General features: G+C 69.1%; 210 protein-coding genes, 10 tRNA genes, 3 rRNA genes, 1 other RNA gene, 17 pseudogenes and 1 riboswitch (2 of these 242 only partly in view). Of the genes and pseudogenes, 113 read left to right on the forward strand and 128 right to left on the reverse strand.

Features of this window, described 5'->3' with window-relative positions; translation table 11 throughout:
• The 4 genes in view from QQY66_RS21850 to QQY66_RS21865 are tightly spaced (each overlapping or abutting the next) and all read left to right on the forward strand, a layout consistent with a single transcriptional unit that may run on beyond the window.
• Positions 1-277: the 3' end of a tyrosine-type recombinase/integrase gene (locus QQY66_RS21850; protein ID WP_301982032.1), read on the forward strand. Its footprint begins 902 nt before the window's first position; 277 of the gene's 1,179 nt are visible here — the last part of the coding sequence; its start codon lies beyond the left edge, outside the window; its stop codon occupies positions 275-277.
• Positions 274-1,098 (forward strand): hypothetical protein, encoded by an 825-nt coding sequence (locus tag QQY66_RS21855; RefSeq protein ID WP_301982033.1) that lies wholly within the window; start codon positions 274-276, stop codon positions 1,096-1,098. The genes QQY66_RS21850 and QQY66_RS21855 overlap by 4 nt, the downstream gene beginning before the upstream one ends.
• Positions 1,038-2,888, forward strand: a complete 1,851-nt coding sequence (locus tag QQY66_RS21860) for a tyrosine-type recombinase/integrase (RefSeq protein ID WP_301982034.1) — start codon at positions 1,038-1,040, stop codon at positions 2,886-2,888. Before QQY66_RS21855 ends, QQY66_RS21860 begins: the two co-directional genes overlap by 61 nt.
• The gene (locus QQY66_RS21865; RefSeq protein WP_301982035.1) at positions 2,885-3,469 is read left to right on the forward strand and encodes a DUF6262 family protein; all 585 of its coding nucleotides are present in this window, start codon (positions 2,885-2,887) and stop codon (positions 3,467-3,469) included. The genes QQY66_RS21860 and QQY66_RS21865 overlap by 4 nt, the downstream gene beginning before the upstream one ends.
• A 29-nt stretch (positions 3,470-3,498) precedes the next feature.
• On the opposite strand, the gene QQY66_RS21870 is transcribed toward QQY66_RS21865, so the two are convergent.
• On the reverse strand, positions 3,499-4,242 hold the full coding sequence (locus QQY66_RS21870; protein WP_301982036.1) for a GNAT family N-acetyltransferase: 744 nt from the start codon (positions 4,240-4,242) through the stop codon (positions 3,499-3,501).
• A 96-nt stretch (positions 4,243-4,338) separates the two neighbouring features.
• Here QQY66_RS21870 and QQY66_RS21875 point away from each other — a divergent pair, with 96 nt between their 5' ends.
• The 5 genes from QQY66_RS21875 to QQY66_RS21895 all read left to right on the forward strand — a co-directional run bounded on the left by QQY66_RS21875 (position 4,339) and on the right by QQY66_RS21895 (position 7,157).
• On the forward strand, positions 4,339-4,935 hold the full coding sequence (locus tag QQY66_RS21875; protein WP_301982037.1) for a hypothetical protein: 597 nt from the start codon (positions 4,339-4,341) through the stop codon (positions 4,933-4,935).
• Positions 4,932-5,861, forward strand: coding sequence for a hypothetical protein (locus tag QQY66_RS21880; RefSeq protein ID WP_301982038.1), 930 nt, complete (start codon positions 4,932-4,934; stop codon positions 5,859-5,861). Before QQY66_RS21875 ends, QQY66_RS21880 begins: the two co-directional genes overlap by 4 nt.
• A gap of 77 nt (positions 5,862-5,938) precedes the next feature.
• Positions 5,939-6,133 (forward strand): hypothetical protein, encoded by a 195-nt coding sequence (locus QQY66_RS21885; RefSeq protein ID WP_301982039.1) that lies wholly within the window; start codon positions 5,939-5,941, stop codon positions 6,131-6,133.
• Entirely contained in the window at positions 6,130-6,387 is a 258-nt protein-coding gene (locus tag QQY66_RS21890; RefSeq protein ID WP_301982040.1) for a hypothetical protein, read from the forward strand. Before QQY66_RS21885 ends, QQY66_RS21890 begins: the two co-directional genes overlap by 4 nt.
• A 14-nt stretch (positions 6,388-6,401) precedes the next feature.
• The gene (locus QQY66_RS21895) at positions 6,402-7,157 is read left to right on the forward strand and encodes a class I SAM-dependent methyltransferase (protein ID WP_301987445.1); all 756 of its coding nucleotides are present in this window, start codon (positions 6,402-6,404) and stop codon (positions 7,155-7,157) included.
• Positions 7,158-7,231: 74 nt separating this feature from the next.
• Here the strand turns inward: QQY66_RS21895 and QQY66_RS21900 are convergent, their stop codons facing one another.
• From QQY66_RS21900 to QQY66_RS21910, 3 genes and pseudogenes are all read right to left on the reverse strand, one after another.
• Positions 7,232-7,555, reverse strand: coding sequence for a hypothetical protein (locus QQY66_RS21900; RefSeq protein WP_301982041.1), 324 nt, complete (start codon positions 7,553-7,555; stop codon positions 7,232-7,234).
• A gap of 296 nt (positions 7,556-7,851) precedes the next feature.
• A complete protein-coding gene (locus QQY66_RS21905) occupies positions 7,852-8,223 on the reverse strand; it encodes a VOC family protein (RefSeq protein WP_155058960.1) in 372 nt (123 codons plus the stop codon).
• Between the two features lie 330 nt (positions 8,224-8,553).
• Positions 8,554-8,864, reverse strand: a pseudogene (locus QQY66_RS21910) (methyltransferase type 11); the annotation flags it as partial.
• A 155-nt stretch (positions 8,865-9,019) separates the two neighbouring features.
• Between QQY66_RS21910 and QQY66_RS21915 the strand changes: the two are divergent.
• Together QQY66_RS21915 and QQY66_RS21920 are read left to right on the forward strand one after the other, a co-directional pair.
• A pseudogene (locus QQY66_RS21915) lies at positions 9,020-9,873 on the forward strand (IS5 family transposase).
• A complete protein-coding gene (locus QQY66_RS21920) occupies positions 9,870-10,268 on the forward strand; it encodes a hypothetical protein (RefSeq protein ID WP_301982043.1) in 399 nt (132 codons plus the stop codon). Before QQY66_RS21915 ends, QQY66_RS21920 begins: the two are co-directional and overlap by 4 nt.
• Positions 10,269-10,520: 252 nt before the next feature.
• Here QQY66_RS21920 and QQY66_RS21925 read toward each other — a convergent pair whose 3' ends face one another.
• The 4 genes and pseudogenes from QQY66_RS21925 to QQY66_RS21940 all read right to left on the reverse strand — a co-directional run bounded on the left by QQY66_RS21925 (position 10,521) and on the right by QQY66_RS21940 (position 15,037).
• Positions 10,521-11,531, reverse strand: a complete 1,011-nt coding sequence (locus QQY66_RS21925; protein ID WP_301982044.1) for a hypothetical protein — start codon at positions 11,529-11,531, stop codon at positions 10,521-10,523.
• Between the two features lie 950 nt (positions 11,532-12,481).
• The gene (locus QQY66_RS21930; protein ID WP_301982045.1) at positions 12,482-13,495 is read right to left on the reverse strand and encodes a hypothetical protein; all 1,014 of its coding nucleotides are present in this window, start codon (positions 13,493-13,495) and stop codon (positions 12,482-12,484) included.
• A gap of 293 nt (positions 13,496-13,788) precedes the next feature.
• Complete coding sequence (locus QQY66_RS21935) at positions 13,789-14,187, reverse strand: hypothetical protein (protein WP_301982043.1); 399 nt, start codon at positions 14,185-14,187, stop codon at positions 13,789-13,791.
• Positions 14,184-15,037, reverse strand: a pseudogene (locus tag QQY66_RS21940) (IS5 family transposase). Before QQY66_RS21940 ends, QQY66_RS21935 begins: the two are co-directional and overlap by 4 nt.
• A 671-nt stretch (positions 15,038-15,708) precedes the next feature.
• Here QQY66_RS21940 and QQY66_RS21945 point away from each other — a divergent pair.
• Positions 15,709-15,972, forward strand: a complete 264-nt coding sequence (locus QQY66_RS21945; RefSeq protein ID WP_301982046.1) for a hypothetical protein — start codon at positions 15,709-15,711, stop codon at positions 15,970-15,972.
• Here the strand turns inward: QQY66_RS21945 and QQY66_RS21950 are convergent.
• From QQY66_RS21950 to QQY66_RS21960, 3 genes and pseudogenes are all read right to left on the reverse strand, one after another.
• A pseudogene (locus tag QQY66_RS21950) lies at positions 15,896-16,879 on the reverse strand (transposase); the annotation flags it as partial. The gene QQY66_RS21945 and the pseudogene QQY66_RS21950 sit on opposite strands and share 77 nt — an antisense overlap.
• 67 nt (positions 16,880-16,946) lie before the next feature.
• Entirely contained in the window at positions 16,947-17,768 is an 822-nt protein-coding gene (locus QQY66_RS21955) for an SDR family NAD(P)-dependent oxidoreductase (protein WP_301982047.1), read from the reverse strand.
• 4 nt (positions 17,769-17,772) lie between these two features.
• Complete coding sequence (locus tag QQY66_RS21960) at positions 17,773-18,366, reverse strand: TetR/AcrR family transcriptional regulator (protein WP_301982048.1); 594 nt, start codon at positions 18,364-18,366, stop codon at positions 17,773-17,775.
• Between the two features lie 84 nt (positions 18,367-18,450).
• Here QQY66_RS21960 and QQY66_RS21965 point away from each other — a divergent pair, with 84 nt between their 5' ends.
• Positions 18,451-19,161, forward strand: coding sequence for an SDR family oxidoreductase (locus tag QQY66_RS21965; protein ID WP_301982049.1), 711 nt, complete (start codon positions 18,451-18,453; stop codon positions 19,159-19,161).
• A gap of 164 nt (positions 19,162-19,325) precedes the next feature.
• Positions 19,326-20,038, forward strand: a pseudogene (locus QQY66_RS21970) (helix-turn-helix domain-containing protein); the annotation flags it as partial.
• Positions 20,039-20,111: 73 nt separating this feature from the next.
• On the opposite strand, the pseudogene QQY66_RS21975 reads toward QQY66_RS21970, so the two are convergent.
• The 3 genes and pseudogenes from QQY66_RS21975 to QQY66_RS21985 form a co-directional block, all read right to left on the reverse strand.
• Positions 20,112-20,276, reverse strand: a pseudogene (locus tag QQY66_RS21975) (MBL fold metallo-hydrolase); the annotation flags it as partial.
• Positions 20,277-20,279: 3 nt separating this feature from the next.
• A pseudogene (locus QQY66_RS21980) lies at positions 20,280-20,441 on the reverse strand (IS481 family transposase); the annotation flags it as partial.
• Between the two features lie 186 nt (positions 20,442-20,627).
• Positions 20,628-21,716: a GlxA family transcriptional regulator gene (locus QQY66_RS21985; RefSeq protein ID WP_301987446.1), complete on the reverse strand. Its 1,089-nt coding sequence runs from the start codon at positions 21,714-21,716 to the stop codon at positions 20,628-20,630.
• Positions 21,717-21,867: 151 nt separating this feature from the next.
• Here QQY66_RS21985 and QQY66_RS21990 point away from each other — a divergent pair, with 151 nt between their 5' ends.
• A complete protein-coding gene (locus QQY66_RS21990; RefSeq protein WP_301982050.1) occupies positions 21,868-22,752 on the forward strand; it encodes an NAD(P)-dependent oxidoreductase in 885 nt (294 codons plus the stop codon).
• Between the two features lie 41 nt (positions 22,753-22,793).
• Entirely contained in the window at positions 22,794-23,399 is a 606-nt protein-coding gene (locus tag QQY66_RS21995) for a maleylpyruvate isomerase N-terminal domain-containing protein (RefSeq protein WP_301982051.1), read from the forward strand.
• 394 nt (positions 23,400-23,793) lie between these two features.
• Here the strand turns inward: QQY66_RS21995 and QQY66_RS22000 are convergent.
• From QQY66_RS22000 to QQY66_RS22010, 3 genes and pseudogenes are all read right to left on the reverse strand, one after another.
• Positions 23,794-24,749, reverse strand: a pseudogene (locus tag QQY66_RS22000) (helix-turn-helix domain-containing protein).
• 91 nt (positions 24,750-24,840) lie between these two features.
• Positions 24,841-25,302, reverse strand: a pseudogene (locus QQY66_RS22005) (leucine zipper domain-containing protein); the annotation flags it as partial.
• Between the two features lie 71 nt (positions 25,303-25,373).
• Complete coding sequence (locus tag QQY66_RS22010) at positions 25,374-25,739, reverse strand: VOC family protein (RefSeq protein ID WP_301982052.1); 366 nt, start codon at positions 25,737-25,739, stop codon at positions 25,374-25,376.
• A gap of 92 nt (positions 25,740-25,831) precedes the next feature.
• On the opposite strand from QQY66_RS22010, the gene QQY66_RS22015 reads away from it, so the two are divergent.
• Positions 25,832-26,800, forward strand: coding sequence for a YafY family protein (locus QQY66_RS22015; protein ID WP_301982053.1), 969 nt, complete (start codon positions 25,832-25,834; stop codon positions 26,798-26,800).
• A 450-nt stretch (positions 26,801-27,250) separates the two neighbouring features.
• Here QQY66_RS22015 and QQY66_RS22020 read toward each other — a convergent pair whose 3' ends face one another.
• The 3 genes from QQY66_RS22020 to QQY66_RS22030 form a co-directional block, all read right to left on the reverse strand.
• On the reverse strand, positions 27,251-28,126 hold the full coding sequence (locus QQY66_RS22020) for a GNAT family N-acetyltransferase (protein WP_301982054.1): 876 nt from the start codon (positions 28,124-28,126) through the stop codon (positions 27,251-27,253).
• A 192-nt stretch (positions 28,127-28,318) separates the two neighbouring features.
• Positions 28,319-28,555 carry a hypothetical protein gene (locus tag QQY66_RS22025; RefSeq protein ID WP_301982055.1) on the reverse strand — a complete coding sequence of 79 codons (237 nt, stop codon included), beginning with the start codon at positions 28,553-28,555 and terminating at the stop codon, positions 28,319-28,321.
• A 254-nt stretch (positions 28,556-28,809) separates the two neighbouring features.
• Positions 28,810-29,460, reverse strand: a complete 651-nt coding sequence (locus tag QQY66_RS22030; protein ID WP_301982056.1) for a CGNR zinc finger domain-containing protein — start codon at positions 29,458-29,460, stop codon at positions 28,810-28,812.
• Between the two features lie 65 nt (positions 29,461-29,525).
• On the opposite strand from QQY66_RS22030, the gene QQY66_RS22035 reads away from it, so the two are divergent.
• From QQY66_RS22035 to QQY66_RS22045, 3 genes are all read left to right on the forward strand, one after another.
• On the forward strand, positions 29,526-30,374 hold the full coding sequence (locus QQY66_RS22035) for an alpha/beta fold hydrolase (protein WP_301982057.1): 849 nt from the start codon (positions 29,526-29,528) through the stop codon (positions 30,372-30,374).
• A 289-nt stretch (positions 30,375-30,663) separates the two neighbouring features.
• A complete protein-coding gene (locus tag QQY66_RS22040) occupies positions 30,664-30,825 on the forward strand; it encodes a hypothetical protein (protein ID WP_301982058.1) in 162 nt (53 codons plus the stop codon).
• A 41-nt stretch (positions 30,826-30,866) separates the two neighbouring features.
• Positions 30,867-31,337: a hypothetical protein gene (locus QQY66_RS22045; RefSeq protein WP_301982059.1), complete on the forward strand. Its 471-nt coding sequence runs from the start codon at positions 30,867-30,869 to the stop codon at positions 31,335-31,337.
• A gap of 669 nt (positions 31,338-32,006) precedes the next feature.
• Here the strand turns inward: QQY66_RS22045 and QQY66_RS22050 are convergent.
• Positions 32,007-32,942: a LysR family transcriptional regulator gene (locus QQY66_RS22050; RefSeq protein ID WP_301982060.1), complete on the reverse strand. Its 936-nt coding sequence runs from the start codon at positions 32,940-32,942 to the stop codon at positions 32,007-32,009.
• Positions 32,943-33,115: 173 nt separating this feature from the next.
• Here QQY66_RS22050 and dnaE point away from each other — a divergent pair, with 173 nt between their 5' ends.
• Positions 33,116-36,712, forward strand: coding sequence for a DNA polymerase III subunit alpha (gene dnaE / locus QQY66_RS22055; RefSeq protein WP_301982061.1), 3,597 nt, complete (start codon positions 33,116-33,118; stop codon positions 36,710-36,712).
• Positions 36,712-37,071, forward strand: a complete 360-nt coding sequence (locus tag QQY66_RS22060; protein ID WP_301987447.1) for a DUF6300 family protein — start codon at positions 36,712-36,714, stop codon at positions 37,069-37,071. Before dnaE ends, QQY66_RS22060 begins: the two co-directional genes overlap by 1 nt.
• A 192-nt stretch (positions 37,072-37,263) precedes the next feature.
• Here the strand turns inward: QQY66_RS22060 and QQY66_RS22065 are convergent, their stop codons facing one another.
• The 3 genes from QQY66_RS22065 to QQY66_RS22075 form a co-directional block, all read right to left on the reverse strand.
• Complete coding sequence (locus tag QQY66_RS22065; protein WP_301982062.1) at positions 37,264-38,028, reverse strand: phosphotransferase; 765 nt, start codon at positions 38,026-38,028, stop codon at positions 37,264-37,266.
• A gap of 37 nt (positions 38,029-38,065) precedes the next feature.
• Positions 38,066-38,644 carry a DUF2269 domain-containing protein gene (locus QQY66_RS22070; protein ID WP_301982063.1) on the reverse strand — a complete coding sequence of 193 codons (579 nt, stop codon included), beginning with the start codon at positions 38,642-38,644 and terminating at the stop codon, positions 38,066-38,068.
• Positions 38,645-38,812: 168 nt separating this feature from the next.
• Positions 38,813-39,151, reverse strand: a complete 339-nt coding sequence (locus QQY66_RS22075) for a helix-turn-helix domain-containing protein (RefSeq protein WP_301982064.1) — start codon at positions 39,149-39,151, stop codon at positions 38,813-38,815.
• A gap of 49 nt (positions 39,152-39,200) precedes the next feature.
• Here QQY66_RS22075 and QQY66_RS22080 point away from each other — a divergent pair, with 49 nt between their 5' ends.
• Positions 39,201-40,094 (forward strand): NAD(P)-dependent oxidoreductase, encoded by an 894-nt coding sequence (locus tag QQY66_RS22080; RefSeq protein ID WP_301982065.1) that lies wholly within the window; start codon positions 39,201-39,203, stop codon positions 40,092-40,094.
• On the opposite strand, the gene QQY66_RS22085 is transcribed toward QQY66_RS22080, so the two are convergent.
• Entirely contained in the window at positions 40,063-40,563 is a 501-nt protein-coding gene (locus tag QQY66_RS22085; protein ID WP_301982066.1) for an HAD domain-containing protein, read from the reverse strand. The two genes, QQY66_RS22080 and QQY66_RS22085, sit on opposite strands and share 32 nt — an antisense overlap.
• A gap of 228 nt (positions 40,564-40,791) precedes the next feature.
• Here QQY66_RS22085 and QQY66_RS22090 point away from each other — a divergent pair, with 228 nt between their 5' ends.
• Complete coding sequence (locus tag QQY66_RS22090) at positions 40,792-41,613, forward strand: nitroreductase/quinone reductase family protein (RefSeq protein ID WP_301982067.1); 822 nt, start codon at positions 40,792-40,794, stop codon at positions 41,611-41,613.
• Positions 41,614-41,704: 91 nt separating this feature from the next.
• On the opposite strand, the gene QQY66_RS22095 is transcribed toward QQY66_RS22090, so the two are convergent.
• From QQY66_RS22095 to QQY66_RS22135, 9 genes are all read right to left on the reverse strand, one after another.
• Positions 41,705-43,738, reverse strand: a complete 2,034-nt coding sequence (locus QQY66_RS22095) for an AAA family ATPase (RefSeq protein ID WP_301982068.1) — start codon at positions 43,736-43,738, stop codon at positions 41,705-41,707.
• A gap of 51 nt (positions 43,739-43,789) precedes the next feature.
• The gene (locus QQY66_RS22100) at positions 43,790-44,404 is read right to left on the reverse strand and encodes a TetR family transcriptional regulator (RefSeq protein ID WP_301982069.1); all 615 of its coding nucleotides are present in this window, start codon (positions 44,402-44,404) and stop codon (positions 43,790-43,792) included.
• 10 nt (positions 44,405-44,414) lie between these two features.
• Complete coding sequence (locus QQY66_RS22105) at positions 44,415-45,503, reverse strand: phosphotransferase (RefSeq protein ID WP_301982070.1); 1,089 nt, start codon at positions 45,501-45,503, stop codon at positions 44,415-44,417.
• Entirely contained in the window at positions 45,493-46,197 is a 705-nt protein-coding gene (locus QQY66_RS22110) for an HAD family hydrolase (RefSeq protein ID WP_301982071.1), read from the reverse strand. The genes QQY66_RS22105 and QQY66_RS22110 overlap by 11 nt, the downstream gene beginning before the upstream one ends.
• On the reverse strand, positions 46,187-47,446 hold the full coding sequence (locus QQY66_RS22115; protein WP_301982072.1) for a phosphotransferase family protein: 1,260 nt from the start codon (positions 47,444-47,446) through the stop codon (positions 46,187-46,189). Before QQY66_RS22115 ends, QQY66_RS22110 begins: the two co-directional genes overlap by 11 nt.
• A 160-nt stretch (positions 47,447-47,606) precedes the next feature.
• On the reverse strand, positions 47,607-48,464 hold the full coding sequence (locus QQY66_RS22120; RefSeq protein WP_301982073.1) for a winged helix-turn-helix domain-containing protein: 858 nt from the start codon (positions 48,462-48,464) through the stop codon (positions 47,607-47,609).
• Between the two features lie 385 nt (positions 48,465-48,849).
• Positions 48,850-49,602 (reverse strand): HAD family hydrolase, encoded by a 753-nt coding sequence (locus tag QQY66_RS22125; RefSeq protein WP_301982074.1) that lies wholly within the window; start codon positions 49,600-49,602, stop codon positions 48,850-48,852.
• The gene (locus QQY66_RS22130; RefSeq protein ID WP_301982075.1) at positions 49,602-50,459 is read right to left on the reverse strand and encodes a winged helix-turn-helix domain-containing protein; all 858 of its coding nucleotides are present in this window, start codon (positions 50,457-50,459) and stop codon (positions 49,602-49,604) included. Before QQY66_RS22130 ends, QQY66_RS22125 begins: the two co-directional genes overlap by 1 nt.
• Positions 50,460-50,486: 27 nt before the next feature.
• Positions 50,487-51,359: a winged helix-turn-helix domain-containing protein gene (locus QQY66_RS22135; RefSeq protein ID WP_301982076.1), complete on the reverse strand. Its 873-nt coding sequence runs from the start codon at positions 51,357-51,359 to the stop codon at positions 50,487-50,489.
• Positions 51,360-51,540: 181 nt separating this feature from the next.
• On the opposite strand from QQY66_RS22135, the gene QQY66_RS22140 reads away from it, so the two are divergent.
• Positions 51,541-51,729 (forward strand): hypothetical protein, encoded by a 189-nt coding sequence (locus QQY66_RS22140; protein WP_301982077.1) that lies wholly within the window; start codon positions 51,541-51,543, stop codon positions 51,727-51,729.
• Positions 51,730-51,764: 35 nt separating this feature from the next.
• Here QQY66_RS22140 and QQY66_RS22145 read toward each other — a convergent pair whose 3' ends face one another.
• Entirely contained in the window at positions 51,765-52,613 is an 849-nt protein-coding gene (locus QQY66_RS22145; RefSeq protein WP_301982078.1) for a winged helix-turn-helix domain-containing protein, read from the reverse strand.
• Between the two features lie 281 nt (positions 52,614-52,894).
• Here QQY66_RS22145 and QQY66_RS22150 point away from each other — a divergent pair, with 281 nt between their 5' ends.
• Complete coding sequence (locus QQY66_RS22150) at positions 52,895-53,080, forward strand: hypothetical protein (protein WP_301982079.1); 186 nt, start codon at positions 52,895-52,897, stop codon at positions 53,078-53,080.
• A gap of 205 nt (positions 53,081-53,285) precedes the next feature.
• Here the strand turns inward: QQY66_RS22150 and QQY66_RS22155 are convergent, their stop codons facing one another.
• Together QQY66_RS22155 and QQY66_RS22160 are read right to left on the reverse strand one after the other, a co-directional pair.
• Positions 53,286-54,536: a GNAT family N-acetyltransferase gene (locus QQY66_RS22155; RefSeq protein WP_301982080.1), complete on the reverse strand. Its 1,251-nt coding sequence runs from the start codon at positions 54,534-54,536 to the stop codon at positions 53,286-53,288.
• Between the two features lie 81 nt (positions 54,537-54,617).
• Positions 54,618-55,226 carry an aerial mycelium formation protein gene (locus QQY66_RS22160; protein WP_301982081.1) on the reverse strand — a complete coding sequence of 203 codons (609 nt, stop codon included), beginning with the start codon at positions 55,224-55,226 and terminating at the stop codon, positions 54,618-54,620.
• 167 nt (positions 55,227-55,393) lie between these two features.
• Here QQY66_RS22160 and dtd point away from each other — a divergent pair, with 167 nt between their 5' ends.
• Entirely contained in the window at positions 55,394-55,819 is a 426-nt protein-coding gene (gene dtd / locus QQY66_RS22165) for a D-aminoacyl-tRNA deacylase (RefSeq protein ID WP_301982082.1), read from the forward strand.
• A gap of 4 nt (positions 55,820-55,823) precedes the next feature.
• Here the strand turns inward: dtd and QQY66_RS22170 are convergent, their stop codons facing one another.
• Genes QQY66_RS22170 through QQY66_RS22180 form a run of 3 tightly spaced genes read right to left on the reverse strand, consistent with a single transcriptional unit; the run spans position 55,824 to position 57,853 of the window.
• Positions 55,824-56,789 carry a folate-binding protein YgfZ gene (locus tag QQY66_RS22170; protein ID WP_301982083.1) on the reverse strand — a complete coding sequence of 322 codons (966 nt, stop codon included), beginning with the start codon at positions 56,787-56,789 and terminating at the stop codon, positions 55,824-55,826.
• 18 nt (positions 56,790-56,807) lie between these two features.
• Positions 56,808-57,245 carry a Fur family transcriptional regulator gene (locus QQY66_RS22175; protein WP_301982084.1) on the reverse strand — a complete coding sequence of 146 codons (438 nt, stop codon included), beginning with the start codon at positions 57,243-57,245 and terminating at the stop codon, positions 56,808-56,810.
• Positions 57,246-57,277: 32 nt separating this feature from the next.
• Entirely contained in the window at positions 57,278-57,853 is a 576-nt protein-coding gene (locus QQY66_RS22180) for an FABP family protein (protein ID WP_301982085.1), read from the reverse strand.
• A 210-nt stretch (positions 57,854-58,063) separates the two neighbouring features.
• On the opposite strand from QQY66_RS22180, the gene QQY66_RS22185 reads away from it, so the two are divergent.
• Positions 58,064-58,426, forward strand: coding sequence for a DsrE family protein (locus QQY66_RS22185; RefSeq protein WP_301982086.1), 363 nt, complete (start codon positions 58,064-58,066; stop codon positions 58,424-58,426).
• A 52-nt stretch (positions 58,427-58,478) separates the two neighbouring features.
• On the opposite strand, the gene QQY66_RS22190 is transcribed toward QQY66_RS22185, so the two are convergent.
• The 8 genes from QQY66_RS22190 to QQY66_RS22220 all read right to left on the reverse strand — a co-directional run bounded on the left by QQY66_RS22190 (position 58,479) and on the right by QQY66_RS22220 (position 63,767).
• The gene (locus tag QQY66_RS22190) at positions 58,479-58,739 is read right to left on the reverse strand and encodes a DUF3099 domain-containing protein (RefSeq protein WP_301982087.1); all 261 of its coding nucleotides are present in this window, start codon (positions 58,737-58,739) and stop codon (positions 58,479-58,481) included.
• A gap of 236 nt (positions 58,740-58,975) precedes the next feature.
• The gene (locus QQY66_RS22195; RefSeq protein ID WP_210577738.1) at positions 58,976-59,266 is read right to left on the reverse strand and encodes a DUF1416 domain-containing protein; all 291 of its coding nucleotides are present in this window, start codon (positions 59,264-59,266) and stop codon (positions 58,976-58,978) included.
• A gap of 31 nt (positions 59,267-59,297) precedes the next feature.
• Positions 59,298-60,137, reverse strand: coding sequence for a sulfurtransferase (locus QQY66_RS22200; protein WP_301982088.1), 840 nt, complete (start codon positions 60,135-60,137; stop codon positions 59,298-59,300).
• 124 nt (positions 60,138-60,261) lie between these two features.
• A complete protein-coding gene (locus QQY66_RS50440) occupies positions 60,262-60,342 on the reverse strand; it encodes a putative leader peptide (protein WP_350310325.1) in 81 nt (26 codons plus the stop codon).
• A 199-nt stretch (positions 60,343-60,541) separates the two neighbouring features.
• Complete coding sequence (locus QQY66_RS22205; protein ID WP_301982089.1) at positions 60,542-61,282, reverse strand: DUF2993 domain-containing protein; 741 nt, start codon at positions 61,280-61,282, stop codon at positions 60,542-60,544.
• 176 nt (positions 61,283-61,458) lie between these two features.
• Complete coding sequence (locus tag QQY66_RS22210; RefSeq protein WP_301982090.1) at positions 61,459-62,589, reverse strand: hypothetical protein; 1,131 nt, start codon at positions 62,587-62,589, stop codon at positions 61,459-61,461.
• 1 nt (position 62,590) lies between these two features.
• Positions 62,591-62,845 (reverse strand): MoaD/ThiS family protein, encoded by a 255-nt coding sequence (locus tag QQY66_RS22215; protein ID WP_301982091.1) that lies wholly within the window; start codon positions 62,843-62,845, stop codon positions 62,591-62,593.
• A 37-nt stretch (positions 62,846-62,882) separates the two neighbouring features.
• Entirely contained in the window at positions 62,883-63,767 is an 885-nt protein-coding gene (locus QQY66_RS22220; RefSeq protein ID WP_301982092.1) for a S9 family peptidase, read from the reverse strand.
• A gap of 184 nt (positions 63,768-63,951) precedes the next feature.
• On the opposite strand from QQY66_RS22220, the gene QQY66_RS22225 reads away from it, so the two are divergent.
• The 6 genes from QQY66_RS22225 to QQY66_RS22250 all read left to right on the forward strand — a co-directional run bounded on the left by QQY66_RS22225 (position 63,952) and on the right by QQY66_RS22250 (position 69,654).
• On the forward strand, positions 63,952-64,740 hold the full coding sequence (locus QQY66_RS22225; RefSeq protein ID WP_301982093.1) for a response regulator transcription factor: 789 nt from the start codon (positions 63,952-63,954) through the stop codon (positions 64,738-64,740).
• 95 nt (positions 64,741-64,835) lie between these two features.
• A complete protein-coding gene (locus QQY66_RS22230) occupies positions 64,836-65,861 on the forward strand; it encodes a LacI family DNA-binding transcriptional regulator (RefSeq protein ID WP_301982094.1) in 1,026 nt (341 codons plus the stop codon).
• A 156-nt stretch (positions 65,862-66,017) separates the two neighbouring features.
• Complete coding sequence (locus tag QQY66_RS22235) at positions 66,018-67,190, forward strand: S1C family serine protease (protein ID WP_301982095.1); 1,173 nt, start codon at positions 66,018-66,020, stop codon at positions 67,188-67,190.
• Positions 67,191-67,199: 9 nt separating this feature from the next.
• Positions 67,200-67,382, forward strand: a complete 183-nt coding sequence (locus QQY66_RS22240) for a hypothetical protein (protein ID WP_301982096.1) — start codon at positions 67,200-67,202, stop codon at positions 67,380-67,382.
• Between the two features lie 83 nt (positions 67,383-67,465).
• On the forward strand, positions 67,466-68,203 hold the full coding sequence (locus QQY66_RS22245; protein ID WP_301982097.1) for a response regulator transcription factor: 738 nt from the start codon (positions 67,466-67,468) through the stop codon (positions 68,201-68,203).
• Positions 68,200-69,654, forward strand: a complete 1,455-nt coding sequence (locus QQY66_RS22250; RefSeq protein WP_301982098.1) for a cell wall metabolism sensor histidine kinase WalK — start codon at positions 68,200-68,202, stop codon at positions 69,652-69,654. The genes QQY66_RS22245 and QQY66_RS22250 overlap by 4 nt, the downstream gene beginning before the upstream one ends.
• A 652-nt stretch (positions 69,655-70,306) precedes the next feature.
• Here the strand turns inward: QQY66_RS22250 and QQY66_RS22255 are convergent.
• Together QQY66_RS22255 and QQY66_RS22260 are read right to left on the reverse strand one after the other, a co-directional pair.
• On the reverse strand, positions 70,307-70,663 hold the full coding sequence (locus QQY66_RS22255; protein ID WP_301982099.1) for a hypothetical protein: 357 nt from the start codon (positions 70,661-70,663) through the stop codon (positions 70,307-70,309).
• Positions 70,660-72,030 carry a serine/threonine-protein kinase gene (locus tag QQY66_RS22260; protein ID WP_301982100.1) on the reverse strand — a complete coding sequence of 457 codons (1,371 nt, stop codon included), beginning with the start codon at positions 72,028-72,030 and terminating at the stop codon, positions 70,660-70,662. The genes QQY66_RS22255 and QQY66_RS22260 overlap by 4 nt, the downstream gene beginning before the upstream one ends.
• A gap of 168 nt (positions 72,031-72,198) precedes the next feature.
• On the opposite strand from QQY66_RS22260, the gene QQY66_RS22265 reads away from it, so the two are divergent.
• A complete protein-coding gene (locus tag QQY66_RS22265; RefSeq protein ID WP_301982101.1) occupies positions 72,199-74,262 on the forward strand; it encodes a pectinesterase family protein in 2,064 nt (687 codons plus the stop codon).
• A gap of 29 nt (positions 74,263-74,291) precedes the next feature.
• Here the strand turns inward: QQY66_RS22265 and mshD are convergent, their stop codons facing one another.
• Entirely contained in the window at positions 74,292-75,218 is a 927-nt protein-coding gene (gene mshD, locus QQY66_RS22270) for a mycothiol synthase (RefSeq protein WP_301982102.1), read from the reverse strand.
• Between the two features lie 122 nt (positions 75,219-75,340).
• On the opposite strand from mshD, the gene QQY66_RS22275 reads away from it, so the two are divergent.
• Both QQY66_RS22275 and QQY66_RS22280 read left to right on the forward strand, forming a co-directional pair.
• Entirely contained in the window at positions 75,341-77,161 is a 1,821-nt protein-coding gene (locus tag QQY66_RS22275; RefSeq protein ID WP_301982103.1) for a bifunctional UDP-sugar hydrolase/5'-nucleotidase, read from the forward strand.
• A 58-nt stretch (positions 77,162-77,219) separates the two neighbouring features.
• Entirely contained in the window at positions 77,220-78,461 is a 1,242-nt protein-coding gene (locus QQY66_RS22280) for a DUF2993 domain-containing protein (protein WP_301982104.1), read from the forward strand.
• A gap of 93 nt (positions 78,462-78,554) precedes the next feature.
• On the opposite strand, the gene QQY66_RS22285 is transcribed toward QQY66_RS22280, so the two are convergent.
• The 5 genes from QQY66_RS22285 to QQY66_RS22305 form a co-directional block, all read right to left on the reverse strand.
• A complete protein-coding gene (locus QQY66_RS22285; protein WP_301982105.1) occupies positions 78,555-79,202 on the reverse strand; it encodes an ABC transporter in 648 nt (215 codons plus the stop codon).
• The gene (locus QQY66_RS22290; RefSeq protein WP_301982106.1) at positions 79,190-80,701 is read right to left on the reverse strand and encodes an ABC transporter permease; all 1,512 of its coding nucleotides are present in this window, start codon (positions 80,699-80,701) and stop codon (positions 79,190-79,192) included. Before QQY66_RS22290 ends, QQY66_RS22285 begins: the two co-directional genes overlap by 13 nt.
• Positions 80,698-81,558 (reverse strand): ABC transporter ATP-binding protein, encoded by an 861-nt coding sequence (locus QQY66_RS22295; RefSeq protein ID WP_301982107.1) that lies wholly within the window; start codon positions 81,556-81,558, stop codon positions 80,698-80,700. Before QQY66_RS22295 ends, QQY66_RS22290 begins: the two co-directional genes overlap by 4 nt.
• On the reverse strand, positions 81,555-82,382 hold the full coding sequence (locus QQY66_RS22300; RefSeq protein ID WP_301982108.1) for a zf-HC2 domain-containing protein: 828 nt from the start codon (positions 82,380-82,382) through the stop codon (positions 81,555-81,557). The genes QQY66_RS22295 and QQY66_RS22300 overlap by 4 nt, the downstream gene beginning before the upstream one ends.
• A gap of 142 nt (positions 82,383-82,524) precedes the next feature.
• Positions 82,525-83,067 carry an RNA polymerase sigma factor gene (locus tag QQY66_RS22305; protein WP_301982109.1) on the reverse strand — a complete coding sequence of 181 codons (543 nt, stop codon included), beginning with the start codon at positions 83,065-83,067 and terminating at the stop codon, positions 82,525-82,527.
• Between the two features lie 122 nt (positions 83,068-83,189).
• Between QQY66_RS22305 and QQY66_RS22310 the strand changes: the two genes are divergently transcribed.
• The 10 genes from QQY66_RS22310 (at position 83,190) to pstB (ending at position 93,891) form a co-directional block, all read left to right on the forward strand.
• Complete coding sequence (locus QQY66_RS22310; RefSeq protein WP_301982110.1) at positions 83,190-83,597, forward strand: GntR family transcriptional regulator; 408 nt, start codon at positions 83,190-83,192, stop codon at positions 83,595-83,597.
• Entirely contained in the window at positions 83,594-84,460 is an 867-nt protein-coding gene (locus QQY66_RS22315; protein WP_301982111.1) for an ABC transporter ATP-binding protein, read from the forward strand. Before QQY66_RS22310 ends, QQY66_RS22315 begins: the two co-directional genes overlap by 4 nt.
• On the forward strand, positions 84,457-85,437 hold the full coding sequence (locus tag QQY66_RS22320; protein ID WP_301982112.1) for an ABC transporter permease: 981 nt from the start codon (positions 84,457-84,459) through the stop codon (positions 85,435-85,437). Before QQY66_RS22315 ends, QQY66_RS22320 begins: the two co-directional genes overlap by 4 nt.
• A 311-nt stretch (positions 85,438-85,748) precedes the next feature.
• Positions 85,749-87,980, forward strand: coding sequence for an RNA degradosome polyphosphate kinase (locus QQY66_RS22325; protein WP_301982113.1), 2,232 nt, complete (start codon positions 85,749-85,751; stop codon positions 87,978-87,980).
• The gene (locus tag QQY66_RS22330) at positions 87,961-89,094 is read left to right on the forward strand and encodes a CHAD domain-containing protein (RefSeq protein ID WP_301982114.1); all 1,134 of its coding nucleotides are present in this window, start codon (positions 87,961-87,963) and stop codon (positions 89,092-89,094) included. Before QQY66_RS22325 ends, QQY66_RS22330 begins: the two co-directional genes overlap by 20 nt.
• Positions 89,095-89,131: 37 nt before the next feature.
• Entirely contained in the window at positions 89,132-89,554 is a 423-nt protein-coding gene (locus QQY66_RS22335) for an NUDIX hydrolase (protein ID WP_301982115.1), read from the forward strand.
• A 221-nt stretch (positions 89,555-89,775) separates the two neighbouring features.
• Entirely contained in the window at positions 89,776-90,897 is a 1,122-nt protein-coding gene (pstS, locus tag QQY66_RS22340) for a phosphate ABC transporter substrate-binding protein PstS (protein WP_301982116.1), read from the forward strand.
• 105 nt (positions 90,898-91,002) lie between these two features.
• Positions 91,003-92,004: a phosphate ABC transporter permease subunit PstC gene (gene pstC, locus QQY66_RS22345; RefSeq protein WP_301982117.1), complete on the forward strand. Its 1,002-nt coding sequence runs from the start codon at positions 91,003-91,005 to the stop codon at positions 92,002-92,004.
• Positions 92,001-93,062 carry a phosphate ABC transporter permease PstA gene (pstA, locus tag QQY66_RS22350; protein ID WP_301982118.1) on the forward strand — a complete coding sequence of 354 codons (1,062 nt, stop codon included), beginning with the start codon at positions 92,001-92,003 and terminating at the stop codon, positions 93,060-93,062. Before pstC ends, pstA begins: the two co-directional genes overlap by 4 nt.
• A gap of 52 nt (positions 93,063-93,114) precedes the next feature.
• On the forward strand, positions 93,115-93,891 hold the full coding sequence (pstB, locus tag QQY66_RS22355; protein WP_301982119.1) for a phosphate ABC transporter ATP-binding protein PstB: 777 nt from the start codon (positions 93,115-93,117) through the stop codon (positions 93,889-93,891).
• A gap of 239 nt (positions 93,892-94,130) precedes the next feature.
• Here the strand turns inward: pstB and QQY66_RS22360 are convergent, their stop codons facing one another.
• On the reverse strand, positions 94,131-95,129 hold the full coding sequence (locus QQY66_RS22360) for an inorganic phosphate transporter (protein WP_301982120.1): 999 nt from the start codon (positions 95,127-95,129) through the stop codon (positions 94,131-94,133).
• Positions 95,130-95,138: 9 nt separating this feature from the next.
• Positions 95,139-95,759, reverse strand: coding sequence for a DUF47 domain-containing protein (locus QQY66_RS22365; protein ID WP_210582535.1), 621 nt, complete (start codon positions 95,757-95,759; stop codon positions 95,139-95,141).
• A 227-nt stretch (positions 95,760-95,986) separates the two neighbouring features.
• Here QQY66_RS22365 and QQY66_RS22370 point away from each other — a divergent pair, with 227 nt between their 5' ends.
• Complete coding sequence (locus QQY66_RS22370; RefSeq protein ID WP_301982121.1) at positions 95,987-96,343, forward strand: metal-sensitive transcriptional regulator; 357 nt, start codon at positions 95,987-95,989, stop codon at positions 96,341-96,343.
• 70 nt (positions 96,344-96,413) lie between these two features.
• Here QQY66_RS22370 and QQY66_RS22375 read toward each other — a convergent pair whose 3' ends face one another.
• Together QQY66_RS22375 and QQY66_RS22380 are read right to left on the reverse strand one after the other, a co-directional pair.
• The gene (locus tag QQY66_RS22375) at positions 96,414-96,581 is read right to left on the reverse strand and encodes a hypothetical protein (RefSeq protein WP_301982122.1); all 168 of its coding nucleotides are present in this window, start codon (positions 96,579-96,581) and stop codon (positions 96,414-96,416) included.
• A 135-nt stretch (positions 96,582-96,716) separates the two neighbouring features.
• Entirely contained in the window at positions 96,717-97,550 is an 834-nt protein-coding gene (locus tag QQY66_RS22380; protein ID WP_301982123.1) for a hypothetical protein, read from the reverse strand.
• A 472-nt stretch (positions 97,551-98,022) separates the two neighbouring features.
• Between QQY66_RS22380 and QQY66_RS22385 the strand changes: the two genes are divergently transcribed.
• Positions 98,023-99,573: an FAD-binding oxidoreductase gene (locus QQY66_RS22385; protein WP_301982124.1), complete on the forward strand. Its 1,551-nt coding sequence runs from the start codon at positions 98,023-98,025 to the stop codon at positions 99,571-99,573.
• A 99-nt stretch (positions 99,574-99,672) separates the two neighbouring features.
• Here QQY66_RS22385 and QQY66_RS22390 read toward each other — a convergent pair whose 3' ends face one another.
• The 8 genes from QQY66_RS22390 to QQY66_RS22425 form a co-directional block, all read right to left on the reverse strand.
• On the reverse strand, positions 99,673-100,380 hold the full coding sequence (locus tag QQY66_RS22390) for a phosphatase PAP2 family protein (protein WP_301982126.1): 708 nt from the start codon (positions 100,378-100,380) through the stop codon (positions 99,673-99,675).
• Between the two features lie 280 nt (positions 100,381-100,660).
• Positions 100,661-103,018 carry an excinuclease ABC subunit UvrA gene (locus QQY66_RS22395; protein ID WP_301982127.1) on the reverse strand — a complete coding sequence of 786 codons (2,358 nt, stop codon included), beginning with the start codon at positions 103,016-103,018 and terminating at the stop codon, positions 100,661-100,663.
• A 126-nt stretch (positions 103,019-103,144) separates the two neighbouring features.
• The gene (locus QQY66_RS22400; protein WP_301982128.1) at positions 103,145-103,558 is read right to left on the reverse strand and encodes a VOC family protein; all 414 of its coding nucleotides are present in this window, start codon (positions 103,556-103,558) and stop codon (positions 103,145-103,147) included.
• Between the two features lie 10 nt (positions 103,559-103,568).
• A complete protein-coding gene (locus tag QQY66_RS22405; protein WP_301982129.1) occupies positions 103,569-104,015 on the reverse strand; it encodes a helix-turn-helix transcriptional regulator in 447 nt (148 codons plus the stop codon).
• Between the two features lie 19 nt (positions 104,016-104,034).
• Positions 104,035-105,063 (reverse strand): bifunctional lytic transglycosylase/C40 family peptidase, encoded by a 1,029-nt coding sequence (locus tag QQY66_RS22410; RefSeq protein ID WP_301982130.1) that lies wholly within the window; start codon positions 105,061-105,063, stop codon positions 104,035-104,037.
• A 21-nt stretch (positions 105,064-105,084) separates the two neighbouring features.
• Positions 105,085-105,837 carry a serine protease gene (locus QQY66_RS22415; protein WP_301982131.1) on the reverse strand — a complete coding sequence of 251 codons (753 nt, stop codon included), beginning with the start codon at positions 105,835-105,837 and terminating at the stop codon, positions 105,085-105,087.
• A 45-nt stretch (positions 105,838-105,882) separates the two neighbouring features.
• Positions 105,883-106,515, reverse strand: a complete 633-nt coding sequence (locus QQY66_RS22420) for a Uma2 family endonuclease (protein WP_301982132.1) — start codon at positions 106,513-106,515, stop codon at positions 105,883-105,885.
• Positions 106,516-106,686: 171 nt separating this feature from the next.
• Complete coding sequence (locus tag QQY66_RS22425) at positions 106,687-107,130, reverse strand: ATP-binding protein (RefSeq protein WP_301982133.1); 444 nt, start codon at positions 107,128-107,130, stop codon at positions 106,687-106,689.
• Positions 107,131-107,267: 137 nt separating this feature from the next.
• On the opposite strand from QQY66_RS22425, the gene QQY66_RS22430 reads away from it, so the two are divergent.
• From QQY66_RS22430 to QQY66_RS22455, 6 genes and pseudogenes are all read left to right on the forward strand, one after another.
• Complete coding sequence (locus QQY66_RS22430; RefSeq protein WP_301982134.1) at positions 107,268-108,122, forward strand: helix-turn-helix transcriptional regulator; 855 nt, start codon at positions 107,268-107,270, stop codon at positions 108,120-108,122.
• Positions 108,123-108,133: 11 nt separating this feature from the next.
• The gene (locus QQY66_RS22435; RefSeq protein WP_301982135.1) at positions 108,134-108,316 is read left to right on the forward strand and encodes a DUF397 domain-containing protein; all 183 of its coding nucleotides are present in this window, start codon (positions 108,134-108,136) and stop codon (positions 108,314-108,316) included.
• Positions 108,309-108,554 carry a DUF397 domain-containing protein gene (locus QQY66_RS22440; RefSeq protein ID WP_301982136.1) on the forward strand — a complete coding sequence of 82 codons (246 nt, stop codon included), beginning with the start codon at positions 108,309-108,311 and terminating at the stop codon, positions 108,552-108,554. The genes QQY66_RS22435 and QQY66_RS22440 overlap by 8 nt, the downstream gene beginning before the upstream one ends.
• Positions 108,555-108,558: 4 nt before the next feature.
• Complete coding sequence (locus tag QQY66_RS22445) at positions 108,559-109,848, forward strand: RNA polymerase subunit sigma-70 (protein ID WP_301982137.1); 1,290 nt, start codon at positions 108,559-108,561, stop codon at positions 109,846-109,848.
• 115 nt (positions 109,849-109,963) lie between these two features.
• The gene (locus QQY66_RS22450; protein WP_301982138.1) at positions 109,964-110,731 is read left to right on the forward strand and encodes an SDR family NAD(P)-dependent oxidoreductase; all 768 of its coding nucleotides are present in this window, start codon (positions 109,964-109,966) and stop codon (positions 110,729-110,731) included.
• Positions 110,732-110,785: 54 nt separating this feature from the next.
• A pseudogene (locus QQY66_RS22455) lies at positions 110,786-111,082 on the forward strand (SRPBCC family protein); the annotation flags it as partial.
• Positions 111,083-111,101: 19 nt separating this feature from the next.
• Here the strand turns inward: QQY66_RS22455 and QQY66_RS22460 are convergent.
• The gene (locus QQY66_RS22460) at positions 111,102-111,860 is read right to left on the reverse strand and encodes a PIG-L family deacetylase (RefSeq protein WP_301987448.1); all 759 of its coding nucleotides are present in this window, start codon (positions 111,858-111,860) and stop codon (positions 111,102-111,104) included.
• A gap of 120 nt (positions 111,861-111,980) precedes the next feature.
• Here QQY66_RS22460 and QQY66_RS22465 point away from each other — a divergent pair, with 120 nt between their 5' ends.
• Positions 111,981-112,397, forward strand: a complete 417-nt coding sequence (locus tag QQY66_RS22465) for a hypothetical protein (protein WP_301982139.1) — start codon at positions 111,981-111,983, stop codon at positions 112,395-112,397.
• Between the two features lie 20 nt (positions 112,398-112,417).
• On the opposite strand, the gene QQY66_RS22470 is transcribed toward QQY66_RS22465, so the two are convergent.
• Positions 112,418-113,344, reverse strand: coding sequence for an oxidoreductase (locus QQY66_RS22470; RefSeq protein WP_301982140.1), 927 nt, complete (start codon positions 113,342-113,344; stop codon positions 112,418-112,420).
• 89 nt (positions 113,345-113,433) lie between these two features.
• On the opposite strand from QQY66_RS22470, the gene QQY66_RS22475 reads away from it, so the two are divergent.
• From QQY66_RS22475 to QQY66_RS22505, 7 genes are all read left to right on the forward strand, one after another.
• A complete protein-coding gene (locus tag QQY66_RS22475; RefSeq protein WP_301982141.1) occupies positions 113,434-114,039 on the forward strand; it encodes a TetR/AcrR family transcriptional regulator in 606 nt (201 codons plus the stop codon).
• Between the two features lie 332 nt (positions 114,040-114,371).
• Positions 114,372-114,680 carry a hypothetical protein gene (locus QQY66_RS22480; protein WP_210582519.1) on the forward strand — a complete coding sequence of 103 codons (309 nt, stop codon included), beginning with the start codon at positions 114,372-114,374 and terminating at the stop codon, positions 114,678-114,680.
• Between the two features lie 191 nt (positions 114,681-114,871).
• Positions 114,872-115,711, forward strand: coding sequence for a hypothetical protein (locus QQY66_RS22485; protein WP_301982142.1), 840 nt, complete (start codon positions 114,872-114,874; stop codon positions 115,709-115,711).
• Entirely contained in the window at positions 115,701-117,035 is a 1,335-nt protein-coding gene (locus QQY66_RS22490; protein WP_301982143.1) for a hypothetical protein, read from the forward strand. Before QQY66_RS22485 ends, QQY66_RS22490 begins: the two co-directional genes overlap by 11 nt.
• Entirely contained in the window at positions 117,032-118,588 is a 1,557-nt protein-coding gene (locus QQY66_RS22495; protein ID WP_301982144.1) for an SCO6880 family protein, read from the forward strand. The genes QQY66_RS22490 and QQY66_RS22495 overlap by 4 nt, the downstream gene beginning before the upstream one ends.
• A gap of 6 nt (positions 118,589-118,594) precedes the next feature.
• Entirely contained in the window at positions 118,595-120,016 is a 1,422-nt protein-coding gene (locus tag QQY66_RS22500; RefSeq protein WP_301982145.1) for an ATP-binding protein, read from the forward strand.
• 20 nt (positions 120,017-120,036) lie between these two features.
• Positions 120,037-121,497 (forward strand): type IV secretory system conjugative DNA transfer family protein, encoded by a 1,461-nt coding sequence (locus tag QQY66_RS22505; RefSeq protein ID WP_301982146.1) that lies wholly within the window; start codon positions 120,037-120,039, stop codon positions 121,495-121,497.
• Between the two features lie 22 nt (positions 121,498-121,519).
• On the opposite strand, the gene QQY66_RS22510 is transcribed toward QQY66_RS22505, so the two are convergent.
• From QQY66_RS22510 to QQY66_RS22530, 5 genes are all read right to left on the reverse strand, one after another.
• Positions 121,520-122,065, reverse strand: coding sequence for a GNAT family N-acetyltransferase (locus QQY66_RS22510; RefSeq protein ID WP_301982147.1), 546 nt, complete (start codon positions 122,063-122,065; stop codon positions 121,520-121,522).
• Positions 122,066-122,134: 69 nt separating this feature from the next.
• A 5S ribosomal RNA gene (gene rrf, locus QQY66_RS22515) occupies positions 122,135-122,251 on the reverse strand.
• A gap of 72 nt (positions 122,252-122,323) precedes the next feature.
• Positions 122,324-125,445, reverse strand: a 23S ribosomal RNA gene (locus QQY66_RS22520).
• A gap of 298 nt (positions 125,446-125,743) precedes the next feature.
• Positions 125,744-127,270: ribosomal RNA gene (locus QQY66_RS22525) — 16S ribosomal RNA — on the reverse strand.
• Together the 16S, 23S and 5S rRNA genes form the textbook arrangement of a ribosomal RNA operon.
• Before the next feature lie 566 nt (positions 127,271-127,836).
• On the reverse strand, positions 127,837-128,385 hold the full coding sequence (locus QQY66_RS22530) for a MarR family winged helix-turn-helix transcriptional regulator (protein ID WP_301982148.1): 549 nt from the start codon (positions 128,383-128,385) through the stop codon (positions 127,837-127,839).
• A 110-nt stretch (positions 128,386-128,495) separates the two neighbouring features.
• On the opposite strand from QQY66_RS22530, the gene QQY66_RS22535 reads away from it, so the two are divergent.
• Positions 128,496-129,776, forward strand: coding sequence for an MFS transporter (locus QQY66_RS22535; protein WP_301982149.1), 1,281 nt, complete (start codon positions 128,496-128,498; stop codon positions 129,774-129,776).
• A gap of 111 nt (positions 129,777-129,887) precedes the next feature.
• On the opposite strand, the gene QQY66_RS22540 is transcribed toward QQY66_RS22535, so the two are convergent.
• Positions 129,888-131,525 carry a SpoIIE family protein phosphatase gene (locus QQY66_RS22540; protein WP_301982150.1) on the reverse strand — a complete coding sequence of 546 codons (1,638 nt, stop codon included), beginning with the start codon at positions 131,523-131,525 and terminating at the stop codon, positions 129,888-129,890.
• 215 nt (positions 131,526-131,740) lie between these two features.
• Positions 131,741-133,120 (reverse strand): NAD(P)/FAD-dependent oxidoreductase, encoded by a 1,380-nt coding sequence (locus tag QQY66_RS22545; protein ID WP_301982151.1) that lies wholly within the window; start codon positions 133,118-133,120, stop codon positions 131,741-131,743.
• 375 nt (positions 133,121-133,495) lie between these two features.
• On the opposite strand from QQY66_RS22545, the gene QQY66_RS22550 reads away from it, so the two are divergent.
• Both QQY66_RS22550 and QQY66_RS22555 read left to right on the forward strand, forming a co-directional pair.
• Positions 133,496-134,251: a TetR/AcrR family transcriptional regulator gene (locus QQY66_RS22550; protein ID WP_301982152.1), complete on the forward strand. Its 756-nt coding sequence runs from the start codon at positions 133,496-133,498 to the stop codon at positions 134,249-134,251.
• Between the two features lie 318 nt (positions 134,252-134,569).
• Positions 134,570-136,498, forward strand: a complete 1,929-nt coding sequence (locus tag QQY66_RS22555) for a sigma-70 family RNA polymerase sigma factor (protein WP_301982153.1) — start codon at positions 134,570-134,572, stop codon at positions 136,496-136,498.
• Between the two features lie 3 nt (positions 136,499-136,501).
• On the opposite strand, the gene QQY66_RS22560 is transcribed toward QQY66_RS22555, so the two are convergent.
• Together QQY66_RS22560 and QQY66_RS22565 are read right to left on the reverse strand one after the other, a co-directional pair.
• Positions 136,502-139,849, reverse strand: a complete 3,348-nt coding sequence (locus QQY66_RS22560; protein ID WP_301982154.1) for a BTAD domain-containing putative transcriptional regulator — start codon at positions 139,847-139,849, stop codon at positions 136,502-136,504.
• Between the two features lie 524 nt (positions 139,850-140,373).
• The gene (locus QQY66_RS22565; protein WP_301982155.1) at positions 140,374-142,476 is read right to left on the reverse strand and encodes an asparagine synthase-related protein; all 2,103 of its coding nucleotides are present in this window, start codon (positions 142,474-142,476) and stop codon (positions 140,374-140,376) included.
• A gap of 682 nt (positions 142,477-143,158) precedes the next feature.
• Between QQY66_RS22565 and QQY66_RS22570 the strand changes: the two genes are divergently transcribed.
• The 4 genes from QQY66_RS22570 (at position 143,159) to QQY66_RS22585 (ending at position 148,211) form a co-directional block, all read left to right on the forward strand.
• Positions 143,159-144,583: an MFS transporter gene (locus QQY66_RS22570; RefSeq protein WP_301982156.1), complete on the forward strand. Its 1,425-nt coding sequence runs from the start codon at positions 143,159-143,161 to the stop codon at positions 144,581-144,583.
• An 81-nt stretch (positions 144,584-144,664) separates the two neighbouring features.
• Positions 144,665-145,876, forward strand: a complete 1,212-nt coding sequence (gene lhgO, locus QQY66_RS22575; RefSeq protein WP_301982157.1) for an L-2-hydroxyglutarate oxidase — start codon at positions 144,665-144,667, stop codon at positions 145,874-145,876.
• 247 nt (positions 145,877-146,123) lie between these two features.
• Positions 146,124-146,894: a tRNA (guanosine(46)-N7)-methyltransferase TrmB gene (trmB, locus tag QQY66_RS22580; protein ID WP_301982158.1), complete on the forward strand. Its 771-nt coding sequence runs from the start codon at positions 146,124-146,126 to the stop codon at positions 146,892-146,894.
• A gap of 24 nt (positions 146,895-146,918) precedes the next feature.
• The gene (locus tag QQY66_RS22585) at positions 146,919-148,211 is read left to right on the forward strand and encodes a PrsW family intramembrane metalloprotease (protein WP_301982159.1); all 1,293 of its coding nucleotides are present in this window, start codon (positions 146,919-146,921) and stop codon (positions 148,209-148,211) included.
• Between the two features lie 155 nt (positions 148,212-148,366).
• On the opposite strand, the gene QQY66_RS22590 is transcribed toward QQY66_RS22585, so the two are convergent.
• The 4 genes from QQY66_RS22590 to QQY66_RS22605 all read right to left on the reverse strand — a co-directional run bounded on the left by QQY66_RS22590 (position 148,367) and on the right by QQY66_RS22605 (position 152,464).
• Positions 148,367-149,407 (reverse strand): M23 family metallopeptidase, encoded by a 1,041-nt coding sequence (locus QQY66_RS22590; protein WP_301982160.1) that lies wholly within the window; start codon positions 149,405-149,407, stop codon positions 148,367-148,369.
• A gap of 11 nt (positions 149,408-149,418) precedes the next feature.
• Positions 149,419-149,576, reverse strand: a riboswitch (cyclic di-AMP (ydaO/yuaA leader).
• A gap of 307 nt (positions 149,577-149,883) precedes the next feature.
• Positions 149,884-149,957, reverse strand: a tRNA-Met gene (locus QQY66_RS22595).
• A 55-nt stretch (positions 149,958-150,012) separates the two neighbouring features.
• On the reverse strand, positions 150,013-151,134 hold the full coding sequence (locus QQY66_RS22600; RefSeq protein WP_301987449.1) for an alginate lyase family protein: 1,122 nt from the start codon (positions 151,132-151,134) through the stop codon (positions 150,013-150,015).
• A gap of 199 nt (positions 151,135-151,333) precedes the next feature.
• Entirely contained in the window at positions 151,334-152,464 is a 1,131-nt protein-coding gene (locus QQY66_RS22605; RefSeq protein WP_301982161.1) for a dihydrofolate reductase family protein, read from the reverse strand.
• Positions 152,465-152,529: 65 nt separating this feature from the next.
• Between QQY66_RS22605 and QQY66_RS22610 the strand changes: the two genes are divergently transcribed.
• The 4 genes from QQY66_RS22610 (at position 152,530) to QQY66_RS22625 (ending at position 154,985) form a co-directional block, all read left to right on the forward strand.
• On the forward strand, positions 152,530-153,039 hold the full coding sequence (locus QQY66_RS22610) for a MarR family winged helix-turn-helix transcriptional regulator (RefSeq protein ID WP_301982162.1): 510 nt from the start codon (positions 152,530-152,532) through the stop codon (positions 153,037-153,039).
• Between the two features lie 113 nt (positions 153,040-153,152).
• Positions 153,153-153,788, forward strand: coding sequence for a GTP cyclohydrolase II (ribA, locus tag QQY66_RS22615; protein WP_301982163.1), 636 nt, complete (start codon positions 153,153-153,155; stop codon positions 153,786-153,788).
• A gap of 126 nt (positions 153,789-153,914) precedes the next feature.
• Positions 153,915-154,226, forward strand: a complete 312-nt coding sequence (locus QQY66_RS22620) for a hypothetical protein (RefSeq protein ID WP_301982164.1) — start codon at positions 153,915-153,917, stop codon at positions 154,224-154,226.
• A 138-nt stretch (positions 154,227-154,364) separates the two neighbouring features.
• A complete protein-coding gene (locus tag QQY66_RS22625) occupies positions 154,365-154,985 on the forward strand; it encodes a helix-turn-helix domain-containing protein (RefSeq protein WP_301982165.1) in 621 nt (206 codons plus the stop codon).
• 201 nt (positions 154,986-155,186) lie between these two features.
• Here QQY66_RS22625 and QQY66_RS22630 read toward each other — a convergent pair whose 3' ends face one another.
• Both QQY66_RS22630 and QQY66_RS22635 read right to left on the reverse strand, forming a co-directional pair.
• Positions 155,187-156,641, reverse strand: coding sequence for a glycosyltransferase family 39 protein (locus tag QQY66_RS22630; RefSeq protein WP_301982166.1), 1,455 nt, complete (start codon positions 156,639-156,641; stop codon positions 155,187-155,189).
• A gap of 239 nt (positions 156,642-156,880) precedes the next feature.
• Complete coding sequence (locus QQY66_RS22635) at positions 156,881-157,243, reverse strand: hypothetical protein (RefSeq protein ID WP_301982167.1); 363 nt, start codon at positions 157,241-157,243, stop codon at positions 156,881-156,883.
• 206 nt (positions 157,244-157,449) lie between these two features.
• Between QQY66_RS22635 and QQY66_RS22640 the strand changes: the two genes are divergently transcribed.
• Complete coding sequence (locus tag QQY66_RS22640; RefSeq protein ID WP_301982168.1) at positions 157,450-158,448, forward strand: acyl-CoA desaturase; 999 nt, start codon at positions 157,450-157,452, stop codon at positions 158,446-158,448.
• 42 nt (positions 158,449-158,490) lie between these two features.
• Positions 158,491-158,889, forward strand: a complete 399-nt coding sequence (locus tag QQY66_RS22645; protein WP_301982169.1) for a DUF5994 family protein — start codon at positions 158,491-158,493, stop codon at positions 158,887-158,889.
• A gap of 169 nt (positions 158,890-159,058) precedes the next feature.
• Here QQY66_RS22645 and QQY66_RS22650 read toward each other — a convergent pair whose 3' ends face one another.
• Positions 159,059-159,310 carry a hypothetical protein gene (locus QQY66_RS22650; RefSeq protein ID WP_301982170.1) on the reverse strand — a complete coding sequence of 84 codons (252 nt, stop codon included), beginning with the start codon at positions 159,308-159,310 and terminating at the stop codon, positions 159,059-159,061.
• A gap of 173 nt (positions 159,311-159,483) precedes the next feature.
• Here QQY66_RS22650 and QQY66_RS22655 point away from each other — a divergent pair, with 173 nt between their 5' ends.
• Positions 159,484-159,996, forward strand: coding sequence for a DUF5994 family protein (locus QQY66_RS22655; protein WP_301982171.1), 513 nt, complete (start codon positions 159,484-159,486; stop codon positions 159,994-159,996).
• A gap of 34 nt (positions 159,997-160,030) precedes the next feature.
• Here QQY66_RS22655 and QQY66_RS22660 read toward each other — a convergent pair whose 3' ends face one another.
• Positions 160,031-160,621, reverse strand: coding sequence for an ANTAR domain-containing protein (locus QQY66_RS22660; protein ID WP_367666991.1), 591 nt, complete (start codon positions 160,619-160,621; stop codon positions 160,031-160,033).
• On the opposite strand from QQY66_RS22660, the pseudogene QQY66_RS50445 reads away from it, so the two are divergent.
• Positions 160,565-160,717, forward strand: a pseudogene (locus tag QQY66_RS50445) (IS630 family transposase); the annotation flags it as partial. The gene QQY66_RS22660 and the pseudogene QQY66_RS50445 sit on opposite strands and share 57 nt — an antisense overlap.
• A gap of 28 nt (positions 160,718-160,745) precedes the next feature.
• Here QQY66_RS50445 and QQY66_RS22665 read toward each other — a convergent pair.
• From QQY66_RS22665 to QQY66_RS22680, 4 genes are all read right to left on the reverse strand, one after another.
• Positions 160,746-161,768: a GNAT family N-acetyltransferase gene (locus tag QQY66_RS22665; RefSeq protein ID WP_301987450.1), complete on the reverse strand. Its 1,023-nt coding sequence runs from the start codon at positions 161,766-161,768 to the stop codon at positions 160,746-160,748.
• Positions 161,769-162,014: 246 nt separating this feature from the next.
• Entirely contained in the window at positions 162,015-162,584 is a 570-nt protein-coding gene (locus QQY66_RS22670) for a GNAT family N-acetyltransferase (protein WP_301982173.1), read from the reverse strand.
• A 369-nt stretch (positions 162,585-162,953) separates the two neighbouring features.
• On the reverse strand, positions 162,954-163,637 hold the full coding sequence (locus QQY66_RS22675; protein ID WP_301987451.1) for a maleylpyruvate isomerase family mycothiol-dependent enzyme: 684 nt from the start codon (positions 163,635-163,637) through the stop codon (positions 162,954-162,956).
• Between the two features lie 158 nt (positions 163,638-163,795).
• Complete coding sequence (locus tag QQY66_RS22680; RefSeq protein ID WP_301982174.1) at positions 163,796-164,560, reverse strand: GNAT family N-acetyltransferase; 765 nt, start codon at positions 164,558-164,560, stop codon at positions 163,796-163,798.
• A gap of 473 nt (positions 164,561-165,033) precedes the next feature.
• On the opposite strand from QQY66_RS22680, the gene QQY66_RS22685 reads away from it, so the two are divergent.
• The 3 genes and pseudogenes from QQY66_RS22685 to xerC all read left to right on the forward strand — a co-directional run.
• Positions 165,034-165,333: a hypothetical protein gene (locus QQY66_RS22685; protein WP_301982175.1), complete on the forward strand. Its 300-nt coding sequence runs from the start codon at positions 165,034-165,036 to the stop codon at positions 165,331-165,333.
• 26 nt (positions 165,334-165,359) lie between these two features.
• Complete coding sequence (locus QQY66_RS22690) at positions 165,360-166,013, forward strand: M15 family metallopeptidase (protein WP_301982176.1); 654 nt, start codon at positions 165,360-165,362, stop codon at positions 166,011-166,013.
• Between the two features lie 11 nt (positions 166,014-166,024).
• Positions 166,025-166,948: pseudogene (gene xerC / locus QQY66_RS22695) on the forward strand (tyrosine recombinase XerC); the annotation flags it as partial.
• Between the two features lie 158 nt (positions 166,949-167,106).
• Here the strand turns inward: xerC and QQY66_RS22700 are convergent.
• The 5 genes from QQY66_RS22700 to QQY66_RS22720 form a co-directional block, all read right to left on the reverse strand.
• A tRNA-Lys gene (locus QQY66_RS22700) sits at positions 167,107-167,179 on the reverse strand.
• Positions 167,180-167,288: 109 nt separating this feature from the next.
• Entirely contained in the window at positions 167,289-168,824 is a 1,536-nt protein-coding gene (locus QQY66_RS22705) for an amino acid permease (RefSeq protein ID WP_301982177.1), read from the reverse strand.
• A 136-nt stretch (positions 168,825-168,960) separates the two neighbouring features.
• Positions 168,961-171,081: a DEAD/DEAH box helicase gene (locus tag QQY66_RS22710; RefSeq protein WP_301982178.1), complete on the reverse strand. Its 2,121-nt coding sequence runs from the start codon at positions 171,079-171,081 to the stop codon at positions 168,961-168,963.
• A 217-nt stretch (positions 171,082-171,298) separates the two neighbouring features.
• On the reverse strand, positions 171,299-171,847 hold the full coding sequence (locus QQY66_RS22715) for a hypothetical protein (RefSeq protein ID WP_301982179.1): 549 nt from the start codon (positions 171,845-171,847) through the stop codon (positions 171,299-171,301).
• 111 nt (positions 171,848-171,958) lie between these two features.
• Complete coding sequence (locus tag QQY66_RS22720; protein ID WP_301982180.1) at positions 171,959-172,309, reverse strand: metallopeptidase family protein; 351 nt, start codon at positions 172,307-172,309, stop codon at positions 171,959-171,961.
• 104 nt (positions 172,310-172,413) lie between these two features.
• On the opposite strand from QQY66_RS22720, the gene QQY66_RS22725 reads away from it, so the two are divergent.
• The 7 genes from QQY66_RS22725 to QQY66_RS22755 all read left to right on the forward strand — a co-directional run bounded on the left by QQY66_RS22725 (position 172,414) and on the right by QQY66_RS22755 (position 179,094).
• Positions 172,414-174,012 (forward strand): metallophosphoesterase, encoded by a 1,599-nt coding sequence (locus QQY66_RS22725; RefSeq protein ID WP_301982181.1) that lies wholly within the window; start codon positions 172,414-172,416, stop codon positions 174,010-174,012.
• 80 nt (positions 174,013-174,092) lie between these two features.
• A tRNA-Glu gene (locus QQY66_RS22730) sits at positions 174,093-174,165 on the forward strand.
• Positions 174,166-174,202: 37 nt separating this feature from the next.
• Positions 174,203-174,277 (forward strand) — tRNA-Asp (locus QQY66_RS22735).
• Positions 174,278-174,304: 27 nt separating this feature from the next.
• Positions 174,305-174,378: transfer RNA gene (locus tag QQY66_RS22740), tRNA-Phe, on the forward strand.
• Between the two features lie 138 nt (positions 174,379-174,516).
• Complete coding sequence (gene hrpA / locus QQY66_RS22745; protein ID WP_301982182.1) at positions 174,517-178,470, forward strand: ATP-dependent RNA helicase HrpA; 3,954 nt, start codon at positions 174,517-174,519, stop codon at positions 178,468-178,470.
• Between the two features lie 94 nt (positions 178,471-178,564).
• Positions 178,565-178,639, forward strand: a tRNA-Asp gene (locus tag QQY66_RS22750).
• Positions 178,640-178,902: 263 nt separating this feature from the next.
• The gene (locus tag QQY66_RS22755; protein WP_301982184.1) at positions 178,903-179,094 is read left to right on the forward strand and encodes a DUF6274 family protein; all 192 of its coding nucleotides are present in this window, start codon (positions 178,903-178,905) and stop codon (positions 179,092-179,094) included.
• Positions 179,095-179,567: 473 nt separating this feature from the next.
• Here QQY66_RS22755 and bldC read toward each other — a convergent pair whose 3' ends face one another.
• Positions 179,568-179,774, reverse strand: coding sequence for a developmental transcriptional regulator BldC (gene bldC, locus QQY66_RS22760; protein WP_003949541.1), 207 nt, complete (start codon positions 179,772-179,774; stop codon positions 179,568-179,570).
• A gap of 577 nt (positions 179,775-180,351) precedes the next feature.
• The gene (locus QQY66_RS22765) at positions 180,352-181,194 is read right to left on the reverse strand and encodes a hypothetical protein (protein ID WP_301982185.1); all 843 of its coding nucleotides are present in this window, start codon (positions 181,192-181,194) and stop codon (positions 180,352-180,354) included.
• A gap of 221 nt (positions 181,195-181,415) precedes the next feature.
• Here QQY66_RS22765 and QQY66_RS22770 point away from each other — a divergent pair, with 221 nt between their 5' ends.
• Positions 181,416-182,516, forward strand: coding sequence for a Glu/Leu/Phe/Val dehydrogenase dimerization domain-containing protein (locus tag QQY66_RS22770; RefSeq protein WP_301982186.1), 1,101 nt, complete (start codon positions 181,416-181,418; stop codon positions 182,514-182,516).
• A gap of 303 nt (positions 182,517-182,819) precedes the next feature.
• Positions 182,820-183,077: a DUF3073 domain-containing protein gene (locus QQY66_RS22775; protein WP_301982187.1), complete on the forward strand. Its 258-nt coding sequence runs from the start codon at positions 182,820-182,822 to the stop codon at positions 183,075-183,077.
• A gap of 88 nt (positions 183,078-183,165) precedes the next feature.
• Here the strand turns inward: QQY66_RS22775 and purM are convergent, their stop codons facing one another.
• The 8 genes and pseudogenes from purM to purS form a co-directional block, all read right to left on the reverse strand.
• The gene (gene purM / locus QQY66_RS22780) at positions 183,166-184,242 is read right to left on the reverse strand and encodes a phosphoribosylformylglycinamidine cyclo-ligase (RefSeq protein ID WP_301982188.1); all 1,077 of its coding nucleotides are present in this window, start codon (positions 184,240-184,242) and stop codon (positions 183,166-183,168) included.
• Positions 184,243-184,276: 34 nt separating this feature from the next.
• Entirely contained in the window at positions 184,277-185,803 is a 1,527-nt protein-coding gene (gene purF / locus QQY66_RS22785) for an amidophosphoribosyltransferase (RefSeq protein ID WP_301982189.1), read from the reverse strand.
• A gap of 57 nt (positions 185,804-185,860) precedes the next feature.
• Entirely contained in the window at positions 185,861-186,748 is an 888-nt protein-coding gene (locus QQY66_RS22790; protein WP_301982190.1) for an META domain-containing protein, read from the reverse strand.
• A 69-nt stretch (positions 186,749-186,817) separates the two neighbouring features.
• Positions 186,818-187,615 (reverse strand): maleylpyruvate isomerase family mycothiol-dependent enzyme, encoded by a 798-nt coding sequence (locus tag QQY66_RS22795; protein ID WP_301982191.1) that lies wholly within the window; start codon positions 187,613-187,615, stop codon positions 186,818-186,820.
• Positions 187,616-188,154: 539 nt separating this feature from the next.
• Positions 188,155-188,386 (reverse strand): annotated as a pseudogene (locus tag QQY66_RS22800) (ArsR family transcriptional regulator); the annotation flags it as partial.
• Positions 188,387-188,483: 97 nt separating this feature from the next.
• Positions 188,484-190,766 (reverse strand): phosphoribosylformylglycinamidine synthase subunit PurL, encoded by a 2,283-nt coding sequence (gene purL / locus QQY66_RS22805; protein ID WP_301982192.1) that lies wholly within the window; start codon positions 190,764-190,766, stop codon positions 188,484-188,486.
• Entirely contained in the window at positions 190,763-191,443 is a 681-nt protein-coding gene (gene purQ, locus QQY66_RS22810; protein ID WP_301982193.1) for a phosphoribosylformylglycinamidine synthase subunit PurQ, read from the reverse strand. The genes purL and purQ overlap by 4 nt, the downstream gene beginning before the upstream one ends.
• Positions 191,440-191,703 (reverse strand): phosphoribosylformylglycinamidine synthase subunit PurS, encoded by a 264-nt coding sequence (gene purS / locus QQY66_RS22815; protein WP_217235954.1) that lies wholly within the window; start codon positions 191,701-191,703, stop codon positions 191,440-191,442. The genes purQ and purS overlap by 4 nt, the downstream gene beginning before the upstream one ends.
• Positions 191,704-191,982: 279 nt before the next feature.
• Between purS and QQY66_RS22820 the strand changes: the two genes are divergently transcribed.
• The 8 genes from QQY66_RS22820 (at position 191,983) to QQY66_RS22855 (ending at position 196,707) form a co-directional block, all read left to right on the forward strand.
• Positions 191,983-192,300, forward strand: coding sequence for an Lsr2 family protein (locus QQY66_RS22820; protein WP_301987452.1), 318 nt, complete (start codon positions 191,983-191,985; stop codon positions 192,298-192,300).
• Between the two features lie 381 nt (positions 192,301-192,681).
• Positions 192,682-192,753 (forward strand) — tRNA-Gly (locus tag QQY66_RS22825).
• 80 nt (positions 192,754-192,833) lie between these two features.
• Positions 192,834-192,906: transfer RNA gene (locus QQY66_RS22830), tRNA-Gly, on the forward strand.
• Between the two features lie 129 nt (positions 192,907-193,035).
• The gene (locus QQY66_RS22835; protein WP_301982194.1) at positions 193,036-193,995 is read left to right on the forward strand and encodes an ABC transporter ATP-binding protein; all 960 of its coding nucleotides are present in this window, start codon (positions 193,036-193,038) and stop codon (positions 193,993-193,995) included.
• A gap of 26 nt (positions 193,996-194,021) precedes the next feature.
• Positions 194,022-194,765 (forward strand): ABC transporter permease, encoded by a 744-nt coding sequence (locus QQY66_RS22840; RefSeq protein WP_301987453.1) that lies wholly within the window; start codon positions 194,022-194,024, stop codon positions 194,763-194,765.
• Between the two features lie 17 nt (positions 194,766-194,782).
• Entirely contained in the window at positions 194,783-196,006 is a 1,224-nt protein-coding gene (locus QQY66_RS22845) for a sensor histidine kinase (RefSeq protein WP_301982195.1), read from the forward strand.
• The gene (locus QQY66_RS22850) at positions 196,003-196,611 is read left to right on the forward strand and encodes a response regulator transcription factor (protein WP_301982196.1); all 609 of its coding nucleotides are present in this window, start codon (positions 196,003-196,005) and stop codon (positions 196,609-196,611) included. The genes QQY66_RS22845 and QQY66_RS22850 overlap by 4 nt, the downstream gene beginning before the upstream one ends.
• A gap of 23 nt (positions 196,612-196,634) precedes the next feature.
• A tRNA-Gly gene (locus QQY66_RS22855) sits at positions 196,635-196,707 on the forward strand.
• A gap of 45 nt (positions 196,708-196,752) precedes the next feature.
• Here QQY66_RS22855 and QQY66_RS22860 read toward each other — a convergent pair.
• The 6 genes from QQY66_RS22860 to ffs form a co-directional block, all read right to left on the reverse strand.
• The gene (locus tag QQY66_RS22860) at positions 196,753-197,652 is read right to left on the reverse strand and encodes a phosphoribosylaminoimidazolesuccinocarboxamide synthase (RefSeq protein WP_301982197.1); all 900 of its coding nucleotides are present in this window, start codon (positions 197,650-197,652) and stop codon (positions 196,753-196,755) included.
• Positions 197,653-197,723: 71 nt separating this feature from the next.
• Complete coding sequence (locus QQY66_RS22865; RefSeq protein WP_301982198.1) at positions 197,724-199,223, reverse strand: N,N-dimethylformamidase beta subunit family domain-containing protein; 1,500 nt, start codon at positions 199,221-199,223, stop codon at positions 197,724-197,726.
• 224 nt (positions 199,224-199,447) lie between these two features.
• Positions 199,448-201,238, reverse strand: a complete 1,791-nt coding sequence (locus tag QQY66_RS22870; protein WP_301982199.1) for a hypothetical protein — start codon at positions 201,236-201,238, stop codon at positions 199,448-199,450.
• 400 nt (positions 201,239-201,638) lie between these two features.
• On the reverse strand, positions 201,639-202,889 hold the full coding sequence (gene purD, locus QQY66_RS22875; RefSeq protein ID WP_301982200.1) for a phosphoribosylamine--glycine ligase: 1,251 nt from the start codon (positions 202,887-202,889) through the stop codon (positions 201,639-201,641).
• Between the two features lie 176 nt (positions 202,890-203,065).
• Positions 203,066-205,438 carry a DNA polymerase III subunit gamma and tau gene (locus tag QQY66_RS22880; RefSeq protein WP_301982201.1) on the reverse strand — a complete coding sequence of 791 codons (2,373 nt, stop codon included), beginning with the start codon at positions 205,436-205,438 and terminating at the stop codon, positions 203,066-203,068.
• Positions 205,439-205,494: 56 nt separating this feature from the next.
• Positions 205,495-205,593, reverse strand: an RNA gene (gene ffs / locus QQY66_RS22885) — signal recognition particle sRNA small type.
• Positions 205,594-205,665: 72 nt separating this feature from the next.
• Between ffs and QQY66_RS22890 the strand changes: the two genes are divergently transcribed.
• The 3 genes and pseudogenes from QQY66_RS22890 (at position 205,666) to QQY66_RS22905 (ending at position 208,158) form a co-directional block, all read left to right on the forward strand.
• Positions 205,666-205,753 (forward strand) — tRNA-Ser (locus QQY66_RS22890).
• 186 nt (positions 205,754-205,939) lie between these two features.
• Complete coding sequence (locus QQY66_RS22895; protein WP_301982202.1) at positions 205,940-207,091, forward strand: helix-turn-helix domain-containing protein; 1,152 nt, start codon at positions 205,940-205,942, stop codon at positions 207,089-207,091.
• A 543-nt stretch (positions 207,092-207,634) separates the two neighbouring features.
• Positions 207,635-208,158, forward strand: a pseudogene (locus tag QQY66_RS22905) (DUF6328 family protein).
• A gap of 92 nt (positions 208,159-208,250) precedes the next feature.
• On the opposite strand, the gene QQY66_RS22910 reads toward QQY66_RS22905, so the two are convergent.
• From QQY66_RS22910 to QQY66_RS22930, 5 genes are all read right to left on the reverse strand, one after another.
• A complete protein-coding gene (locus QQY66_RS22910; protein ID WP_301982203.1) occupies positions 208,251-208,730 on the reverse strand; it encodes a hypothetical protein in 480 nt (159 codons plus the stop codon).
• Positions 208,730-209,362, reverse strand: coding sequence for a hypothetical protein (locus QQY66_RS22915; protein ID WP_301982204.1), 633 nt, complete (start codon positions 209,360-209,362; stop codon positions 208,730-208,732). The genes QQY66_RS22910 and QQY66_RS22915 overlap by 1 nt, the downstream gene beginning before the upstream one ends.
• Positions 209,363-209,496: 134 nt before the next feature.
• Complete coding sequence (locus QQY66_RS22920; protein ID WP_301982205.1) at positions 209,497-209,670, reverse strand: CsbD family protein; 174 nt, start codon at positions 209,668-209,670, stop codon at positions 209,497-209,499.
• 93 nt (positions 209,671-209,763) lie between these two features.
• Complete coding sequence (locus QQY66_RS22925) at positions 209,764-209,946, reverse strand: hydrophobic protein (RefSeq protein ID WP_301982206.1); 183 nt, start codon at positions 209,944-209,946, stop codon at positions 209,764-209,766.
• 117 nt (positions 209,947-210,063) lie between these two features.
• Positions 210,064-210,276, reverse strand: coding sequence for a hypothetical protein (locus tag QQY66_RS22930; protein ID WP_301982207.1), 213 nt, complete (start codon positions 210,274-210,276; stop codon positions 210,064-210,066).
• Between the two features lie 377 nt (positions 210,277-210,653).
• Here QQY66_RS22930 and QQY66_RS22935 point away from each other — a divergent pair, with 377 nt between their 5' ends.
• From QQY66_RS22935 to QQY66_RS22975, 9 genes and pseudogenes are all read left to right on the forward strand, one after another.
• The gene (locus QQY66_RS22935) at positions 210,654-210,932 is read left to right on the forward strand and encodes a hypothetical protein (RefSeq protein WP_301982208.1); all 279 of its coding nucleotides are present in this window, start codon (positions 210,654-210,656) and stop codon (positions 210,930-210,932) included.
• An 84-nt stretch (positions 210,933-211,016) separates the two neighbouring features.
• Positions 211,017-211,418: an ANTAR domain-containing protein gene (locus QQY66_RS22940; protein ID WP_301982209.1), complete on the forward strand. Its 402-nt coding sequence runs from the start codon at positions 211,017-211,019 to the stop codon at positions 211,416-211,418.
• A pseudogene (locus QQY66_RS22945) lies at positions 211,415-211,516 on the forward strand (PRC-barrel domain containing protein); the annotation flags it as partial. The gene QQY66_RS22940 and the pseudogene QQY66_RS22945, both read left to right, overlap by 4 nt.
• Positions 211,517-211,564: 48 nt before the next feature.
• Complete coding sequence (locus QQY66_RS22950) at positions 211,565-211,924, forward strand: ANTAR domain-containing protein (protein ID WP_301982210.1); 360 nt, start codon at positions 211,565-211,567, stop codon at positions 211,922-211,924.
• Positions 211,925-212,029: 105 nt separating this feature from the next.
• Positions 212,030-212,827: a YhjD/YihY/BrkB family envelope integrity protein gene (locus QQY66_RS22955; RefSeq protein WP_301987454.1), complete on the forward strand. Its 798-nt coding sequence runs from the start codon at positions 212,030-212,032 to the stop codon at positions 212,825-212,827.
• Positions 212,828-213,026: 199 nt separating this feature from the next.
• Positions 213,027-213,770 (forward strand): annotated as a pseudogene (locus QQY66_RS22960) (DUF1206 domain-containing protein); the annotation flags it as partial.
• Positions 213,771-213,840: 70 nt separating this feature from the next.
• Positions 213,841-213,930 carry a DUF1206 domain-containing protein gene (locus QQY66_RS50450; protein ID WP_367667088.1) on the forward strand — a complete coding sequence of 30 codons (90 nt, stop codon included), beginning with the start codon at positions 213,841-213,843 and terminating at the stop codon, positions 213,928-213,930.
• 500 nt (positions 213,931-214,430) lie between these two features.
• Positions 214,431-214,859: a hypothetical protein gene (locus tag QQY66_RS22970; RefSeq protein ID WP_301982212.1), complete on the forward strand. Its 429-nt coding sequence runs from the start codon at positions 214,431-214,433 to the stop codon at positions 214,857-214,859.
• Between the two features lie 133 nt (positions 214,860-214,992).
• Positions 214,993-215,964 carry a YihY/virulence factor BrkB family protein gene (locus QQY66_RS22975; RefSeq protein ID WP_301982213.1) on the forward strand — a complete coding sequence of 324 codons (972 nt, stop codon included), beginning with the start codon at positions 214,993-214,995 and terminating at the stop codon, positions 215,962-215,964.
• Between the two features lie 59 nt (positions 215,965-216,023).
• Here QQY66_RS22975 and QQY66_RS22980 read toward each other — a convergent pair whose 3' ends face one another.
• The 4 genes from QQY66_RS22980 to QQY66_RS22995 all read right to left on the reverse strand — a co-directional run bounded on the left by QQY66_RS22980 (position 216,024) and on the right by QQY66_RS22995 (position 218,665).
• Complete coding sequence (locus QQY66_RS22980) at positions 216,024-216,740, reverse strand: GAF and ANTAR domain-containing protein (RefSeq protein WP_301982214.1); 717 nt, start codon at positions 216,738-216,740, stop codon at positions 216,024-216,026.
• Between the two features lie 79 nt (positions 216,741-216,819).
• Positions 216,820-217,581 (reverse strand): ANTAR domain-containing protein, encoded by a 762-nt coding sequence (locus QQY66_RS22985; protein WP_301982215.1) that lies wholly within the window; start codon positions 217,579-217,581, stop codon positions 216,820-216,822.
• A complete protein-coding gene (locus QQY66_RS22990; RefSeq protein ID WP_301987455.1) occupies positions 217,578-218,183 on the reverse strand; it encodes a hypothetical protein in 606 nt (201 codons plus the stop codon). Before QQY66_RS22990 ends, QQY66_RS22985 begins: the two co-directional genes overlap by 4 nt.
• Positions 218,184-218,239: 56 nt before the next feature.
• Complete coding sequence (locus tag QQY66_RS22995) at positions 218,240-218,665, reverse strand: STAS domain-containing protein (RefSeq protein WP_301982216.1); 426 nt, start codon at positions 218,663-218,665, stop codon at positions 218,240-218,242.
• A gap of 552 nt (positions 218,666-219,217) precedes the next feature.
• On the opposite strand from QQY66_RS22995, the pseudogene QQY66_RS23000 reads away from it, so the two are divergent.
• Positions 219,218-219,601, forward strand: a pseudogene (locus QQY66_RS23000) (Asp23/Gls24 family envelope stress response protein); the annotation flags it as partial.
• 176 nt (positions 219,602-219,777) lie between these two features.
• Here the strand turns inward: QQY66_RS23000 and QQY66_RS23005 are convergent.
• Entirely contained in the window at positions 219,778-219,990 is a 213-nt protein-coding gene (locus QQY66_RS23005; RefSeq protein ID WP_301982217.1) for a hypothetical protein, read from the reverse strand.
• A 363-nt stretch (positions 219,991-220,353) separates the two neighbouring features.
• Between QQY66_RS23005 and QQY66_RS23010 the strand changes: the two genes are divergently transcribed.
• Positions 220,354-220,674 carry a three-helix bundle dimerization domain-containing protein gene (locus QQY66_RS23010; RefSeq protein ID WP_301982218.1) on the forward strand — a complete coding sequence of 107 codons (321 nt, stop codon included), beginning with the start codon at positions 220,354-220,356 and terminating at the stop codon, positions 220,672-220,674.
• 248 nt (positions 220,675-220,922) lie between these two features.
• On the opposite strand, the gene QQY66_RS23015 is transcribed toward QQY66_RS23010, so the two are convergent.
• The 3 genes from QQY66_RS23015 to QQY66_RS23025 are packed head-to-tail and all read right to left on the reverse strand — an operon-like array spanning position 220,923 to position 223,577.
• Positions 220,923-221,936 carry an NAD(P)/FAD-dependent oxidoreductase gene (locus QQY66_RS23015; protein ID WP_301982219.1) on the reverse strand — a complete coding sequence of 338 codons (1,014 nt, stop codon included), beginning with the start codon at positions 221,934-221,936 and terminating at the stop codon, positions 220,923-220,925.
• Complete coding sequence (locus QQY66_RS23020) at positions 221,933-222,472, reverse strand: isoprenylcysteine carboxyl methyltransferase family protein (RefSeq protein ID WP_301982220.1); 540 nt, start codon at positions 222,470-222,472, stop codon at positions 221,933-221,935. The genes QQY66_RS23015 and QQY66_RS23020 overlap by 4 nt, the downstream gene beginning before the upstream one ends.
• A gap of 37 nt (positions 222,473-222,509) precedes the next feature.
• Positions 222,510-223,577: a type III polyketide synthase gene (locus tag QQY66_RS23025; RefSeq protein ID WP_301982221.1), complete on the reverse strand. Its 1,068-nt coding sequence runs from the start codon at positions 223,575-223,577 to the stop codon at positions 222,510-222,512.
• Positions 223,578-223,726: 149 nt separating this feature from the next.
• Here QQY66_RS23025 and QQY66_RS23030 point away from each other — a divergent pair, with 149 nt between their 5' ends.
• Entirely contained in the window at positions 223,727-224,596 is an 870-nt protein-coding gene (locus tag QQY66_RS23030; RefSeq protein ID WP_301982222.1) for a UbiA family prenyltransferase, read from the forward strand.
• A 215-nt stretch (positions 224,597-224,811) separates the two neighbouring features.
• On the opposite strand, the gene QQY66_RS23035 is transcribed toward QQY66_RS23030, so the two are convergent.
• The 3 genes from QQY66_RS23035 to QQY66_RS23045 form a co-directional block, all read right to left on the reverse strand.
• A complete protein-coding gene (locus tag QQY66_RS23035) occupies positions 224,812-225,528 on the reverse strand; it encodes a GAF and ANTAR domain-containing protein (RefSeq protein WP_301982223.1) in 717 nt (238 codons plus the stop codon).
• Positions 225,529-225,824: 296 nt separating this feature from the next.
• Complete coding sequence (locus QQY66_RS23040; RefSeq protein WP_301982224.1) at positions 225,825-226,448, reverse strand: hypothetical protein; 624 nt, start codon at positions 226,446-226,448, stop codon at positions 225,825-225,827.
• A gap of 62 nt (positions 226,449-226,510) precedes the next feature.
• On the reverse strand, positions 226,511-226,569 hold the 3' end of the coding sequence (locus QQY66_RS23045; RefSeq protein ID WP_301982226.1) for an STAS domain-containing protein. 367 nt of this gene lie beyond the right edge of the window; the window shows 59 of its 426 coding nt (coding positions 368-426); the start codon falls outside the window, past its right edge; its stop codon occupies positions 226,511-226,513.

The following is a 226,569-nucleotide window of genomic DNA, read 5'->3' on the forward strand; positions in this document are numbered from 1 at the left end:
CGGCGCGGACATCGGGCAGCCGTGGGCGCCGGTCGGGGCCCGCCGGATGCTCGGCCGGGCCGGGAAACGCGCCGGACTGGGCGTCGTGAAGCCCCATGCCTTCCGGCACAGCTTTACCTCGGCGGTCCTCGATGCCGCGGACGGCAACACGCTGATCGCCCGGGACGCGGGCGGCTGGGCCTCAGCCGCGATGGTCGATGAGGTCTACGGGCACGTCGATGTCCACGACCCCGTGTTCGATGCCGCGCTTCGTACCGTCTGGGGTGAGGACCGGTGAAGCGGGTGGAGTTCCTGCGACCGCTCTACGCGGAGCGTCCGGACCGGCAGGAGCGCGACCGGCTGGAGATTCTCACGGCGCTGATCAACGCGCCGTCCTTCGATCCGGTCTTCCGCAACGACATCATGCGGATCCCGCGCGGTCACGCCATCTACCGGTGGGAGTGCGTGGTCGCCGGCTGCGAGCGCGCGCGGGGCGGCGGGGATCTGTGCTCGATCCACCGCCAGGAGTGGGCCCAGGCGCGGGAGCGCGGGATCGGCAAGGCCGCGTTCATCGCCGCGGCCCAGCCGCTGGGTGCCTTCGCCTCGCGGGAGGACGCGGTCTGCCGGATCTGCCCCGAGCGTCCTGCCGATCGTCATGACCTGCGGCTGTGTCAGCGTCACCGCAACCGGTGGAAGCTGCACCGCCAGCAGCGCGGCGAGGACGCGGACTTCGCCGACTGGGTCAGCCACCAGCAGGTTTTCCCGGGCTACGGGCCCTGCGTGGTGGTGGTCTGCCCCTCGCTGGCCGACTCGCCGCTGGGGCTGTGTCCCGGGCACGAGGCCCACTACCGCAAGCAGGGGCGGCCCGGCGGGGCGAGCCTGCCGGACAGTTGGTGGCAGCGCTACGAGCACCACGGGGCACCGGTGCCGGTCGGCTTCGGCGACGAGGAAGCCTTCCGCTCCTGGTGCCGGCGGGAGACCGTCCTGCCCTGGCCGGGGCAGCTCAACCTGCGCGGCCTGCGACCGCTGGTGCGGGCTGAGCTCCAGTGGGGATGTTCGTGCACACCCAGCGTCCCCGGGCGAGCCGCTGGGACCTGGGCTGGCTGCAGAAGCTGGTGACCATCTGCCGGACCGACAACGTGAACTCGCTGATCGATCTCGACCTGCAAAGCTGCAGCCAGTTCACCGGCGGCATCGCCAAGGAGATCCTCCACGAGCTGCGTCTGGTCTACTTCACTCCCGAGCAGGCCAAGGAGAGCGGCTTCCTGGAGGTCGAGCACTTCGGCGTCCGCTTCGCCCATCGCAGCGGCCATATCGATCTCAGCGGCATCCCGCAGCGCTGGCTGCGGGACCTGACCTGGGACCATCTCGCGGACCTGCTGAGATCGCCACGCTGCCCCCGCACCGCCGGTGTCCTGGACGACCTGCGCCGGGCCGCACTCGAACTCGGTGTGTTCCTGGAGCTCGACGCACCGGGCGGTGGCCATGACCCGACCGTGCTGCGGAGCGAGCACGCACAGCGCTTCGTCGCCGATCAGCGCCATCGCGAACGCGACGGCCTGCCGTCGCTGGCGGTCAAGCGCGCCGGCGGCTCTCCCAGCACCATCACCCTCATCACCCGGAGCATCGTCTTCAACGCTGCCCGGCGGCTGCTGCGGGAGGCGATGGACAGCGGGGCGGCCGAACGCCTCGGTCTGAGCCGGGAGTTCATCACCGCCATGCCCGCCGCAGGCGCTTCGACGGTGCGGGCTCGCCGCCCGTTCCCCGACGAGGTGGCCCGCGCCCTGGCGGACGAGGAGAACCTCGCCCGCCTGGCTGGCAGCGACACCCTGGACCTGGGGATGCGCGACATCTGGGAGGCGACCGTCATCACCGGCCGGCGCATCGGCGAGGTGCTGAAGCTGCGGTGGGACTGCCTGGGCCGCTACGGCGGACTGGCCATGTTCTGGCACGACCAGACCAAGGTCGGCAACTACGACGCGGCGATCCGTATCCCCGAGCGGCTCTACGAACTGCTCGCCGAGCGGCAGCGCAAGACCTTGGACCGCTTCACCGCCGAACGCGGCTACCGCCCGACCGGCACCGAACGCGCCCGGCTGGCGCTATTCCCGACCACTCACCGCAACCCGGACGGCACCGTGTCCCTGACACACCAGTGGTTCTACAGCCGCTTCCGGCCCTGGGTCGACGGCCTCGACCTCGGCCACTACGTCCCCCACCAGGCCCGTCACACGCTGGCGACCAGCCTGCTGCGGGCCGGGGCGAGCCTCTCCCACATCCGCCGCTACCTCGGCCAGGTCTCCGACCGCATGGCCGAGCACTACGTCCACCTGACCAGCGATGATCTGGAGAACATCCTCCAGCACGTCTGGGTCGCGGGCCCCGGCACCGCCCGCCCCGGCGAACTCCTCGCCGGGGAGTCGACCCCGCTCACCCGCGAGCAGGCCCAGGCCCTCGCCATTGATCTGTCCCGCCGCAGCACCCCGGCCGAGGGCGGGTTCTGCACCTTCCAGCCGGTTGTCGACGGCGGCGCCTGCCCGTGGAACCTGGACTGCCACAACTGCGACAAGTTCGTTCTGTCCGGCGCCGATCTGCTCTACTGGCGGCGCAAACGCGAGCAGTGGCGGCTGCTGGCCGAGGGCGCCCCGGACGACGCCACCGCCGACTACCTCCACCGGTACTTCGAGCCCACCGCCCACGCGATCGACGGCCTGGAGAAGGCCCTGGCCGGCCTGGGCCTCCTGGACGACGCCCTCGCCCTGGACCTGCGCAAACCCCAGGACTACTTCCAGCGCGTCTGGTCCACCGCCTTCCGCGCCGCCGATCTGGCCGAGGCGGGCAGCGATGAGCAGAGCGAGTACAGCGATAGGTACACAGCCGACGACGACCCCGAACGGGACATCGCATGAAGACCGCCACCGTTCCACAACCCCGCACGGCCGCCGCCCTGGCAGCCCGGCGTCACAAGACCGAAACCGCTCTCCAGCGGGTCCACGAGGCCATCGCCCATCTCCGGCGCGAGAAGGCCCAGGTCAGCGTCGCCGCCGTCGCCCGCCGCGCGAACGTCTCGCGAACTTTCCTCTACGACAACCCCGAGGCCAGAGCCGCGGTCGCCTCCGCCATGGCCAAGGCCGGCGAACGACGGACCCAGATGCTCGCCGAGCAGGACAACGAGCGAGAAGCAACCTGGCGCGAGCGGGCCCTGAACGCCGAAGAGGGCCTCAAGGCCGCTCATGCCGAGATCCTCACCCAGCGGACCCGCATCGGCGAACTCCTCGGCCAGATCCGCGACTTGCAGGCCGAATGGACCGAAGAAGCCGTCCAGCGGATCACCACCGAAAACACCACCCTCAAACAGCGGGTCCGCCAGCTCACAGCCGACAACCGCACCCTCGACGAGCGCCTCAAGGCCGCCCGCTCCAACCTCCGCTTCCAAGACCGACGCGTCGCCGACCTCGAAGCCCAGATCGCCGACTCAACGGTGCACTGAATCACCTCGGCCAAGTTCAGACGGCGGTCTCACCGGTCTTGGCCGGTGAGACCGCCGTCGCCGAGGCGAACGCTGAGCTGGGAACCCAGCTCCCGGAAGCCCAGCGCAAGTGCCACACGCTTTGACGGATGAGGCCGTGCTCTCCATTGCGGAAGCAGCCCGGCGTCAAGTGCATGCGCCACCGCCGCAGACGCCACGACCCGCGCCAGCCCCCGGCCTCGATGCCCCGGCGCAACCAGCACACTCAGGTGAGCCACCGACTGCGGCCAAGCCTGATAGCCGGCCGCTGCAACCACGTCGTCACTGTCGCGGAGGACGAACGCGGGAGAGGTGATGTCCTCCAAGCCGCTTTCGCCGGCGTCCTCTTCACCAGCGCAGGCCAGGAGTGCGGCCAGCTCATCGTCACTGCACACCGCCTCCTCGACAGCGGCACCTCCTTGCACAGGCAGGAAGTCGGCGCGGTCGAGATATAAGAGGGACGCAGGACCAAGTACGTCGAGGACAGGCAACACCTCACGCAAGCGGTCCTCGTCGACGAGCTCCTCATCGGACAACTTGCTTGAAGCGCTCGCCATCAGCTTGCCGGCCTGCACGCTCGGCACGGTGACGATGCCGGCGCCGCCGAGGACCACGATCCCTGTCCACAACGGCGGACACAACCGCGAGCCAGGAGAGACCACAACGTTCGCCCCGCCCGAGGAGAACTCCGCTGGATTCACCGCCAGGTCTGTCCACAGCTCCCGGGCCCGGTCAAGCAAGAGATCGCTAGTCATGGCCGTATCGTGTCGGGCCCCACGCCCCTGGACGACTGATTTACAACGGGACAGAGGCACCCGGCGTCCTCGCGCCGCGACGCCTCGCGCACCACGTTGCCGCTCGCGGCACGACGACCACACGAACGAGCGACAACAACGCCCCCAACGCACCGTCACGGACATGTAGTCTATGAATCGTCGCAGTTCAGAGCCGGTCCACGAGCTCCTGCGGTCGGTAATGTCGACGAGATCCACCTGCTCAACCACGCGACCATCGCCGGAGAGGACCTATCCGACCATCTGAAGTACTTCACCGAGCACCTGCCCGCGACCTTCGTCTATGCCGGCATCAACGTCGAGAAGTCCGGCCTGTTCACCGGCATCCGCGGCAAGCAGCTGGCTGGCCGCTGCATCATGGTCCGCACGGGCCGCTTTCCCTGCACTGCCGAGTGGCGAGCGCTGGTCGCCTCGCTGGAGAACACCCTGCGCCTGCACCGGCACCAGGCCGGCACCCTGGTCAAGCAGTCGAAATACCTGCATCAGAGAACCGGCGGCATGATCGGAAGTCTTTCGCACCTCATCCGGGCTGCGGCCATCTCCGCCATCCTCGACGGCAGCGAACACATCACCAAGACCAGTCTGCGGGCCGTGCGCATCGACCACAACAGCGAGTCGGAAGGCCCGCCCGAGCCTCCCAGGGCAGTCGGATGAGCGCGCGGTTCGATCCCGTTGTCGTCCGGCCGCTGCCGCGTCCGCTCAAGCCCTTCCCGCAGGAGACTGAATCCTCGTTCCTGAGCAGACTAGCCGCGGCGAACGCTCTGCCCGTCCAACGCTTGCAGCGGCCCTCCCTCTGGCTGACGTCCCGGCTGGATCCGATCGACCAGCTCAGCGTCCTCAGCGGACAGTCCCGCACCACGATCCAGTACGCGATTCCCCGCTGGGAGAACAAGTCGTGGAACGTCTCGAACGGGCCCCTCGCACTCACTCCTCGGTGGGCGTGTCGGCGCTGTGTCGCCCGCAGGACCGGAAATCCACAGCAGGACGTCATGATCTGGATGTCGAAGCATCACGACCATGTCTGCATCCCCCATCGTCTCTGGATCGGCCGCGCCGTCGACAGTGCGGCAGGACAATACGACCTGGCTGACCTGCCTGAAGTCGTCCAGGCCCAGCGGCGGCACTACCGGCTGTTACGCCGCTACGGCCCCGCAGTGATCGCTGCCTGCTATGAGCGATGCTCCACCTTCTGGCACAGCCTTTTTCAGCGGGGCTACCGCCTGAGCGATCGGGCAGAACGGCTCCGGCGGATGTCGCCGAACGACCGCCAAGTCCGCCCTTGGCAACCACAGCGATACGCTGCGGTCTATCCCGAGATCGTCGAAGCCATGTCGCTCTACGCATCTTCGCACTGGCGCAGCCTCGCACTGGGCGAGGAGGAGCAGACGAGACTGTTCAAGGCGGAGTTCCATCGACGTCTGACCCAAGAACGCTCTCTTCGCACCACCGCAAGACACTGGTTTCTCACCGAGATGATCACGACCGCATGGCGCATCGAACTGGCCATCAAGTCCGCAGAGGTCAAGGAATCCGCAGCCCAAGTCGATGAGAACCGGGCGCACTTGCCCGGAATTGAGTGAGACGCGACGCCAGGCCACAGCATCCGAGACCATGGCAGCGTGATCGCCATTTCAGGGCGCTGATGGAGGTATCTGCCATGTCCGACCTCGACAGCCAGACCGCCTACTGGGACGCCGCCGCGGCGACCAAGACGTTCACGCACCCGCTGCACGTGCCATGGCTGGACGGCGTCGACCGACATGCCGCGATCCTCGACTACGGCTGCGGCTACGGCCGGACCATGGAAGCCCTCGACGAGCAGGGCTTTACCAACCTCACCCACCAGGGATGATCTCCCAGGCCCACACCTTGCACGCCACGATGCACTTCGCCGTGCTGGACGCACCGTCGATGCTGGCCCATCCGGACGCGAGCCTCGACGTGGTCCTCCTCTTCGCGGTGCTGACCTGCATACCCGGCGACGACATCCACTCAGACGGACAACTGACAACCCACAAACACCGTCAGAGCCATCCTTGCGAAAACCATTGGTGCCCGGCTTGCTCCGTTGATGGACTGACGTCCTACCGTGAGTCTGCCGCGTGACGGAGGTAGTGGTTGTGACAGGCTATGACGTGCTTGCCGAGGTGTACGAATGGCTCATCTCGGATGCAAAGTTGCCTCCAGCCGAGTTCGCTGCGTCGTTCGACGACGTCCTCAATCTCCTGCCGTCGAACGCTCACGTCCTCGACTGTTCGTGCGGAACCGGACAGTTGGCGGTTGGCCTCGCCGGTCGTGGCATGCAGGTTGTCGCAACTGACGCCAGCGAGGCGATGGTTCGTCGGACTGCAGAGTTGTCTGAGGAGTTCGGGGCATCCGTCCGGGCCGTACGGGCGAACTGGGAAGAGTTGCCCGACCATTTCCAGGACAACACGTTCGACATGGTGTTCTGCGTTGGCAACTCGCTTCACCATGCCGCGGGCGCGACAGGCAGGGGTGCTGCTCTGGAGTCGATGTCACGGCTTCTGCGTCCCGGCGGGCGCTTGGTACTCACATCCCGCACTTGGGAACTCGTGAGGGCCAGAGGTTCCCGGCTGGAGATCAGTGACCGACTCGTCCGCCGGAACGGTCGCGATGCCGTCGTGGTCTACCGCTGGGAGATTGCGGCGCATTGGGAGGAGGAGCACCACATCGAGATTGCGATCGCGCAAGTTGATGCGACCGGGTTGGTTCTTGTCCGCTCGGAACTGCTGTCCTGCTGGCCCTACCGGTACGAGGAACTCGAAGTCGAGCTGCACCGGGTCGGACTCCAAACGGAACTGAGCACGTTCGATCTTGAGGCCGAGAACTACATGGTGGTCGCGAGCAAGGTATAAACACCGGACTCTCAGTCCCTGGCCGGACCGCGCGGTTGCTCGCAGGACGCTTGCGCCCTCTCATCGGTGCGGGTTCAAGTGGTCAACGCAACGCCTGGGACGAGGAGTGCTCGTCGATCAGACGGCGGTAGATCCGGGGTGACGGTGTGGCGCTGTTTCCTGGTCGCGTCCAGATCAATGAGCAGGATCTCGTCGATCAGCAGCGTGAACGGATCCAGCTTCGACGGCCGCGCCGAAGCGGTTGTCGTGCGTGGCTGCGGCCAAGCCGAGGTCAGGGCCTTGTTGACCGTGCTCCAGGTGACGCCGTACTTGCACTGCAACGCCCGGTTCGACATGCCATCGCGGGAGTCGCGCCGCAGCGCGGCGTACAACTCGACCTTCGACTGGCCAGGCGGCATCGGGGGTGCTCCTTTACTGAGCACATCCAGCTTGACACCGCAACCCCGATGGTGACGTCAGAATTCGCGAACATCTTTCTGGGCCATCACCTGGTGCCGTCAGCTTTCACGAACAACTGACGTCACCAACTACTGACAGAACCAGCCGCCGAATCACCGTCGCCACCATGAACGGGAACGAGTCAAAGGGAATCCAGATCTTGGCTCGTCGAGGTCACCCCTGCTGACCGCCGGCATACGCCGAATGCCGCCCCGGCGGGACAACCTCGGCCGACGCATCCCAGGCAAGGCACCGGTCAGCGCGTGACGATGCAGAAGGGATGTCCAGCAGGGTCGGTGAGGACCCGCGCCTTGTCCCCATGCGGCTGGTGATCCGGCTTTCCCGCACCCAGTTCCAGCAGCCGGGCTTCGGCCTCGTCCAGGCTCTCCGCGACCTTGAAGCAGATGTGAAGCTGCTGGGGGACGATCTGGCCAGGCCAACTCGGAGCCCGGTAGTCCTCGACCCGCTGGAAGCCTATGAAGAGCCCGTCCTCACGGTTGAGACCGGCGAACTCGGCGTCCGACTTCGGGTGTGGTTCAAAGCCGGTGGCCTGCTGATAGAACGCCGCCAGAGCCAGCGGATCAGGGCAATCCAGCGTTATCGCGACCAGTTCCATCTGCAGGGGCATGAGACCTCCGAGCCGATCAGTGGACTTCCATGCACGCCATAGAGGCGGCTGCCTACCGTTGAGCGGGACGAGGAGAGCGCGTTCGTTCCACTCAACCGTAAGCACAGCAGGTCAGGGCCTCCACATGCCAACAGTTATCTGGGACAGGACACCAACTAGGCGGCCTGACTGTCCATTCCCGGTCTATCTGCGATTTCCCACCGGGTCTGCGATGTGAAGTGAGCGGGTCCCGGACGACCTGCGCAGCGAGCTACCCCGCCCAGGCCACCTTCCCGCGAAGGCAATGCACCCGATCCGGCTGTTGCACCTGGCTCGGGGAGAGCACGACGCGGTGCCGCATCCGATGTTCACGATCGCGCCTTGAGCAGGCAGGGCGTCGACTGTCAGACGGGTCAGGGTCTGGCGGATGGGGGCGTACCTGCCGGTGGACAGGAACCGGTTTCGGACCTGGACCATGGCCGCGTCGTCACCGCTGGTGGCGCAGACACCCGTCAGGAGGCTGATGTAGCCCTGACGTGCGATGTCGCGTGGACCGTCGGCCAGCACAGTGAGCCGCGGCCGGGTCGGAGACGGGCGCGGCACACCGGGCAGCGCAGCAGGTCGAGAAACGGTTCGAGGGCAGGGTGAACCAACGCAGGCACGAGACACTCCTGGCAACGGCGAGGGAAGAGACCGTGCCTGTACGCGCTCCGAGAGGGTGTTAAGTCCCGTTCCTGGTGATGTGGTGTCGCTCGTTCGTTGGCGATCGGGCGGTTCTTCTTTCGCGTCATGTCGTGTGCATGATGGGGTTGCGGGTATGGGGCGGATGCCGTACGCCACCGACTTGTCCGACGGGCAGTGGGCGTTGATCGAGCCGCTGGTCACTGCGTGGAAGTAGGAGCGGGTGGCACGGTCGGCGGCCGGGGACTCGTGCTCCTGGGACCTGCGTGAGTTCGTGAACGCGCTGCTTTACCAGAACCGGACGGGCTGTCAGTGGCGGCTCCTGCCACACGATCTCCCGGCCTGGTCGGCGGTGTTCTCTACTTCGCCCTGTGGCGCCAGGACGGCCTTGACCAGCGGATCCAGGAGATCCTGCGCTGCCAGGCGCGGGAGCGGTCCAGACGATTAGGGGACCCGCCCCTGGTGATCATCGACACCCAGTCCGTCCGTGTGGCGGCCGGGGTGCCGAAGGAGACGACGGGACTGGACGCGAACAAGAAGACGCCCGGCAGGAAGCGGCGACTCGCCGTCGACGTGCTGGGCCTAATCACCGGTGTGGTGACCCTCGCCGCGAGCGCGCACGACAACGAGGCCGGCATCGCCCTGCTGGACCAGGCGGCCGAACGATACGGGATGCGCCTGGGAAAGGTCCTGGTCGACCAGGGTTTCAAGGACGCCGTGATCATCCACAGGGCGGTGGAGGACATCATCGTCGCGGTGGTCCGCCGAAACCCCGAGGCCGAAGACAAGGGCTTCGCGCCGCAACCGAAGCGGTGGGTGGTTGAGCAGGTCAACGGCACCCTTACGCTGCACCGGCGCCTCGCCCGCGACTACGACCACCGGCCCGACAACGCGGCCTCCCGCGTCTACTGGGCCTCCACCGCCGGCATGCTCCGCCGCCTCACCACCCCTGCCCCCACCTGGCGGGACGACATGGAACTGGCCGCGTGAACGTCCACGAACTCCTGCGGCTGCTGCAGACTGAACACGACGGGACCGCCCAACGAGCCGACAGCCTGCACGAACAGATCGAACGGCTCACCACCGCCCTCGCCGAGACCGAAGCCCACCTGACCGAGCTCACCGCGACCCGCGAGGTCATCGACGGACTCGCCCCTCCCGACCACGCAACGGCCCCCGCGGAGACCACCACCGTCTACCAGCACATCGTGACCACGTTCAACGAGCACCCCGGGAAGGTGTTCCACGTCCATGACCTGCACGAGCACCTCAGCCTGCCCACCAACGAGCCCTCGATCAACGTCACCCGCTCCCGCCTGGGACGACTCGTCCGCCAGAGACTCCTCGAACAACCCGGACGAGGCCGCTACCAGAAACAGACTTAACGCCCTCTGAAGGCCGGGGTATCCGCGAAGGAGAACCCGATGACCGCCCTCTGGAGACGCGCAGTCACTTCGCAGCGATCACCCCGGCTCAGCCGGGTTCGCCACCCGTCCTGGGCTGGGACGCCGAGGCAGGCAGCCCATCTTTGTGCACAGCGTGCGCGCCGAGGCACCCGGTTGCATCAGCCAAGCCCCGGCGGGCTGTTTGGCTGGGGCTTGGATCTGGGTGGCTGCACCGCCTGCAGTCCTTGCCGCTCAGAGGTGCGCCCGCACGAGGCTGAGGCTTTGTCCGGGGACCCGAGTCTTCTCGGCGGTGCGACGGCTCGTCGGAGCGGATCCTCCATCATCGGCTGGGCTCGTCGCCTCACGCTGTGCTTCGGCGTCTGCGTAGCGGGAGTGCGCGCGGATGATGTCGGGCATGCGTTCGTTGGGTCGAAAGTATGCGGTCTCCCACATCGCATCCGAGATCCACAGGTTCCAGGTCTTGAGCAGCAGTCCCAGCTGGAGTGAACTGACGGTGTTGCCGCGTCGGGGGCGGGCGGGGTTTTGGAAGTAGCGGCGAACGACCCACCGGGGGTCGGCTGTGTCCAGGTGCGCTCCGGAGATCAGCCCTTGGAAGAAGTCGTTGGCCTTCGGGGTGTTACCGCCGTCCCGGTGGACCAAGTATGCGCAGGCCAGTGATGCAGCGGGGGCGGAGTAGACCCCACTCCTGAGCGCGGCCATGAGAGGCAGGAAGTTGGGAAGATCTGAATAGGTGTCCTGGAAGAAGCGCACGATCTCGGCGTTGGTGTAGACGACGGACCGCCATGCCGGCCAAGCAACGTTTCCGCGTTCGACATCGTAGAGCTGGAGCAGCCGGACGGTGGAGGAGATGTTCTTGCCGTGCCGTTCGACGCCGACGCTTGACAACGCGGTGGCCGCTGAGCGCGCCTTGCCGCAGTCCATGATCGTCGCCGCCGCATGGGGAACGTCCCGTGCGATGAGGAAACTGCGCGACACCTGACTGATGATCACCGCTTCGAGACGGTGCTGCCCCTGCAGCGCCGCCCCGTGCTCGCACAACGACAGCACATCCGGGTTGTAGTCGTCCCAGCTTCCGCTGGACATGTCACGCGCAAGCCGCTCAGCGTACGAGGAATCCAACTTGCGCGGATTACAACCGTGCCGCCGGGTCTGCTCCAGAATCTTCGCTGCCGCAGCAGGGGTAATTGTCTCGCGCACCGGCTCGGGCAGAGGTGCGAGGACGGACATGCTCTCGTCGTTCACGGGCGGACTCCGGTTGACTACGGGATAAAGACGATGAGGGGATTTCCGTGGTGATGCTTTGCATCCGCGCGGTGTCTTCCCAGCTCACGTCGCTTGACCACATGGCCTTGAGGTATGTGGAGTCGGGCTCCGCCCGCCCGCCAAAGGCTCCGCTGCCCCAAGACGCAGAGAGCAGCGAAGATGGTGAAGGCAAGGCGGGCGGACACCCGTTAGATGCGCGGGGGCCGAATCCCCCTGGGTGCTGTCACTCCGTATGTTCGTGCAGGAACGCAAAGGCTCCGCCGAACGTGCAGGCTCCTGCAGCCAGAGCGGACAGAGGCTGTCCGCTGGTGAGCGCCACGACGCAGCCTACGCTGTTGGCGAGAGTGCACGCCCCGAACAACACAAGCAGCGTGCGCTGTTGGAACAGCGGGCTGCGCCGGACGGCTCTGAGTGGCGTGAGCGCTGGCGATGGGCAGTGGGCGGGGTTGGCACACGACGGCAAGAGGTCCGCCGTATGGGCGATGGGTTCGCCGGGACACCTACGCCGCCACAAGGCGGCTGGTCTTTTGCAACCATGGACCATGTCCGTGTGGATCCTTTCCGAGAGAGCACGGGCAGTGACGGGAGCCTCATGGCAGGGGGCTCCCGTCACGCTTCCATCATCAGGACAGACCACTCAAGATCAACGACTGCTGCCCTGATCGGCCGTGTGGCGTGGGTAGGTGAAACCGGGTGGCGCAACAGAGTCCTCCGCGGCCGCGTTGCCAGGCGGCACTGCTTCCGCACCCGCCCCACCTGCGGGTGCACGCCCCCGGGGACGTCTTCTCGTGACGGTCTGTGCCACACGTCGGAGACCGTGCAACGGGAAGAGCAGGACCCTTCCGGCGTCGGCCGGCGCCGCTCGCCGACCAAGCGCACGCCCGCGCACCCGCTGATAGCGGCTCTCCACAGACCATGAGTTGCCGACCTCATACCGGCATGCGGCTTTCATCCAGCGGCAGATGCGCCTGAATGCCCGCGTTCCTGCCCGATCCAGGATTGCGTCCGGAGGTCCGGCGGCGTGTGGGAACGCGCGGCCCGTCCGTCCTTCTGCTACCGGGCGTGGGCGGCTCGGTGACGTTGACGACATCGGGCATGCACTGGCTGGGCCGAAAGTAGACGAGCTCCCACGTCTGGCCGGTGGCCCACAGGTTCCACGTCTTAATCAGGATCCCCAGGTGATAAACACTGGTCATGTTGCCACGGCGGGGGCGGGAGGGGCCTTGGAAGTAGCGGATGGTGACCCACCGGGGGTCGGACGCATCCAGGTTGGTACCCGAGGCCAGCCCTTCGAAGAAATCGTCGGCTCTCGAGGTGCTCCCCCCGTCTCGGTGAACCAGGTAGGCGCAGGCGAGCGAAGCGGCCGGGGAAGAGGACAGGCCCTTCTTCAGGGCGGTCATCAGAGGCAGGAAAGTTGCGAGGTCCCTGTATGTGGTCTGGAAGAACCGCACGATCTCGGCGTTGGTGTAGACGACGGACCGCCAGGTAGACCACGGGATCTTGTCGCGTTCGACATCGTAGTGTTGGAGCAGCCGGACAGTGGAGGAGATGTCCTTGCTGTGTCGTTCGACGCCGACGATTGACAACGCGGTGGCCGCTGAGCGCGCCTTGCCGCAGTCCATGATCGTCGCCGCCGCATGGGGAACGTCCCGTGCGATGAGGAAACTGCGCGACACCTGACTGATGATCACCGCTTCGAGACGGTGCTGCCCCTGCAGCGCCGCCCCGTGCTCGCACAACGACAGCACATCCGGGTTGTAGTCGTCCCAGCTTCCGCTGGACATGTCACGCGCAAGCCGCTCAGCGTACGAGGAATCCAACTTGCGCGGATTACAACCGTGCCGCCGGGTCTGCTCCAGGATCTCCGCTGCCGCAGCAGGGGTGACGGTCGACCGCTCCAGGCCAGGCAGCGGTGTGGAGGCAAGCACGGGGTCGTCGTTCACAGTCAACTCCGGTGGCGTACTGGCGTATGGCAATCAGGAGACACTTCGCGTGCCGCCCCATCCGAGCAGCTCAAAGATCGCTCTTCCAAACTGACGTCACCCAGTCCAGTGACACCGACGTACGGAAGCACACCGACTTGGCGGTCGGCTGCCCCCAGCCCTGCAGTACACCGTCAACGAAGGCGCATCACGACGCCATCCGATCTGCGACGACGTCGACAGGCCCCGCGGTGACAGTGCATGGCTTTGTCGATGACTACGAACAGCACTTACCGATGAGTTCTGAGAGGGCGTTAAGTCTGTTTCTGGTAGCGGCCTCGTCCGGGTTGTTCGAGGAGTCTCTGGCGGACGAGTCGTCCCAGGCGGGAGCGGGTGACGTTGATCGAGGGCTCGTTGGTGGGCAGGCTGAGGTGCTCGTGCAGGTCATGGACGTGGAACACCTTCCCGGGGTGCTCGTTGAACGTGGTCACGATGTGCTGGTAGACGGTGGTGGTCTCCGCGGGGGCCGTTGCGTGGTCGGGAGGGGCGAGTCCGTCGATGACCTCGCGGGTCGCGGTGAGCTCGGTCAGGTGGGCTTCGGTCTCGGCGAGGGCGGTGGTGAGCCGTTCGATCTGTTCGTGCAGGCTGTCGGCTCGTTGGGCGGTCCCGTCGTGTTCAGTCTGCAGCAGCCGCAGGAGTTCGTGGACGTTCACGCGGCCAGTTCCATGTCGTCCCGCCAGGTGGGGGCAGGGGTGGTGAGGCGGCGGAGCATGCCGGCGGTGGAGGCCCAGTAGACGCGGGAGGCCGCGTTGTCGGGCCGGTGGTCGTAGTCGCGGGCGAGGCGCCGGTGCAGCGTAAGGGTGCCGTTGACCTGCTCAACCACCCACCGCTTCGGTTGCGGCGCGAAGCCCTTGTCTTCGGCCTCGGGGTTTCGGCGGACCACCGCGACGATGATGTCCTCCACCGCCCTGTGGATGATCACGGCGTCCTTGAAACCCTGGTCGACCAGGACCTTTCCCAGGCGCATCCCGTATCGTTCGGCCGCCTGGTCCAGCAGGGCGATGCCGGCCTCGTTGTCGTGCGCGCTCGCGGCGAGGGTCACCACACCGGTGATTAGGCCCAGCACGTCGACGGCGAGTCGCCGCTTCCTGCCGGGCGTCTTCTTGTTCGCGTCCAGTCCCGTCGTCTCCTTCGGCACCCCGGCCGCCACACGGACGGACTGGGTGTCGATGATCACCAGGGGCGGGTCCCCTAATCGTCTGGACCGCTCCCGCGCCTGGCAGCGCAGGATCTCCTGGATCCGCTGGTCAAGGCCGTCCTGGCGCCACAGGGCGAAGTAGAGAACACCGCCGACCAGGCCGGGAGATCGTGTGGCAGGAGCCGCCACTGACAGCCCGTCCGGTTCTGGTAAAGCAGCGCGTTCACGAACTCACGCAGGTCCCAGGAGCACGAGTCCCCGGCCGCCGACCGTGCCACCCGCTCCTACTTCCACGCAGTGACCAGCGGCTCGATCAACGCCCACTGCCCGTCGGACAAGTCGGTGGCGTACGGCATCCGCCCCATACCCGCAACCCCATCATGCACACGACATGACGCGAAAGAAGAGCCGCCCGATCGCCAACGAACGAGCGACACCACATCACCAGGAACGGGACTTAACACCCTCTCGGAAGCCGCCGCCTTAAGAAGAATGAGGCCCGGCATCCGGCCGCCTCAGTGCGGGCGGTGCAAGGAAGATGGATCACGAAACAGGCACACCAAGGAGGGCGACGCTCTACGGCATCGCCCTCACCGTCTCGTGCTTACAGAGCCTGGATGTGCTGGGTCCACATGCCTACACCTTACGAGCCTTACCGAAAGCCCCTCGCCTCGCCTCAGCAGTTAGGAGACACGGCCCAGCGGCGGGGGATCCCGCCGGACTGGTCACCCGGACGAGGGGTTTGGTTCCCATTCGAGCTGCCCAGTCCCTGCAGGTCTGCAAGTGGCATACATGGGGCTGGGTGCGCTGGAGGGGGCGAAGCCGTCACAAGTAGACGCCTTCGAGGTCGGCTGGCGGGACGACCAGGGTGAACACCGGCTGTCGTTGGCGGATGCGGTCTCGGTGCCGTTCGAGGCCGGGCGGCCGGTCCGCGGCTTCCCGTCATATCGCGGGCAACGGCATTTCCCTGGGTTGAAGTTTCCCGGGCCGGTACTGGGCTGCGACCAGCGCCGATTTGGTGGGTTACGAGTCGTGGGTGGAGCTGAGCCACCTGATGCGGCTGGATGCTGAGCCGGAGGTGTGCGGGCTGGTCTCGCAGCCGTTTCGGTTGTCGTGGCGGTGCGGCGGCCGGAGGCGGCGGGTGAGCCACACGCCGGATTACCTCGTACGCCGCCGGGATGGCAGGGCCGTGGTGCTGGACGTGCGTCCGGCAGTTCGCGTACCCGTGCCTCGCCGAAGGCGGGGGCCTGACCGTCGGGCGGCAGCCCGGTCCAGGACAGCGGGTGCCATTCGTGGCTGAGCGGGTCCTGGAAGAACACGCTGCGGCGATCCCTGGGGTCCCGGCGGATGACCCACTTGCCCTTGTGTGCACCGCCGCGGGCGGAGCGCTGGCCGCGGTAGGGGGCCAGGACCGGGCCGTCATACCAAAGTCCGCGGACCTTGACCCCGCGCCGGGCGTCGATCTTCTGGACGTAGTGAACGGGCAGCAGTTCGTAGAAGAGCTCCGGTGAAGGGATCTCCATGGCGAAGCCGGCCTGGGCGAACGAGCCCGCGAACAGGGAGTTCGGGCTGTGGTCGCCGCCGGGGTCCCAGCTGGGTGCGTACTCATCCAGCCTGCGACGTTGCCAGACGGAGACGATCCAGGTGGCGATCAGGTGCTTTGTCTCGTCGATGGTCAGCACCGCGTCGCCGTCCGGGTCGGCGCCGCGGTCAGCTGGGTCGATGCCGGTGTAGCCGGGCAGTTGCTCCAACAGCAGCGACCTGATCGCGCCGAAGGCCCGCTCAACCGCCGCCTTGTCGGTCGGCCGCAGGGTCCGCGAGGGCAGGATGTTGCAGCCGAGGACCCGCTGGACGTCGACCAGGTGGTGGTTGCGAGAGACCGAGCCGTGGTCCGTGGTCACCGTCTCCGGGGTGAAGAACGGCAGGCCGGCGACCTTGTGCCCGGCGAACTCGGCAACCACCGCGGCGGGCAGGCCGGGATAGGGCCGTTCCAGGTCCTCGCCCCAGTCGGAGCGCATGGGCAGCGGCAGCATCACGTCCCGCAGCAGCATCGCGACATCCACCGACGTGTCGGAGACCAGGGTGAGGCGGAAGGCGCAAAGCGAATGCGTGTGCACGTCCATGGCCATGGTGAGGTGAACCTTGACCGGGTCGCCGAACACGCTCTCGCGGACCATCACCGGCAGCACCGTGGTGTCCAGCGAGACCTGTTGCGGGTCAGGACGTTGATGACGTCGCCTCCATGTGCGATGTCGCGTGAGTCGGTGCTGGGAGTTACTGGTTCCGCTCGGTGAGGCGGATGCTGAGGTCCCAGAGCCGCTGCTGAATGCCCGGGTCGTAGGCGTCCGCGTGCGCTTGCGCGGCGCGGGTGCGGTCGTAGAACTCCCCGGTGACGCCTTCGAGTTCCGGGTCGAGGATCAGGCGCAGGGTGGCCGCCACGCCGGTTTCGAGGGAGTCGATGCTGTGGCCGACGGACTCCAGGACCATCTTGGTCGGCATGTACGTGGCCGGGTGCAGGCTGTTGACCGTGATCCGGTGCGGGTCGAGTTGCCGGGCGAGCATGAACCCCGTGGTGATCATCGCGAGCTTGGACTGGCCGTAGGCGCGCATGCCGGAATAGCCGTGCTCGAGGGACGGGTCGTCGAAGTCGATCGGTGACTGGCCGATCGATGCGACGTTGACGATACGGGCCGGTGCGCCGCGGTCGAGCAGGGGCAGGAGCCGCTGCGTCAGGGCGAACGGGGCCAGGTGGTTGGTCGCGAACCGGAGCTCGTGCCCGTCAGCGGACAGCCGGCGGTCCGTGCCGTCGGGTTCCCCGCCGCCGATGCCGGCGTTGTTCACCAGCACCGAGACGCGGTCGGTAAGCCCGGCGATCTCGTCTGCAAGCCGATGCACCTGCGCCAGCTCGGAGAAGTCGGCGCGGACCGTCCTGACCGACGCGGGTGCGTCGGACAGCGAGGAGGCCAGCTCGTCGAGCCGGGTCTTGTCGCGGCCGTGGAGGATGAGCGTGGTCGCGGGCCGGCGAGCGAGCTCGCGGCTGAGCGCGCGGCCCAGCCCGTCGGTTGCCCCGGTGAGGACGATGATCCGCTCGGACATGTCGTTACTCCTTGCCGTGGTGTTCGGTGAACAGGTGCTGGATGGCGGCGACGTCGTCCTCGTCGAGGAGGTGCTCGGTGGCGAGGATGCGGTACCAGATCAGGCCGAACACCACGTCGGCTGCGAAGGCGGCGGTCAGGTGAGCGGGCTTGTCGCCGCGCGCCGCGGCCCGCTCGACGAGGGTCTCCAGGGCGGCTCTGCGCTTGGTCAGGAAGCCGTCTTGGAAGCGGCGCCGGAAGTCCGGATCCCGCTGCGCCTCGCCCATCAGGGAGCGCAGGACGGCAACCACCCCTGGGTGCACCATCAAGGCCGCGGAGTCGCGCAGGAATACGGCCAGCTCGGTCTCGAATGAGCCCCGGTCCGCGGTGGAGACCTTCAGATCGGCCTTGACGGCCAGGGCCTCCAGCAGGACGTCCGCCTTCGTAGGCCACCAGCGGTAGACGGTCTGCTTGCCCGCCCCGGCCCGGGCGGCGATGCCCTCGATCGTGACGGCCTGATAGCCGACCTCGGTCGTGAGCTCGTACGCGGCGGTGAGGATCGCGAGCCTGGTCTGCTCGCTGCGCTTCCGGCCGCGAGCCGGAGTCTTGGCACTGGTCATGGGCCTAACCCTAACCATTCCGAGACGAGACGTCTAGGAAAGTGCTACTCTTCGAGACGTAACGTCTCGAAATAAGGAGTCACCATGCCCACCACGCTCGTCATCGGCGGAACGTCAGGCGTCGGCCTGGCCACAGCCCGGCACCTGACCGCCAAAGGAGACGATGTCCACATCGCCGGACGCAACGAGGAGCGGATGCTCCGCGCGAAGGCCGCCATCGACGGCCGGGTCCACGGTCATGTACTCGATGCCGCCGACGCCCGGGCGGTCGCGTCGCTCGCCGCGCAGATCGCGCCGATCCAGCGTCTGATCATCACCCTCACCGGCAACGGCGGGGCGGGACCGTTCGGGGAACTGCCCATAGACGGCCTGCGGCAGGCGTTCGAGGAGAAGTACTGGCCCACGGTCACCGCGCTCCAGGCCGGCCTCGCTCACCTCAGCAAAGACGCCTCGGTCACCCTCGTCGGGGCGGTCACCGCCCGGGCCGCCATGCCCGGCACGGCCGGCATCGGCTCGCTCAACGCCGCCGTTGAAGGGCTCGTCCAGCCGCTGGCCGCCGAACTCGCGCCCATCCGGATCAACGCCGTCTCCCCGGGCTACGTCGACACGCCGTGGTGGGACGGGCTCGCCGCCGAGGAACGAGAGGGCTTCTTCGCGCAGGCAGCCGCTTCCTTGCCCACCAAGCGCATCGCCACCGCCCCCGACATCGCCGAGGCCATTGTGCTGCTGGCCACCAACCCCAACATCACCGGCACCGTCCTCGAAACAGACGGCGGCGCCCTCCTCACCGCCTGACGCCTCTGCGCTTCCTGCCGAGCCGCCGGCCCCGCCGGGGCCAGGAGGCAGCTGCGTCGAACAGACGACGGCCCGCACACGGAGCTGGGGCACGACCGGCTGGTCGTGCCCCAGCTCCGCGCACCCCACAAGGAGCGCGTTCATGACTCACGCCAACGCGCCCACTGCCCGTCGAGGGCCGTCGACGCCTCATCGAGCGATGCAAGACCCGACCGATCGCCCACGTCGCCGCTGAGACGGGCATCTCCCGCACCTGCGCGTCAAAGTGGGTCAACCGCTACCGCCGCCATGGCGAGCTGGGCCTGCTCGACCGCTCGTCAGCGCCTCGACACCCGCCGACAGCTATGAAAGCCGAGGTCGTGGCCCTGATCGAAGAACTCCGCCGCACTCACACATGGTCCGCAGAACGGATCGCCTTCGAACTGCAAGCCAAAGGCATCGCGATCAGTCGTCGCACCGTAGCGCGACACCTGCACGCGCTCCGACTGAACCGCCGCCGCTTCATCGACCCGAACGGCGAATCGAACCGGAAACCCACGACAGATCGCCGCCCGTCGGCCCGGACACATGGTCCACATCGACGTGAAAAAGGTCGGCCGGATCCCGGAGGGCGGTGGCCGGCGGGTCCATGGACGCGGAAGCAACCAGGCCAAGGCCGTCGAGCACCGCAAGAACGAGGGCGCGCGCGGCGGCTACGTCCACCTTCCCTCCGCCGTCGACGGATTCAGCCGGGTTGCCTACACCGAAGCGCTGCCCGACGAGAAAGTCGCTACCGCCATCGCGTTCCTGCAACGGGCCAGGGCCTGGTACGCAGCCCGCCCACGGCATCACCCGCATCGAACGCATCGTCACGGACAACGGCGCTTGCTGTCGCGCCGGGTGCCTTGCCCGACGATGCGGGCGAAGTCGCCGGAGCGGTAGCAAGCGGCATTGTCGGTGACGACCCGGTGGATCGCGCGCAGGCGGCGGCCGGGGAGGTCGAGGAGTTCGCCGGGGACGATCTCGCGGTCGGGCAGGGCGGGGGAGAGGCCGGGGACGCCGGAGCGGAGGCGGGCGGTGCGCAGGGGCGCGATGTGCTCCTCGGGGGCGCCGACCGCGGTGAGCTTGCCGGTCATGTTGATGCCGTGGGCGGCGAACCAGACCTTCGCCCGGGCGAGGGAAGCAGCAGCCGTCGCGCCCTTCTCATCGCCCAGCGGTTCTGTGTAGGCGAGCCGTGAGAAACCATCGACGACGGAGTGCGGGTAGACGTGGCCACGCTTCGCCCCGGCCGACTTCGCCCGGCTAGCCAGTAGTGCTCCGTTGGGTCGTTGTGGGTCTCGGTGAGCTTGTGCTTCGGTGAGGAAGACATGGGCGGCGGTAAGCACGAACGCAAGGGGCCGGCAGCGGGCGTCGACAGCGAGGTGGATCTTCGTGGTCAGTCCGCCGAGGGTGCCCGTCGCGAAGAGACGCGGATGGCGCCTTTGGCATCAATCTCTTGAGCCCGTCGCCCTTGGCGTCACCGGGGCATCGGATGCGCCGCGGTCAGTCAGCTGTCGGCCCGCCCGGCCCTGCGACCGGCTCTCATGCCGGGAGGGGGATGATTCGGGCATCGTCCGGGGGAAGGCCCGTCGGTAGTTGCTCGGCGACACCCCGATGTGTTTGAGGAAGTGATGGCGGAGGTTGTTCGCCGTGCCGAGGCCGCTCAGCTCCCCGACCTTCTCGATCGGTAAGTCCGTCGACTCCAGCAGGCTTTGGGCCCGTACCAGGCGTTGATTGAGGAGCCACTGAAGTGGAGTTGTCCCGGTGGCTGCCTGGAGTCGTCGGTGGAGGGTCCGCGGGCTCATCGCCGCGCGTTGTGCCAGATCCTCGACCGTCAGGGGTTGGTCCAGGTGTGTACGGGCCCAGTCCAGTACGGGCCCCAGGCTCCCGTCGTCGGTGGTGGGCACGGACAGGTCGATGAACTGCGCCTGGCCGCCGGGGCGGTGGGCGGGTACCACCATCCGGCGGGCCAGCTGATTGGCGACGTGTGCGCCCAGGTCACGGCGTACCAGATGGAGGCAGAGGTCGAGTCCGGCGGTCAGTCCGGCGCTGGTGAGCACATCGCCGTCGTCCACGTACAGCACCGAGTCGTCGACTTGTACCTTCGGGTAGCGCTCGGCCAGTTGAGCGGTGTGCATCCAATGGGCGGTGGCGCGTCGTCCGTCGAGCAGCCCCGCCTCGGCGAGTGCGAACGCGCCGGTACACAAGGAGACCACACGGGCGCCTGCGTCGTAGGCGTTGCGCAGCGCCGTGATCAGGGCTTGCGGCAGCGGCCGGCCCTCGTCGACACAGGGGTCCGGCACCGAAGGCACGATGACCGTGTCGGCACCGACAAGGTCGTCGAGCCCGTAGCGGGTCTGCAGTGACAGTCCGGTCTCGGTCGAAGAGGTGTCTTGCTGACGTTCCCCCGTACTGCACAGCCGCAGGTCGTACCAGGGGTCGGCCAGGTCGGGCTGCGGCTTCCCGAAGACGGTGCAGGGGATGCTCAGTTCGTACAGATCCCATGAGGGGACTCCGACGTTCTCAGTCACGACCACGGCGACAGATCCGGCGCTCACACCCTGAAGGGTATGGCAGGAATTTGGTGGATGCGGGCATCGGTATCACTGTTTCCGTTCGCCACGAGCTGCGAGCGTGGTCCGTACGTGATCAGCCGCGAACGTGCGGGCGTACAAAAGGAGTTGTGGCATGCATGCTGACCGTCCAGCGTTGACTGTCATCGGACTGGGCTCGATGGGCTCGGCGCTGGCCGCCGTATTTCTGCAGCGGGGGTACCAGACCACCGTGTGGAACCGCTCGGCGGACAAGGCTCAGGCACTGGTCGGCCAGGGGGCCCGCCTGGCCGCGACACCCGAGGAGGCGATCGCGGCGAGCCCGCTGATCATCGCCTGCGTACTGGATTACGAGGCGCTGTACGGCGTCCTCGATCCCGTCGCCGCGTCCCTCAAGGGCAAGGTCCTGATCAACCTCTCCTCCGGTTCCCCGGAGCAGGCTCACGAGGCCGCCGCGTGGGCCCGGTCGCACGCCGCCGACTACCTCGACGGCGCGATCATGACCACCCCACCGGGGGTCGGCAGCCCGGAGATGATGTTCCTCTACAGCGGTTCGCACACTGCCTTCGAAGCCCGTCGTCCGGCCTTGGAGTCCCTGGGCGACCCCCTGTACCTGGGTGCTGACCCGGGTCTGGCCTCCCTCTACGACGCTGCCCTGCTCGGCCTGATGTGGTCCACCATGACCGGCTGGCTGCATGGCACCGCGCTGGTCGGCGCGGAGAAGGTGTCGGCCACGGCCTTCACCCCGATCGCGATCCGCTGGCTGACCGCCGTGGCCGGCTTCCTGACCACCTACGCCCCCCAGGTGGATGCCGGCCGTTACCCGGGCGACGACGCCACCATCGACGTGCAGATCGCGACCATCGACCACCTCATCCACGCCGCAGCGGCCCGCGGCATCGACAACGCCCTGCCCGAACTCCTGAAGTCCGCCATGGAACGAACCAAGGCCGCAGGCCACGGCTCCGACAGCTACGCGAGCGTGATCGAAGTCCTGAAGCACCCGGCGGACGACAAATGACCGTGACACCAACAGCTGCCACTCATCCCGCGCCGGACCCGATGACTCCCGCTACCACCGCGCCATGGACGGACCTTCTGGCCGCTGCCACCGACGACTGCCTGGCCGCCCTCCTCGAGGGAGCCGACCAGGACTGGTCACGCCCCGCCCGCGGCCTCGACTGGACCTGCCGCCAGACCCTCGACCATCTCGCCCTCGGCCTGACCGGCTACACCGGCCTCCTCATCGCCCGCCCTGACGACCGCTACACCACCCTCTTCGCCTCACTCGACCCCCAGGCCCCCATCCCCACTTGTCTGGAAGGCCTCCGGATCGCCGCGTCCCTCCTCAGCTCCACCGTCCGCGACACGCCGGCCGAAGCACACGCCTGGCACCCCTGGGGCCACTCCGACGCCACCGGTTTCGCCGCCATGGGAATCACCGAACTGGCCGTCCACACTTACGACATCACCCGCGCCCTCAGCCTGTCCTGGACCCCGCCCGACGGTCTGAGCACCGCCGTCCTCGCCCGCCTCTTCCCCGACGCTCCGTCCGGGCACCGTCCGTCCGACACTCTGTTGTGGTGTACGGGCCGCATCCCGCTTCCCGGCCTGCCCCGGCGCGCGGACTGGCAGTGGGACGGAGCCGTGCGCTGGCTAGTGCTGTGACCGCATAGGTTCGCCGGGTCGGGCCGCGCCGGTGGCTCCTGTTCTGGTTGGATGCAAGGCAACTTGGCGTCGCCGCTGTATCCGCGAGAGACCAGGGGGTCAGCCCAGCGAAGAGGCGGAGGGGCCTGGGTGCGTGGAAGTGATAACAACGAGGGACGCCTTGGTCGGCGAGCGGGCGTTATCCGGCGCGTTCAGCTCGCCCTGTTCGGTCTCGTCGTCCTACTGGTGGGAATCCGTGTCTGGGAACGACACCACGGCGGCGCTTCGAACTCGATCCTGTTCGGTCTGATGGCCGTATCAGCACTTTCCGTCGGGGTTCTGGAGCGCTATCGGTCGAGGATGAGCAAGGAACGTCGATGATCAGTGCTGTGATCGCATAGGTGCGCCGGGTCGATCACGCTGCGGATGCGAGGGGGCGCCCGCCCCAGCGGACGCCCTTCTCGCTTCGGATGCGGGCCCGTTCCTTGCGTTCAGCGGCCAGGATGTCGCGGTGACGGGCGTTGGCGTTGCGCCACCGCAGACAGGCGTGCAGTGCCCGGGTCTGCACGTCCATGAATACGTAGATCGGGGCGCCGTCGGGCCGGGCGGCGCGGATCGATTTCAGCGCGGCCAGCGTGTTGGCGGCGCCCTTCGTGCGGCGATTGACGCCCCACAGGGTGTCGTCGCCGACCGAGTGCAGCCGTGGAAGTAGCGCACTCCGTGGGTGCGGTGACAGGTCGCCGGCACCCGCTCGGGGTGCTTGTGGGCGGCCCAGCCCGAGCCTGCGGTGGGTCGGATGCCGAGTGGGCCGAACTCGTCGAAAGCGAAGACCCGGTCCGGGAAGCGGCCAACGACTCCCTCGATCCGGTCCAGCTTCGCCTCGCGGTCAGGGTCCGGGGATTCCTTCCATGTCTTTGTGCGCTGGAAGGTGACGCCGCGGCGAGCGAGCAGGCAACGTAACGCCTCACGGCCGATGAGGATGACCCGGCCGTGGACTTTGCGCAGGTAGGCGACGAGTTTGCGCAGGGACCAGCGGGTGAAAGGCTGGCCGAGCTTGGGAGGGCGGGTGGTGGCCGTCTGGATGACGAAGTCCTCGTCGTCAGGGCTGAGTCGGCGGGGACGGCCTCCCGCCCACTGAGGGCCCAGACAGGCCAGGCCGATCTCGTTGAACCGATGAATCACATCCCGGACGGTGTCCTCGTCGGCCTGCACCAGCTGGGCGATCACCGGCACGCGGTTCCGGCCGGCGGAGGCCAGCAGCATCATCGCGCGCCGGTAGCGCACCGAACTTGTGCTGCCCCGGCGCACGATCTGCTGCAGCCGTTGACCTTCCTGGTCGGTCAATCTGCGCACACGGACGGGCTCGGCCACCGCGCCTCCGGCGGTCGGATCGGACGTCACCCCACATCCAACCGTCACGACCGCCAACCCGGCGAACCCATGCGGTCACAGCACCAGCGACCTCGGCCTGATCGCTGTCCCGGCCGTGGATCCGCCACCCGCTGCCATCAGAGATCCGGCCGACCTTCTTCACGGCTTCCGGTTGTTCTCACCGCCTGGGTCGATGAAGCGGCGTTCGCCGAGGCCGAGCCGGGTCAGGTGTCGGCTGACAGTTCGCCGGCTGATCACAAAACCGATACTCACAAGTTCGTCGGTGATCCGTTGCACGGACCACTTGTGCTCGCGGCGCCAGGACTCGATCTGCTCGATGACTCATGCTGGAGTCGCGTTCGGACTCAGGTGCGGACTCGACGGCCGGTCTTGCAATCCCGCACCACCGTGTGGCCGCCAGCGATACCCACTTGCCGGCGCATGCGCGAGAGATGCCCATCTCAGCGGCGACGTGGGCGATGGGACGTGTCTGGTACCGCTTCACGAGCCGCCTACGGCCCTCGACGCTCAGGGGCGCATTCGCGTGGGGCACTCGTCGTCCTCTCGAAGTCAGACGACGGCAGGCGCGACACCTATCGTGCGCGCCTGCCGCATTGCGGCCTTTCAGTCCCGCGGTGCGACGCGGATGCGGTTCCCGTCAGGATCGGCTGCGAGGAAGGTCAGCCCGAAGCCGGCATCATGAGGCTCGCGCAGGATCGTGACCCCCTTGGAATTCCACTGCTCAAAGGTCGCGTTGAGCTCGTCGGGTCCACCGTCGATGGCCAGGCAAACCTCACTGGTGCGCGGGACGTCCGGTGACAGATCCTCGAACTGGCCAGACCACAGACCGAGGTCAGCGCCTGGCCCGAGGTCGAAGGTGATGTATCCCGAAGTCTCGAACGAGGGGCTCATGCCGAGGAGGTCGCCGTAGAAACGAGCTGCGGCGGGAGCGTCGTTCACGTAGACGATGGACACGACGGATGTGGTCATGGTTGTTCCTTCTCACAGGCCGTAGGTACGCATCCACCAGCCTGACCGGGATATGCGCCGCATCGTGTCGCAATTCCTGAAAAAATTGGTGTGTGACCCCAGATCGCTTCTTCAGCCTGATGCTGCTCCTCAAATCGAGGGATGCCGTGACCACACAGGAACTTGCCTCAGCGCTCGGGGTGTCCCTTCGAACCATCACCCGAGACCTGAACTGGCTCCGCGACGCCGGTCTGCCGGTGACCGCACACCGGGGCCGCCTCGGAGGCGTGACCATGCTGCCCGGATCCGGGCTCGACCTCACGCGACTCACACCGGGCGAGCGTGATCATCTGTCGCTCACCGGGCTGGATGAGAAGCAACGTGCGGAGCTCAACGCATCGGCCGAAAGCCAGCGCGCGCGCTCCAAGATCGCCGCTACACAGCCACGTCGAGTTCATGAGCTCCTGCCGCTCACCGACGTAGTGCACGTGGACAGCCGTCCCTGGCATCAGGCACGAGCTTCCGGCACGACTCCGGCTTCGCTGATCGGCGCAGTGCGGCGAGGTCGCCGGCTACGGATCGAGTACGACAGCCCACGCGAGTCATGCCCACGCGACCTGGTCGTGGATCCCTACGGGCTGTTCGCCAAGGCCGGCATCTGGTACCTCGTCGCCGACTGTGCCCGAGTGCCACGGATGTACCGACTCGAACGGATCACGACGTGGAGAGAAGTCGACCAGCCACGACGGATCCGCGAGAGCCAGACCCTGGCCACCGTCGCTGCAGCGCTCATTGATCAGTGGGAGCACAACCACGCGATAGAGGTCAGCGCCACCATCGACCAGACCCAGATCGAGCGAGCGCAACGGATCTTTGGCCTACGACTCGTCCTGGACGACGACCATGAAGAATCCGCCACCGGCCGCAAGGTAACGATCCGCTTCCTGCATCTGGAGGACGTGCGAGCACTACTGCCGTTCGGGAGCGCCATCACTGTGCACGGCCCCACCGAAGCCAGGGCTCACCTCCGCGACCTCGCCACCAATCTTGCCCACCACTATGCGCCGTCACCAACGTCCTGACCCGCAACAACTACTCGTCGGCGTAACCAACGTCCTGGCCTCATACAACTAGCACGTAACGACTGGTAGCAGGAGACGCCCGAAGTGCGAAAGGCTCGGGCCTTCGCGCGTGGCTCCTCAGACTCTGCCTCGGTGAGCTCCCGGTTCACCAGCTCTTCCAGGACCTCGTTCATAGTGATGACACGGCGAGCGGTCGCGTCCCGCGAAGTGGTATGGCGGCGTGGAGTTCACGACTCCACAGGTCACAAGCACCGACAGCGCCGACGCCCGAGCAGAGGCCGCTCCGGCGGCCGGGAACAGCATCGACACCACCCGAGGGATCCCGACGGTGCTTGTCGAAGAGGCGGCCGCCGGAGCGAGGTGGTCCGGATTCCTACACCACTTGGCGGGACACCATCCGGCGAGCCATCGGGTCCCGGTTGTTCTGATCAGCGGGACCCCGTCGGCGTCTCAGCCGGTCGGTGCGCCGACGTAGGTGTGGGTGCGGGTGTACGCGGTGAAGCCCAAGGACTCGTACAGCCGCTTGGGGATGGGGTATGCGGCGTCGCCGCGCGAGTAGACGATGGCACGGTGGCCGCCGGCGTCGGCGAAGGCGTGCAGCACCGCGATGCAGACGGCTCGGGCAAGGCCAAGGCGGCGGTGATCGGGGTGGGTACCGACGGGTTCGAACTCACCGATTCCGTTGGTCGGGTCGTACCAGCCTTGGCAGTAGGCGACGACTTCCCCGGTGGGCGAGGTCACGATGAGGTCGTGTTCGGGCCGGTAGGGCCAGGTGTCCCTCATGCGGGCGTGTCGTTCGGTGGTGATTCGGATCGATCCGAAGGCGGCGCGGTGCGCTGCCGCCCGGCCTGCCACGTCGGCATGGTCGCGCTGGGGGTGGATCGAGTAGCCGTCCGGCGGGTGGGGGATGTCCGGCAGGTCGGTGAGGGGGCGGCCAAGGCACGTCATGAACGGGCCGTCGTCGGTCCGGGTGTAGCCGTGCTGTTCCAGTGCCTTGATCAGGTGTGGTTCGGTCTCGGTGACATCGATGCTCAGCGGGCCTGATGCCGTGTGTTCGGCCCAGGCGAGGACCTCGTGAGCCAGTTCCGGGTGCTCCGGGTCGACCTGGAGCATCAAGGTGTCGGGCAGTTCTAACCAGCCCCAGGCCAGCGTCTGGTCGCCCTGGGTCCAGACCGCTGTCGGGCACTGGTCGGCGCGGTCGAGGGCCAGGCACCCGTGCCATGTGAGGTCGCCGATGTGGTGGTAGCCCGTTGCCGGAAAGGTGCGGGTGGCCAGGCTCTGCATGGCGCGCAGTGCTGCGGGTCCGGCGTGCTCATGTCGTTGCATCGCGCCATGCTGTCGAACCGGTTTTTGATCAAGCAACGGAGTATCGGTGCTCAGGCCCGTGGGCGTCAGTCACTCACATGAGGCGTTGTGTCCCGTTCTTCCTGCTCAGTCCCGTCGGGCGCCGAGGAGACGTAGTTGAGCCTCGGTTCCGGCCAGGTGCTCGATCCAGGCATTGATCTCTCTTGAGGTGTCCTAGGTGAACGGGTCGAGGTCGACCAGGTCGAAGCGGCGTTTGGTCTGGGTGGCGGCCTGGTCACTGCGGCCGCGCCGGGCGGCGGACAGGGTCCGCTGTCCGCCGCGGGCATCGGGGCGGCCCTCACACAGAAGCCCCGATCCGGGGATGTCCACGCCGATGAGGACGACGGTGGCGTTGAACGACATCAGATCGCGGACGAGGTCGAGGGTGTCCTGGTCGTCCTCGCGGTGCATCTTCAGGCGGGTGATGTCGCGTTCCTTACCAACCGCCGAACGGACGGACCGGATTGCCGTTGGGCTGCAATGACACATCGCATACACGTCCACAACGCATAGCCGCTCGGCGTGCCGTCACACCGCGGTGTCGGCCGGTCGGTCCTGACAGCGAGCCTGGTGGCTGCGGCGGAGACCGCAGCTTGGCAGGCGTGCGTCCGCATGGGGGCGCACGCCCCTGTCCAGCCGGGTCTGGGGCACCGCCCTGGAGGCGATCAGGTCTCCGTGGTGTGCCCATGTTCTTCGTCCCGAGGGCTCGCCCCACTGACCGTCGAGGACGAGGGCTGCGCTCCCGCGTGCCGACGGGCACGGTGTTTGGCCACGTTGAGGCGGTTGCCGCACAGGTCGGGCATGCAGTAACGGCGCCGTCCCGCCTTGCTGGTGTCGACGAACATCCCGTCGCACGTCGGCGAGGCGCAGTGCCGGATGCGCTGGCTGCCGAGGGCGCGCAGTACGCCGAGCAGGCCGGTGCCGATCAGCGCGGCGAGCTCTTCGGCGAGAGAGACGCCGGGGCCGGTCACGATGTACCACTGCCAGTCGCCGTCCGCGTCCCGTTCCAGGAACGGGCGCACGGCCGCGCGCTCGACCAGCGCGTTCGCGCCGTCGGCGACGTGGTCCTCGCTGGTGGACTCCAACAGGTCCCGCACCTCTTGGCGCAGGGCGAGCACCTGTGCCAGGTCCGCGGCCGTCGGCGGGCCGGCCCGCGCCCAGGCGTCCAGCGGGATGTCGTGCTCGGCGAGGAAGCGGCCGAGCGCGGCCGCGTCCACGAGCACATCGCCCGTACTTCTGCGGACCAGGGCGGAGGTGTTGACCAGCTCGGTCGCGACACCCGCCCCCCATGTGTAAGCGGAAAAATTGACTTTCAAGCCTTACTCCGTGCTAAGGTAACTGGATAAAGATGACTATACCCCTTACCGATAGAGGGTTCGTTATGAACACGCGCCCCCAGTCCGTGCCGTGGAAGCTGTACCAGCGTGTCCCGGTCGCTGCCGGTGAGATCGCCACCGCCGTCTTCGGTGAGGGCCCGCCCGTCGTCCTGGTCCACGGCACGCCCGCCTGCTCCTACCTCTGGCGCAACGTCGTGCCCACGCTGGCGCGCCACCACACCGTCCACGTATGGGACTTGCTCGGGTTCGGGGAGTCACGCATCGCGCCGGGCGCCGTCCCCTCCATCGCCCAGCAGGCCCACACGCTCGCGGAACTCGTCGCGCACTGGGGCCTGACGGAGCCCAGCCTGGTCGGGCATGACATCGGCGGCGGGATCGTCTTGCGGGCCCACCTCATCGAGCAGGTCCCGACCGCCGGCATCGCCCTGCTGGACGCCGCCGTGATCGGCCCGTGGAACACGCCCTTCACCGAACACCAGCAGCGATACGCCGAGGCGTACCGCAGGATGCCGCCGGACGTCTTCGCCGACATCATCACCGCACGCCTGCGCACCGCCACCTACCGCCCGATGACCGACGCCGACACCGCGGCCTACCTCGCCCCCTGGACCGGGGCCGAGGGGCAGATGCGGTGGATCGACCAGGTCTGCGCCGTCAGCTTCAAGGACACCCAGGACGTCGTCGCCCGCCTGGACCGCATCATCGCGCCCACCCTCGTGCTGTGGGGCCAGGAGGACCAGTGGCTCCGGCTCGCCGTCGGCGACCGGCTCGCTGCGGCCATCCCCGGTGCCCAGCGCGCGACGATCCCCGGGGCCGGCCACTTCCTCACCGAGGACCAGCCCCAGGACGCCGCCGACGCCCTCGTGGACTTCTTCGGCAGACACCGGCCCTGAGACAGCCGTTCCCGCCCCTCCTCCCGAGCCCTTCCGCGCACTCACCAGGAGGCCGCCCCATGCCAGCCCTCACCCCGTCCTCACCCGCGTCCCCCTCTCCGACTGCCTTACCAGCACCGAAAGCCGCTCCACAGGCCAACGGCACCGGGGCGCCCGCGGTGTCCGCCGGCCGGAAACCGGCCATCGCGCTCGTCGCCGCCCTTCTCGGCTTCCTCGTCGCGACTGAGCACACGGTCCTCCGTGGCGCACGGCGAGGTCCGATTCCCTGCGATCAGAAAGGACCACGTTCATGAAGGCACTGTTCCGCTGGATGCTGCGCATCGCCCAAGACCTGGCCTACGGGATCGACGCCGGTCACGCGATCCGGCTCGGCCTCGAGCCGCGCCCGCGTCGCTTCTCGGCACGACGTCGCATCCGGCACGAGCCGCTCCTGTCCCGTCGCGAGGCATGACACGGCAGGCGCGCCCATTCCGCCCCTGATCGGAGAACACCGTGAACACTGAAGCCTTCCTCGCCTATCTCGACGGAAGACAGATGCGCTGGCGGATGACGCTTGACGACTGCATCGACGGCGCGGGCGAGGACCCGCGCGCCCGGCTCCTCGCGGTCTTCGAGGCCGTGAAGGAGTGGGCCGCCTCATCCTCCGGCTTCCGCAGCTGCGCGTTCGTCAACGCCCAGGTCGAACTGGCCGAGCCGGAGCACCACCCGATCCGCGCCGTCGTCGCGGCGCACAAGCGGGCGCTGCGCGACCGTGTACGGCAGCTGGCCGAGGCGACGGGTGCCCCTGACCCCGGCCTCCTCGTCGACCAGCTCATGCTCCTGTACGAGGGAGCTATCGCTCAGCACACCGCCGGCACGGTCGCGAACGCCGCGGACAAGGCCCACGCCACGGCCCGCCAGCTCATCGCCGCCGCAACCCCTCAGCCTCTGGACGCCTTCTGGGCCGGGACGCAGCGGCCCTGACCCAGTCGGCATGGCCCGCATAGAAACAGAATGCGGCGTGCCCGGGATGTTCCCGGGCACGCCGCCGAGGCCGCGACTGATTCAGCCGACGAGAGTGCGTCAGTCCGCGCCGGGCGGGCGAAGCGTGCCCCGTCAGTTACGAAGCAACCACGAGGACCAGGCCAGACCCCCGCTCGGTGACGGCTATCGCTGCGAGTCACAGCCTGCTGCGACTCGTCACGCCAAGTGTCGTATCGGCGAGCCATCTGTCGTGTGGGCTTGGCGCGGGTGTCGGCACCGTTGAGAATTCCAAGCGCGGGCAGACCGTGCAGGCATACCGCGACGGGCAGGAGGACCAGCTCGACGCGCTGGGCCTGATCCCTGAAGGCCGTGGCGCTGTGGACCACCCGGTATCCGGACGCCGCGTCAACGAGCTGCGGGCGCTGCCCGTGAGCGAGCGTGAGCACCGCACCTTGGACGAGGACGTCGCCCGGGTGTCCCAGCTCAAGCATGCCAACCTCAACGTCCTGGGCCGCCTCTACCCCGGCTGGTGGCACCTTGCAACCCTGCGTGAGCCAGAGGTGGATGGCTTGGGCGAGGATGACGGGGGATCAGGGAATGAAGCGTCCGCTTTCCCCTCACCAGCCGGCTCATGGCGTTCCGGGATATTCGGCGGTTCTAGAACTCTCTTCAAGGGCACTGAGCCCACTTCGGTGTCCAGATCCCGCTGTCGGGGCGGCCGGGGTATGCAGAGGTGAGGTGGCTGCGCAGTGCGGTGAGGGCGGGGTGCGGGTTGTCGGTGCGCCAGATCAGTGAGTGCGGGTAGACCGGGGTCGGGTCGTGCAGGGGGATGCGCCGCAGGTCGTGGCCGGCGGGCCAGACCAGCGGAGTCTGCTCGCTGACGAAGGTCGCCAGCGTCGAGGAGTCCGCGATCGTGTCGAGGAGGTGCTCGACGCCGAAGTTGGGGCCGATCGAGTCGATGGTGAGCCCGAACACGGCGGCGAGTTCGTCGTAGTAGGCGGTCCACTCGGTGCCGGGGAGGTTTCCGGGCATCCAGATCCGGCGCCCGGCGAGCTGGGCGGGAGCGATCGCGCGGGCGGCGGCGAACTCGTGAGCCGGTCCGGTGAACAGGTGCAGCGGTTCGTCGAAGACCGGGGTGGCCTCGATACCGTCGGGGAGCTGCCGGCCCGGCATGCTCACGGCGCGGAAGGTCGCGTCGATCGTCCCGGACCGGACGGCGGCGATGGCCGTGTCGGAGTCGAACAGAGTTACGACATCGAGTTCGGTCTCGGGATACGCGCGGTGGAAGTCGCGCAGCAGACCTGCCACTGAGACCCGGCGGCTGATCACGTCGACGCGCAACGCCCGGCGCCCTGGCCGCACGGAAGCGGCGGCCCGTTCCTCAGCTTGGAGGAGTGCCCTGGCGTAAGGCAGGAACGCCTGCCCGTCGATGGTGAGCCGGGCCCCGCGGGCCGTACGGCTGAACAACTGCACACCGAGGTCCTTCTCCAGCACGGCGATGCGCTTGGAGACGGCCTGAGGGGTGATCGACAAGTTGGTGGCGGCTTCCTGGAACTGTCCCGCGTCTACGGCGGTGACGAAGGTGCGCACGGAGGTGAGGTCCACGCCGACCATCCTAGGCAGACAACCAATCGTTGAGTCTGATCGGCGAAATGGTTGTTTGATTCCAGTACGCCAAGCTCGTTTTGATGTCTCTGGTCAACATGCAGTTTGGCAAGCAGTGCCGAAGGAGGCGTGCTGCCCGGCGGCCACCTACTCACCCCGGAGGCGACCCACACATGCCGGATTCCTTCGTCCACCTGCACAACCACACCGAATACTCGATGCTGGACGGCGCGCAGAAGCTGAAGCCGATGTTCGGCGAGGTGGCCCGGCAAGGCATGCCGGCGATCGCCATGAGCGATCACGGCAACATGTTCGGTGCCTACGAGTTCGCGCAGGTCGCGAAGGGCTTCGAGGGGATCAAGCCGATCATCGGCATCGAGGCGTATGTGGCGCCTTCCTCTCGGTCCGTCCGGAAGCGGGAGTTCTGGGGGCCAGGAGGCCGCCGTGCTGTGAGCCAGGACGGTGAGGGGTCGAAGGACGTCTCCGGTGGTGGCCGCTTCACCCACATGACCATGTGGGCGCGGAACGCCCAGGGGCTGCGGAACCTGTTCTGGCTCAGCACACAGGCCAGCTACGAGGGCCAGTTCCCCGCCGGTAAACCGCGCATGGACCGGGAGCTGATCGCTGCACGGCCGGACGGCATCATCGCCACCACCGGCTGTCCGTCCGGCGAAATCCAGACCCGCCTGCGGCTGAACCAGTACGACGAGGCGAAGGCAGCTGCCGCGGCCTACCAGGAGATCTTCGGCCGCGACAACTATTTCCTGGAGCTGATGGATCACGGCCTGGACATCGAGCGTGAGGTCCGTGAGGGCCTGCTGAGCCTGGCCAAGGAACTGAGCATTCCCCTCCTGGCCACCAATGACGCGCACTACATCACCGAGGACCAGGCCGACGCCCACGACAGTCTGCTGTGCATCGGTGTCGGCAAGAACAAGGACGACCCGAACCGCTTCCGTTTCAACGGCTCCGGTTACTACCTCAAGAGCGCCGCTGAGATGCGCAGCCTGTTCTCGGAGCTTCCACAAGCCTGCGACAACACCCTGCTGATCGCCGAGCGCATCGAGTCCTACGACGAGGTCTTCGACTACGTCGACGAGATGCCGCAGTTCCCGGACGTGCCGGAAGGCGAGACCCAGGAGTCGTGGCTGCGCAAGGAAGCCCTCAAGGGTCTGGCGATGCGCTACGGGGACCCGATCCCCCAGCACGTCCTGGACCGCTTCGAGACCGAGATGTCGGTCATCGGCCCCATGGGATTCAGTTCCTACTTCCTCGTCGTGGCGGACATCTGCCGCCATGCCCGGGACAACAAGATCTCCCTCGGTCCGGGCCGGGGTTCGTGCACCGGCTCGCTCGTTGCCTACGCCACCCGCATCACCGAGCTGTGCCCCCTGGAGCACGGCCTTCTCTTCGAGCGGTTCCTGAACCCCGAACGCATCAACCCGCCGGACGTGGACCTCGACTTCGACGACCGACAGCGCGACCGGATGGTCCAATACGTCACCGAGAAATACGGCGGGGAGTACACCGCCATGGTGAACACGTTCGGCAAGATCAAGGCCAAGAACGCGATCAAGGACTCCTCACGCATCCTCGGCTACCCCTACGCCCACGGCGAGCGGATCACCAAAGCGCTCCCGCCGGACCAGAACGGCAAGCCCGCCCCGCTGGCTGTCATCTTCGACCCCTCCCACGAGCGGTATGGCGAGGCCGGCGAGATCCGGCAGATGTATGACAACGAGCAGGATGTGAAGCGGGTCATCGACACCGCCCGCGGGGTGGAGGGCCTCACTCGCGGCACCGGCGTGCACGCCGCGGCGGTGATCCTTTCCAAGACGAAGCTCACCGACCGCATCCCGCTGCACATGCGTGCCGCAGACGGCGTGAAGATCACCGGCTTCGACTACCCGTCCTGCGAAGCCATGGGCCTGATCAAGATGGACTTCCTCGGGCTGCGGAACCTGGGGGTCATCGACCAGGCCATCGAGAACATCCGCGAGAACCGGGGCGTCAGCCTGGCCACCGTAGATCCCCTGGACGGCGCCCCGTCCACCGTTGTGATCCCTCTGGACGACGCCAAGACGTACCGGCTCCTGGCCGAGGGCAACACATTCGGTGTCTTCCAACTCGACGGTGGCGGCATGCGTGTCCTGCTCAAGCAGATGGAACCTACCCGGTTCGAGGACATCGCCGCGGTCAATGCCCTATACCGGCCCGGCCCCATGGCGGCCAACGCGCACACCAACTACGCGCACCGCAAGACCGGCCGCCAGGAGATCACCCCGATCCATCCCGAGCTGCGCGACGCTCTGGAGCCGATCCTCGGCAACACCTTCCATCTGCTCGTCTACCAGGAGCAGATCATGGGCATCGCCCGGGAACTGGCCGGCTACACCCTCGGCGGCGCCGACCTGCTGCGTCGTGCGATGGGCAAGAAGAAGCCGGAGGTGCTGGCCGCGGAGTGGGACAAGTTCCACGACGGCATGCGCGGCAACGGATACAGCGAGGAGGCGATCAAGGCCCTCTGGGACGTCATGCTTCCGTTCTCCGGCTACGCATTCAACAAGTCCCACACCGCAGGTTACGGCCTGGTCTCCTACTGGACCGCCTACCTCAAGGCCAACTATCCGGCCGAGTACATGGCCGCTCTGCTCACCTCGGTCGGCGACGACAAGGACAAGGCCGGGATCTACCTCGCCGACGCCCGCAAGAACGGCGTCCGCGTCCTCCAGCCCGACGTGAACGAGTCCGTCGCCGAGTTCACTGCCGTCGGCGACGACGTACGGTTCGGGCTGAAGTCCGTACGCAACGTCGGCGACAACGTCATCGAGGCCATCGTCGACGGGCGCCGCCGGAAGGGGAAATTCACTTCCTTCTCCGACTTCCTCGACAAGGCGGACCTGCCCGCACTGAACAAGAGGGCCGTGGAGTCCCTGATCAAGGCCGGTACCTTCGACTCCCTGAAGCATTCACGTAAGGGCCTCACGGCTATCCACGAGGACGCCATCGACGCGATCATCCCCGTGAAGAAGGCGGCAAGCTTCGGACAAGACGATCTCTTCGCAGATCTGAGCGGCGAAGGAAGCGGCGAACCTGCCTTCGGCCTCGATTTCCCCGTCGACGACACGGAGTGGCCCCGCAGGCAACTCCTGGCCACCGAACGCGAAATGCTGGGCCTCTACGTCTCCGCCCACCCGCTGGACGGCGCCGAGCACATCCTCTCCCGGGCACGGGACTGTTCCATCGCCGAACTGCTCGCATCCGGCCGCACCAACAGGGATGTCCAGCTCTCCGGACTGATCACCGGCATTCAGCTCAAGGTGACGAAACAGGGCAATGCCTGGGCCATCGTGAACCTCGCAGACCGTGACGCCGGCATCGAGGTCCTCTTCTTCCCCGCCGCCTACCAGCTCGTGCAGCACGCACTGGCCGAAGACAACGTCATCTCCGTCAAGGGCAAGACCGAAGACCGGGACGGAACCGTGAACATCTTCGGCAGAGAACTCACGGTGCTGGACGTCTCCCCCGCCGAGCACGGCGGGAAGCCCCCCGTGCGGCTTGCCCTCCCCGCCCACCAGGTCACTGAACAGACCGTCAGAGAACTCAAGCGCATCCTTGCGGACCACCCGGGCGACAATCCAGTCCACCTCAGTGTCCGCAGCGCACGCAAGACGACCGTCTACGCCCTACAAGCCGAGGTGGACGCCACCACCGTCGCCTCCGACGTGAAGGGCACATTCGGAGCTGACGCGTGGGCGGGCCTGACATGATGCCGAGGACCGGCGAGACTGCCCCTGTCGAACTGCGGACCTCCGGGACGGCCCCTCCTTGCCCACGCTGCGATACTCCGGTGGTGCTGGTGGCTCGCTACCCACACGCCTGGCGCAACCGGGCCGGACAACGGATCGACGGCCTCAAGGAATCGGTACTCTGCCGATCCTGCGACGCCAATGACCCTGCGGCGGGAGAACTGCTGGCGCTGTTCGCCGCAGACGGCCAACTGAGTGCAGTGCGTCGTGAAGCGTTCGACAAGCTCGTTCATGAGTGGCTGAACGTCATACGCGACCGTACTCCGAACCGCACGGATCTAAGTTCAGAGGAGGCTCGGTGGAGGGCCGGCGAACTGTAGGTCGTCGTACGAAAGCAACTCTCACAAAGGGCTTGACGCCAACGGCTGTTCCACTGTTGCCCGGGGCCGGAATCACAACTGGCCATTGACAGCAGGCGAGTTCGGCTATTGCGACGTTTCGAGATGGATGCCCCCTGGTCGCGATGGTCGACACCAGGTGTGGCAGGCGGTCCGGCATATTGGGTTGCGGAGTCAGACGGAGAGGTCGGCCAGTTCAATGATGGCGCGATCGAGATCGGCGGCGACACCTTGCCGTAGCAACTTGTCGAACAGTGGGTCTCCCCCGGCGGCGAGACGTCGGATGCCCTCGGCATGGGCTTGGGCACGTGCCTGGACCACTTCAATGAACGATGTCCGGCTTCCGGACCAGCCGTAGACGTCAAGGAATCGGTGGAGTCGCCGTGGCCGGGCCGTGAAGTCGGTGAATCCCTCGGCGGCGACAACATGCCGCGCGTGAAGGGGCACCCAGCTGAAAGCGGTGAAGGCGAGGTCCCACTCCCGGCTGACGGGGGCGGCGAAATCCCAGTCGAAGAACCCGACCAGCTCGCCGTCACGCCAAGCCGCGTTGTAGGGGGCGGCGTCGTTGTGTCCGATGATCAGGCCTGGAGCCCACTGGCCACCTTCACGCCAGACAGTTCCCTGCGGTGGGACGAAGTCGGCGACCGCCTCGTGGTAGGCGCGCAACCAGCGGGCCACCTGATCCAGAGTGTCCTCCGCATGAGTCCAGGTCGGCCACGGTTTGGCGCTGCCGACAGTCTCACCCTCCAGGAACGTGAGGATTTCGCGCCCCTCATCATCGATCCCGAGGGGACGCGGTGCACCATCGAATCCCTTGACCGCCAGATGGGCGAGAAGCGCATGAACCGCCGGCGTCCAGGGACCAACGGGCCGACGGACCGTATCGCTCACTCGGATCGCACCGCCGGTGTTGCCACCATCAAGCGTCTCCTCGGTCATTGAAGGATTCTGACACCACCCGCCACCTCCGCCCGTGTCAGCCAAGCCGCTCATGCCAACCAGCCCGAAGACTCGCAGCAGGTGGCCGCTCGGCGCTCACGGGCCGGCGGACGGCTGCCCGCGCGTTCCGGCCGCGCCGGGTCAGACCCCACGGCTTCAGGATCGAGATCACGGTCATGAAGACATAGGCGGACAGGGAGACGATCGGCCCCATCACGATGTCGGTGGTGTCGGGCACGGACCCGGTCTCGGCGACGGCGGTGACCGTGGCGCCCAGACCGGGGCGCAGGGCGAAGGCGGTGGCGGTGATCGTGGCCAGGGTGAGCCAGAACTTGAGGTAGACCCAGCGGTGCCGTGCGAGCCCCCATGGGGTGCCGAGCGACAGCAGCAGGCCGGTGAGGAGCGTGAGGAACGCGACGGGAAGCAGCAGCCAGTCGGCGAACAGCTTCATGGCCCGCACGGATGCCTCGGCGGTCACCGCGGATCCGGTGGTGATCGCGGTGACCGCCAGCGCGAGCAGCCCGAGCGTGAGCCCGAGCCAGCTCGCCGAGGCGACGACATGGACGACAACGGAAGCCCGGCGTGCGGGACGGCTCAGTTTCAGGCTCGGATTCATGTGCATTACGGTGCCGGGAAGGGACGGCGAGGTCGTCTGACAGCGGGAGTAACCGCGCGTACTAGCGTCGGCGTACCGGAGAGGTCCCTCCCGCCCCATCCCGGAGTACCCACAAAAAAGTGGGTACTTGGCAGCGCGCGGCCGTCGGGCGAGGCTGAAGTCGCGAGGTCAGGAGGCGCTGAGCCGGTCCAGGCGGCGGTGGCCCCAGTCGGAGAGGGGAGCGAGGAGTTCGGAGAGTTCACGGCCGAAGTCGGTCAGGGAGTAGACCGTCTTCAGCGGTAGTACGTCGTGCACCTCCCGGTGCACCAGACCGTCCGCCTCCATCTCGCGCAGCGCCTGGGTCAGCACCTTCTCGGTGAGCCCGGGCAGCCGGCGGCGCAGTTCGCCGGGCCGCTGCGGGCCGGATTCCAGCAGCCACAGCAGGGCCGGCTTCCACTTGCCGTCGATCACCGCGATCGCGGCGGTCGCTCCGCACACGTTCGTGTCCTGAGCACGACTGCGCGTCACCCTCGCCCCCTTTGTCATCAATTGCTGCACATTTTACGGGAGTTGAAGCATGTCTTCGTACGACGACCAGTCCGCCGTCACCGTCCTCGGCCTGGGTCCGATGGGCCGGGCCCTGGCCGGTGCCTTCGTCGACGCCGGTCTGCGGACCACCGTATGGAATCGCACCCCGGGCAGGGAACAGGAGCTGGTCGAGCGCGGAGCGTCGGCGGCCGGGTCGGCCGAGGAGGCGGTGGCCGCGAGCCCGCTCACCGTGGTCTGCGTGGTGAACTACGACGCCTCCGACGCGATCCTCCGCGAGGACGCCGTCACCGCCGCCCTCAAGGGCCGTACGGTCGTCAATCTCAGCGCCGACACCCCGGACCGCGCCCGGGACACCGCGGAGTGGGCCACCGCGCACGGCGTCCGCTACCTGGACGGCGCGATCATGACGCCGGCCCCGACCATCGGCACGCCCGACGCGGTGTTCCTGCTCAGCGGCCCCGAGGAGGTCTACGGCGAGCACCGCCCCGTCCTCGACACCCTCGGCGGCACCCACACCCACCTCGGCGAGGACATCGCACGCGCCGCCGCCTACGACATCGCCCTGCTCGACATCTTCTGGACGGCGATGGCGGGCTATGCGCACGCGCTCGCGGTGGCCCGCGCCGAGGGCGTCACCGGTCGCGAGCTGGCGCCCTTCGCGCAGGGCATCGGCGCGATCCTGCCGCCGCTGTTCGAGGAGTTCGCGGGTGACGCGGACGACGGCACCTACTCAGGCGAACTCAACCCGATCACCTCGGCCGCCTCCTCCATGGCCCATATCGTCCACGCCTCCGAGGCCCACGGCATCGAAGCGAGCGTGATGCGCGTCGTGGAGGGCCAGGCCCGCCGGGCGATCGGGCTCGGGCACGGCACGGACGGGTTCATCCGGGTCACCGAGCTTCTGGGCCGCACCGCCCACTGACCCACCGCTGAAGCACCCGGAAGTCCGCGTCGGTCAGCCCGTACCGGTGATCCACGCGATGCAGCAGCGCCCGTACGGGGTGATGGGCGGCCACCCACTCCCGGTCCACGTCGGTGATCTCGTCGTCGACCCAGACGAAGGGCCGCCCGTCCGCCCACGCGACCAGCGGCCGGGTCTTCCAGTGCAGGCCGCGTGGCTTGCCCTCGTCGCCGCCCGGCCAGTCGACCAGCGGCAGCGGGGGCAGGCCGAGCCAGGGCGCCAGGCACTCGTTCGCGTCGTCCATCCAGGTCGTGGCCCACACCAACTCGCAGTCCAGCGCGGTGAGCCGGGCCCCGAGCCCGGGATCGACGCGGGGCAGCAGCGGATGGTCAACGCCCTCCGGCAGCGCGAACCGCGCCTCGTACTCCGGGTAGGGCCAGGTCGCCCCGAACGGGATCAGCGTCCCGTCCACATCGAGAAAGAGGAGCATCGTTCAACAGGATCGGACAAATGCGCTTGCCGCGCATCCTCTCCCCCGGTCAACGTCCCGTCCATGACTGCCGGGTCGGCCTTGTGCCGTGAGCGAGTTGGGTGCCCGGCCTCCGAGTGAGGCCGGCGCGGGCGAGAGGCCCGCCGCTTCTTTTTCTTCGCCGTATCTCCCCGCCCATGCGTCCGCATGGGACATCAGCGATCGAGAGAGAAGTGAGAACACAGACGCATGCCCAACGACTTCAACCAGCAGATCATCGATGAGTTCCGCGCCCACCACGGCGCGGTCGGCGGCTACTTCGAAGGCGCCCGGCTCCTGCTGCTGACCACCACCGGTGCCCGCACCGGCACCCCCCTCGGCTTCCTCCCCGACGGCGCCGAACGCGTCCTGGTCATCGCCTCGGCCGGCGGCTCCCCCCGGCACCCCGCCTGGTACCACAACCTCCGTGCCAACCCCCAAGTCACCGTCGAGAGCGGTGCGTTCACGTATCCCGCGCGGGCCGTCGTCCTGGAGGGCGAGGAGCGGGACCGGGCCTTCGCGCGGGCCGTGGAGGCAGAGCCGGGCTGGGCGGAGTACCAGGAGAAGGCGGGCCGCGTGATACCCGTGGTCGCGCTGTACGAGATCGAGCAGGACGGCCCGCCGAACATCCGGGCAGGCTCCCTCGGCGAGGCGATCAAGGTCATCCACGACGGCTTCCGCCGTGAACTCGCCCTGATCCGCAAGGAGATGGCCGACGGCACCACCCTCGGCGCCCAGCTCCGCGTCAACTGCCTCACCTTCTGCCACGGCCTGCACTACCACCACACCGGCGAGGACATGGGCATGTTCCCGGTCCTCGCCGACCGGCACCCAGAGGCCGCCCCCGTCCTGGCCCGGCTGCGCGAGGAGCATGAGCGGATCGCCGAGCTGGTGGAGGAGTTGCGCGCCGCTGTGTCCGCCGAGTCGGACGCAGCGTCCGCCCACGCCGAGATCGAGCGCCTGGCGACCGAGCTGGAGGAGCATCTGACGTACGAGGAAGAGCAGTTGATCCCGCTGCTGGAAGGCGTCTGAAACCTGGCGGGCGGCCGTCACTCGTCTGCGGGACCGTCGTGGCTGGTCGCGCAGTTCCCCGCGCCCCTTACGGGGCGCGCTGCCGACCCTCCTAGAACGGCAACGGCCGCCCGTGCACCACCTCCAGCCGCGACACCGCCCGTGTCAGGACGACGTACAGCCGGTGCAGCCCCCGCTCCTCCGCCTCCGCGATCGTCGCGGGCTCGACGGCGACGACATGGTCGTACTCCAGCCCCTTGACGAGGCTCGCGGGCACGACGGACACCCGGGCACCCAGCTCCTCCGGCCCGCCCACCGCGATCCCGGCCGCCCCGAGCGCCGACCGCACCCGGTCCACGTCCGCATCGGCGGCGACGACTCCGATGGACCCTTCGCGGTCGAGCGCGGCGCGCACGGCCTCGACGACTGCCCCCGGCAGATCGCCGGACGCCGCCTCCCGAAAGCTCAACTCCCCGTCCCCACGCAGCGACCGGGCGGCCGGCACTTCCACGTCCAGCCGCGCCAGCAGCCGGTTCGCCAGGCCTACGACGGCCTGCGGCATCCGGAACCCGGTGGTGAGCGGCACCACGGCGGCGTCCGGTTTCCCGAGGTGGGCGAGGAGCGCGGGCCAGGATCGCGCGGCCCACGGCGTGGTCCCCTGCGCGAGATCCCCGAGCACGGTCAGCGACCCGAAGGACGCCCGGCGGGCGATGGCCCGGCACTCCATCGGGGAGAGGTCCTGCGCCTCGTCGACGACGAGATGGCCGTACCCCTGGGGATGCTCCATGAGCCCGGCGACCTCGTCGAGCAGGACGAGATCGGCGGCCGACCAGCGTGCGCTTTTCCACGAGCGCGGCGGTCGCGCCCACAGCAGCGCCTTCTGCTCGTCGGCGTCGAACACCCCGTCGGCGGCTCCGGCCAACACATCGGCATCGCTGAGGAGTTCGGCGACGACCTCCTCGGGCCGCACCCGCGGCCATACGGCGTCCAGGTGCTCGCCGATCGCCCGTGCCCGCTCGATCTTCCGCACCCAGGCACCCGGCACCGCCCCCGCACGCCGCTCCGCCTGCGCCCGGATGCGCTCCACGATCCGCGTCCGCACCCGCTCCCGCCCGATGACGTACGGCGGCTGCTCGGCCCGCACGTCCGCGACGATCCGCCCGAGCTCACCACCGGACACCCGCCACCGGTACGAACCGTCCGGAACGGCAAGGGAGTCGGCGCTCTCGACCGACACGCGCGCGTACAGCGCCCGCCGCAGGACGTCGGCCATCCGGACGTCGTGCTTGAGGAGGGCGGCCGGCGGGTCGTCGCTGCCGCTCACCGGCTGCCGGGCGATCTCCTCGATGAGCGTGGACTGGCGTACGCCGGTCTCGCCGAGGGCCGGCAGCACTTCGGAGATGTAGGAGAGGAAGGTGCGGTTGGGCCCGAGGATGAGCAGTCCGCCGCGGCGGATGCGCTGCGGGTGGGTGTAGAGGAGATAGGCGGCGCGATGGAGGCCCACAGCGGTCTTGCCGGTGCCGGGAGCGCCCTGCACGCACACCGACTCGGCGAGATCACCTCGTACGAGATCGTCCTGCTCGGGCTGGATGGTCGCCGCGATGTCCCGCATGGGTCCGACGCGGGGGCGCTCGATCTCGCGGGTGACGATGCCGCTGACGCGGTCCTCGCCGCGCCCCAGGTGCTCGTCCTCCATCCCGGTCAGGTCGGCGGAGTCACCGCGGCTGCCGGGTGCCCATCCGAACCGCCGCCGGACCACCACGTCCTGTGGATCACGGGCGCCGGCCTGGTAGAAGGCCCGGGAGACGGGCGCGCGCCAGTCGACGACGAGGGGCGGGACGGCGGGGTGCTCGGTGATCCGCAACCGCCCGATGTGATAGTGCTGCCCGCCGTGCTCACTGTCGGTCCGGAAATCCAGCCGACCGAAGAACAGGGGCCCTTCAGGCAGTTCACGCATCGCCTTGGCCCGGCTGCGCAGCCGGTGTCCGAGCACTTCGGCGTCGGCACCGGAGGCGGAGACGTCCTCGCCGGTGACGACATGTTCCTGGGCGCCGTCGACCATGGCGGCGAGGGCGGTGCGGCAGCGGTCGTGGTGGGCGCGTTCGCGGTGGAGGGAGTCCTGGAGGGCGGGGTCGGGTGACGTCATTCCAGGAAGCGTACCGGAATAACGCAACCGAGTAACATTTCTTACCGAGTATCAACTTCGGGCGAGATACGGAAAAGCGCCTTCCAACTGCGCAAACGCCCGCTCGGCCGCCGCGATGGCATCCCGCCGCACCTCCCCCACCGACTCCCCTCCCCTGATCCGCCGCCAGTTCTCCTGCGCGAGGATCCGCCGCACGGCCACGATCTGCCCCGCGGCCAGCCGAGCGTCCAGATCCCCACCGAGCGCCTCGGCCAGCGCGGCCTCCGACCGCTCCAGGTGGCCGTACATCCCCGCGACCAGGGCCGGCGTCCCGTACAGCAGCGCATGAAACGCCACCACCTGGGGATGGTCATTCATCCCGGTGATGGGATCACCCCGCTCCAGCCCGTCCAGAAAGTGCCGCCGCAACGCGACAAGAGGTGCCTGGTCGCCCTGACCGACAACCCGCGCGGCCTCGTCCTCGTGATCGGCGATCCGGTACAGGACGAGGTCCTCCTTCGCCGGGAAGTACCGGAACAGCGTCGGCTTGGAAATCTCGGCCGCGGCGGCGATCTCCGCGACGGAGACGGCGTCGAAGCCCTTCTCCAGGAACAGCCGGATGGCGATGTCCGACACGGACTGATACATCCGCCGCTTCTTGCGCTCACGCAGGCCGGACTGAGACATGGGGGTGAGCCTAAGCGAATTCCAAGTTCATGACGCGATGCCGGCGCACGAGCGCCGCCATGATCCTCGCCGGTGTCGGTACCTCCTCCAGCCCGAGTGGCTCGGCCCCTGCGACCAGGACTTTCTGGAGCTTCCGGGTGGCCCCGGGCAGCAACGTCCAGTTGAACTTCGGTCCGGCGCTCAGCGACATCGACGTACGGATGACGTCGGTGAAGACCGACTGGGCTCGCTTGAAGTCGAGGAGCACCGGCAGATCGCTCGCCCATCCGTGCGAACTGCCGGGGCGGACGCCTTCGACGACCCGGCACCATTCCGTGATCATGTCGCGTTCCTGATCGGCCGGGTAGCGCATCAGATACAGATGGGTGGCCAAGTCGTAGAGCGGGTCACCCAGCTGCGCCAACTCCCAGTCGATCGTCCAGAGTCGGCCCTCCCGGTCGACGACGAAGTTCTCACGGTGCAGGTCCCCGTGCAACAGGCAGAAGGGGCGTTCTGTCAGCCCGGACACATGCTTCCTGAGGTACCTGAACGATTCGCTGTTCACATTGAGGTCCTTGAACAGGCGCCCGGCATGCCAGAGGTTGCTGCGGTAGACCCGTTCCTCCATGAAAGCGATCAGGCGATGCAGGAATCCGTCCGTGTCACCGTCGTAGGGACGGTCCTCGGGCAGACAACGTCGTCTCACATCCAGCATGTCCGGGGGGATCCGCACCATCTCCTGGAACAGGTCGACGATCTGGTCGAAGACCACGTCAGGAACGTGCGCGTTCCACAAGAGACTCCGCCCGAGCGTCCGTCCCTCGATGAAGCCCTGGAGGCCCATACCCCCGACGTCGAAGATGTCCGGGATGCTGGCGATCCGTCCCTTCAGCGTCCGCAGCAGGTCTTCCTCCGACACAAAACATCTGCGGTCGAACCACAGGAGCCCGTCGCGCAGCTCCCGGAACTTGACCCTCCGTGTCCCGCCCGGCAACGGGAACACATACGTCTCGTGGTGGTAACCCTGAAGCGGTCCGTGCAGGGGCTGATCCCCGGCCATCTCCTGCGCGCGTCGGCGGGCACGCCCTACGGCTTCGAGTGCGGCGTCGTCACTCCTCATCAAGGAGTCGAGCATAGGAGTTCAGGACCAACTTGGCTCCTGCGCGTCGCAATTCCGCCTCCTTGCGCTCGTTACGGCCGAATCCGACGAATGGAACCCCCGCGCTCTGCGCCGCGTGCACGTCCGCCTCGGAGTCACCGATCATCACCGCTTCAGGGCCGCACAGCTGCAGAGCCTGCAGAGCCTGTTCGACGACGTGGGGGGCGGGTTTCATCCGGTCGATGTCGCTGGTGCGTCCGTGAACCGCGGTGAAGCAGTCCGACAGCCCCTTGGATTCGAGGTAGTAGGAGACGGCCTCAGCCGAGTTGTTGGTGACCACCGCGAGCCGCTGCCCCCGGCGCGCCAGCCGACGGATGAGCTCGTCCGCGCCCGGCGTGAGCTCCGCCCGCCGCACGGCTTCCAACTCGCCCTTGGTCACCTCCCGCTCCAGTGCTCCGACCAGGCCCGTATCCTCACGCCGGCCCCGGTGCACGGCCCGCAGAACAGCGTGCGGGTCCTTGGCCTGCTTCTCTTCCGCTGTCAGCAGGCTCTTCACCCCCGCCTTGGCCACGAGGCATCTCAGCGCGTTGGCGACGGGCCGCGACGAGCCGTTGGGGAACAGCCGGCAGACAGGTCCGTCGAAATCGAACAGGACGCCGCGGGCTTCGTCGAGCAGCGAGCGAACGTCGCTCGCCTCGCCGACCTCAACAAACATGCCGCTCCAGGCTCTCCAGTGACTGCGCCGCCTCGGTGACCGCTTCTCGCCCCGAGGCAGGATCCGCATCCCACCGCAGGGAGGGTGTCCCGCGGATGCCTCTGGGCTGGTCCGCGCCCGGACACCATCCGTTCCCGCCGCCGCTCCGCCGACCGCCGAACCGCTCGGGGTCCTCCTCGGCGACTGGTCTGTCGGCGCCGTCCATGGCATGCCACTCGCGCAACGCGCGCACGGCCGTGGCCTCGTCGACGGGCTCTCTCCCAGGCTCCAGCGCCCCCCAGGCACGGTGCAGCGCACGGCGTACGTGCCCCGCGGCCTCGACGAAATGCCTCGTCTCGGGCTCCGCGGGCAGCGCGAGCGCGGCCCGCATCACGTCCGTGAAAACCGACTGGACGTACTCGAAGCCCAGATAGGTGGCGAGATCCTGGTCGAGGTCGGCCGTCAGCGCCGAGTGCCCGGCCTGCCGCATCGCGTCGGCCCACAACTCGATGGCCAGCTTCCGCTCGAGGGCGGAGTAGCCCATGCGGACGACATGGGTCGCAAGGTCGTGCAGCGGGTCGCCGTACAGGCATAGTTCCCAGTCGAGAACGGAGAGCCGCTCACCGTCCTCGGTGGGCGTCACGATCACATTGGCCCGGTGGACGTCCGTGTGCAGCAGGGTGAAGGGGCGCCGGGTCAGCTTCGGCCTGGAGCTCAGGTAGCGGTCTACCGTGTCGGGCGGGATGTCCAGGGCATTGAAGAGACCACCGAAGCGGGGCCGGTTGTGCCCATGGACCCGCAGTTCGGTGAACGTGGCCAGCCGCTCCAAGAAGCCCTGGCTGTCGCCGCTGTCAGGCCATTCCGCCGGCAGCGGGAGCAGGTCGGCGACCGGCACGTCGGCCAGCCGAGCGAAGAATGCGGCCAGCACAGCGATCCGCTCCTCGCCGACCGGCTCCTGGAGGGGCTCCTCCGACAGGGTGTGCCCGGCGACGTATTCATGGAGCGACCAGTCACCGAAGTCCCAGAGGCAAGACGGGGCGTGGTCCACCCGCTTGCTCACCGCACGCAGCACATCGGACTCCCGCCAGAGCCGGGGAACGACCTCGACCGTCTTGAGAGGCACCCGGAATTTGGCTCGCACCTGACCGGAGTCGAACCCCAGCAAATACGCCAGGGGCTGCCCCAGCGGGAGGATGTGGTTGCTGTTGTGGTGGCCCACGACCACCTCACCGACGGCGCTGTGGCGGCGCATCCCGGCGAAGAAGCGCACCAGCGCTTCCTGAGATCGGTGGGGCAGATGGGGCCACATGGACGGTGAGCATACTGACAGTAGTGAGGCTTCTCACGTTTACCCTCGCGATTCCCAGAATGCGGACACCCGCGCCAGGAAATGGCCGCTACCTGGCGGTTAGCGCCCCGGACCTGCGACTTCAGTCGCCCTTCGGACTCCTTGCGACCAGTTTCCAGTGAGATTCGAACCACGCTCTGTAATCGTCATAGTCAGAATCGACGTCCGCTCCACTACTCTTCTCGAAACGGCGGAGGCTGACGCCGACACCCTTCACATCGATCGCCTCCTTGACCATCGTGCCGTCGTCGAGCCGGAGCGGCGCCTCAACCGGGATGTAGAGCCCCTTGAGCGCATGCGCATCGTTGAACATGTAGAGCTTGAAGTCGGGCGTCCAGCGCACCTTGCGGACCTCGAGCGTGGTGTCGACGCCCGCGGCCTGTAGCCGTTCGCAGTAATCGCCCATCTCCGCCACATGCACACGCACCCTGTTCCGCCAGCGCTCCCGGACCCGTACGTCGTCCTTCGGATCCGGCGCCCGGGGATACAGCAGATCCGCTCCCTCCGAAGGCAGCATCATCCGGACCACCACCCGGCGGGGCGCGAGCTGCCTGGCCTCGACGCGTTCCACCTGCGCCTTGAAATGCCCGACGAGCGACTCGCTGGTGAGTGACACGACGTCCAGTGACACCTCGGGCTCCCCGAAGGCCTCGTCGATGGAGTCGTAGAGGGTCGGCTCCCCTTGGGAGTCGCGCGTACCGGGCAGCCGAACCACGACGCTGCCACTGCCGCGCCTGGTCTCGATGTAGCCCTCTTCGGCCAGCTGACCGAACACCTTCTGGACGGTTTCCCGCGAGACGGCCAACTCCTCGGCCAGCTCACGCTGAGTCTTCAGCCTGGCGCCTACCGTGTACGTCCCATCCCGCAGCCGCGCCATCAAGTGGCTGCGTACGAAGCGGAACTGACGCCCGCCGCCCTCGTCACTCTCCGAAGCCCTCACACGCAGAAGCTACCGCCTCCAAGCCACCTTGGCGACCACTTACCGTCAACAAACCCCAACTTTTGGACGGCTGGTTAGCGGATCAACCAGACCGGGAACAGTCCACTCAGGGACAACCAGTCCAATTGGCTGGCAGGTTGTCGACAGCTTGATGGGGGGACCCGTGGAAACGACAGAGCGCACGAAGTGGCCCGAGGTGCCGATGAGTTGCCCGGTCACTGAAGTTCAGCGGGTGGCACGGAAGCGGACCGGGCGCCGACCTCAGCTGGCCACCTTGACGCGGCCAATTGGACTGCGAACGGTCATCAAAGTGTCGCCCGCCTTCCTTGTCGCTGTGACCTTCCTGCTGTTGACACTGCAGGCCTGAGGAGTGAGAGGACGGAGGTCAGGGATGCTGCTTCACGGCACGCACCGCGTCCAGCAGCGGCTCCAGCGAGCCCAGGATGTCCCGCTCCGGCACGCCGGCATGCCGCATCTTGCGGACGGCCTTCGCGCTACTCGCGTAGCCCAGGAACCGGACGCCGACGGCGCGTGCGGCCGTGTAGTCGGAGTCGGAGTCCCCGATCATCAGCGAGAACTCCGAAGCCGCTCCCATCGCCAGCAGGGCACTCTTCAGGGTCGCCGGGTGCGGCTTGAGGAGGTGCAACTGCTGCGTACGACCGTAGACATGGGGGGCGAAGCAGGAGTGCAGGCCCCTGTCCTCCAGATACTTCGCCACTGTGCGGGCCGAGTTGTTTGTCACGATGGCCAGCCGTGCTCCGACCGCCACCCAGGTGTGGATCAGCGGATCGGCGTATTCCGTCGGCCAGGCACCGCGCGCGGCCCTCAACTCGTGCTGGGTGAGGTGCTCTTCGAGCTCGATGATGAGGTCCGTGCCAGGGTGCCGCGCGGCGAGCGTGCTCAGCACACCGTGTGGATCCGGACTGAAACGTTCCTCCTCGGTGAGGAGGCTGTCTCGTCCCCGATCCACCAGCCACTGCACCTGAGCTCTGGCTATGTTCACGGCCGGGTAGCGGGCGAACAGCCGGCAGATGGGTCCGTCGAAATCGAAGAGGACATGCCGTGTGCCCGCGACTAGTTCCCGAAGTTCCTCGGCATCTCTCGCCACCAGGTGGGGCCGTCCAGTCTCAGGAGTCACTAGGTGAGTGTCTGTCGAGAAGCGTCCGGATCCCAGTGGGCATCAAAGCAATTCTTCGTGTCCTGCACGAACTGCGCCTGCTCTCCTCCTCTGTCACGCCGGAACTCGAACAACAGGGAGCTGAACCCACTGACGTCGTAGACGTCGAACTTGCCCTTCTCGGGCAGGTCTTCGTAGGTGCGTCGGCCGACCTGGTAACTGCCCTGCAAAGCCACCGCGCCGTTCAGCACATACTGCTTCACCGACGGCACGAACCTCAGCGGCCGGAAGGTCACCTTCGCATCGACGCCGTGGCCCTTCATGACAGTGGAAAGGTAGTAGTCCATCAGCTCCCGCTGATTGGTGATCTGCTGCTTCAGCTTCTCGTGCACATCAGCTCGCAGCTCCGGTCGATCCACCGGATCCGGGTAGGGAAGCACCACATCGGGCCCCGGCAGCAGACACCGCACATCGACGGACTTGGGATGCACCTCGCGCCGTGCCACGGCCGTGCACATCTCGCCGATGGCCCACATCAGGGTCTCCGCCGTGAAGCAGATGGCATCGATGTGCACCTCGGGCTCCCGGAAGGCCTCCTTCAGATAGGAGACCAGGGCGACCCGGGCCTTCCTCGACGACTGCTGCGGCTCCACCGGGACTTCGGCCACGTTCGGAGGGCTGCCCTTCCCCACGTTGGTGAGCAGCCCGTCCTTCTGGAGTGCCCGCATGGCCTGGCGTACGGTGCCGCGCTCCACACCGAACTGCTCGGCGAGCTCACCCTGGGTGGGCAGGCGCTCCCCCGCCTTGAGCTCACCGACTCGAATCCGCTCCCGCAAGTCGTCGGCGATCTCCTCGGGCGACGTTCTGTTGCCATTCACTGCCACGTTCTCCTGGTTCACGACCGGTCAGGGGAGAGTCAGGTCCGTAGTGATGGTTTCCCAGAGGGCGTCGAACCACTTCTGGGACTGCTCGACGAAGGCGGCGTCGCGCTGGCCGGCCCGCTGGACGAAGGAGAAGAGGAGGGATTCGGTGCCCAGGGTGTCGTACATGTCGAGGGTGCCGGTATCCGTCGACTCTTCCCTCCGCGTGATCATGTAGTACGCGATCAGCGCCTCGGCGCCATTGAGCAGGTACAGCTTCACCGGCGGGGTGAAGGGCAGGGCGCGGAAGGTGACGTGCACGTCGATGCCGTGCGAGGAGCGCAGGGCCAGCAGGTTGTGCCGCAGGACCTGGCCCTGTGCGTTGCGCATGGACAGCCAGCGGTCGTGCACCGACTCGTCGTCACCGTCGACCGGCGCCGGGAACGCGAGCGTGATGTCCCGGGAGGGCAGCAGGATGCGCACGTCGATCGACTCGGGGCGCACCATCCCCTCATGGATCCGGCGGAGCGGCAAGCTCAGGGCCAGTATCAAGGTCTCGGCGGTCAGGCAGGCCGCGTCTATGCGCACGTGCGGCTGCGAGAACGCGTCTGCCAAGCGCGGCGCCAACCCGACCATCGTCGGCTGGGGCCCGTCCAGCACCGGTGCCGGCTTGGCGACACGGGGTGGGCTGCCCTTGCTGACGTTGCTCAGGAGACCGTCGTCCTGGAGCGCCCGGAGGGCCTGGCGCACGGTGCCGCGCTCCACGCCGAACTCCTCGGCGAGGTCCGCCTGGGTGGGCAGGCGGTCCCCCGCCTTGAGTTCTCCGCCGCGGATCCGCTCCCGCAGGGCGTCGGCGATCTCCTGGGGCGAGAGTCTGCTGCTGCCGTTCACTGCCACGTTCTCCTGGGTCACGACCAAACGCTACAACTCCGTTCCATCTATGTGGAGTTGCCTGCGAGTTGTTTTGATATGGCTACCAAGTGGGAACAACATAGTCAAAGTTGGTTGCCAACTTGGTTAAGTTGGCGGAAGGTTTGCCTCCACGATCCACCCCCCATGACCGTCCGGTCCGCCCAGGAAGCCCGAAGGGGGAAACACCGTGCCTGCCCTCGCCCTCATCTCCGCAGTGTTCGTCGTCGGCTTCGAACAGATGGTCCAGTGGAAGTACGGCGCCACCGGCATCCTCGGACTGCTGCTGCTCACCATCGGTATCAAGGCCAAGAGTCCGGCGCTCAGCTCCATCGGCGCCGTCATGCTCGCCGTGCTGGTCGCAGGGCCTGCTCTATGAGGTCGAGCGCGCAGCAAGCGCCCCTGTGGGAGACGTCAGCTCGTGAGCACCAGCTCCGAACTGATCGTCTCCCACAGTGCGTTGAACCACAGCTGGGACTGCTCCACGAACGTGGTGTCACGCAGGCCGCCGCCCTGCTCGAAGGCGAACAGCATGGACTGGGAGCCCTCGGCGTCGTACATCTCCAGTTGCTCGTGTTCGATCTCCTGCTCGCGTCGCGTGAGCGTGTAGTACGCGAAGAGCGCCTCCGCGCTGTTGAGCAGGTACAGCTTCACGGGCGGGGTGAAGGGCAGGGCGCGGAAGGTGACGTGCACGTCGATGCCGTGCGAGGAGCGCAGGGCCAGCAGGTTGTGCTGGAGGACCTGGCCCTGGGCGTTGCGCTGGGAGAGCCAGCGGCGGTGCACGGAGTCGTCGTCGGTGGGGTCCACGGGCGCCGGGAAGGCGAGTTCGATGTCGCGGCTGGGCAGCAGGACACGGACGTCGACCTTGGCCGGTTTCAACTGCCCGGTGTGGATCTGGCGCAGTGGCTCGCCGATGGCGAGGGTGAGGTTGATCGAGGTGAGGCACAGGGCGTCGATCTCGACGTGCATGCCTGCGAACGCGGCCGCGATGCGGGGGGCCAGCGCCACCATCGTGGGCAGGGGCGGGGCTCCCGGGCCGATCAGCGCCATGCTCAGGTCGGGTGCGACGGTCGCCGGGCTGCCCTTGGAGACGTTGGCGAGCAGGTGCTCCGACTGCAGGATGCGCAGCGCCTGCCGTACGGCTCCCCGCTCGACGCCGAACTCGTCGGCCAACTTGGCCTGGGTCGGCATGCGTTGGCCGGGCTGCAGCTCACCCGACCTGATGCGGGCGCGCAGCTCGTCGGCCACCTCTTGATGTGACATGGGTGGCGCCTGTGACCTCGCCCGTCCATTGACGGCGGCGTGTTTCGGGTCCACGACCAAACAGTACAACTTCTCGCCATCTTGCGTCAGTTCAAAGAAAGGTGGTTATGAGACGCTTCCAAGCGGAGATAAGTACAGTGGAGTTGGTTACCAACTTGAGCAACATGGTCAAGACTCCAAGGGGTTGGCCACCAGGGTCGGATCCTTCGACCAGGTGGACGGTCCTCAGCAGGGTTCCGCCTCACCGTCCCAGGGCGACCCGTCCCGAAGGAGGGACCGACATGCCGCTCGCCGCCATCGTCCTCGCCGCTCTCGCCGTCGCCTTCCAGCAGCTCATCGAGTGGAAGTACGGCCCGATGGGAATCATCGGCTTCGTCGCACTGGCCGTAGGAATCAAGGCCAGGAACACCATGTTCGGCGGTATCGGCGCCGTCATCCTCGTGATGCTGCTCGCCCAGTCCGGCTGAGCACCACACCGGCCGCCCCGCCCAGGATCGGCTGACCGGGCTCCCTTCCGGAGGGGAGCCGGGAGCCCGGCCAGTCTGCACCAAACGCACAGCCACAACTCAACACCGACAACTGAACAGCAGCGACAGCTGCACACAGGCACAGCCACAACTGAAGAGCACAGCTACGGATGAACGGTCAGTCGTCGTCGGCAGGAAGGAGACCTCAGAACATGTCCGGGCACCAAGGCCGCCTGGACGTACGCAGCAGGGCGTCGGCCATCTTGGCGGCGCCCGCTCGTTCTTCCTGGATCCGCCCCAGCGCGGCAAGCCGTACGGCGGACTCGTCACCCAGCCACAGGGCGGCCAACTCACCGACATCGAGCGTGAGTTCCGCGGAGGCGGTGGTGGGCGCACAGCCGGCCCCCTCCGGCGAGGCATCCAGCCGATACCGCCCGCCGCTGAACCCGCCCGCATCCCGTACGTCGACGACGAGCGACCCCTCGCCCTCGTACGTCCGCGCCTCCAGGGCCCGTACGACATCGAGGATCCGCACCCACAGCCAGTCCGACTGCCCGGCGATCCGGGCGGCACGCGGATCGGGCAGCAGGAACGGAAGCAGGTCGTCCGGCGCCCGCCATCCGCTCTTCACCGTCGTGATCCAGTCGATGGAGCAGAGGTAGCGCCACAGGGCCCGTTCGGCTCCCGGGGTGGTGGTGATCAGCCAGTCCACCTGGGCGGTGTTGTGCGGCTGCTTGTCGTGCCAGTTGTCGTCCGACCGGTACGACACCAGCCCCTCGACCTCGCCGGCCGCCGACCGGTACACGGCGAAGTGGGGCTCGGTCCACGACTCGTCGAAGCGTACGGCGCCGGTGTTGAGCTGCCACCACAGGTCGTCGCGGCTGACGGCGCCGGGCCGGCTCCGCCGCAGCCGCTCATGCAGCTCGGGGCCCAGCTTCCGCACGTCTTCGCCGTCGACGAGGTCGATACGTCCGCCGTCCTCCGGCCCCGCCCACCGCGGGTCCAGGCCGGCCCGCGGTACGTCGACCGTCCACTCACTCATCCAGGTGGCGGGCCCGAAGCCGTACCGTCCGTAGATCGGATACTCGGCGGCGATCAGCGTCGCCACCACATCGCCCCGCTCCTTCGCCGCGGCGAGATCGTGCGCCATCATCCGGGTCAGCAGACCCCGGCGCCGGTGAGTGGCGGTGACCGTGACGGCCGAGATGGCATCGGCCGGGACCGGCGTACCACCGACCGACGTCAGCTCCTGCGCGGACGACCGGAACGTGGCGACACACCGACCCCCGTCGAAGGCCCCGAGAAAACGCCCGGCTTCGAACCGGCGACGACGGACCTCGACCTCCGCCTCCGGCGGCGTCGGCCGCCGCAGGAACCCGGTGTTCACTGCGCGCAGCCAGTCCGGGAACTCGGCTTCGGTGATCGGACGGACGTCGATGTCGGCGCGGCGGGTCATGGGATCACGGTAGGCATACGACGGTGAGGGTGTCGCGGGGTTTTGCACGCACCGCACGCGCCCCCCGCGTCACGTCCCGCGTCACGTCAGCAGGTCGTCCACCTGCGCCTCCCCCTCCCGGTACCGGCGGGCGATCTCGCCGCTGCAGTCGTCGGCGGTGCGCTGGAGGCGCTGGCGGCGGTGGGAGACCTGCTGCTCGTAGCGGACGAGGCGGCCCATGGCGGTGTTGAGTTCGAGGTCGGTGCGGGCGCCGAGGTCGGAGAGTTCGACCTCGGCGAGCATGTCGGCGGCCAGCTGCCGGTACTCCTCGCTGTGCGGCGTCCCCAGCGTCACATGGCGGGCGGAGGAGCGGTGGCGGGCCGGGGCGTCGGTGAGGATCTCCGGGAGGCGGTCGACGACGGACGCCTGCCCTGCGGGGCCGCGCCGTGCCAGTTCCGCCCGCAGGATGTCGATCCGGCCCTGCAGCAGCCGCCGTACATAGCTCAGGTCCGCCTCGTCCCGCTGTGCGTCCCGGCGCAGTGTGCGCAGCTCCGGCAGGCTCAGCGCGGCCAGGTCGGGCTCGGCCGGCTCGGCGGCCAGCTGCGGCCACAGGCTTGGGCTAGGACTGTCGGTGCGCTGCGTGGGCGGCCGCAGACGCGCGACGTCCGCCGCGCTGACCGTCGGCGGCTGCCCGGTACTCGGTGTGCTCATCTGCCTCAACCGTCCCCTCGACCGGCGTGTGGAAGCATCGTGCCACCCCACGTGGCCAGTATGTGAATGAGTGCCCCCGATCGGCCCCAGATGGGGGGTTAAGGAGCGATACGCAGTAGCATGCAGCCGCCCTCGGGCCGGTTCCGGCCGCAGGGCATCATGGGTGCATGCGTGCAGTGGTGCAGAGGGTCGACGGCGCGAGCGTCGTGGTCGACGGTGAGACGGTCGGGGAGATCATCGGCGAAGGGCTGTGCGTCCTGGTCGGCGTCACCCACGAGGACACCAAGGAGAAGGCCGCCCAACTCGCCCGCAAGCTCTGGTCGATCCGCATGCTGCAGGACGAGAAGTCGTGCGGCGACATCGACGCCCCGCTCCTCGTCATCAGCCAGTTCACGCTGTACGGCGACGCCCGCAAGGGCCGCCGGCCCACCTGGAACGCCGCCGCTCCAGGCGACATCGCCGAGCCCCTCGTCGAGGAGGTCGTCGCCCAGCTGCGCGCGCTGGGCGCAACGGTGGAGACGGGCCGTTTCGGTGCGCGGATGCGGGTGAATCTGACGAACGACGGCCCGTTCACCGTGCTCCTGGAGATCTAGGACCTCAGGGCTCTACGACCGCTTCCTGCGCCGCGGCCGTCGCATCCGCCACCAGCCGCGCATCCACCGGCACATTCCGCTTCACCAGCGCCAGCGCGACCGGCCCCAGCTCGTGATGGCGTACCGACGTCGTGACGAAACCGATCTTGCGCCCGTCGGGCCCGTCGTCCGCGAGCCGGAGCTCCGTGCCGTGCGTCGGCAGGTGCACCTCGCTGCCGTCCAGGTGGAGGAAGACCAGGCGGCGCGGGGGCTTGCCCAGGTTCTGCACACGGGCGACCGTCTCCTGGCCGCGGTAGCAGCCCTTCTCCAGATGCACGGCCGTCCCGATCCAGCCCAGCTCGTGCGGGATGGTGCGGTGGTCGGTCTCGAAGCCGAGGCGGGGGCGGTGGTGCTCGACGCGGAGGGCCTCGTACGCCAGGATCCCGGCCGCCGGGCCGGCCTTCTCGGCGTACGACTCCAGGTCCGCGCGGGGGAGGAAGAGATCACGGCCGTACGCCGTCTCGCGCACGACGACGCCGTCCGGCACCTCGGCGATCGAACCGGCGGGCAGATGGACGACCGCGAACTCGCCCGTCCGGTCGGCGACTTCGACCCGGTAGAAGAACTTCATCGACTCCAGGTACGCGATCAGTGCGTCCTGGGTGCCGGGCTCGACGTGGGCCCAGGTCGTCGATCCGTCGTCGACCAGGTACAGCGCGTGCTCGATGTGGCCGTGCGCCGACAGGATCAGCGCTTCGGTGGCCTCGCCCGCGGGCAGGTCGGTGACGTGCTGGGTGAGCAGCAGGTGCAGCCAGCTCAGCCGGTCCTCGCCGGTGACGGTGACGACACCGCGGTGCGAGAGGTCGACGAAGCCGGTGCCGTCGGCGAGGGCGCGCTGCTCGCGGAACAGATCGCCGTAGTGGGCGGCGACGCCTTCGTCCACGCCCTCGGCGGGGACGGCGCCGGGCAGAGTCAGCAGAGGGCTCTTCATGGGACCAAGCCTACGACCCTACGAATTGGTAGTTGAATTCTTGAGCGTGCAGTCGCGGCACCGGCCGAAGATCGCGAAGTGCTTCATGTCCGTGTCGAAGCCGAACGTCTCGCGCAGCTTGGCGGTGAACTCGGCGGCCACGGAGACATCGGCCTCGATGACGTTCGTGCAGTCGCGGCAGACGAGGTGGATGTGGTGGTGCCGGTCGGCGAGGTGGTACGTGGGCGCCCCGTGCCCCAGGTGGGCGTGGCTGACCAGCCCGAGCTCCTCGAGCAGCTCCAAGGTCCTGTACACCGTCGAAATATTGACCCCCAACGCCGTCTTCCTCACTTCCACGAGGATGTCGTCGGGGGTCGCGTGCTCAAGGGTGTCCACGGCTTCGAGCACGAGTTGCCGCTGCGGGGTCAGCCGGTAGCCGCGCTGCCTCAGATCGCTCTTCCAGTCGGTGCTCACCACACCGACGAGTCTAGAGCCACTTCGGACAAGGCCTACTTGAAGAAGGCGATCCCGTCGTCAGGCATGTCGTCCGGGAGGGCCTTGGCCCAGCGCTCGACGTCCTCCGGGGTGACGACCTTCTTCAGGTGCGCCGACATGTACGGCCGCAGCTCGACCTCGGGGGTCTGCTTTTCGCCGACCCACATGAGGTCGCTCTTCACATAGCCGTAGAGGCGCTTGCCACCGGTGTACGGGCGGGAGGCGCCGGTCCGTGCCACCGCGTCCGTCACGAGGTCGATCTGGGGCTTCTTGTGGGCCAGGTCGCCGTACCAGATCTCGACGACGCCGTCGTCGCGGACCATCGTGACCTCGACCTTGCGGTCGGCGTCGATGCGCCAGTAGCCGGTCTCGGACTCCAGCGGACGGACCTTGTTCCCGTCGTTGTCCAGCACCCAGGTGTGGGACCGGTACTCCAGGAAGTCCCGGCCGTCATGGCTGAAGGAGACCTCCTGGCCGAAGTTGCACTTCTCGGCGTCCGGGAAGTCGTGCACGCCTGCGCCGGCCCAGTCGCCGAGCAGGAAGGCAAGGGGGACCAGGTCCTTGTGGAGGTCGGACGGGATCTCGATCATGAGCGGGGAAATTCCTCGGTGGGGGTCAGCGCTGGCCCTGGTACAGCTTCTTCACGGTCAGCCCGGCGAAGGCGAGGACGCCGACGCAGACAAGGGCCAGCAGGACTTCGAAGAAGATCTCCACGGAATGCTCCTTGGTGAGCGAGAGTACGCGTTGCACAAGACCGGGCCCCAGCTTACGCGGGTGCCCGGCGCACTACGATTCCGGCCATGGCGAAGAAACTCGTGATCAAGGTGACGGCGGGGGCCGATGCTCCCGAGCGGTGCTCGCAGGCGTTCACGGTGGCGGCGGTGGCTGTCGCCAGCGGTGTCGATGTCTCCCTCTGGCTGACCGGGGAGTCCGCGTGGTTCGCCCTTCCCGGCCGCGCCGCCGAGTTCGAACTCCCCCACGCCGCCCCGCTCCCCGACCTCCTCGACTCCCTCCTCGTGGGCGGCCGCGTCACCCTGTGCACACAGTGCGCCGCCCGCCGGGACATCACGGAGAAGGACGTCATCGAGGGCGTGCGGATCGCGGGGGCGCAGGTGTTCGTACAGGAGGCGCTGGGGGAGGAGACGCAGGCGCTGGTGTACTGACCGCATCGACTTCGCCCCCGCCGCCGCGCCGCGCAGCAGCCGGTCCGCCTTCCTACTGCCGCCGCCTCTTCCCGTCCAGCTCGTCCCACCACTCGTCGGACTTCGGGTCACCGGACGGATCGTCCCACCAGCGGTCCTCGGGGCCACGGCGGTTGGCGACCATGGCGGCGAGGGGCGGGATCACCATCGCCACCACGCACATGCCCACGGCCACAGGGATCGACCAGAGGCGTACGACGCCCCACGCCAGGACGAAGAGCGCGATACAGGTCCCCATCATGGCGAAGTACAGGTGTCGTCGCCGTGCGTACACAGGTCCAGGGTAGGCCCGCCATCCTGATTCCGGGCGAGCCCAGCGGGCCACAACCGGCCCCATCAGCCACGCCCACGCCGAAGGCCGACGGACGGAGTCCGGCGCAGGGCCCCGCAGCCTGCGAAGCAGTGCAAGGGGCCCGTCAAGGAGGGGCCACAAGTCCAGGGTAGGCCCGGGAACGCGCAAGGGCCGTACCCCGGGTGTCCAACCCGTGGGGTACGGCCCTTGCGTCGTGCTCAGACCGCGATCGCGACCTCCGCCAGGCCGCCCTGCTGGGCGACGACGGTGCGGTCGGCGGTGGCGCCGCCCGGGACCAGGGCTCGGACGGTCCAGGTGCCCTCGGCCGCGTAGAAGCGGAACTGGCCCGTCGCGGAGGTGGGGACCTCCGCCGTGAACTCGCCGGTCGAGTCCAGCAGACGGACGTAGCCCGTCACCGGCTCGCCGTCGCGGGTCACCTGACCCTGGATGGTGGTCTCACCGGGCTTGATCGTCGAGGCGTCGGGGCCGCCGGCCTTCGCTCCGCACATGTTGAACTCCTTGAGGGGTAAAGGTCGGGGCTTACTTGTTGGCGCCGAGCTCGATCGGCACGCCGACGAGGGAGCCGTACTCGGTCCAGGAGCCGTCGTAGTTCTTGACGTTCTGCACGCCGAGCAGCTCGTGCAGGACGAACCAGGTCAGCGCGGAGCGCTCACCGATGCGGCAGTAGGCGATGGTGTCCTTGGCCAGGTCGACCTGCTCCTCGGCGTAGAGCTCCTTGAGCTCGTCGTCCGACTTGAAGGTGCCGTCGTCGTTGGCGTTCTTCGACCACGGGATGTTGCGGGCGGACGGGACGTGACCCGGACGCTGCGACTGCTCCTGCGGCAGGTGCGCGGGGGCGAGGAGCTTCCCGCTGAACTCGTCGGGCGAGCGGACGTCGACCAGGTTCTGCGAACCGATGGCCGCCACCACGTCGTCACGGAAGGCGCGGATGGACTTGTCCTGCGGCTTGGCCTTGTAGTCGGTCGCCGGACGCACCGGCACCTCCTCGACCAGCTCGCGGGCGTCCAGCTCCCACTTCTTGCGGCCGCCGTCGAGCAGCTTGACGTTCTCGTGGCCGTAGAGCTTGAAGTACCAGTAGGCGTACGAGGCGAACCAGTTGTTGTTGCCGCCGTAGAGGATCACCAGCGTGTCGTTGGCGATGCCCTTCGCCGACAGGAGCTTCTCGAAGCCCTCCTGGTCGATGAAGTCACGGCGTACCGGGTCCTGGAGGTCCTTGGTCCAGTCGATCCGGATGGCGCCTCGGATGTGGTTCTTCTCGTACGCGGACGTGTCCTCGTCGACCTCGACGATCGCGATGTTCGGGCTGTCGAGGTTGGCCTCGACCCAGTCGGCGTCGACCAGGACGTCGCTGCGGCTCATGCTCTTTCTCCTCCGGGGCAGTTGCGGCGGGGCGTGCGAGTGAGAGGGGCGCGCGGTCCAGGAGCCGGACGGCGCACGAATGCCCTGGCAGGGCGGCGGGGAATGCGGAAGGCTGCGCTTCCGCTCAGAAGGTGCGACAGAGCATGGCGGCGACGCGGCACAGGTCTACTGCCCGCCGCTTCGTGAGGTCCGCCTGTCGCTTCATGGGCTTGAGCTTAGGGACGGACGGGTGGGCATGTCACCGGTGTGTCGTATTTTGAGACGCGATCGTCCGGGATGTGGGATGAGGTGAGCGAAGGGGCGGCCACGGAAGGGATTCCGGGCGGACGCGTCCGTCGTCACATCTGCGGTACGGACGTCCGCGTCTCGCCCTTCGGACGGCCCTGGTGACGGCCGCTGACGTCCTACCCGGCGAGCCGGACGTTCGAACCCTTCACCCCGATCTCCACACCGTCCTGCGCGGCCTCGACCCGGTCCAGCTGGATGCCGCCGGGCAGGTCGTCGATCTGCTGCTCGAAGTCGGTGATCTCCCTGACCTGGTTCTCCGCGGTCCGGACGCCGCCGAACGACGGGAGCTTGTCGGCATGCACCTTCACGGTGTTGTCGCCCTCGACCGTGACGGTGCTGAGGACGGAGACCGGCTGGGGCAGCTTCGTGCCGAGCACGGTCGCCTCGACCGAGACCTTGATCTTGCCGTTGCCCCCGTCGGAGAGGCCGATGACGTTCGCGGTGACGCCGGGGGCGATCTGGGTGGGCTCGGACTGGGCGGTCTTCAGCAGCTCGGCGTAGGAGATGGTCGCGGTGCCGGTGGCGGTGGCCGCGGTGGCGGAGCTGTAGTCGCCGGAGAACTCGACGCCCTTCATGTTCGCCTGGAGATCGCCGATACGGATCTTCTCGGAGCCGTCGCCCGTCGGGGCTTCGTAGTCCTTGATGCCGATCTCGACATCGTCCAGTTCGCCGCCGAGGGCCTGGGTGAGGAAGGGGAAGCCCTTGATGGAGACGTCGGGCTTGGAGGCGAGGTTCTCCGTGGTCTGGAGCTTGCCGGCGGCCTCGTCCTCGGCGAAGTTCACGGCGAGGCGGTCGGCGGCTACGAAGAGGCCGCCGAGGATCACGACGACGATCAGCAGTATTCGCAGTGCGCGCATGTTCGGGGTTCTCCACCTCGGCGGTCATCAACGACGACGGTCACTGACGACCGGGTGGCCGTCCTGCGCGAGAGTAACCCCGGGGCAAGGGGTGAACGGGGGATTGTCGATCAGCTGTGACAGTCGGTCGGGTGTGACAGGAGGGGTGCGACCGGGTGTGACAGACGGGACGCCGGTCAGCCCAGCGCACGCCCCAGCAGGTACACCGCCGGTGCCGCTGCCGCCAGCGGCAACGCGACCCCGGCCGTGAAGTGGACGAAGCGGGACGGGTAGTCGTAGCTCGCGACCCGGTGGCCGATCAGGGCGCAGCCGCCCGCAGCCGCGCCGAGGAACGCGCCGTTCGCGCCCAGGCCGGTCATGCCGCCCACCGCGATGCCCGCGCCCGCCGCGGCGAGGAGGGAGACGATCACGGACGCCGGGGTGGGCAGGGGAAGAACCCGGGCCAGGATCGCCACGGCCACCGCCGCGGCGCCGACCGTGACCGCGTCCGTGCCGGCCGCGAAGTAACCGGCCGCGATGATCGACAGCGCCGCCGCGGCGACGGTCGCCATCAGGCCGTACATCCGCTCGTCGGGCTCGGCGTGCGAACGCAGCTGCAGGACCAGGGCCAGCAGCACCCACACACCGAGCGTGCCGAGGATCGCCGCCGGCGCGTGGTCGGCCGCCACCAGCGCGACATCCGCGGTCAGCGCCCCCGCGAACGCCAGCGCGATGCCCTGCCGGGCCGGCCACATCCCGTTCAGCCGGAACCAGCCCGCCGCCGTCACTGCTTGCAGCACCACAAGCGGTACGAGCAGCGCGTACGACCCGATGGCCGCCGTCCCGGACAGCAGCAGCCCCAGCACCGCGGTCAGCGCCGCCGGCTGCATCCCCGGCTCGATGATCGGCGACCGCCCCTCCAGCCGGGCCCGCTGAGCATCGGTGACGCGCGTGTTCCCGACGAGGGTGGCGGGGCCGTAGGCGGGCTCTTCCTCGGCGGAGGTCTCGGCGGTACTGGCACTAAGACCGCTACCGCCTTGGGCAGTCGTCCCGCTGGGGCGATGGGGGTCCCCCCGCTCGAGCGAAGCCGAGAGTGGGGGAGGGTGGGCAAGGCCTTCAGCGCCGGGTGCCGTGTAAGCAGGGGCGTACTGCTCCTGCCCCTGCGGTGGCACGTACGCGCCGGGAACCTGCGTGTCCCACGTCTGCCCCTGCCACTGCTGCGTGTACTGCTGGGCGGCGTGCGGATCCTCGTACGCCTGCTGCCAGTACGGGTCGTACCCCTGCGGGTACTGCCCCTCGTAGGAACCCTCGTGCGGCTGGTTGGTCATCTCACCCTCCTGCGAACGGCGGCAGCACCTCGACCGTCCCGCCGTCGACCAGCCGTACCGTCTCATGCCCGCGGGTCCCCACGGGGTCACCGTCGATGAGGAACGAGCATCGCTGCAGGACGCGCGCCAGTTCGCCGGGGTGTCGCGCGCGCACCGCGGCGAGCGCGTCCGCGAGGGTGTCCGCGTCGTACGGCTCCTCGGCGACCCCGGCCGCGGACTTCGCGGCGGCCCAGTAGCGCACCGTGACCTTGGGCATGCGGTTCCTCAATCAGTCGGTGGTCAACGAAGCCAGGCTAGCCCGCCTTCGCCGCCGCCCAGTCCCCGATCCGGGCCAGCAGTTCGTCCGCCGCCGCGTGCTCGGCGTGGCCCATGCCGGGCTCCAGCCAGAGTTCGCCATGGTCACCGGCGGCAGCGGCCAGCATGTGGGGGTGGTCGACGGGAAAGTAGCCGTCGAGGTCGCCGTGGACGATGAGGAGCGGCGTGGGCGCGATGTGCGGGACCGCCTCGACCGGGGAGAGGGGGACCGGGTCCCAGCCGCGGTGGTAGATCCGGGTCCGGAGTCCGTAGCGGGCGGCCAGCCGGCCTTCGCGGCGGGTCACCAGCCAGTACACGCGCCGCATCCGGGGTGTGCCCCGGTAGTACCAGCGGGCGGGGGCGCTCACCGAAACCACCGCATCCGTTCCCGCTTCCGTGCGCCCCTCGTGCTCCAATCCGGCCGCTGCCGCCGACGTGCCGTACAGCGCCGCATGCCGCAGCACCACCGAGCCGCCCATGGAGAAGCCGACCGTGACCACGCGCTGGTGCCCGAGCTCGCGGGCCCAGGCGACGGCGGCGGCGAGGTCGTGCACCTCGCGGTCGCCGACCGTGGAGACGCCGCCGGACCGCCCGTGGCCTCTGAAGGAGAAGGTGACGACCGCGCCGTGCCGCGCGAACGCCTGTGCCACGCGTCGCACATGCGGCTTGTCCACATCGCCGGTGAAACCGTGCGCCACGACGAACACCACATCACCGGAAGGTGGCGCTCCGGCGTCGTATACGTGCCCGCCCGGCTCGTATACGGCGTCGATCGCCACACCGTCGAACGTGCGCAGAAACGTACGCAAAGACCCCACCGTGTCCGTCTCGGATGTCGGACGGACGGTGGATCGTGCCACATGACCTGCCATGCCAGCGCTCATGTGGGCTATTCTGCTGGACACAGGACTCGGGCAGCGTAGCCCCCGGGTCCTTTTGTGCTTTCGGAAGCGTTGTATACGAAGCGGGAAACTCCAGGTGACCGCGGGTGTACGGGGCCTTTCGGGATCGCAGAGCAGGTGACGTACCGCACAACGTCCTCGCAGGGACCGAGGAGGAACCAGACGTATGAGTTCTCTGCTGCTCCTGACCAATGCCCTTCAGCCGTCGACGGAGGTGCTTCCCGCACTCGGCCTGCTCCTGCACAACGTGCGGGTCGCCCCGGCCGAAGGCCCCGCCCTCGTCGACACCCCCGGTGCCGACGTCATCCTGATCGACGGCCGCCGGGACCTTCCGCAGGTGCGCAGCCTCTGCCAGCTGCTGCGCTCCACCGGCCCCGGCTGCCCCCTCATCCTCGTCGTCACCGAGGGCGGCCTCGCCGCCGTCACCGCCGACTGGGGCATCGACGACGTACTCCTCGACACCGCCGGGCCGGCGGAGGTCGAGGCGCGGCTGCGGCTCGCCATGGGCCGTCAGCAGATCGTCAACGACGACTCCCCGATGGAGATCCGCAACGGCGATCTGTCGGTCGACGAGGCGACGTACTCCGCCAAGCTCAAGGGCCGGGTGCTCGACCTCACCTTCAAGGAGTTCGAGCTCCTCAAATACCTCGCGCAGCACCCGGGCCGTGTCTTCACGCGCGCGCAGCTGCTCCAGGAGGTCTGGGGCTACGACTACTTCGGCGGCACCCGGACCGTGGACGTCCATGTACGACGGCTGCGCGCCAAGCTCGGACCCGAGCACGAGTCGCTGATCGGGACCGTCCGGAACGTCGGTTATCGATTCGTTACGCCGGAGAAGGCGGACCGCTCGGACCGCTCCTCCGACGAGGCGAGGGCCAAGGCGGAGCAGCCAAAGCCGGAGGATGCGGACGAGACGGCCTCCCTGGACGCCACCGAGGTATCGGCCGAGGCATAGCGGACCTGTGGGCGGGCTCGCCCGCCCACAGGGGCCGCACAGACAAGCATCTTTACGCCCTGCCCAGAGCGGGTCCATCCGCGTAGACTCCGCGCGTGGCCAAGGTGACTCGGGATGATGTGGCACGACTGGCGGGTACCTCCACCGCGGTCGTCAGCTATGTCATCAACAACGGACCCCGGCCGGTTGCCCCGGCCACGCGCGAGCGTGTCCTCGCCGCGATCAAGGAGCTGGGCTACCGGCCCGACCGGGTCGCCCAGGCTATGGCGTCGCGGCGCACGGACCTCATAGGCCTGATCGTGCCGGACGCGCGTCAGCCCTTCTTCGGGGAGATGGCGCACGCGGTCGAACAGGCCGCGTCCGAGCGCGGAAAGATGGTGCTCGTCGGGAACTCCGACTACATCGCCGAGCGCGAGGTCCACTATCTGCGGGCCTTCCTCGGTATGCGGGTCTCCGGCCTGATCCTGGTCAGCCACGCGCTGAACGACAACGCTGCCGCCGAGATCGACGCCTGGGACGCCCGGGTCGTGCTGCTGCACGAGCGCCCGGAGGCGATCGACGACGTCGCCGTCGTCACGGACGACCTGGGCGGCGCCCAGCTCGCCGTACGCCACCTCCTGGAGCACGGCTACGAGTACGTCGCCTGTATGGGCGGAACCGCCGAGACCCCCGCGGTCGGCGACCCCGTCTCCGACCACGTCGAGGGCTGGCGGCGCGCGATGGACGACGCCGGGCTCTCCACCGAGGGACGGCTGTTCGAAGCGCCGTACAACCGCTACGACGCCTACCGCATCGCCCTGGACATCCTCTCCGGGCCGAAGCGACCGCCCGCGATCTTCTGCTCCACCGACGACCAGGCGCTCGGCCTGCTGCGCGCGGCCCGCGAGCTGCGTATCGACGTGCCGGGCGAGCTGGGCGTCATCGGCTTCGACGACATCAAGGAAGCGGCCCTCGCCGACCCGCCCATGACCACGATCGCCTCGGACCGCCCGGCCATGGCACGGGCGGCGGTGGACCTGCTCCTGGACGACGGCCTGCGGGTGGCGGGTTCGCGGCGCGAGCGGCTGAAGGTGTTTCCTTCGCGGTTGGTGGTACGGCGGTCCTGCGGCTGTGAGGCATGACGGGCCCTTGATGAGGGTTGTCTGCCCTTGATGAAGGTTGTCTGAGAGACCTCGCCAAGCCGCCAGAGAGCCCTTTACATCGGGCGAACGAGGTTCTCGCGGCGTTCTCAGGGAGCACTCAGCCAGCTCTCATCGAGCGGCGACAAGCTCTGAGACATGACCGAGAGCATCCGCCGCAGCGGCGAGTACGAGCACCCCAGCGAGGGCGACCAGCAGCAGTCGACGTACGCCCAGCAGCACGCCTCCTCCCCCGTCAACCCGGAGTGGCCGCCTCCGCCGGCGTACCAGCCGCCGGTCACCGTGGAGCCCGGGACGACCGTGTGGCCGTCGCAGGCCGCGCACGCCTCGGCACCGGCCGGGTTCGCGGCGGACGGTGTGGGTCAGGGTGGTCATGGCGGTGACGGCGGGGGCGGTGGCACGGCGGTCTTCACGGCCGCCCCCGCTCCTTCTGCTCCGAAGAAGCGGCGTACCCGCGGCCCGTTCGCCCTCCTGGCCGCCGTGGCGATCGTCGCCGCGGCCATAGGCGGCGGCACGGCGTACGGCATCCAGGAGCTGACCGGCACCGACACGGTGACCTCGTCCAGCGCCAGCACCAACGTCGTACCGTCCAGCCAGAAGGGCACGGTCGCCGGGGTCGCCACGGCGGTCAGCCCGAGCATCGTGGAGATCAACGCCACCTCCAACTCCGGTGAGTCCACCGGCTCCGGCGTGATCATCACCAGCGGCGGCGAGATCATCACCAACAACCACGTGGTCTCCGGCGCCTCGTCGATCAAGGTGAGCACCAGCGACGGCAAGACGTACGCCGCGAAGGTCGTCGGCACCGACAGCAAGAAGGACCTGGCGCTGATCAAGCTGGACAACGCCTCCGGCCTCAAGGCGGCGACCCTCGGCAACTCCGCCGGGGTGCAGGTCGGCGACACGGTCGTGGCAATCGGCTCCCCCGAGGGCCTGACCGGCACCGTCACCAGCGGCATCGTCTCCGCGCTCGACCGGGACGTGACGGTCTCGACGGACGAGAGCCAGGGACAGCAGGGCGGTGGCGGCGGCCAGTGGCCGTTCGAGTTCGGCGGCCAGCAGTTCAACGGCGACACCGGCTCGTCGACGACGACGTACAAGGCGATCCAGACGGACGCGTCCCTGAACCCCGGCAACTCCGGCGGCGCCCTGATCGACATGAACGGCAACATCATCGGCATCAACTCCGCGATGTACTCCCCGACGGACGCGACCTCCTCGACCGCCGGCAGCGTCGGCCTCGGCTTCGCCATCCCGATCAACACCGTCAAGTCCGACCTGGCCACGCTGCGCGCGGGCTCCACCGACTAGGAGTACGGCATGATCAAGCAGGTTTCGCACACGGTGACCGGCGCCGACCCGGCCGGTTTCGCCCTGGCCGTCGAGGTGGCGTACGAGCTGCACGCGCCGGTGCCGCGGGCGCCGGAGGTGGCGGCGAGCGGCGCCCGGACCCGCCGTACGGCGTCCGCGTCCCGCACCCATCGCCGTACCGTACGAAGCTGAAAGCGTGCGACGCTGAGATTCGTCAGCCCCACGTCCAGACGTCCCACGCCCCGCGCGTCCGTCCGCATCGAGGAACCGAGCCCATGAGCCCCGCCGATGGCGACCGTGACCCCCAGCGCATCCTGATCGTCGACGACGAGCCGGCGGTACGCGAAGCTCTCCAGCGCAGCCTCGCCTTCGAGGGGTACGACACGGAGGTCGCGGTCGACGGCGCGGACGCGTTGGAGAAGGCGACGCTGTACCGGCCCGACCTGGTCGTCCTCGACATCCAGATGCCGCGCATGGACGGCCTCACCGCCGCACGCCGCATCCGCGGCGCGGGCGACACGACCCCGATCCTCATGCTCACGGCTCGCGACACGGTCGGCGACCGCGTGACCGGCCTCGACGCCGGCGCCGACGACTACCTCGTCAAGCCCTTCGAACTCGACGAACTCTTCGCCCGCGTCCGCGCGCTGCTGCGCCGCAGCACGTACGCGGCTGCGGCTGGGGCGGGTGCCGCCCAGGACGACGAGGCGTTGGCCTTCGCCGACCTGCGGATGGACCTGGCCACGCGTGAGGTGACGCGGGGTGGGCGGCCGGTGGAGCTGACCCGCACGGAGTTCACGCTCCTGGAGATGTTCATGGCGCATCCACGCCAGGTGCTGACCCGCGAGCAGATCCTGAAGTCGGTCTGGGGCTTCGACTTCGAGCCGTCGTCCAACTCACTCGACGTGTATGTGATGTACCTGCGCCGCAAGACGGAGGCGGGGGGCGAGCCGCGGCTCGTGCACACGGTGCGTGGGGTGGGGTATGTGTTGCGTCAGGGTGGCGCCGAGTGAGCAAGGTTGTACGGCGGTTCCGGTCGCTGCCGATTCGGGCGCGGTTGGCGATGCTGGTTGCGGCGGCGGTGGCGTTTGGGGTGGCGGCGGTTTCGGTTACCTGTTGGTTCATTGTGCAGGGGAAGCTGTATGAGCAGGTCGACGACGACCTCAAGAAGGCGTCGATGAGGATGCCCGGGCAGCTCCAGGACGCTCTCAACAGCTGCACCGAGACCCCGTATGGCAATGGGATCTTCCGGAACACCTACTCCCAATTGGTCCAGGAGGACGGGACCGTCTGCATCCTCCAGGACTCCGCGGCAACGGTGAAGGTCGCTGGGGCCGACAAGGACGAGATCAAGGACGGGGACACCGGCAAGATCTACTTCCGCAACGGTACTGCCGGGGACGGCACCGATGTGCGTGTGCTGGTCCGGCCACTGGGCGCCACCACCACCGCCACCGGGGACACCGGACCCAACGTCGGGCTCGTCGTAGCCGTATCCCTGAACAGCACCCAGAAGACGCTCAACGAGCTCGCCCTGATCCTTCTCCTCGTCTCCGGAGTCGGAGTAGTCGGCGCCGGAGCCGCGGGCCTGGCCGTTGCCCGCGCAGGCCTGCGCCCGGTCGACAAGCTCACCGAAGCCGTCGAACACGTAGCCCGCACCGAGGACTTGACCGTCCGCATCCCGGTGGAGGCTGACGCCGAAGACGAAGTCGCCCGCCTCTCCCGCTCCTTCAACTCCATGACATCCTCCCTGGCCAGCTCCCGCGATCTCCAACAGCAGCTCATCGCGGACGCCGGCCACGAACTCCGCACACCCCTCACCTCCCTCCGCACGAACATCGAACTCCTCACCCGCAGCGAGGAGACCGGCCGCCCGATCCCGGAGGCGGACCGCAAGGCACTGATGTCCTCGGTGAAGGCACAGATGACCGAACTGGCGGCCCTCATCGGTGACTTGCAGGAACTGTCCCGCTCGGAGGGCCAGCGCGGCGAACGCGTCCAGGTGATCTCCCTGGAGGACGCGGTGGAGTCGGCCCTGCGCCGGGCACGGCTCCGCGGCCCGGAGTTGACGATCACGGCGGACCTTCAGCCCTGGTACGTACGGGCGGAACCGGCAGCCCTGGAACGCGCCGTCGTCAACATCCTCGACAACGCGGTGAAGTTCAGCCCCGAGGGCGGCACGATCGAGGTCCAGCTTGCGTCCGGCGTCCTCACGGTGCGCGACCACGGCCCCGGCATCCCCGCAGAGGAACTCCCCCACGTCTTCGACCGGTTCTGGCGCTCCCCGAGCGCACGGGCGATGCCGGGCTCGGGGCTGGGACTGTCGATCGTGGCGCGGACGGTGCAGCAGGCGGGCGGCGACGTGACGCTGGGCCACGCGGAGGGCGGCGGCACCATCGCGACCGTACGACTGCCGGGGGCGCCAACGCCTCCGCCGGAGAGCCCGGCCAGCGCTTCCGGGTGACTCGGGGCAGCCGGATGCCCTGGCTGAGCGGTGCGTACATCGGCGGCGGTGAAAGCCGTGGCTGTCGCTGCCTACAATTGGCAGATTCGGGCCAGCCGCCACGGCCGTGACCATGCCCCGCACAGGTCGCGAGTGGCCCGGATCTGCCAGTCGCGAGACCGCTTCACCGCTCAACTCGCGACGGCAGGATCGCGACGATCCGATTGCCCGGCGTCTCCACGCCGCCGCCAGAAACGCCCTGACAGGACGGCCGGGCACCAGTCGGAGACCGCTGTTCTCAGGGCTGCTCTGAAGCTGCTGGGTCCCTGTGACGCCTTCGTGCTCACTGCTGCCAGCATCTCCCCCACTTCACGATCAACGAGTACCTGAACGACGTCGTCCCGTTGTGGGAGCCGATCGGCCTCTGGGAGACCTTCCGGGGCTGGTGCGGTTACGCGCAGGCCTCCACCTGGTCCATCAAGGGCGAGCCCGTCCACACCTCCGAGTGGACCGGCAACCACGGCACGACGGAGGACAAGGTGACCTTCGTCAGCGGCTACAGCACCAAGACGTCCGTCAAGAAGAGGACAAGTGGCAGGAGAACCTCGACCCAAGTCCTGCGCGAAGTAGGTGCTTTGCGGAGTGGGCCTGCGTCGAGCCGGCCCGCTCCGCATCACGGCCCCGGACGGTCGCGTCTGAGCACCAGGCCGGCGAACGCGGCGATGCTCGCGCCGAAGACCCCGGCCGCGAAGCCGGGGGCGTCGTGGTCCACCAGGTACTTCGTCAGCCAGAAGACCCCGGTGATGCCCGTGCCCGCGAGCACCGCGCCGAAGATCCGGAACCGGACCTCCACCCGGTCCATCCAACGCCGGTGCTCGTAGTCCGCCTCGATCTGTCTCAGCATCCGCTCGGCGCTGCCCGGCACGGCCGCCTCCCAGGAGGCGGCCTGCTGGTCGAGTGGAAGGTCCTGCCACGAGCTTCTGCTCTCGCCGGCCGGCCCCGGTCCGGGCGTGGGCATGGGGTCGGTCATTCGCCGCCTCCCGCCGCACGGGTCCCGGCCGCCGGGGGCGGGCCGAGCCGGTTGTAGGCCTCGTGCAGATACGCGTCCCGTGTCGGCGGCAGCGGAGGCACGGCCGTACGAGGTCTCAGGAAGACGGCGGCGTCGGTGGCTCCCGCAAGGAGTGCCCTGCCCCGGCGAGGGGCGGCGCCGGAGCCGGTGGCCGTCGTCGTCGCGGTGGGGATCGCTTCCGAAGTCACCGGGCGGCGAACGGCATTGAAGACCGCGGCGCCGACCAGCGGCACCCACAGGCCGAGGAGCCACCACGGGCCGTCGAGTGACGGCAGTACGTCGACGAGAGCGCTGACCAGCGCGGCCACCGGGATTGCGATGAGGACGCCCATCAGCAGCCGGCTGTACTTCCTTCCCCCGGTGAGGCCGATGGAGCTTGCCGGCGGGTACGCCATCTGTGGTGGCGGCGGCAGGTCCAGCGTTCCGAACGCTATCGGTGCTCCCGGCATCTGGCCCGGTGCCTCGGCGCGTGCCCAGACGTCCGGTGGCTCCGCCAACTCCCGCAATGCTTCGGTCACTTCGTCGGCCGTCGGCCGCTGGGTCGGGTCCTTGCCCAGCAGCCGCAGCAGTACGGGGGCGAGCGGACCGGCCCGGGACGGCGTCGCCGGCTCCTCGTGCATCAAGGCATGAAGGACCACCAGCGTGCTCCTGTCACCCTCCACGCTGAAGGGGTTGCGGCCCTCCACCGCCTCATACAGGACGACGGCCAGTGAGAAGAGGTCGGTGGCCAGGGTCAGCCGTCCGCCTGTTATCAGCTCGGGAGCCATGTAGCGGGCTGAGGCGGAGATCTCTCCGGACGATGTGAGCCGGGCCGGGTCCGGCAGAACCGGCATGGCCGGGTCGAAGCCGAGGAACAGAGCCCGCCCCTCCCGGTCGATGAGGATCCTCTCCGCGGTGAGGTGGCCCTGCGTCAAGCCCGCCCTGTGCACGGCGGTCAACGCCTCGAGCACGTCCAGCCCGATCCGCGCCACCCGCCCCGGTGGCAGCGGTCCCGACTCCCGCAGGACGTCGGCCAGCAGGCGGGCGCCCGGAAGATGCGCCATGACGACCCACAGTCCGTCGTGGTCGGACAGCACGTCGAACACGGACAGGATGTGCGGACTGTCCACCTGTCGCGCCAGCCGCCGGATCACCTTCAGAGCCCGCTCCCGTTCCGCGTCGTCCTCCGTCGGCTCCGTGGGCCAGTGGATCCTCCGCACCGTCACGGAGCCGCCCAGCACCGCGTCCTCCGCCGCCCACACCGTGCCGTGGCCGCCCGAGCCGATCCGGCTCGACAGCCGGTAGCGCCCCCCGACCAGCGATTCGGCTCCCTCTGTGCTCCCCGCCACGACCTCACCCCTGCGTCGGACACCAGCCTCGCGTCAACTCCCTTGTACATCCCCAGAGTCCCGCACCCAACACCGCTGCCGAAACAAGCCTCCACCCCCGGCAACCTTTCCCTACGGAGCGGCAACTGATCTCTCGGACCATCCCCCCCGCACGGAACGGATCGCCGTATGAGCGAGCAGCACAGCAAGCCCCGTCACCGCAGAAGCCGGAAAGCCCTCGCGGTCGGCGTTCCCCTCGCCCTCACCGCCGCCGGAACCCTCGCCTACGGCACCGACCTCGGCCTGTTCGGTGAGGACGCGCAGCGCACGGCCTCCGCCGCCGCGCCCGCCTGGGCCTCCGCCACCGCCGACGGCTTCGCCTCGGTCAACTCCCTCGGTCAGAATGGGACTTATGGCGGGCGGGACGGCAAGACCGTCACCGTGAAGACGCTCGCGGACCTGGAGAAGTACGCGACCGCCGCCGAGCCGTACGTCATCGTCGTCGCGGCGACCATCAACATGAATCCCGTCGGGAAAGAGATCAAGGTCGCGTCCGACAAGACCATCGTCGGGGCCGGGACCTCGGGGCACATCGTCGGCGGTGGCTTCTTCCTCGGGTCCGGGGTTCATAACGTCATCATCCGGAACCTCACCATCCGGGACGCCTACCAAGGCATCTGGAACGACAAGGAACACGACTTCGACGCCATCCAGATGGACGGCGCGCACCACGTCTGGATCGATCACAACGATCTGCGGCACATGGCCGACGGGCTCATCGACGTCCGCAAGGACAGCACCAACGTCACCGTGTCCTGGAACAAGCTCAGCCAGAACAACAAGACCTTCGGCATCGGCTGGACCGAGAACGTCAAGACGGACATCACGATCCACCACAACTGGATCCGCGAGACCGAGCAGCGCAACCCGTCGACGGACAACGCCGCTCACGCGCACCTCTACAACAACTTCCTGGAGGACGTGGCCGGGACGGACATCAAGTCCTCGTACGGCAACTACTCGCGCGGCGCGACCAAGATGGTCCTGGAGAACTCCTCCTTCCAGGGCATCAACAACCCCGTCATCAAGGACAGCACCGCGAGCATCGTGCAGCGCGGGAACGTCTTCTCCGGGACCAGTGGACGGAACGAGAGCGGGGGCACGGCCTTTGATCCGAAGACTTACTACGGCTACACGCTCGACCAGGCCGCGGACGTTCCGAAGCTTCTCAAGTCCGGTGCAGGGCCCCGCAGTTCCATCGGCACGACGACCGCCTCGACGACCGCTGCCGCGGCGACCACCCTCACCGTCGCCGCCGACGGGTCCGGCCAGTACCGGACCGTCCAGGCCGCCGTCAACGCCGTACCCGCCAACAACGCCTCCCGGGTCGTGATCTCGGTGAAGCCGGGGACGTACCGCGAGGTCGTCAAGGTCCCGGCCAACAAGCCGCACGTCACCATCCAGGGCAGCGGCGGCAGCCGTAAGGACACGGTGATCGTCTACGGCAACGCGGCCGGGATGCAGAAGCCGGACGGGTCGGGGACGTACGGCACTCCGGGCAGCGCGACGATGTCCATCCAGTCGGACGACTCCCAGGTCCGCAATCTCACCGTCACCAACGACTTCGACGAGGCCGCGAACCAGTCCCTCTCCGGCCACCAGGCGGTCGCCCTGCTGACCCAGGCCGACAAGGTCGTCCTCGACTCGCTGATCGTCAACGGCGACCAGGACACGCTGGAGCTGGAGACCGCGGCGCCGGACAAGCCCGGCCGCGTGTACGTGACCAACTCCTACATCACGGGCAACGTCGACTTCATCTTCGGCCGGGCGACGGCCGTCATCGACCGCTCGGTCATCACGCTCAAGAAGCGCTGGAACGGCACGTCGGCGGGCTACATCACGGCCCCGAGCACCCCGGCCGGCCGCAAGGGCCTCCTGATCAACCGCTCGACGGTCAACGGCGACGTCTCCGCCGCCACCTTCTTCCTCGGCCGCAACTGGCACCCCGGCGGTTCCACGACGGTCGACCCGCAGAGCACGGTCCGCGAGTCCTCCCTCAGCGCCGCGATCAAGTCCACGCCCTGGTCCGACATGGGCGGCTTCTCCTGGAAGGACGACCGGTTCGCCGAGTACAAGAACACCGGCCCGGGTGCGGGCGCCGCGAGCAGCGACCGGCCACAGCTGACCGACGCCCAGGCCGCCGGCCAGGAGGTCGCGGACTGGCTCGGCGACTGGAGGCCCACGGCGTCGTGACCCCCATGGCGTCCGTGGCCCTCGATCTCTCACGTCTCCGTTCGGTACATCAGGTCCGTCTCGTGGGTGACGAAGCCCAGTCGCTCGTACACCGACACGGCTGCCTTGTTGTCGGCGTCGACGTACAGCATCGCGGTCGGCAGGGCCTGCGCCGCCAGATGGCGCAGCCCGATCGTCGTCAGGGCCTTGCCCAGGCCGCCGCCCTGGGCGCCGGGACGGACGCCGAGGACGTACACCTCGCCCAGCCCTTCGGTCGCGTGGACCTTCGTCCAGTGGAAGCCGATCAGCTCGCCCTCGCGCTCCGCGAGGAAGAACCCGGCGGGATCGAACCACGGCTCGGCCATACGGTCGTCCAGGTCCCGCTGGGTGAGGGAGCCCTGCTCGGGATGGTGGGCGAAGGCGGCGGCGTTCACGGCGAGCCAGGCGGCGTCGTCCTGACCGGGGACGAAGGTGCGCACGGTCACGCCGGGCGGGAGGACCGGATCGGGCAGGTCGAGGTCCGTCAACGGCCGCCGCATCTGGCGCAGTTCACGGAACAGGGTCAGCCCCAGCACCTGGGCCAGATGCCGCGCCGCCGAGTGACCGCCGTGCGCCCACACCCGTAGCCGCTTCCCGGACGCGGCCAGCAGCGCCGAGCCCAGCGCCCGCCCGTGCCCGTGCCCGCGGTGCGCGGGATGTACGACCAGTTCGGCGGCCGGCGCCTCCACCGGATCGGTGTCCTCCAGCTGGGCGTAGCCGACGAGTTCGTCGCCGAGGGTGAGGAGGAGATGGGCGATGCCCTCCCGTGCCCTGCCGCGCAGATACAGCCGCCCCTGTTCGGACACCGCCTGCTGCCCGTCGTGGTCCGTGGCCTCCGCCAGCAGCGCGAGTACGGATTCGGTCTGTTCCGGGGAGAGCACGGAGAAGGTCTCGATGGCGCGGGAGAGGGCCGGGTATGCCGTGTCGTCGCTGGTCATGAGTACGAGGGTACGGCGGCAACCAGGTCGTAACCCCGAAAACCCTGTCGCGCTACGCGCGTTGACTTTAGGCTGCCGCCCGACGGGACCACACCTACCTCAGCAGACCCACAGGGGAGCGCATGCCAGCCACATCCCAGCCGCACCACCGCCGCAGACGCCGTACGCACGCACTTCTCGCAGCAGCAGCGGGACTGGCGACCGCCGGTGCGCTGCTCGCGGCGATCCCGGCCGGGGCGGCACCGGACAGCAAGGGGGCGGGCCGCCATCTGCCCGGCCGCTACCAGGACGTCCAGCTGCTGTCCTTCAACGACCTGCACGGCAACCTGGAGCCGCCGTCCGGTTCCTCGGGCCGGGTCACCGAGGTGCACGAGGACGGCACCACGTCGACGATCGACGCGGGCGGCGTCGAGTACCTCGCGACCCATCTGCGTGACGCGCGCGAGGGCAACAGGTACTCGATCACCGCGGCCGGCGGCGACATGGTCGGCGCCTCCCCGCTGATCTCGGGCCTCTTCCACGACGAGCCCACCATCGAGGCGCTGAACAAGCTGAAGTTGGATGTGACGAGCGTCGGCAACCACGAGTTCGACGAGGGCGCCAAGGAACTGGCCCGGCTGCAGAACGGCGGCTGCCACCCCACCGACGGCTGCTACGCGGACGAGGAGTTCGAGGGCGCCGACTTCCCGTACCTCGCGGCGAACGTGCTGGACGAGAAGACCGGCAAGCCGATCCTCAAGCCCTACTGGGTCTGGAAGAAGAACGGCGTCAAGGTCGGCTTCGTCGGCGTGACCCTGGAGGACACCCCGGGTGTCGTCTCCGCCGAGGGGGTCAAGGGCCTGAAGTTCAAGGACGAGGTCGAGACGATCAACAAGTACGCCAAGGCGCTGCAGCGGCAGGGCGTGAAGTCGATCGTCGCACTGATCCACGAGGGCGGGGCCCCGGCTTCTTCCGCGTACAACTACGACTGCGACTCGCCCGGCGCCGGCGACGGCATCTCCGGCCCGATCGTCGACATCGCCAAGAACATCACCCCGCAGGTGGACGCGCTGGTCACCGGGCACACCCACGCCGCGTACGCGTGCACGATCAATGACCCGTCGGGCAAGCCGCGCACGGTCACCTCGGCCGCGTCCTTCGGCCGCCTCTACACGGACACCACGCTGACGTACGACCGGTGGACGGGTGACATCGCCCGTACGGCCGTCAAGTCCGCGAACCACGTGGTCACCCGCACCGTCCCCAAGGCGACGGACATGACCGAGCTGATCGCCAAGTGGAACACCCTCGCCGCACCCATCGGCAACCGCGCGATCGGCCACATCTCCGCCGATATCAGCAGTTCCGGTACGGAGTCCCCGCTCGGCGACCTCATCGCCGACGCCCAGCTGGCATACGGCAAGGAGCTGGACGCGGAGACCGACTTCGCGCTGATGAACCCGGGCGGTATCCGGGCGCCGCTGACCTACGCGGCCAAGGGAGCCGAGGGTGACGGTGTGGTGACGTACGCCGAGGGCTTCGCGGTGCAGCCGTTCGCGAACACCGTGAACCTGCAGGACTTCACCGGCGCCCAGCTGATCCAGGTGCTGAAGGAGCAGGTCAGCGGTACGAACGCCGCGTCGCCGAAGATCCTCCAGCCTTCGTCCGGGCTGACGTACACGCTCGACATGACGAAGGCCGGCGCCGACCGTGTCGTCACCGGCTCGATCAAGATCGACGGCACGGCCGTCGACCCGGCCGCCACCTACCGCGTCGCGACGAACAGCTTCCTCGCGGGCGGCGGCGACGGGTTCCCGACGCTGGGCCAGGGCACGAACGACCTGGTCGGCGCGGACGACCTGACCGCTCTCGAGAAGTACCTGACGGCCAATTCCTCGGCCACGGACCCGATCGCGCCGCCGAAAGCGGACCGGATCACGATCGTGAACCAGATCGTGAGGTAAATCGCATACCTGGGGTAGAGGTTGCGGGTGGGGCCGGTACGCATGTTCGGATGGATCGATGCGTACCCCCCACCACATAGCGACGCATTATCGTTCAAACCCGTACGAAGAGCTGGCCGCTCTCGACGACGGCCCTCTGGAGGAGTTCCTCCGGAGGGACCCCGTCGGATCAGCCGGATCCGCCGGTTCCGTCGGAGATGAGTCCGAGGGCGAAGACGAGTGGTCCCCGCCCAACCACCGCCGTAACGGCCGGCGCCGACGGGGCCGCTTCGCGGGTCTGTCGCTCGGGATGAAGGCGGTGGTGGGAATCGTCGCCCTGGCCGCCTGTCTCACCCTCGCCGACCGCTGGGCGCTGCTGTACGCCGAGCGCAGGGCGGCGGAGGCCCTCAAGGACCGTCTCGACCTGGCGGCGGCGCCCGAAGTCGAGATCAGCGGCTTCCCCTTCGTCACCCAACTCGCCGACGAGCGCCTGGACTCGGTGAAGGTGACCGTGCCCGACGTGGCCGCCGACCGGGTGTCGCTGGCGCAGGTGTCGGCGACGGCGAAGGACGTACGACTGGACGCCGACGGCCCGACGGCCGTACGCGGCGCGCGCGTCCCCGAGCTGGACGGCGACGTACTGCTGTCGTTCGCCGACCTGAACCGTGAACTGGGCGCGTCCCAGGTGACGTTCACCGGCGAGGGCCACGACCGGATCAGGGCGCGCGGCACGCTGCCGGTCGCCGGACACGACCTGCGGCTGCGCGCCGAGGCCCGCATCCTGCGGGACGGCGACCGCGGCATCGCGACGCACATCGGCGGAATGCGCCTGGACATCGGGGACTTGGCGACGTACCGCCCGGGTACCGCCGCTTCGGAGGGCCTGCATCTGACCTCCGACGCGGCGTCCCGCCTCGCCCGTGAGACGCGCAAGGCGAAGGCGCTTCTGTCGGTCCCGGCGGTCGTACGCCGCCTGGGCGTGCCGGACTCCGCCGTACGCGAGGCCCTGCGCGACGACTCCAGGCTCGCCGAGCTGACCGGCTCCGCGCGCTTCGCCCGCCAGGCCATGAGCCTCAACCTCATCGACCTCGCCCTCGCCCACCCCCAGCTCCTGAAGCTGCTGGGCTTCGACCCCACTCTCCTGGACGCCCTGCCCCGGCTGACCCGCCCGGTCCTCGCCGACCAGCTGTCGCTGGGGTTCGAGCTGCCGAAGCCGCCGAGCGGGGAACTGCGGCTGCGGGACGTGCGGGTGGAGGAGGACGGGATCAGGGTGCGGCTGGAGGGGTCGGGGCTGTCGATTGGCCAGGTGAGTTCTGGGTGAATAGGTATGAGACGGACGGCCGACCGCAGCAATGGGCACGGATCACCGCCGGACCACGACGACCTCCACAGCGGACGGCCCAGCACGGGCGGCTCAGGCTGCGGCTCCTGAACGCGCCCTCACCCAACGCCTCCGCAGCGGCTCCGCCCCGCACACCCCCCACACCACCGCCGCACCGGCCAGCACCATCGCCCACCGGTCATGCGCGGCCCCCCACCGCTCGTCGGTGACGGACACGAACAGGGCCCAGTCGTCCGGCAGGAGGAGCGGGGCCAGGGCGGCGGACGCGAGCAGGACCGCCGCCACCAGCGTGCCCGGCGCGGGTTCGTCGGAGCGGTGTACCGCTGCCGCCGCCGCTGCCAGCGCCACGGCGAACACCGCGCCCGCCTCCAGGGCGACATCGGCGACCGGGGGCCGGACCGGCCCAGGAACCAGCCACACCGCACCCGCCCACCACACTCCCGCCGCCGGTGCGACGAGCACCGCCCGCAGGGCGTGGCGGATCCAGCGGCGGGTCGGTACCGGTGCCGTCGTGTGCCGGGCGGGGTCGTCCAGGACGAACGCGAGCCCGAGGGCGAAGGCCAGGACGGCGCCCCGGAGGAGCAACAGGGCCCACCAGGCGTTCAGGCCGAGCAGCCGCGGCAACCCCGCGAGCAGCAGCCCTGCCACCGCGGAAGCGCCCAGCACCCGCCACGGCAGAGTGCGCAAGACCGGCACCACCAGCGCCGTCACTCCTCGCACGAGTCGGCGTCCTTCGGTACGTCGACGCCCAGCAGCTGGGCGACCCGGCTGGTCTTGACGCCCGGCGAGGTCAGTTCGGCCCAGTTCGCCTTCACCTTCGCGGTGACGGTGTCACGCGGCTGCTCCAGCAGTTCCCGTACGACGTCGGTGTGACCGGACGTCATGGACAGCGGGTCGGTCGGCGACAGGACGATCGCGGAGCCGGACACGCTGTCGTCCAGGCGGACGTTGCGCAACGACTGCATCGGGTCGTCCGCCCAGCCCAGCGCCAGCCACATGACGGTGACCATGCGGCCGTCGCATATCTCGCCCGCCTCCTTCTCAGTGCCCGTCACCAGCACGGAGGCGACCGCCGCCGAGAACTCGGGGACGCGGTTGCCGCCCCAGCGGGTGCCCACGGTGACCTGGTTCGGGGTGGCCGAAGGATCCAGCGCGGCGTCGCTCTCCAGGCCGTAGCGGGCGTCGATCCGCTGCCGTACCAGCAGTTCGCGGTCTTGCGCGCCGGCGCCGGCCAGCGACTTGACGTGGTCCACGACGTCCGCCCAGGTCTGCGTCCGCGGCACCCACTCCGGGAAGGCGCAGTACGTCGAGCCGTCGTGCCGTACGCAGGTCTGTTCCTTCTCCGGCGTCACCGAGACCCGCTCCCGGGCCGCCGTCAGCTCCGGCGAGATGTCCCGTGCCTGGGCGACGGCGCCGGTCAGTGCCAGGGCCACCGCCGCGGCCAAGGCACCCGCGACGATCGCCTTGCGGCCACCGCTGATCAGCACCGCGGCCAGCACCGTGCACAGGACCAGCCCCGCGAGATACAGAGCGTGCCAGGCGGCCGGGCGGCCCAGCAGGTCGGACGGGAGCGTGTTGGCCGTGTTCTCGCCGACCACGGGCGTCAGCCATCTCGTGCCCTGCCCGCTTCCGACGGGGACCGCGACCATGACGTAGAAGAGGAGGAAGAAGACCGCCGCCAGCGGAGCCACCACCACCGACGCCACCAGCCGCGCCACCAGCACCCCGATCGCGCCGAGCAGCAGCACCGTCAGCGGCCCGACGAGGAGTTCCGCCGGAGAGCCGTGCCCTATCGCACCCGGCTTGAGCGCCTGCCAGGTGAACTGGGCCCCCACACAGAGCGCGGTGAGGACGGCCGCCGGGACCACGGACAGCGCGTGGGCCGCCGTGCGCTGCCAGGGCAGCAGCACCAGCACCCCGAAGTGGCGTTCCGTGTCCTGCCGCCTGGATCTCAGCACCGCCAGGTTCGCCGACAGCAGCACCGCCATGGCGACCAGCAGCGGTGCGCTCTGCGTGGCGCGGTCGGCGTCCTGGAGCGCGGGGAAGGCCTCGCGGTCGCGGTAGACGATCCAGGCGATGTATGCGGCGAAGGCCAGCAGCACAGGGCTGCTCAGCAGCAGCTTGCGCGCCTCGAAGCGGGCGAGGGCGAACACGGCCGCCCAGGTGTGGCGCGGCTCGGTGGTCACGGCGGGCGGGGCCGCCTGCAGCACGGCACTCACGCGGCCACCTCCGCGTGCTCGCCGTCGAGGGAGAGGAGGTAGCCGTCCTCCAGGGTGGGATCGAGGAGTTCGGCGCCGGGAGGCGGGTCGCCGACGTTGCGGTACGTCCCCATCCCCGTCCGCCAGCCCGCCTTCGCGCCCGGCGCGCGCTCCGCGCTGCTCCACACCCGGCCTGCCGCCCGTGCCGTCAGCTCGGCGGGGGTGCCGTCGAAGCGGATGGTGCCGCCCGCCATGACCAGGACCCGGTGGCAGAGCATCGCCACGTCCTCGGTCTGGTGGGTGGACAGCAGGACCGTACGGCCCTCTCCGGCCGTGGCGATCAACTCCCGGAACCGCATGCGCTGTTCGGGGTCGAGGCCGACGGTCGGCTCGTCGAGGACCAGGAAACCGGGGTCGCCGACGAGCGCGGCGGCCAGGGCGACCCGCTGCCGCATACCGCCGGACAGTTTCTTGATCCGCTTGCCGCGTACGTCGGACAGATCGACGCGCTCCAGCACCCGCCGCACCTCCCGGTGCCGTGCGGCACGGTCGGTCAGCTCCTTGAGGATCGCCACGTAGTCGACGAACTCGAAGGACGTGAAGTCCGGGTGGAAACCGGGGGTTTGGGGGAGGTAGCCGAGGTTGCGGCGGACCTCCTGGCGGCCGGAGGCGGTCGACGGGTCGTGGCCGAGGACCGTGAAGGCGCCGCTGTCTGCGGGGACCGCGGTGGCGAGCACCCGCAACAGGGTGGTCTTTCCCGCGCCGTTGGGGCCGAGCAGGCCCGTCACACCCGGCGTGAGGCGCAGCGCGACATCGTCCAGGGCGCGCGTGCCGCCGTAGCGGAGGCTGAGCCCGGAGGCGGAGACGGTGGGGGTCATGCGGCGCTCCCGTGGAAGAGGTCGAAGCGGTCACGGATGAGGATGAGGAGACCGGCGGCGAGTACGGCGACGGCGGCTGCCGTGCTCTGTCCGGCGGCGGTGAAGGGGGCGAGCGGGCCGTCGGCCGTCGCCTGCGCCACCAGCAGCAGCGCGATCCAGCCCCCGCCGACGAGGGACGGCGCGAGCACCGGCCCCAGCCGCGGGGTCAGCGCGAGGCCGGTCGCGGTCAGCGCGAGCGCGGGCAGCAGCCAGGCGAGGGCGCGCAGGCCGTACGCCGGGAGGGCGAGCGTCGCCAGTCCGTTGAGGGCGAGTCCGGCGGTGAGCACGGCGACCGTCCGGATCATCAGCAGCCGGAACCCGTGCACCGGGGAGACGACGGCCATCTCGTACGTCGGGTCCAGCGCGGGCCCGTACGACACCGCGACCCCGGCAAGGGGCAGCAGCGGAGCGAGGGCGAGGAACAGCGTGGGCGAGTCGGTGACCGGGGAAAGGTTCGTCACCAGCACGGTCAGCACGAGCAGCGCGAGGACCGAGCCCAGCCAGGAGCCGCGCATCACCGGCGTCGCCGAGAGCAGCCGCGCCGTGTGATCGGGCACCCCGAGCCGCACCAGCAGCGCCTCGAGCCACCCCGGCCGGGGCGCGTCCAGCTCGGCGTCCAGCCGCTCCCAGCCGGCGTCGAGCGCGACCGGGTCGCTGGCCTCGGCGAGCACGGCCCGGCACGGGGCACAGGCGGTGAGGTGGGTGTCGGTGGACCAGAGGACGGGGCCGGTCAGCTCGCCGCGCGCGTACGACCGTAGATCTTCTTCAGGTACGTGCCAGGTCATGCCGACACCTCCTCAATTCGTGTGCGGGCGTGCGGACCCGGGTCGGGCAGGCACCGGATCGGGTCGGCGTCCTGCCGGGCCGTGTGCCGGGCCCGTTGTCCGATCGCCCGCGTCATTCCGGCGCCTGACCCGGTTACGTGCGTCATGCCAGCGCCTCCCGCAGTTGCTTGCGGGCACGCATCGCCCGCGTCTTGACCGTGCCGGGCGGAATCCCCAGCACGACGGCGGCCTCGCGGGTGGTCAGCCCGTCGATGACCGTCGCCTGGAGCACCGCGCGCAGCTCCGGTGAGAGCCGGACCAAGGCACCCGCGAGGTCCCCGTGCTCAACCCCCGCGAGCACGCGCTCCTCCGCGGACGCCTCGTCCCGGTGCCGCAACCGGGCCAGCGCCTGCCGCAGCCGGCCGCGCGCCCCGTCGCCACGCAGCGCGTCGACCAGGCGCCGCGACCCGATGCGCCACAGCCACCCGGCCACATCCCCGTCCTCCCGGTAGCGGGCCTTGCCCCGCCACACCGCGAGGAACGTCTCCTGTACGACGTCGTCGACTATCCCGGCGTCGGCGCACCGGCCGCGCAGCCGGGCGGCGAGCCAGGGCGCGAACCGCCGGTACAGCTCCTCGAAGGCGCGCCGGTCCCCGTCCGCCGCGATGGCCCGCAGCAGATCCCCGTCGCTTCTCGTTTCGCTCACGTCTCCTCATCGCACCGGCGTCACGGATCGGTTCACACCATCGCCCATGACGTTCCGGCTTGACTTTCGGGACGGCCTTCCACCACCCTTTCACTACTTAATTAGTGAAAGGGGGTTGTCCCATGGTCGAGTACCGCATCGACCGGCACAGCGGCGTGGCCACCTACGTCCAGATCGTCCAGCAGACCAAGCAGGCGCTCCGCCTGGGCCTGCTGGAGCAGGGAGACAAGCTCCCCACGGCCCGCGAGGTCGTCGAAGCCACCGCCATCAACCCCAACACCGTCCTCAAGGCCTACCGCGAACTGGAGCGGGAGGGCCTGGTCGAGGCGCGCCGGGGCCTGGGCACCTTCGTCCGCCGCGGGCTGAGCACCACCCCCGCCGACTCCCCCCTGCGCACCGAGCTGGGTGCCTGGGCGGACCGGGCCCGCGAGGCGGGGCTCGGGCGGGAGGACGTGGCCGCACTCTTCACCGCCGTACTCGACACACACTTCGCCGCAGGCGAGAAGCACCTCCAGGGAGACCCGTCATGACCGACACGGCCATAGAGGCAGCCGGGCTGGGCAAACGGTTCGGCAAGCGCTGGGCGCTGCGTGACTGCACCGTCCGGCTGCCCGCCGGACGCGTCTGCGCGGTCGTCGGCCCGAACGGCGCCGGCAAGTCCACACTGCTCGCCCTCGCCGCCGGGCTGCTGGCCCCGACCGAGGGCACGGTGAGCGTCCTCGGCGGAACTCCGGCGGCGGCACGCGCGCGTGTCGGCTTCGTCGGCCAGGACAAGCCGCTGTACCCGCAGCTCACGGTCGCCGAGACACTGCGCATGGGCGCCGATCTCAACCCCGGCCGCTGGGACCTTCCCACCGCCGAGCGGATCGTGGCCGCTGGCGACCTCGACCCGAAGTCCCGGGTGCGCTCCCTCTCCGGCGGCCAGCGCACCCGTGTCGCGCTCGCCCTCGCGCTGGCCAAGCGGCCCGAACTGCTGCTCCTGGACGAGCCGATGGCCGACCTCGACCCGCTGGCCCGGCACGAGCTGATGGGCGTCCTGATGTCCCAGGCCGCGCAGTACGGCACCACGATCGTGATGTCCTCGCACGTGGTCGCCGAGCTGGAGGACTCCTGCGACCACCTGCTGCTGGTCGGCGGCGGCCGGGTCCGGCTCGCGGGCGAGCTCGACGAGCTGCTTCAGGTGCACACGCGCGTGTCGGGTCCCGCCGACACCTCCCTCGCCCCGCACCACACGGTCGTCGAGTCCCGTACCACCGGCCGCCAGCTCACCGCGCTGCTCCGCCCGTCCGGCCCGCTGCCCGACGACATGCGCACCAGCGCCCCGTCCCTGGAGGAGCTGGTCCTCGCCTACCTCCGCAACCCGCAGGCCGACAGCCAGGAGACCGCCGCGTGACCGCCCTGACCGCTCCCGCCCCGACTCCGGCGCCCGCACCCCACCTGCTGCGCTGGCTGATACGACTCCACCGGCCCGCCCTGTACATCTGGGCGGCACTCCTCGTCGTCACCGCCGCCACGCTCCTGTGGCTGGGCGGCCCGCTCACCGACGACGCGGCGGCGGCCTGGCGGGAGTACAGGGCCTGCCAGACGCCCCAGTGCGCGTACGACCAGGACGCGATCATCCTTTACAAGGACGTGTACAACTACGCGACCATCGCCGTCCTGGCGATCCCGTTCCTGATCGCCGCCTGGGCCGGCGCCTCGCTGATCGGCCGTGAACTGGAGAACGGCACCGACCGGCTGGCCTGGACCCAGTCCGTCTCCCCCGCCCGCTGGCTCGCCGCCAAGCTCGCCGCACCGGCCGTCCTGGTCACCGCCGGCACCGGACTGCTCGTCCTCCTGCACCATCTGGCCTGGTCGACGGGAGAGGGCAAGATCGACACCGCCAAGCCCTGGCACGACTCGGCCACCTTCTTCGCGGGCGGCCCCGTCACCGTCGCCCTCGCCCTGACCGGCCTGCTCGTCGGCGCCCTCGCGGGCCTGGTGCTGCGCCGCTCACTCGCCGCGCTCGGCGCGGGCGCGGTCGCGGTGGCCGGGCTGTGGTTCGCCGTCTGGCAGGCGCTGCCTCATCTGTGGCCGACGGCCTCGCGGCTCAGCAGCCTGCGCGACGGCCCGTCGCTGGAGGGCATGGCGGTCGACTATGGCCTGGTGACCTCGTCCGGCGACCGCATCGCCGACCCGGGCTGCGGCGGCACGATCATCCCGGAGTGCCGCCCCGTCATGGAACGCCTCGACGCGACCGCCTACTACACCGACTTCCACCCCGCCTCCCACTACTGGCCCCTCCAGCTCACCGCGACGGCCATCGTCCTGGTCGTTGCAGCCGCAGCCACCTTGATCGCGTTCCGGCTGGTCAGGCACCGTACCGGCTGACGCGTCGTGATGCGCATACGTCCCTGAGAGCGGGTAGGGGCGTATGCGCAGGGCTTCGTGCTGCCCTTCGTACGGAAACCCGGGGGAGGTAGACGCCCGGGAGCCGCCCCCCGCTATCCCGCACGTCATGTCGCCGTAACCATTGGTTCAGGCGGGCTTGCGACGCTCAGCGAATGAACCAAGCCGTGCCAGAGCCTTCGACGCCCGAGGAGGGCCGTGCGAGGAACGGGGAGAGCAGACTGACCGTCGCCGCCCTGCCTCCCGCGTCCTCCGACGCGCCCGTAGCGCTCCCGGCGCGGAACAATGGGTTCATGAGTCAGTCGAACACCCAGGCACAGGTCCAGCATGCCCAGCCGTCCGTCGGTTCCATAGCCGCGCACCGGCCACACACGGTGTCCGCCGCGGTGTCCGACCTGGAACCCGACATCGATGCCGACCTCGACGCCTACGAGGAGGCCCCGTACGACGGGCCGCAGCTGCCCCAGGGCCGCTTCCTCGACCGGGAGCGGAGCTGGCTCGCGTTCAACGAGCGGGTCCTGGAGCTCGCCGAGGACCCGAACACGCCCCTGCTGGAGCGGGCCAACTTCCTGGCGATCTTCGCCTCCAACCTGGACGAGTTCTTCATGGTCCGGGTGGCCGGTCTGAAGCGCCGTATCGCCACCGGTGTCGCCACCCGGTCCGCCTCCGGCCTGCAGCCGCGTGAAGTGCTGGAGATGATCTGGGCCCGCGCCCGCGAGCTGATGGCCCGGCACGCCGCCTGCTACCACGAGGACGTCGCCCCCGCGCTCGCCGAGGAGGGCATCCACCTGGTCCGCTGGGCCGAGCTGACCGAAAAGGAGCAGGCGCGCCTCTTCACCCTGTTCCGGCACCAGATCTTCCCGGTCCTCACGCCCCTCGCGGTCGACCCGGCGCACCCCTTCCCGTACATCTCCGGCCTGTCGCTGAACCTGGCCGTCGTCGTACGCAACCCCGTCACCGGCCACCGCCACTTCGCGCGCGTGAAGGTGCCGCCGCTGCTGTCCCGCTTCATGGAGAGCTCCCCCGGCCGGTACGTCCCCATAGAGGACGTCATCGCCGCGCACCTGGAGGAGCTGTTCCCGGGCATGGAGGTCCTGGAGCACCACGCCTTCCGGCTCACCCGGAACGAGGACCTGGAGGTCGAGGAGGACGACGCCGAGAACCTCCTGCAGGCCCTGGAGAAGGAGCTCATGCGGCGCCGCTTCGGGCCGCCGGTGCGCCTGGAGGTCGAGGAGTCCATCGACCGCGAGGTGCTCGACCTGCTGGTGCGGGAGCTGAAGATCAGCGAGGCCGAGGTGTACCCGCTGCCGGGCCCGCTCGACCTCACCGGCCTCTTCCGCGTCGGCGGCATCGACCGGCCCGAGCTGAAGTACCGCAAGTTCGTCGCCGGCGTCCACCGCGATCTCGCCGAGGTCGAGTCGGCGTCCGCGGCCGACATCTTCGCCGCGCTGCGCAACCGGGACGTGCTGCTGCACCACCCGTACGACTCCTTCTCCACCTCCGTACAGGCGTTCCTGGAGCAGGCGGCCGAGGACGACGACGTCCTCGCGATCAAGCAGACCCTGTACCGGACCTCCGGCGACTCCCCGATCGTCAACGCGCTCATAGACGCCGCCGAGGCCGGCAAGCAGGTCCTCGTCCTGGTCGAGATCAAGGCCCGCTTCGACGAGCACGCCAACATCAAGTGGGCGCGCAAGCTGGAGGAGGCCGGCTGCCATGTCGTCTACGGCCTGGTCGGCCTGAAGACGCACTGCAAGCTGTCGCTGGTGGTCCGCCAGGAAGGCGACACGCTACGGCGGTACTGCCACGTCGGCACCGGCAACTACCACCCGAAGACGGCCCGCCTCTACGAGGACCTCGGCCTGCTCACCGCCGACCCCCAGGTCGGCGCGGACCTGTCCGACCTGTTCAACCGGCTGTCGGGATACTCGCGCCGCGAGACCTACCGACGGCTGCTGGTGGCCCCCAAGTCCCTCCGGGACGGTCTGATCGCACGGATCGACAAGGAGGTCCAGCACCACCGTGCCGGATGCCCCGCGTTCATCCGGATCAAGGTCAACTCGATGGTGGACGAAGCCGTCATCGACGCCCTGTACCGCGCGTCCCAGGCGGGCGTGCCGGTCGACATCTGGGTTCGCGGCATCTGCGCGATCCGCCCCGGAGTGGCGGGCCTCTCGGAGAACATCCGGGTCCGCTCGATCCTCGGCCGCTTCCTCGAGCACTCCCGGGTCTTCGCCTACGGCAACGGCGGCGAGCCCGAGGTGTGGATCGGCAGCGCCGACATGATGCACCGCAACCTCGACCGCCGCATCGAGGCCCTGGTGAGGGTCACCGACCCGGCTCACCGCGCCGCGCTCAACCGGCTCCTTGAGACCGGCATGTCCGACACCACCTCGTCCTGGCATCTCGGCCCGGACGGCGAGTGGACCCGGCACGCCCTCGACGCGGACGGCCAGCCCCTGCGGAACATCCAGGAGATGCTCATAGACGCCCGGAGGCGCCGGCGTGGCACAGCAACACCTTGAACCGACGGACCCCACGGCCGGGCTGACCGGGGATGCCCTCGCGGGCTATCTGCGCGCCCAGGCCACGGAGTTCCTCCGTGCACTGCGGCTGCACCGGGAGACCGGTGGCTCGGCCAACGGCTCGGGCGCGGGCTCAGGCTCGGAGGAGGCCGTCGACGCGGCGCGCGCCCTGCGCCGCTCGGCCCGCCGCATCAGCGGCAGCCTGCACACCTTCCGCCCGCTGCTCGACCCCGACTGGGCCGAGGCCATCCGCCCCGAACTGGCCTGGCTCTCCGGCACGTTGGCGATGGAACACGCGTACGCGGGCCGCTTGGAGCGGCTGCTGCTGGCGCTGCATCGGCTGTCGGGGGCGGTGGGAGGCCTTCCTGGACAGCCGTCCGATGCCACCAGTGAGGTGGCTGCGGGCAGGCGTGCCGCCGGGGCGGCGTCCGTCTCGAAGAAAGCGGCACCAAGCCAAGCCGGTCCCCCGAGCGGCCAGCCCACGGAACGCGGCAGCCTCACCGTGGGCGCCGCCAAAGCAGGCGCCCTGCTGGAACGCCAGCTCACCCTCGCCCGGACCCGGGCCCACTCCACGGCCCTCCAGGCCCTCGGCTCCTCCCGCTTCCACGCGGTTGCCGACAACATCGCCGTACTGGCCAGCGACGTCCCGCTCACGCCGACCGCCCCCACCGCCGACCTCCGCCCCCTCGCCGCCTCGGCCGAGGAGCGCCTCACCGACGCGATCGCCGCGCTCCCCCTGATGACGGCCGGCAGCCCGTACAACGCGGAGGCGCTGATCCACGGCCTCTCACCGGACCCGGCCCCGCACCCGCAGGACGCCCCCTGGCACCAGGTCCGCCTGCTGCTGCGCCTGCACCGCTACGCCCTTGAGGTCCTGCACGGCGAGAAGGCACCCGTGGACGCCCGCTTGCTCACCTCGGGCCAGGCACTCAACCGCCACCGTGACGCCTCGGAGGCGGCAGCCGCCGCGGCCGCCGCGGCGCGCACCCCGCGTATCGCCCCGGCGACGGCGTACGCCCTCGGCGTGCTCCATGCCGACCAGCGGCACGAGGTGGAGGCGGCACGTTTCGCGTTCCAGCAGTCATGGCAGAAACAGGCCGTCGGCACGGCCTGACCCGCACGCGCACCCTCGAGGAGGCGGTGGAGCCCCGGTGACTCACACGAACGACGGCATCGTCCAGGCAGCAGGCTGCGTCCTGTGGCGCCGTTCGCCGGTAGACGGTGAGCTTGAGATATGCCTCGTGCACCGACCGAAATACGATGACTGGTCCCACCCCAAGGGCAAGCTGAAGCGCGACGAGGAACCGCTTGCGGGCGCCGTGCGAGAGGTGGCGGAGGAGACGGGCTACAGCGCGGTGCCGGGCGCCGAGCTGCCCACCGCCCACTACTTCACGGCCGGCCGCCCCAAGCAGGTGCGTTACTGGGCGGCCGAGGCCGGACCCGGCACCTTCACCCCCAGCGACGAAGTGGACCGCCTGCTGTGGCTCTCCCCGACGGCCGCCCGCAACCGGCTCACCCAGCCGAGGGACCGCACCCTCGTGGACGCGCTAATGGACGCCCTTCGCCTGGCATAGTCCGGAATCGCCCTGTGTCCACAACGTAAGCCTTCCGTGACCTAACCACACCGACGGCAGGGGTTCACCCTCCGTTCACGCTCGGCCATAAGCGGCTTCACCTGATCTGCCTATTTTCGGCCTTACCTGATGACGGGCGCACCTTGATTACGCGCCCGTTTCAACCAGTCTTTCGCACGCCGCCGATTCAGGACGGCGGCTCCTGGAAGGAACTCCCTCAAGTGAAGCTTCAGCGCAAGAACCGGCGGGCTCTCGCTCTCGGCGCGATCGCGTTCTCCGGCGCCCTGGCCCTCACGGCGTGCGGCTCGGACGACACCGGCAACAGCAACGGCGGCGACTCCACCGCGACCGCCAACGCCGGTTCGATCAAGTGTGACGACGCCAAGGGCCAGCTGCTCGCCGATGGCTCGTCCGCGCAGAAGAACGCTATCGACGCCTGGGTCAAGCAGTTCTCGGCCGCGTGCCAGGTCCAGATCAACTACAAGGGCGGCGGCTCCGGCGCCGGTATCACCGCGTTCAACCAGGGCACGGTCGCCTTCGCCGGCTCGGACTCCGCGCTGAAGCCCGAGGAGATCACCGAGTCCAAGAAGGTCTGCTCCGGCGGCCAGGGCATCGACCTCCCGATGGTCGGCGGCGCCGTCGCCCTCGCGTACAACGTCGAGGGTGTCGACAACCTGGTCCTGGACGCGCCGACGATCGCCAACATCTTCAGCGGCAAGATCAAGACCTGGGACGACGCGGCGATCAAGAAGCTGAACCCCGACGCCAAGCTGCCCAGCACCAAGATCCAGGCGTTCCACCGCTCGGACGAGTCCGGCACCACGGACAACTTCACCAAGTACCTGAGCACCGCCGCCAAGTCCGACTGGACCTACGGCGACGGCAAGGCGTGGGCCGCTCCGGGCGGCCAGGCCGCGTCCGGCTCCTCCGGTCTCGCTCAGGCGGTCAAGCAGACCTCCGGCGCGATCAGCTACATGGAGGAGTCCTACGCCAAGGACATGTCGACCGTCGCCATCGACACGGGCGCCTCCGAGCCGGTCAAGCCCACCTCCGACAGCGCCACGGCCGCCATCGCGGACGCCAAGGTCGTCGGCACGGGCAAGGACCTCGCCCTCGAGATCAACTACAACACCAAGGCCGACGGCGCCTACCCGATCACCCTGGTGACCTACGAGATCGTCTGCGACAAGGGCAACAAGGCGGAGACGCTGCCCACCGTCAAGGCGTTCCTGACCTACATCGCCAGCGAGGAGGGTCAGGGCATGCTCGCCGACATCTCCTACGCCCCGATCCCCGACGACATCATCGCCAAGGTCCGCACCACCATCGCGGGCCTGAGCTGACCTGAGCGTGCGGCCCGGTCCCGCTGAGGGGCCGGGCCGCACCGTCCGGTGCACCGCCGCCATGGAGCCGTACGCCGAGTGTGGCTCCGCAGACCGGAGAACCCGATGGACATAGCCACACAAGACACACCTCCCCCCACGCCCCAGCCGACCGAGGCCGAACGCAAGCGTGCCGCCCGCGGCGCCACCCGCCCCGGAGACCGGGTCTTCCTCGGTCTCGCCCGGGGGTCGGGCATCTTCCTGCTGGCGATCATGACCGCGATCGCGGTCTTCCTCACCTGGCGTGCCGCCATCGCCATCAGCAAGAACGAGGGCAACTTCCTCACGACCTTCGAGTGGAACACGGGAACGCAGCCGCCGGTCTTCGGCATCGCGGTCCTGGCCTACGGCACGGTCGTCTCCTCGATCATCGCCATGGCCATCGCGGTCCCGATCGCCGTCGCGATCGCACTCTTCATCACCCACTACGCCCCGCGCAGGCTGGGCGGCCCGATCGCCTACGTGATCGACTTGCTCGCCGCCGTACCGTCCATCGTGTACGGCCTGTGGGGCGTCATGGTCCTCGTACCGCAGATGAACGGCCTCTTCGGCTGGCTGAACGACTACTTCGGCTGGACCGGCATCTTCTCCTGGGAAGAAGGCGCCCCGCGCTCGATGCTCACCGTCGGCATCCTGCTCGCGATCATGATCCTGCCGATCATCACGAACGTCAGCCGTGAGGTCTTCAACCAGGTCCCGCAGATGCACGAGGAGGCCGCCCTGGCGCTCGGCGCCACGCGCTGGGAGGTCGTCCGTATGGCCGTCCTGCCGTTCGGCCGGTCCGGCGTGATCTCCGCCTCGATGCTCGGCCTCGGCCGCGCACTCGGCGAGACCATGGCCGTCGCCATCGTCCTCTCCCCGGACTTCCTGATCCACGGCAGCCTGCTCGACCCGGGCGGCGGCACCTTCGCCCAGAACATCGCCGCCAAGTTCCCCGAGGCGGACGAGTTCGGCCGTGACGCGCTGATCGCCTCCGGTCTGGTCCTGTTCGTCATCACCCTGCTGGTCAATGGCGCGGCCCGCATGATCATCGCCCGCCGCAAGGAGTACTCGGGGGCCAACGCATGAGCACCGCAACCGTCAGCGACAAGCGCCCCGGCTCCCTGCAGGGCGGCCAACTGCCCAAGTGGGCCCCGTGGGCGATCGCCGCAGGCTCCCTCGCCGTCTCCATCGGCCTCAGCCTGGCCGCCGGGATCGACAGCAAGGTCCAGTGGGGTCTGATCGCCGCGATCCTCTACGTCCTCGGTACGTACGTCATCGCCGCGCGCGTCGAGAACAGCCGTCAGGCCAAGGACCGCATCGCGACCTCGCTGGTCTGGGTCGCCTTCCTGGCCGCCGTGGTACCGCTCGCGTCCCTGATCTGGTCGACCATCGAGCGCGGTGTGAAGGTCCTCGACGGATACTTCCTGACCCACTCGATGGGCGTCGTCGGCAACTCCGAGCCGGGCGGCGGTGTCTACGCCGCCATCATCGGCACCCTGGAGCAGGTCGGCATCGCCACCCTGATCGCCGTGCCGGTGGGTGTGCTCACCGCGATCTACCTGGTGGAATACGGGCGCGGCAACCTCGCCCGGGCCGTCACCTTCTTCGTCGACGTGATGACCGGTATCCCGTCGATCGTCGCCGGTCTGTTCATCCTCAGCATCCTGCTCGCCTTCGAGCTGGACTTCTCCGGCTTCGCCGGCGCCCTCGCGCTGACGATCCTCATGCTGCCGATCGTGGTCCGCTCGACCGAGGAGATGCTCAAGCTCGTCCCGAACGAGCTGCGCGAGGCGTCCCTGGCGCTGGGCATCCCGAAGTGGCGCACCATCTTGAAGGTGGTCCTGCCGACCGCGCTCGGCGGTATCACCACCGGCATCATGCTGGCGGTGGCCCGTATCGTCGGCGAGACCGCGCCCGTGCTGCTGGTGGTGTTCGGCAACCCGTTCATCAACAACAACCCGTTCGAGGGTCCGCAGGCGTCGCTGCCGCTGTACATCTACCAGCAGTACACGCTGAGTGCCGGCTCGGATGCGGGAGTCAACCGTGCCTGGGCCGCGGCCCTCACGCTGATCGCCTTCGTGATGATCCTGAACCTGGCGGCCCGCGGCATCGCCCGCTGGAAGGCGCCGAAGACCGGTCGCTGACGCGGCCATACAGCGACCGATCTCAGATTTCCCGAAAGAAGCAGTGATACCCATGGCCAAGCGAATTGACGTAAGCGGGCTCAACGCCTATTACGGCTCCTTCCGCGCCATCGAAGACATCTCGATGACCGTCGAGCCCCGTTCCGTGACCGCCTTCATCGGCCCCTCCGGCTGCGGCAAGTCCACGTTCCTGCGCACGCTCAACCGCATGCACGAGGTGACACCGGGCGGCCGGGTCGAGGGCAAGGTCATGCTCGACGACGAGAACCTGTACGGCAGCGGGGTCGACCCGGTGTCCGTGCGGCGTGAGATCGGCATGGTCTTCCAGCGTCCCAACCCGTTCCCCACGATGTCGGTGTACGACAACGTGGCGGCCGGCCTGAGGCTCAACGGCTCGTACAAGAAGTCCGCGCTGGATGACGTCGTCGAGAAGTCCCTCAAGGGCGCGAACCTCTGGAACGAGGTCAAGGACCGCCTGAACAAGCCGGGTTCGGGCCTGTCGGGTGGACAGCAGCAGCGCCTCTGCATCGCGCGCGCGATCGCGGTGGAACCGAACGTGCTGCTGATGGACGAGCCCTGCTCGGCCCTCGACCCCATCTCCACCCTCGCCATCGAGGACCTGATCGGCGAGCTGAAGGAACGCTTCACGATCGTCATCGTGACGCACAACATGCAGCAGGCGGCCCGCGTCTCCGACCGCACCGCCTTCTTCAACCTCGCCGCCGTCGGCCAGCCCGGCAAGCTCATCGAGATCGACGACACGGAGCGCATCTTCTCCAACCCGTCGGTCCAGGCCACCGAGGACTACATCTCCGGCCGCTTCGGCTGACAGACCCCTCGCGGTGCTGCATGGCGGTGCCACCGCGAGGCCGATAAGGACCCGCCCCCTGGCTCCCGGGGGGCGGGTCCGTCGTCGTTGCACTACTGCGTAGCCTGCGGGGCATTCGTACCGCCGCCCCAGCTGCGGGCATTCGTGCCGCCCAGGGCGGCACGGGTGGGCGCAGGCGGCACCCCGCAAGCGCCGGGCTGCGCACCCCACCCCCGCAGCAACCCCCACCCACGGACCCCCTACAGAAACGCCAGGTTCACAACCCCATACGCCCCCGCAGCCACCACCGCAGCCGCCGGCATGGTGATGAACCACCCCAGCACAATGTTCTTGGCAACACCCCACCGCACGGCGTTCACCCGCTTCGTCGCCCCAACCCCCATGATCGCCGAAGTGATCACATGCGTCGTGGAAATCGGCGCCCGGAACAAAAACGCCGTAGTGAACATGATCGACGCCCCGGTCGTCTCCGCGGCAAACCCCTGCGGCGGATCCAGCTCAATGATCTTCCGCCCCAGCGTCCGCATGATCCGCCACCCCCCGGCATACGTACCGAGCGACAGCATCACGGCGCACACGATCTTCACCCACACCGGAATCGGATCGCCGTAGTCCTCGACATCGGCGATGACCAGCGCCATCACCACAATGCCCATGGTCTTCTGCGCATCCTGCAGACCGTGCCCCAGAGCCATCCCCGCCGCGGACACCGTCTGCGCTATCCGGAACCCCCGCTTGGCCTTGTGCGGATTCGCCCGCCGGAAGATCCACATGATCGCCGTCATGGCCAGATATCCGACGACCAGCCCCACCACCGGCGACACGAACATCGGAATGACGATCTTCTCCAGCACCCCGTCCCAGTAGACGGTGGTCCCACCCGCCAGCGCGGCCCCCACCATGCCACCGAACAACGCATGCGAGGACGACGAGGGCAGCCCGTAGTACCAGGTGACCAGATTCCAGGTGATCGCCCCGATGAGCGCGGCGAAGAGGATCCCCATCCCCTTGGACCCCTCGGGTGTCTGAATCAGCCCTTCACTGACCGTCTTGGCGACCCCGCTGCCCAGAAAGGCCCCGGCGAGATTCATCACGGCCGCCATCACCAGCGCGGCCTTGGGAGTCAGCGCACGCGTCGACACCGACGTGGCGATGGCGTTGGCCGAATCGTGGAAGCCGTTGGTGTAGGTGAAGAAGAGCGCGACCAGGATGGTCACGACCAGCGCGAAGGTGTCCATGGCGTGGGCTCAGGACTCCTTGACGGCGATGGTCTCCACCGTGTTGGCCACATGCTCGAACGCGTCCGCCGCCTCTTCCAGCACATCCACGATCTGCTTGAGCTTCAGCACCTCGATCGCGTCGTACTTGCCGTTGAAGAGATGAGCAAGAAGCTTTCTGTGGATCTGGTCGGCCTGGTTCTCCAGCCGGTTGACCTCGATCCAGTACTCGGTGAGGTTGTCCATCGTCCGCAGACTCGGCATCGCCTCGGCCGTCAGCTCGGCCGCCCGCGCCAGCACCTCGATCTGCTGCTCGACGCCCTTGGGGAGTTCCTCCACGTTGTAGAGGACGACGAGGTCGACGGCCTCCTCCATGAAGTCCATGATGTCGTCGAGGCACGAAGCGAGTTTGTAGATGTCCTCACGGTCGAACGGCGTGATGAACGAGGAGTTCAGCTGGTGGAAGATCGCGTGTGTGGCATCGTCACCCGCATGTTCCGCGGCCCGCATACGCTCTGCGATCTCGGCCCGGCCGGCGGTGTCCGCCCCGAGCAATTCCATCAGGAGTTTCGAGCCCGTGACGATGTTGTCCGCGGACGCGGCAAACATGTCATAGAAGCTCGTCTCCCTGGGGGTCAGACGAAAGCGCACGTGGGGTCCTCGGGATGCTTCGGTTTCGGACAGGCTGATGCTAGGCACATCATCCGGCCATGGCTAACGGGCCGTCCCCCAGTGTCGCCCATCGCGCAGACTGATCCACACAGGGGCGTAACAAGGCTTCGGTCCTGGCTTCTGCCTGTGGCATTGGCCAACAGCCCTATACCCAGCAAAGTTCGGTACGATATACCCAGTAGGGGTATATGTGTCTGGAGGACGCGATGACGACCACCGAGGCCGGCGCGGGAGTGCCCTCCGAGGCCACCCCGGCCGTGGTCACCGACCACGACCGCGGGATCCACGGCTACCACAAGCAGAAGGACGAGCACCTCAAGCGCCTGCGCCGGATCGAGGGCCAGATCCGTGGCCTGCAGCGCATGGTCGACGAGGACGTCTACTGCATCGACATACTCACGCAGGTGTCCGCCTCCACCAAGGCCCTGCAGTCCTTCGCCCTGCAGCTCCTGGAGGAGCACCTGCGCCACTGCGTCGCCGACGCCGCCGTCAAGGGCGGCGAGGAGATCGACGCAAAGGTGGAGGAAGCAACGAAAGCGATCGGCCGCCTGCTACGTACGTGATGTTCCTCGCGCTCCAAAGCGGGGAACTGCGCGACCAGCCACAGACAGCAACCGCCACCAAGCGGAGCGCTTACGTACGATCACGTGTTTCGGCCACTTTCAGCACCTCGTCGATGCTCTCAAGGCTGAGCCGGTCCTCGGCGGCGGACGCCGCGATGATCAGGTCTCCGCACAGCTCGATCTCGGCGAGGGCCACGTGGTCCTGGACTGCCGTACCGCCGACCGGAGCCACGTGCATCACCTCTTCTCTGCCGTCACCGACTTCCTAGAGTAGGGAGCGGCCTACACAACGCGCATGGCACGGAAGGGCTAGTTCTTGACGCCCGTCATGCTTCCGCGCACCTTTCCGCACGGCTTCCCCGTAGGCCCCCGCTCACTCCTCGGCGATCTTCCCGGCGTAGATGTCCCCGGCCGCCGGCAGTTCTACGTCGACGGGGGCCCCGAAGTCGTACAGCAGCGTCGTCGAGGCGACCGCGACGGTGTTCTGCTGCTGACCGTTGACGAAGCTGAACCGGTGCCGGATCTTGCGGATGCGCCCCTGTTCGTCGAGGTAGACATCGAACGGCACGGTGGCCCTGGCGAACCCTTTCGCCGCCGCGGTGAGCGCTTTCTGGTTTCCTTCCGAGGCCTCCCGCGCCGCCTGCGCGAGATCGGCGGTCCCCCGGTAGTGCCGTACGGCGGTCCCCGCGACCTCGGTCTCCCCCACATACGTCGCCGTCCGCGTCCCACGCAGCAGCTCGGCGGCGGCGAACGGGTCCGTGACGCCGCCGGTGACGAGGTTGCCGTCGGACAGCGTGGCGGTGTCCACGCGCACCCATTTGTCGGCGGGCACCCCGGCCCCCCGGTTCTTCATGTACAGCGCGCCGGGGGCGAGGAGCTCGGTGATCGACCGGTGTTCCCGGCTCCCCGCCGGATCCTGCGGAAGCAGCACCTTCAGCCGCCCGAGCTGCCGGGAGAAGTCGTATACCCCTTCTCCCCGGATGGTGACGCGGGTCCCGCCGGTGGCCATCTCCATGGACGTACGGGCCTGGGCACTGCGGGCGTCCACCAGCCGGTCGGCGGCCCGGTGCAGGGCCTCGACGGGGTCGGCGGCCGCACGCGCATCCTCCGCGGCGGCACCGCCGGAACACCCTGTGGCGCAGGCGCAGACCATGAGTCCCGCGACCCCCGCCGCTGTCCGCCACTGTCGCCGCTGCCGCTCCGCCATCGCCTGCCTACCCCCAGCCGCTACGTCCGTCACGGGCCCCCTGTCGTTCCGGATAACGACGCGTCGGTGGCCTCGTCACGCTGGCCGAAGACGGACGGCGAGCAGAGAAACCGTTTACCCGCGCTGGGTACCGTGGAGGACGTGGCGCACCACGACGGCCTGCATTCCCGTCAGGCACACCCGGAACATCGGACAACAACAGTTGACCAAGGCAAGTTCTGCACAGCTCGTTGCAGCTGTGGCTGGCGCGGCCCGGCCCGCAGAGCCCGCAGCCAGGCCAGGACGGACGCGGAAGGGCACGCGAACGCACCTGGGTAGTAGCGCAACCGGGTAGTGACGCCATTCCGGCAAGTCGGGCTTACTCCGGCATCCTGTCCTGTGACATGACCGCGTTCTTGTTACAGGACAGGATCTGTGGAACCCGTGACTCCGGGGTCCCGTCTCGCTCCACGGAAGCCGACGGGAGGCGCACATGGAACGGCGTACGTTCATCGGAGGCGGCGCTGCCGCGCTCGCAGGGTTGACGACAGGTGCGTGCAGCGGTGGGGGCACATCGGGCGCGGCCCGCACCACCACCACGAGCATGTCCACCTCCACCGGCGCCATGCCCGCCGCCGCCAAGAACTGGTCCGGTCTGGCCGAGGGCCTGGACGGCACCCTGGTCCGCCCCGGCGAGCAGCAGTGGAAGGCGGCCCACCAGCTCTACAACACCCGCTTCGACAGCTTGAAGCCGGTCGCGGTGGCGTACGTGGCGCACGCGGACGACGTCCGTACGGCCCTCGCCTACGCCCAGGCCCACGACCTCCGGGTGGCGATCCGCAACGGCGGCCACTCGTACGCGGGCTGGTCGTCCGGCGACGGCCGGCTGATCGTCGACGTGTCGAAGCTCAGCTCGGTCCGCGCGAGCGGCGGTTCGGCCGTGGTCGGCGCCGGCGCCAAGCTGATCGACGTCTACCGCTCCCTCACGGCCAAGGGCGTGACGATCCCCGGGGGCTCGTGCCCGACGGTGGGAGTCTCGGGCCTCACCCTGGGCGGCGGCCATGGCGTGGTCTCCCGGGCGTACGGCCTGACCTGCGACAGCCTCACCCAGGCGACGCTGATCACGGCGGACGGCAAGCAGCTGACGGCCAACGCCTCCGAGAACAAGGACCTGTTCTGGGCGCTGCGCGGCGCGGGCAACGGCAACTTCGGTGTCGTGACGGAGCTGCGGTTCAAGACCCACCCGGCCCCGCAGGCGGTGTCGGCGCATCTGAGCTGGCCGTGGTCGAAGGCGGCGGCGGTGGTACGGGCCTGGCAGGAGTGGGGTCCGAGCCGGCCCGACGAGATCTGGTCCTCCCTGCACCTGGCCAACGCGGCGGGCGGCACACCGACCATCTCCGTCTCGGCGTTCTCCCTCGGTACGTACGGCGAACTGCAGAACGCGGTGGACCGACTGGCCGACCGAATAGGCTCCCCGGCCACCAGCGTCTCCCTCAAGCGCCGCTCCTACGAGGCCTCGATGGAGCTCTACGCAGGCTGCTCGTCCTTCGCGTCGGACGCCCAGTGCCACCTCCCCGGCTCCACCCCCGGCCGTTCCTCCGAAGGCGCCCTGAACCGCGAGACATACGCGGCGAAGTCAGACTTCTTCGACGCCTCACTCTCCACGGACGGCATCCAGCAGCTCCTGTCCCAGCTGACCTCGGTCCGAGGAGGCGCCGGCAGCATCCAGCTGACGGCCCTCGGCGGCGCCGTCAACCGCGTCTCCCCCACCGCCACAGCCTTCGTCCACCGCCGCTCCCGCATGCTGGCCCAGTACGTCGCCTCCTGGCGAGCAGGAACCTCCGGCACGGCATCCCAGACCTGGCTCACCTCGGCCCACACCGCAATGCAGCCGTACGCCTCCGGCGCGGCCTACCAGAACTACACGGACGCAAGCCTGAGGAACTGGCGCAAGGCGTACTACGGGGATGCGGCGCCCCGCCTCCAGCAGCTGAAGAAGCAGTACGACCCGAAGAGGTTCTTCACGTACCCACAGGCGCTGTAGATCGCAGGGCTGGTGAGCGCCCCAAAGGGGCGCGGGGAACTGCGCGACCAGCCACGACGCACCCGCAGACGGCGACGCACCGGCCTACCGGCGGAGCGCTTACGCGGCGAGGTCCCGCTCAGCAGCGTCCGCCGACTCAGCCCGCGCCCCCGGAATCACAGCTTGCTCAGTCCCCCCGGCTCTCCCTCGCCCCCGGATCAGCCACGCCCCCCGACCGGACCCCTCAGCCGCCTTCATCACCGGCGTCAGCAAAGCCGTCGCAAGCGGCGACAGCAGCAACACCACAGCCGTACCGAGCGCAAATCCACCCACCACGTCCGTCGGATAGTGCACACCCATAAGAACCCGGCAAAACCCCTCGGCGAAGGCCAGCAAGATCCCCGCAACACCGAATTTCCTGTTCGCGACGAACAGCCCGACCCCCATGGCCATGGCAATCGTCGCGTGATCGCTCACAAAGGAGAAATCGGTCTTCCCGCCCACCAGAACGTCCAGCCCCTGATGGTCGAGAAAGGGCCGGCGCCGCTCCACAAATCCCCGTATCGGCACATTCACGAGCACCGCGATCCCGGCGGCGAGCGGCGCCCACACCAACGCGGCGACAGAAGACGCCACGTCCTCCCCACCCCGCCGCCGCACGGCCCACCAGCACCAGAGCACCAGCAGCACCATCGCGATCAGCAGCCCGAACTCACCGAGGAATTCCACACCCCGGTCGAACCACCGGGGCGCGCCCTTGGCCAGGCCATTGATGTCGTAAAGCAGGTCGACGTCGGGGTTCGACCCGGATTCGGCGAGTCCAGCCATGGTGCACGGCCCCTTCGTCGTCTCTCCCCGGCGTACCTGCGCGCACGCCGAACTGCCACCCCCGTGGATGTAGATCCGCTTCCGCCAGACGTCCGCTCGGCTACGCCACCAGGAACGCACGGCTCCTGTTAATACGTTCCACACTCCACCGAATGATCACGCAGACGTTATCGAAGAGAGACTCATCACCGCAGCTCAGGGGGGTGGTTGACGCTCAGTTCAGGGATCGGTTCAGGCCAAGTCGGCCAGGGTTTCCCATTCCGCACCGGCCGCTCGCCGGTCAGCCTCCGACGTACTCCGCGAGGTGCTCACCTGTGACGGTGGAGCGATCCGCGACGAGATCGGCGGGGGTTCCTTCGAACACGATTCGGCCACCGTCGTGCCCGGCGCCGGGTCCGAGGTCGATGATCCAGTCCGCGTGCGCCATGACCGCCTGGTGGTGCTCGATGACGATGACGGACTTGCCGGAGTCGACGAGCCGGTCGAGGAGGCCTAGCAACTGCTCGACGTCGGCGAGGTGGAGGCCGGTCGTCGGCTCGTCGAGGACGTAGACGCCGCCCTTGTCGCCCATGTGCGTGGCCAGCTTGAGCCGCTGCCGCTCTCCGCCGGACAGCGTGGTGAGCGGCTGGCCGAGGGTGAGATACCCGAGCCCGACGTCGGCGAGCCGGTCGAGGATCGTGTGCGCGGCGGGCGTACGTGCCTCGCCGGCGCCGAAGAACTCCTCGGCCTCGGTCACCGACATCGCCAGCACCTCGCTGATGTCCCGTCCGCCGAGCCGGTACTCGAGGACCGACGCGTCGAACCGCTTGCCCTCACAGTCCTCGCAGGGGGTGGCGACGCTCTGCATGATCGCCAGGTCGGTGTAGATGACGCCGGCGCCGTTACAAGTGGGACAGGCGCCCTCGGAGTTGGCGCTGAACAGCGCCGGCTTCACGCCGTTGGCCTTGGCGAAGGCCTTGCGGATCGGGTCGAGCAGTCCGGTGTACGTCGCCGGGTTGCTGCGCCGGGAGCCGCGGATCGGCGTCTGGTCGACCGCCACCACGCCGTCGGCGGGGATCGAGCCGTGCACGAGCGAGCTCTTGCCGGAGCCGGCGACGCCGGTGACGACGGTCAGCACCCCGAGCGGGATGTCGACGTCGACGCCCCGCAGGTTGTTCGCCCTCGCGCCGCGGATCTCCAGCGCGCCCTTCGGCGTGCGCACCGTCTCCTTCAGCGCGGCCCGGTCGTCCATATGGCGCCCGGTGATGGTGTCGGAGGCCCGCAGCCCGCCGAGGGTGCCCTCGTAGCAGACGGTGCCGCCCGCCGTACCGGCGCCGGGGCCGAGGTCGACGACGTGGTCGGCGATCGCGATCGCCTCCGGCTTGTGCTCCACGACGAGCACGGTGTTGCCCTTGTCCCGCAGCCGGAGCAGCAGGTTGTTCATCCGCTGGATGTCATGGGGGTGCAGGCCGGTGGTGGGCTCGTCGAAGACGTACGTGACATCGGTGAGCGAGGACCCGAGGTGGCGGATCATCTTGACGCGCTGCGCCTCACCGCCGGACAGCGTGCCCGCGGGCCGCTCCAGCGAGAGATAGCCGAGGCCGATCTCCACGAACGAGTCGAGGCTCTGCTGCAGCGCGGTGAGCAGCGGAGCCACCGACGGCTCCTTGAGCCCGCGGACCCATTCGGCCAGGTCACGGATCTCCATCGCGCAGGCGTCCGCGATGCTGATCTTCCCGATCTTCGACGCTCGGGCACCCTCGCTGAGCCGGCTGCCGTCGCACTCGGGGCAGGTGGTGAAGGTGACGGCCCGCTCCACGAACGCCCGGATGTGCGGCTGCATCGCCTCCTTGTCCTTGGACAGGAACGACTTCTGGATCTTGGGGATCAGCCCTTCGTAGGTGAGGTTGATGCCGTTGACCTTCACCTTCCTCGGTTCGCCGTAGAGGAAGTCCTGCATCTCCTGCTTGGTGAAGCTGCGGATCGGCTTGTTCGGGTCGAGGAGGCCCGACTGGGCGTAGAGCCCCACCGTCCACTGGCTGTCCGACTTCCAGCCCGGGATGGTGAACGCGCCCTCGGCGAGCGACTTGGAGTCGTCGTAGAGCTGCGTGAGGTCGATGTCGGAGACCTTGCCCCGGCCCTCGCAGCGATTGCACATCCCGCCGGTGCGCTGGTACGTCGCCTTCTCCGCCTTGGTCTTGTTGCCCCGCTCCACGGTGATCGCACCGGCTGCCTTGACCGTGGCGGTGTTGAACGAGTACGCGCTGGGCGGCCCGATGTGCGGCTTGCCGAGCCGGCTGAAGAGAATCCGCAGCATCGCGTTGGCATCGGTGGCGGTACCGACGGTGGACCGCGGATCGGCACCCATCCGCTGCTGATCCACGCTGATCACGGTCGTCAGCCCATCGAGCACATCGACCTCGGGCCGCGCCAGATTCGGCATGAAGCCCTGCACGAACGCGCTGTACGTCTCATTGATCAGCCGCTGCGACTCCGCCGCGATCGTGTCGAACACCAGCGAACTCTTCCCCGACCCGGACACCCCGGTGAACACCGTCAGCCGCCGCTTGGGTATCTCAATACTGACGTCCTTGAGATTGTTCTCGCGCGCACCGTGCACACGGATCATGTCGTGAAGGTCAGCAGCGTGCAGCGTCATCGTGTCTCCAAATCAAGGGACGGTACAACAGCGCCCCGATAGGGGCGCGGGGAACTGCGCGACCAGCCACAACGGCCCCGCAGACAAGCAACGACCAATCGCGGCACTCACCGTGGAGCGCTCAACTCACTTCACTTCCTGGATGCGGACCATGTTCCCCGCGGGATCGCGAAACGCACAGTCCCGAACCCCGTACGGCTGCTCGGCAGGTTCCTGAACAACCTCCGCCGCATCACTGCCCTGCACCTTCTCGAACGTCCCGTTGAGATCCCGCGTGGCCAGCAGAATCCAGCCGTACGTCCCCTTGGCCATCATCTCGGCGATGACGCGCCGCTCATCATCGGTGATCCCAGGGTCGGCGGCCGGCGGCGCCAGCAGGATGGACGTATCCGGCTGCCCGACGGGCCCCACCGTGATCCACCGCATCGTGCCCTGTCCGACGTCACTGCGGACCTCGAAGCCGAGGGCGTCCCGGTAGAAGGCCAGCGCGGCCTCCGGGTCGTCCTGCGGAAGGAAGCTTGTGTGAATGGTGATGTCCATGGACGTCACGCTAGCGGCGGCTCACCGGCGCCGCTTCTCGATTCCTGACAGGCCTGGTCACCTGTTTCGCCACGCACGCCGGCAGCCCCTCCGTCGCGCTCGCCGCGAGCCGCCGGTAGGTGCTCGGCGGCATGCCGACCAGCTCGGTGAAGCGCGTACTGAAGGTGCCCAGCGAGGCGCAGCCGACCTCGAAGCAGACCTCGGTGACGCTGAGTTCGCCGCGGCGCAGCAACGTCATCGCACGCTCGATGCGCCGCGTCATCAGATAGCTGTACGGCGACTCCCCGTACGCGGCCCGGAACTCCCGGCTCAGATGCCCGGCCGACATGTGCGCACCGCGTGCCAGCGCCTCGACGTCCAGCGGCTGCGCGTACTCCCGGTCGATCCGGTCGCGGACCCGGCGCAGCCGCGCCAGATCGCGCAGGCGCTGTTCCGGGACGGGCGGAGGGCTGGTCACATCCGAGAGCCTACGACGCTCATCCCTGCCCCGTCAGCGCCAGCGCCTTCCCACCGTCCTCGGTGACCCGCGTCGCCCCGAAGTAGTCCGGGGTGTCGATCGGGTCGAACCGGATCACGGCCCCCGGCCGGGGCGCGTCGATCATGTACCCGCCGCCGACATAGATCCCGACGTGCCGGATGGCCCGGGAATTGGTGAGGTCGTCCGAGAAGAACACCAGGTCCCCGGGCAGCAGCTCCGCCCGCGAGGGATGCGGCCCGGCGTTGTACTGATCGTTGGCGACCCGGGGCAGCGTGATCCCGACGCTCTCGTACGCCGCCTTGGTCAGCCCGGAGCAGTCGAACCGCCCTCCCTGGTCGGCGGTCCCGTTGCCGCCCCACAGATAGAGCGTGCCGAGCTTCTTCTGGGCGTAGTCGATGGCGCCGGCGGCCTGCTTGGAGGGGTCCACCCGGGAGACGGGCGCCGCGAAGCTGTCCTCGAGGGTCGTGATGGTCTTCACGTAGTTCTGGGTCTCCGAGTACGGCGGCACGCCCCCGTACTTGATGACCGCGTACGCCCCCGCGTTGTAGGCGGCGAGCATGTTCTTCGTCGCGTCGCCCGGCACGTCCTTCACATACGACGCGAGCTTGCAGTCGTACGAAGCGGCCGACGGGATCGCGTCGTTCGGATCCCACACATCCCGGTCCCCGTCCCCGTCCCCGTCGACGCCGTGCGTGGCCCAGGTCCCCGGGATGAACTGCGCTATCCCCTGCGCCGCCGCCGCGCTCTGCGCGCTCGGATTGAACCCGCTCTCCTGATACAGCTGGGCGGCGAGCAGCGCGGGATTGATCGCGGGGCACATGTTGCCGTACTTCTGCACGAGCGGCTGATAGGCGGCGGGCACGGCCCCCTTGGCGAGCGTCTTCGCGCCTCCGCCGACGCCATTGGCGAGGTTCCCGGCGACGATGTAGACACCCACGACGAGCAGCATCACGAAGCTGAGCCCCGCCGCGAGCGCGGCACCCGCCACGATCCATGCCTTACGCACCGTCAACCGCCCCTCGCCCACCGGGTGTCCGCCCGCGCCAGTCTAGGAGCTTCCCATCTGGGACGGGCCGCAACCGGCAGCCTTGCGATACAGCGCCGCCGCCTCCGCGCGGAAGACCACGCTGTACGACACATCAACCGTTGCCCCGCCCCCCTCGTGCCCACCGAGGACCCCCACGACCTGCCCGTCCCCGTTCACCCACGGACTCCCACTCGTCCCCCCACTGAAGCCGGGGCATGCGATGCGTTGTTGCGTACGGCTGTGAGGGCGCGGCTTGTTGGTACAACTGATCGGCACTGCACGGGAGTTGGGATACCCGGTGAGTGTCACGGCGGTGGCCCCGGTGGCCGTACCGGCCATGAACCGGTTTCCACCGACGGCATCCTCGACGGCCTCCCCGTCCCGACGCTCCACCACCGCGAACGCCACATCACTGTCCTCGTCCCGCCCGTCGGCCCACCCCCGGGACACGAACCAGCGCCCGACCTTCCACACGCCGTACGGAGTACGCCCGTTCCGGTAGCCCGGCGCGAACCCGACGTCCACGGCGCTCCCCCGCATGCAGTGCGCCGCGGTGGCGACGAGATCGCGGCGCGGGCTGTGCACGACGGACGCGGTACAGAAACGCCGACCGCCCACGATCAGCGCGCCGACCCGCACGACGGGCGCGGTGGGCGCGGCGACGACGGTGACACCGAAGGGACCCGAGCCGTCACTCGCGGCCGCCGTGGAGGCGGAAGCGAGGGCGAGCAGAGCGACGACGACAGGGAGAGCGGAACGGGGAGTGCGCTTCATCGAGGACATCGAGGGCCACTGTGTCCGACCAAGGTGAGAAAAACGTCAGACGCCGCCCTCGCGACCCTCGTCCCCTCTGCTCCGGCGCGGTGAAGTGCCGTACAGCGGGAAGCCGTCGGTGGAGACCTCGATACCGAGCGGCTCGGGCAGCCGCACGGAATCTCCGAACTTGCCGGGCAATATGTCGCGATAGGCGCCGTTGTCCGGACGGGTGTGCAGGGCCCAGGTGCCGTTGCGGGGGTCGATGACGAGGAGGACGGGGACCCCGGCGACGGCGTACCAGTCGGCCTTGTCGCGGATCTCGCGGGACTTCTCGGAGGGGGAGATGACCTCTACGGCAAGCGCCGCATCCTCTGGGGCCGCTAGCCAGTCATCCTCCTCCACCCACTCGATGGGCAGGATGATCAGGTCCGGCGTTACGTAGTCGTCGGGGTCTTCCGGCAAGGCGATCGAGGACATCTCGAAGGCTCCCAGCCCTTCGGGAAGAGCGCCGTCGAGCTGCCGACGAATCCAATGCACCACGCCCGCGTGTTTGCCACGCGGGGTCGGAGACATCACGAGTTTTCCTCCCACGATCTGCACCCGCAGACCCGTCGCGTCCTCAATCTTCTCGGCGATCTCGCGCAAGTTCCCCGGACGGGGTCGCGGATACATCCAGGCGCCTGGTGACACGGACATGGCTCGCTGCCTCCGTCCTTCCACCTCTGCGGCATCCACGGCTGCACGAGCGGGTTCACTGGGAGGTCCGACATCCCGCTCGACGTCACATTCACCGTACTGTGCGGGCTTCCTGCGCCGCTGCTCAACCTTGGCCACGCCACCCCTCCTCCACGCTCCGAGCACGTCCCACTACGTTAGGTCACGCCACTGACACTCGGCCCACAGCAGCTTCCCGCCCTTCGACGCGCCGAGCTCCCGCAACACGGAGGCCCCGACGGAGTCGGCACACGCGCGTACGAGGTGCAGGCCGCGTCCGGATTCGGCATCGTCCGGCGGTACGACGACGGTGGCGCCGTCGGTCGTGAAGCCGGGCGGGACACGGGGGTCGGTGTCCCATACGGCGACCCGGAGGCGGTCGGATTCCATCGGGCGGACGCGGAGGGCGTAGGGGCCGGTGGTGTGGAGGTGGGCGTTGGTGAGGAGTTCGGAGGCCATGAGTTCGGCGGTGGGGATGACATGGGTGAGCCCGTGGGCGGCGAGGACGGTACGGAGGGTGACGCGGGCGATACGCGGGGCGCGGGGATCGTGCGGGAGGTGGAGGGTGTAGGACCAGGGCGGGGATACGGTGGACATGGAAGTCTCCGATCACTGAGGGGAGTTGGGGCCTCACTACGAAGGTAGCGGGCTCCGGATATATTCTTCTCCCAAACCCGGGGATACTAAAAGCATTCACCCGTGTAGGTGACGGCAGCGTGCAGGGAGAGACGGGGATGCCCGTGAGGACCAACCCAACGGGACGTCAACTCCGGCTTGGCGCCGAGCTGCGCAAGCTGCGCGAGCGCGCAGGCCTGACCTCAACGCAGGCCGCGGAGTTGCTCGGAATGAAGCAGGCGCAGGTCAGCAACATGGAAACCGGCCGACTCGGTGTGAGCGCCGAGCGCGTACGCACACTGGCCTGCCACTACGACTGCCCGGACAAGGCCCTCGTCGAGGCGATCGCCGGGATGACCGGCGACCGCAAGCGCGGCTGGTGGGAGGAGTACCGCGAACTGCTCTCCCGTCCGCTCCTCGATCTGGCCGAACTGGAGCACCACGCCCGGTCGTTGCGCGACTTCACCACGGCCCGCGTTCCCGGACTGCTCCAGACACGCGAGTACGCACTCGAGATCTTCCGTCAGGCGGTCACCGAACTCTCGCCGCCCGACATCGAACACCGCCTGTCGTTCCGCATCAAGCGCCAGGCGATCCTCTTCCGCGAGGAAGAACCGACACCGTACGAGGCGATCATCCACGAGGCGGCTCTGCGCATGAAGGTCGGCGGCTCCGCGGTTGCGCGCCAACAGTTGCAGCACCTGCTCGACATGAATGACCGAGACCACGTGACCCTGCGTGCCGTCACCTTCGACGCCGGGGCCTTCCCGGGATCCGGCCAGTCGATCCACTACGCGCGCGGCCCGGTACCGCAGTTGGACACCGTCTATCTCGACCAGGCCCACGGCCTCGCCTTCCTCGACGCCGAGGCACAGTTGCACAAGTACCGCACGCTGTTCGACCGGATCGAGGCTGTCGCGCTCGCCCCGGAGAAGACTCAGGACCTTGTCCACAACGTGATGCGAGAGCTGTGAAGGACATGCCCATGACCCCGCGCTGGCAGAAGTCGTCGTACTGCTCCGAGGGCGCCTCCTGCCTCCACGTGGCCACCGCCACCGAAACGATCCATCTCACCGAAAGCAGCGACCCCACCCGCGCGATACTCACGGCCACCCCCACCGCCTTCGGCGCCCTCCTCCTCGTACTCAAGAAGGAAACCCGTGCCTGACATCCCCCCGAACCTCACCTGGGAACGCGCCGCCCCACCCGACGCCACCGGACCCGGCCCCTGGATCGAGATCGCGTTCGGCGAAGGCGACGACGGCGACGGCGACGGCGATACCCCCGTCTACATCCGCGAGACCAGCGCCCCGGACAACGTGGTCACGACCAACCGCCGCAAGTGGGACGCTTTCGTGCTCGGCGTGCAGGCGGGCGAGTTCGACCACTTCGTAGAAGACGCGTAGACCCGTGACAGCGCGCTGCCAAGCCTGCGGGCGAACGATCGACAGCACCGGCGGCCCGGGGCGGACCGCGTCGTACTGCTCGCAGGCGTGCCGGCAGCGTGCCTACCGCGAGCGGCGGCGGCCGGCCGGTGTTCCCGCCCAGGAGCTGGTGTCGGACATCGGGGAACGACTGACCCGGCTGCGCCTGGAACCCGCGCTCGCGTTCCAGGCCGACGTAGAGGCCCTGTCGCCCCGGTTCGCCCAGCTGCGGCGTCTCGCCCGTGAGGCACACGAGGCCGCCGAAAACGTCACACCCGCCGACGTGACGAAATCCGGCGAGGACGACACCCTCACCGTCCTCATCGAGGCCCACCGGCGTGAGCTGCGCGTCCACTGTTACCGCCTGCTCGGCTCGTACGACGAGGCCGAGGACCTCACCCAGGAGACATTCCTGCGGGCCTGGCGGGCCCGCGAGACGCTGGACGGCGTCGAGAACCCGCGGGCCTGGCTGTACAAGATCGCCACCAACGCCTGCCTCGACTTCCTGCGCAAGCAGAACCGGCGCCCGGCGCCGTACGAACCCGTACCCGGCATGGACTCCGGAGACGGCCCGCCACCCCCGCGGCTGCCGTGGCTGCAGCCGTTCCCGGACGATCAGCTGCCCGAGGCACCCGCGCCGCAGCACGAGCCCGACGAGCAGGCCGTGGCGAGCGAGACGCTCGAACTGGTCTTTCTCACCGCCATCCAGCAGCTCCCGCCACGCCAACGGGCCGCGGTGATCCTGCGCGACGTCGCCGGATGGTCGGCCCAGGAGACCGCCGAGCTGCTGGACACCAGCGTCCCCTCCGCCAACAGCGCCGTACAGCGCGGCCGTTCGGCGCTGCGGCAGGCGTTGCCGGGGCGGCGCGAGGACTGGTCGGCCCCCGCTCCCGGCGCCGAGGACCTGGCGCTGCTGGAGCGCTACCTGGACGCGTTCGCCCGGACCGACATCGACGCCATGGTCGAGCTGGTGCGCGAGGACATCGTGCTCACCATGCCGCCGAACCCGTTCTGGTTCACCTCGCGGGACGCGATGTTCGCCTTCGTACGGCCGAACCTCGATCCCGCGTCGCCGACGTTCGCCGGGCACTGGAGGGTCCTGCCGGTGCGGGCCAACGGCCAGTTGGCAGTCGCCGGCTATCTGCAACGGCCCGGGACCAGCGTGTTCCGGGCGCAGCTCATCGACGTACTGCGGGTCGCAGAGGGCCGTATCGCCCAGATCACCACCTTCGAACCGCATCTGTTCCCCGCGTTCGGACTGCCGATGACGCTCTGATGGCGCTCTGATGGCGCTCTGAGGATGTCGCGCTGCCGCGATGAGTTTTGCCGGCCCGCACGTCCCACGGAGTGACGGGCGCACCTGGCGCCCCCAGTCACGGAGGCGAAGAACCATGCTGAAGAACAAGGTCGCGGTCGTCTACGGCGGAGCAGGCTCCCTCGGCGCGGGAGTCGCGAAGGCATACGTACAGGCGGGGGCGCGGGTGTTCCTCGCCGGCCGTACGGAGGACACGCTGCGGAAGGCCGCCGCCGAGGCCGGTGCCGAGTACGACGTGCTCGACGCGCGGGACGAGGAAGCCGTCGAGTCCCATGCGACGTCGGTCGTCGAGCGGGCAGGGCGGATCGACATCTCCGTCAACCTGGTGCCGCGGGGCGACTTCCAGGGCGTACCGCTGACCGAGATGTCGGTCGAGGACTACACGCGTCCGGTGACTCAGGGGATCACCTGCCAGTTCATCACCGCGCGGGCCGCGGCGCGCCGGATGGCCGCACAGGGCTCGGGGGTGATCCTCTCCCTGGACAGCGGGTCCGCCAACGGCAGCCCGATGATGGGCGGCACCGCCGCGGCCGACGGCGCGATCGACGCGCTGATCCGCCAGCTCGCCCAGGAGGTCGGCCCGGCCGGCGTCCGTGTCTGCGGGATCTGGACGGCCGGTGTCACCGACAGCCTGACCCCCCAGAAACTCGCCGCGGCAGGCGCTCCGGCCATGGACGAGGCAGCGGTGGACGGCATTCGCGCCCACCTGGACAGCCTGCGAATGACGAAGCGCTCGCCGCGCATCGCGGACATCGCCGCCCTGGCGACGTTCCTCGCCTCCGACGCCGCTGCCGCCATCACGGGCACCTGGATCAACGCGACCGCCGGAATGTTCGCGAGCTGACAGGGCGCATCACGGCACCCCTCGTATCCAGCATCGAGATCGCCCGGCCGGTTCACCACGACCCGGCGCGTCCGGCGCGTCGAGCGGACGTTCACTCAGGAGGTGACCGAGTCCCGGCAGCCGGCCCGCTGGAGCGCGCGTGGCCTGGACGGGCCGCTCCGCCCGTCGATGACCATCACCGTCGAGCCGGTCGCCGACGGCACCGCCTCCCGCATCACCTTCGCCCTCGACTTCGAGCCGCACGGCATCGGCGTACCGCTGCTGCCGCTGGTGCGGAGGCAGGCCGCGAAGGGGACGCCGATCAGTTACCGGAATCTGAAACGGAGGCTGGAGAGCGGGGTGTGCGAATAGCCGGCCGGGCCGCCCGTCCTCAGGCCGTCAGTTCCGTCTGGGCGGGCGCGCTGGAGACGGTGTCGTGGCGGATGTACCACTCGGTGGACAGGAACCGTTCCCGGACGGCCGCCGGGAAACCGGCGAGCAGGCCCGGGGCGGCGCCCCTCTCCACCTCACTGCGATGGGCCAGTACGGCGGCCCACTTCCGCTCCAGCCAGGGGCTCACGTCGACGGTCGCAGTGATCAGCTCGTCGGGGACCGTCTTCATGGCCTTGCCGACATGCGCGAACTCGCTGAGCGCCCCGGCTGCCGAGTCCGGGTGCGTGGCCAGGTAGAGGGCGCTCGGCCGCCAGGGTTCACCGGCCTCCGGGTAGAGCCGCTCCAGCCCGGCCGCCTGGACCGCGAGCGTGGTCACCCGGTGGGTGTGCACATGGTCCGGGTGACCGGTCACCCCGCCGTACGCATCGTGGGTGACCACGATCTCCGGGCGGAACTGCCGGACATGCGCCACCAGCCGCCCCACCGCCTCGTCGAGCGGCGCGTCGCACAGCCGCGCCCGGCCAGGAGCGGACGCCGGCACCCGGGCGTCGGCATAGCCGAGCATCCGCGGCCCACCGGCACCCAGGATCCCCAGCGCCTCGGCGAGTTCCGCACCGCGCCGGGTGCCCTCGGCCCAGGTCGCCGTCACGACGGCGGTCCGGGCGCCCGCGGCGGCATGCCGGGCGAGCGCTCCACCGGAGAACAGCGACTCGTCGTCCGGATGAGCGAAGACCCCGAGCAGACTCGGCACCGACACCGGCATCGGCCGACCACCTCCCATGAGCACCCATACTCATGTACGACACCACGCGTCCCGGCAGACTGTGGGTTCCGCAACACACTGTGCGTTCCGCAATACATCGACAGGGGAGCGAAGTTGAGACGGACGAGTCGTGCTCTGGCCGTGACGGCGCTGGCGGCCTTCGGGCTGACGGGGGTGGGGGCGGGTCCGGCCGCCGCGTCGAACGACGGCCTGCTGCCCCATCCCGGTCCGGAGGGCCTGGTGTGGGTGGACGAGCGGACGGGGGACGGCGGTGTCGTGTCGGGAGGCGCGTGGCGGGGGCTGCCGACCGTGCTCACGGTGGCCTGCGAGGGCGGCGGCAGCGTGCGGGTGACGATGGAGTCGCAGGACGTGCAGGTCGCCGCGTTCTCGGTCGACTGTCCTGCCGGGACGGCGGGGGTGGGTTCGGTGACCCTGCCCGCCGGCGTGGTTACGGGGTCTTTCGGTGTGGGTGTGGACGCCTCGGCGGACACCCTTCGGTGGGCGCTGACCGTGACGCAGCCGGAGGGGTGACGGCGTAGCGGTCGGTCCCCCTATCGCTGGGCGGCCGGCTGCCTCAACGGCCAGGTCACTCCGGTCAGTTCCTCCGACACCGTCCACAGGCGGCGGGCCTCCGCCGGATCGCTCGCCGCCTGTGTACGGCCCACCAGCGTCGGCGTGCCGCGCATCTCGCCCAGACCGTCCGGTCCGACGTAGCTCGCACCCGGCAGTTCCTGCGTCGCCGCGTACAGCGTGGGCAGGGCGCCCGCGCGGTCGTCCTGGGCGAAGAACCTGTTGCCCAACGCCATCCCGGCGCGGGCGATCGGGTTCGCCGCGTGGCTCTGGAGGTTGGTCGCCGCGTACCCGGGGTGGGCCGCGTACGCCCGTACCGACGAACCCGACTCCGTCAGCCGCCGCTGCAGTTCCAGTGTGAAGAGCAGGTTCGCCAGCTTGGACTGGGCGTAGGCCCGGCGCGGCGTGTACCCGGCCGTCAGATTCAGGTCGTCGAAGGCGATGGTCACCGCTCCCCAGCGGTGCGCGCCCGACGACAGCGTCACCACCCGGTCCTGGACATACGGCAGCAGCAGGTTCGTCAGGGCGAAGTGGCCCAGATGGTTCGTGCCGAACTGCGTCTCGAAGCCGTCCCGGGTCCGCTGCCGCGGCAGCATCATCACGCCCGCGTTGTTGATCAGGACGTGGATCGGGTCCCGCCATCCGTCCGCGAAGTCGCGTACGGACTGCAGATCGGCCAGGTCCAGCCGCCGCACCTCCGTACTCCCGGACACGGTCGCCGCTGCCGCCCGCCCGCGCTCCAGGTCCCGTACGGCGAACACCACATGCGCCCCCACGCGGGCCAGCGCGTCCGCCGCGGTCAGCCCGATGCCGCTGTTGGCACCGGTGACGACGACGGTGCGGCCGGTGAGGTCGGGGAGGTGCGTGACGTTCCACTTGTGGGTCTGCTCGCTCTTCTTCTCAGCCATGCCTCGAATGTAGGCGGTGCCCACAATGCTGTCAATGTCAACAAAGATGGCATCGCCAACAAAGCTGACGTCGCCTACATCGAGTTACGATGAGCCCCATGCCCGCAGCCAGCCGCCCTTACCACCACGGAGACCTCCGCTCCGCCCTGCTCGCCACCGCCGAGCGCACGCTGCGGGAGAAGGGCGTCGCCGAGCTGTCCCTGCGCGAACTGGCCCGCGAGATCGGCGTCAGCCACGCGGCCCCCGGCCGGCACTTCAAGGACAAGCAGGCCCTGCTCAACGCCCTCGCACTCAGCGGATACGAGCGGCTCGCCCAGGCCCTGAACACCGCCGACGACCCCGCGCAGCCGCTCCAGCCCCGGCTCACCGAGCTCGCCCGCGCCTATCTCCAGTTCTCCATCGGCAACGCCGCCCTGCTGGAGCTGATGTACGCCCGCAAGCACGAACCGGACGCCGCCGAGCAGATGTCCGCCGGCGTCGACCGCACGATCGGTTCACTGGCACGCGTCCTCGCCGACGCCCAGCAGCGCGGCGAGATCATCGCGGCGGACCCCGAGCACCTCACGCTCTTCACAGGCGCCGCGCTCCACGGACTCGCCTCCATGACGGCCGCCGGCCTGCTCACCCCGGAAGGCGCCCTCGACGGCGTCGACGAGCTGGTCCACCACATGCTGCACGGCCTCAAGCCCCGCTGACGGCACGTCACCTCACCGTCAGGCCGCGGCTGCTCAGCCGCGGCCCGTTCGTACGCCCGGGCCGGCGGAGGATAGCCTTCACCCGGAGAACATCCTTCCGCGCGTGATCGCAAGAGAGGTCAACGACGGAGCCACACGAAGGTTCCGCCCAGGCCTCATTGCCCGGCGTAATCTGCCGTGATACACAGAGTGACCGTACGAGCTATTTGTACGAATCCCGCCCATCAATGACGCCAAGTCGACATACGACAGCGGAATTGTCGGCGAGAATGAGGCCTGACCTCTGCGCACCGCAGGGGATGCGGAACTACCCAACAGGGGCGGTGACTTACATGCTCTTTGCGGCCGACAAGGGAGACATCAACACCATCATCGGCGGGATCGCTCCGGACTGGGGCCCGTTCGGGGCACTGGGGGCCGAAGCGAAGACGATGATCCAGGTCGTCATGGCGGTCGCCATCCTGCTCTGCCTCGGCATCGCCATCTGGGGCGCCGCGAAGCAGCGCATCGGCGCGACAGCGCTGCGCGACACCTTCAGCGCGGAACAGGGCAAGGGCCTCATCGTCGCCGGCCTCACCGGAGTCTTCATCATCGGCTCACTCGGCACACTCTTCACCATCGTGTACGGCATGGCCGTCTAGCGACCTGCCCCTCCGGGCGCCGGTCCGGTCCCCCTCCCCCCTACCCCACCCGCCCGTCGTGCCCCCGGCTGAGGTTGCGTTTCCCTGATGTCCCTGATGTCGAGTCACCACACCGCGCCCGTGCGGGAACCAGCACGGCTACCGTCGTACATCTACGCGGTCCGCTATGACTTCGAGGGGGCGTACGGCGCATGAGTCTCGGAGACGAGCACGAGCCCTCCGGGGGTTACGGCGGCACGGGGCACACCCGCACGCGGCTGCCCGAAGGGGACGGCAGCGGCGACGTGTACGGCGGCGCGAGGCGCGGCCCACGCTCCTCCTCACGGAGCCTGGTCACGGTGGTCGGGGTGGTTGTTCTGCTGATTGCCGCGATCGCTTTTGCCAACCGCGGAGGGGACGATTCCTCTTCGGGTGGCGGAGGAAGCGCGGACAAGCCGGAGGCGGCCAGTACGGCGGCGAGCGGTGTACGCCCGGTCCAGACCGAGGTGGGCGGGATTCCGTCAGGGTTCGCACATGATCTGCAGGGGGCGGAGAGCGCGGCGGCCAACTATGCGGTGACGCTGGTCTCAGCCGACATCCTCAAGCCCGCCCGCCGCGCTGAGATCGTCCGGCAGGTGTTCGTCGCCGACCAGCAGGCCACGCTGACGGACAAGTTCAACAGGGCGTACTCCCAGGAGTTCCTCAGAAACGTCGGTTTGGACGAAAACGGCAACCCGAGCGAAGGCAACACCTACGTCTCGCGCACCATGCCGATCGGCACCAAGGTCACGAGCTACGCGGACACCACGGCAACTGTGGAGGTCTGGTGCACGGGCGTATTCGGCACCGCAGGGGAACGCTCGACCACCCCGGTTACCAGCGACTGGTTCACCATGACACTCCAGCTGCGCTGGGCGGACAGTGACTGGAAGGTCGACAGCTTCTCCCAGAAGGACGGGCCCACGCCCGTTCCCGGCGACGACAAGGCGTCCAGCGCCGACGAGATGGCCAAGGCCGTCCAGGAGTACGGAGGCTTCACCTATGCCCGGTAAGCCGCGCCTCGCACTCGAGGTCGCCGCCGCAGTCGCCGCCGTACAGACCGCCGCAGTACTGCTGGCAACCCGCGCCGCAGCGGCACCGACGCCCACACCGACCCCCACACCGTCCGCCAACAACTGCGACCTCCTGTCGGGCCAGGCCAGGCAGATCTGCGAAGGCGACTCCGGCGGCGGCACCGGCGGCGGCTCCACCCTCAACGACCCCACCTCCACCCTCGACCCCCTCTCCTCCCTGGCCAAGGGCTGCGCCGACGCCGCCGCCTGGACCGTCAACAAGCTCAGCGACGCCGTACAGGACACAGCGAACGTCGACTTCACCAACGCCAAGTTCCTCCAGCAGTACGCCGTCGTCTTCGCGGCGTCGACGATCCTCACTCTGCTCCTCTGGCTGCTGGCCGTGGCCAAGCGAGCCGTGCGGGGCGTCCCCCTCTCCACGGCGATCGGCGAAGCCATCGGCTTCCTGTGGCTCACCGTGCTGGCGTCCGCCTTCACGCCCCTGATCCTGTACACGGTCGTATCGGCGACGGACGGCGTCACCGACGTCCTCGCAAAGGCCACCGGCGATCAGACGGACACCTTCTTCGGCACCTTCTCCGGCGCCCTGGAGAAGGGCGAGGACATCGGCGGCGGCCCGATCATGCTGATCGTCGTCTCGCTCGTGTCCATCCTCGCCGCCGGCGTCCTATGGCTGGAGCTGGTCATCAGAGCCGCCCTGCTCTACGTCGGCGCCCTCCTCGGCACCGTCGTCTACGCCGGCCTGGTCGACAAGAACCTGTGGGGTCACGTCCGCCGCTGGGCCGGGATCATGATCGCGGTGATCCTGGTGAAGCCGGTGATCGTGATCGTGCTCGGCCTCGCCGGCGCGCTGTCCACCGACGACGGCCCCGACGCCTTCTCCGCCGTCGTCTCCGGCCTCGCCATCATCCTGCTGGCCATCTTCGCGTCGGCGATGATCTACCGCTTCGTCCCCGGCTTCGGCGACGAGATCGCCGGCTCCCGCAACAACCGCATCATGCAGGGCGCCGAAGGCAAGGCCGCCGCGGTCATCAGCTCCCCGGCGACCCTGGTCGCGCAGGGCATCAAGACGCACAGCTCAAGGGCCGACAACAACGGCGGCGGCGGCAACCAGGCCAACACCCCCCGCCCCGCGAACCCCGCCTCCGGCGGCGTCGCCGCGCACAGCACGCGCAACTCGAACGGCGGCGGATCCGTCCCCTCCGCCGCACCCGCCCCCCGTTCGGGCAGCAACGTCAACACACCTCACGCCAGCAACACCCGCAACAGCAGTACCAACCGCACGGGAGGTGAAGGGCGTTGACGACCGAGTCCCACCTGTCCCATCCGGTCACGCCCCGCCGTACATATCTGATCGGCCGCGCCCGGCCGAACGCGATCGTCGGCCGGAATCGTGAGACCGGTGAGATCGCGCTGATCATCGCGGGCGCGTTCCTCGGCATGATGTGCGGCCTCCTCGTCCCCGTCCTGTCCCTGCGCATCGTGCTGCTGATGGGCTTCCCGATGCTCGCGCTGGCCGCGGTCTACGTGCCGTTCAAGCGCCGGACGTTCTACAAGTGGTACGAGATCAACCGCACCTACAAGCGCACCCTCAAGCAGGGCACCGTGTACCGCTCCAGCGCCATGGAGGCCGGCATCCGGCTCGACGGCCGTGAGATCGAGGTGGGCCCGCCGCCGGGCATCGGCCGTATCACCTGGCTGGCCGCTCCGTTCGGCCCCGACGAGATCGCCGTACTGCTGCACGCGGACCGCAAGACCGTCACCGCCGCCATCGAGATCGAGGGCCCCGGCGTCGGCCTGCGCGACAGCGAGGACCAGGAAGCCCTGGTCGACCGCTTCGGCACCCTGCTGAAGCACGTGGCGAACGGCGACGGATTCGTCACCCGGCTCCAGATGCTCGCCCGCACCCTCCCCGCCGACCCCGACGCGCACGCCAAGGACGTCGCCGTACGCGGCGACGACCGTGCACCGGGCTGGCTGGCACAGTCGTACGACCAGCTCCAGTCGATGGTGTCGACGAGCAGCGAGCAGCACCGCGCCTACCTCGTCGCCTGTATGCACTACTCCCGCGAACTCGCCGCCGAGGCGAACGCCATGGCACGCGCGGCACGCCCGCACGGCGGCAAGGCGGACCGGGACGCGGGCCTCGCGGTCGTCATGGCCCGTGAGCTGACCGACATCTGCTCCCGGCTCCAGGAAGCCGACATCCGCGTACGACAGCCGCTGGGCCAGGGCCGTCTCGCCTCGCTCATCCACTCCATGTACGACCCGGACCACCCCATCGACCACATCCAGGCGATGACGAAGCGCAACGCCTGGCCGGCCGAGCTGGACGCGATGGAGCCGACGTACCTGCAGGCGAAGACCCGCGAGTCCTCCACCCGTGCGCCCTGGTGCCACGCCACGGCCTGGGTGAAGGAGTGGCCGATGACCCCGGTCGGCGTCAACTTCCTCGCCCCGCTCCTCGTCCACACCCCGGACGTCATCCGAACGGTCGCCGTGACGATGGACCTCGAGCCCACCGAGGTAGCCATTGAACGCATGCTGACCGAAAAGACGAACGACGAGGCCGAGGCGTCCCGCCAGGCCAAGATGAACCGCACTGTCGACCCGCGCGACATCGCCTCCCACAACCGTCTCGACCAACGGGGAGAGGACCTCGCGAGCGGCGCGGCCGGGGTCAACCTGGTCGGCTACATCACCGTCTCCTCCCGCAATCCGGAAGCCCTGGCGCGCGACAAGCGGACCATAAGAGCCTCGGCCGGGAAGTCGTACCTGAAGATCGAGTGGTGCGACCGCGAGCACCATCGCGCCTTCGTCAACACACTGCCCTTCGCCACCGGCATCCGGAGGTAGGACCTGATGCGGGATCCGCTGTCCGTCCTCACCGACGCCTTCACGTCCTTCCTCTTCGGCAAGGTCGAGACGACCCGCCTCCCGGTGCGCACCTCCACGGGCCAGGCCCAGGCCGTCTACCTCCCCACCGCCGCCCCCGGCCTCGGCGACTCCGGCGTGATCATCGGCCGCGAGGTCTACTCCGGCAAGGGCTACATCTACGACCCCTTCCAGCTCTACGGCCAACAGCTCCCCGCCCCCCACTGGCTGGTCCTCGGCGAGTCCGGCAACGGCAAGTCGGCCCTGGAGAAGACGTACGTCCTACGACAACTGCGCTTCCGCGACCGCCAGGTCGTCGTCCTCGACGCCCAGGGCGAGGACGGAGTCGGCGAATGGAACCTGATCGCGCAGGAGCTGGGGATAACTCCTATCCGGCTGGACCCGATGGCGGCCCTGGACCACGGCATCCGCCTCAACCCCCTGGACCCCGCGATCACCACCACGGGCCAGCTCGCGCTCCTGCGCACGATCATCGAGGTCGCGATGGGCCACGGCCTGGACGAACGCTCCGGCTTCGCCCTCAAGGTCGCCCACGCCTACGTCAACGAGACGATCGTCGAACGCCAGCCCGTCCTCACCGACATCGTCGAGCAGCTACGACACCCCGAGCCGGAGTCGGCCGAGGCGATGAACGTCGACATAGACGACGTACGGGCGTGGGGCCTGGACGTGGCGCTGGTGCTGGACCGCCTCGTCGACGGTGACCTGCGCGGCATGTTCGACGGCCCGACGACGGTCGGCATCGACCTGGACGCCCCGCTGATCGTCTTCGACCTGTCCCACATCGACCGCAACTCCATCGCCATGCCGATCCTCATGGCGATCGTCGGCGTCTGGCTGGAGCACACCTGGATCCGTCCCGACCGGAAGAAGCGCATCTTCCTGGTCGAAGAGGCCTGGCACATCATCGCCAGCCCCTTCGTGGCCCAGCTCTTCCAGCGCCTGCTCAAGTTCGGCCGACGGCTGGGCCTGTCCTTCGTGGCCGTGGTCCACCACCTCTCCGACGTGGTGGACGGGGCGGCGGCGAAGGAGGCGGCGGCGATCCTCAAGATGGCATCGACACGGACGATCTATGCCCAGAAGGCCGATGAGGCGAGGGCGACAGGCCGGGTACTGGGTCTGCCGAGGTGGGCCGTCGAGATCATCCCGACGCTCACTCCCGGCATCGCGGTGTGGGACGTCAACGGCAATGTCCAGGTCGTCAAACACCTGGTCACCGAGACGGAACGGCCCCTCGTCTTCACCGACCGCGCGATGACCGAGTCCGCCACCGACCTCACGGACGACGCCCTGCGCGCCGCCGAGCTGGAGGCGGAGGAACGAGCGGCGGCCTTCGTGGAACAACACCTGGGTGACCTGGACGGCTCTTCGGAGTCGACGGTGGCGTAACGGCGTGAGAAGAGCGTGAAATGAGACACGACGACCGCAACCGCCATCAGGACGCCCAGGGCGGCATCCCCGACGGCCTGCTGATCGGCATACTCGCGTTCCTCCTCGGCGTGACCCTGCTGATCTGGACAGCGGCGGGCCTGGCCGGCGTGTTCTCCCACGGCGCCTGGCCGGAAGCGGTGACCTTCACCCGCACCCCCCTCGCCATGCGCCACCTCATCGCCCATCCTCACGACATCACCGGCGCCTGGCCCGACACTCCCGCCGCCCAACTCTCCGGCTACGGCCTCTTCTGGGGCCTGTTCATCGGCCAGCTGATGATCGTGGTCGTCCTCACGGTGTTCGTGATGGGCACGGTGGCGAGATGGCGGGTGGTACGGGCAAACAGACGAATGGAACGGACGGCACCGGTGCCGGAACCCACGGTTCAGGAGGTCCCGATGCCGCGCGCGGAACCCGAGCCGAAGTCGCTGCCTGAGCCAGCGGTGGTACCGCGCGAAATGGCGCCACCGGTGGAATCTGCACCCTTCTCGGCCAACGGTGACCGGGTGGGCGGATGGGAAAAGATCGTCGTGGCCCCCAGGGAAACCCGCCAGACCACCGCAACCCAAGCCGTACGAGACGCGACAGGCCCCACCCTGGTCGTCACGTCCAACCCTTCCGTCTGGCAGGACACAAAAGACCCCCGAGCCAAACTCGGCCCCGTTCTCCTCTACGACCCCACGCACCTCTGCGACACCCCGGCCCGCCTCCACTGGTCACCCACGGCCGGCTGCGAGGACAAGGCGACGGCGGTCGCGAGAGCCGCGGCCCTGCTCGGGCCGGTCCGGCCGACCGCGAAGATCGACCAGGCCGTGGCCGACACCGCCGAAACACTCCTCCGAAGCTATCTGCATGCCGCCGCCATCGACGGCCGCACCATCCGCCACGTCCACCGCTGGTCACAGGGCATGCAGATCCAGGACGCCGTACGAACTCTCCGTACGAACCCGAAGGCAGCCCCGGGAGCCGCCGGCGAACTGGAGGCAACCCTCACGGCGCATCCCGAACGCAGGGACATGGCACAGGAGTTGACCACCAGGGCCCTCTCCGCCCTCTCCACGATCAACGTGCGTGAGACCTGCACACCCAACCGAAGCGACGCTCTCGCCCTGGATTCCTTCGTCGACGAAGGGGGCACGCTTTATGTGGTGGGTGAATCCATCGAGGACCCCAGGACCAGTCCCGGCGCGATGCCCTTCCTGACGGCCCTCGTCTCCAGCGTGGTCGAGCGCGGCCGGCGCATGGCCGAACGGTCATCCTCCGGTCGCCTCGACCCACCACTGACGCTCGTCCTCGACGACGTCGCCGCCGTGGCTCCACTCCCCCAGCTCCCGGAGCTACTGGCCACCGGAGCGGACCGGGGCCTGCCCACCCTGGCCCTGCTCCGCTCCCGGGAACAGGCCCGCACCCGCTGGCCGCACGACGAACTCCCGGTCTGACGTCACCGCGCGCCGTCTGACATCACTCACGCTCGATCGCGAACTCCAGCTCCCACTCCCCGTTGGCCTGCGCCAACGGCACAGTCACCCCGGTCGGCACAAACCCCACCTTCCGGTACAGCCGCTGAGCCCGCTCATTGTCCTCATGCACAATGAGCCGCACCCGCTCGGCACCCTGCGCCCATGCCCACTCCAGGCCGGCGTCGAAGAGCACCTCGGTCAGCCCGATGCCACGGTGATCAGACCGCACGAACACCGCGACCACATGCCCCTGCCTGCGCTCGACGGGAAACCCGGCCCAGTCCGTCACCCCGGCCTCCTCCATCAGCACGGTCAGCGTCCCCACCCACTCCCCGTCCGGCCCCTCAGCAATGATCTGCTGCGCACCCGACGCTCCGTCGGCGCTCGAAGCGGCCCGCTCCCGCCAGAAGGAGTCGGGATGCGCTGCGGCCTGCTCGTAGGTCTCCAGGAAGGCGAGATGCGCCACGGGATCCTGCAAGGAGAGAAGCCGCAGGGCCTTCACCGCGGGCCATTCGTCGGCACGTATGGAACGGACCTTGTAGTTCATGCCTGCCACCGTAGCTGAACGCAGAAAACCCCCGTACCGGTTATCGGTACGGGGGTTTTCTCAAATTTTGTTCGGCGGTGTCCTACTCTCCCACAGGGTCCCCCCTGCAGTACCATCGGCGCTGTAAGGCTTAGCTTCCGGGTTCGGAATGTAACCGGGCGTTTCCCTCACGCTATGACCACCGAAACACTATGAAGTTCCAACCGGAAACATGACACGGTCGTTGCCTCAGAACTAACACAGTGGACGCGAGCAACTGAGGACAAGCCCTCGGCCTATTAGTACCGGTCACCTCCACCCCTTACAGGGCTTCCAGATCCGGCCTATCAACCCAGTCGTCTACTGGGAGCCTTAACCCCTCAAAGGGGGTGGGAACACTCATCTCGAAGCAGGCTTCCCGCTTAGATGCTTTCAGCGGTTATCCCTCCCGAACGTAGCCAACCAGCCATGCCCTTGGCAGAACAACTGGCACACCAGAGGTTCGTCCGTCCCGGTCCTCTCGTACTAGGGACAGCCCTTCTCAATGTTCCTGCGCGCGCAGCGGATAGGGACCGAACTGTCTCACGACGTTCTAAACCCAGCTCGCGTACCGCTTTAATGGGCGAACAGCCCAACCCTTGGGACCGACTCCAGCCCCAGGATGCGACGAGCCGACATCGAGGTGCCAAACCATCCCGTCGATATGGACTCTTGGGGAAGATCAGCCTGTTATCCCCGGGGTACCTTTTATCCGTTGAGCGACGGCGCTTCCACAAGCCACCGCCGGATCACTAGTCCCGACTTTCGTCCCTGCTCGACCCGTCGGTCTCACAGTCAAGCTCCCTTGTGCACTTACACTCAACACCTGATTGCCAACCAGGCTGAGGGAACCTTTGGGCGCCTCCGTTACTCTTTAGGAGGCAACCGCCCCAGTTAAACTACCCATCAGACACTGTCCCTGATCCGGATCACGGACCCAGGTTAGACATCCAGCACGACCAGACTGGTATTTCAACGACGACTCCCCCTGAACTGGCGTCCAGAGTTCACAGTCTCCCAGCTATCCTACACAAGCCGAACCGAACACCAATATCAAACTGTAGTAAAGGTCCCGGGGTCTTTCCGTCCTGCTGCGCGAAACGAGCATCTTTACTCGTAGTGCAATTTCACCGGGCCTATGGTTGAGACAGTCGAGAAGTCGTTACGCCATTCGTGCAGGTCGGAACTTACCCGACAAGGAATTTCGCTACCTTAGGATGGTTATAGTTACCACCGCCGTTTACTGGCGCTTAAGTTCTCAGCTTCGCCCCGTCGAAACAGGACTAACCGGTCCCCTTAACGTTCCAGCACCGGGCAGGCGTCAGTCCGTATACATCGCCTTACGGCTTCGCACGGACCTGTGTTTTTAGTAAACAGTCGCTTCTCGCTGGTCTCTGCGGCCACCCCCAGCTCAAGCAGCAAGTGCTCTCACCAGTGATGGCCCCCCTTCTCCCGAAGTTACGGGGGCATTTTGCCGAGTTCCTTAACCATAGTTCACCCGAACGCCTCGGTATTCTCTACCTGACCACCTGAGTCGGTTTAGGGTACGGGCCGCCATAAAACTCGCTAGAGGCTTTTCTCGACAGCATAGGATCATCCACTTCACCACAATCGGCTCGGCATCAGGTCTCACCCCATGAGAGTGGCGGATTTACCTACCACTCGGGCTACACCCTTACCCCGGGACAACCACCGCCCGGGATGGACTACCTTCCTGCGTCACCCCATCACTCACCTACTACCAACTCGGGTCACCGGCTCCACCACTTTCCATTCCCCGAAGGGTCCGGAACGGCTTCACGGGCTTAGCATCACTGGATTCAATGTTTGACGCTTTACAGCGGGTACCGGAATATCAACCGGTTATCCATCGACTACGCCTGTCGGCCTCGCCTTAGGTCCCGACTTACCCTGGGCAGATCAGCTTGACCCAGGAACCCTTAGTCAATCGGCGCACACGTTTCCCACGTGTGAATCGCTACTCATGCCTGCATTCTCACTCGTCAACCGTCCACAACTCGCTTCCGCGGCTGCTTCACCCGGCAGACGACGCTCCCCTACCCAACCCAGCAGGCGTTAGCCCTTATGCTGGATTGACACGACTTCGGCGGTACGCTTGAGCCCCGCTACATTGTCGGCGCGGAATCACTAGACCAGTGAGCTATTACGCACTCTTTCAAGGGTGGCTGCTTCTAAGCCAACCTCCTGGTTGTCTGTGCGACTCCACATCCTTTCCCACTTAGCGTACGCTTAGGGGCCTTAGTCGATGCTCTGGGCTGTTTCCCTCTCGACCATGGAGCTTATCCCCCACAGTCTCACTGCCGCGCTCTCACTTACCGGCATTCGGAGTTTGGCTAAGGTCAGTAACCCGGTAGGGCCCATCGCCTATCCAGTGCTCTACCTCCGGCAAGAAACACACGACGCTGCACCTAAATGCATTTCGGGGAGAACCAGCTATCACGGAGTTTGATTGGCCTTTCACCCCTAACCACAGGTCATCCCCCAGGTTTTCAACCCTGGTGGGTTCGGTCCTCCACGACCTCTTACAGCCGCTTCAACCTGCCCATGGCTAGATCACTCCGCTTCGGGTCTTGAGCGCGCTACTAAATCGCCCTGTTCGGACTCGCTTTCGCTACGGCTTCCCCACACGGGTTAACCTCGCAACACACCGCAAACTCGCAGGCTCATTCTTCAAAAGGCACGCAGTCACGACATACAAGCAAGCTTGCATGCGACGCTCCCACGGCTTGTAGGCACACGGTTTCAGGTACTATTTCACTCCGCTCCCGCGGTACTTTTCACCATTCCCTCACGGTACTATCCGCTATCGGTCACCAGGGAATATTTAGGCTTAACGGGTGGTCCCGCCAGATTCACACGGGATTTCTCGGGCCCCGTGCTACTTGGGTGTCTCTCCAACGAGCCGTTGACGTTTCGACTACGGGGGTCTTACCCTCTACGCCGGACCTTTCGCATGTCCTTCGCCTACATCAACGGTTTCTCACTCGTCTCACGGCCGGCAGACCGTGAAAGAGAGATCCCACAACCCCGTATACGCAACCCCTGCCGGGTCTCACACGCATACGGTTTGGCCTCATCCGGTTTCGCTCGCCACTACTCCCGGAATCACGGTTGTTTTCTCTTCCTGCGGGTACTGAGATGTTTCACTTCCCCGCGTTCCCTCCACATACCCTATGTGTTCAGGTATGGGTGACAGCCCATGACGACTGCCGGGTTTCCCCATTCGGACACCCCCGGATCAAAGCCTGGTTGACGACTCCCCGGGGCCTATCGTGGCCTCCCACGTCCTTCATCGGTTCCTGGTGCCAAGGCATCCACCGTGCGCCCTTAAAAACTTGGCCACAGATGCTCGCGTCCACTGTGCAGTTCTCAAACAACGACCAGCCACCCACCACCCCGGACCTACGATCCGAGTTCACTGGGGCCGGCACCTGAAGGAAATCATTCCCTCAGACACCCAACAGCGTGCCCGGCACCCTCGCCCCTCCTCGTTCCGTTCCACGCCGAAGCAGTACTGGGAAGAGAAGCAGGTCAAGTGTGCCGAATAATCAACGTTCCACCCATGAGCAACCAGCACCGGACGTACGCCGGTGTACTGGCCTCTGGACAGCCTTGCGGCTGCCTAGAAGTGCTCCTTAGAAAGGAGGTGATCCAGCCGCACCTTCCGGTACGGCTACCTTGTTACGACTTCGTCCCAATCGCCAGTCCCACCTTCGACAGCTCCCTCCCGTAAACGGGTTGGGCCACCGGCTTCGGGTGTTACCGACTTTCGTGACGTGACGGGCGGTGTGTACAAGGCCCGGGAACGTATTCACCGCAGCACTGCTGATCTGCGATTACTAGCAACTCCGACTTCATGGGGTCGAGTTGCAGACCCCAATCCGAACTGAGACCGGCTTTTTGAGATTCGCTCCACCTCACGGCATCGCAGCTCATTGTACCGGCCATTGTAGCACGTGTGCAGCCCAAGACATAAGGGGCATGATGACTTGACGTCGTCCCCACCTTCCTCCGAGTTGACCCCGGCGGTCTCCTGTGAGTCCCCATCACCCCGAAGGGCATGCTGGCAACACAGGACAAGGGTTGCGCTCGTTGCGGGACTTAACCCAACATCTCACGACACGAGCTGACGACAGCCATGCACCACCTGTACACCGACCACAAGGGGGCGCCTGTCTCCAGACGTTTCCGGCGTATGTCAAGCCTTGGTAAGGTTCTTCGCGTTGCGTCGAATTAAGCCACATGCTCCGCTGCTTGTGCGGGCCCCCGTCAATTCCTTTGAGTTTTAGCCTTGCGGCCGTACTCCCCAGGCGGGGAACTTAATGCGTTAGCTGCGGCACCGACGACGTGGAATGTCGCCAACACCTAGTTCCCACCGTTTACGGCGTGGACTACCAGGGTATCTAATCCTGTTCGCTCCCCACGCTTTCGCTCCTCAGCGTCAGTAATGGCCCAGAGATCCGCCTTCGCCACCGGTGTTCCTCCTGATATCTGCGCATTTCACCGCTACACCAGGAATTCCGATCTCCCCTACCACACTCTAGCTAGCCCGTATCGAATGCAGACCCGGGGTTAAGCCCCGGGCTTTCACACCCGACGTGACAAGCCGCCTACGAGCTCTTTACGCCCAATAATTCCGGACAACGCTTGCGCCCTACGTATTACCGCGGCTGCTGGCACGTAGTTAGCCGGCGCTTCTTCTGCAGGTACCGTCACTTGCGCTTCTTCCCTGCTGAAAGAGGTTTACAACCCGAAGGCCGTCATCCCTCACGCGGCGTCGCTGCATCAGGCTTGCGCCCATTGTGCAATATTCCCCACTGCTGCCTCCCGTAGGAGTCTGGGCCGTGTCTCAGTCCCAGTGTGGCCGGTCGCCCTCTCAGGCCGGCTACCCGTCGTCGCCTTGGTGAGCCATTACCTCACCAACAAGCTGATAGGCCGCGGGCCCATCCTTCACCGCCGGAGCTTTCAACCCCCACAGATGCCCGTGAGAGTGCTATCCGGTATTAGACCCCGTTTCCAGGGCTTGTCCCAGAGTGAAGGGCAGATTGCCCACGTGTTACTCACCCGTTCGCCACTAATCCCCACCGAAGTGGTTCATCGTTCGACTTGCATGTGTTAAGCACGCCGCCAGCGTTCGTCCTGAGCCAGGATCAAACTCTCCGTGAATGTTTTCCCGTAATCGGGACGACACCACGAGAGCGGAACCGTCGGGCGGAATAAGTCCGACCGTTCACAACGTCCTCGCTGTGTATTTCTTCAAAGGAACCACGACCATCGAAAAAGATTTCCGACGGACGGGGTATCAACATATCTGGCGTTGATTTTTGGCACGCTGTTGAGTTCTCAAGGAACGGACGCTTCCTTCGTACTCACCCGAGAGACACTCTCGCGGCTTTCCTCCGGGCGCTTCCCTTCGGTCTTGCGTTTCCGACTCTATCAGATCCTTTCTCGACCTGATCCCCAGTCAGCGGGGTTTGCCTTCCCGGCCGTTGGGCCGTTCCGACGTCTCAAACCTTAGCGGATCCTCTCGGCGATTCCCAATCGGGCCGCCGATTCCCCATTCGAATTGAAATCGGGCATGCCGAAATCAACCCTGCCGGGAGATCATGCTGATGGTTTGGTTTGCCGCTTTCGCGGCGGGAGGTGCTGTCGCAGAACCGTTACGGCTCCGCGGCAACCCGAAGAACATTACGGATCGGGGAGGAGGCTGTCAAGCGTCGCCTGTCAGATCTTCAGTCGAGGTCCGTGAGACGACCGCCGGCGTCGGGCTGGGCGTGCTCCACCCTGCGCAGGAGTCGGGTGAGGACCTCGCCGAGGGCCGTGCGCTCCTCCGCGGACAGGTCCTGGAGGAGGTCCTCCTCGAAGACCGTCGCGAGGCGCATCGCCTCCAGCCACTTCTCGCGGCCCTCGGCGGTCAGCTCCACGATGACGCGGACGCGGTTGGACTCGTCGCGCTCGCGGGTGACCAGGCCCTCGGTGACCATGCGGTCGATCCGGTGGGTCATCGCGGCCGGGGTGAGGCCGAGTCGCTTGGCGAGGTCGCCGGGGCCCATGCGGTAGGGGGCGCCGGAGAGGACGAGGGCCTTGAGGACCTCCCACTCGGCGTTGCTGATGCCGAGGGCGGAGGTCTGGCGGCCGTAGGCGACGTTCATACGGCGGTTCAGGCGGGACAGGGCCGAGACGATCTTCTCGACCTGGGGGTCGAGGTCCTGAAACTCGCGCTGGTAGGCGGCGATCTGTTCTTCGAGCGTCGGCTCGGTGACGCCAGGGGTCTCGGCCATAGGCGCAGTATCGCACGCGGCCCCTTTGCTTTGAAGTCCTTCGCTATGTAGTCTTTAGCTTCGAACTTTAGTGTTGAAGTCTTCACTCCTGACTAGTGAGAGAGGTGAACGTGACCAGGGCGATGGGTGCAGCGATGCGCCGGATCCATGTGGGCAATGCACTCAGCGCGTTCGGGCTCGGTTTCACCGTCCCCTACCTGTATGTCTATGTGGCGCAGGTGCGGGGACTGGGGGCGATGACGGCGGCTCTCGTGCTCGCCGTGTTCGCCGTGGCCGCGCTGGTCGTGCTGCCGTTCGCCGGGCGGGCCATCGTCCGGCGAGGCCCGCTGCCGGTGCTGCTCGCCGCCCTGATCACCGCCGCGGCCGGTGCGCTGAGCCTGGGGCTCGCCGCCAATGCCACCGCTGTCTTGCTGTCGGCGGCCGGTCTCGGGGCGGGGCAGGCCGTGATGCAGCCGGCGCTCGCGACGATGATCGTGGACTGCTCGTCGGCCGAGACCCGGTCGCGGGCGTTCGCCACGCAGTTCTTTCTGCAGAACCTGGGGCTGGGTGTGGGTGGCCTCATCGGCGGTCATCTCGTCGATGCCACGCGCGTCAGCTCCTTCACTCTGCTGTTCGCGATCGAGGCGGCGATGTTCCTGCTGCTGGTCGTGGTGATGGTGACCGTGCGGATGCCGCACTCGCCGCAGATCGGCCGGGCGCCTGCCGGGTCGGCCAAGGGCAGCTGGAAGCAGTTGCTGTCCAACCGGGCCATGGTGCAGCTGTGCGTGCTGGGCTTTGTGCTGTTCTTCGCGTGCTACGGGCAGTTCGAGTCGGGGCTCAGTGCGTACGGGGTCGAGGCGGCCGGGATCTCGACGTCCGCGCTCGGGACCGCCCTGGCCGCGAACACCGGGATGATCGTGGTGGCGCAGTTCCTCGTTCTGAGGTTTGTGGAGCGGCAGAGGCGGTCTCGGGTGATCGCCGCCGTGGGGCTCATCTGGGCCGTGGCCTGGATCGCGGCCGGGTACGCGGGGCTGGGACATGGCAGTCAGGCCATGGCGACGGCGGCGTTCGTCTCGACGTACGCGCTCTTCGGGCTGGGTGAGGCGATGCTGTCGCCGACGGTTGCCCCGCTGGTGGCCGATCTTGCGCCGAGTGGGCTGGCCGGGCAGTACAACTCCGCGTTCGCGCTGGTCAAGCAGTTGGCGCTGGCGGTCGGGCCTGCGGTGGGCGGGCCCATGGGAGCGTCGCTGCATGCGCCGTACATCGTGACGTTCCTGCTGTTCTCGCTGGGCATCACCTACCTCGCGGTGCGGTTGGGGCGGCAGCTGACGGACGTACAGGATCAGCCGTGGCTGAGGAAGAGCCGGGTGGTTGCCCAGGGTGGGACACCGGTGGAGTCCATCACCGCCTAGTCGCAACGCCGAAGAAGGGGCGCGGGGCTGTGTCGATGTGCGGCTCCGCCGCGTGGGCGCGACCAGCCACAACGCACCCGCAGCCAGCAGCCGCCACTCACCCCCACGGCGCTAGCCCTTCGGTAGGGCGAACTCGCACCACACCGCCTTGCCGCCCCCGGGGGTTCTGCGCGAGCCCCAGTTCGAGGCGATCGTGGCGACGATGGCGATGCCTCGCCCGGACTCGTCGCCGGGTTCCGCGCGGCGGCGTCTGGGGAGGTGGTCGTCGCCGTCCGTCACCTCGATGATCAGGCGCCGATCAGTACGGCGGAGCCTCAACCGCATGGGTGGGATGCCGTGCTGGAGGGAGTTGGCGACCAGTTCGCTGGTCGCCAGGACGCCCAGGTCGTGCAGGTCGGGCGGGAAGCGCCAGCTGGTCAGGACTCCGGAGGCGAAGGCACGCGCGCGTGGGGCCGCTTCTACGCCGCCCAGGAGTTCCAGGGCCGCGTTGCGGAAGAGGTCGCTGTCGGGGCCCGTGCGGGACGGGTGCTGGAGGACCAGGACCGCGACGTCGTCGTCGTGGTCGGCGGTGACGCCTGCCGTGCGGACCAGGCGGTCGCAGACGACCTGAGGTGTGCCGGTCGCGCCGGCCAGGGCACGCTCCAGGCTGGCGATGCCCTCGTCGAGGTCCTCGTTGCGGCGTTCCACCAGGCCGTCCGTGTAGAGGACGGCGGTCGAGCCCGGGCTGAGGGCGACCGTGCCCGACGTGTGCATCCAGCCGCCGGTCCCCAGGGGCGGGCCGGTGGGCTCGTCCGCCCGGACGACCTGGCCGTTCTCGTCGCGGATGAGGATCGGCAGGTGGCCGGCCGAGGCGTACACCAGCCGTCCCTCGTTCGGATCGTGGATGGCGTACACGCAGGTGGCGATCTGGTTGGCGTCGATCTCGGTGGCGAGGCCGTCGAGGAGCTGGAGGATCTCGTGCGGGGGGAGGTCGAGACGGGCGTACGCGCGGACGGCCGTACGGAGTTGGCCCATGACCGCGGCCGCGCGCACGCCTCTGCCCATGACGTCGCCGATGACGAGGGCCGTGCGGCCGCCGCCGAGGGTGATCACGTCGTACCAGTCGCCGCCCACCGCGGCTTCCGTGCCGCCCGGCTGGTAGGTCGCGGCGACGCGCAGGTCGTCGGGCTGTTCGAGGACCTGGGGCAGGAGGGAGCGCTGGAGGGTGACGGCGGTTTCGCGCTGGCGGCGTTCGCTGGCGCGGAGGCGTTCGGCGGCTTCGGCGTGGTCGGTGACGTCGGTGGCGAAGATCAGTACGCCGCCGTCCTCGGTGTCCGTGACCGGGGTGCAGGCGAAGGTGTAGGAGCGGCCGTCGGGGGCCTTGCGGGACTTGACCGTGCGTGGCTTGCCGCTGCGCAGGACCTGGTCGAGGAGCGGGAAGAGGCCGAGTTCGTCGAGTTCCGGGAGGGCCTCGCGGGCCGGGTCGCCGAGGGGGCGGGGGCCGAAGGCCGTCACGTAGGCGTCGTTGACGTAGGCGAGGCGGTGGTCGGGGCCGTGGACGAGGGCGACGAGGGCCGGGACGCGGTCGAGGACCTCGCGGACCGGCAGTTCGTCGACGGCGGGCACGGACAGCGCCTCGTCGGTGAGCTGCTCGGCGCGGGCGGCGGGCACAGAGCTCTCGCCCCGCCGGTCCGAGGGGACCGCGTCGGTCCGCGCTGCGGCGCGGCGCTGCGTTCCGGGGAGCCGGGCGCTCCAGCGCGTGAAGTTCACGAATCCTTGCCTCGTGTAGTCGTCTTCGGCCAGCTCCGGACCCGGCCGGGGGTCTGGGGGGTGGCACCCCGGGGTTGCAGCACTGTGGGTGAGCCTCGTGGGTTCGAAGGGCGAGCAGGTGCTCGTCCTTGGGGGCGGGGACCAGTCTGGCAGGGTGGCCGGCCGGGCCGACATCCGTCAGACGCCGGGCCTGGCGGTGGAGTTCCCGGGTTCGGTCAGGTCGACCCCTTCGGGTCGTCCGAGGGCTTACCTGATGACTTTCCACCGGCCGCGAGTTCGAACTCCGCTCGGGGATGTTCGAGCGAACCGAGGGAGACGATCTCCCGCTTGAAGAGCCCCGACAGTGTCCACTCGGCCAGTACGCGGGCCTTGCGGTTGACGGTCGGCACCCTGCTGAGGTGGTAGACGCGGTGCATGAACCAGGCAGGGTAGCCCTTCAGCTTGCGTCCGTAGACGTGTGCGACACCTTTGTGGAGTCCCAGGGAGGCGACCGAGCCCGCATATTTGTGCGCGTAGGTCTCCAGCGGCTCGCCACGCAGTGAATGCGCGATGTTGTCGCCGAGAACCTTGGCCTGGCGCAGGGCGTGCTGGGCGTTGGGGGCGCACTCCTTGCCGGGGTCGCCGGAGGAGACGTCGGGGACCGCGGCCGCGTCTCCCGCTGCCCACGCGTGCGTGGTGCCCTCGATCGTCAGCTCGGCGGTGGCTTTCAGGCGTCCGCGGCCGTTGAGCGGGAGGTCGGTGGCGGCGAGGATCGGGTGGGGTTTGACGCCGGCCGTCCAGACGACCGTACGGGTCGGGAAGCGCTGTCCGTCGCTGAGTACGGCGACCCGGCCCTCGCAGGATTCGAGGCGGGTCTGCAGGAGCACCTGGATGTTGCGGCGGCGCAGCTGGGTGACGGTGTAGCGGCCCATCTCCTCGCCGACCTCGGGCAGGATGCGGTCAGAGGCCTCGACGAGGATCCACTTCATGTCCTCGGGCTTGATGTTGTGGTAGTAGCGCGCGGCGTAGCGGGCCATGTCCTCGAGCTCGCCGAGCGCCTCGACTCCGGCGTAACCGCCCCCTACGAAGACGAAGGTGAGCGCCGCGTCGCGGATCGCGGGGTCGCGGGTGGAGGAGGCGATGTCCATCTGCTCGATGACGTGGTTGCGCAGGCCGATGGCTTCCTCGACGGTCTTGAAGCCGATGCCGTGGTCGGCGAGGCCGGGGATGGGGAGCGTGCGCGAGATCGAGCCGGGTGCGAGGACCAGTTCGTCGTACGACAGCCGCTGCGGGCCCGTGCCCTCCTCCTCGGTGGCGAGGGTGGTGAGCGTCGCGGTGCGTTTGGCGTGGTCGATGGCCGTGGCCTCGCCGATGATGACGTGGCACTGGTCGAGGACGCGGCGCAGCGGTACGACGACATGGCGGGGGGAGATGTTGCCGGCGGCGGCTTCGGGGAGGAACGGCTGGTACGTCATGTACGGGTCGGGGGTGACGACGGTGATCTCGGCGTCACCCTGCCTCAGCTCCCGTTTCAGCTTCCGTTGGAGGCGCAGGGCGGTGTACATCCCGACGTAGCCGCCGCCGACAACGAGAATGCGCGCACGTTCCTTCACCATCCCATGACGCACCCGGCGCTTGCGTTTGTCCACAGGCTCGGCAATTTGTGTGACCGGGCGCCGGGGACGCCCTTAGTTGGCCGAATTGCCGGAGTGCGGGAAATCTTCGCAGGTCAGCGGGTGTGGGATGGGTAGGGGGTAGGGGCGGAATCAGGACGTATACGACCCGTACTCCGATCGGGGGGCGCTCCGTGCGGAACCTGCCCCTTCTGAATTGACTCCCGCTCAACTATGTTCGTGTGTCAACGGGGTGTAGGGGGATGCGCCTTCGGGTCGGCCAGAGGGCGGCCCGTGATCCGGGTTTGTTCCCAGCGCCTCGCGTCCAATGGCGGGGAGAGTCTCCGGGGGGAGACGTCATTAACCGGGGGAACACTTATGCACATTCAGGACAATCATTGGTCGTCTGCTTCTGCGATCGCACCCGGCGGTGCGATCGGCATGGCGGCAGGCAATGGACGCGCGGACGGAGGGCGGTCGACACCGCTGCGCGTGGACGCACAGCGCAATCTGGAGCACGTACTGCGTGCGGCCCGTGAGGTCTTCGGCGAGCTGGGGTACGGCGCGCCGATGGAGGATGTGGCGCGGCGCGCGCGGGTCGGTGTCGGCACGGTGTACCGGCGCTTCCCGAGCAAGGACGTCCTGGTGCGGCGGATAGCCGAGGAGGAGACCTCCCGGCTGACCGACCAGGCACGGGCCGCGCTCGGCCAGGAGGACGAGCCCTGGTCGGCGCTGTCGCGCTTCCTGCGGACGTCCGTGGCGTCGGGTGCCGGGCGGCTGCTGCCGCCGCAGGTGCTGCGCGTCGGGGTCGCCGACGACGGCTCCGGCCTCGACGAGGCCCGGGTGCCGCAGCAGCGCACCCAGCCGGGGGCCGGAGAGCTGCGGCTGGTCCATGAGGAGACGTCGGCGGTCCCCGCGGACGACGCGGGCGCCACGGCGCTGCTGGAGGTCGTGGGGCAGCTCGTGGAGCGGGCGCGCGCGGCGGGCGAGCTGCGGGCCGATGTGTCGGTGTCGGACGTACTGCTGGTGATCGCGACGGCGGCGCCCTCGCTGCCGGATGCGGCGCAGCAGGCGGCGGCCTCGGCGCGGCTGCTGGACATTCTGCTGGAGGGGTTGCGGTCGCGTCCGGTGTGAGCGCGGGCGACCTGCCGACCTGATCGATACGAGGTGATGCCGGGCGGGGGTGGTGCGCTGCCCCTGCCCGGGCGTCCACGGGACGTGGCGCTGCCGAGGTGCACTCCTGGACGTAGCGCGCATTTCGGGCGGGGCGTTCAACTCCTGCCCATTGAACGTTCGTTGATGCTTCCCCGTTTGGGTGACGGCTAGTACTGCCTCGCGGCAAGTCGCCACGGACGAGTGGATGGGCCGTACTGCCGGGTCCTGACCAAAAGCCAATATGGCACCCTGGCCCGTGTTCGGGACTGGTTGGGCAGGCGGCGGGGGCTTTCCGCGATGAGCGTTGACGGGCGGGACGAGTCACTCGGTGACGGCGAGGCGGAGCCCAGTGGGCTGACGTCGCCGCAGGTGCCGAGCCAGGGCGGGCGGGCGGGTGTACCGCCGGTCGGGGACCCCCCGGAAGGCAGTGTTCCGGCGCAGCGCGACTGGCGTGAGGACGAGTGGCGCGAGGACAGCGTCCTGCCGCCGCCGATCGAGTTGCCGCCCTCCGACGCCGACCTGATCGAGCGGATGCGCTCGGGCGACGACACGGCGTACGAGGAGCTGTACCGGCGCCATGCGGACGCGGTGCGCCGGTACGCGCGCACCTGCTGCCGGGACGCCCACACCGCGGACGACCTCACCGCCGAGGTCTTCGCCCGCATGCTGCAGGCGGTGCGGGGCGGCTCCGGGCCCGAGCACGCCGTACGCGCGTATCTGCTCACCTCGGTCCGCCGGGTCGCCGCGAACTGGACGAAGTCGGCGAAGCGGGAGCAACTGGTCGACGATTTCGCGGTGTTCGCCACGCAAGCCGCGCGGGCGTCCGAGGTGTCCGACGACACTGCATCCATTGGCTCCTTCGGAGCGGGGCTGGAACTGGGCGCCGACGTGCGCGCGATGCACGAGGCCGAGCAGTCCATGGCCATGCAGGCCTTCCGGTCGCTGCCGGAGCGGTGGCAGGCCGTGCTGTGGCACACCGAGGTGGAGGACGAGTCGCCGAGCGAGGTCGCCACCCTCTTCGGGCTGGACGCCAACGGCACGCGCGTGCTCGCCAGCCGCGCCCGCGAGGGCCTCAAGCAGGCCTACCTCCAGGCCCACGTCAGCGCCACCCTCGCCACCGACGAGGAGTGCGCCCGCTACGCCGACCGGCTCGGCGCCTTCGCCCGCGGCGGCCTGCGCACCCGGGCCGAACGGGGCCTGCGCAAGCACCTGGAGGAGTGCGCCAAGTGCCGGGTGGCCGCGGGCCAGATCAAGGAAGTCGCCGGTGGCATCCCCGCCGTCGTACCGATCGCGGTCATCGGTTGGTTCGGCGCCGCCGGCTACGCCAAGGTGGCCGCGCTCATCGCCGGGGGCACCGGAGCGGGCGCGGCGGGAGTCGCCGGTGCGGCCTCGGCGGCGAGCGGCGGTTCGTCCGGCGGGGCAGGGGGCGGTGGCGGTGCGGCTGCCTCCGAGGGGCTGGGTGCGCCGGTCAAGGCGGGTATCGCGGCCGGTGTGGTCGCGGTGGCCGCCGCCGCGGTGGCGCTGGCACTGATCGGCGACGACGAGCCGGCCAAGAAGCCGGTGGCCAAGCCGCCAGTGTCCTCGCCGGCGCTACAGCCCGGGGCGGAGACACCGGCGCCCCCGAAGCGGGAACCCGCGCCGAATCCTCCGATGATCGCGTTCGATCCGCCCCCGACGCCGGCTCCCACGCCCACACCTACGCCTACGCCGACCCCGACCCCGACATCGACGCCCACCCCGAGCCCGACACCCAAGCCCACGCCCACTCCCACCCCGACACCCCCACCGCCCCCGGCCGACTACCAGTGGAGCGACCTGGCGTACGACGTCAGCGGCGACGGCACCGAGCCGGAGATGCGGCTCGGTGAGAGCAGTTGGGTGTGGCAGCGGTACGGCATCTCGATCGCCGACAAGCGGTACGCACACGGCGTGACCGTGCACGGCAGGTCCTCCGTGACCATCGACCTCAACCGTGAATGCACGTCCTACGACGCACAGGTCGGCGTCGACGACCTGACGCTGGGGCTCGGCAAGGTCTACTTCTCCGTCCAGGCCGACGGGGTCCAGCTGTGGAAGTCCGGCCTGATCAAGGGCGGAGACCAGGCGGTCCCGCTCCATGTCGACCTCACCGGACGCAAGACCGTACGGCTGGTGGTCGAGCCGCACAGCCACTTCGACAACCTCATGCTCGCGGACTGGGCGGAGTCGAAGTTCGTCTGCGCGTAGGGCTTACGGCGCCTGCGCGGCCGGGTGACTGAGCACCGCCTCGGCGAGCTCGTCCTGCACATCAACGGGGGTCAGGGCGGTTCCCTTGGTGCGCTCGGCCGCGTACCGGTCGGCGCCCAGGGCGGTGCGGGCGACGGCCTCGGTCCGCTCGGCCACCGTGCGCCCCGGCAGGGGACGGGGGTGGCCCTCGCGCCAGTCCTCGGAGGCGGCGAGCAGGCGGACGGCGCGGGCGTGGTCGCCGAGCGCGGACACGAGATGCGCCGCGTTTTCGGCAAGCTCTGCCGTGACCCATTCGGCGCACCGCCACCCCACAGCCTGGCGCAGTGTGTCCGCGAGGATCGGCAGTCCGTGCCGCGGGCCGGACTCGGCGGCCGTGATCAGTGCATCGAGCGCGTTCAGCGCCACAGTGAACTGGGGCGGCGGAGTGCCGTGCTCCGTCTCCACGCGGGTCGCCTCGCACAACTCACGCGCGCGTGCGAGATCGTGCGCCTCCAGGGCCAGGTGGGCCCGCAGCATCAGGACGAACGCACGGGCGTCCGCCACTCCGTACCGGTCGGCGGCGGCGCTCGCCTCGTCCAGCGAGATCAGGGCGGCGGCGCGATCGCCCGAGCGGTAGGCGATCTCGGCGAGCCGGGCCAGGAGGAACGGCGACTCGGCGTAGGCACCCACCTCGTAGGCCAGCCGCAAGCCCTCGGCGTACTCCTTCTCGGCATCCTCGAAACGGCTGCGCGCCATGGCCGCCTCGCCGCTCGCGCTGCACACCTGGGCCCTGATCCAGCGGTCACCGACGCGCCTGCTGAGCAACCGCACTTCCGCCAGGTCCTCGTCCACACCCTCAAGCCGGCCGGGTGCGTCGACGACCATGTGCGCACGGAACATCAGCAGCACGGCGAGCTCCCAGTCGCCGCCGTACATACGGCAGTTGGCGACCGCCCGGTCCATGGCGGCCCGGGCGTCCACCGAGTTCCGCAGGTAGAAAGCGGTCAGGGGCCAGGCCAGGCCCGGCATCCGGGCAGCCTCCGGACCGCCCTGCTCATAGAAGGCCCGCACGCGCGCGATGTACTCCCGGTACCGCAGATCCTCCACCGCACGCTTCGGCTCGGCCTCGGTCATCAGGAAGAGATACATCATCCTGAGATCCATCCGCAGGGCACGCAGCGGATGCCGGGACTGTCCGTCAGGGGCGGCGAGGAAGGCCTCGACCGGGTCAGGAGCGCCGAGGGGCAAAGCGACGCGCCCCTCGCGGATGCGGCCCGTGGGCTCCCCGTTGCTCGAGCGACCAACCGGACCGCCCCCGCCCACCACATCCACATCCAGGCCCAAGCCCGAATCCAGAGCCGCGCCCATGCGCAGCACGCGCTCGATCCACTCCGCGCCCTCGCGGCGATAGTTGCGCAGGAACCAGAACCAGCCCAGGGCGAGGGCGATGGCACCGGCCTCTGCCTCCTCCCCCGCCACGAGGCCGCGGTGGAGGGCCGCGCGGATGTTGTCCAGCTCGGTCTCCAGGCGGGAGATCCAAGGGAGTTGACCGGCGGAACGGAGCAGGGGCTCGGCCTGCTCGACGAGGGCGCGCGCCCACGCACGGTGCCGGCGCTCGGCGGCCAGGCGCGCCCCGGGGAACTCGGCGGCGCGCTCGACGGCGTATTCGTGGATCGTCTCCAGCAGGCGATACCGCATGCCGTCGCCGCCGTCCCGCTCGCAAGGGGCCGCCACGATCAGGGACTTGTCGACGAGGGCGCCGAGGAGATCCGAGACGGGACCGGTGCACACGGCCTCCGCCGCCGAGAGGTCCCAGCCGCCCGCGAACACGGACACCTCACGCAGCACCGTCCGCTCCCGCTCGTCGAGCAGCTCCCAGGACCAGTCGACGACCGCGCGCAGGGTCTGCTGGCGGGGCAGGACGGTGCGGCTTCCGGAGGTGAGGAGGCGGAAGCGGTCGTCGAGACGGTCGGCGATCTGCCGGGGCGTGAGCAGCCGCAGCCGGGCGGCGGCCAGCTCGATGGCGAGCGGCAGCCCGTCGAGACGACGGCAGATCTCCGCCACCGCCTCCGTGTCCTGGAGCACGGAGGCCGCATCGGGACGGACGGCGGCGGCGCGCTCCGCGAAGAGGCGGTGCGCCTGGTCGGGGACGAGAGGTTCGACCGGGCGCACCGACTCGCCGGGTACGCCCAGGGGTTCACGGCTGGTGGCGAGGATCGTGAGCCCCGGGCAGCGGGTCAGCAGCGTTTCGGCGAGGTCGGCGGCGGCGCCGATGACATGTTCGCAGTTGTCAAGGATCAGGAGCTGACTGCGCGGGGCGCAGTGCTCTACGAGCAGGGCGACCGGGTCGTCCTGCGGGGTCGCCATCTCGGTGGTCATCAGCACGGTCTCGCGCAGACCGAGCGCGCTGACCACCGCGCCTGGCACCGCCTCCGGTTGGTCGAGCGGGGCCAGCTCGACCAGCCACGCCTGCGGGAGCCCGGCGGCGGCTTCCTCGGCGAGGCGGGTCTTCCCAGAGCCGCCCGGTCCGGTGAGGGTGACGAGTCGGGCCCTGTGCAATTCGGAACGGATGGCGTCGAGTTCGGGTTCCCGGCCCACGAAAGAGGTAAGGCGTGGACGGAGGTTGCCCTTGCGGGGCGCCGGGGCCGGGACCGTCGGCTGATCGAGCAACGCCTGGTGCAGGGCGCGGAGTTCCGGGCCGGGATCGGTGCCGAGGCCGTCGGCGAGTGCGCGGCGTGCCGTCTCGTACGCGGCGAGGGCGTCCGCGGACCGGCCCGTGTCGCGCAGGGCGCGGATGAGGAGGGCGTGCAGCGGTTCGTCGTACGGGTGCGCCGCGGTCAGTTCCGTCAGCTCCGGTACGGCGTCCTGGGCCTGCCCGAGCCGCAGCCGTGCCTCGGCATGGGCACGGGTCGCCTCCATGCGCAGGGCCTCCGGGCGGGCCGCGGCGGTCCGGTCCGGGAGGTCGGCGAGGGCGGGGCCGCGCCACAGGGCGAGGGCGTCATCAAGATCACCGGCGGCGGAGCCCGAATCGTCACGGTCGAGTGCGGCCGTGCCCTGTCGTACGAGCCGCTCGAAGACGTACAGGTCTACGTCGTCCTGCGTTGCCGTGAGGCGGTAGCCGCCGGGGTGGGAGGTGACGGCGTCCTTGCCGACGGTGCGACGGAGACGGCCGACGAGGGCCTGGAGGGCGGCCGGGGCGTCCTGTGGTGGGTCGGCCGCCCATACGTCGTCGATCAGAGTGTCGGGGGTGATGATGCGGCCGGGGCGTAGGGCGAGGGCGGTCAGCAGGGCGCGGAGGCGGGGGCCGCCGATGGATACGGGCTTCCCGTCATCGTCTTCCGCCAGCGCAACGCCCAGAATTCCGTACCGCACCGAGCCATTGTCACCGGGACGGCTGTGAGAGGCACGGGCTTTGTGGCGCCCGGGGTTGTCGCGTCACCGGAGCCGGTGCTGACGCCGAGGTTTCGGGATGCGTCGCACCCGGCGCGGTGGCTGGGGCGGGGTGGGTCGCGCAGCCCGGCGCTGACGGGGTGCCGCCTGCGCCCACCCGTGCCGCCCCAGGCGGCACGCATGCCCGCAGCTTCGGCGGGACAGCAGCCCGCAGCTTGGGTGGGACGGCCGCCCGCGGTCGCCACGCGCCCGGATGGCCCGGCGTCCTGCGGCGCATGCCACCACGCACCCGCGGTCGCCCACGGCGGGAAGGGGACGCGGTGGGGGTGTCCGCCCGCAGCGGTTGTCGCGTCAACACGGGCACCCCACCAGCAGACCGAGCCGCGACGTTCCGAGGACGGACACCCCCACCGCGGCCCCGACCCACCACAACCCGAAGGCGCTACGCGCACCCCCACACACCCGCACCCCCGCCGGGAGGCATCGCCACCGAAGCCCCCACCCACTCACGCCCGCCGAGCCGCAGCCCCAGCCCCCAACGCCCGCCCCTGAGGCGCGATCCCAGCCGGTACCGCACGCGTGCGTGCCGGTGTTCCGGTCCAGCAGGTTCCCCTTCGGGCGAGCAGACGGCGGAGCCACAGCTCCAGGGAGACCAGGTCGGCGAGACCGTCCAAGGGCAACGGCTCACCCTCGGCCGCCGCACGGATGGCCTTGCGGACGACGCGGGCCTCGACAAGCCCGGCCTCGGCGAGGAGGGGCGTACCGAAGAGGGACATCAGGGTCTCCGCGGAGACCCGCAGCCCCATACGAGCGGCGGCCGCCGAGGAGGCATGCGAGGGGGCACCCCAGCCCGGCGGAAGATCGGTGACGCCCGCGCCCTCCAGCACCGTACGGAGAATCGCGGCCCGTGCACCGGGCCGTACCCGCAGGGCCTCGGGAAGGGCGCGGCAGGCGCGGACGACCTGGTTGTCGAGGAACGGCGCGTGCAGCCGCTGGAAGCGGACCTCCGCGGCCTGCTCCAGGACCCGAAGGTCCGTGGCCTGACGGGCGAGCGCGGCACGCGCGCGGTAGTCACCGGGACGCTGCCCCGGCCCAACGCCCGAGCGATTCGTCGCTCCCTGCAGGAGAAGCGATACTTCAGCGAGCGCCTCTCCGGTCAGCCACCGAGCGGCAGGCCCCGGTCTGCCCCAGGTGAGCGCGGCGAGGGACGCCCCCACCGCACCTCCGGGTTCGTCGAAGCGCCGACGCAGCAGCCGCTCGGCGAGGCTCTCCAGCCCCGTCCGGTACGGCGTACGGGCCAGCCGCCGGGCGGCGCCGTACACGCGCGCGGGGACCAGCACGGACCCCCCGTCCGCCTTCGCCAGCGCAGCGACCGGCCGCACCAGATACCGCCGCTTGCGGTCCATCAGCAGATCGGCGAGCCGCGCCGGATGCGCGTCCAGGACCTGCCGGGCGCCGTACCCGGTGAAGTGGTCCGCGCTGCCGGAGGCGAGCCGCGCGCGATGCCGGGCCGCCGTCACCAGACAAGGACCCGGCTCATCCGTCAACGGCCCGTCCAGATCGGCATACGGCAGCGTCTCCTCGCCCCCGGCCACCACCACATGGTGCAGCCGGGGATTCGCCGCCAGCGCCCCCGCCCGCTCCAGCTCGGCCTCCCGGCCGCCCACCGCCAGGTCGTTGAAGGTCACGGCCAGCAGCCGCTCTCCCGCCCCCGTGCCATGCCCGAGCACGGTCCCCGGCATCCCCGGCAGCCCGGCCGCCAGCAGCGCCAGCGTCCCCGACGCCGGCCCTCCGGACAGGTCCGCCCCGATCCCCGGAACCGGCATCCCGCGCGCGGCACGCCGTTCGGCGGGCCCCATCCCCGGCACCGGGCCGGGGTCTATGTCGGCGCCGGGCACATGCCGGGGCGCGGACAGACGCGCGCGTACGGCCTCGATGAGCGCGTCGCGCACCGCGTCGACCGCGCGGTCCGGGTCGGCCGAGGGCGCGGCGACGGCGAGGGAGGCGACCTGCTCGTACCCGGCGATCTCCCGCGCCCCGGCGCGCAGGATCAGCGCATGCCCCGGCGGAATACGCCGTACGCCGTCATAAGGGGTGGAGTCATGCAGCGCGGCCGGCACATCCGGGGCCGCCAACAGCGCCGCCAGATGCCCGAAATCAAGGTTGGCCTCGATGAGATCGGCCAGTGGCAGCGCGGCCGTGGCATACGCCGTACCGCCCGCCCAAGGCGTGTGGAACACGGGCCTGGCACCTGCCAGATCACCGCAGACCATGATCCGCCGCCCGACCTGGACGACGGCCGTGTAGCTGCCCGGCCAGGCCGTCAGATGCCGAAGTGCCCCTCCGCGCGCGGCGAACAGCCCGACCCGCAGCTCCTCGTCCGTCGCCCCGCAGGTGCCCAGCACCGCGATCCGCGTCTGCGGGTCGGCCTGCACCACCCGCACCTCGTCCGGGCGCCAGTCGCCGACCGCCCACAGCGGATCGGGGTCGCCCCACAGGAGTTGGGAGCCCACCGGGTGCAACGTCTCGCCCTCGTGACCGGTCGCGCCGGCCGAGCCGGGCTCGACGGCACCCGCGGCGGTGCTGCTCCATCCCACCAACCACCGCATCGACGCCTCCACAGGCTGTGGACAACCAGTGCACCGTACGAACCGGTGCACCATGCTGCCATGAAGGACGCGCCCCAGCAGGGCGGCGGTACCGCTTGCGCTCGGGAAACGCGCCTCTGAGGAGATACCCGGAATCGCCCGAACACCCGCACGGGAGAAGGCATCTGCGACGCGAATGCGCCCCCGATACGCTCCCCAAAAACACCGGATGCGCCCTCAACTCCCATGGTGGGAGGGGTAATCGCCCACAGAGTGAGGGGTCGGTTTTCGGCCAAATCGCCGACGCGGGGACACGCGTGCACACGCTCCGTACATGCCCTGCCCATCGCCGGGCGGGCGCACAGTCCGGGAGGCGGAGTTCGCCTCCCGGACCGGTCCGCCGCCCGCGGGGATGTAGGCGGCGGTGTCCCCCAGCCCGCTGGATCCAGTACAGCGGGCCGACCCACGCATCGTTCATGGAACCGCTCCCCCGATGGCCGGAGAAGAGCGCACGGGCGGGCGCACGGCCACACAGCGGGAGCACGTCACAACAGTCCGTACCTGAACCGCACTTCAGTACGGACCACAATCCCGCCATCCGGAAGAATGCCCCTTAACGCTTGGGATGCGGCGAACTACGCTGGGTTTACGAATGCCGCGTGGTTATGCCAGCGCGGCAGCCGTCTGTGTCGAGGGGTGGCGCATGTCCAGGGAGCAACGCGGGCCGAACGAAAAACTCGGCGCCGTTCTCGCCCTCGCGGGAATCAGCAACGCAGGACTCGCGCGACGCGTCAACGATCTTGGCGCTCAACGCGGGTTGACTCTTCGCTACGACAAGACGTCGGTGGCGCGCTGGGTGTCGAAGGGCATGGTGCCGCAGGGCGCGGCACCGCACCTCATCGCCGCCGCCATCGGCCAGAAGCTCGGCCGCCCGGTGCCACTCCACGAGATAGGCCTGGCGGACGCGGATCCCGCACCAGAGGTGGGCCTCGCCTTCCCCAGAGACGTCGGACAGGCCGTGAAGTCGGCGACCGAGCTGTACCGTCTCGACCTCGCCGGGCGCCGGGCCGGCTCCGGCGGCATCTGGCAGTCGCTGGCCGGGTCGTTCGCAGTAAGCGCATACGCAACGCCCGCCTCACGGTGGCTGATAACCCCGGCCGACAGCTCGGTGGCACGCGACGCGAGCCCGTCCGAGGGCTCCGGGTCACCGCTCAAAGTCGGCCACAGCGATGTGCAGAAGCTGCGGGAGGCCGCGGAGGACGCCAGGCGCTGGGACTCCAAGTACGGGGGCGGCGACTGGCGTTCGTCCATGGTGCCGGAGTGCTTACGGGTGGAGGCGGCACCGCTGCTGCTCGGCTCGTACTCGGACGAGGTCGGCAGGGCGCTGTTCGGGGCCAGCGCCGAACTCACCCGCCTCGCCGGGTGGATGGCCTTCGACACGGGCCAGCAGGAGGCCGCGCAGCGGTACTACATCCAGGCCCTGCGGCTCGCCCGCGCGGCAGCAGACGTACCCCTCGGGGGGTACGTGTTGGCGTCCATGTCGCTCCAGGCGACGTACCGCGGCTTCGGCGACGAGGGCGTCGATCTCGCGCAGGCCGCGCTGGAACGCAACCGCGGCCTCGCCACGGCCCGCACCATGAGCTTCTTCCGCCTGGTGGAGGCACGCGCGCACGCACGCGCGAGTGACGCACAGGCCGCCGGAGCGGCCCTGAAAGCCGCCGAGGGGTGGCTGGAGCGGTCCCGGGAGGGGGACAACGATCCATCCTGGCTCGGCTTCTACTCGTACGACCGTTTCGCCGCGGACGCGGCGGAGTGCTACCGCGATCTGAAGGCGCCCCGACAGGTACGCCGCTTCACCGAGCAGGCGCTGTCGAAGCCGACGGAGGAGTTCGTACGCTCGCATGGGCTGCGGCTGGTGGTGTCGGCGGTCGCCGAGCTGGAGTCGGGCAATCTCGATGCCGCGTGTGAGCAGGGCGTGCGGGCGGTGGAGGTGGCGGGGCGTATCTCCTCGGCTCGGACCACCGAGTATGTGAAGGATCTTCTGCATCGGCTGGAGCCGTATGGGGACGAGCCGCGGGTGGTGGAGCTTCGGGAACGGGCTCGGCCGCTGCTGATGGCTCCGGCGTAAGTGCCGCCCGGCGCTCCGCTTCCCTGCGTTTGAAGTGACTGTCAGTGGCGCAGTGCACTATCGATAGCGGGAGGTGGTGCAGTGCGGCGCGGGAGCGGTTACGACTGTGACGTGCTCGTGGTCGGCGGTGGGATCGTCGGGCTGTCGACGGCGTATGCGATCACGCGGGCCGCGCCGGGGACACGGGTGACGGTGCTGGAGAAGGAGTGGGGCCCGGCCCGGCACCAGACGGGGCGCAACAGCGGCGTGATCCACAGCGGGATCTACTACAAGCCGGGCTCGCTCAAGGCGCGGTACGCGGTGCGGGGCGCCGCCGAGATGGTGAAGTTCTGCGCGGAGTACGGCATCGCGCACGCCGTCACCGGCAAGCTCATCGTCGCCACCGACCGCGAGGAGCTGCCGCGGCTGCACGCCCTTGTGCAGCGCGGCCGGGAGAACGGCATTCCGGTGCGCGAGCTGGGCCCCGCGCAGGTCACGGAGTACGAGCCGGAGGTGCGCTCGGTCGCCGCGATACACGTCGGCACGACCGGCGTCTGCGACTTCGTGGGCGTCGCCCGGCTGCTGGCCGAGGCGTCCGGGGCGGAGATCCGGTACGGCGCGGAGGTCGTCCAGGTGGATCGGCGCCCGACGCTCGGAGTGGCCGTACGGACACGGGACGGGGCGGTCGTACGAGGGCGGGTGCTGGTGAACTGCGCCGGGCTGTACTGCGACGAGGTGGCGCGGCTGACCGGGGACGAGCCCGGGATGCGGATCGTGCCGTTCCGGGGGGAGTACTTCTCGCTGGCGCGGCCCGAGCTGGTGCGGGGGCTGGTGTACCCGGTCCCGGATCCGGCGTTTCCGTTCCTCGGGGTGCATCTCACGCGCGGGATCGACGGGGGTGTGCACATCGGGCCGAATGCGGTGCCCGCGCTGGCCCGCGAGGGGTACGGATGGGGGACTGTGCGGGTGCGGGAGCTCGGTGGGGTGCTGGCCTGGCCGGGGGTGTGGCGGATGGCTGGGCGTCACTGGCGGTACGGGGCCGGGGAGCTGCGGCGGTCGGTGTCGAAGGAGGCGTTCGCGCAGGCCGTGCGGAGGCTGGTGCCGGCGGTGACGCGGGACGATCTGGTGCCGGCTGCGGCGGGGGTGCGAGCGCAGGCGGTGTTGCGGGACGGGACGCTGGTGGATGACTTCATGATCAGGGAGGGGGAGCGGGCGGTGCATGTGCTGAACGCGCCCTCGCCTGCGGCGACGGCTTCGCTGCCGATCGGGCGGGAGGTGGCGCGGAGGGCGTTGGCTGTGCTGGGCGGGGTGTAGCCGTGCGCGGGGTAGCTGCCGGGGGGTGGCTGCCGGGCGGTGGCTGCCGGGGGGTGGGTCGCGCAGCCCGGCGCTGACGGGGTGCCGCCTGCGCCCACCCGTGCCGCCCCAGGCGGCACGACTGCCCGCAGCCAAGGCGCAGCCCAATAAAGCAGCCCGATAGAGCAGCCCAGCACAGCAGCCCAGTAAAATCGACCCCACTGTGTCTGAGACTCACCACGCCCCCGAAGCCGATCACGCAGCCGGCATGTCCATCCGGCACCGCCGCGCCAAGGGGGAGCCGCGGTTCCCCGACGGGCCGAAGGCCGACCCCGCGGGGTCGCATTTCGAGCGGCGGATTCGGAGTTTTCAGCCGCGGCGGAGCAGGGTGACGGCGGGGCAGGCGGATGCGTTGCAGCGGCTGTGGCCCCAGTGGGGGCTGGATATCGACGGGCAGCTGGTCGTCGATCTGACCGAGCTGTTCGGGAACGCGAATCCTGTCGTGCTGGAGATCGGGTTCGGGATGGGGGAGGCGACCGCTCAGATGGCGGCGGCGGACCCCGGGACCAACATCCTCGCCGTCGACGTGCACACCCCCGGCCAGGGCAATCTGCTCAACCTGGCCGACCACCACGGCCTGTCCAACATCCGCGTGGGCAACGGCGACGCGATCATCCTGCTCCGCGAGATGCTCGCCCCCGACTCCCTCGACGGGCTGCGCGTCTTCTTCCCCGACCCCTGGCCCAAGAAGCGGCACCACAAGCGGCGGCTGATCCAGCCGGAGTTCCTCAGCCTCGCCGCGACCCGGCTGAAGCCGGGGGCGACCGTGCACTGTGCGACCGACTGGGAACCGTATGCCGAACAGATGCTCGAGGTGCTGAGCGCGCACCCGGACTTCGAGAACACGCAGCCCGACGGCGGTTTCGCGCCCCGTCCCGACTTCCGGCCGCTCACCCGTTTCGAGGGCCAGGGGCTGGACAAGGGACATGTCGTGAACGACCTGCTCTTCCGTCGCGTACTGCACGAAGGTCTCCAGTAACCTTCCCTCGTTAGGGTCAAAGCCGTGGCCACCAGTCCCCCTTTCCCGCCGCACACCGGCGACCCCGCCGGTGGCACACGGCGGCACGCGCACTGGTGGCAGAAGCGATGGGTGCGCTACGGCGCCCTGATCACGCTCCTCACACTCTCCGGGCTCGTCATCCTCGCCCTGGTCCGCGAACAGACCGGCACGGAGGGGTTCCTGGTCGGTCTCGGGCTGTCCGTGTTCCCCGTGCCGCTGCTGATAGCCGCCTTCCGCTGGCTCGACCGGGTCGAACCCGGCCCCTGGCGCAATCTCCTCTTCGCCTTCGCCTGGGGCGCCTGCGCGGCGGCGCTGATAGCGATCGTCGCCAACAGCTTCGCGACCAGATGGATCGCGACGGCCACCGCGGATCCGTCCAGCGCGGACACCATAGGGGCGACCGTGATAGCGCCGATCGTGGAGGAGTCGGCCAAGGCGGCGGCCGTACTGCTCGTCTTCCTCTTCCGGCGACGCGACTTCACCGGGATCGTCGACGGGGTGGTGATAGCGGGGGTCACCGCGACCGGCTTCGCGTTCACCGAGAACATCCTCTACCTCGGTACGGCCTTCGGGACCGACCAGCTCACCGGCGACCGCGGCATCGCCTCCGTGACCGCGGCGACGTTCTTCGTCCGCATCATCATGTCGCCGTTCGCCCACCCGCTCTTCACCGTCCTCACCGGCATCGGCTTCGGTGTCGCCGCGCTCTCGGCGGACCGGCAGCATGTCCGGCGCGTGCTCGTGCCGCTGTCCGGGCTGCTGCTGGCGATGGGCATGCACGCGATGTGGAACGGCTCGTCGAGCCTCGGCGAGTACGGGTTCTTCGCCGTGTACGCCATCTTCATGGTGCCCGCGTTCGGGCTGCTGACCTGGCTGGTGATCTGGACGCGGCAGCGGGAGCTGAGGACCGTACGGGCCGAGTTGCCCGCGTATGTCGCCGCGGGCTGGCTGGGGCCGGCCGCGCCCTTTGTGCTCGGGTCGATGCGGGCGCGGCGGCTGGCCCGGGAGTACGCCCGTCGTCACTTCGGCAGGCCGGCGGGGCGGGCGGTGGCGCAGTACGAGGCGTACGCGACGTCGCTGGCGTTTCTGCGGCACCGGGGGCGGCGGGGGCGGGCGGGGGCCGACTTCGTCGTACGGGAGCGGGAGTTGCTGCATGAGCTGTGGCAGCGGCGGGGGGTTGCGGGGCCGGCGCTGGACCATGCGGCGCGGGTGGCTGCGCCGCCTTTGCCGGTGTACGGGGCGTATGGGAATGGCGTGCAGTATCCGTATCCCGCGTACAACCCGTATCGGACCTAGCCGGCGTTGCGAGTGGCCCGGCGTGAGGGCTGGGCGGGGGTGGGTCGCGCAGCCCGGCACTGACGGGGTGCCGCCTGCGCCCACCCGTGCCGCCCCAGGCGGCACGCATGCCCGCAGCTCGGCAGCAGGACAGCGGCCCCCGCAGCAGAGCTACCTCAGGGGTTCAACCCCTTGCTCCGCAGCCACGCCATCGGGTCGATGCCGCTGTCGGAGCCGCCTGTGTGGACCTCGAGGTGGAGGTGGGCGCCGGTGACGTTACCGGTGGCGCCGACGCGGCCGATGACGTCGCCGGTGGCGACCTTCTGGCCGACGCTGACGCTGATCGAGGACTGGTGGGCGTACCAGAGCTCGGTGCCGTCGTCGAGGGTGAGGACGGTCTTGTAGCCGTACGAACCGTCCCAGCCGGCCTCGGTGATCGTGCCGCTGTGGATGGCCTTGATGAGGGTGCCCGTGGGGGCGGCGAAGTCGAGGCCGGTGTGGTAGCCGGAGGACCAGAGGGAACCGGCCTGACCGAAGGTCGAGGTGATGGTGTACGAGGAGGTCGGCAGCGCGAACTGCTTGGCCAGCTGGGCGAGCCGCTCGGCCTCCGCCTTGGCCGCCGCCTCCTCCTCCGCCTTCTTCTTCGCGGCGGCGGCCTTGGCCTTGGCCTCCCGCTCCGCCTTGGCGGCCGCTTCGGAGGCCTCCTTCTGCGCGGCGGCCTGCACGGCCTGCGCGGCCTTGCTGTCGACCTGGTCCTGCTGCCGCTCGGCCTGGGCCAGGATCCGGGAGCGCAGCGCCTCACCGGCGTCGGCGGCGGACTGCTCGCTGTCGGTGGAGGTCACACTGACGCTGCTGAGCGCGGTCGCGGTGTCCGCCGAGCCCTCGGCGGCGTCGTCCGAGATGATCGAGCCCACGGACGGCAGGTCGGGCAGGGAGATGGACACCGGCGGCTTGCCGGTGTTGGCGCTGGCCATGCCGCCCGCGCCGACGGCGGCTATGACGCCGACGCCGAGAACCGTGGAGCTGCGGGCGAATGCCCCGTTGCGCTGCTTGCTGACGCGGTGCCGGCCGCGTACGGGACGAATGGACTCCTCGGTGGGGTTCCACTCCTCCAGCGGGCCCTCGTCGTCGGTGCGGTAGCCGCTGTACACAAAGGTGTCGGGCTCGCGCTGACTCGGCACGAAGGGGGCCTCTGGGGCAGGCCGGTTGGACGCCACGTAGGCGTACTCCTTTCCTTCCTTCTCGCCTACCGGGTTAGCTGACGGGTTCGGAGCAGGAAGGTCTCCTACGCGCGTATACCTGCCGTGCTTCCACGGTGGCATCCGCGCGATTCACCCCAAGGTGGTGGTTCCCCGGTTCCCTTGCGGAATTCGGCGCGTGCGCACGGAGCCGACTCTTGTGACGGCTGGGACAACCGCGCTGCGTTATCGAACGTTAATAGACGCGGGGGCCGGATTCCAAGCGGTTCCGCTTGATCGTTAACGTTTTTGCGCAGGACGTAGGGGCCATGACCGGTGAAAATCGGGCGAGTTGACCGCGACGCGGCAGCAACTCAGCAGTCACACCAGCTCTGACGTTGCGTCAGTTGTTACCGGAGCGGGACGGCTCACTCACCTCGGGTAACAACGATCACCAGCATGCTCTGAACACACCGAAGGCCCGGATCGCAATGATCCGGGCCTTCGGTCTTGAGTAGCGGGGACAGGATTTGAACCTGCGACCTCTGGGTTATGAGCCCAGCGAGCTACCGAGCTGCTCCACCCCGCGTCGTTGTGTTCACTAGTCTACGCCATCCGCGGGACACCCATGACCACACGTTGATTCACCCTGCGGGATTGCCCGCGTGGGTGAGGGTCTCCCAGGCGACGAAGAGCCCGTCGGTACCGGCCGGGCGGGTCCGCTCGGCGAGCCTGCGGGCGGCGGGGACGGTGACGTGAAGCCGGTCTTCCAGGTGATTCAGTACGACTTCCAGGTCCGGGCCCATGGTCCTGGCGACCTTGCCGCCGCACAGCCAGGCCGGTGCGGGCTCGCCCAGTTGGTGCCGGGCGTGGAGGGACAGGGCGGCCTTCAGCCGGTCCTTGACCTCGCCGTACAGGTCGACGCCCTGGTGCCAGGCCGTCTCGGCGATGTGGGCGGTGGCGGCGAGGGAGTGGCCGACGTGCTCGAAGTCACGGCAGGTCTCCTGGGTGACGCCGTCCTTGTAGGTCGACTGCTGGAACCAGTACGACCGCAGTCGCTGCGGGGTGTCCATGCCGGAGCCGGGCGGGGTGAGCGGGTGGCGGCCGTCCTTGCGCAGGTAGAAGTAGGCGGGGACACGGTCGCGGAAGCGTCGCAGGGCGTGGTCGAAGGTCTTGTGGTCGTCGAGGAAGACGGCGATCCCGATGGCCGCGTCGGTCGAGACGAGATCCCGGTTTCCGTTGACGTCCAGGACGCGGCGGGTGACCCGGGGGAGGTAGACGGTGCGGAGCATGGTCTCGAAGCGCTGTACGCGGTCGGCGGGCCAGTCGGCGCCGGGTGTGTGCCGCACGATCTCGGCGGCCCGCGCCCAGGTCGATCCGGCCCAGGCCGCCTGGAGTCCGGCGTTCTGCCCGGTGTGCCGCTTCAGCTTCGCCGACCAGCCGTCCATGATCTCCCGGGCCTTGACGGCGTGCTGCCGCTTGCCGGTGACCGTGAACACCAGGGCGTGGGTGTAGGCGGCGATGGCGTCCGTACGCTCCTGGATGCAGCCCCGGCCGGCCATGGCACCGGCCGGGCAGTTCACGGTCTTGTACGGCTCGGCCCGGTACTTGTACGCCCCGTATCTGCTGTCCCGCATGTCGAGGAACGCCTTCAGCCACGGCTGCCTGCCCGCCAGGACGTTCTCTCGTACGGCGTCCAGCTGGGCCTTGCCGACGAGGACGCCGGGGTGGGTGAACTCGGCGTCCGACGGGAGGGAGCGGGCCATGGTGCGCGAACCGTCGGCCGTCCCGCAGGAGGCGAGGAGTGCCGCGACCAGGGGCGGGATCAGCAAAGCCGTCGTCCGTCTGCGCACCGACCCCATCGCCGCCTCCGTGCCGTGATCCACACCCGGTCATTCGCAGCGTGCCCGGTACGGCGACGGGGCGCAGGATCTGATGGGCCGAAGGGGAGTTGAGGTCGGTCCGTCACGCCGGCAGATGACGGTTCGGCGCCTTCGCGCGCTCCTCGTACTCCGGCAGTACGACGACGTCCACGCCGGCCGCTTCCAGCATCCCGCTGCCGTCGGCGGCCACCACGAAGGTGTCCGGCTCGCGCCACGCCGTCACCACGCGCCGTACTCCGGCGTCCAGAATCAGCCGGGCGCACGGCGCGGGGCGGGATGCGCGGTGGGCGCACGGTTCCAGGCTGCTGTACACCGTGGCGGTGGCCAGCCGGGGGTCGGTCGCGTCGAGCTTCGCCAGCGCGGCCTCCTCCGCGTGGACGACCATGTCGCCGCCCTCACGGGAGTGGCCCCGCGCCAGCTCCGTCCCGTCGGCCGCGACCACGACCGCGCCCACGCTGAACGCGGTCGGCGAGGGAGGGCACTGCGCGGCCAGTTCGCAGGCCAGGGCGAGCCAGTGGTGGTCGGCGGCGGAGTCCAGCCGGCCGGCGCCGGGTGCTGTGGGCTCGTAGCGCATGAGCACGACGTCCTCGATTCGCCGTGTCTCCAGCAGGCGGAGGCGGCCGTCCTGATATCCGCCGGGGCCGAACAGCCGCGGCGCCTTGGGGTCGCCCACGAACAGCGGCGCCAGGACCAGCTGCAACTCGTCGGCCAGACCCTGCTGGAGCAGCTGGGTGTGGATGCGCCCGCCGCCCTCGACCATGAGGCGCCGTACGCCGCGCACCTCGTGCAGGTGCTCCAGCAGCCGGCGCCAGTCCAGTTCCGGGCCCAGCGGGAGCACGTCGGCGTCGACCGGCGTCGCGTGCAGGCGCTGGGCGCCCTGGTCCGTCGTATAGACGACCTTCTCGCCGCCCGTGTGCCAGAACTTCGCCGTCGGGTCCAGGTCTCCTGAGCCGCTGACCGTGACCTTCAGGGGGTAGGCGGGCTTGCCCGCGGCCTCCCGTGCCGCTCGGCGCTCGGTGGAGTTCACCAGGAGGCGGGGGTTGTCGGCGCGGATGGTGCCGGCGCCGACGAGGATGGCGTCGACGGAGGCCCGTACCTCGTCGACGCGGTCGAAGTCGGCCGGGCTGGACAGGAGCAGGCGGTCGGGGCCGGTGTCGTCCAGGTAGCCGTCGAGGGAGACGGCGGCGGACAGCAGGACGTAGGGGAAGGGCATCTGCGTACTCCACCTCGGCGACGGGCGGGCTTGGTTCAAGTTTGAAACAAACCTACACTGGATGCATGACGACCCGCTGGCTCACCCCCGAGGAGCAGCGCGCCTGGCGCGCGTACATCGGCGCCGTCCTCCTCGTGGAGGACGCGCTCGACCGGCAACTCCAGCAGGAAGCCGGCATGCCGCACATGTATTACTCCATCCTCTCCGTCCTGTCCGAGGCCCCGGAGCGCAAGCTGCGCATGACCGACCTCGCGGAGCGGCTGAAGATCACCCGCAGCCGGCTGACGTATGCCGTGACGCGCCTGGAGAAGGACGGGCTGGTGCGGCGCGAGAACTGCCGCTGGGACAAGCGGGGCAGCATCGCGGCGCTGACCGACGAGGGGATGACGGTCCTGGAGCAGGCGGCGCCCGGACATGTGGCGACCGTACGGGCGCTGCTGTTCGACCGGCTGACCCCGGAGCAGGTCGGGCAGGTGGAGGAGATCTTCGGCAAGGTCACCGAAGGGTTCGAGGGGGACGCGGCACAGGCGGCACCCGATGACGTGCCGTGGCGGCGGCGGTCGACCAAGCCCTGATCATGACGCGGATCACAAATGCATTGCTTCAAAATTGAAGCATGAGGTAGGGTTCGGGACCGAGGAGCTGCTTCAAATCTGAAGCAGATGTGCCCGAGGACCGGAGTACCCGCATGCCCGACTTCCCCGCCGCCACCCAGCGCTCCCGCGTCCGCGTGCCGCTGCGCTTCGGAGACGGCTACAGCGTCGATGCCGAACTGGTCACCTTCCACGGACTGGCCGACGGCCAGGAGCACGTGGCCGTCGTCCTCGGCGACCCAGGGCCCGTCCCCTTGGTGCGCCTGCACTCCGAGTGCCTCACCGGCGATGTCTTCGGCTCGGCCCGCTGCGACTGCGGCCCGCAGCTGCGCGAGGCGGTCGAGCGGATCGCCGACCGCGGCGGCGTCCTGCTCTACCTCCGCCAGGAAGGCCGCGGCATCGGCCTCTACAACAAGCTCGACGCGTACGCCCTTCAGGACCAGGGACTCGACACCTACGCGGCGAACACCGCGCTGGGCCTGCCCGAGGACGCCCGCGACTACACGGCCGCCGCGCAGATGCTCACCGCCCTCGGCGTCGGCGAACTCGACCTGCTCTCCAACAACCCGGACAAGGCAGGCCAGTTGCGGGACCTCGGCATCAGCGTCCACGACCGCGTGCCGACCGGTGTGTTCACCACCGCCCACAACGTCCGCTACCTGCGGGCGAAGGTGCTCCAGACCCAGCACACCCTGCCGTTGGGCGAACTGACGGAGCGTACGGCGGGCTGACTTGCTGGGATGTGTGCGCCAGGTACGCCAGGACGGTCGGCGTGCCCGTGGCGGACTGCACCAGGCGGCGGGAGCCGTTCCGGGCGCCCTTCTCGGATGACGTCCGCGCCGGGCACTATCGACTCCATGTCCATCGCCGACATCCCCGACATCTCCGACATCCCCGAGGAGACGTCAGGGCAGGACGCCCCAGGGGCGAGCCCGTTCCTGACGATGGGATCCGGCTCCGTGCCGGAGCCGGACCGGTTCAGCTGGTGGGCCGAGGTCGTCGACGAGCTCATGCCGGTGTCGATCAGCAGCGCGCACGCGCCCCGCTTCGAGGGCCGGCTGGAAGCCGTGGGGATGCTGCCGCGCAGCCAGCTCACGACCTTCGTCTTCTCCCCGATGACGGCCCGCCGTTCCCTGGCCCAGCTCCGACGCCAGGATCCCGAGGACTGACTTCATGATCCTCGTCGGAGGGCAACAGCTCCATACGGCTGGAACAGTCCCGCAACGTCGCCTGCCTCGGCTCCGGCGAAATGACCTGTACTCGAGTTTCCGCCCGCTGATCAGCGACTTCCACGACCCCGACCAGCAGTGCCGGATGACGGTGCTGCGGCTGGCGCGTACCGTGCTGCCGCTGGCCGACGGCCGGGCCGACCCCGGCCGCCGGCCGAGCCGCTGCCCACCGCGACCGGTTCCGCGGCGCTGCTCGCCCCGTATCTGACGGGCCTGCCGGACGCCGCCCGCAGCTGCGGACCGGCAGAACTGGCCCGGCTCGGCTCCGTCGCCGTCGACCTGGCCGCCTCCTTGCCGGCCGCGCGGCTCGGCGAGCAGGACGCGCTGCCCGTCGAGACCCGCAAGGCCGCGCTGCTCGCCCGCATCAACGCCTTCATCGACCACAACCTGGCCGACCCGTGGCTGCGCCCGGCGGCCATCGCCGCCCACCACCACATCTCCGTACGCACCCTGCACACCCTGTTCCGCAACGCACCGGAACCCGTGGCCGCCACGGTCCGGCGCCGCCGCCTGCAGCGCAGCCACGCCGATCTGACCGACCCCGCCCTCCGCCACCGCACCATCGGCGAGACCGCGGCCCGCTGGGGATTCCGCAACCCGGCCGACTTCAACCGGGCCTTCCGCGCGGCCTGCGGAGTCTCCCCGAGCGAGGCCCGGGAACGTGCACAGAATGCCAAGGATCTCGGCACGGGCTGCTAAAGACGCGACTGACCAGCACAGGCGACAGTTGGATCACAGCATCCCAGTGACTTCAGGACCGGGGCCGGACGCCATCGAGCACACCCTCGATGCGCGGGAGGACCGCGGGGGGACCCTGGAGGCACTGGGGTGCTTCTTGGCGCACGCGGAGCATCGAGCAGGCGCCGCACACGGCCCGGCGGCGTGTCACAGGACTCATCTTCACGGTTTCTGATCGCGACGCTCGTACACGGTGACCCGCCGCCCGCGGACCTGCTCGTCCGCCACCGCTTCGAAGTACTCCCGCAAAACGGCGTTCTTCACGAGGTCCCGCTTCGCGGATATGGGCCGGGCCACCTCGGGCACATCAGTGACCAGCACTATGCGCCACTGTTCAAGCATGGCCGCCCTGATCCGCTCCGGGTCGGCTTCCTCGCCCTTCAGAGTTCCGGACGCCGTGGGGCTCTGCGCCAGCGCAATGTCCCGCAGACCGGCAAAGGCGTCGGGGGAGACCAACTGGGTGTCCCGCCGGGCCGCCGGTATGAAGACCACCGCATCCCCGGCCCGCTTCAGTTTCCGTACGTTCGCCGCCGCCGACAGGACGTCGTCCACCCGGCTCGCCGGAGACCGTGTGGCCAGGGACTGCGGCAACAACGCCACCACCGCCACTCCGACGATCGCCGGAACGAGCCAGGGCACCGCCCTGGGGAACCGGGGCCCGACCACACGCACTGCCGCACCGATGACCGCGCCGATCAGCAGGGTCAGACCCAGCATGCTGAACAGGACATAGCGGTCCAGGAACAGCGGCTGGACCAGGGACAGACCGAGCAGCCCCAACTGCGGCACCGCAAGGAGCGGCAGTCCGACCGCCGCCACCGACAGCCGGCCCGCCCGCGGCCGGTCCAGCGACGCTCCCAGCCCGCCGATGGCCAGCAGGACCGCCGGGCCGATCAGCGCGTGCCATGTCAGAGGCGGGATCCACGACACCTGCTCGGACTGCGTCCGGCTGAACAGAATCAACGGCAGGACGCCCGCCGTCGCGGCCGTCGCGGCCAACGACCAGCGCGCCCACACCCTCCGTTCGGCCTTCGTCCACATCAGGGTCGCCGCGTGCGCGGGCAGCATCAGCAACGACAGCCAGTTCAACAGCGCACACACCAGGACCACGCCCCCGTACGCGGCCCAGTGCACCGCACGGCCCCTGCCTTGGAGCACGGTCACCAGCAGCAGGGTCGAGATCGCGGACCCGGCCATGACCAGGGCGTACGGACGTCCTTCCTGGAGGTGGAACTGCACTGCGGGCAACAGACCGAGCGCCAGCCCCGCGGCGAGGCCCGCCCTGGCTCCGGCCAGGCGATGACCGATGACCGTCACGCAGGCCGCCGCTGCCGCCACGGCCAGGACAGAGGGGAGTCGCAGGACGGTGGTGCCGGGGCCGAGGCCTTCGAAGAGCGTGTGCATCAGCAGGTAGTAGAGCCCGTGTACGGCATCCACCTGACCCAGCATGTGCCAGATCTCCCCGGCCGATCGACGGGCCACCTGCCAGGTCGCCGCCTCGTCCCGCCACACACTGTGTTGCCGGGAGATGCCCCACAGGCCGAGCGCCAGGGTCCACAGCAGCGGTATCGCCCACGGGGGCAGGCGGCGCCGGAGCACTGATATGCGGCAAGACATGAAGACGTTCGGTCCTTGAAGTGATGATGCGGACCGACGTCACAGTGAGGCGCTCCGGGTCTGATGCAGGCTACGCAAGAGAACGATCTTCAGCGACGGATCAGCGCCGTGAGCATGTTCACTACAAACGCAGGGAACCTCGAACCCTTGACAACCATCAGGCCCCTGCGGCACAACTGATCCCCCGCCTACCAGCCGTAGACGGGGTTCAGCTCGCGCCGAGAACGACCTGGCGTCGTTCAGATGCGGAGCAGGCGTTGGGTGATCTCCCGGTACTGCCTCAGCGCAAGGTGGAGTTCGGCGGATTCCTTTTCGGCGTCCTGGCCTTCGGGGTCCTGGTCCTGCCAGCCCGCGCGGAGGGTACGCCGCTGTTCGGCGAGGGCCTCCATGAGCTGGGCGGTGGCCTCGTCGAAGGCGCCTTCGGCTTCCTCCAGTGACTCACGCGGAGCGTCGGGGAACGTGTTGACGGCCCGTCCGAGGCGCCGGACGATCTTGTCCCGCTCGTCCGGCGGGAACAGCGGTGCCGGGCCGGGCGCCCGGCGCCCTGCGTCGCCACGGGGCTGGTCCGCGGACTGTCGGGCGCGTGTCTGGTCGTACATCATCAAGTGCCGCTTTCCTGTGCGTTGTGCCGGATTTCCGGAGCGGCATGGCTCTGAGCCGTGCCGCCAGTCAACGTTCGGCGTCGGCCTGTGTCAACGCGATGCCGCTTGCGAGCAGACGCGGTTGTTACGCCGGCGGGAGTACGGTGGAGTAAACGAGGGCCCGTGACCCCGGCCGCGCCATCCGCATCCAGGCCGAGGAGTCCCGTATGCCACTCAGTACGCCCACCTCCACGACGGTCGCACGGTCCGACCCCGCCCCGCCACAAGGCTACGACGGGACGTCCCCGTTCCCGCCGGACGGACCGACGCCCCCTGGCGAAGGCGGTGACCGGATGTACGTCACGGTGACGGCGGTGATCGTCGTTCTGCCGTTCGTGGCGCTCGGTCTGGCCGGCTGGCTGCTGTGGGGCAGGCTCATCCATCCCGCCGACATCGTGCTCGCGCTCGTCCTCTACACGATCACGGGTCTCGGCGTGACCGTCGGTTTCCACCGCGGTCTCACCCACGGCGGCTACCGGGCCGTCCGCCCCGTGCGCATCGCACTCGCGGTGGCCGGCTCCATGAGTTTCCAGGGCGATGTCATCGGCTGGGTCGCCACCCACCGCCGCCACCACGCCTTCACCGACCGGCCCGGCGACCCGCACTCGCCGTACCGCTACGGCACCCATCTGCGCGGCCAGTTGCGCGGACTGCTGCACGCGCACGTCGGCTGGCTGTTCCGCAACGACCGTACGCCACCTGAGCGTTACGCCCCCGACCTGCTCGCCGACCGCGACATCCGCCGCATCTCCCGCGCCTTCCCGGCGCTGTGCGTCCTCACCCTCGCCCTGCCCTTCGCCGCGGGCTGGCTCATCGGCGGGACCTGGCTGCACGCGCTGACCGCCTTGCTGTGGGCGGGACTTGTCCGCATCGCCCTGCTCCATCACGTCACCTGGAGCGTGAACTCCCTCTGCCACCTGATCGGTGAGCGCCCGTTCCGCACCCGGCGCCACGACCGGGCCACCAACCTGTGGCCCCTCGCCCTGCTCTCCTTCGGCGAGAGCTGGCACAACCTCCACCACGCCGACCCCACCAGCGCCCGCCACGGCGTCGACCGCGGCCAGCTCGACCCCTCTGCCGCCGTCATCCGCCTCCTCGAACGCCTCGGCTGGGTACACGACGTGCGCTGGCCCACTCCGGCCCGGGTCGACGCCCGCCGCGCCTGACACCGACCACCCACCTCCGTACGGCAGTTGGCAGGAGCCTCCATGACCACCGCACTGCAACCCCCGCTTCCCTCCCACCCCCTCCTGCGCCTGCGACTGGCCCCCCACGGCGCCATGCCCCGACCCATCGACGGAGCATGGTGGCCCCGTTCGTACGACCTGATCGCCGAACTCCCCCGGCTGCTCGCCGGGTTGCCGCGCGCGTGGGGCCACGTCACCAGCGTCACGGTCAACGGGGCGACCTGGTCCGCGGTGCCCGGCCGGATCCTCGTCTCCAACCAGGTCGTACGGCTGCGCAGGACCCTCACGGCATCCGCCCCGCACACCATCGTGCTGCTTGCGCCCGGCCACGGGCGCTGGGACCTGCTGATCGTGCCGCCCGATATGACCGAGGATGCCGCGGAACCGCTCATGGCGGGCGCGGCGGACGGTCAGGCCTGACGCGCGGGATCAGCAGGGCACTGACGGCCAGGCGGTGACCGCGGCGGTCACGTCCCCACGGCGCTCTGCTGATCGGCCTGTCTCGTGGTGGCTGGTGGCCATCAGCCGGGCGGCTGAGGAGGCGCCGGTCTCCCAGGGGGACGACCAGGAGGTCCCCCCGGACTCCGACTCACTTCCGTCGGCGGCCGTCCTGCGCGGACCGGCTGGTCTCCAGCCACGACCGTGCGGGTTCTGCCGCGCGGGCGGTGTCCACGGTGAGGTCGAGGCGCGTACCTGCCTCGGAGCCGGTGGGATAGCTGCGCTGCTCGGTGGCGGCGAAGCAACGGCGGAGTACCTCCGCGACCCGACGGGCGACCTCGGGCGAAGTGGCGACGATGCGGACCTCAGCGTGCCCGTCCGTGGGTGTTTCCGTGGATGGCATGGCTACCTCGGAGTTCGGATGTCTCGTATGAGACGGGCCGGATCTCTCACTCTACTCGGGCGTGCCCCACAGCCCCCGCGGGTGACCGGCGGGCTTCCCGGCCGCCGTCGGACGGGGAGTACCGTGAAATGAGGCAGCTACTCGGTCCTCATTCCGGCAGGCAGGCGAGAGCGATGTCCGAATCCGACTCCCCGCGTGTGACCAGGCTCCTGCCGGACGCCGTCCACCAGGCCGTACGGCCCGGGACCGTTGTCGTACGGCTGGAGACGACACACGAACGGCGGGGAGTGCTCGACGGTGCGTGGTGGCCGCGTTCCCGCGACATCGCCGCCGAGCTGCCGGGCCTGATCACCGCACTGACCGAGTACCTCGGGCCGGTCACTCGCGTCGGCCTGGACGCCGACGCCTGGGAAGAGCTGCCGACGCGGATGATCATCGAAGACCGTGTCGTCCACATCGACTCCTCTCCGGTCGGCGACGACACCGTCCTGATCACCCGGGGTGAGCAGGATCTCTTCTCCCTCCTCGTGATCCCGCCGCACGCGAGGCCCGACGCAGCGCGCGCCGCCATGGCCGAAGCTGTCCGCACGGACAGTGCGACGCAGGCCGAACAGATCCTCATCGACACCGGCACCGACCGAGCGGACCCGGGCGCCACGGAAGGCCCGCGGGCACACCGCGAATAGCCCGTAGCCCGGGAAGCCCGGGAGGCTTCGGAGGTCAGCCGGGGCGGTCCCCGGGCGGGACCTTCGCGGGCGCCGGGATGGCGGCGGTGTCAAAGGCGTCCGCGATGATCCGTGTGGCCAGGTCCGACAGGCGCAAGTGACGGGCGCGGGCGTACGACCTCAACGCGGCGAAGGCGTCCCCGACGGAGGTGTTCCAGCGTTCCGCCAGGACGCCCTTGACCTGCTCGACCAGCACGCGGCTGGCCAGCGCGGTCTCCAGCCGGCTGTTCACGACGTGCGCCTGCTCCAGCGTGCGCTGCTGCAGGATCGCGATCGTGGCCACGTCGGCGAAGGCCTGGGCCAGCGCGATGGCGTCGTCGCCGAGGAGCTGCGATGTGGTCTGGAACAGGTTGAGCGCGCCGACGACGCGGCTGTGCATGCGCAGCGGGATGGCGTGTGTGGTCACGTACCCCGTCTCGCGTGCCTGTGCGGCGAAGCGCGGCCAGCCGACGGTCGCCTCCGCCCACGCCAGGTCGATGTACGCCCGGGCGGTGCCGGTGCGGTAGCACTCGACGTACGGGCCCTGGTCGTCCAGACCCAGGACCTGCACCGCTACCTGCGCTGGCGCAACGCCAAATGCCCACACCGCGACGTGCTGGCCGCCCAGCGCCGTGAGCGCGCCCGCATCCGCAGCGAGAAAGGCATTCGCTGGGGCAGACGTCTCTTTGCCGAAGCAGCCTGACCACACGGTGATTCCTGCTCAGCGCGCATCAGAAGGGCAGGCCCCGCAGGTCCGCACTGATGGTGGGATGAGGCAGGCCGGCCAGGTCGTAGATCATCGTGGTCAGTGGCGAGGACCGCGCGCCGTCGGGCTGCTGGACGGTGACGGGCACGGAGAGCCGGCTCCATCCCAACTGTGTGCAGAGCGGGACCAGAACCGGGCGGCAGAGCAGAATCATCGTCTCGGCGCCGGCCGCTCGCGCGTGTTCGACCGCCACACTGATCACCGTCCGGGCGATGCCCCGGCCCCGATAAGAAGGGTGCACCAGCACACCGCCCAGCCCTGCTGCGCGGCGCGGCAATCCATCGAAGGCCATGTCCCGCAGCAGCCATCCCCCGGATGCCACCGGCCGGCCTTCGGAGACAGCGGTGAGGGTGTGCTGATGGTCGGCCCACACCAGCCCGAGCCCGTTCATCCCGAAGGGATCGGGCAGGCCATCGCGGAGTGCGGATCTGTCATCCGCAGAACCGGGGCCCGGCGCGTGGACCAGCTGGAGGTCCGCACCGGCGTCGTCCGCCACATGCTCCGCAGCGGCCATGGCGGCGGGGTCGAACCGATAGCGCAGACAATGCAGACCACTGGACTGGACAGTCCCGTCCGCCTGGGCTCCCAGGCGGCGCAGTACCGCGATCGAGGCCATGTTGTCGGGCAGGACGAACGCGAAAACGACAGGGAGCGAGAGGCGGCGAAATGCCAGGTCCAGGCACGCGCGGCCCGCCTCGCCAGCGACCCCGCGGCCCTGTGCCCGTGGGTGCAGGGCGAAACCGAGGTCGACTCCGTATTGGGCCCGATTACGCAGTCCCACGCGGCCGAGAAACGCGTGCGTCGCGGCATCCCTGACCGCGAAGTCGCCGTAGCCGTGTCTGGTCCAGTGGGCGACGTGGTCGTCGCACATGGCCTCGGCCGCGGACCGGCTGTCCGCCCGGCCGGTCGCCAGCCATCGCATGACGCTGTCCTGACTGACCACAGCCGCAAAGAGATCGTCACTGTCCTCGCGGCGGATCGGCTCCATCACAAGCCTCTGGGTACGCAGAACAGGTCCACTTGACCGGGTCACTCAGCAACTCCAATCGACCAAGGACCGAAGGACCGAAGGACCGAAGGACCGAAGGAGCGTACCCGGCGACTCTCTTTGGAACGATCGGGAGGCAACCGGTGCACCCATCCGGTCACGGCGCCTACACAGTCACCTTGATCGGCGCAGGTCATGGGCCTATCGAGCTCGCGCTCACGGATTCGACGGGCACCTTCTGCAGAGTCAGATGTCGCGCGTCCGTACGTGCAGGTGACCGGCAACGGGGTATGCGGGCGGTGCCGCGGGCAGGAGCGTGGCCAGTTCGTACCGGCTCTTCTGCGCGACACGGCATGACGCTGTGTTGTCTACTTGGTGCAGGAGTTCAAGGCGCGTCAGTCCGTCACCGGGGAAGGCGGTGAAGGCCCAGTCCGTGACCGCCTGCAGTGCTCGGGGCGCCACTCCCCGGCCGCGCGCGTGTGCCGCGGTCCAGTAGCCGACCTCGGCGGACGAAGCGCCCGTGGTGACGTTCTTGAGGACCACGTGACCAGTCAACTGTCCGTCAGTACCCGGAGCTTGCGTTTCCACGATGGCGAATCCGAAACGGTCTCCCGTCTCCCATCCCCGTTGCTGCTCCTGAACCCACCGTGCCGCGCTCGCCTCGTCGTTCACAGCTGAGTTCGTCCAGCGGCGCAGAGCGTCATCCCGATACAGCTCGACCAGGTCGGGAGCGTCCGCCCGGCTCCAGGGACGCAGCACGAGGGCCGGGGCTGACGGTGTGGCGTCTGCCCTCAGTCGTGCCGCGTTCTTGTCCATCGGTCGAGTGTATGTGGCCACAGTGGCCTTGAGTGCTTCGTCTGGCTGTGCGGCGGGGCTGTGCGGCTGCTGCGTCATCGAGCCGCACGGCACCGATTCACTGTCTACAGGGGCCAGCAGCTGGGGGAGCAGGCGAGCGACTGCTCCAACCACTTCGTCGCTTGCCTCGCGGACGATCTCAACCTCGATGCTCATGCTCCGACCCGGAGAGACACCCAGCAGCTTGGCGATCGACGTGACCGAGCGGCCGGGGTCGGGCAGCAGGTCGCGGGCGGCGCGGATGACTGCCTCGGTGGCAACGGCGGGGTGCCCGCCGACGCGGACGCGAGCCAGGGATGAACTTGGAGGGGGTGCCGCCGAGCACAGTTGTCAGCCCAGGGCGAGCCATCGTATGCCGAGCTGTTCGATCTGCGCGGTCTCTGATGCGTCCAACGGCTCACGGCCGGTGGCTTTGCGCAGGAAATGCGGCTGGCTCCAACCCAGTTTGTCGGCGGCCGCCATCTGCTCTGCGCCGAGAAGCAGCTCCAGCACGGCGTCACCGGCCGACGAGGTGAGCCAGGGTTCGCGTCCGACTGCATCAGCCAGGTCGAGGCCGTGGACGGCGACTTCAACGACTCGGGTGAGCAGAAACTCCGACAAGAGCATGGCGTCACCATGACGCGTGCGCACGGTACGGCCGGCCGGCTGGACCCGGCACAGCCGGTCGACTCGCCGCCAGATCGCGGCGAAATCGCCGGCAAAGGCGGCACCGTCGGACGACCCTGCTGCCCGGTCCTGAGCCAGAGCGATCCGGGCACTGTTGGTCCGGGGTGAGAACCGGTCGTCCGGGCGGTAGTACTCCGCTGCGGAAACCTTGGCCTCGCTCGGTGCCGGGGCGTCCAGCATGCCCGGAAGCCAATCGATCACGACGGACACGTGCCCGAGCAGGTCGCGTACGGTCCAGGGGGTGCAGCGTGTCGGGAGGTTCCACTCGGCCTCGGACAGTCCTGAGACAGCATCAGTGAGCGCCCCGGATTCCCGACGAAACGCTTCGAGCACACGGTCTTGATTCATGCCTGTGACGCTACCAACCGGGTGCAATCGGACACCCGGTTGGCCATGCCGGTTCGCCTGGTCAACCAGCGCGGATCTTCCTCGAAGTCCCATTGCGGAACCTGCGGTTCAGTGCCTGGTGCGACATGTGGGGGCCTGGCCGGCGGTGCACCCCGAACTCACCGGGGAGAGAAGCGCGCCGCTGCGGAGAGGTGTTTGGTCATGCCGAGGCGTTCGTACGCGGCGATCGCCGGCGTGTTGGCGGCATCCACAATGAGCGCGGCCCGTCCGTACCGGTGGACCAGATCGTCCACGACGAAGCCGCAGACGGCCTGTGCCAGCCCGCGGCCGCGGGTTGCGGGGTGAGTGCATACCCCGGCCATGTACCCGCAGCCGATTGCTGACCACGCATCGGCCGCGACCGCCAAAGGCTCCGCGGCTGCGCCGCTTTCCAGGCTGCCGAGGATTCCGGCCCATCGGCGTACGCCGACGCGTCCCGGTTGCGCGTATGAGTCAGGGAAGAAGCGATCGAAGAGTGCCGTAGCTGCTTTCTCCTGTCGAGCTTCCAGCCATTGCACGTCGGCGGGGGCAGTACCGGGCCGGGACGCAGTCTCCATCCAGAAGAATTCGTGGACCGGCACGAGGCCGGGTATCTCCCGCACCACGGCATCGATCAAGGGTGCCTCCGCGAAGGGGCGATAAGACGGTCCGATTTCATCCAGTACTCGCCGCACCAAGGTGATCGCGTCGGTTCGGTCGCCCTGGATCGCAAGCCGATCCCGTTGCGAGAGGTCTGGACTCGCCACCGCCAGGGCACTTCCGTGGCGCCAGGCCCGCACGCCCGGCCCCAGACTGCCGTCGTGCCGTCCCTGGGCGGCCCAGATCGGCCGCCTGTCTCCGGCCGCGGCCTGCTCGATGTCACCGAGTCGTACAAGCTCTTCCACCAGGCGTGCCTTTCCGGAGATTTTCGGCGTTCGTAGTAACTGACGTTTTCTCAGGGGTGATCATTTCCGGATTCGGTTGAGGACGGGTCCGTGCCCACCTCGGCGGCCCGCGGCCCCGTAGCATCGTCGAGCAGTACTTCGACGCGAATGGCACCAGCGCCATTGCCGCCAAGCCCGGTATCTACGTCATTGCCGACAAGGAAACTGACCACGACGCACTGGGCGGAACAGACGGGGGGATTACAGCCACTCGTTGATGGCCGCGACGAGGACGGTCGCCTCGTAGCGGACCGCGAGCTTGTAGTCCCGCGTGGCCACGGCCCGCTGCCTTTTGGGGCGATTGATGCCGCACTCGACCGCGTGGCGAGCCTTGTAGCCCTGCGGGTCGAACTTGGGCTGCCGGCCGCCACGGGAACGACGCCACCTGGCAGGAGTTGGACCGTCTGTGCCGTGTCGTGCCGGATGGGCGTGTGATGCGTACCCGGCACGGCGATCCGATGCTCCTGTCGGAGTTCCTGCTGACGCGGGTGGTCGAGGTTGCCGTGCACGGTCTGGACCTGGCCGACGCCCTGAGGCGCGAGCCGTGGACAACCCCACGGGCCGCGGATGTGGTGCAGGATCTTCTGCTCGGTCAAAACAGTGCGGCAGCCCTGGAGAAGCTGGGCTGGAGCCGGCTTCACTTCCTGCGCAAGGCGACGGGACGTGACCCGATCACCAGGGAGGAAGCGGCGGAAGTCGACCGCCTGGGTATCCGTCGGCTGACGTTGGGCTGAGCCTCGCCTTGCGCCATGATCAGCGCATGACCGAAATCGTGCTGATGTCAGATCCGAGGATCGCGGCGATCCCCGTGGCCGACTGCGGTGAAGAGCTCCGCGATGTCCGGCTGCAAGAGTCCGTCGCCGTCGACCCACGTAAGGAAGACCGATCGGGGGCTTTCGCGCACCTGCGGGACGGCGTCCTGGCCCGTCTTCTGGAGGCCCAGAAGTTGCTCCCGGATGGCGTCTGTCTGCTGTTCATCGAGGGGTACCGGCCGCCCGCCCTGCAGCGTTTCTACTTCGAGCGTTACGCCGACGAACTGCGGGCCGACAATCCGAGCTGGTCCGCGGCCCAGGTGCGCGACGCCGCGAGCCGCTACGTGTCGCCGCCCGAGATAGCTCCGCACAGTGCCGGCGCGGCGGTCGACCTCACGCTCATGTCCGCAGATGGGCGGGAACTCGACATGGGGACGCGGGTGAACGCCAGTCCGGAGGAGAGCGACGGCACCTGCTATACGGACGCCCGCAACGTCGCGCCTGAGGCACGCGACAACCGGCGGCTGCTCGGAGATGCTCTGACTGCTGCGGGTTTGGTCAACTATCCGACGGAGTGGTGGCACTGGTCGTACGGCGACCGGTACTGGGCTCATGCCACTGGCGCAGAGCACGCGATCTACGGGCCGCGAGAGCGGGCTTGAGTCTCCCGTTCCTCAACGTCGGCCACTTGGTCGAGATGTTCGACGCGATCGCCGACGACAACGAGGTGATCACGGCCGAGAACGAAGCCCGCCGCGAGCAGATCGCCCGCTGCAAGCCGAGCAAGCCCGGACGCCCCGTAGGAGCCGAGCGGAAGCTGCTCACGGCCGAACGGGCCAAGCTCGCAGAGATGAAGCCGTTCCGGAAGATCACCGGACCGGCCACCCAGCGGGCGATCCGCCGCACCCTGCGCGCGGCACTGAACTCCGCCATCGCCCAGCAACTCATCGCCTTCAACCCGGCGTCCCACGTCGAGTTGGAATCCGGCAAACGCCCGAAACCCCTCCTGTGGACCGACGAGGGCGTACGGCGCTGGCGCGAGACCGGCGAGATCCCCGGCCCGGTGATGGTGTGGACGCCCTGGCAGTTCGGCGCCTTCCGCGACGCAGCCGAGGGCGACCGCCTGTACGCGATCTTCCATCTCATGGGCACCCGCGGCCTCCGGCGAGGCGAGGCGGTCGGCCAGGACCGGCACGAGATCGACCTCGACGCCGGCCTCATCACACCCGCCAAGGAGATCGTGGTCGACGGCTGGGACCCCTACGAGTCCGGACCGAAGACGGACGGGAGCGCGAACACGATCGCGCTCGACAACCTGAACATCACCGCCCTGCGCGACCACAAGGCCCGCCAGGAGAAAGAGCGCGCCAAGTGAGGCACCGCCTGGCAGAACACCGGCAAGGTGTTCACCAAGGAGGACGGCTCCTGGCTCCACCCCGAGACGGTCTCGGAGACCTTGCGACACTCCACGATCACGCTGACCTCGGACACGTACGCGTACGCGTACACGTACACGTACACGTACACGAGCCTGCTCCCTGAGCTGGACCGCGAAATCGCCGAGAAGGCAGCGAAGCTGATCCCCCGGTCGCGTCCGGCAGCTGCTGATTCGTCCGCCCAAGCGGCACCCGATCCGCAGGCCACGAGCACATCCGCTCACGCAGTGGCTGGAAAACGAAGCAGCGCCCGACCCGACCGAAGCCGACGCAGGCGCTGCACCGCAGGTCAGAGGGGTTAACCCCCGCCTGCAACCCGTAGGCCCTGTGGGACTCGAACCCACAACCAATGGATTAAAAGTCCACTGCTCTGCCAATTGAGCTAAGGGCCCAGGCGATGTTGCCTCCCCGAGCATAGCCGGACACGGCCGGGACTCCGATCGGGTATCGGGGTCCCGGCCGTGCCGTACCGGCAGAGCGAGCCAGGAGTGTCCAGTGGTGTTACGGATCGACCGGTTCGGGCGTGCCCGTGCGGGACGCCTCGCGGGCGATGGTCCGTTCGTGGTCGGGGTTGAGGAACCAGTGCCGGGCCGAGGCCAGCCACCAGGTCGCGGCGAAGCCGAGGACGACGAGGACGGCGACCGGGGCGTAGTTGAAGGTCTCCGAGGTGACCGGGGAGACCTGCGGCAGCATGAACAGGACCGTGATCACGACGACCCACGCCACCGCCACCACTCCGATCGGCCGCGACCAGCGCCCCAGGTGCCACGGCCCGCGCTCGAAGTCCTCGCCCTTCCGCAGCCGCAGCAGCGTCGGGATGACGTAGGCGATGTACAGGCCGATCACCGCGATCGACGTCACCGCCGCGTACGCCGTGGCATTGATCAGGTACGGCAGCCCGAGCAGCAGGGCGCCCGCCGCCGCCAGCCACACCGCCGCCACGGGGGTGCGGGTGCGCGGGTTCACCGTGTGCCAGACGTGGGAGAAGGGCAGCGCGCCGTCCCTGGAGAAGGCGTAGATCATCCGGCTGTTGGCCGTCACCGACGCCATCCCGCAGAACAGCTGCGCCCCGATCACGACCAGGAGCAGCAGCTTGCCCGCCGTCGCGCCGAGCGCGTCGAGCAGGATCTGCGCGGGCGGAGCCCCCGTCGAGGACGTGAGAGCACCCTCGTACGACTGGATCGCGAAGGTGAAGCCGAGCAACAGCACGAAACCGGCTATCCATGACGTCCAGATGGAGCGGACGATTCCCTTCGGGCCCGCCGTCGACGCGTCGTGTGTCTCCTCCGTCATGTGGGCGGAGGCGTCGTAGCCGGTGAAGGTGTACTGGGCCATCAGCAGGCCGATCGCGACGACGTACACGCTGCTGCCCCAGCCCGTGTTGTTCACGAACTCGCCGAACACGAAGGACGCGGACTGGTGCCGGTCCGGGGAGAAGGTGAGTGCGCCGACGATCACCGCCACGCCGAGCACATGCCACCACACGCTCACGCTGTTGAGCAGGCCCACCACCCGCACCCCGAAGGTGTTCAGCAGGCCGTGCAGCACCAGGATCCCCGCGAAGAGGAGGATCGTGCGGCCGGGCGTCACCTCGAAGTCGAACTGCAGGTTCAGGTACGCGCCCAGGAAGGACGCCGCCCCGAAGTCGATGCCCGCGGTCACCGCGACCTGGCCGAGCACGTTGAACCAGCCCGTGAACCAGGCCCACGCGGCGGCCGTACGCGGGGGCGCCAGCCGGTGCGCCCAGAAGTACAGGCCCGCCGACGTCGGGTACGCCGAGCAGATCTCGGCCATCGCCAGGCCCACGAACAGGGTCATCAGTCCGACCGCGACCCAGCCCCAGGTGATCACGGCGGGACCGCCGGTGTTCATGCCGAACAGATACAGCGTCAGACATCCCGACAGGACCGAGATGATCGTGAAGGAGACCGCGTAGTTGGAGAACGCCGACATGCGGCGGGCAAGGACCTGCGTGTAGCCGAGCTGGGCCAATCGCTCTTCGTCAGACAGCCCACTCACTTTGGCGTCATCTGTCATGCCCCCAGCGATTCCCTCGCCGGGGGCATGACACACGTCACAACTTGGCTAGAAAATGGCCCTCGGGAACCGTCAGCAACGCCGGAAGGGCCCGTACGACCGAAGTCGTACGGGCCCTTCCTCACTTCACTCGGCGTCAGCCGTTGCGCTTCCAGCGCGGCTTGTCGTCCCGGCGTCCGAAGGAGCCGGAGCCGGTGCCGGTGCCGGTGCCGGTGCCGCCGCCGCGGTGGTCGTCACGACGGCCGTAGGGGCGGTCGTGGCCGCCGGAGCGGAAGCCCGGGCGGTCGTCGCGGCGGTCGCGGTTGACGGGGCGGTCGCTGCCACGGTGACCGCCGCGCTCGTCACGGCGCTCGAAGGGGCGGGCGGCCGGGCGGTCGTCACGGCGGAAGCCACCGCGGTCGTTGTCCCGACGCTCGAAGGAACGCCCACCGCGGTCGTCGCGACGCTCGAAGGAACGGCCGCCACGGTCGTCCCGACGCTCGTCACGGCGGAAACCACCACGGTCGTTGTCACGGCGCTCGAAGGAACGGCCGCCACGGTCGTCCCGACGGTCGTCGCGACGGACGCCACCTCGGTCGTTGTCCCTACGCTCGTCACGGCGGAACCCGCCACGGTCGTTGTCCCGACGCTCGAACGAACGACCACCACGGTCATCCCGACGCTCGTCACGACGGAACCCACCACGGTCGTTGTCCCGACGCTCGTCGCGACGGAAGCCACCCCGGTCGTTGTCACGGCGCTCACGACGCTCGTACGACGCCGAAGCCTCGGCCCGGTCCACATCCTGGGCGGCCGGCTGCTCGGGCACGGACGCCTCGAGGGCCTCCACCACCGCGGCCTGCGCCTCGGCGACCGCCGCCTCCGGGTCCTCGCCGCGCTCGCGGGCGACCCGGGCGACCAGCCGGTCGGCCTCCTCGCGCAGCTCGGCGGCGCGCCGCTGCGCCCGCTCCAGCTGCTTGGCGAGGTGGGCGACCTCACGCTCGGCCTGCTGCGCGGCGTTGCCCGCGGACTCGGCCTGGACCTCGGTCATCGAACGGGCGCCCGTGATCTCGGCGACCTCGGGCTCGAACGCCGTACCGGAGTTGATGATGTGACGGCCGGCGTCGACGCCCGCGTCCTCCATCAGCCGGAAGATCTGGCGGCGCTGGTGCGGGAGCGAGAGGGAGACGACCGTGCCGGTGCGACCGGCTCGGGCGGTACGACCCGCGCGGTGCAGGTAGTCCTTGTGGTTGCCCGCCGGGTCGACGTTCAGGACCAGGTCGATGCCGTCGACGTGGATGCCGCGCGCCGCGACGTCCGTGGCGACCAGGCAGTTGACGTAGCCGTCCTTGAAGTCGGCCAGCGTCCGGGTGCGCGCACCCTGCGTCATGCCGCCGTGCAGCGCGTCGGCCTTCACACCGGCGTCGCGCAGCTGCTCGGCGACACGGTCGGCACCGAGCTGGGTGCGGACGAAGATGATCGTGCGGCCCTTGCGGGAGGCGATCGCGGCGGTGACCGGCGCCTTGTCCTTGGGCTTCACGACGAGGATGTGGTGCGACATGGTCGTCACCGCGCCCTGGGCGGCGTCCACCTCGTGGTGGACCGGGTCCTTGAGGTACCGGTCGACGAGGGTCTTGATCTCGTTCTCCATGGTCGCGGAGAACAGCATCCGCTGGCCGCCGGCCGGGATCTGGTCGAGCAGCTCGGTGACCTCGGGCAGGAAGCCCAGGTCGGACATCTGGTCGGCCTCGTCGAGTACGGCGATCTGCACGTTCTCGAGGGAGCAGGCGCCGCGGTTGATGATGTCGCGGAGGCGGCCGGGCGTGGCGACGAGGATGTCGACGCCGCGCTCGAGGGCGTAGATCTGGTTGCCCATGGAGGTGCCGCCGCAGACGACCTTCATCTTCAGGCCGACGACGTCGCCGTAGGGCTGCAGCGCGTCCGCCACCTGCATGGCGAGCTCACGGGTCGGGGTGAGAATGACGGCGCGGGGCTTGCGCTTCTCGGTGCGGCCGCCGGCCAGCGTGGCCAGGGCCGGCAGGCCGAAGGAGAGGGTCTTGCCGGAGCCGGTGCGGCCACGGCCGAGGATGTCCTTGCCGGCCAGGGCGTCCGGGATGGTCGCGGCCTGGATCGGGAAGGGGCTGGTCACGCCGTTCTGCGCGAGCTTGCGCACGACGCCCTCGGGGAGACCGAGGTCCGCGAAGGTGAGCTCGGGGGCCTCTACGGTCTCGTCCCCGTTCTCGGGCACGACGACGTGATCAGTACTGGAAATGGACATGCGAATGCGAAACCTTCCGGAGTCTCGTCGGCACGCGCCCGTCAACTCCGTGATTTCGCAATACGACCGCCTCTATGCGGTCAGCCACGGCAAGGGAGAGAACGCGCCACACGGCGCGCTCTTCTATGGCGCCGGGCAAATGAATCAAACGATCTATAACCATACGCACCCACCAGCCCCCATGGCAAACCGCATCCCCGAGAGACAGGTCACACCCTCACGCCGGTGACCCAGCGGTCGGCGCCGGCTCCCGCTGGGCCAGTTGCGGTGCCGTCTCTCCATGCGCCGACGACGACGGCTCGGCGACCGTCGGATCCGGCGAGACGGTCGGCGACGGCGGCGTGGGCGTCGGCTCCGGCGCGACCGTCCGCGTAGGCGTCGGCTGCGGCTTGGTCGGCTCGGGCTCACCCGCGCCGCCCGTCCCGCCGGGCCCACCCGGACGCACCGGCACCGAAGGAGCCCCGCTCCCGGCCGCGGAAGCCGAAGCCGAAGGCCCCCCGGACTCCTCCTCCGACTTGCCCTTGCCGTCCCGCTTCTCCCCGCCGCCCTTCCCGTCCCGCTTGCCGCCCGTCGCCGCCCCGTACCCGGAGCCACCGCCCGACACGGCCGATCCCCCGTCGGGCGCCTCACCACCCCGCTGCCCGGCGGAATGGGACGGCTTGGCGCTCCCGCCCGGCCCGTCGTCACCCACGCTCATACAGCCGGCGGCAGCGGCGACGGCCACGACCGTGGCGGCCAGGCGAACGGGTACGTACAAGGGGCGCACGGGCAGCCACCTCCGGGGAGGGCGAAGAAGTCAACCTGCCCAACTCCCGCCGCCCACAAGAGGACACGCGCAGGACGACACTCGACGCGTCGCTACTGGACACGCGCCGGCTCAGCCGTATCCCAGCGCGTGCAGCCGGGCGTCGTCGATCCCGAAGTGATGCGCGATCTCATGCACCACCGTCACCTCGGTCTCCTCCACGACCTCCTCCCGCGACTCGCACATCCGCAGCGTCGGCCCCCGGTAGATCGTGATCCGGTCCGGCAGCACCCCGGCGTACCACTCCCCGCGATCGGTCAGCGGAGTCCCCTCGTACAGGCCGAGCAGCTCGGGATCGTCCACGGGCGGTTCGTCCTCGACGAACACCGCGACGTTGTCCATCAGCCGCGTCAGCTCCGGCGGGATACGGTCCAGCGCCTCGGCGACCAGTTCCTCGAACTCCTCGCGCGTCATCTCCAGCACAGGGCCATTGTCCGGTACGGAAGGGCCGTAGGAGAGTCACGGCGACGGTATGAGAGTCACCACCGCCCCGCATATCCGCTGCCGGACTTGGGCATACGGGACCAATGGCCGCCCGCGTTCCCAACGTCGCCGCCCTGAACCGCGTACGCCGGGCACCGCGTGCGCTCGCCCGCCGCTACCGTTCCCGCCGCCCGCACCCCGCCGTCGAACTCGTCCCCCAGCCGCACCCCTGGAGCCGCGCCCTGGGGCTGGTCGCGGTCGTGCTGCTGGGCGCCTGGCTGGGCCTGCTGATCGTCGGGAACGTCCGGGTTCCCGTCGGGCCCATGGACACCACCATGACCCTGCGCCCCTCGCTCGCCGGGGGCACGAAGATCAACGTCTCGCCGCTCGGCGCGCTGCAACTGGACAGCCATGTCGCCCCGGTCCGCCTGGACGTGAACGTCGACCAGCTCGACCCGGTCCGCTCCCAGGCCCTCGTCGACCATCCCGAACGCATCTCCGGCCTCCAGGACGAAGTCGCCGAGGACGTCGGGCACGGCACGCTCGACCTCGCCGTACGCTCCTGCGTCGCCGTCGTCTCCGGCGCCACCGCCCTCGGCCTCGCGGTCTACCGCCGCCCCCGCCGCGCCCTCGCGGCCGGCGGCCTCGCCCTCACCCTCCTCGCCGCGTCCGGCGGCACGGCCTTCGCCACCTGGAACCCGAACTCGGTCCTCGAGCCCAAGTTCTCCGGCCTGCTCTCCTCCGCACCCTCCCTGGTCGGCGACGCACGCAGCATCGTCACCGAATTCGACGTCTACCAGAAGGAGTTGGCGCGCCTCGTCACCAACGTGACGAAGCTGTACGACGCCACGTCCACGCTCCCGGCCTACCAGCCCGACCCGACCACGATCCGGGTCCTGCACGTCTCGGACATCCACCTCAACCCGGCGAGCTGGAAGATCATCGCCTCGCTGGTCAAGCAGTACGAGGTGAACGTGATCGTCGACTCCGGCGACACCATGGACCACGGCACGGCCGCCGAGAACGGCTTCCTGGACCCGATCGAGGACCTGGGCGCCCCGTACGTCTGGGTCCGCGGCAACCACGACTCCATGATCACCCAGCGCTATCTGGAGCGTATGAAGAACGTCCACGTCCTCGACGACGGCCGCGCGGTGTCCGTCGCGGGCCTGCGCTTCGCGGGCATCGGCGACCCCCAGTTCACCCCCGACCGCACGAACGAGATCGGCGCCGAGCAGTCGCAGGAACTGGCGGGCGCGCGGCTGGCCACCGCCCTGCGCGACCAGAAGGCCGCCGGAAACCCGGTCGACGTGGCCGTCGCCCATGAGCCGCCCGCGGCCCGCGAGACGGACGGCCAGGTGCCGCTGGTCCTGGCGGGCCACCTCCACCACTCCGAGATGGAGGTCATGCCGTACGGCACCCGTCTGCGCATCGAGGGCTCCACGGGCGGCAGCGGCCTGCGCGCGATCGAGGGCAAGTACCCCGACCCGATCGAGACGTCGATCCTCTACTTCGACCGCGACACCCGCCGCCTCCAGGCCTGGGACGAGATCAGACTGGGCGGCCTGGGCCTGACGACGGCGGAGGTGGCCCGCCACCTCCCGGAGGAGAACCAGCCGGGAGCCGCCCCGACACCCACCCCGACACCCACTCCGACCCCGTCCCCGTCACCCTCCCCCACCCCCGCGACCACATCCCCGTAAACCGTTTTGGCGATACCTCCCGCCATCCCATATGCTTCTCACGTCCCCGACGCGCTGAGAGGCGCCCAGGCGGGCCGATAGCCCTCATCGTCTAGCGGCCTAGGACGCCGCCCTTTCAAGGCGGTAGCACGGGTTCGAATCCCGTTGGGGGCACGCAACACCGTGTGCGACACTGTCGTACGCATCGCTTGGTCCTGTGGAGCAGTTTGGAGTGCTCGCCACCCTGTCAAGGTGGAGGCCGCGGGTTCAAATCCCGTCAGGACCGCTGAGGTTTTCCAGAAAGCCTCGTGACGGCTGGGTAGCTCAGTTGGTACGAGCGACCGCCTGAAAAGCGGTAGGTCGCCGGTTCGATCCCGGCCCCAGCCACAGCCCAAGGGCCCTGCTCAGTGAGCAGGGCCCTTGATCATTTTCGAGCCGTGTCCCATGCGGCGAAGTCTGAGGCCGGTCCGCCGGAAACAAAAGCGTTCGCCACCGATTTCCCCGGGATGAGATCCTGGACCGCGTATGTCTACGCACCCCGCCCCCGGCACCCCCGCCCTCGGCGCCCTCGCCCCCCGTCTGGCCGAACTGTCGCTGCGCGACGCGCACCGGCTCGGCCGGCGGCTCGAAGGTGCCCGCAAGATCCGCAAGCCGGAGGCCCGCGCCGCCGTTCTCGCCGAGATCGAGGCCGAGGTCGCCAAGGCCGAACAGCGGATGGGCGAGCGGCGGGCCCGCGTTCCCGCCGTCAGCTATCCCGAGCAGCTTCCGGTCAGCCAGAAGCGCGACGACATCGCCGACGCCATCCGTGACCACCAGGTCGTGATCGTCGCCGGTGAGACCGGATCCGGGAAGACCACGCAGATCCCGAAGATCTGCATGGAGCTCGGCCGGGGCGTGCGCGGCATGATCGGGCACACGCAGCCCCGGCGGATCGCGGCGCGTACCGTCGCCGAGCGGGTGGCGGAAGAGCTGGACACCCCGCTCGGCGAGGCCGTCGGCTGGAAGGTGCGGTTCACCGACCAGGTCAACCCGGACGCCACCTTCATCAAGCTGATGACCGACGGCATCCTGCTCGCCGAGATCCAGACCGACCGCGAGCTGCGCGCCTACGACACGATCATCATCGACGAGGCCCACGAGCGGTCCCTCAACATCGACTTCCTGCTCGGGTATCTCGCGCAGTTGCTGCCGAAGCGGCCCGATCTCAAGGTCGTCATCACCTCGGCCACCATCGACCCCGAGCGCTTCTCCCGGCACTTCGGCGACGCCCCGATCATCGAGGTCAGCGGGCGTACCTACCCCGTCGAGGTCCGCTACCGGCCCCTCCTTGAGGACGACTCCGACGACGCCGACCGCGACCAGATCACCGCGATCCTCGACGCCGTCGAGGAGCTTCAGGGCGAGGGAAAGGGCGACATCCTCGTCTTCCTCTCCGGTGAGCGGGAGATCAGGGACACCGCCGACGCGCTCGTACGGAAGCAGTACCGCTTCACCGAGGTCCTCCCCCTCTACGCCCGGCTGTCCCACGCCGAGCAGCATCGCGTCTTCCAGCCCCACACCGGCCGCAGGATCGTTCTGGCGACCAACGTCGCCGAGACCTCCCTCACCGTCCCGGGCATCAAGTACGTCATCGACCCCGGCTTCGCCCGGATCAGCCGGTACAGCCATCGCACGAAGGTGCAGCGGCTCCCCATCGAGCCGGTCTCCCAGGCCAGCGCCAACCAGCGCAAGGGCCGCTGCGGCCGTACGTCCGACGGCATCTGTATCCGCCTCTACAGCGAGGACGACTTCGAGGCCCGCCCGGAGTTCACGGACGCGGAGATCCTGCGTACGAACCTCGCGTCCGTCATCCTGCAGATGACCGCCGCCGGACTCGGCGACATCGAGAAGTTCCCCTTCATCGACCCGCCGGACCACCGCAACATCCGCGACGGCGTCCAACTCCTCCAGGAACTGGGCGCGTTGGACCCCACGCAGAAGGACTCGCGAAAGCGCCTCACCGACACCGGCCGCAAGCTCGCCCAGCTGCCCGTCGACCCCCGGCTGGCCCGCATGGTCCTGGAGGCCGACAAGAACGGCTGTGTCCGCGAGGTCATGGTCATAGCCGCCGCCCTGTCCATCCAGGACCCGCGCGAGCGCCCGGCCGACAAGCAGACGCAGGCCGACCAGCAGCACGCCCGCTTCAAGGACGAGACCAGCGACTTCCTCGCCTATCTCAACCTGTGGCGGTACATCCGCGAGCAGCAGAAGGAACGCGGCTCGTCGTCCTTCCGCCGGATGTGCAAGCAGGAGTACCTGAACTTCCTGCGCATCCGCGAATGGCAGGACATCTATACGCAGTTGAGAACGGTCGCCAAGCAGATGGGCATCCATCTGAACGAGGAGGACGCGCCCGAGCAGAGGGTCCACGTCTCACTCCTCGCAGGGCTGCTCTCCCACATCGGCATGAAGGACGTGAAGGACGGCACGAAGAACGAGTATCTGGGCGCCCGGAGCGCCAAGTTCGCGATCTTCCCCGGCTCCGCCCTGTTCAAGAAGCCCCCGCGCTTCGTGATGTCCGCCGAACTGGTGGAGACCAGCCGCCTGTGGGCCCGCGTCAACGCCCGCATCGAGCCCGAGTGGGTCGAACCCCTCGCCGAGCACCTGCTCAAGCGGACGTACAGCGAACCGCACTGGGAGAAGGACCAGGCCGCGGTGATGGCGTACGAGAAAGTCACGCTCTACGGCGTCCCGATCATCGCCGACCGCAAGGTCAACTACGGCCGGATCGACCCGGAGGCCTCCCGCGAGCTGTTCATCCGCAACGCGCTCGTCGAGGGCGACTGGCGCACGCACCACAAGTTCTTCGCCGACAACCGCAAGCTCCTCAGCGAGGTCGAGGAGCTGGAGCACCGCGCCCGGCGCCGGAACATCCTCGTCGACGACGAGACGCTCTTCGACTTCTACGACCAGAAGGTCCCCGAACACGTCGTCTCCGGCGCCCACTTCGACTCCTGGTGGAAGCACAAGCGGCACGAGCAGCCCGACTTCCTCGACTTCGAGCGCGAGATGCTCATCCGGGAGTCCGCGGAGGCGGTCACCAAGGCCGACTATCCGGACTCCTGGCGGCAGGGCAACCTGAAGTTCCGGGTGACGTACCAGTTCGAGCCGGGCGCGGACGCCGACGGCGTGACCGTCCATATCCCGCTCCAGGTCCTGAACCAGGTCACGGACGAGGGCTTCGACTGGCAGATTCCCGGGCTGAGGGAGGAGGTCGTCACCGAGCTGATCCGCTCCCTCCCGAAGCCGATCCGCCGCAACTACGTGCCGGCGCCGAACTTCGCGAAGAGGTTCCTGGACACGGCCGTGCCCCTCCAGGAACCCCTCACCACCACCATGGCCCGCGAGCTGAAGCGCATGGTGGGCGTTCCCTTCACCGCGGACGACTTCGACTGGTCCAAGGTCCCCGACCACCTCCGTATCACCTTCCGGATCGTCGACGAGCGGCGCCGCAAGCTGGCCGAGGACAAGGATCTGGAGACTCTGAAGCTCCAGCTGAAGCCGAAGGCGAGGAAAGCCCTCTCGCAGGCCGCTGCGGCCACCGCCGAACGCCAGGGCGGCGAGTCCCTGGAGCGCAAGGGCCTCACCGACTGGACGATCGGCTCCCTCACCCGCGTCTTCGAGACCCGGCGTGCGGGGCAGCCCGTGAAGGCGTACCCGGCGCTGGTGGACGACGGCGACACCGTCTCCGTACGCCTCTTCGACACGGAGGCGGAGCAGCAGCAGGCCATGTGGAAGGGCATGCGGCGGCTGATCCTCCGCAACATCCCGGTGAACCCGGCGAAGTTCGCGTCCGAGAAGCTGACGAACGCCCAGAAGCTCGCCCTGTCCGCCAATCCGCACGGCTCCATCCAGGCCCTGTTCGACGACTGCGCGATGGCGGCGGCGGACAAGCTGATCGGCGACTTCGGAGGGCCGGTCTGGGACGAGGAGTCGTACCGGAAGCTGTACGACAAGGTCCGCGCCGAGATCGTCGACACGACGGTCCGTACGGTGGAGCAGGTGCAGCAGGTCCTCGCCGCGTGGCAGGCCTGTGAGCGCCGTCTGAAGGCCGTACGGAGCCCCGCGCTGCTGCCGAACCTGGCGGACGTACGGGCTCAGCTGGACGGCCTCGTGAAGCCGGGCTTCGTGACGGAGGCGGGGACGCGGCGGCTGCCGGATCTGATGCGGTACCTGGTGGCCGCGGACCGCCGGCTCCAGCAGATGCCGACGAACGTCCAGCGGGACACCACGCGCATGGAGAAGGTCCACGAGATGCGGGACGAGTACGCGTGGCTGCTGGAGCAGATGCCGCAGGGCCGGCCTGTGCCCTCCTCCGTCCTGGACATCCGCTGGATGATCGAGGAGCTCCGGGTCAGCTACTTCGCTCACGCGCTCGGCACGGCGTACCCCGTCTCCGACAAGCGCATCGTGAAGGCGATCGACGCGGCGGCCCCGTAACCGGTCCCGCACCCTAAGTGAGTTCGACCAGGCGGCGCCCCTCCTGTACAGTCTCTTCTCGCAGCACAACGCACCACCAAGTGCCGCGAAACCAGGTCCTGTGGAGCAGTTTGGAGTGCTCGCCACCCTGTCAAGGTGGAGGCCGCGGGTTCAAATCCCGTCAGGACCGCAGTGAGAAGAGCAGGGCCCGCACCGAACAAGGCTGCGGGCCTTCTTCATGACCCCACGCACCTCAGCAACGCTCGCCACCCTGCCAAGGTGAAGGCGCGTTTCAAAGCCCGGGTCTTCCGACCTGGGCTTTGTTGTGCTCCGGATACTGCCGTGCTCCCGCCCTGCTTCGCGGCGCCCCCCTGACGCTGTCTTGACGTCGTCTCCATCGCTCGGTACCCAGAAACCAAGGGCGCTTCTCGGGCGGTCCTGTGGAGGTGGGGTATGGCGGCATCGGCCAGGCATGAGACGCGGGCGTTGCTTCGTGCGCATCTGGCGGCCGCCTCCTCCTATCGCCATCTGACGCGCCACTGCCCGATCTGCCACCATCTGCTGCGGCTGGCCATGGACACGGCCCCACGGACCGCCCGGGATCCGCAGGAGGCCGTGGAGGACGAAAGCACCTCGCCCGCGTGACGAACGACCGGCTCGACGACGGTCCCGTGGTGGGACGCTGGAACGTGCGGCGCTCAATAGCGCACAGGAGACAGGGGCGACAAGGACCCTGGCATGTGACGGGTGTCACCGGATGAGTTTTTCAAACCCCGGTTCTTACCCTGCTCCTACAACTGTTCAATTTAATATGTGCAATTGCACCCGCCTGAGGCATCTCCCAGAGCTCGCACACAGGAGATCCGACACCCCTCCCCAGACTCCGACAAGGCTGCTCACGGAGCCGGCCGGACCGTTCGCGACAGGGCACAAAAAAGATCGCGCTGGACCCGGCGGAGTCCAGCGCGATCGACGACGCACCCTGTGATGTGCTTCATAAGCTCTGTGGAGCTCGGGCGTGGGCTCCGTTGGGGCAGAACCCGCGTCGTGGTGGAGCTAGGTTTCCGAACGCCTCGGCCAGTGGGGGACCAGCCGGTTTGCCCGGTTTATTCAGTTGTTCAGGCTTCGCTGCGCTGCTGCGGAATGCCCGCGAGCAGAGCACGGACCTCCGCCTCGCGGTAGCGGCGGTGCCCGCCGAGCGTGCGGATCGATGTAAGCTTCCCGGCCTTCGCCCACCGCGTGACCGTCTTCGGGTCCACACGGAACATGGTGGCGACCTCAGCCGGGGTCAGCAGCGGCTCGGCATCAGGGGTGCGAGCGGTCATGAGCGGCCTCCTCGGGAGAACCGAACCTTCTCGGTTCTTTCCTCTAAATTCTGCACCTTGACCCGCGTTGCCCGAAATGGCGGACGCGGGTCGAGTCGGTTATAGGACGAACGGCTTGTCCTCGGCACTACAACTACACCATCTGTCCAGCCGCGTCGGCCAAACCGATGGAATTGCCCCCCAGGTGTTCATCGGCGACGGAAGCCGATGGACCATGCCATAGCGGACAGTCACGCCGCTGTGACGATCAGTCACAGGACGATCAGGAGTCACAAGACCCCCCAAAGCAGGCAATGCAGAGATTCCGCCCACAGTGGAACACGGTAGGACGGAGGGAGTCCTCCCCGGACTCCTTGTCCTATTTTGACATGAGGAGGGGCAAGGGAGGCAAGGGCCGCGTACGTGCGGTCCGTCACGCTTGAGACATAAGCCCGGATCGGGACCAACGCCCCATGTTGACGAAACCTCAGGAACCTCAGGACGAGGACGAAACCCCAAAACGGGCGTCAGGTCAAACGTCAGTTCCCCGACCGCAGGTCAGGCGTCATATCGCCGAACGACGATCAAACTCCGGATGTCAGTTCGCCGACCGCCGGTCCCGCACCGACCGCCACCGCTCCACGAGCCGGCCGTACGCCTCGCCCGCCGCCTCGCCGTCCCCCTCCCGCAGCGCCGCGATCCCCTCGGCCACGTCGGCGGCCGAGTGGTCGTCCTCCAGCTCGCCGGGCGGCAGGGTGTGCACCAGGCCGCCGTAGTCCAGCTCGACCAGCGAGCGCGGATGGAACTCCTCCAGCCAGCGCCCCACGTCCAGCAGGCCGTCGATCAGCGGCCCCTCGTCGATGGTGTCCTTCAGGGTCCTGAGCGCCCGCGCCACCCGCCGCCGGGCCTGCACCATCGGCGTCCGGTAGCGCAGCATCGGCGGAACCTCGCCGGAGCCCTTGTCGAAACGCCGCTCCTCGTCCGCGACCAGCACGAACCAGTGCAGCGGCACCTGCCAGGTCGAGGTGCGGATCCACGGCCGGGCGTCGGGGTTGCGGGCCAGCCAGCGCTCGTAGTCCTGGGCCGCCTGGCGCCGTACGACGGGCGGCAGGACCGCGTCCAGGACGGGCGGCGGCAGCTCCTCGGCGAGATCGCCGAGCGCCTGCCAGCCGCGCAGCCGGGTGCGCCAGGGGCAGACGCAGACCACCCCGTCGACCTCCAGCACGAAGGCGTCGCGGCTCTCGTGCACCGGCACCGGAACGGGCGGCGTGGGCAGCAAGTCGGCCAGCGCGCGGCGGAGTTCGTCCTGGTACGTGGGACGGTCGGGGCTCCGGGCGTACCGCGTCCAGTGGTCGCGCTCCCGCTCAGGGAAGGCGGCCAGCGGTTCGTACACACGCAGATAGGTCGCGTACGGGACGATCACCGAGGACACCTTGGGCACGCCTGCTCCCTCCCCCGCCGTCTGCCAGGAAAACCTGCGAAACCCGCTCACAAACGTGCGGGAAAACTATGCAAATCGTCGCACGGGCGTACTCCGGGAGTAGGTGATCCTGAGCACGTCGCGGTCGGCGGGGCGTAGAGGCTCTAATCTCGTGCTAGCTGCCCCCGCCACCCTTACGGGAGCTCGTCCCAACCGCCGCTACTTACCCAGGAGTCACCACCGTGACCGACGTAACCGGCGCGCCTGCTGATGTACTGCACACCCTGTTCCATTCGGACCAGGGGGGTCATGAGCAAGTCGTGCTCTGCCAGGACCGAGCCAGCGGCCTCAAGGCCGTCATCGCCATCCACTCCACCGCCCTGGGCCCCGCACTCGGCGGTACGCGCTTCTACCCGTACGCCACCGAGGAGGAGGCCGTCGCCGACGCGCTCAACCTCTCGCGCGGGATGTCGTACAAGAACGCCATGGCCGGGCTCGACCACGGCGGCGGCAAGGCCGTGATCATCGGTGACCCCGAGCGCGACAAGACCGAGGAGCTGCTGCTCGCCTACGGGCGTTTCGTGGCCTCGCTCGGCGGCCGGTACGTCACCGCGTGCGACGTCGGCACGTACGTCGCCGACATGGACGTCGTCCACCGCGCATGCCGCTGGACCACCGGCCGCTCGCCCGAGAACGGCGGCGCCGGCGACTCCTCCGTCCTCACCGCGTACGGCGTCTACCAGGGCATGCGGGCCAGCGCCCAGCATCTGTGGGGCGACCCCTCGCTGCGGGCCAGGCGCATCGGCATCGCGGGCGTCGGCAAGGTCGGCCGCCACCTGGTGGAGCACCTGGTCGCGGAGGGCGCCGAGGTCTTCGTGACCGACGTGCGCGAGGAGGCCGTACGGCAGATGACCGAGCGGTACGACACCGTGCTGGCCGTCCCGGACACCGAGGCGCTGATCCGCGTCGACGGGCTCGGTATCTACGCCCCCTGCGCGCTGGGCGGCGCGCTCGACGACGACACCGTGCCGGTGCTCACCGCCGAGATCGTGTGCGGCGCCGCCAACAACCAGCTGGCCCACCCGGGCGTCGAGAAGGACCTGGCCGACCGCCACATCCTGTACGCGCCCGACTACGTGGTGAACGCGGGCGGTGTCATCCAGGTCGCCGACGAACTGCACGGCTTCGACTTCGAGCGGTGCAAGGCGAAGGCGGCCCAGATCTACGACACCACGCTGGCTATATTCGCACGTGCGAAGGCAGATGGCATTCCGCCGGCCGCCGCGGCCGACCGGATCGCCGAGCAGCGGATGCACGAGGCGGCGACGGCGCGCGGACGCTGAGTGCGCCCGGGCCGGTCCGGGAGGTTTGGCCGGTACCCGTCGGTGGGCACTTAGAGAGAACTCTCACTTCCATCGGCGGGTCGACCGCCAGGAAGTGGTTAAAATCGCGGTTGACCAGCGAGGACAGGGCGCCTCGAAGGTCCTGTGCACACGCGGCTGCTGCGGGCGACGTACCGTATGGGCGCGGGCTCAGGTACCGTGGAAGCCCTACGGACCGGCCTCTCCACGGAGAGTCCGTTCCAGATCATGAACGCGTGTCGAGACTCTGGGGCCGTCGAGCCCCGTCACCGAGGGGGTCGAGCCATGGGGCGCGGCCGGGCCAAGGCCAAGCAGACGAAGGTCGCCCGCCAGCTGAAGTACAACAGCGGCGGGACTGACCTGTCGCGTCTGGCCAACGAGCTGGGCGCTTCGACTTCGAGCCAGCCGCCGAACGGCGAGCCGTTCGAGGACGACGAAGACGACGACGACCCGTACGCGCAGTACGCGGATCTCTACAACAACGACGAGGACGAAGAGGACGACGAGTCCGGTCCCACGTCGCAACAACGCCGCGGCGCTTGACTGTCGAGCAGTGCCTGACCCGGTCCTGAGCGGTTACCCGTCGGACCGGGTTTTGCGCTGCCTTCGCAGGCGCCGGCCGGGGGCGCAGTCAGTGTGAATACGCGCCGACCAGCTCCGCACCCGTGGCATGGTCGCCGCGGTCCGTGATCTCGCCGGCCACCCATGCCTCGACACCGCGGTCGGCCAGGGTCGCCAGGGCCACGTCCGACGCTGCCTCCGGGACGATCGCGATCATGCCGACGCCCATGTTGAGGGTCTTCTCCAGCTCCAGCAGCTCGACGTCGCCGGTCTTGCCGACGAGGTCGAACACCGGGGCCGGGGTCCAGGTGGAGCGGTCGACGATCGCGTGCAGGCTGTCCGGGATGACGCGGGCGAGGTTGGCCGCCAGTCCGCCGCCGGTGACATGGCTGAACGCGTGCACATCCGTCGTCCGGGTCAGCGCCAGGCAGTCCAGCGAGTAGATCTTGGTGGGCTCAAGGAGTTCCTCGCCGAGGGTGCGGCCGAACTCGGCGACCTGGGTGTCCAGCGCCATGCCCGCGCGGTCCAGCAGGACATGCCGTACGAGCGAGTACCCGTTCGAGTGAAGACCGGAGGCCGCCATGGCGATCACCGTGTCACCCGTACGGATACGATCCGGGCCGAGCAGCCGGTCGGCCTCCACTACGCCCGTGCCGGCGCCGGCGACGTCGAAGTCGTCCGGGCCGAGCAGACCGGGGTGCTCGGCGGTCTCGCCGCCCACCAGAGCGGTGCCGGCGAGGACGCAGCCCTCGGCGATGCCCTTCACGATGGCGGCCACCCGCTCGGGGTGGACCTTGCCGACGCAGATGTAGTCGGTCATGAACAGCGGCTCGGCGCCGCACACCACGATGTCGTCCATCACCATGGCGACCAGGTCGTGGCCGATGGTGTCGTAGACGCCCATCTGGCGCGCGATGTCGACCTTGGTGCCGACGCCGTCGGTGGCGGACGCGAGCAGTGGACGCTCGTAGCGCTTGAGGGCGGAGGCGTCGAAGAGGCCGGCGAAACCGCCGAGGCCGCCGAGGACCTCGGGGCGCTGCGTCTTCTTCACCCACTCCTTCATCAGCTCGACGGCGCGGTCGCCCGCTTCGATGTCGACGCCGGCAGCCGCGTAGGAAGCACCGGAAGCAGCATGAGTCTCAGACATTGCCTGGGATCTTTCGGGTTGGTTTCTACGTGGCTTACGGGCGACGGATCGCGTCGGCCGCGGCCGTGGCGGCGGGCCCTGCGGCCAGCTCGGTCTCCAGGAGCTGCTTGCCGAGCAGCTCGGGGTCCGGGAGCTCCATCGGGTACTCGCCGTCGAAGCAGGCGCGGCAGAGGTTCGGCTTGGCGATGGTGGTCGCCTCGATCATGCCGTCGAGGGAGATGTACGCCAGGGAGTCGGCACCGAGCGAGGTGCCGATCTCGTCGATGGTCATGCCGTTGGCGATGAGCTCGGCGCGGGTGGCGAAGTCGATGCCGAAGAAGCAGGGCCACTTCACCGGCGGCGAGGAGATCCGGATGTGGACCTCGGCGGCGCCCGCCTCGCGGAGCATGCGGACCAGGGCCCGCTGGGTGTTGCCGCGCACGATGGAGTCGTCGACGACGACCAGGCGCTTGCCCTTGATGACTTCCTTCAGCGGATTCAGCTTCAGCCGGATGCCGAGCTGGCGGATCGTCTGGGAGGGCTGGATGAACGTACGGCCGACGTACGCGTTCTTCACAAGACCCGCACCGAAGGGGATACCGGACGCTTCCGCGTAGCCGATGGCGGCCGGGGTGCCGGACTCCGGGGTCGCTATGACGAGGTCGGCGTCGACGGGCGCTTCCTTCGCGAGGCGGCGGCCCATCTCGACCCGGCTGAGGTACACGTTCCGGCCGGCGATGTCGGTGTCCGGGCGGGCGAGGTAGACGTACTCGAAGACACAGCCCTTGGGCTTCGCTTCCGCGAATCGGGACGTTCGCAGGCCGTTTTCGTCGATGGCGACGAACTCGCCCGGCTCGATCTCGCGGACGTAAGCGGCGCCGCAGATGTCGAGGGCGGCCGACTCGGAGGCGACGACCCAGCCGCGCTCCAGGCGGCCGAGGACCAGCGGGCGGATGCCCTGCGGGTCGCGGGCGGCGTAGAGCGTGTTCTCGTCCATGAAGACGAGGGAGAAGGCGCCGAGGACCTGCGGGAGGACCGAGTGGGCGGCCTCCTCGATGGTCAGCGGCTTGCCGTCCTCGTCGACCTGGGCGGCGAGCAGCGCCGTGAGCAGGTCGGTGTCGTTGGTGGCCGCGACGCGCGGAGTGCGTCCCTCCTGCTTGGGCAGGTCGGCGACCATCTCGGCGAGCTGGGCCGTGTTGACCAGGTTGCCGTTGTGGCCGAGCGCGATGGATCCGTGGGCTGTGGCGCGGAAGGTCGGCTGGGCGTTCTCCCACACGGAAGCGCCGGTGGTCGAGTAGCGGGCGTGACCGACCGCGATGTGACCCTGGAGCGAACCGAGCGAGGTCTCGTCGAAGACCTGGGAGACCAGGCCCATGTCCTTGAAGACGAGGATCTGGGAGCCGTTGCTGACCGCGATTCCCGCGGATTCCTGGCCCCGATGCTGGAGGGCGTAGAGCCCGAAGTAAGTGAGCTTGGCGACCTCTTCGCCCGGAGCCCAGACACCGAAGACGCCGCAAGCGTCCTGGGGGCCTTTCTCACCGGGGAGCAGATCATGATTGAGTCGACCGTCACCACGTGGCACGCCACCGAGTGTAGGCGAGATCGACCACTGGTCCGAATTCGTGAAGAGTGGGCTTGCTTACTCCGCCCGCGCCACGAGGCCCTCGCCGGAGTCGGCCGTGATCGTCAGGGACTTGTGTTTCTGCTGGTAGGAGACCTTGCCGGAGAGGATTTCGGTGAGTTCCCGCTCGGTCTTCATGACGGGCTCCGAGCACACCATGCGTGTGGTCGCGAGAGGGCCGATCTCGATGGTGCCGTCCTTGACGGTGGCCTTGCCGTTGAAGGTGTTGCAGCCGAGGCTGCCGGTGACGGTGTTGTTCTTGGTGAGGGTGAGGTGGGCCTTCGCCTCGGCGGGCAGGGACGCGGCGGCCGAGTCGTCGCTCTTCCCGGACAGCAGGGTGTCGACCGTCCACCGGGTGCCCTTGAGTGCGGGGGCGGTCTCGGCGGTGCCCTCGCGGAGGGTGATGCGGTCGCCCTTGCCGCTGGTCAGGGTGAGGATCTTGGTGCCGTCGCGCTCCTCCATGGCGGCCTTGAGGTTGCCCTCGAAGACGCTGACGAACTTCTCCTCGAACTCCCCAACGGCTCCTTCGCAGCCGATCAGCGTCATCGCGAGGTCGGAGACCTTCACGGTGTCGCCCTCGATCTCGACGTCGGCACCGAAGTGGTTGCAGCCCACCGTGCCGCCGGACTCGCCCCCGCCGGCGTCGGGCTCGGCCGCGCCGGGCTTGAAGGTGATGTGCGCGTCCTCGAGCTCGAAGGAGTCGCCCTCGGGCAGGTCGTACTCCTTGCCGTCGACGGTCACGCTCTGGGGCAGCCAGGTGGTGTCCGCGATGGTCGAGATGTCCTTGGTGTCGCCCTCGCCGACCGCGCCACTGCCGCTGCCGGACTCCGTGCCGCAGGCGGCCAGGACGGCCGTGCCGGCCAGGGCCGCGGCGGCGTACGTCATGTTCTTCGTCGTCCGCTTCATGGCTCTTTGACGCACGGGACGGGCGATGGGTTCGGCCCCGTTATGACTCTGTTGTCATGTGCCCGTCCGTCAGCGAAGCAGCGGCAACAGCGGCCCCAGATCCGCCCGCTCCCCGCTGGCGCTGACCTTGGCGTCATGGACGGCATCCTTCCACTCCACCCGCCCGGTCGCGAGCCGGATCCAGGTCAGCGGGTCGGTCTCGACGACGTTGGGCGGGGTGCCGCGCGTATGCCTCGGCCCCTCCACGCACTGCACCACGGCGTACGGCGGGATCCGCACCTCCGTCGAGCCGCCGGGCGCCTTGGCGGCGAGCGCGTCGGCGAGGAGGCGGGTGCAGGCGGCGAGGGCCTGGCGGTCGTACGGGATGCCGAGGCCGGGTACGGCGGCGTTCAGGTCGTCGGTGTGGACGACGAGTTCCACGGTGCGGGTGACGAGGTAGTCGGCCAGTGTCAGGGCGCCCGCGCTGGTGGGGAGCAGCCGGCTGTCTGGCTCGTCGGCGATGCGGGCGGTGAACTCCCGCTCGATGTCCGCGAGATGGCTGTCCAGGTCCGGGTGCTGCTCGGCCCGCAGCCGGGCCGTGTCGGCGATGTCGTCGGCGGCGTCGGCGATCGCGGGCAGCCAGTCGAACAGCGCCGCGTCCTGCTTCGTCGGCTCCGGTTCGTCGAGCAGCCTCACCACGGCCGCCGGCGCCATCCCCGTGTGCGCCACCAACTCCCGTACGGTCCACTGCCCCAGCCGCGTCGGCAATGCGAGCTGCTCGGGCGTCAACGTGCGTACGGCGTCCCGTACGTTCCCGAACTGCGCGAGCACGGCGGCGCGGATCTTGGCGGGGTCGTAGGTGCGGGGGCGTTTCTTCGCGGGTGGCATGTGATCAAGCCTAGGCAGGCCGTGGTGCCGTCGTAGGTGCTTCGAAGACTTCGCGGTTGCGCGGGACACCGATGCCGCGCCGCTTGCCTCTGGCGGTTGGGCTGGGGGTGCCTGCGGCGGCCTGTGCGGATTCGGTGGGGGTGCGCGTAGCGCCTGACGGTGCGTTGTGGGTCGGGGCCGCGGCGGGGGGTGTCCGTCCTCGGACCGGCGGGTGCCGTTGGCCGGGAGGTGCCGTGTCCTGACGCCGGCCGCTGCGGGCGGACACCCCCCGACACGTCCCCTTCCCGCCGTACGCGACTGCGGGCCCGTGGGGGTTCGCGCCATTCCCGCGGCAGCAGGCGTAGCTGCGGGCAGTCGTGCCGCTGGGGCGGCACGGGTGGGCGCAGCGGCGCCCACCCGTGCCGGGTGCGTGCCCTCGCTCGGGATGCGGTCGGCCGGGCCGTGCGGGGGCTGTCCGGGGCGCTGCCCCAGCGGTTGGCCACGATGAGTACGGCGTAGGCCTGAGGATCAGCTGCAGACCTCGCCAGCGATCGCGGCCAGGACAACGCCACCAGCAGCGGCACGACCCGCCCCGCCGGCACCTCGTAGCGGCCCCGGCCGGTCGTGCCCACCTCGTCCGGCTCGGCGAGCTCGGCCGCCGTGCACCACGCCGTGCCGCCAGTCGTACTGCTCGCCGGTCAGCAGCCGTACGGCGCCGGTGAACAGCACTCCTGCGTCGGCCGCTCCCAGCCCGGCCAGCTGTTCCTCGAGCCCTTGCAGTGCCCAGAAGTCGCTGAATTACGGAACTACGTCATTACGTGCAAGGGCACATACGACGAAGCCCCCGCCCGGTGACCGGACGGGGGCTTCGGAGCCGTACGACTGGTGCCTACTTGAGCAGCGCCGGAATCGTCGCCTCGTGCGCCTCGCGCAGTTCCTCCAGGGAGAGCGCGAACTCGCCCTGGACCTCCACGGCGTCACCGTCCACGACACCGATCCGCGTGACCGGCAGGCCCCGCGCGCCGCACATGTCGTTGAAGCGGACCTCCTCGGAGCGCGGTACGGCGACGAGGGCGCGGCCCGCTGACTCGGAGAGGAGGAAGGTGAAGGCGTCGAGCCCGTCGGGGACGATGAGTCGCGCGCCCTTGCCGCCGAGCAGCGCGGACTCGACCACGGCCTGGACGAGGCCGCCGTCGGACAGGTCGTGCGCGGAGTCGATCATGCCGTCGCGGGAGGCGGAGATCAGGATCTCGGCCAGGAGACGTTCCCGCTCCAGGTCGACCTGGGGCGGCAGGCCACCCAGGTGGTCGTGGACGACCTGCGACCAGGCCGAGCCGCCGAACTCCTCACGCGTGTCGCCGAGGAGGTAGAGCAGCTGGCCCTCCTCCTGGAAGGCGACCGGCGTGCGCCGGGCGACATCGTCGATGACGCCGAGGACCGCGACGACCGGGGTCGGGTGGATGGCCACCTCGCCCGTCTGGTTGTAGAGGGAGACGTTGCCGCCCGTCACCGGCGTGCCCAACTGCTGGCAGGCGTCGGCCAGTCCGCGCACGGCCTCCGCGAACTGCCACATCACCGCCGGGTCTTCGGGCGAGCCGAAGTTCAGGCAGTCGGAGACGGCGAGCGGCTTGGCGCCCGTCGTCGCGACGTTGCGGTAGGCCTCCGCGAGCGCCAACTGCGCGCCCGCGTACGGGTCCAGCTTCGCGTACCGCCCGTTGCCGTCCGTCGCGATCGCGACGCCGAGGCCGCTCGCCTCGTCGATGCGGATCATCCCGGAGTCCTCGGGCTGGGCCAGCACCGTGTTGCCCTGCACGAAGTGGTCGTACTGCGAAGTGATCCACTTCTTGGAGGCCTGGTTCGGGGAGGCGACCAGCTTCAGGACCTGCTGCTTCAGTTCATCCGAAGTCGCCGGCCGCGGCAGCTTGTTCGCGTCGTCCGCCTGGAGCTCGTCCTGCCAGGACGGGCGGGCGTACGGGCGCTCGTAGACCGGGCCGTCGTGCGCGACCGTGCGCGGGTCGACGTCGACGATCTTGCCGCCGTGCCAGTAGATCTCCAGGCGGTCACCGTCGGTCACCTCACCGATGACGGTGGCGATGACGTCCCACTTCTCGCAGATCTCCAGGAACCGGTCGACCTTCTCCGGCTCCACGACCGCGCACATGCGTTCCTGCGACTCGCTCATGAGGATTTCCTCGGGAGAGAGTGTCGAGTCGCGGAGCGGGACGTCGTCCAGGGTGACGCGCATGCCGCCCGAGCCGTTCGACGCCAGCTCGCTCGTCGCGCAGGACAGGCCCGCCGCGCCGAGGTCCTGAATACCGACGACCAGCTTCTCCTTGAACGCCTCCAGGGTGCACTCGATGAGCAGCTTCTCCTGGAAGGGGTCGCCGACCTGGACGGCGGGGCGCTTGGAGGGCTTGCCCGTGCCGGAGGCACTATCAGATGCAGTGTCGAAGGTCTCGGACGCGAGGATCGACGCGCCGCCGATGCCGTCGCCGCCCGTGCGGGCCCCGTACAGGATGACCTTGTTGCCCGCGCCGGACGCCTTCGCGAGGTGGATGTCCTCGTGCCGCATGACGCCGATGGCACCGGCGTTGACCAGCGGGTTGCCCTGGTAGCAGGAGTCGAAGACGACCTCGCCGCCGATGTTGGGCAGGCCCAGGCAGTTGCCGTAGCCGCCGATGCCGGCGACGACGCCCGGGAGGACGCGCTTGGTGTCGGGGTGATCCGCGGCGCCGAAGCGCAGCGGGTCCACGACCGCCACCGGGCGCGCGCCCATCGCGATGATGTCGCGGACGATGCCGCCGACGCCCGTGGCCGCGCCCTGGTAGGGCTCGACGTAGGAGGGGTGGTTGTGCGACTCGACCTTGAAGGTGACCGCGTAGCCCTGGCCGACGTCCACCACGCCCGCGTTCTCGCCGATGCCGACGAGCATCGCGTCGGACTCGGGGGCCTTCTCGCCGAACTGACGCAGATGGACCTTGGAGGACTTGTACGAGCAGTGCTCGGACCACATGACGGAGTACATGGCCAGCTCGGCACCGGTGGGCCGACGGCCGAGGATCTCCACGACCCTCTCGTACTCGTCCTTCTTCAGGCCGAGTTCGGCCCAGGGCAGCTCGACGTCGGGGGTCGCGGTCGCGTGCTCGACCGTGTCCAGAGGCGTCCGGCTCATGCGTTGACCAGCTTCTTGAGGATCGAGGTGAAGAAGGGAAGGCCGTCGGTGCGGCCGGACCCGATGAGGGGCTCGACGGCGTGCTCCGGGTGCGGCATGAGGCCTACGACGTTCCCGGCCTCGTTGCTGATGCCGGCGATGTCGTTGAGCGAGCCGTTGGGGTTGAAGTCCAGGTACCGGAAGGCGACGCGGCCCTCGGCCTCCAGCTTGTCCAGCGTGTACTGGTCGGCGACGTACCGGCCGTCCATGTTCTTCAACGGGATGTGGATCTCCTGGCCGGACTCGTAGTCGGCGGTCCAGGCCGTCTCCGCGTTCTCCACCCGCAGCTTCTGGTCGCGGCAGATGAAGTGGAGGTGGTCGTTGCCGAGCATCCCGCCCGGGAGCAGGTGGGCCTCGGTGAGGATCTGGAAGCCGTTGCAGATGCCGAGGACGGGGAGGCCGGCCTTCGCCTGCTCGATGACCGTCTCCATCACCGGCGAGAAGCGGGAGATGGCGCCGGCCCGCAGATAGTCGCCGTAGGAGAAACCACCGGGGAGGACGACCGCGTCGACCTGGTGAAGGTCCTTGTCCTTGTGCCAGAGAGCTACGGGTTCGGCACCCGCGAGTCGGATCGCACGCTGAGTGTCCCGGTCGTCGAGACTGCCCGGGAAAGTGACGACGCCAATACGAGCGGTCACTTGGCCGCCTCCGCCACTTCTTCCACCTTGACCGTGAAGTCCTCGATCACGGTGTTGGCGAGGAAGGATTCCGCAAGATCATGGATGCGGGCGAGCGTGGCCTCGTCGACCGGCCCGTCAACTTCCAGTTCGAATCGCTTTCCCTGACGTACGTCCGAGATGCCTTCGAAACCCAGCCGCGGCAGTGCGCGCTGCACCGCCTGGCCCTGGGGGTCGAGGATCTCCGGCTTGAGCATGACGTCGACTACGACGCGTGCCACTGGCACTCCCGGTGTTGTGGTGCTGAGCAGGTTCCTACAGTGCCTTCAGACTACCCGCACAAAATTTCTACGCGCGTCGACTTGTAGGTTCCTACGTGACTGCTGTCACGATCCGGCATCGGAAGCCGCCTTCACGAAAATTTCCGGGAAAGATCTCCGATCGACACCCGGATACCCATTGCGCTCGGACACGCGGAAGGATTTAGTCGGTCTTCACAATGCATTGCCGGGCACTGTACAAATGAATTGGCAAAGTGCCGCATGAAGGGACCGATATTCGTGGCGCAGAAGGTCGTGGTCACCCTCTTTGACGACATCGACGGTTCAGAAGCGGCGGAGACGATCGCCTTCGGACTCGACGGCAAGTCGTACGAGATCGACCTGAATCAAGCCAATGCCAAGAAACTGCGTAAGGCGCTCGCGCCGTACGTGGAGGCCGGCCGGAAGCGGTCGCGGTCCGGCAAGGCGTACCGGCAGACCGAGGTCGCCCCCGACCCGGCAGCCGTCCGGGCCTGGGCCCAGGCCAACAAGATGGAGGTACCGGCGCGCGGCCGGATCCCCAAGAAGGTCTACGAGGCATTCAGCGCAGCACAATGAGCCGGGCAAACCAGCCAAACCCCGGACGCGGGGCGGCTTTTCATGCCACGCTGGACGTGTCGGCGCGCGAGCCCTGAAGGCACAAACCCAGCCCTGAGCTGGTGGACCCGGTCAGGACGGGCAGTGACCGCGTCAGACCGGCCGGGCTGTGATGCCCTGCTGCGGGGCATGGCCAACTGCCTCAGTCTTCGCCAGAAGACCGGACGCGTCTGCGCTCGCGGAGACGCAAGCCCGGGCCCTGCTCGGGCACTTGGCCAGTAGAACATCCCCCGGGGTGCGGGTCCTTGCGGCCCGCGCCCCGACTTCTGCCATTTGGACGAGAGCCCGATCCATGGGCTAGAGTCTGGAGCACGCCGCAGGGCACACAACCTGCGGAAACACGCGGGTGTAGTTTAGTAGTAGAACAACCCCCTTCCAGGGGGTAGGCGCAGTGTGCAATTCCTGTCACCCGCTCTGCACCGCCGTCCGGACCACTGCTGTGGATCAGGTAGGCTGGTGCTCGCGCCGATCGGTGAGAGCCGGTCGGATGCAATGCGGACGTAGCTCAGTTGGTAGAGCGCAACCTTGCCAAGGTTGAGGTCGCGAGTTCGAGCCTCGTCGTCCGCTCTCTTTCGAAGACCCCGGTCGATCCGACCGGGGTCTTTTCGCATCTTCGAGCGTTCGCCTGACATTTGTCATGCCGAGTGATGACAGCGTGCACTGCTTCCGGACCCGGTCCGACGGAACGCTGAAGGCATGGACTCAAACGAACACGAGCACGTGATCGAGGTCACCGACCTGCGGCGTGTGTACGGGGGCGGGTTCGAGGCCGTGCGCGGTGTCACCTTCTCCGTGGCCCGCGGCGAGCTCTTCGCACTCCTCGGCACCAACGGGGCCGGCAAGACGTCGACCGTCGAACTGCTGGAGGGGCTCGCCGCACCCGCCGGGGGCCGGGTGCGGGTGCTGGGCCATGACCCGTACGCCGATCGGGGCGTCGTACGACCGCGCACCGGGGTGATGCTGCAGGAGGGCGGGTTTCCGTCCGAGCTGACCGTCGCCGAGACCGCGCGGATGTGGGCGGCCTGCACGAGCGGGGCACGTCCGGTGGACGAGGCGCTGGGGCTGGTCGGGCTGGTGCGGCGGGCCGGCGTACGGGTGAAGCAGCTGTCCGGGGGTGAGCGGCGGCGCCTGGATCTCGCGCTGGCGCTGCTCGGCAACCCGGAGGTGCTGTTCCTGGACGAGCCGACGACCGGGATGGACGCCGAAGGACGCCGGGACACCTGGGAGTTGGTGCGGTCGCTGCGCGAGGGCGGTACGACCGTCCTGCTGACCACGCACTACCTGGAGGAGGCCGAGCAGCTCGCCGACCGGCTGGCGATCATGCACGAGGGGCGGATCGCGGCGGCCGGCGCGCCCGCCGAGGTGACGGCGTCACAGCCGTCCCGGATCTCCTTCGAGTTGCCCATGGGGTACTTCGTCGGGGATCTGCCGCCGCTCGGTGAGCTGGGGGTGAGCGGGCACGAGGTGGACGGGCGCGTCGTACGGCTGCGGACCCAGGAGCTGCAGCGGACCGCCACCGGGGTGCTGATGTGGGCCGCGCGGGCCGGGGTCGAGCTGCACCGCCTCGATGTGCGCCCGGCCTCGCTGGAAGAGGCGTTTTTGGGGATCGCCCGGGAGGCGTCCGACGCTCCCGCCGCCGAGAAGGAGTACGTGTGAGTACGGTGACCACTCCCGCGGGGCGCATGGCCGCCCTCGCCCGCGCCGAGCTGACGCTGCTCGGGCGCAGCAAGGCCACGCTCGTCTCGGCGCTGTTCGTACCGCTGGTGGTGCCGATCAGTGTGCGGTCGGCGTTTCCGGAGGGGGAACTCGAGGAGGTCGGGCTCACCGTCGGGCTGGTGATGCTGAACGCCGCGATCGGTTTCTCGCTGCTGTTCGCCGTGTACTCGGCGCTGGTCGGCGTCTTCACCTCGCGGCGTGAGGAACTCGTCCTCAAGCGGCTGCGCACAGGGGAGCTGCGGGACTCGGAGATCCTGGCGGGTGCCGCGACGCCGGCCTCGGTGATCGGGCTGGTGCAGTGCCTGCTGCTTGCGGTCGGCTGCTCGGCTCTGCTCAATGTCCCGGCGCCCAAGGCCGTGTATCTCGCCGTTCTGGGAGTGCTGTTGGGAGTGGTGATGTGTGTGGCGCTGGCGGCCGTCACCGCCGGCTACTCGCGGACCGTGGAGAGCGCGCAGGTCACCACGCTGCCCCTGCTGTTCATCTCGATGCTCGGCTCCGGCATCGCCATCCCGCTGGAAATGCTGCCCGACCGGCTGGCCTCCGTCCTGGAGCTGCTGCCGCTGTCGCCGGTGATGAAGCTGGTGCAGGGCGGCTGGAGCGGGGAGCTCTCGGCCAGCGAGGCGCTCGGCTCCATGACGCTCGCGCTGGCCTGGACCCTGGTTGCCGTGTTTGCTGTACGGCGGTGGTTCCGGTGGGAGCCGCGGCACTGACGGACGGGAGCGAGGGTATGCGGGGGCCGGAGCGCTGGTGGCGGGGGAAGAGCACGCCGGCGAAGGTGGAGACGTATACACGGTGGTCGTACCACAGCCTCCCGGCGGTCGAGATCGCGACCGCCGGGCTGGCCGTCTTCGGCGACGCGGGGCTCAAGCTCGCGGGGTGGCTGTTCGTGACAGTGTGCGCGCATGCCCTGCTCGGCACAGTCACCGTTGCCCGGGCACTCGACTGGACGCGCGGGCGTCGCCCGCAACCCCTGCGGCTGCTGTGGGCGCTGGGGGTGGTCACGGCCCTGATCGCGGCCGGCGCGCTGCTCCTCGCCGATATCAGCTCTGGCGACTCCGACGCCGACGCCGCGGCCGGCGGCCTCTTCGCCACGGTGGTGATCTCCGGTGTCGGCATCATCGCGCTCGGCATCCGCGGCCGGCGGAGTGTGCTGATGCTTGTGGCGGGTTTCACCGCGGGCGCCGGTCTTGTGGCGCTCCTGCTGGATGCCCCCGCGGGCGCCGCGCTGGGCACGTCCGTCGCGGTCCTGGCCGGGTCCGGCTTCCTCGCCTTCGCGTCTGTCTTCTCCGTCTGGCTGCTCAACGCCGTCTACGCACTCGACGATGCCCGGGAGACCCGCACCCGGCTCGCCGTCGCCGAGGAGCGGCTCCGCTTCGGGCGGGATCTGCATGACGTGATGGGGCGGAATCTCGCGGTGATCGCGTTGAAGAGCGAGCTGGCCGTGCAACTGGCACGGCGGGGGCGGCCGGAGGCCGTGGAACAGATGATCGAGGTGCAGCGGATCGCGCATGAGACACAGCGGGAGGTGCGGGATGTCGTACGGGGATATCGGGAATCCGATCTTTCGGTCGAACTCGCCGGTGCGCAGGGGGTGTTGACGGCGGCCGGGATCGACTGCGAGGTGTCCGGCTCGATCGAGGGACTGCCGGTCGACGTGCAGTCGGCGCTCGGGTGGGTGGTGCGTGAGGCGACGACGAATGTGCTGCGGCATGGGGACGCCGGGCGCTGTGAGGTGTCCGTGCGGATGAGGGAGGGGCGGGTGGCACTGACCGTGGAGAACGACGGGGCCCGTACGGCGTCCGGCTCCGGTGGTTCGGGGCTGGCGGGGCTGCGGGAGCGGCTGGCGGCGGTGGACGGGACGCTGGAGGCGGGACGGGTGCGGGAAGGCGTGTTCCGGCTGGTGGCCGAGGTGCCGGTGACTACGGCTGTGGTCAGTGGGGTCGCTTCATGACCGTCCGGCTGCTGCTCGCCGACGACGAGCACCTCATCCGGGGCGCACTCGCCGCGCTGCTCGCGCTGGAGGACGATCTCCTGATCGTTGCCGAGGCGGCCACCGGACCGGAGGCGCTGGCGATGGCCCGGGCGCATGCGCCGGACGTCGCCGTGCTCGATCTTCAGATGCCCGGCGCCGACGGTGTGAAGGTCGCCACATCGCTACGGACCGAACTGCCGGAGTGCCAGGTGCTGATCGTGACCAGTCATGGCCGGCCGGGGCATCTGAAGCGGGCGCTCGCGGCCGGTGTGCGCGGGTTCGTCCCGAAGACGGTGAGCGCGCAGCGGCTCGCGGAGGTCATCCGTACGGTGCACGCCGGGAACCGTTACGTCGACCCGGAGTTGGCCGCCGACGCGATCTCCGCCGGGGACTCGCCGCTGACCGCGCGCGAGGCCGAGGTGCTGGAACTCGCCGCCGACGGGGCGCCCGTATCGGAGATCGCGGAGCGGGCCGCGCTGTCGCAGGGGACCGTACGGAACTATCTGTCGTCGGCCGTCTCCAAGCTCGGGGCGGAGAACCGGCATGCGGCGGTACGGCTCGCGCGTGAGCGAGGTTGGGTATAGTTGCTCTCGCGCCACGGCGCAGTGCGGACGTAGCTCAGTTGGTAGAGCGCAACCTTGCCAAGGTTGAGGTCGCGAGTTCGAGCCTCGTCGTCCGCTCTGTGTGAGACCCCGGTCGGTTCCTCCGACCGGGGTCTCCCGCGTTCATGCCCAGCTCGTGCCCGTCAGCCGCTCGTAGGCCTCCAGGTACTTGGCGCGAGTCGCGTCCACCACGTGCTGGGGCAGCGCCGGCGGCGGCTGCTCGCTCTTGCGGTCCCAGCCGGACTCCGGCGAGGTCAGCCAGTCACGCACGAACTGCTTGTCGTACGACGGCTGCGGGCGCCCCGGCTGCCACTGGTCGGCCGGCCAGAAGCGGGAGGAGTCCGGGGTGAGGACCTCGTCGGCGAGGACCAGGTCGCCGTTGTCGAAGCCGAACTCGAACTTCGTGTCCGCCAGGATGATCCCGCGGTCACGGGCGATGGCGCGACCGCGGCCGTAGACGGTGAGGGTGGCCTGGCGCAGCCGGGCGGCGGTGTCGGCGCCGACCTGGCGGGCGACCTCCTCGTACGACACGTTCTCGTCGTGCTCGCCGACGGCCGCCTTGGTGGCGGGCGTGAAGATCGGGGCGGGGAGCTCCGAGCCGTCGCTCAGCCCCTCGGGGAGGGCGAGGCCGCAGACGGTGCGGGACTCGTTGTACTCGGCGAGGCCCGAGCCGGTGAGGTAGCCGCGGGCCACGCTCTCGACGGGGATCATCTGGAGGGACTGGCAGATGAGGGTGCGGCCTTCCCATCCGGCGGGGGCGCCGGCGGGCAGGTCGGTGCTCAGGACGTGGTTGGGGATCAGGTCGGCGACCTGGTCGAACCACCACAGGGAGAGCTGGGTGAGGACACGGCCCTTGTCGGGGATCTCTGTCGGCAACACCCAGTCGTACGCGGAGATGCGGTCGCTGGCGACCATCACGAGGTCGCCCGCCTCGTTCTGGTACAGGTCGCGCACCTTGCCGGTGTGCAGATGTACCAGACCCGGAACCTGGAGGGGCTCGGGCTTTTCAACGAATCCGGACACGGTTCCTCCCCGTGGTGATGTCCAAGTGAGCTGATTCTCCCGTATGCGGGAGTGATCTTGGACAGGGGGCTTCAGTCACGTTTGCAGATGCGGTCCAGGAGGTTGGCCGTGGCCCGCTGGATACGGGGGTCCACGTGGCCGGGGCGGTCGAGAGCCGGGGACCAGGCGAACGTTCCGGACGCGAAGACCAGGGCGCCCGAGGGGGCTCGGTAGAGGGAGGTCTCCTGGTGGCGTAAGGCGCCGTTGCTGTCGCTGTACGGGGAGTGGGCGAGCAGGATGCGGTTCTCGTGCTCGGGGAGCGGGGTGCGCGGGAAGTAGCGGTCGGCCTCGCCCGCGACCAGGCCGTCGATCTCGTCGCCCTCGTGCGCGCCGGTCGCCTCCCACAGCCAGTGCTCGGCGTTGCGGACGATCAGGGGGTGCGGCTCGGGGACGCGGCCCGCGTACTGGATGCCGACGAGTTGCTGCTCGGGGCGGTCGATCTCGCGCCAGAGGACCGGCCTGCCCGGTCCTTTCCGTTTCCGGCAGGTGAGCAGGCGGTCGGGGACGCCGGACGGGGACGGCGCCAACTCCACTTGCCAGTACATGGTGTTGGCGGAGAGGAAGACCAGGGAGGTGCCCTGCTCGCGGGCGAGTTCCGTGGTGCGGCGCATGGCCGGCGACCAGTACTCGTCGTGGCCGGGGAAGACCAGGCCCCGGTAGCGCGCGGGGTCGACCAGGCCGGCGTGCAGGTCGCGGGCGTCGGCATAGGCGAGGTCGTAGCCATAGCGCTCGGCCCAGCGGATGAAGTCGTAGGCGTGGCCGACGTGGAGGGGGAGGCCCGCGCCGGCGTACGGGCGGTCGAAGGAGACGGTGGTCGCGGCGTCGGCCTCGCCCAGCAGGCGGCCCTGCTCGTCCCAGGCGTGGTAGAGGCTGGCGCCGGTGCGGCCGTCCTCCGGGTAGAGGTTGTAGGCCTGCCAGGTGATGTCGGGCAGGAGGAGCAGCAGGTCCGCGGGGTGGTTGTCGCGGACGGTGAACGGAACGTGGGAGCGGTAGCCGTCGGCGGTGGTGAGGACGGCGACGTAGGCGCCGATGCTCCAGTAGGAGGGGATCTGCAGCCGCCAGGACAGCCACCAGTGGTGACAGGAGACGGTTCGGTCGGCGGTGAGCGGGGGTGGCTGGACGATGCCGGACAGGCGGGGGCTGGTGGTGATCTTGGCTGCGCCGTCGCCGCCGTAGTGGCCGATGCGGTAGACGTCGACGCCGAATTCCTGGGGCGGGTCGACGGTGATGTGGAAGTCGATGGCCTCGCCGGGGGCGACCGCACCGGTGGAGGCGAAGCCCTTGATCTGGCGCTTGACGTCGTCGGCGGCGCGCGGGCCGCCGCCGGTGGCCGAACGCGGCGCGGGGACGCGGGGGTTCTCGCCGGTCGGCTGCGCGGGGCTCGGATCGACGTACCAGGGGACAACCTGGCCGGTGTCGTCGAAGTAGGTCTCGCTGCCGCGCAGCCAGGGGACGGGGCCCTGACCGAAGGGGTCCGTGACCGCGTGCGCCAGCGCGCCCGACTCCCAGCGGCGAATCTGCTGCGACGCCATGATCGCTCCCCTCCCTTGGGCCCCCGTGTTCGTACGTCCTGTGCGTGTCTCGTGTGCCTGTCTTATGTCGCAAGCCCTTGCCATGTGCGCGATCGGTCCCAGCACATCACATAACGCACGCAGGCTGTCACTATTCGTTGCGAATTGGCCGAAAGTGGAATCCGAGCTTCCGGCCGGGTTTGGCCTCCAGTGGGGTCCGGGGGCCTGGTCTCCGATCGGGTCCGTCAGACGAGGCGGACCGGCTTCTCCGGGCGTATCCCCGACTCCACCAGCCAGGCCCGCAGCGGGGCCGGGTCGCCGTCCTCGATCAGGCTGAGGACTCTGGGGGTCAGATCGGCGGCACGCTCTCCGTTGACGACGAGGGACGGGCCGTCGAGCCAGTCGAGGCCGGGAGTCGCCCCCGCGGTGTCCATCGCGGCGCAGCACACCATCGCCGTGACGTGGTCGGCGAGCAGCTCGCGGGCGGTGCGGGGCGGTTGCAGCGGGAAGAGCGGGAGCGTGCCGTCGTCCCAGAGGGCGGTGTCCGGGCCCTGGCCGGCGGTCGCCGCCTTTCGGTCGGCAGGCGTCGCGGCTTCCTCTCGGGCCAGTTCGGCGGTGAGGCCTGCGGCGAGGGCCGAGGTGCGTTCGTTGTCCGCGGCGGTGTCGGTGTCCATGTCGGGGCCGGCGTCGGTGTCGGTGTCTATGTCGGCGTCGGTGTCGGGGCCGGGGCTGACGTCGGTCTCGGTGGCCGAGGTGGCCGACAGGTGGTCGAGGACGCGGGAGAGGGTGGGGCCGTGGGCTTCCGGGGCGGTGTGGCCGGGGGAGCGGCGGACGCCGAGGGCGTCCAGGACACGGTGGAGGCGGGCCGCGTCGGTGCGCCATTTGCGGTCGACGACCTCCTCCGGATACTCCTGCCAGTCCACCGGGGACCAGTCCGGGCCGGGCTCGGCGGGGCCGCCGTGGAAGAGGCGGGCGGCGAGGAGTGAGGCGGCCTCGTCCACCGCACCGGGCTCTTCGAGCAGGTCACAGGCGGGGCGCTCGCCCAGCCGTGAGGCGAAGCCCTCGGCCAGCCGGTCGCGGCGGGACAGCTCGGTCAGCGCGGCCACGACGCCCGCGTCCAGCCGGGACGGCCAGCGCCCCATCCGCCAGGCGGGCAGCGCGACCCGGGTCAGCAGCCGGTCCCAGCCCGCGTACGCCAGCCCCACCTGCTCCTGCGCGACGATCCGCAGCCCGTAATCCACAGCCTGTGCACGCTCGGCAGCCGCGGCGGCCACGCCCCGCTCCATCTCGGCCGCATGCCCCCGGCAGCTCCGCAGCAGCACGCGCGCCACCCAGCCCACTCCCGCGAGCACCGTGCGCGCCACGGGCCCACGATGAGGCGCCGAGGTGACGGCCACCGCAGCGTCCAGACCCCGTACGAAACGGCGGGCCGCCGCTATGTCGGGGTGCGCCGACGGTCCCGTACCGGCGACGACCGGGGCGAGGACCGCGCGCAGCTCGCCGACGCGCATCCACCACAGGAACGGGGAGCCGATGACGAGGACGGGTGCTGTGGCACTGCGGCGGTGGGCGTGCCTGCCCAGGCCCGCTATCTCGTCGCCTTCCTCCGGCGGGGGCGGGCCCTGGGACAGATGTGTACGGTCCTCCAGCCAGCTGTCGCAGTCCGGTGTGAGCGCTATGGCGGAGGGGGCCGGGACGTCGAGGCGGTCGGCGAGATCGCGCACCATTCGATACAGATCCGGCGCCGATTCCTCGCCGATCGGGACCGTCGGGCTCACCGCGGGGCGGGAACGGGCGACGACCAGCGCGATGCCGCCGGCGGCCAGCAGCACGAGCACGGCGAGCGGCGTCACGATCCAGCGCGTGGTGTGCCAGCCCGCGCCCGCGAGATGGCCGGTGGACACGCCGGCCAGCAACACCACGGCGAGTGCCGCGGGCAGCAGTGCGACGGCCAGCGCCCGGCTGCGGATGTGCAGCACGGCGAGAGCCCTGGAGCGCGCGGACTGCGTGCCCGCCTCCCCACCCATACCGGTCATGATCGGTCGTCACCCCCTCACTGCTGTCCCGAACGGCGGCAAGTGCGGCGCCCGCCGTGACGGTGCCCGTCACCGTGGTCGCCGCCGACTGCCCTGGCGTTGCTCACTCCCCCACTGTGGCACCCGCCACTGACATCGCAATGCCGGTGGGCCAAGTGCCGGAACGCTTGCGCCGCACCCTAGTTGGGGCCCCGGCCCTCGTCAGCGGTATGGGGCACCGGTCACTCGATGGAATGGCTTTGGGGAAAGGTGGATGACGGACAGCGAGGATCAGGCCCCGAATCCGTAGACGGATTCGGGGCCTGAGGGGTTGGCCGATGACCGGGTTTTGGGCGGTTGTGAGTGGTTTTTCGGGTCCAGGTGTGCGGTTGACCATCCCTGCCCGGCCGCCGCTGATGGCTTACGCGCCCGCCGCCTTCGCCGCGATGTCCGTGCGGTGCTGGGAGCCGTCGAGGTGGATGCGGGAGACGGCCCGGTAGGCGCGGTCGCGGGCCTCGGTGAGGTTCTTGCCGGTGGCCGTGACGGAGAGGACGCGGCCACCCGCGCTGACGATCGCGTCGCCGGCGCGCTTCGTCCCGGCGTGCAGGACGTACGCGTGCGGGGCGTCCTGCGCGGCCACCTCGTCGAGGCCGGTGATCGGGTCGCCGGTGCGCGGGGTCGCGGGGTAGTTGTGCGAGGCGACGACCACGGTGACCGCGGCGTCGTCGCTCCAGCGCAGGGGCTCGAGGACGTCGAGGGTGCCGTTCGCCGCGGCGAGCAGGACACCGGCCAGCGGGGTCTTGAGGCGGGCGAGGACGACCTGGGTCTCGGGGTCGCCGAAGCGGGCGTTGAACTCGATGACCCGTACCCCCCGGCCGGTGATCGCGAGACCGGCGTACAGCAGGCCGGAGAAGGGGGTGCCGCGCCGGCGCATCTCGTCGACGGTGGGCTGGAGCACGGTCTGCATGACCTCGTCGACCAGCTTCGGGTCGGCCCAGGGCAGCGGGGAGTACGCGCCCATGCCGCCGGTGTTCGGGCCCTCGTCGCCGTCCAGGGCACGCTTGAAGTCCTGGGCGGGCTGGAGCGGGACGACCGTCTCGCCGTCGGTGACCGCGAAGAGGGAGACCTCGGGGCCGTCCAGGTACTCCTCGATGACGACGCGCTCACAGGCGTTGGCGTGCGCCGCGGCCACCTCGATGTCGCCGGTGACGACGACGCCCTTGCCGGCCGCGAGCCCGTCGTCCTTCACGACATATGGTGCGCCGAAGGCGTCGAGGGCCTCGTCGACCTCCGCGGGCGTGGTGCACACGTACGACCTGGCCGTAGGGACGCCGGCCCCCGCCATGACCTCCTTCGCGAAGGCCTTGGAACCCTCCAGCCGCGCGGCCTCCTTGGACGGGCCGAAGACCGGAATCCCCGCCTCGCGCACAGCATCGGCGACCCCCGCGACGAGCGGCGCCTCCGGGCCTACGACGACCAGGCCGACGCCGAGCTCGGTAGCCAGCGCGGATACGGCCGTGCCGTCCAGGGCGTCCACCTGGTGCAGCTCGGCGACCTCGGCGATGCCGGCGTTGCCGGGAGCGCAGTGCAGCGCGGTGACGTCGGGATCGAGGGACAGGGAACGGCACAGGGCGTGTTCGCGGGCGCCGTTTCCGATGACAAGGACCTTCACGGGGTCAGCCTAACCGGCGGGGAGCTGCGTGAATTGTGCGGGTTGCTGAGGGGCGGGGGGTTGTTCGACTGGAGGATCCTCCGAGGTGCCGGTTCCATGCCGGTCCCATGCCGGTCCCATACCGGTGCATCCCGGCGTCTCCGGGAGACGGCCCCGACTCGTTCCCCACTCGCTCCCTACTCGTTCGTGAACTCCTCCACCACCGTCGCCCCCAGCTCCTTCACGATGAGCTCGTGGCCGGAGAGGGCCGACTCGTCGAGGTCCGGGTCGTCGTCCTCCGGGATGTCGTCCTCGGGGGAGACGGGGGGTGGCTCCGGAGTGGACGACGCGGGCGCGGGCGCGGACGAGGACCTGGGTCCAGGGGTGGCGGGAGCCGGGGTGGACGTGGGCGAGGTGGGTGCGGGCGAGGTGGGCGTAGGCGCGGGCTGGGGGGACGCCGGGCGCGGGGGCGTCGTAGCCCCGCTGCCGCCATGGCCACTTCCACCGGCGCTGCCTCCACCGCCGTAGCCACCGCCGCCGTTGAAGCCGGAGGAGCCTGCCGACTGTGGGGGTGCCGAGCCGCCCGACGGGTCGACGACGGCCTCGATCTTCCACTGGACGTTGAACTGCTCGGCCAGCGCCTGTCGCAGCACGTCCTCGCTGCCGCTGCTCGCGAAGTTGTCCCGCGCACCGGCGTTGACGAAGCCGAGTTGGAGGGTGGTGCCGTCGAAGCCGACCACCTGGGCGTTCTGGCTGAGCAGGATCCAGGTGAAGCGACGGCGGTTCTTGACGGTCTCGAGGATGTTGGGCCAGAGCATGCGGGGGTCGAGGCCGCCGGGTGCCGGGGTGGATGCGGGGGTGGCGGCCGGTGGGGCGGGAGTGGGCGTGGACGCGGGTGGGGGTGTGCCCGGGGCGGCCGGGGGTTGCCCGCCGCCCGCCGGGGTCGCCGTCGGCCAGCCGCCGGGGCGTCGGCCGCCGCCCGCGGGAGTGGCGGTGGGCCAGGCGCCGGGGGCTGAGGCAGGGGCATGGCTGGGTGCGCCCTGACCAGGCTGGGGCTGTTGAGGCTGTTGGCTCTGATGCGGTTGCTGGGTCTGATGCGGTTGCTGGGTCTGCTGGCCGTGCTGCGGCTGACCGCCACCGGAAGGTCCGCCGCCCGGGCCGGCGGCGGCAGGCGGAACCGACCCAGCCGCCGACGTCGTACCACTGTCCGGATCGGTCGCAACCACCGAACCCGCCCCAGAACCACCGGAGCCGGAGCCCCGCACGGCAGCCCGAGCCGCAGCGGCACCGCCCCCCGGAGGAACCGGAGGAGCCGAAGCACCCATGGGCCCCGTCCCCTCACCCGCACCGCCGTGCGCCTCGGGCCCGGGCACATACCCCATGGCGGGCGCCCCGCCCCCGGCCGAGAAGTTCACGCCGCGCTCCAGCCGGTCGAGGCGGGCCATCACCGACCGCTCGTCCCCGTATGCGGCGGGCAGCATTACGCGCGCGCAGATCAGTTCGAGCTGGAGTCGGGGGGAGGTGGCACCCCGCATCTCGGTCAGGCCCTCGTTGACGAGGTCGGCGGCGCGGCTGAGTTCGGCGGCGCCGAAGGTGCCGGCCTGGGCCTGCATCCGCTCGAGCACGTCGGCGGGGGCATCGATGAGCCCCTTCTCCACCGCATCCGGAACGGCGGCGAGGATCACCAGGTCCCGCAGCCGCTCCAGCAGATCGGCGACGAAGCGACGCGGGTCGTTGCCCCCCTCGATGATGCGGTCGACGACCTCGAAGGCGGCGGCCCCGTCTCCTGTGGCGAAGGCCTCGACGACGGAGTCGAGCAGCGAAGTGTCCGTGTAGCCGAGCAGCGAGATGGCCATGGCATACGTCACACCGTCGGCACCGGCCGCGGCGAGCAGTTGGTCCATGACGGACATGGAGTCACGCACGGACCCGGCCCCGGCGCGCACGACCAGCGGCAGCACACCGTCCTCGACGGGAATGTTCTCCCGCCCGCACACCTCGGCGAGGTACTCCCTCAGCGTCCCCGGCGGAACGAGCCGGAACGGATAGTGATGGGTCCGCGACCGAATCGTCCCGATGACCTTCTCGGGCTCGGTGGTGGCGAAGATGAACTTGAGATGCTCCGGCGGCTCCTCGACGACCTTCAGCAGCGCGTTGAAACCGGCCGACGTGACCATGTGGGCCTCGTCGATGATGTAGATCTTGTAGCGGCTGCCGGCGGGTCCGAAGAAGGCCTTCTCCCGCAGGTCACGCGCATCATCGACACCACCGTGCGAAGCGGCGTCGATCTCGATGACATCGATGGAACCTGGCCCGTTCCGAGCAAGATCCCGGCAGGACTGGCACTCACCGCACGGGGTGGGCGTGGGCCCCTGCTCGCAGTTCAGGCACCGCGCCAGAATCCGCGCACTCGTCGTCTTGCCGCATCCGCGCGGACCGCTGAACAGGTACGCGTGATTGACCCGGTTGTTCCGCAGCGCCTGCTGCAGCGGGTCGGTTACATGCTCCTGCCCGATGACCTCGGCGAACGACTCCGGGCGATAGCGGCGGTACAGCGCAAGAGACGACACGCATACGAGGTTATAGGCGCCCACTGACATCGGGCTCCGCCCGCCGGCCGCCCGGCAACGCGAACGCCCCCCACGCACCCGCCAGAGCCGACCTACCCTTGCTGCCTTCCGGCCCTGGGGGAGTTCAGTCAGATAGCGCCGCGTGAGGGGCTGCGCCCACAGTACCCGATGCCGGCCAGGGGGAACGAGTTCGCGAGCACTCCTCAACGTCTTGTATTGTTTGCGGCGGAGGATTCGCCTAGAGGCCTAGGGCGCACGCTTGGAAAGCGTGTTGGGGGCAACCCCTCACGAGTTCGAATCTCGTATCCTCCGCCAGTGCCTCACCGGGCACGATGTCGAAGGGCCCCACCGTTCGCGGTGGGGCCCTTCGTCGTGCGTGGTCTCAGTTTTGGTCTCAGTTGTCCTGACTGGACCGGGGGGACCTCGGTGGACACCGACTCCCTTCCCTCCAGGACCTGAACATCGCCACGGCCGGCCCGGTACGCGGCTTGCCGTAGAACCATGGTTTTTCGCTCCCGTCGCCTGGAGGATCTCCTGGGCGGTCGCCTCGACGAGGTCGGGTACGGCGACATCGCTGCCCTCATCGGGCGACAGGAGGCGGTCGAAGCCGAGGACCTCGACTACAAGCAGCAGCACTACGGCAGTGACGCCAAGAGCAGAGAAGAGCTGGCCAAAGATGTCGCCGCTCTCGCCAACCACATCGGTGGAATCCTCGTCATCGGGATGGCGGAAAGCCGAGGCGTTCCCTCTCGCGCATTCGACGTGGACCTTGACGATCGACACGTCCGGGATCTGCAGCAGCGGATCGCCGCATCCACGGCTCCGTCCGTGCGATGGGAACCGCTCCTCAAGGAGAACCCCGCCAATCCTGGGCATGGGTTACTCCTTCTCACCGTTCCCCGCAGCCCGGAGGCGCCGCACGCCATCATCGTGCCGCCGACCAAACCGACCTCTGCGGCTCTGCGCTACCCGCGTCGCGCCGGCAGCAAGACGGACTGGCTGACGGAGACATACGTGGCCAGCGCCTACCGGCAACGCTTCAGCTCCGCCGCAGACCGGGCCGAGCGTATGCGCGACATCGAGGCCCGGCTCGTGACGAGTGAACTGTCGTGCACTCGAACCCACTTGCTGGTCACGCTGGTTCCCGACGTACCTGGCGAGATGCGAATCAACCAGCGCTCCTTCATCGATTACAAGGAGCAGCTCCTGGCCTCACAGCCGCTGATCGCTACGGAGACACGGCTGTTCCGCCATGTCAGCGTGGGCTCCCACAGACTGATCGTGGAGCAGCGTTCCGATCGCGCCGACAGCGATCTGGCGCACCTCTACGACGACGGATCCGGCATCTGGGCGCAGTCTCTCCAAACCTCAGTGGCCAACGACGAGGATCCGACGGACCGGGTCCGCTCTCTCGCAGGTGACTTCCTGGCCCACAGGCTGATGTCAGCGTTGATCTTCCTTGCCAGCCATGCACGGGACCGGTGCGGAGTCGCCGGAACAGTGGCCGTCGAAGTCGACCTCGTCGACGGCATGTACGCCCACCCCTATGCCCCGCCGCTGCCGACGTCTCAGCGCGCTCCATCAGCGCGGCCGGCGCCTGTCGCAACCGCTGCGGCACCAGCAGGCCGCCCGTCTACGGGCGGCGGTACCTGAGCTGGCCGAGCAGATCCTGGCCGAGCCAGGCTGGCACGCCCTCGCCGCCACTCTCGCCGACGCTGAGAGCACCGGACACGACCCGGCGGCACTGCTGGCCGAGGCTGCCGGACGGCGGGAGCTGGACACCGCCGATTCGGTCAGCGACGTGCTCGTGTGGCGGCTGCGGCGTATGGCCGGCCTACCCGGCGACGCCTCCGCAATGCCTGACTACACCACCGCTGCGGCGACGGGCGGCCGTGCTGTCCGGCCCGCGCCGAGCCGAGACGAACGGCCCGGAAAGGCACGGTGATCCAGGACTGAGCTTGTTCCGCTTTGACGGACACCATCGGTGTGGTGTTCACGCCGCGAGAGCGGCCTCGTAGTCAGTGGGACTGAGGCAGCCGAGGCTGCAGCCACCGCAGCACAGCTCAGCAACCAGCTCCGCGAAGCCAACGGCGCGGCCGACTACATCCGCTGATACCAGGACGTCCGCGACCGTCGTACGGAATGCTCTGTCCGGCCGGGGGACCGTTGCGCGGCCTTCGAGTAGGTTGCCAGGGCATGGCTGAGGAGAATTCCCGTACGCCGCGCGAAGAGACGACGCTGGAGCGGGCCGACCGCAACTACGGTGAGCTGCTCCAGGAGTTGAGGATCATCCAGACCGGGGTCCAGATCCTGTTCGCGTTCCTGCTGACGCTGGCCTTCACCGCCCGCTTCTCGACGCTCGACACGGCGCAGCGCACCATGTAGATCACGACGCTGCTGCTCGCGGTGCTCGCAGCGGCCCTGTTCACCACTCCGGCCGCGCTGCACCGCACGCTGTTCCAGCGCGGGGCCAAGCCTGAGATCGTCATGATCTCCTCACGGCTGGCGGGGCGGGTATGAGCGTCCTGATGCTGACCCTCACCGGTTCCGTACTGCTCGTCGTCGACGTGGTGCTCGGCCGGGTCGAGGGTGTGATCGCGGGCAGTGCGACGCTGCTGGTGTGCGGCGGTCTGTGGGTGGTGTTGCCGCAGTTCGTCAGGCGGCACGCCGCACGGTTGGAGGCCCGGGCCGTCTCGGAGCCGCCGGATGGATCGGGCTGAGTGCTTCAGCAGCACACAGCCGCCGCGGTTGGCCGGTGTGGTTCACCTACCGGTTTCCTGCGGCGGCTGTGCTTCCTGCGGGGAGGACGGTGTCACCGGCCGGCGGGCGCCGACATGTGCAGCAGGCGTTCGGTGATCTCCCGGTATTGCCTGAGCGCGATCCGTAGTTCCTCGGTCTGCGCTTCGGTGTCCTGGTCCTGCCAGCCCGATCGCAGGACGCGCCGCTGCTCTGTGAGGGTGTTCGTGAAGTGGGTGGTGACTTCGTCGAAGACGCTGTCGGCTTCCTCCACGGCCTGGCGTGGGCTGTCGACGAAGGTGTTGAGGGCCTGTTGGAGGCGCAGGGTGAGCTTGTCCCGTTCGCCCTGCGGGAGCATCTCCGGCGTCGGCTTGCGATCGGGGCTGGGGCGGCCGGCGTTGGCGCCGTTGGTGGCGGGTTCACGCGGTTCGTGAGCAGGTTTGGTGACAGGTGCCTGCGGGGCCCGCTGGCTCTGCGGCGCCTGCGGGTTGCGCGGCGCCGAGGGATCCGGGCTTCCGGGCTGGGGTTGCCGTGCGTGTTCGGCGTTCTGCGACATCAGGTGTTGTTTCCCTTCGCGTGGCGTCGGTTCAGTGCCCATGGCGCGTGGCCGTTGCCGTCGCGGGACTGAGGAGTCTGCGAGCTGCCCTGGTCCGGGTCGGCCGGCTGTTCGGCGACCAGTGCCTCGAAGAGGCTTCGGGCTTCGACCATGGCCTCCCGCATTTCCTCGGTGCCGCTCTGTCCGCGGGCGGCCGTGTGCATGCTGCGGTAGCCGTGGACATGGGCGGGGTGGTGGACGGAGAGGGCGGCGAACTGCTCCTCGAACTGCTCGCCGTCGGGGAAGCCGCGGTCCCTCGCCAGGCCGGCAAGGAGTGCGTCCGCCTCGGTGACGGCCTTCTGCGGTGATTCGACGAACTGCTCCTGGACGTCGGCCCACTGAGCCCTGTACTGCGCGCGGGCCTCGGGCGACAGCGGCTGCTCATCGAGGGAGCCGTGCTGCTTGACGCGCTCGCCGAGTTCCTGCTCGGCCGCCTTGGTGTCGCCGTCGTGGTCGGCGACGGCACGGTCGTACTCGGGTCCGAAGCGGTGTTTGAGCCCGCGTCCTCCGCCGGCCCGGATGCGTCCACGTCCGACGAGGAAGAGGACGACGGCCGCGATGACGATCACGGCGATGATCACGATGGTGAGCATGGCTGCCTTCTCTGGCTCTCGGCTCGTGGATTGTTCGGCTTCATTGCCGTTCCCGTCATTTCCCGTGGGCTGATTCCGCGTTGGCCTGCCGGGTGGCGGCCACGCGACGTGGGCACCACCCGGGGCGTTTGTGGTCAGTGCTTGAAGGCGTCCTTGGCCTTGTCGCCGGACTGCTTGAGGTTTCCGGAGACCCGGTCGGTCCTGCCTTCGCGCCGCAGGCGCCGGTTGCGGGTGGTCCGGCCGATGCGTTCGGTGACCCGGCCCTTGAATGCCTGGGTCTTGTGCCTGATCGTCTGTCCGAGGCTCATGGCTGTCCTCTGCTCGTTCGCTGGATGGGCTCCCGCGCGTGATCGCCGTACAGGCCACCGTCCCGGAGGGCGGGAGAGCGCCTGGTGTGTGGGCTATCCGCGACTGCGGCTGTACCGGCGGCCGCCGCCACGGCGTCCACCGCCGCGTCCGCGCATGGCGAAGCCGACGATCCAGACGACCAGGAGTACGGCGGCGACCCACCAGAGGGCCTGCATGGTGAAGCCGAACCCGAACACCACCAGGATCAGCAGAAGGAGAAGAATCCACAGGATCATTGCCGGGCCTCCAGATCGCGGGAAGTTCCTGAGTTCCGCGGGGTCCGGGCGAAGCGGGAAGGTGGAATGCTGCGCCCGAATGATCCGGAGCGGCATAGCCCTACGCCGTGCTGTCAGTCAACGCCCGACAACCTCCCTTGTCAACGCGGTGTCGGCACGGGGGAGTTCTGCGAGCTGAGCAGGGGCCGCTGGGACAAACGGAGCCTCGGCGGGGGCTTCGGCCTGCTCGGCCGGCGCCGCCGGCAGGATGCGGTCCTCCCACCAGGACAGGCCCATCACGGTGGCGAGCAGGACGAAGGGGACAGAAGCCGGAACGATCAGTACGTACATGCGTACCGCCTGCGGTGGGATGCGTGCGACGCGGCGGGCAGCAGAGGGGGGATGCCCGCATGGGGCGCATCGGTGCGGCGCCGGGATCGAGTGGCGACGGCGGGGGCGGCCCGTTGGGGGGCGGGGTGGTTCCGGCACTGATGCGCGAGGTGCGCCCTCGAAGGAGCGCGAGAGGTGTTCGACGCTGCCGGGGGCTCGGGCCGTACCGCACACGCTAGCCCTCGCCGCGCTCCCTGGACAGATGTCAAGTGGCCATCTGGTCCCGGCGGAAGACGCTGACGTGGGTCGCTGTCCGCAACCTCGGGGCAGGGCTACGCTGTTCGTACTGGCCCCGGCCCCCGGCAGTGATGCTGTGTTCCGCTCCGGGGAGGCCCGCCGTGTTCGTTCTGCTTCTCATCCTGATCGTGGTCTTGTTCGGCCTCGGCTTCATCAGCCCTCTCTGGTGGGTGGCCGCGGCCGTGTTGGTCTTCGGCGCCACCCGGCACGGTCGCGATCGCGGGGGAGGCTGGATTCGTGGCGACGGTTCCGATCTCGGGCAGTACAGGGACTACGAGCACCGCCGGGATCGTCAGGACCGTTGGGACCGTCGTTACAGTCGTCGGCACCGGGCGCGCTGGCGGCGCGAGGACCGTCGGGACCATGAACGCCGCGGGTGACCGGTGAAGTTGCCCGAATATCCAGAGGTTCCGGGACGGCCTCCGCCCAGCCGGACGCGCCGAGATCGTCGAGAGGTACGTGCCATGCAGCGCACAACCATGCTTCCGGAGAACTGGTGGGATCTGAGGGCCGAGGCCGTGGCGGGGAATGCGGCCGGTCAGGATGTCGTCGCACTGCGCGCCGAGAATGATCAGCTGCGGCGGGCACTGGCAGGCCGTATGGTCATCGACCAGGCCTGCGGCATGGTGATGGTCCTGGCCCTCTGCCGCCGTGGGCCGGCCGGGAAACTGCTGGTGGACATGGCACGGCAGTGCAACACCAAGCTTCCGGACGTGGCCGTGGCCGTGGTCGCCGCCTGGGAGGGCGAGCCGCTCTCGCGGTTGATGCAGCGGGCACTGCGGGATGCACTGCGGCGGCTTTACGCGGAAGACCGGGGGTGCGACTCACGACTGACAGATGAGACGTCCGGAAGGGGAGGGCCGTGACTCACGCAGCCGATGTCCGTGAGTGGCGCAACTGCGACGTCGTCGACAGCGAAGGCCACAAGATCGGTGTGCTCGAAGCAGCCCATGTCCGGACCGCTCATGGACACGATGACTGCTTTTGAGGACTGCATTGTGAGGTACGCACCATGCACCAGCTGACCACGCCCCGTGAAGAACAGCCCCTGTTGACGGCTGTGGCTTCGGTGGGGGATGCGGCTTTGCTGGCCGAGGTCGTCGAGCTGCGCGGCAAGAACAAGCAGTTGGAGCAGGCGCTGGTGAGTCGTGCGGTGATCGACCAGGCCCGCGGCATGGTGATGGCCCTGGCACCGTGTTCCAGCGAGAGGGCATGGGACCTGCTCGTGGAGGTGTCGCAGCACTGCAACGTCAAACTCCGCGACGTGGCTGCTGCCCTGGTCGCCACCACGAAGGGCCAGGAACTCCCCGAGGCGATACGGCGCGAGTGGCGTCGCGCGCTGCGGCGCCTTCACGCGCTGGAGCGGCGGTGACCGGATCATGGGTTCACGGCTGTCGGTGATGGCGTCCCATGTGATGGGCGACCTGTATGTCGCAGGTCTTCCGGTGGTGTGGACAGCTCGTTCGTGTCGTTGAGGCTGTGCCGGGTGTTCCGTGATTCGTCGGCCGGGCGGGGATGGCGGCGGAGCAGAGAGATCGAACTGGGGTCGAGGTCGCTGGGTTTTGCGGCGCTCGGCTTCCTCACGCTGGTGCCCTTGCTGATCGTTGTCTCGGCGGCTGATCCGGCGCACGGGCGGGGGTTCGCGCAGTGGCTGGGGGACGGGCTCGGCGTGTCGAGTGCCGCCAGGGAGGAGGTGGGGAAGTTGTTCGCGCGGCCCGGCCAGGTGCTGCAGACCACGACTGCTTTCGGCCTTGCCGCTCTCGCTGTCTTCGGTCTGAGTTTCGGGGCGGCGGTGCAGACCGGCTACGAGAAGATCTGGGAGTTGCCTCCGGCCCGCTGGTACGCAAGATGGCGGCACGTGCTGTGGCTCGCCGTGCTCGTCGGGTCCCTCTACCTGACCGCCACCACCACACTGTGGCGCCATTCACCGGCCGGCACGCTGGCCGCCACACTGAGCGCCGTCCTGTTCTTCTGGTGGTCGCAGCAGATGCTGCTCGGCGGGCGGATCGCGTGGAACGATCTCCTTCCCGGCGCTGTGGTATCGGCGCTCGGGCTGCTCGGTCTTCGGGTCTTCTCCCGGCTCGTCTTCTCACCCCTGATCGCATCCAGTGCCGTCACCTACGGCCCCTTCGGAACCGTCCTGGTCGTCCAATCCTGGCTGGTCGGTGTGGGCGTCGTCGTCTTCGGCGGTGCCCTGGCGGGCCGCCTGCTGCACGAGGAACTCCCCCGCGTGACACAGGCACTGAAACAGCGGGCTCGGCGGCAACGACCCTGAAGGCCAGGACAACTCCCCTTGCTTCTTCACGCTCGACATGTCGGGCGGTACGCCGCACAGTCGGAGGCCGGTGCGGCACAGGGCTCGGCCCTCCAGGCCCACGCCGGAAGTGACCCGTGCTACGCCGGTGACGTCCGAGACGATGACCGATGAATCAGCCTGTCCCGTCCAGGCCGCGCTCGTCCGCTGAGCGCATCAAATGCCTGGCCCGGGGCACTTGGGGGGCAGTGGACGCGTATCGCGCGCCCACGCAAATGGGGAGGACATCGTGACCTCGTCCAACACGCAAGGGCGCGGCCAGGCCGTGAAGTCCGCGGCCCGTACCACCCAGAACGAGACGCTGACCGCCGCGGGGCGAGCGGGCTTTGTCGCACGGGGTGTGGTGTACGTCCTGATCGGCGCCCTTGCCCTTCAGATCGCCCTCAGCAGCGACGGCGAGTCGGCCGACCGGCAGGGCGCGCTGGCCCAGGTCGCGGAGCAGCCGTTCGGGAAGGTGATGCTGTGGGCGATGGTGGTCGGCTTCGCCGCCATGGCGCTGTGGCGGGGTACCCGCGCCGTACTCACTAGGGGCCCTCAGCGGAAGGCGGGTTCGCGCATGCTGGACGGCGGGCGGGCGGTCTTCTACGCCTTCGTCTGCTGGACCACGGCGGTGTATGCCGCCGGGGGCGGGCAGGGCTCCAGCGGCAACGCGCAGTCGCAGGACTGGACGGCATCGGTGCTCAAACTGTCGTACGGGCAGGTGCTGGTGGGAGCCGGGGGTTGCCTCCTAATCGGTATCGGCGGGGTACTCGCCGTCCGGGCGGCCATGCGGAGCTTCCTGAAGCAGTTGGACACCGGCACCATGAGCCACCGTACGAAGCAGGTCGTCACCGCTCTGGGCGTGGTCGGAGGCGTGGCGCGGGGCGTGGTGTTCGCCGCGGCTGGGATCTTCATCCTGGTGGCAGCCGTCCGCTTCGATCCGGACGAGGCCAAGGGCGTGGACGCGACGCTCCGGAAGCTTCACGCAGACACCGGTGGGGCCGTGGCTCCTGGTCGCCGTCGCGATCGGGCTGATTGTCTTCGGCGTCTTCTCCTTCGCCTCGGCCCGCTGGCGCCGCCTGTAACGGTGATCCAAGCCTGTTCTGCCGGCTCCTCCCGCAGGCCCGTCTTTGGGCCGGGCCGTCGCCACGCACTGGTCAACACAACAGCAGCGAACCGTCCGGCCCCCGTCTCCGAGCGCATATGGAGCGGCGGTCCGCCATCCACCACCGCGCGTCAGTGGGCCGGGCGTCGGCGCGAGCGCGATACCGAGCGCACGAGCAGGTACAGCACTGCGGCGATGAGGAGCAGCACGCCGGTGGAGAGCAGATACAGCGTGCCGTCGACGGCAGCGCCGATGACGATCAGCGCGATGGCGCAGATGAGCAGAACCAGGAAGAAGACCATGGCGCTACGCCTCCTGGGGTGGTGGCGGATGGGCGGCCAGAGGCCCTCCACGCAGTAGTGTCGGCGTCCTCCGGTCTCGCCTATACCAAATTCTCAGGGTTGACGCAACCCGTGGCGGTGGCCTGCCGGGCAGAACGGTTCTACCGTGAGGAGAGGAAGCAGATCCCAGGAGCGCGCCATGATCATCCTCGGACTCGTCATCCTCGTCGCCGCGGTGGTCATCGCTGTCGCCGGCGTTCTTTCCAACAGTGGCAGCGCCCACGAGTTCACCGGCGGATTCTCTGTCTTCGGAGTCGACGTCACCGGCTCCACCGGCACCCTCTTCCTCTACGGCATCGTCGTCGGGGCGGCGGCGTTGCTCGGGTTGAGCCTGATCCTGGCCGGTACACGCCGTACCACCCGCCGCCGCACGGCACATCGCGGGCCCAAACCGTCCCGGCGCGGGTCTGTTGCAGCCGAACGGGAACCCGGTGGCCTGGCCAACGAACGTGACACCTCCCGCGGGCAGACGGTGCAGGCGGAGAGGAAGGACGAAGACCGGGCCGACCTGGTCGAACGCCCCCCTCATAAGCAGCACTGGTTCCACCGCCGGGCCGCTCCCCGCTGACGATCTCGCAGGCGACCGTGCCCGCACCGGACGCCCAGACGCCGCTGTGGTCCTGAGCGGTCGGCTGCGACACAGACCTCGGTCGACCTGCCGGGCATGGTGACGGTGGGTACGCAGAGAGCGGGTGTTCCTCATGGACTGGCTGAGAAGGCTGCCCGTGATCGGAAAGCTGATGCGGACGCACGCCTGGCGGGCGTTCGAGCGGCTGGATGCCGTCCACTGGGCCCGGCTCGCCGCGGCCGTCACCTTCACCAGTTTCGTCGCCCTCTTTCCGCTGATCACCGTGGGCGCGGCGATCGGCGCCAAGCTGCTGAGCGAGGACCAGCTGGCGAAACTCCAGGACAAGATCGCCGACCAGGCGCCGGGCCTCTCCGACCTGCTGGACCTGGACGGCCTTGTCGCGCATGCCGGATCCGTCGGGCTGATCGCGGGCGCGCTGCTGCTCGTGATCGGCATCAACTGGGTCGGCGCCCTGCGCGGGTGCCTGCGCGCGGTATGGGAGAAGGAGCAGGACCCGGGCAATCCGTTCCTGCTCAAGTTCAAGGACTCCGTGGTGCTGGTCGGACTCGGCGCGGTCGGGCTCGTCGCGATCGGTAGTTCGGTGTTCGCCAACAGTGCCGTCGGCTGGGCCGCCGACAAGGCCGGTATCGAGGGCGGGGCGGGACGGTCCCTGCTGTTCTTCGCCGGCCTGGCCATCGCCCTGGTCGTCGACTTTCTCCTGCTGGTCTACCTGCTCACCCGGCTGCCGCGGGTGCATCCCGGCCGACGTGCGGTCGTGGTCGCCGGGCTGATCGGTGCGGTGGGCTTCGAACTGCTCAAGTGGTTGCTGACCGGCTACCTGCAGGGCGTTGCGGGGAAGAGCATGTACGGCGCCTTCGCCGTGCCGGTCGCCGTCGTGCTGTGGATCAACCTCATGGCAAGGCTGCTGCTGTACTGCGCCGCTTGGACAGCAACAGCAGAGGGGACGGCGGTGCGGTCCGGCGAGACAGCCGAGGGCGAGGGCCCGGAGCCCACGATCAGCCCCGCAGCCGACGCCGCGCCACAGCGGGCGTCAGCCGGCAGCGGTGCACCAGCAGCACCGCGCCTCCAGAAGCACGGCCCGTGATCCGAGCGTGGTTCTTCGTTCTCGGGCAGCTGCGTGCGGTCACCGCCTCGGCAACAGTGTTAGGCCACCAGGCCGGGGAGGGGTTCGGAGTCGTCGATGAAAGCGCGGGCCAGGTCGGACAGGCGCCGGTTGTGCGCGCGGGCGTAACCGCGCAGAGTGGTGAATGCCTGTTCCATGTCGATGCTCTGGCGTTCGGCCAGCTTTCCCTTGGCCTGCTCGATCAGCACACGGCTGTTCAGCGCGGTCTGCAGCTGTTCGTTGAGGACGGTGCTGCGATGGATCGAGCGTTGTTGCAGCAGGCTGATGGTGGCGACGTCGGCCAGTGCCTGGGCGATGAGTGTGGCGGCGGGGTCGAAGGGGCCTGGGGCGGAGCGGAAGAGGTTCAGGGCTCCGACAACCTCGTCCCGCAGACGCATGGGCAGTGCCTGGACGGCCCCGAAGCCGCTGCGGTGGGCCGCTGTGACGAAGCGCGGCCAGCGGTCGACCTCCAGGGTCAGGTCCGGGACGATCACCTGGGTGCCCGTGTGGAAGCACTCCAGGCAGGGGCCCTCGTCGTTCTGGAGCTGGAAGAGTTCCAGCAGGCGTACCTGTTCGTCGGAGGCGGCCATCACACGCAGTTTGCCGTCCCGGTCGGCGAGCAGTACCCCGGCGGCGCTCGCGTCGAGCATGCTCACGCAGCGGTCGGTGAGCAGACGCAGGAAGTCGATCAGGTCGAAGTCGGCGACCAGGTTGTCCGCCAGCTCGACGAAGGTCTTGGCCAGGAGCTGCTGATTCATCGTGAACACCCTCGATTGAGACTAGTCCCGCCGGGAGGGGGCGGGAAGCGCAGCACGCTTATCGTCCGGAACCGGTGCGTCAGGCGTCATCGTCCGTCCGTTTCGGTTCCGTGTCGGGGGAGAAGCGGAGCCGGTGGGCCACCACGTCGGCGGCCACGTCGGCGAGCCGGCGTCCCTGCGTATAGGCGTAGGCGCGCAGCCGTACGAAGGCTTCGTCGATACCGACGCCGAGCTGGACGGTGAGGATGCCGGTCGCCTGGTCGATCTCCGCCCGGTATCCGCCCAGGTCCTCGAAGCCCCGGTCTGCCAGTGCTCCGTCGACCGGCGCGCCCGTCTCCTCGATACGCGCATCGAGCAGGAGCAGCGTCGCGAGATCGGCGAAGGCCAGCGCGTCGGCTAGCTCCTCCGCGTCCAGCACGGTCGGCACGTCGGCGTACAGGTCCAGGACTCCCGGGCTGATCGCCCCGATCTGCAGGGGGAGCGCGAAGACGGCGCGTGCCCCGGCGTCCAGGGCAGCATCGGCGAACACGGTCCAGCGGTCCTGCAGTTCACCGGTGAGCAGATCGGGTGTCAGGACGGCCGAGCCATGGGTGAAGGCATCCACGCAGGGTCCTTCACCCAGGGTGAGCTGCAGCTCCTCCAGTTGTTCGCTGATGGTGTCGGTGCTGCACAGCGGATGGCTTGCAGCGGTCCGGGACATCGCCGATACTCCGGCTCCGCCGACCGGGAGGGCGGCCACGGCCGCCGTGCACACGTCCACCACACTGGGCCGGGCACCGCGTCGGGCCGCCTGTTCTGCGACCAGCACCTGGATCCGGGCCGAGCGGCTGTCGGACCTCATCCGGGCCACCGGGTCCAGGCATCGTGTGCCAGACCCTCCAGTCGCGCCGTGGTGCGTTCCCCTAGGGGGAATACCAGCGCACGGAACATGGTCGGGTCCGTTGGCCGACGTACCTCTCCCACGTCCAGCCATCCCCAGGAGCGGAGTGAGGCGAGGGTCGGGTGATCGTTCTGATCCACCAAGGTGGCGCCGAGGGATGCCTGGTGGTCGCTCAGCAGCCGCTCCTGCAAACGGCGGGCCACGTCCTGGTCCTGTTCGTGTGGTTGGACCAGGATGCTGGTGATCGCGAAGACGCCGCCGGAGGCGGTGAGTTGCTCGATGCTCTGCGGCAGTGCTCCGTCGAACCCGAGCCACCAGAAGCCGTCACTGCTCACCGGGAACCCGAAGGCGCATCCCACCAGGTGGTCCGTCTCCGCGATCACCATGGCGAACCCCGGCCGGCGGATGTCACCGGTGAGACGGTTCAGGAAGTCCTGGCGGCTGCTGCTGCGGTATGCCTCAGGGGCGGACGTCTCGCGGGAGTCGACGTACAGATCCGCCAGCTCCCCGCTCAGGCCCTGTGCCAGCCAGCGGTTCACGCGGCGCAACCGCACCGCGTCCATGGTGGACGGCTCGCCTGCATGGGGCTGGTGCGGCTGCCCCTGCCTGGGCTGGGCCTTCACCGCGCATCGCCCGAGAGGACAGGCACCAGCGGAACGCTCCGGTGCGGCAGGGCTGGAGCGGCCGAGGCAGGGACTTTCCCGAGAGACGGTGACAGATGCGCGAGCGGAAGGCCGAGAAGCAGGAACCCGCAGCCGGTGAGCTCGAGGATCCGCCCCAGTGACTGTGGCGGGTTGTGCAGCCGTAGGATCCCGCCGGCCTCCGTGGTCCGCTGCGCGGCGTAGAGGAAGGTATTGAGGCCGCTGCAGTCGCAGAAGGTCACGGGGGTGAGGTCGACATCGATGATGCGGATGCCGTCGCTCAGGCATCGTGCCAGTGTCGCGCGCAGCAGCGGTGCCGATTCCAGGCCGATCTCACCGGCGAGGGTGATCAGTGCCCGGTGCCTTTGGTCATGACGGTGGATGGTGAGCTGTGGGACAGGCATGCCGCCTCGGTTCAAAGACCATCCGGCAGCGAGATGGGGACACCGGGTTTCCCGGCCCCTCTTGGCGCGCTACCGACAGGGGCGCACGTTCGGCGGAGGCGGAACGAGGGCCGGTCCGAGGGCCTGTGCAACAGGACAGTGGACCCACCCGGTTCCCTCCAGGGCTGCACCGGGTGACGGACGAAAGGTCCGCTCCCCGCAGCCATCTGTATCGTGGAACGACAAGCCGCCGGGGTCTGGGACGCCTGTACAGCAGCATAGCCCTGGCCCAGTTCGACAGACGGTCCGAAGCCGTCCCATCTCAGGATGCGGACGGTGTCAAAGCGTGGCGGTGCGCTGATGTCGGGTGCCCCGCACGGTACTTGGGTCTGCGGTACGAAAGCGGCGGCGAACAACCGCTCAGGTAGGGCAGTCCGTCGACTGCCCGAGATGGTGGCTTCGCATGATGGAGCCGAACGGTTCAACCCTGCAGAAGCCCGATACCGATGAGCCGAGCACTGGCCTGGGGACGATGCTGCAGGCCGCACGGCCCGGACCTCAGGAACCACCGGAGACCGCGGCCGGACGACCATCGCGGACGGGGTGGTGGAGAAGATCGCCGGGATCGCTGCACGGGAAGTGCCCGGAATCAACGCACTGGGCGGCGCATTCACTCGTACCATGGGCGCCGTGCGCGACCGGGTCCCCGGCGGGCACGCGAGCGCGGGGCGCGGCGTCAAGGTCGAGGTCGGCGAGAAACAGACCGCCATCGACCTCCAGGTCGTCGTCGAATACGGGGTCAGCATCCGCGAGATCGCCGCAGAGGTCCGCGAAAACGTGATCGCCGCGGTGGAACGGATGACGGGCCTTGAAGTCGTCGAGGTGAACATCGCCGTCAACGACGTACACCTGCCGGACGAGGACACGCTCGAGGCCGGCCAGGACCGCGTGCTCTAGTCGCAAGGCGGCCAGGGGCAGAGACTCCGCCTCATCGCTCCTCCGCGGCATGGGGACAGTCACCGAGTGCAGGCGGTGATCGTCTGATCCGTGCGCAACGCGGCCCGGCTGGTGGGTAATCCGCGGCGGCTCCGGGTTCGGATCCGTGAGCGAGAGGATGGAACACATCGCTTTGCTCAGCGTCGACTTCCGCTTCTCCGGGTGGAGCTTCCTCGGCTGGAGCTTCCCCGGGTGGACCAGCCAGACCCCACGCCGGCCGAGTGCACAGCGAGGAAAGCGAGCCCGACAAGCATGAGGCTCGTCGGGCTGAAGATCACCTCGGTCGACGTCTCGGTGACACGGATGATGAAGGCGATGACGAAGAATGCGACGGCCACGAATGCGAGCATCTGTCTACCCCTGCCGATGGACGACGAGCCACACGTGATCCCGGCGGCTGCGCCGCTACCTGCCGGGTGCCCCGGACGCCGTCGATCAGTCGCGTAAATCCCGCGCCGGGGTCGGCAGCGATTCCCGGTCGCCTGACCTGCTGACGCCGTGAGGGAGGCAACTGGGACTGCCGGCATCGTGAACCTCCTCGGCCACCCAGCCCACAGATCGAACGAACCGACATGTCGAGCTCAGCAACAGATCTGGTGAGCCGTTCCACGGACGCGATCCGTGCAAGCATGAGGAGCGGACAGGCCGTCACCGAGCACCCGGATCCTGATCGGATGCCGCGGTCGGCCGTCTGCGACAGTGAGGAGCGCCCCATGGGCGCGAACACGGCCGAAGCTGCGATACCTGACACTATTCAGGAGCTGACGGACCGACTGACGGCCTCCTACGCCAACCTGCTGACGGCTGCAACCGTGCAGGGCGTGGTGCAGGACTGCTACCAGCCGCTCAGCAACGCTCGTATCCCCAACTACGTGCCGATCCTCGTCGAGCACAACAGCCGCACCAAGCTACAACAACTCACCCGACGCTCCGATCCCACGGCTCTCCTTCGCGAGCATTCCGACGGGACACGAGGCCACTCCATCACGAGGGCCTATCGAAGGGTTCGAGTCGCCCTGACCCGCTCGCCATAGGCACGGCGCCCGTGCAAGGACACTTGGCACACGGGCCCGCTCGACCATCTGCCAAGCCAGTTCTCGGTCCAGGTCGCATGTGGAATGCGTCCTGGCGATGGCCGGTAGGCGCCATGGAAACGGCCCGAAGAGGAAAACGGCCCTGAGGAGCTACTCGATCCTCTGGTGTAGTGACCCACCTCTGCCGACGCGGAGTGCGCGCATATGATTGGTTTTATTAGCGTTCAGCATGAAAAGGGGCCTGGCCACTATTGCAGTGCGTGGACCGCGGCTGAGAACGCCGGGGGCATCCGGGCAGCTGCGGGGACGATGAGGCGGGCGGTGCTGGGACGGCGGCTCGCGGCCAGCAGGGCCCCGGTCAGTAGTCGGTGGCGCCGGGTCAACCGGGTCCAGGCGCGCTCGTACGCGTTCGGTCGCCCGGCGGCCAGGCAGCGGACGGCGGCCCCGGCCGTCGCCAGCGCGAGGGCGATGCCCTCGCCGGTGAGGGCGTCCAGGTAGCCTGCGGCGTCGCCGACGAGCAGGACCCGGCCGGCGGTTCTGCGCCGCACCCGCTGCCGCAGTGGTCCGGCGCCGCGTACCTCCGTCGCGGCCGGGCCGCGCAGCGACGCGGTGAGAGCCGGGAAGGCGGCCAGGTGCTCGTCGTATCCGCGACGGCTGCGGCTGAGGATCGCGACGCCCACCAGGTCGTCGCCGATCGGTGTCACGTACGCCTCGCCGTGCCGGGACCAGTGGACCTCCACGAAGTCCGTCCACGGTTCGACGCGGTAGTGCCGGCGCTGTCCGTAGCGGCCGTGGGGGCGGCCCGGCAGTTCCAGCCCCAGGCCGCGGCGCACGGGGGAGTGCAGGCCGTCGGCGGCGATCAGCCAACGGGCCGTGGTCCCGGCGGCGGTGACCGCGTCCGCGCTCTGGTGTACCTTGCCGACCTTGCCCGGCAGCATGCGCACGCCGAGGTCGAGCGCGCGCTGGTGCAGTGCGGAGTGCAGCGTTGTACGGCGGATTCCCAGCCCGCTGCGGCCGCGGAAGGGCGCTTCGGCGAAGGTGGTGCCGTCCACATAGCGGATGCCGCGCAGTTCGCGGCCACTGGCCTCGACGCCCAGTGCCCGCAGCGCGGCGACGCCGCCGGGCATGACGCCTTCTCCGCATGCCTTGTCCACGGGCGAGGTGCGGGGTTCGACGACGACGGCCTCCAGACCGGCGAGCGCGGCGTGGATGGCGGCGGCCAGACCGGCCGGTCCGCCGCCGGCCACCAGTACGTCGATCACGCCGGAGCGGTCGTGGTCGAGGTAGTCGCGGCGGCAAGCGCCCGGTTCTCGCAGCGGATGCGCGCGGTGAGCAGGGCGGCGTTGAGTACCGTGAACACGGTCGCGGTGACCCAGGCGGTGTGCACCAGGGGCAGCGCCACGCCCTCCGCGACGACGGCCACGTAGTTCGGGTGCCGCAGCCACCGCCAGCGGTAGGGACCGCCGGTCACCAGCGGCAGGCCGGGTACGACGATCACCCGGGTGTTCCAGCGGGGTCCCAGGGTGTGGATGCACCACCACCGCAGCGCCTGGGAGGCCGCCAGCACGGCCAGCATCGGCCAGGCCAGGGTGGGTACGAAGGGGCGGTCGGCCAGCCACACCTCGGCCGGGCAGGCGATCAGCAGGCCGGTGTGCAGGGCGACCATCGCCGGGTAGTGGCCCTGCCCGGTCACGGTCGCGCCGCGGGCGGTGCTCCATCGCTCGTTGCGGCGGGCGACGACGAGTTCGGCGACGCGCTCGCCGGCGACGGCGGCCACCAACAGTCCGTACCAGATCATGTGTCCCTATGTCCTTCGTGTCCTTCGATGGTCCGAACTACCAGCGCAGCAGGACGAGTTCGCAGGCGAAGCCGGGCCCCATCGCCAGCAGTACACCCGGCGTGCCCGGCGGCGGGCGGCGTCCGGCCAGGGTGTCGCGCAGTACGTGGAGCACCGACGACGAGGACAGGTTGCCCACGTCGGCCAGGTGACGCCAGGTCACATCGAGCGCCTCCTCGGGCAGGTCGAGGGCCTCGGTGACGGCCTGAAGGACCTTCGGGCCTCCCGGGTGGCACACCCATGCGGTCACGTCCTTCGGCTTGATCCCGTGGTCGCCGAGGAACCCCTCGACGTCATCGGCGAGGTATCGGCGCACCACATCGGGGACCTGCGGGTCGAGGACGACCTGGAAGCCGGAGTCCTTGATGTCCCAGCCCATGACGCGCCCGGTGTCCGGATACAGGTGGCTGCGGGTGTCCACGATCGTCGGGCCGACGTTCTCGTCCGGGCGGACGGGGCGGTTCTCGCCGCAGGCGACGACCGCGGCGGCGCCGTCGCCGAACAGTGCGGTGGCGACCAGGTTGGCCATGGAGGCGTCGTTGCGCTGGAAGGTGAGCGAGCACAGTTCCACCGACAGCAGCACCGCCACGTGGCCGGGCCGGCCCAGCAGGTAGTCGTGCATACGGGCCAGGCCGGCGGCGCCGCCGGCACAGCCCAGGCCGAACAGGGGCAGCCGTTTCACGTCCGGCCGCAGTCCGAGGCGGCCGACCAGCCGTGCGTCGATCGAGGGGGTGGCGATGCCGGTGACGGAGGTGAAGATCAGCAGGTCCACGTCGGCCGCGGTCAGACCGGCCGTGTGCAGAGCGCCCCGGACGGCCTTGGCGCCCAGGTCGGTGGCGGCGGCGATGAAGACGTCGTTGGAGGCGCCGAATCCGTCCAGTTCCCCGTACCGTTCGAGCGGCAGCGTCATGTGACGCGAGCCGACCTTCGCACTGCGGTGCAGCCGGTCCAGAACCCGGCGGTCGGTGCCCTCCGGCAGGCAGGTGCGGGCCACCATGTCGGTGATCTCGGACTGGGTGCGACGGTGCGGTGCGAGGGCACCGTGAACTGCGGCGATCCGCGTCATATGGTTCCCGTCCGGTTACCAACTCGGGTGAGTTGCTCCCCACGTGTTCCCCGGCCCGGGACTTCGACACCATGAATCGCCCGTCCGGCCGTTCCTCCCGGGTGTGTGTGCTCCAGCCGGGTGGGGCCCGGGCGCCTACGATCGGCCGGGTGGGCACTCCCGAGCAGTCGACGCCCCGCGGCCCCGAGGCAAGTTGGGCCGGCCGGGCGGGTGGCCTGGCCGGATCGTGCCACCCCGGGCCTGTCGTGGCGGTCACCGCCCTGATGACCGCTCTGGCCGTCACCGCCGGCCAGAGCGCCGCGCGTTGCGTCCTGACCGCCGCAGCCGTTCTGACGGGGCAGCTGTCCGTCGGCTGGTGCAACGACGCGTTCGACGTGCGCCGGGACATCGCCGCCGGCCGCCGTGGCAAACCGGTCGTCGACGGGGCGGTCGGTGTGACGGAGGTGTGGGTGGCCGCGTATGCGGCGCTGGCGCTGTGCGTGCCGCTCTCGTTCGCCTGTGGCCTGTGGGCGGGCGCCGTTCACCTGACCGGGGTGGCGGCGGCGTGGGCGTACGACCTGCGGCTCAAGGCGACAGCATGGTCCTGGGCGCCGTACGCGGTGGGCTTCGCCAGCCTCCCGGCCTTCGTGGCGCTGGGCCTGCCGGCGCAGCCATGGCCGGCCTGGTGGGTCGTCACCGCCGGGGCCCTGCTGGGGGTCGGCGCCCATCTGGGAGACGTACTGCCGGACATCCGCGGGGATCTGGCGACGGGCATACGGGGATGGCCGCACCGGCTGGGCCCGGACGGCGCGCGGCTGCTGCTGCCGGTGCCGCTGGTGGCCGCGTCCGCGGTCCTGGTGCTGGGGCCCGCCGGACCACCCGGCCGGTGGGGAGTGGCGGCGCTCACGGTGGCCGTCCTGGTCGCGGTGGCGGGGACGGTGCTGGGACGCCGTTGGGAGCGGGCGGCGTTCGCGGCAGCGGTCGCCGTGGCGGTGGTGGACGTGGCGCTACTGCTGCTGCGCGGCACCGGAATCGCCTGACCGCGCCCCATCGCCGACCGGCTCACACCGTACGAAACCCACAGGCGGAAGCGGGACTTCCCCGATCCCTGCTGCGGTTGCCTTCAGCTCGCGCGTGCAGTGCCCGGTCGTGACCACGACGCGGCCGATGAAGCTGCCGTTTACCGTTCTACCGGTCCACGCGCCAGTAACGACCGAGCGACGACTGCGATGCGTTGGAGGCCGGTCGCGGGTGGTCAGACGATCAGACCGTTGAGGGGTTCGGTGCCGTCGATAAAGGTGCGGGCGAGGTCGGACAGGCGGCGGTTGTGGGCGCGGGCGTAGGCGCGCAGTGCGGAGAAGGCTTGTTCCATGTCGATGTTGAGGCGTTCGGCGAGTTTTCCCTTGGCCTGTTCGATCAGTACGCGGCTGCTCAGTGCCGTCTGCAACTGTTCGTTGAGGACGGTGCTGCGGTGTGTGGAGCGTTGTTGGAGCAGGCTGATGGTGGCGACATCGGCCAGGGCTTGGGCGACGAGTGTGCCGACCGGGTCGAAGGAGCCAGCATCGGTACGGAAGAGGTTCAGGGCGCCGACGACCTCGCCCCGCAGGCGCATCGGCACGGCCTGGACCGCCGCGAACCCACCGTGGTGGGCTTGCGCGGCGAAGCGCGGCCAACGGTGGATCTCTGTGGTCACGTCGGGGACGGAGATCAGTGCGCCGGTGCGGAAGCACTCCAGGCAGGGGCCTTCGTCGTTCTCGAGCTGGAAGAGCTCCAGAAGACGTACCTGTTCGTCGGAGGCGGCCATCACCCGGAGCTCGCCGTTCCGGTCGGCGAGCAGTACCCCGGCCGCACTCACACCGAGCATGCCCACGCAGCGGTCGGTCAGCAGGCACAGAAAGTCCATCAGGTCGAAGTCGGCGACCAGAGTGTCGGCCAGTTCGACGAACGTCGTGGAAAGGAGCTGCTGGTCCATCGCACGCACCTTTGTCTTGGGACTGCTTTCCGCCGGGGAAGTGCGGGACGCGCTGCCAGGCGTCGTCGTCGCGCCGACCGGGGTTCGTGGCCGCAGGGAAGCGGAGGCGGGGGCGATCACGGCGCCAGTGACCATGCATCCGTCGTGCGGCTCGTCGCCCCCGTACCGCACAGGACCAGGATGGCGATGCCAGCACGGGGCCGCCGCCTGCTCGGCCACCAGCCCCTGGGCCCGGGTCGACCGGCCATCAACCCTCACAGGACACACCTGTTACCTCGCCGCTCATCCGGTGACTCTCACGCGCGTGCCTCGCCCCTGGTGCTCCTGCGGCCGCTGGACCGTGCATGGTGTGCGAGGTCACCCGGCTCCGCTGCCGTCCGCTCTCCGAGGGGAAGGACCAGAGCCCGCAGCACCGTAGGACCCGGTGGCCTGTAGACCACTCCGATGTCGCGCCATCCCCGCGACTGGAACCCGGCACGGGCCGCACGATGGGTCCGGTCCACCAGGGTCGCGCCGAGCAGAGCCCAGTGGTCGGCGAGCAGCCGCTCCTGCAGACGGTCGGCCAGGCCGTGGTACCGCTCGGAGGGGCGGACCACCATCCCGCTGACAGCGAAGATCTGTCCGGACGCGGTGAGCTGCCCGACGGCTTGCGGGAGTGGTCCGCGGAATCCGTTCCACCAAGAGCCGTCACGCGGCACGGGGAATCCGAACGCGTACCCCGCCAAGTTCGATGTCTCGGCGGTCAGCATGGCGAACCCCGGTCGCCAGGTGTCACGTGTGAGACGGCGCAGGAAGTCCTTCCGACCGCGGTACTCCCCACCGGGTGGCGTGGCGCAGGACTCCGTGTACAGGTCCGCCAGGTCCTCCCGCAGGCGCTCAGCCTGCCAGCGGTTGAACCGGCGCAGGCTCAGGGGCGTCATGCGCGTGGCGAGCGGATGGCGGTCTGCGCGCCGCCGCGACCGGATGGGCCCGGGCGGGGCCGTCACAACACGCCGCCCGGGAGCGCAGGCAGTGCCGGAGCGAGCCGGTGCGCGGCCTGGT

The sequence above is a fragment of the Streptomyces sp. DG2A-72 genome (assembly GCF_030499575.1).
GTDB lineage: Bacteria > Actinomycetota > Actinomycetes > Streptomycetales > Streptomycetaceae > Streptomyces.

Coding starts and splice junctions, on each gene's coding strand:
- QQY66_RS21865 (WP_301982035.1), top strand. CDS start 2,885: ATGAAGACCGCCACCGTTCCACAACCCCGCACGGCCGCCGCCCTGGCA.
- QQY66_RS21870 (WP_301982036.1), bottom strand. CDS start 4,242: ATGACTAGCGATCTCTTGCTTGACCGGGCCCGGGAGCTGTGGACAGAC.
- QQY66_RS21880 (WP_301982038.1), top strand. CDS start 4,932: ATGAGCGCGCGGTTCGATCCCGTTGTCGTCCGGCCGCTGCCGCGTCCG.
- QQY66_RS21885 (WP_301982039.1), top strand. CDS start 5,939: ATGTCCGACCTCGACAGCCAGACCGCCTACTGGGACGCCGCCGCGGCG.
- QQY66_RS21890 (WP_301982040.1), top strand. CDS start 6,130: ATGATCTCCCAGGCCCACACCTTGCACGCCACGATGCACTTCGCCGTG.
- QQY66_RS21900 (WP_301982041.1), bottom strand. CDS start 7,555: ATGCCGCCTGGCCAGTCGAAGGTCGAGTTGTACGCCGCGCTGCGGCGC.
- QQY66_RS21905 (WP_155058960.1), bottom strand. CDS start 8,223: ATGCCCCTGCAGATGGAACTGGTCGCGATAACGCTGGATTGCCCTGAT.
- QQY66_RS21955 (WP_301982047.1), bottom strand. CDS start 17,768: ATGTCCGAGCGGATCATCGTCCTCACCGGGGCAACCGACGGGCTGGGC.
- QQY66_RS21960 (WP_301982048.1), bottom strand. CDS start 18,366: ATGACCAGTGCCAAGACTCCGGCTCGCGGCCGGAAGCGCAGCGAGCAG.
- QQY66_RS21965 (WP_301982049.1), top strand. CDS start 18,451: ATGCCCACCACGCTCGTCATCGGCGGAACGTCAGGCGTCGGCCTGGCC.
- QQY66_RS21990 (WP_301982050.1), top strand. CDS start 21,868: ATGCATGCTGACCGTCCAGCGTTGACTGTCATCGGACTGGGCTCGATG.
- QQY66_RS21995 (WP_301982051.1), top strand. CDS start 22,794: ATGACTCCCGCTACCACCGCGCCATGGACGGACCTTCTGGCCGCTGCC.
- QQY66_RS22010 (WP_301982052.1), bottom strand. CDS start 25,739: ATGACCACATCCGTCGTGTCCATCGTCTACGTGAACGACGCTCCCGCC.
- QQY66_RS22020 (WP_301982054.1), bottom strand. CDS start 28,126: ATGCAACGACATGAGCACGCCGGACCCGCAGCACTGCGCGCCATGCAG.
- QQY66_RS22025 (WP_301982055.1), bottom strand. CDS start 28,555: ATGCACCGCGAGGACGACCAGGACACCCTCGACCTCGTCCGCGATCTG.
- QQY66_RS22035 (WP_301982057.1), top strand. CDS start 29,526: ATGAACACGCGCCCCCAGTCCGTGCCGTGGAAGCTGTACCAGCGTGTC.
- QQY66_RS22040 (WP_301982058.1), top strand. CDS start 30,664: ATGAAGGCACTGTTCCGCTGGATGCTGCGCATCGCCCAAGACCTGGCC.
- dnaE (WP_301982061.1), top strand. CDS start 33,116: ATGCCGGATTCCTTCGTCCACCTGCACAACCACACCGAATACTCGATG.
- QQY66_RS22060 (WP_301987447.1), top strand. CDS start 36,712: ATGCCGAGGACCGGCGAGACTGCCCCTGTCGAACTGCGGACCTCCGGG.
- QQY66_RS22065 (WP_301982062.1), bottom strand. CDS start 38,028: ATGACCGAGGAGACGCTTGATGGTGGCAACACCGGCGGTGCGATCCGA.
- QQY66_RS22070 (WP_301982063.1), bottom strand. CDS start 38,644: ATGAATCCGAGCCTGAAACTGAGCCGTCCCGCACGCCGGGCTTCCGTT.
- QQY66_RS22080 (WP_301982065.1), top strand. CDS start 39,201: ATGTCTTCGTACGACGACCAGTCCGCCGTCACCGTCCTCGGCCTGGGT.
- QQY66_RS22085 (WP_301982066.1), bottom strand. CDS start 40,563: ATGCTCCTCTTTCTCGATGTGGACGGGACGCTGATCCCGTTCGGGGCG.
- QQY66_RS22090 (WP_301982067.1), top strand. CDS start 40,792: ATGCCCAACGACTTCAACCAGCAGATCATCGATGAGTTCCGCGCCCAC.
- QQY66_RS22095 (WP_301982068.1), bottom strand. CDS start 43,738: ATGACGTCACCCGACCCCGCCCTCCAGGACTCCCTCCACCGCGAACGC.
- QQY66_RS22100 (WP_301982069.1), bottom strand. CDS start 44,404: ATGTCTCAGTCCGGCCTGCGTGAGCGCAAGAAGCGGCGGATGTATCAG.
- QQY66_RS22105 (WP_301982070.1), bottom strand. CDS start 45,503: ATGAGGAGTGACGACGCCGCACTCGAAGCCGTAGGGCGTGCCCGCCGA.
- QQY66_RS22110 (WP_301982071.1), bottom strand. CDS start 46,197: ATGTTTGTTGAGGTCGGCGAGGCGAGCGACGTTCGCTCGCTGCTCGAC.
- QQY66_RS22145 (WP_301982078.1), bottom strand. CDS start 52,613: ATGTCACATCAAGAGGTGGCCGACGAGCTGCGCGCCCGCATCAGGTCG.
- QQY66_RS22150 (WP_301982079.1), top strand. CDS start 52,895: ATGCCGCTCGCCGCCATCGTCCTCGCCGCTCTCGCCGTCGCCTTCCAG.
- QQY66_RS22155 (WP_301982080.1), bottom strand. CDS start 54,536: ATGACCCGCCGCGCCGACATCGACGTCCGTCCGATCACCGAAGCCGAG.
- QQY66_RS22160 (WP_301982081.1), bottom strand. CDS start 55,226: ATGAGCACACCGAGTACCGGGCAGCCGCCGACGGTCAGCGCGGCGGAC.
- dtd (WP_301982082.1), top strand. CDS start 55,394: ATGCGTGCAGTGGTGCAGAGGGTCGACGGCGCGAGCGTCGTGGTCGAC.
- QQY66_RS22170 (WP_301982083.1), bottom strand. CDS start 56,789: ATGAAGAGCCCTCTGCTGACTCTGCCCGGCGCCGTCCCCGCCGAGGGC.
- QQY66_RS22180 (WP_301982085.1), bottom strand. CDS start 57,853: ATGATCGAGATCCCGTCCGACCTCCACAAGGACCTGGTCCCCCTTGCC.
- QQY66_RS22185 (WP_301982086.1), top strand. CDS start 58,064: ATGGCGAAGAAACTCGTGATCAAGGTGACGGCGGGGGCCGATGCTCCC.
- QQY66_RS22195 (WP_210577738.1), bottom strand. CDS start 59,266: ATGTGCGGAGCGAAGGCCGGCGGCCCCGACGCCTCGACGATCAAGCCC.
- QQY66_RS22200 (WP_301982088.1), bottom strand. CDS start 60,137: ATGAGCCGCAGCGACGTCCTGGTCGACGCCGACTGGGTCGAGGCCAAC.
- QQY66_RS50440 (WP_350310325.1), bottom strand. CDS start 60,342: ATGAAGCGACAGGCGGACCTCACGAAGCGGCGGGCAGTAGACCTGTGC.
- QQY66_RS22205 (WP_301982089.1), bottom strand. CDS start 61,282: ATGCGCGCACTGCGAATACTGCTGATCGTCGTCGTGATCCTCGGCGGC.
- QQY66_RS22210 (WP_301982090.1), bottom strand. CDS start 62,589: ATGACCAACCAGCCGCACGAGGGTTCCTACGAGGGGCAGTACCCGCAG.
- QQY66_RS22215 (WP_301982091.1), bottom strand. CDS start 62,845: ATGCCCAAGGTCACGGTGCGCTACTGGGCCGCCGCGAAGTCCGCGGCC.
- QQY66_RS22220 (WP_301982092.1), bottom strand. CDS start 63,767: ATGAGCGCTGGCATGGCAGGTCATGTGGCACGATCCACCGTCCGTCCG.
- QQY66_RS22225 (WP_301982093.1), top strand. CDS start 63,952: ATGAGTTCTCTGCTGCTCCTGACCAATGCCCTTCAGCCGTCGACGGAG.
- QQY66_RS22235 (WP_301982095.1), top strand. CDS start 66,018: ATGACCGAGAGCATCCGCCGCAGCGGCGAGTACGAGCACCCCAGCGAG.
- QQY66_RS22240 (WP_301982096.1), top strand. CDS start 67,200: ATGATCAAGCAGGTTTCGCACACGGTGACCGGCGCCGACCCGGCCGGT.
- QQY66_RS22245 (WP_301982097.1), top strand. CDS start 67,466: ATGAGCCCCGCCGATGGCGACCGTGACCCCCAGCGCATCCTGATCGTC.
- QQY66_RS22255 (WP_301982099.1), bottom strand. CDS start 70,663: ATGACCGACCCCATGCCCACGCCCGGACCGGGGCCGGCCGGCGAGAGC.
- QQY66_RS22265 (WP_301982101.1), top strand. CDS start 72,199: ATGAGCGAGCAGCACAGCAAGCCCCGTCACCGCAGAAGCCGGAAAGCC.
- mshD (WP_301982102.1), bottom strand. CDS start 75,218: ATGACCAGCGACGACACGGCATACCCGGCCCTCTCCCGCGCCATCGAG.
- QQY66_RS22275 (WP_301982103.1), top strand. CDS start 75,341: ATGCCAGCCACATCCCAGCCGCACCACCGCCGCAGACGCCGTACGCAC.
- QQY66_RS22280 (WP_301982104.1), top strand. CDS start 77,220: ATGCGTACCCCCCACCACATAGCGACGCATTATCGTTCAAACCCGTAC.
- QQY66_RS22295 (WP_301982107.1), bottom strand. CDS start 81,558: ATGACCCCCACCGTCTCCGCCTCCGGGCTCAGCCTCCGCTACGGCGGC.
- QQY66_RS22300 (WP_301982108.1), bottom strand. CDS start 82,382: ATGACCTGGCACGTACCTGAAGAAGATCTACGGTCGTACGCGCGCGGC.
- QQY66_RS22310 (WP_301982110.1), top strand. CDS start 83,190: ATGGTCGAGTACCGCATCGACCGGCACAGCGGCGTGGCCACCTACGTC.
- QQY66_RS22315 (WP_301982111.1), top strand. CDS start 83,594: ATGACCGACACGGCCATAGAGGCAGCCGGGCTGGGCAAACGGTTCGGC.
- QQY66_RS22325 (WP_301982113.1), top strand. CDS start 85,749: ATGAGTCAGTCGAACACCCAGGCACAGGTCCAGCATGCCCAGCCGTCC.
- pstC (WP_301982117.1), top strand. CDS start 91,003: ATGGACATAGCCACACAAGACACACCTCCCCCCACGCCCCAGCCGACC.
- pstA (WP_301982118.1), top strand. CDS start 92,001: ATGAGCACCGCAACCGTCAGCGACAAGCGCCCCGGCTCCCTGCAGGGC.
- pstB (WP_301982119.1), top strand. CDS start 93,115: ATGGCCAAGCGAATTGACGTAAGCGGGCTCAACGCCTATTACGGCTCC.
- QQY66_RS22360 (WP_301982120.1), bottom strand. CDS start 95,129: ATGGACACCTTCGCGCTGGTCGTGACCATCCTGGTCGCGCTCTTCTTC.
- QQY66_RS22370 (WP_301982121.1), top strand. CDS start 95,987: ATGACGACCACCGAGGCCGGCGCGGGAGTGCCCTCCGAGGCCACCCCG.
- QQY66_RS22375 (WP_301982122.1), bottom strand. CDS start 96,581: ATGCACGTGGCTCCGGTCGGCGGTACGGCAGTCCAGGACCACGTGGCC.
- QQY66_RS22380 (WP_301982123.1), bottom strand. CDS start 97,550: ATGGCGGAGCGGCAGCGGCGACAGTGGCGGACAGCGGCGGGGGTCGCG.
- QQY66_RS22385 (WP_301982124.1), top strand. CDS start 98,023: ATGGAACGGCGTACGTTCATCGGAGGCGGCGCTGCCGCGCTCGCAGGG.
- QQY66_RS22390 (WP_301982126.1), bottom strand. CDS start 100,380: ATGGCTGGACTCGCCGAATCCGGGTCGAACCCCGACGTCGACCTGCTT.
- QQY66_RS22395 (WP_301982127.1), bottom strand. CDS start 103,018: ATGACGCTGCACGCTGCTGACCTTCACGACATGATCCGTGTGCACGGT.
- QQY66_RS22400 (WP_301982128.1), bottom strand. CDS start 103,558: ATGGACATCACCATTCACACAAGCTTCCTTCCGCAGGACGACCCGGAG.
- QQY66_RS22415 (WP_301982131.1), bottom strand. CDS start 105,837: ATGAAGCGCACTCCCCGTTCCGCTCTCCCTGTCGTCGTCGCTCTGCTC.
- QQY66_RS22420 (WP_301982132.1), bottom strand. CDS start 106,515: ATGTCCGTGTCACCAGGCGCCTGGATGTATCCGCGACCCCGTCCGGGG.
- QQY66_RS22425 (WP_301982133.1), bottom strand. CDS start 107,130: ATGTCCACCGTATCCCCGCCCTGGTCCTACACCCTCCACCTCCCGCAC.
- QQY66_RS22430 (WP_301982134.1), top strand. CDS start 107,268: ATGCCCGTGAGGACCAACCCAACGGGACGTCAACTCCGGCTTGGCGCC.
- QQY66_RS22435 (WP_301982135.1), top strand. CDS start 108,134: ATGACCCCGCGCTGGCAGAAGTCGTCGTACTGCTCCGAGGGCGCCTCC.
- QQY66_RS22450 (WP_301982138.1), top strand. CDS start 109,964: ATGCTGAAGAACAAGGTCGCGGTCGTCTACGGCGGAGCAGGCTCCCTC.
- QQY66_RS22470 (WP_301982140.1), bottom strand. CDS start 113,344: ATGGCTGAGAAGAAGAGCGAGCAGACCCACAAGTGGAACGTCACGCAC.
- QQY66_RS22475 (WP_301982141.1), top strand. CDS start 113,434: ATGAGCCCCATGCCCGCAGCCAGCCGCCCTTACCACCACGGAGACCTC.
- QQY66_RS22480 (WP_210582519.1), top strand. CDS start 114,372: ATGCTCTTTGCGGCCGACAAGGGAGACATCAACACCATCATCGGCGGG.
- QQY66_RS22485 (WP_301982142.1), top strand. CDS start 114,872: ATGAGTCTCGGAGACGAGCACGAGCCCTCCGGGGGTTACGGCGGCACG.
- QQY66_RS22490 (WP_301982143.1), top strand. CDS start 115,701: ATGCCCGGTAAGCCGCGCCTCGCACTCGAGGTCGCCGCCGCAGTCGCC.
- QQY66_RS22500 (WP_301982145.1), top strand. CDS start 118,595: ATGCGGGATCCGCTGTCCGTCCTCACCGACGCCTTCACGTCCTTCCTC.
- QQY66_RS22505 (WP_301982146.1), top strand. CDS start 120,037: ATGAGACACGACGACCGCAACCGCCATCAGGACGCCCAGGGCGGCATC.
- QQY66_RS22510 (WP_301982147.1), bottom strand. CDS start 122,065: ATGAACTACAAGGTCCGTTCCATACGTGCCGACGAATGGCCCGCGGTG.
- QQY66_RS22530 (WP_301982148.1), bottom strand. CDS start 128,385: ATGGCCGAGACCCCTGGCGTCACCGAGCCGACGCTCGAAGAACAGATC.
- QQY66_RS22545 (WP_301982151.1), bottom strand. CDS start 133,120: ATGGTGAAGGAACGTGCGCGCATTCTCGTTGTCGGCGGCGGCTACGTC.
- QQY66_RS22550 (WP_301982152.1), top strand. CDS start 133,496: ATGCACATTCAGGACAATCATTGGTCGTCTGCTTCTGCGATCGCACCC.
- QQY66_RS22555 (WP_301982153.1), top strand. CDS start 134,570: ATGAGCGTTGACGGGCGGGACGAGTCACTCGGTGACGGCGAGGCGGAG.
- QQY66_RS22565 (WP_301982155.1), bottom strand. CDS start 142,476: ATGCGGTGGTTGGTGGGATGGAGCAGCACCGCCGCGGGTGCCGTCGAG.
- QQY66_RS22570 (WP_301982156.1), top strand. CDS start 143,159: ATGTCCAGGGAGCAACGCGGGCCGAACGAAAAACTCGGCGCCGTTCTC.
- trmB (WP_301982158.1), top strand. CDS start 146,124: ATGTCCATCCGGCACCGCCGCGCCAAGGGGGAGCCGCGGTTCCCCGAC.
- QQY66_RS22600 (WP_301987449.1), bottom strand. CDS start 151,134: ATGGCCCGCTCCCTCCCGTCGGACGCCGAGTTCACCCACCCCGGCGTC.
- QQY66_RS22605 (WP_301982161.1), bottom strand. CDS start 152,464: ATGCCCTTCCCCTACGTCCTGCTGTCCGCCGCCGTCTCCCTCGACGGC.
- QQY66_RS22610 (WP_301982162.1), top strand. CDS start 152,530: ATGACGACCCGCTGGCTCACCCCCGAGGAGCAGCGCGCCTGGCGCGCG.
- ribA (WP_301982163.1), top strand. CDS start 153,153: ATGCCCGACTTCCCCGCCGCCACCCAGCGCTCCCGCGTCCGCGTGCCG.
- QQY66_RS22620 (WP_301982164.1), top strand. CDS start 153,915: ATGTCCATCGCCGACATCCCCGACATCTCCGACATCCCCGAGGAGACG.
- QQY66_RS22630 (WP_301982166.1), bottom strand. CDS start 156,641: ATGTCTTGCCGCATATCAGTGCTCCGGCGCCGCCTGCCCCCGTGGGCG.
- QQY66_RS22635 (WP_301982167.1), bottom strand. CDS start 157,243: ATGATGTACGACCAGACACGCGCCCGACAGTCCGCGGACCAGCCCCGT.
- QQY66_RS22640 (WP_301982168.1), top strand. CDS start 157,450: ATGCCACTCAGTACGCCCACCTCCACGACGGTCGCACGGTCCGACCCC.
- QQY66_RS22645 (WP_301982169.1), top strand. CDS start 158,491: ATGACCACCGCACTGCAACCCCCGCTTCCCTCCCACCCCCTCCTGCGC.
- QQY66_RS22650 (WP_301982170.1), bottom strand. CDS start 159,310: ATGCCATCCACGGAAACACCCACGGACGGGCACGCTGAGGTCCGCATC.
- QQY66_RS22655 (WP_301982171.1), top strand. CDS start 159,484: ATGTCCGAATCCGACTCCCCGCGTGTGACCAGGCTCCTGCCGGACGCC.
- QQY66_RS22665 (WP_301987450.1), bottom strand. CDS start 161,768: ATGGAGCCGATCCGCCGCGAGGACAGTGACGATCTCTTTGCGGCTGTG.
- QQY66_RS22670 (WP_301982173.1), bottom strand. CDS start 162,584: ATGGACAAGAACGCGGCACGACTGAGGGCAGACGCCACACCGTCAGCC.
- QQY66_RS22675 (WP_301987451.1), bottom strand. CDS start 163,637: ATGAATCAAGACCGTGTGCTCGAAGCGTTTCGTCGGGAATCCGGGGCG.
- QQY66_RS22685 (WP_301982175.1), top strand. CDS start 165,034: ATGCGTACCCGGCACGGCGATCCGATGCTCCTGTCGGAGTTCCTGCTG.
- QQY66_RS22690 (WP_301982176.1), top strand. CDS start 165,360: ATGACCGAAATCGTGCTGATGTCAGATCCGAGGATCGCGGCGATCCCC.
- QQY66_RS22705 (WP_301982177.1), bottom strand. CDS start 168,824: ATGACAGATGACGCCAAAGTGAGTGGGCTGTCTGACGAAGAGCGATTG.
- QQY66_RS22710 (WP_301982178.1), bottom strand. CDS start 171,081: ATGTCCATTTCCAGTACTGATCACGTCGTCGTGCCCGAGAACGGGGAC.
- QQY66_RS22725 (WP_301982181.1), top strand. CDS start 172,414: ATGGCCGCCCGCGTTCCCAACGTCGCCGCCCTGAACCGCGTACGCCGG.
- hrpA (WP_301982182.1), top strand. CDS start 174,517: ATGTCTACGCACCCCGCCCCCGGCACCCCCGCCCTCGGCGCCCTCGCC.
- QQY66_RS22755 (WP_301982184.1), top strand. CDS start 178,903: ATGGCGGCATCGGCCAGGCATGAGACGCGGGCGTTGCTTCGTGCGCAT.
- bldC (WP_003949541.1), bottom strand. CDS start 179,774: ATGACCGCTCGCACCCCTGATGCCGAGCCGCTGCTGACCCCGGCTGAG.
- QQY66_RS22775 (WP_301982187.1), top strand. CDS start 182,820: ATGGGGCGCGGCCGGGCCAAGGCCAAGCAGACGAAGGTCGCCCGCCAG.
- purM (WP_301982188.1), bottom strand. CDS start 184,242: ATGTCTGAGACTCATGCTGCTTCCGGTGCTTCCTACGCGGCTGCCGGC.
- QQY66_RS22790 (WP_301982190.1), bottom strand. CDS start 186,748: ATGAAGCGGACGACGAAGAACATGACGTACGCCGCCGCGGCCCTGGCC.
- QQY66_RS22795 (WP_301982191.1), bottom strand. CDS start 187,615: ATGCCACCCGCGAAGAAACGCCCCCGCACCTACGACCCCGCCAAGATC.
- purL (WP_301982192.1), bottom strand. CDS start 190,766: ATGAGCCGGACGCCTCTGGACACGGTCGAGCACGCGACCGCGACCCCC.
- QQY66_RS22835 (WP_301982194.1), top strand. CDS start 193,036: ATGGACTCAAACGAACACGAGCACGTGATCGAGGTCACCGACCTGCGG.
- QQY66_RS22840 (WP_301987453.1), top strand. CDS start 194,022: ATGGCCGCCCTCGCCCGCGCCGAGCTGACGCTGCTCGGGCGCAGCAAG.
- QQY66_RS22845 (WP_301982195.1), top strand. CDS start 194,783: ATGCGGGGGCCGGAGCGCTGGTGGCGGGGGAAGAGCACGCCGGCGAAG.
- QQY66_RS22850 (WP_301982196.1), top strand. CDS start 196,003: ATGACCGTCCGGCTGCTGCTCGCCGACGACGAGCACCTCATCCGGGGC.
- QQY66_RS22865 (WP_301982198.1), bottom strand. CDS start 199,223: ATGGCGTCGCAGCAGATTCGCCGCTGGGAGTCGGGCGCGCTGGCGCAC.
- QQY66_RS22870 (WP_301982199.1), bottom strand. CDS start 201,238: ATGACCGGTATGGGTGGGGAGGCGGGCACGCAGTCCGCGCGCTCCAGG.
- QQY66_RS22895 (WP_301982202.1), top strand. CDS start 205,940: ATGGTTTTTCGCTCCCGTCGCCTGGAGGATCTCCTGGGCGGTCGCCTC.
- QQY66_RS22910 (WP_301982203.1), bottom strand. CDS start 208,730: ATGTCGCAGAACGCCGAACACGCACGGCAACCCCAGCCCGGAAGCCCG.
- QQY66_RS22915 (WP_301982204.1), bottom strand. CDS start 209,362: ATGCTCACCATCGTGATCATCGCCGTGATCGTCATCGCGGCCGTCGTC.
- QQY66_RS22920 (WP_301982205.1), bottom strand. CDS start 209,670: ATGAGCCTCGGACAGACGATCAGGCACAAGACCCAGGCATTCAAGGGC.
- QQY66_RS22925 (WP_301982206.1), bottom strand. CDS start 209,946: ATGATCCTGTGGATTCTTCTCCTTCTGCTGATCCTGGTGGTGTTCGGG.
- QQY66_RS22930 (WP_301982207.1), bottom strand. CDS start 210,276: ATGTACGTACTGATCGTTCCGGCTTCTGTCCCCTTCGTCCTGCTCGCC.
- QQY66_RS22940 (WP_301982209.1), top strand. CDS start 211,017: ATGCAGCGCACAACCATGCTTCCGGAGAACTGGTGGGATCTGAGGGCC.
- QQY66_RS22950 (WP_301982210.1), top strand. CDS start 211,565: ATGCACCAGCTGACCACGCCCCGTGAAGAACAGCCCCTGTTGACGGCT.
- QQY66_RS22970 (WP_301982212.1), top strand. CDS start 214,431: ATGATCATCCTCGGACTCGTCATCCTCGTCGCCGCGGTGGTCATCGCT.
- QQY66_RS22975 (WP_301982213.1), top strand. CDS start 214,993: ATGGACTGGCTGAGAAGGCTGCCCGTGATCGGAAAGCTGATGCGGACG.
- QQY66_RS22980 (WP_301982214.1), bottom strand. CDS start 216,740: ATGAATCAGCAGCTCCTGGCCAAGACCTTCGTCGAGCTGGCGGACAAC.
- QQY66_RS22985 (WP_301982215.1), bottom strand. CDS start 217,581: ATGAGGTCCGACAGCCGCTCGGCCCGGATCCAGGTGCTGGTCGCAGAA.
- QQY66_RS22990 (WP_301987455.1), bottom strand. CDS start 218,183: ATGGACGCGGTGCGGTTGCGCCGCGTGAACCGCTGGCTGGCACAGGGC.
- QQY66_RS22995 (WP_301982216.1), bottom strand. CDS start 218,665: ATGCCTGTCCCACAGCTCACCATCCACCGTCATGACCAAAGGCACCGG.
- QQY66_RS23005 (WP_301982217.1), bottom strand. CDS start 219,990: ATGCTCGCATTCGTGGCCGTCGCATTCTTCGTCATCGCCTTCATCATC.
- QQY66_RS23010 (WP_301982218.1), top strand. CDS start 220,354: ATGGGCGCGAACACGGCCGAAGCTGCGATACCTGACACTATTCAGGAG.
- QQY66_RS23020 (WP_301982220.1), bottom strand. CDS start 222,472: ATGATCTGGTACGGACTGTTGGTGGCCGCCGTCGCCGGCGAGCGCGTC.
- QQY66_RS23025 (WP_301982221.1), bottom strand. CDS start 223,577: ATGACGCGGATCGCCGCAGTTCACGGTGCCCTCGCACCGCACCGTCGC.
- QQY66_RS23035 (WP_301982223.1), bottom strand. CDS start 225,528: ATGGACCAGCAGCTCCTTTCCACGACGTTCGTCGAACTGGCCGACACT.
- QQY66_RS23040 (WP_301982224.1), bottom strand. CDS start 226,448: ATGACGCCCCTGAGCCTGCGCCGGTTCAACCGCTGGCAGGCTGAGCGC.